The 222,445-nt window shown below is 51.5% G+C and carries 249 protein-coding genes, 8 tRNA genes, 14 pseudogenes and 1 riboswitch (1 of these 272 cut by a window edge); of the genes and pseudogenes, 95 read left to right on the top strand and 176 right to left on the bottom strand.

What is annotated here, in order from left to right:
- Nucleotides 1-470: 470 nt before the first annotated feature.
- The 3 genes and pseudogenes from LCS67_RS09760 (at nucleotide 471) to LCS67_RS09750 (ending at nucleotide 1,865) form a co-directional block, all read left to right on the top strand.
- Complete coding sequence (locus LCS67_RS09760; protein WP_000758580.1) at nucleotides 471-1,241, top strand: transporter substrate-binding domain-containing protein; 771 nt, start codon at nucleotides 471-473, stop codon at nucleotides 1,239-1,241.
- A 16-nt stretch (nucleotides 1,242-1,257) separates the two neighbouring features.
- Nucleotides 1,258-1,434, top strand: a pseudogene (locus tag LCS67_RS09755) (tail fiber assembly protein); the annotation flags it as partial.
- A gap of 245 nt (nucleotides 1,435-1,679) precedes the next feature.
- On the top strand, nucleotides 1,680-1,865 hold the full coding sequence (locus LCS67_RS09750; RefSeq protein ID WP_071585801.1) for a PagK family vesicle-borne virulence factor: 186 nt from the start codon (nucleotides 1,680-1,682) through the stop codon (nucleotides 1,863-1,865).
- 90 nt (nucleotides 1,866-1,955) lie between these two features.
- Here LCS67_RS09750 and LCS67_RS09745 read toward each other — a convergent pair.
- The 4 genes and pseudogenes from LCS67_RS09745 to LCS67_RS09730 form a co-directional block, all read right to left on the bottom strand.
- Nucleotides 1,956-2,066, bottom strand: a pseudogene (locus LCS67_RS09745) (tail fiber assembly protein); the annotation flags it as partial.
- 3 nt (nucleotides 2,067-2,069) lie between these two features.
- Nucleotides 2,070-2,447: a DUF1353 domain-containing protein gene (locus LCS67_RS09740; protein ID WP_042842358.1), complete on the bottom strand. Its 378-nt coding sequence runs from the start codon at nucleotides 2,445-2,447 to the stop codon at nucleotides 2,070-2,072.
- Between the two features lie 18 nt (nucleotides 2,448-2,465).
- Nucleotides 2,466-3,116, bottom strand: a pseudogene (locus LCS67_RS09735) (DUF4376 domain-containing protein); the annotation flags it as partial.
- Nucleotides 3,088-3,375: pseudogene (locus tag LCS67_RS09730) on the bottom strand (hypothetical protein); the annotation flags it as partial. The pseudogenes LCS67_RS09730 and LCS67_RS09735, both read right to left, overlap by 29 nt.
- Between LCS67_RS09730 and LCS67_RS09725 the strand changes: the two are divergent.
- Nucleotides 3,374-4,006, top strand: a pseudogene (locus LCS67_RS09725) (tyrosine-type recombinase/integrase); the annotation flags it as partial. The pseudogenes LCS67_RS09730 and LCS67_RS09725 sit on opposite strands and share 2 nt — an antisense overlap.
- Before the next feature lie 382 nt (nucleotides 4,007-4,388).
- Here LCS67_RS09725 and LCS67_RS09720 read toward each other — a convergent pair.
- Genes LCS67_RS09720 through yobA form a run of 3 tightly spaced genes read right to left on the bottom strand, consistent with a single transcriptional unit; the run spans nucleotide 4,389 to nucleotide 6,009 of the window.
- Nucleotides 4,389-4,742: a YebY family protein gene (locus tag LCS67_RS09720; protein ID WP_000722368.1), complete on the bottom strand. Its 354-nt coding sequence runs from the start codon at nucleotides 4,740-4,742 to the stop codon at nucleotides 4,389-4,391.
- Between the two features lie 16 nt (nucleotides 4,743-4,758).
- Nucleotides 4,759-5,634, bottom strand: a complete 876-nt coding sequence (gene copD, locus LCS67_RS09715) for a copper homeostasis membrane protein CopD (protein WP_000979696.1) — start codon at nucleotides 5,632-5,634, stop codon at nucleotides 4,759-4,761.
- Nucleotides 5,635-6,009 (bottom strand): CopC domain-containing protein YobA, encoded by a 375-nt coding sequence (gene yobA / locus LCS67_RS09710; protein ID WP_000168393.1) that lies wholly within the window; start codon nucleotides 6,007-6,009, stop codon nucleotides 5,635-5,637.
- Between the two features lie 137 nt (nucleotides 6,010-6,146).
- Here yobA and LCS67_RS09705 point away from each other — a divergent pair, with 137 nt between their 5' ends.
- The 3 genes from LCS67_RS09705 (at nucleotide 6,147) to exoX (ending at nucleotide 7,862) form a co-directional block, all read left to right on the top strand.
- Nucleotides 6,147-6,377 (top strand): DNA polymerase III subunit theta, encoded by a 231-nt coding sequence (locus LCS67_RS09705; RefSeq protein ID WP_000856225.1) that lies wholly within the window; start codon nucleotides 6,147-6,149, stop codon nucleotides 6,375-6,377.
- Nucleotides 6,378-6,483: 106 nt separating this feature from the next.
- Nucleotides 6,484-7,140, top strand: a complete 657-nt coding sequence (locus tag LCS67_RS09700) for a carbon-nitrogen hydrolase family protein (protein ID WP_000100257.1) — start codon at nucleotides 6,484-6,486, stop codon at nucleotides 7,138-7,140.
- 23 nt (nucleotides 7,141-7,163) lie between these two features.
- Nucleotides 7,164-7,862 (top strand): exodeoxyribonuclease X, encoded by a 699-nt coding sequence (gene exoX / locus LCS67_RS09695; protein WP_000944280.1) that lies wholly within the window; start codon nucleotides 7,164-7,166, stop codon nucleotides 7,860-7,862.
- Nucleotides 7,863-7,898: 36 nt separating this feature from the next.
- On the opposite strand, the gene ptrB is transcribed toward exoX, so the two are convergent.
- The 4 genes from ptrB to yebG form a co-directional block, all read right to left on the bottom strand.
- A complete protein-coding gene (gene ptrB, locus LCS67_RS09690) occupies nucleotides 7,899-9,950 on the bottom strand; it encodes an oligopeptidase B (protein WP_000936990.1) in 2,052 nt (683 codons plus the stop codon).
- A 212-nt stretch (nucleotides 9,951-10,162) separates the two neighbouring features.
- Nucleotides 10,163-10,822: a tellurite resistance TerB family protein gene (locus LCS67_RS09685; RefSeq protein ID WP_000024703.1), complete on the bottom strand. Its 660-nt coding sequence runs from the start codon at nucleotides 10,820-10,822 to the stop codon at nucleotides 10,163-10,165.
- Nucleotides 10,823-10,915: 93 nt separating this feature from the next.
- The gene (gene yebF / locus LCS67_RS09680) at nucleotides 10,916-11,269 is read right to left on the bottom strand and encodes a protein YebF (RefSeq protein ID WP_001042123.1); all 354 of its coding nucleotides are present in this window, start codon (nucleotides 11,267-11,269) and stop codon (nucleotides 10,916-10,918) included.
- A gap of 67 nt (nucleotides 11,270-11,336) precedes the next feature.
- Complete coding sequence (gene yebG / locus LCS67_RS09675; protein ID WP_000257723.1) at nucleotides 11,337-11,627, bottom strand: DNA damage-inducible protein YebG; 291 nt, start codon at nucleotides 11,625-11,627, stop codon at nucleotides 11,337-11,339.
- 130 nt (nucleotides 11,628-11,757) lie between these two features.
- Between yebG and purT the strand changes: the two genes are divergently transcribed.
- Nucleotides 11,758-12,936, top strand: a complete 1,179-nt coding sequence (gene purT / locus LCS67_RS09670) for a formate-dependent phosphoribosylglycinamide formyltransferase (RefSeq protein ID WP_001529220.1) — start codon at nucleotides 11,758-11,760, stop codon at nucleotides 12,934-12,936.
- A gap of 99 nt (nucleotides 12,937-13,035) precedes the next feature.
- On the opposite strand, the gene kdgA is transcribed toward purT, so the two are convergent.
- The 3 genes from kdgA to zwf form a co-directional block, all read right to left on the bottom strand.
- Nucleotides 13,036-13,677 carry a bifunctional 4-hydroxy-2-oxoglutarate aldolase/2-dehydro-3-deoxy-phosphogluconate aldolase gene (kdgA, locus tag LCS67_RS09665; RefSeq protein WP_000800497.1) on the bottom strand — a complete coding sequence of 214 codons (642 nt, stop codon included), beginning with the start codon at nucleotides 13,675-13,677 and terminating at the stop codon, nucleotides 13,036-13,038.
- A 37-nt stretch (nucleotides 13,678-13,714) separates the two neighbouring features.
- Complete coding sequence (gene edd, locus LCS67_RS09660) at nucleotides 13,715-15,526, bottom strand: phosphogluconate dehydratase (RefSeq protein WP_023196805.1); 1,812 nt, start codon at nucleotides 15,524-15,526, stop codon at nucleotides 13,715-13,717.
- 234 nt (nucleotides 15,527-15,760) lie between these two features.
- Complete coding sequence (gene zwf, locus LCS67_RS09655; RefSeq protein ID WP_000301711.1) at nucleotides 15,761-17,236, bottom strand: glucose-6-phosphate dehydrogenase; 1,476 nt, start codon at nucleotides 17,234-17,236, stop codon at nucleotides 15,761-15,763.
- 341 nt (nucleotides 17,237-17,577) lie between these two features.
- On the opposite strand from zwf, the gene LCS67_RS09650 reads away from it, so the two are divergent.
- Together LCS67_RS09650 and pyk are read left to right on the top strand one after the other, a co-directional pair.
- A complete protein-coding gene (locus LCS67_RS09650) occupies nucleotides 17,578-18,447 on the top strand; it encodes a MurR/RpiR family transcriptional regulator (protein ID WP_001056719.1) in 870 nt (289 codons plus the stop codon).
- Between the two features lie 123 nt (nucleotides 18,448-18,570).
- The gene (gene pyk, locus LCS67_RS09645) at nucleotides 18,571-20,013 is read left to right on the top strand and encodes a pyruvate kinase (protein WP_000091156.1); all 1,443 of its coding nucleotides are present in this window, start codon (nucleotides 18,571-18,573) and stop codon (nucleotides 20,011-20,013) included.
- 72 nt (nucleotides 20,014-20,085) lie between these two features.
- On the opposite strand, the gene lpxM is transcribed toward pyk, so the two are convergent.
- From lpxM to znuA, 3 genes are all read right to left on the bottom strand, one after another.
- Nucleotides 20,086-21,057, bottom strand: a complete 972-nt coding sequence (gene lpxM / locus LCS67_RS09640) for a lauroyl-Kdo(2)-lipid IV(A) myristoyltransferase (protein ID WP_000448397.1) — start codon at nucleotides 21,055-21,057, stop codon at nucleotides 20,086-20,088.
- Between the two features lie 116 nt (nucleotides 21,058-21,173).
- Nucleotides 21,174-22,493 carry a murein DD-endopeptidase MepM gene (gene mepM / locus LCS67_RS09635; protein WP_001184029.1) on the bottom strand — a complete coding sequence of 440 codons (1,320 nt, stop codon included), beginning with the start codon at nucleotides 22,491-22,493 and terminating at the stop codon, nucleotides 21,174-21,176.
- Nucleotides 22,494-22,508: 15 nt separating this feature from the next.
- Nucleotides 22,509-23,453 (bottom strand): zinc ABC transporter substrate-binding protein ZnuA, encoded by a 945-nt coding sequence (znuA, locus tag LCS67_RS09630; RefSeq protein ID WP_000939597.1) that lies wholly within the window; start codon nucleotides 23,451-23,453, stop codon nucleotides 22,509-22,511.
- 78 nt (nucleotides 23,454-23,531) lie between these two features.
- On the opposite strand from znuA, the gene znuC reads away from it, so the two are divergent.
- Both znuC and znuB read left to right on the top strand, forming a co-directional pair.
- On the top strand, nucleotides 23,532-24,287 hold the full coding sequence (gene znuC / locus LCS67_RS09625) for a zinc ABC transporter ATP-binding protein ZnuC (RefSeq protein WP_000203023.1): 756 nt from the start codon (nucleotides 23,532-23,534) through the stop codon (nucleotides 24,285-24,287).
- Nucleotides 24,284-25,069, top strand: coding sequence for a zinc ABC transporter permease subunit ZnuB (gene znuB / locus LCS67_RS09620; RefSeq protein WP_000571508.1), 786 nt, complete (start codon nucleotides 24,284-24,286; stop codon nucleotides 25,067-25,069). Before znuC ends, znuB begins: the two co-directional genes overlap by 4 nt.
- Nucleotides 25,070-25,147: 78 nt before the next feature.
- Here the strand turns inward: znuB and ruvB are convergent, their stop codons facing one another.
- From ruvB to LCS67_RS09605, 3 genes are all read right to left on the bottom strand, one after another.
- Entirely contained in the window at nucleotides 25,148-26,158 is a 1,011-nt protein-coding gene (gene ruvB, locus LCS67_RS09615) for a Holliday junction branch migration DNA helicase RuvB (RefSeq protein WP_000568508.1), read from the bottom strand.
- 8 nt (nucleotides 26,159-26,166) lie between these two features.
- The gene (ruvA, locus tag LCS67_RS09610) at nucleotides 26,167-26,778 is read right to left on the bottom strand and encodes a Holliday junction branch migration protein RuvA (protein WP_000580333.1); all 612 of its coding nucleotides are present in this window, start codon (nucleotides 26,776-26,778) and stop codon (nucleotides 26,167-26,169) included.
- Nucleotides 26,779-27,137: 359 nt separating this feature from the next.
- A complete protein-coding gene (locus LCS67_RS09605) occupies nucleotides 27,138-27,830 on the bottom strand; it encodes a hypothetical protein (protein ID WP_000227318.1) in 693 nt (230 codons plus the stop codon).
- Nucleotides 27,831-28,040: 210 nt separating this feature from the next.
- Between LCS67_RS09605 and LCS67_RS09600 the strand changes: the two genes are divergently transcribed.
- Nucleotides 28,041-28,640 (top strand): YebB family permuted papain-like enzyme, encoded by a 600-nt coding sequence (locus LCS67_RS09600; RefSeq protein WP_000716739.1) that lies wholly within the window; start codon nucleotides 28,041-28,043, stop codon nucleotides 28,638-28,640.
- Between the two features lies 1 nt (nucleotide 28,641).
- Here LCS67_RS09600 and ruvC read toward each other — a convergent pair whose 3' ends face one another.
- From ruvC to aspS, 4 genes are all read right to left on the bottom strand, one after another.
- The gene (ruvC, locus tag LCS67_RS09595; RefSeq protein ID WP_000022509.1) at nucleotides 28,642-29,163 is read right to left on the bottom strand and encodes a crossover junction endodeoxyribonuclease RuvC; all 522 of its coding nucleotides are present in this window, start codon (nucleotides 29,161-29,163) and stop codon (nucleotides 28,642-28,644) included.
- A gap of 36 nt (nucleotides 29,164-29,199) precedes the next feature.
- Complete coding sequence (locus LCS67_RS09590; protein ID WP_000907242.1) at nucleotides 29,200-29,940, bottom strand: YebC/PmpR family DNA-binding transcriptional regulator; 741 nt, start codon at nucleotides 29,938-29,940, stop codon at nucleotides 29,200-29,202.
- A 29-nt stretch (nucleotides 29,941-29,969) separates the two neighbouring features.
- A complete protein-coding gene (gene nudB, locus LCS67_RS09585) occupies nucleotides 29,970-30,422 on the bottom strand; it encodes a dihydroneopterin triphosphate diphosphatase (protein ID WP_000653693.1) in 453 nt (150 codons plus the stop codon).
- Between the two features lie 102 nt (nucleotides 30,423-30,524).
- The gene (aspS, locus tag LCS67_RS09580; protein WP_001258629.1) at nucleotides 30,525-32,297 is read right to left on the bottom strand and encodes an aspartate--tRNA ligase; all 1,773 of its coding nucleotides are present in this window, start codon (nucleotides 32,295-32,297) and stop codon (nucleotides 30,525-30,527) included.
- 324 nt (nucleotides 32,298-32,621) lie between these two features.
- On the opposite strand from aspS, the gene LCS67_RS09575 reads away from it, so the two are divergent.
- The 3 genes and pseudogenes from LCS67_RS09575 to LCS67_RS09565 all read left to right on the top strand — a co-directional run bounded on the left by LCS67_RS09575 (nucleotide 32,622) and on the right by LCS67_RS09565 (nucleotide 35,253).
- Nucleotides 32,622-33,188: a hydrolase gene (locus LCS67_RS09575; protein WP_000916144.1), complete on the top strand. Its 567-nt coding sequence runs from the start codon at nucleotides 32,622-32,624 to the stop codon at nucleotides 33,186-33,188.
- Nucleotides 33,185-33,664, top strand: a pseudogene (locus tag LCS67_RS09570) (DUF72 domain-containing protein); the annotation flags it as partial. The gene LCS67_RS09575 and the pseudogene LCS67_RS09570, both read left to right, overlap by 4 nt.
- Nucleotides 33,665-33,729: 65 nt before the next feature.
- Complete coding sequence (locus LCS67_RS09565; RefSeq protein ID WP_225090913.1) at nucleotides 33,730-35,253, top strand: recombinase family protein; 1,524 nt, start codon at nucleotides 33,730-33,732, stop codon at nucleotides 35,251-35,253.
- Between the two features lie 14 nt (nucleotides 35,254-35,267).
- On the opposite strand, the gene LCS67_RS09560 is transcribed toward LCS67_RS09565, so the two are convergent.
- The 9 genes from LCS67_RS09560 to LCS67_RS09520 all read right to left on the bottom strand — a co-directional run bounded on the left by LCS67_RS09560 (nucleotide 35,268) and on the right by LCS67_RS09520 (nucleotide 43,107).
- Complete coding sequence (locus LCS67_RS09560; RefSeq protein WP_225090912.1) at nucleotides 35,268-36,041, bottom strand: phage baseplate protein; 774 nt, start codon at nucleotides 36,039-36,041, stop codon at nucleotides 35,268-35,270.
- 157 nt (nucleotides 36,042-36,198) lie between these two features.
- The gene (locus tag LCS67_RS09555) at nucleotides 36,199-38,238 is read right to left on the bottom strand and encodes a tape measure protein (RefSeq protein ID WP_225090911.1); all 2,040 of its coding nucleotides are present in this window, start codon (nucleotides 38,236-38,238) and stop codon (nucleotides 36,199-36,201) included.
- 160 nt (nucleotides 38,239-38,398) lie between these two features.
- Nucleotides 38,399-38,614: a hypothetical protein gene (locus tag LCS67_RS09550; protein WP_001461098.1), complete on the bottom strand. Its 216-nt coding sequence runs from the start codon at nucleotides 38,612-38,614 to the stop codon at nucleotides 38,399-38,401.
- Between the two features lie 23 nt (nucleotides 38,615-38,637).
- On the bottom strand, nucleotides 38,638-39,342 hold the full coding sequence (locus tag LCS67_RS09545; protein ID WP_225090910.1) for a hypothetical protein: 705 nt from the start codon (nucleotides 39,340-39,342) through the stop codon (nucleotides 38,638-38,640).
- Nucleotides 39,343-39,840: 498 nt separating this feature from the next.
- Nucleotides 39,841-40,155, bottom strand: a complete 315-nt coding sequence (locus LCS67_RS09540) for a hypothetical protein (protein ID WP_225090909.1) — start codon at nucleotides 40,153-40,155, stop codon at nucleotides 39,841-39,843.
- Nucleotides 40,156-40,292: 137 nt separating this feature from the next.
- Nucleotides 40,293-40,679: a hypothetical protein gene (locus LCS67_RS09535; RefSeq protein ID WP_225090908.1), complete on the bottom strand. Its 387-nt coding sequence runs from the start codon at nucleotides 40,677-40,679 to the stop codon at nucleotides 40,293-40,295.
- Nucleotides 40,679-40,957 carry a hypothetical protein gene (locus tag LCS67_RS09530; RefSeq protein WP_225090907.1) on the bottom strand — a complete coding sequence of 93 codons (279 nt, stop codon included), beginning with the start codon at nucleotides 40,955-40,957 and terminating at the stop codon, nucleotides 40,679-40,681. The genes LCS67_RS09535 and LCS67_RS09530 overlap by 1 nt, the downstream gene beginning before the upstream one ends.
- A complete protein-coding gene (locus LCS67_RS09525; protein ID WP_225090906.1) occupies nucleotides 40,958-41,512 on the bottom strand; it encodes a hypothetical protein in 555 nt (184 codons plus the stop codon).
- 926 nt (nucleotides 41,513-42,438) lie between these two features.
- Nucleotides 42,439-43,107, bottom strand: coding sequence for a DNA N-6-adenine-methyltransferase (locus tag LCS67_RS09520; RefSeq protein ID WP_225090905.1), 669 nt, complete (start codon nucleotides 43,105-43,107; stop codon nucleotides 42,439-42,441).
- A gap of 581 nt (nucleotides 43,108-43,688) precedes the next feature.
- Here LCS67_RS09520 and LCS67_RS09515 point away from each other — a divergent pair.
- The 5 genes and pseudogenes from LCS67_RS09515 (at nucleotide 43,689) to cmoB (ending at nucleotide 47,827) form a co-directional block, all read left to right on the top strand.
- Nucleotides 43,689-44,213, top strand: coding sequence for an AP2/ERF family transcription factor (locus tag LCS67_RS09515; RefSeq protein ID WP_000258747.1), 525 nt, complete (start codon nucleotides 43,689-43,691; stop codon nucleotides 44,211-44,213).
- A 1,066-nt stretch (nucleotides 44,214-45,279) separates the two neighbouring features.
- Nucleotides 45,280-45,627: pseudogene (locus tag LCS67_RS09510) on the top strand (DUF72 domain-containing protein); the annotation flags it as partial.
- A 52-nt stretch (nucleotides 45,628-45,679) separates the two neighbouring features.
- Nucleotides 45,680-46,075 carry an MAPEG family protein gene (locus tag LCS67_RS09505; RefSeq protein ID WP_000252975.1) on the top strand — a complete coding sequence of 132 codons (396 nt, stop codon included), beginning with the start codon at nucleotides 45,680-45,682 and terminating at the stop codon, nucleotides 46,073-46,075.
- A gap of 40 nt (nucleotides 46,076-46,115) precedes the next feature.
- The gene (gene cmoA / locus LCS67_RS09500; RefSeq protein WP_000019609.1) at nucleotides 46,116-46,859 is read left to right on the top strand and encodes a carboxy-S-adenosyl-L-methionine synthase CmoA; all 744 of its coding nucleotides are present in this window, start codon (nucleotides 46,116-46,118) and stop codon (nucleotides 46,857-46,859) included.
- A complete protein-coding gene (gene cmoB, locus LCS67_RS09495) occupies nucleotides 46,856-47,827 on the top strand; it encodes a tRNA 5-methoxyuridine(34)/uridine 5-oxyacetic acid(34) synthase CmoB (protein WP_000569026.1) in 972 nt (323 codons plus the stop codon). Before cmoA ends, cmoB begins: the two co-directional genes overlap by 4 nt.
- A gap of 235 nt (nucleotides 47,828-48,062) precedes the next feature.
- On the opposite strand, the gene cutC is transcribed toward cmoB, so the two are convergent.
- On the bottom strand, nucleotides 48,063-48,809 hold the full coding sequence (cutC, locus tag LCS67_RS09490; protein WP_001185781.1) for a copper homeostasis protein CutC: 747 nt from the start codon (nucleotides 48,807-48,809) through the stop codon (nucleotides 48,063-48,065).
- 19 nt (nucleotides 48,810-48,828) lie between these two features.
- Nucleotides 48,829-49,398, bottom strand: coding sequence for a VOC family protein (locus tag LCS67_RS09485; protein ID WP_000024794.1), 570 nt, complete (start codon nucleotides 49,396-49,398; stop codon nucleotides 48,829-48,831).
- Between the two features lie 236 nt (nucleotides 49,399-49,634).
- Here LCS67_RS09485 and argS point away from each other — a divergent pair, with 236 nt between their 5' ends.
- A complete protein-coding gene (gene argS, locus LCS67_RS09480) occupies nucleotides 49,635-51,368 on the top strand; it encodes an arginine--tRNA ligase (RefSeq protein ID WP_001025360.1) in 1,734 nt (577 codons plus the stop codon).
- A gap of 188 nt (nucleotides 51,369-51,556) precedes the next feature.
- Nucleotides 51,557-53,428 (top strand): penicillin-binding protein 2, encoded by a 1,872-nt coding sequence (gene mrdA / locus LCS67_RS09475; RefSeq protein WP_000142857.1) that lies wholly within the window; start codon nucleotides 51,557-51,559, stop codon nucleotides 53,426-53,428.
- Nucleotides 53,429-53,481: 53 nt separating this feature from the next.
- Here mrdA and LCS67_RS09470 read toward each other — a convergent pair whose 3' ends face one another.
- From LCS67_RS09470 to flhD, 15 genes are all read right to left on the bottom strand, one after another.
- Complete coding sequence (locus tag LCS67_RS09470) at nucleotides 53,482-54,621, bottom strand: glycoside hydrolase family 105 protein (protein ID WP_000989909.1); 1,140 nt, start codon at nucleotides 54,619-54,621, stop codon at nucleotides 53,482-53,484.
- A gap of 236 nt (nucleotides 54,622-54,857) precedes the next feature.
- Nucleotides 54,858-55,250 (bottom strand): flagellar protein FlhE, encoded by a 393-nt coding sequence (gene flhE / locus LCS67_RS09465; RefSeq protein ID WP_001233619.1) that lies wholly within the window; start codon nucleotides 55,248-55,250, stop codon nucleotides 54,858-54,860.
- On the bottom strand, nucleotides 55,250-57,328 hold the full coding sequence (gene flhA / locus LCS67_RS09460) for a flagellar biosynthesis protein FlhA (protein WP_000002386.1): 2,079 nt from the start codon (nucleotides 57,326-57,328) through the stop codon (nucleotides 55,250-55,252). The genes flhE and flhA overlap by 1 nt, the downstream gene beginning before the upstream one ends.
- Nucleotides 57,321-58,472 carry a flagellar biosynthesis protein FlhB gene (gene flhB, locus LCS67_RS09455; RefSeq protein ID WP_000797084.1) on the bottom strand — a complete coding sequence of 384 codons (1,152 nt, stop codon included), beginning with the start codon at nucleotides 58,470-58,472 and terminating at the stop codon, nucleotides 57,321-57,323. Before flhB ends, flhA begins: the two co-directional genes overlap by 8 nt.
- A 193-nt stretch (nucleotides 58,473-58,665) precedes the next feature.
- Nucleotides 58,666-59,310, bottom strand: a complete 645-nt coding sequence (gene cheZ, locus LCS67_RS09450) for a protein phosphatase CheZ (protein WP_000983586.1) — start codon at nucleotides 59,308-59,310, stop codon at nucleotides 58,666-58,668.
- A 10-nt stretch (nucleotides 59,311-59,320) separates the two neighbouring features.
- Nucleotides 59,321-59,710 carry a chemotaxis response regulator CheY gene (cheY, locus tag LCS67_RS09445; RefSeq protein WP_000763861.1) on the bottom strand — a complete coding sequence of 130 codons (390 nt, stop codon included), beginning with the start codon at nucleotides 59,708-59,710 and terminating at the stop codon, nucleotides 59,321-59,323.
- A 17-nt stretch (nucleotides 59,711-59,727) separates the two neighbouring features.
- Complete coding sequence (gene cheB, locus LCS67_RS09440; protein ID WP_000036404.1) at nucleotides 59,728-60,777, bottom strand: protein-glutamate methylesterase/protein glutamine deamidase; 1,050 nt, start codon at nucleotides 60,775-60,777, stop codon at nucleotides 59,728-59,730.
- Nucleotides 60,774-61,640, bottom strand: a complete 867-nt coding sequence (gene cheR / locus LCS67_RS09435; RefSeq protein WP_000204370.1) for a protein-glutamate O-methyltransferase CheR — start codon at nucleotides 61,638-61,640, stop codon at nucleotides 60,774-60,776. Before cheR ends, cheB begins: the two co-directional genes overlap by 4 nt.
- Nucleotides 61,641-61,800: 160 nt before the next feature.
- Nucleotides 61,801-63,462 (bottom strand): methyl-accepting chemotaxis protein II, encoded by a 1,662-nt coding sequence (gene tar, locus LCS67_RS09430; protein ID WP_000483279.1) that lies wholly within the window; start codon nucleotides 63,460-63,462, stop codon nucleotides 61,801-61,803.
- A gap of 236 nt (nucleotides 63,463-63,698) precedes the next feature.
- Entirely contained in the window at nucleotides 63,699-64,202 is a 504-nt protein-coding gene (cheW, locus tag LCS67_RS09425; RefSeq protein ID WP_000147295.1) for a chemotaxis protein CheW, read from the bottom strand.
- 20 nt (nucleotides 64,203-64,222) lie between these two features.
- Entirely contained in the window at nucleotides 64,223-66,238 is a 2,016-nt protein-coding gene (gene cheA, locus LCS67_RS09420) for a chemotaxis protein CheA (protein ID WP_000061310.1), read from the bottom strand.
- A gap of 4 nt (nucleotides 66,239-66,242) precedes the next feature.
- Complete coding sequence (motB, locus tag LCS67_RS09415) at nucleotides 66,243-67,172, bottom strand: flagellar motor protein MotB (protein WP_000795653.1); 930 nt, start codon at nucleotides 67,170-67,172, stop codon at nucleotides 66,243-66,245.
- Nucleotides 67,169-68,056, bottom strand: a complete 888-nt coding sequence (motA, locus tag LCS67_RS09410; RefSeq protein WP_000906312.1) for a flagellar motor stator protein MotA — start codon at nucleotides 68,054-68,056, stop codon at nucleotides 67,169-67,171. The genes motB and motA overlap by 4 nt, the downstream gene beginning before the upstream one ends.
- 124 nt (nucleotides 68,057-68,180) lie before the next feature.
- A complete protein-coding gene (gene flhC, locus LCS67_RS09405) occupies nucleotides 68,181-68,765 on the bottom strand; it encodes a flagellar transcriptional regulator FlhC (RefSeq protein ID WP_000605987.1) in 585 nt (194 codons plus the stop codon).
- Nucleotides 68,762-69,103 carry a flagellar transcriptional regulator FlhD gene (flhD, locus tag LCS67_RS09400; RefSeq protein ID WP_001518146.1) on the bottom strand — a complete coding sequence of 114 codons (342 nt, stop codon included), beginning with the start codon at nucleotides 69,101-69,103 and terminating at the stop codon, nucleotides 68,762-68,764. Before flhD ends, flhC begins: the two co-directional genes overlap by 4 nt.
- 682 nt (nucleotides 69,104-69,785) lie before the next feature.
- On the opposite strand from flhD, the gene LCS67_RS09395 reads away from it, so the two are divergent.
- Together LCS67_RS09395 and uspC are read left to right on the top strand one after the other, a co-directional pair.
- Nucleotides 69,786-69,902 (top strand): hypothetical protein, encoded by a 117-nt coding sequence (locus LCS67_RS09395; RefSeq protein WP_001604673.1) that lies wholly within the window; start codon nucleotides 69,786-69,788, stop codon nucleotides 69,900-69,902.
- Nucleotides 69,899-70,327, top strand: coding sequence for a universal stress protein UspC (gene uspC, locus LCS67_RS09390; protein ID WP_080097093.1), 429 nt, complete (start codon nucleotides 69,899-69,901; stop codon nucleotides 70,325-70,327). Before LCS67_RS09395 ends, uspC begins: the two co-directional genes overlap by 4 nt.
- Nucleotides 70,328-70,344: 17 nt before the next feature.
- Here the strand turns inward: uspC and otsA are convergent, their stop codons facing one another.
- The 4 genes and pseudogenes from otsA to LCS67_RS09370 form a co-directional block, all read right to left on the bottom strand.
- A complete protein-coding gene (gene otsA, locus LCS67_RS09385; RefSeq protein WP_000089046.1) occupies nucleotides 70,345-71,766 on the bottom strand; it encodes an alpha,alpha-trehalose-phosphate synthase in 1,422 nt (473 codons plus the stop codon).
- Nucleotides 71,741-72,544, bottom strand: a complete 804-nt coding sequence (gene otsB / locus LCS67_RS09380; RefSeq protein WP_000840114.1) for a trehalose-phosphatase — start codon at nucleotides 72,542-72,544, stop codon at nucleotides 71,741-71,743. Before otsB ends, otsA begins: the two co-directional genes overlap by 26 nt.
- A 222-nt stretch (nucleotides 72,545-72,766) precedes the next feature.
- Nucleotides 72,767-72,948, bottom strand: a pseudogene (araH, locus tag LCS67_RS09375) (L-arabinose ABC transporter permease AraH); the annotation flags it as partial.
- Nucleotides 72,949-73,176: 228 nt separating this feature from the next.
- Nucleotides 73,177-73,734 carry a DJ-1/PfpI family protein gene (locus tag LCS67_RS09370; RefSeq protein ID WP_031567997.1) on the bottom strand — a complete coding sequence of 186 codons (558 nt, stop codon included), beginning with the start codon at nucleotides 73,732-73,734 and terminating at the stop codon, nucleotides 73,177-73,179.
- Between the two features lie 557 nt (nucleotides 73,735-74,291).
- On the opposite strand from LCS67_RS09370, the gene LCS67_RS09365 reads away from it, so the two are divergent.
- Entirely contained in the window at nucleotides 74,292-74,795 is a 504-nt protein-coding gene (locus tag LCS67_RS09365) for a non-heme ferritin-like protein (protein WP_000741707.1), read from the top strand.
- A 178-nt stretch (nucleotides 74,796-74,973) separates the two neighbouring features.
- Here the strand turns inward: LCS67_RS09365 and LCS67_RS09360 are convergent, their stop codons facing one another.
- The gene (locus LCS67_RS09360; protein WP_000684804.1) at nucleotides 74,974-75,612 is read right to left on the bottom strand and encodes an RpiB/LacA/LacB family sugar-phosphate isomerase; all 639 of its coding nucleotides are present in this window, start codon (nucleotides 75,610-75,612) and stop codon (nucleotides 74,974-74,976) included.
- 254 nt (nucleotides 75,613-75,866) lie between these two features.
- On the opposite strand from LCS67_RS09360, the gene LCS67_RS09355 reads away from it, so the two are divergent.
- Nucleotides 75,867-76,202 (top strand): YecR-like lipofamily protein, encoded by a 336-nt coding sequence (locus tag LCS67_RS09355; protein WP_000803229.1) that lies wholly within the window; start codon nucleotides 75,867-75,869, stop codon nucleotides 76,200-76,202.
- A gap of 239 nt (nucleotides 76,203-76,441) precedes the next feature.
- Nucleotides 76,442-76,939 (top strand): non-heme ferritin, encoded by a 498-nt coding sequence (ftnA, locus tag LCS67_RS09350; protein WP_000920619.1) that lies wholly within the window; start codon nucleotides 76,442-76,444, stop codon nucleotides 76,937-76,939.
- 45 nt (nucleotides 76,940-76,984) lie between these two features.
- On the opposite strand, the gene LCS67_RS09345 is transcribed toward ftnA, so the two are convergent.
- A complete protein-coding gene (locus LCS67_RS09345; RefSeq protein ID WP_000377238.1) occupies nucleotides 76,985-77,224 on the bottom strand; it encodes a YecH family metal-binding protein in 240 nt (79 codons plus the stop codon).
- Between the two features lie 226 nt (nucleotides 77,225-77,450).
- Here LCS67_RS09345 and tyrP point away from each other — a divergent pair, with 226 nt between their 5' ends.
- The gene (gene tyrP, locus LCS67_RS09340; protein WP_023219655.1) at nucleotides 77,451-78,662 is read left to right on the top strand and encodes a tyrosine transporter TyrP; all 1,212 of its coding nucleotides are present in this window, start codon (nucleotides 77,451-77,453) and stop codon (nucleotides 78,660-78,662) included.
- Nucleotides 78,663-78,736: 74 nt separating this feature from the next.
- Here tyrP and LCS67_RS09335 read toward each other — a convergent pair whose 3' ends face one another.
- From LCS67_RS09335 to uvrY, 10 genes and pseudogenes are all read right to left on the bottom strand, one after another.
- Nucleotides 78,737-79,402, bottom strand: coding sequence for a YecA family protein (locus LCS67_RS09335; protein WP_000781521.1), 666 nt, complete (start codon nucleotides 79,400-79,402; stop codon nucleotides 78,737-78,739).
- 238 nt (nucleotides 79,403-79,640) lie between these two features.
- Nucleotides 79,641-79,967, bottom strand: coding sequence for a glucose-6-phosphate dehydrogenase (locus LCS67_RS09330; RefSeq protein ID WP_000240837.1), 327 nt, complete (start codon nucleotides 79,965-79,967; stop codon nucleotides 79,641-79,643).
- Between the two features lie 212 nt (nucleotides 79,968-80,179).
- The gene (locus tag LCS67_RS09325) at nucleotides 80,180-81,619 is read right to left on the bottom strand and encodes an SH3 domain-containing C40 family peptidase (RefSeq protein WP_077906027.1); all 1,440 of its coding nucleotides are present in this window, start codon (nucleotides 81,617-81,619) and stop codon (nucleotides 80,180-80,182) included.
- Nucleotides 81,620-81,832: 213 nt separating this feature from the next.
- Nucleotides 81,833-82,164 (bottom strand): annotated as a pseudogene (locus LCS67_RS09320) (hypothetical protein).
- 250 nt (nucleotides 82,165-82,414) lie between these two features.
- Nucleotides 82,415-82,501 (bottom strand) — tRNA-Leu (locus LCS67_RS09315).
- 11 nt (nucleotides 82,502-82,512) lie between these two features.
- Nucleotides 82,513-82,586 (bottom strand) — tRNA-Cys (locus LCS67_RS09310).
- 51 nt (nucleotides 82,587-82,637) lie between these two features.
- Nucleotides 82,638-82,713 (bottom strand) — tRNA-Gly (locus tag LCS67_RS09305).
- Nucleotides 82,714-82,864: 151 nt separating this feature from the next.
- Complete coding sequence (pgsA, locus tag LCS67_RS09300; RefSeq protein ID WP_001160192.1) at nucleotides 82,865-83,413, bottom strand: CDP-diacylglycerol--glycerol-3-phosphate 3-phosphatidyltransferase; 549 nt, start codon at nucleotides 83,411-83,413, stop codon at nucleotides 82,865-82,867.
- 56 nt (nucleotides 83,414-83,469) lie between these two features.
- The gene (uvrC, locus tag LCS67_RS09295) at nucleotides 83,470-85,302 is read right to left on the bottom strand and encodes an excinuclease ABC subunit UvrC (RefSeq protein WP_001289458.1); all 1,833 of its coding nucleotides are present in this window, start codon (nucleotides 85,300-85,302) and stop codon (nucleotides 83,470-83,472) included.
- Nucleotides 85,299-85,955 (bottom strand): UvrY/SirA/GacA family response regulator transcription factor, encoded by a 657-nt coding sequence (uvrY, locus tag LCS67_RS09290; RefSeq protein ID WP_000611323.1) that lies wholly within the window; start codon nucleotides 85,953-85,955, stop codon nucleotides 85,299-85,301. The genes uvrC and uvrY overlap by 4 nt, the downstream gene beginning before the upstream one ends.
- A gap of 311 nt (nucleotides 85,956-86,266) precedes the next feature.
- Between uvrY and LCS67_RS09285 the strand changes: the two genes are divergently transcribed.
- Together LCS67_RS09285 and LCS67_RS09280 are read left to right on the top strand one after the other, a co-directional pair.
- Nucleotides 86,267-86,422 carry a hypothetical protein gene (locus LCS67_RS09285; protein WP_000546183.1) on the top strand — a complete coding sequence of 52 codons (156 nt, stop codon included), beginning with the start codon at nucleotides 86,267-86,269 and terminating at the stop codon, nucleotides 86,420-86,422.
- Nucleotides 86,419-86,643, top strand: coding sequence for a DUF2594 family protein (locus LCS67_RS09280; RefSeq protein WP_000106483.1), 225 nt, complete (start codon nucleotides 86,419-86,421; stop codon nucleotides 86,641-86,643). Before LCS67_RS09285 ends, LCS67_RS09280 begins: the two co-directional genes overlap by 4 nt.
- A 66-nt stretch (nucleotides 86,644-86,709) precedes the next feature.
- Here LCS67_RS09280 and sdiA read toward each other — a convergent pair whose 3' ends face one another.
- The 9 genes from sdiA to LCS67_RS09235 all read right to left on the bottom strand — a co-directional run bounded on the left by sdiA (nucleotide 86,710) and on the right by LCS67_RS09235 (nucleotide 95,502).
- Entirely contained in the window at nucleotides 86,710-87,432 is a 723-nt protein-coding gene (gene sdiA / locus LCS67_RS09275) for a transcriptional regulator SdiA (protein ID WP_001157169.1), read from the bottom strand.
- Between the two features lie 232 nt (nucleotides 87,433-87,664).
- Complete coding sequence (tcyN, locus tag LCS67_RS09270; RefSeq protein ID WP_001273038.1) at nucleotides 87,665-88,417, bottom strand: L-cystine ABC transporter ATP-binding protein TcyN; 753 nt, start codon at nucleotides 88,415-88,417, stop codon at nucleotides 87,665-87,667.
- Nucleotides 88,414-89,082: a cystine ABC transporter permease gene (gene tcyL / locus LCS67_RS09265; protein WP_001158238.1), complete on the bottom strand. Its 669-nt coding sequence runs from the start codon at nucleotides 89,080-89,082 to the stop codon at nucleotides 88,414-88,416. Before tcyL ends, tcyN begins: the two co-directional genes overlap by 4 nt.
- A 20-nt stretch (nucleotides 89,083-89,102) precedes the next feature.
- On the bottom strand, nucleotides 89,103-90,089 hold the full coding sequence (gene dcyD, locus LCS67_RS09260; protein WP_001128187.1) for a D-cysteine desulfhydrase: 987 nt from the start codon (nucleotides 90,087-90,089) through the stop codon (nucleotides 89,103-89,105).
- 153 nt (nucleotides 90,090-90,242) lie between these two features.
- A complete protein-coding gene (tcyJ, locus tag LCS67_RS09255; RefSeq protein ID WP_000761634.1) occupies nucleotides 90,243-91,043 on the bottom strand; it encodes a cystine ABC transporter substrate-binding protein in 801 nt (266 codons plus the stop codon).
- 146 nt (nucleotides 91,044-91,189) lie between these two features.
- On the bottom strand, nucleotides 91,190-91,741 hold the full coding sequence (gene fliZ / locus LCS67_RS09250; protein ID WP_000218082.1) for a flagella biosynthesis regulatory protein FliZ: 552 nt from the start codon (nucleotides 91,739-91,741) through the stop codon (nucleotides 91,190-91,192).
- Nucleotides 91,742-91,799: 58 nt separating this feature from the next.
- Entirely contained in the window at nucleotides 91,800-92,519 is a 720-nt protein-coding gene (locus tag LCS67_RS09245) for an RNA polymerase sigma factor FliA (RefSeq protein ID WP_001087453.1), read from the bottom strand.
- 196 nt (nucleotides 92,520-92,715) lie between these two features.
- Nucleotides 92,716-93,921, bottom strand: a complete 1,206-nt coding sequence (gene fliB / locus LCS67_RS09240) for a flagellin lysine-N-methylase (protein ID WP_001633583.1) — start codon at nucleotides 93,919-93,921, stop codon at nucleotides 92,716-92,718.
- A gap of 78 nt (nucleotides 93,922-93,999) precedes the next feature.
- Entirely contained in the window at nucleotides 94,000-95,502 is a 1,503-nt protein-coding gene (locus LCS67_RS09235; protein WP_023212507.1) for a FliC/FljB family flagellin, read from the bottom strand.
- Between the two features lie 256 nt (nucleotides 95,503-95,758).
- Between LCS67_RS09235 and fliD the strand changes: the two genes are divergently transcribed.
- The 4 genes from fliD (at nucleotide 95,759) to amyA (ending at nucleotide 99,508) form a co-directional block, all read left to right on the top strand.
- On the top strand, nucleotides 95,759-97,162 hold the full coding sequence (fliD, locus tag LCS67_RS09230) for a flagellar filament capping protein FliD (RefSeq protein WP_000146802.1): 1,404 nt from the start codon (nucleotides 95,759-95,761) through the stop codon (nucleotides 97,160-97,162).
- Between the two features lie 14 nt (nucleotides 97,163-97,176).
- Nucleotides 97,177-97,584 (top strand): flagellar export chaperone FliS, encoded by a 408-nt coding sequence (gene fliS, locus LCS67_RS09225; RefSeq protein WP_000287764.1) that lies wholly within the window; start codon nucleotides 97,177-97,179, stop codon nucleotides 97,582-97,584.
- Entirely contained in the window at nucleotides 97,584-97,952 is a 369-nt protein-coding gene (gene fliT, locus LCS67_RS09220) for a flagella biosynthesis regulatory protein FliT (protein ID WP_000204899.1), read from the top strand. The genes fliS and fliT overlap by 1 nt, the downstream gene beginning before the upstream one ends.
- A gap of 71 nt (nucleotides 97,953-98,023) precedes the next feature.
- Complete coding sequence (gene amyA, locus LCS67_RS09215; protein WP_023212508.1) at nucleotides 98,024-99,508, top strand: alpha-amylase; 1,485 nt, start codon at nucleotides 98,024-98,026, stop codon at nucleotides 99,506-99,508.
- A gap of 39 nt (nucleotides 99,509-99,547) precedes the next feature.
- Here amyA and yedD read toward each other — a convergent pair whose 3' ends face one another.
- Nucleotides 99,548-99,961 (bottom strand): lipoprotein YedD, encoded by a 414-nt coding sequence (gene yedD, locus LCS67_RS09210; protein ID WP_000754694.1) that lies wholly within the window; start codon nucleotides 99,959-99,961, stop codon nucleotides 99,548-99,550.
- Nucleotides 99,962-100,146: 185 nt separating this feature from the next.
- On the opposite strand from yedD, the gene yedE reads away from it, so the two are divergent.
- From yedE to LCS67_RS09195, 3 genes are all read left to right on the top strand, one after another.
- On the top strand, nucleotides 100,147-101,352 hold the full coding sequence (gene yedE, locus LCS67_RS09205) for a selenium metabolism membrane protein YedE/FdhT (RefSeq protein WP_023212509.1): 1,206 nt from the start codon (nucleotides 100,147-100,149) through the stop codon (nucleotides 101,350-101,352).
- The gene (gene yedF, locus LCS67_RS09200; protein ID WP_000790504.1) at nucleotides 101,349-101,582 is read left to right on the top strand and encodes a sulfurtransferase-like selenium metabolism protein YedF; all 234 of its coding nucleotides are present in this window, start codon (nucleotides 101,349-101,351) and stop codon (nucleotides 101,580-101,582) included. The genes yedE and yedF overlap by 4 nt, the downstream gene beginning before the upstream one ends.
- Before the next feature lie 264 nt (nucleotides 101,583-101,846).
- Entirely contained in the window at nucleotides 101,847-102,233 is a 387-nt protein-coding gene (locus LCS67_RS09195; protein ID WP_000639596.1) for a hypothetical protein, read from the top strand.
- Between the two features lie 121 nt (nucleotides 102,234-102,354).
- Here LCS67_RS09195 and fliE read toward each other — a convergent pair whose 3' ends face one another.
- Nucleotides 102,355-102,669, bottom strand: a complete 315-nt coding sequence (fliE, locus tag LCS67_RS09190) for a flagellar hook-basal body complex protein FliE (protein WP_000719039.1) — start codon at nucleotides 102,667-102,669, stop codon at nucleotides 102,355-102,357.
- A 216-nt stretch (nucleotides 102,670-102,885) separates the two neighbouring features.
- Here fliE and fliF point away from each other — a divergent pair, with 216 nt between their 5' ends.
- The 14 genes from fliF to rcsA all read left to right on the top strand — a co-directional run bounded on the left by fliF (nucleotide 102,886) and on the right by rcsA (nucleotide 114,397).
- Entirely contained in the window at nucleotides 102,886-104,568 is a 1,683-nt protein-coding gene (gene fliF / locus LCS67_RS09185) for a flagellar basal-body MS-ring/collar protein FliF (protein WP_001276830.1), read from the top strand.
- Complete coding sequence (fliG, locus tag LCS67_RS09180; RefSeq protein WP_000067735.1) at nucleotides 104,561-105,556, top strand: flagellar motor switch protein FliG; 996 nt, start codon at nucleotides 104,561-104,563, stop codon at nucleotides 105,554-105,556. The genes fliF and fliG overlap by 8 nt, the downstream gene beginning before the upstream one ends.
- A complete protein-coding gene (gene fliH / locus LCS67_RS09175; protein ID WP_000064164.1) occupies nucleotides 105,549-106,256 on the top strand; it encodes a flagellar assembly protein FliH in 708 nt (235 codons plus the stop codon). The genes fliG and fliH overlap by 8 nt, the downstream gene beginning before the upstream one ends.
- Nucleotides 106,256-107,626: a flagellar protein export ATPase FliI gene (fliI, locus tag LCS67_RS09170; protein ID WP_000213257.1), complete on the top strand. Its 1,371-nt coding sequence runs from the start codon at nucleotides 106,256-106,258 to the stop codon at nucleotides 107,624-107,626. The genes fliH and fliI overlap by 1 nt, the downstream gene beginning before the upstream one ends.
- 21 nt (nucleotides 107,627-107,647) lie before the next feature.
- On the top strand, nucleotides 107,648-108,091 hold the full coding sequence (gene fliJ, locus LCS67_RS09165; RefSeq protein ID WP_000046981.1) for a flagellar export protein FliJ: 444 nt from the start codon (nucleotides 107,648-107,650) through the stop codon (nucleotides 108,089-108,091).
- Nucleotides 108,088-109,305: a flagellar hook length control protein FliK gene (fliK, locus tag LCS67_RS09160; RefSeq protein ID WP_000631672.1), complete on the top strand. Its 1,218-nt coding sequence runs from the start codon at nucleotides 108,088-108,090 to the stop codon at nucleotides 109,303-109,305. Before fliJ ends, fliK begins: the two co-directional genes overlap by 4 nt.
- A 104-nt stretch (nucleotides 109,306-109,409) precedes the next feature.
- Complete coding sequence (fliL, locus tag LCS67_RS09155) at nucleotides 109,410-109,877, top strand: flagellar basal body-associated protein FliL (RefSeq protein ID WP_031567949.1); 468 nt, start codon at nucleotides 109,410-109,412, stop codon at nucleotides 109,875-109,877.
- Nucleotides 109,878-109,881: 4 nt separating this feature from the next.
- On the top strand, nucleotides 109,882-110,886 hold the full coding sequence (gene fliM, locus LCS67_RS09150; RefSeq protein ID WP_000502811.1) for a flagellar motor switch protein FliM: 1,005 nt from the start codon (nucleotides 109,882-109,884) through the stop codon (nucleotides 110,884-110,886).
- Nucleotides 110,883-111,296 carry a flagellar motor switch protein FliN gene (gene fliN, locus LCS67_RS09145; RefSeq protein ID WP_001282111.1) on the top strand — a complete coding sequence of 138 codons (414 nt, stop codon included), beginning with the start codon at nucleotides 110,883-110,885 and terminating at the stop codon, nucleotides 111,294-111,296. Before fliM ends, fliN begins: the two co-directional genes overlap by 4 nt.
- Nucleotides 111,296-111,673 carry a flagellar biosynthetic protein FliO gene (fliO, locus tag LCS67_RS09140; RefSeq protein ID WP_000978281.1) on the top strand — a complete coding sequence of 126 codons (378 nt, stop codon included), beginning with the start codon at nucleotides 111,296-111,298 and terminating at the stop codon, nucleotides 111,671-111,673. Before fliN ends, fliO begins: the two co-directional genes overlap by 1 nt.
- Nucleotides 111,673-112,410, top strand: a complete 738-nt coding sequence (gene fliP / locus LCS67_RS09135) for a flagellar type III secretion system pore protein FliP (protein WP_001253411.1) — start codon at nucleotides 111,673-111,675, stop codon at nucleotides 112,408-112,410. Before fliO ends, fliP begins: the two co-directional genes overlap by 1 nt.
- A 9-nt stretch (nucleotides 112,411-112,419) precedes the next feature.
- Nucleotides 112,420-112,689: a flagellar biosynthesis protein FliQ gene (gene fliQ / locus LCS67_RS09130; RefSeq protein ID WP_000187355.1), complete on the top strand. Its 270-nt coding sequence runs from the start codon at nucleotides 112,420-112,422 to the stop codon at nucleotides 112,687-112,689.
- A gap of 8 nt (nucleotides 112,690-112,697) precedes the next feature.
- Nucleotides 112,698-113,492 carry a flagellar biosynthetic protein FliR gene (gene fliR / locus LCS67_RS09125; protein ID WP_000616953.1) on the top strand — a complete coding sequence of 265 codons (795 nt, stop codon included), beginning with the start codon at nucleotides 112,698-112,700 and terminating at the stop codon, nucleotides 113,490-113,492.
- 281 nt (nucleotides 113,493-113,773) lie between these two features.
- The gene (gene rcsA, locus LCS67_RS09120; RefSeq protein WP_000103971.1) at nucleotides 113,774-114,397 is read left to right on the top strand and encodes a transcriptional regulator RcsA; all 624 of its coding nucleotides are present in this window, start codon (nucleotides 113,774-113,776) and stop codon (nucleotides 114,395-114,397) included.
- Between the two features lie 38 nt (nucleotides 114,398-114,435).
- Here the strand turns inward: rcsA and dsrB are convergent, their stop codons facing one another.
- The gene (gene dsrB / locus LCS67_RS09115) at nucleotides 114,436-114,630 is read right to left on the bottom strand and encodes a protein DsrB (protein WP_000867218.1); all 195 of its coding nucleotides are present in this window, start codon (nucleotides 114,628-114,630) and stop codon (nucleotides 114,436-114,438) included.
- A 128-nt stretch (nucleotides 114,631-114,758) separates the two neighbouring features.
- On the opposite strand from dsrB, the gene yodD reads away from it, so the two are divergent.
- Both yodD and LCS67_RS09105 read left to right on the top strand, forming a co-directional pair.
- The gene (yodD, locus tag LCS67_RS09110) at nucleotides 114,759-114,986 is read left to right on the top strand and encodes a YodD family peroxide/acid resistance protein (RefSeq protein WP_000844798.1); all 228 of its coding nucleotides are present in this window, start codon (nucleotides 114,759-114,761) and stop codon (nucleotides 114,984-114,986) included.
- A 309-nt stretch (nucleotides 114,987-115,295) separates the two neighbouring features.
- A complete protein-coding gene (locus LCS67_RS09105; RefSeq protein WP_000948794.1) occupies nucleotides 115,296-116,111 on the top strand; it encodes a mannosyl-3-phosphoglycerate phosphatase-related protein in 816 nt (271 codons plus the stop codon).
- Here LCS67_RS09105 and dgcQ read toward each other — a convergent pair.
- The 3 genes from dgcQ to LCS67_RS09090 form a co-directional block, all read right to left on the bottom strand.
- Nucleotides 116,090-117,802, bottom strand: coding sequence for a cellulose biosynthesis regulator diguanylate cyclase DgcQ (dgcQ, locus tag LCS67_RS09100; protein WP_001119818.1), 1,713 nt, complete (start codon nucleotides 117,800-117,802; stop codon nucleotides 116,090-116,092). The two genes, LCS67_RS09105 and dgcQ, sit on opposite strands and share 22 nt — an antisense overlap.
- Nucleotides 117,803-117,966: 164 nt before the next feature.
- Complete coding sequence (locus LCS67_RS09095) at nucleotides 117,967-118,152, bottom strand: YodC family protein (protein WP_000232161.1); 186 nt, start codon at nucleotides 118,150-118,152, stop codon at nucleotides 117,967-117,969.
- A gap of 76 nt (nucleotides 118,153-118,228) precedes the next feature.
- Nucleotides 118,229-119,146, bottom strand: a complete 918-nt coding sequence (locus tag LCS67_RS09090; protein WP_085920526.1) for a DUF808 domain-containing protein — start codon at nucleotides 119,144-119,146, stop codon at nucleotides 118,229-118,231.
- Nucleotides 119,147-119,315: 169 nt separating this feature from the next.
- On the opposite strand from LCS67_RS09090, the gene yedA reads away from it, so the two are divergent.
- Nucleotides 119,316-120,236: a drug/metabolite exporter YedA gene (yedA, locus tag LCS67_RS09085; RefSeq protein ID WP_001212264.1), complete on the top strand. Its 921-nt coding sequence runs from the start codon at nucleotides 119,316-119,318 to the stop codon at nucleotides 120,234-120,236.
- Here yedA and LCS67_RS09080 read toward each other — a convergent pair.
- The 4 genes from LCS67_RS09080 to drpB all read right to left on the bottom strand — a co-directional run bounded on the left by LCS67_RS09080 (nucleotide 120,225) and on the right by drpB (nucleotide 123,266).
- Nucleotides 120,225-120,695 carry a very short patch repair endonuclease gene (locus tag LCS67_RS09080; RefSeq protein ID WP_000785978.1) on the bottom strand — a complete coding sequence of 157 codons (471 nt, stop codon included), beginning with the start codon at nucleotides 120,693-120,695 and terminating at the stop codon, nucleotides 120,225-120,227. The genes yedA and LCS67_RS09080 overlap by 12 nt on opposite strands.
- Nucleotides 120,676-122,106: a DNA cytosine methyltransferase gene (locus LCS67_RS09075; protein ID WP_001157316.1), complete on the bottom strand. Its 1,431-nt coding sequence runs from the start codon at nucleotides 122,104-122,106 to the stop codon at nucleotides 120,676-120,678. The genes LCS67_RS09080 and LCS67_RS09075 overlap by 20 nt, the downstream gene beginning before the upstream one ends.
- 73 nt (nucleotides 122,107-122,179) lie before the next feature.
- Nucleotides 122,180-122,875 (bottom strand): phosphohydrolase, encoded by a 696-nt coding sequence (locus LCS67_RS09070; RefSeq protein WP_000377042.1) that lies wholly within the window; start codon nucleotides 122,873-122,875, stop codon nucleotides 122,180-122,182.
- Nucleotides 122,876-122,954: 79 nt separating this feature from the next.
- Nucleotides 122,955-123,266 carry a cell division protein DrpB gene (drpB, locus tag LCS67_RS09065; protein WP_000107440.1) on the bottom strand — a complete coding sequence of 104 codons (312 nt, stop codon included), beginning with the start codon at nucleotides 123,264-123,266 and terminating at the stop codon, nucleotides 122,955-122,957.
- Between the two features lie 649 nt (nucleotides 123,267-123,915).
- On the opposite strand from drpB, the gene ompS1 reads away from it, so the two are divergent.
- Nucleotides 123,916-125,094: a porin OmpS1 gene (gene ompS1, locus LCS67_RS09060; protein WP_031567923.1), complete on the top strand. Its 1,179-nt coding sequence runs from the start codon at nucleotides 123,916-123,918 to the stop codon at nucleotides 125,092-125,094.
- 258 nt (nucleotides 125,095-125,352) lie between these two features.
- Here ompS1 and LCS67_RS09055 read toward each other — a convergent pair whose 3' ends face one another.
- The 5 genes from LCS67_RS09055 to LCS67_RS09030 form a co-directional block, all read right to left on the bottom strand.
- Complete coding sequence (locus LCS67_RS09055; RefSeq protein WP_024131109.1) at nucleotides 125,353-125,541, bottom strand: hypothetical protein; 189 nt, start codon at nucleotides 125,539-125,541, stop codon at nucleotides 125,353-125,355.
- Between the two features lie 10 nt (nucleotides 125,542-125,551).
- Nucleotides 125,552-125,764, bottom strand: coding sequence for a cold shock domain-containing protein (locus LCS67_RS09050; protein WP_000208509.1), 213 nt, complete (start codon nucleotides 125,762-125,764; stop codon nucleotides 125,552-125,554).
- Nucleotides 125,765-126,218: 454 nt separating this feature from the next.
- Nucleotides 126,219-127,487: a Y-family DNA polymerase gene (locus LCS67_RS09045; RefSeq protein WP_023212516.1), complete on the bottom strand. Its 1,269-nt coding sequence runs from the start codon at nucleotides 127,485-127,487 to the stop codon at nucleotides 126,219-126,221.
- A 2-nt stretch (nucleotides 127,488-127,489) separates the two neighbouring features.
- Nucleotides 127,490-127,909, bottom strand: coding sequence for a translesion error-prone DNA polymerase V autoproteolytic subunit (locus LCS67_RS09040; RefSeq protein ID WP_000394197.1), 420 nt, complete (start codon nucleotides 127,907-127,909; stop codon nucleotides 127,490-127,492).
- A gap of 591 nt (nucleotides 127,910-128,500) precedes the next feature.
- A tRNA-Ser gene (locus LCS67_RS09030) sits at nucleotides 128,501-128,590 on the bottom strand.
- Nucleotides 128,591-128,678: 88 nt separating this feature from the next.
- On the opposite strand from LCS67_RS09030, the gene mtfA reads away from it, so the two are divergent.
- The 4 genes and pseudogenes from mtfA (at nucleotide 128,679) to LCS67_RS09010 (ending at nucleotide 130,328) form a co-directional block, all read left to right on the top strand.
- The gene (gene mtfA / locus LCS67_RS09025) at nucleotides 128,679-129,476 is read left to right on the top strand and encodes a DgsA anti-repressor MtfA (RefSeq protein WP_000598926.1); all 798 of its coding nucleotides are present in this window, start codon (nucleotides 128,679-128,681) and stop codon (nucleotides 129,474-129,476) included.
- Nucleotides 129,477-129,576: 100 nt separating this feature from the next.
- Nucleotides 129,577-129,652: transfer RNA gene (locus tag LCS67_RS09020), tRNA-Asn, on the top strand.
- Between the two features lie 167 nt (nucleotides 129,653-129,819).
- Nucleotides 129,820-130,084 (top strand): annotated as a pseudogene (locus LCS67_RS09015) (Arm DNA-binding domain-containing protein); the annotation flags it as partial.
- Nucleotides 130,085-130,252: 168 nt separating this feature from the next.
- A tRNA-Asn gene (locus LCS67_RS09010) sits at nucleotides 130,253-130,328 on the top strand.
- Between the two features lie 501 nt (nucleotides 130,329-130,829).
- On the opposite strand, the gene LCS67_RS09005 is transcribed toward LCS67_RS09010, so the two are convergent.
- Nucleotides 130,830-132,284 carry an AMP nucleosidase gene (locus LCS67_RS09005; RefSeq protein WP_000428191.1) on the bottom strand — a complete coding sequence of 485 codons (1,455 nt, stop codon included), beginning with the start codon at nucleotides 132,282-132,284 and terminating at the stop codon, nucleotides 130,830-130,832.
- 45 nt (nucleotides 132,285-132,329) lie between these two features.
- Between LCS67_RS09005 and LCS67_RS09000 the strand changes: the two genes are divergently transcribed.
- A complete protein-coding gene (locus tag LCS67_RS09000; protein WP_001531298.1) occupies nucleotides 132,330-132,491 on the top strand; it encodes a hypothetical protein in 162 nt (53 codons plus the stop codon).
- On the opposite strand, the gene LCS67_RS08995 is transcribed toward LCS67_RS09000, so the two are convergent.
- The 4 genes and pseudogenes from LCS67_RS08995 to LCS67_RS08980 all read right to left on the bottom strand — a co-directional run bounded on the left by LCS67_RS08995 (nucleotide 132,480) and on the right by LCS67_RS08980 (nucleotide 135,360).
- Entirely contained in the window at nucleotides 132,480-132,806 is a 327-nt protein-coding gene (locus LCS67_RS08995) for a DUF1493 family protein (protein ID WP_000228163.1), read from the bottom strand. The genes LCS67_RS09000 and LCS67_RS08995 overlap by 12 nt on opposite strands.
- A pseudogene (locus tag LCS67_RS08990) lies at nucleotides 132,800-133,265 on the bottom strand (STM2901 family protein). Before LCS67_RS08990 ends, LCS67_RS08995 begins: the two are co-directional and overlap by 7 nt.
- Before the next feature lie 421 nt (nucleotides 133,266-133,686).
- A tRNA-Asn gene (locus LCS67_RS08985) sits at nucleotides 133,687-133,762 on the bottom strand.
- Between the two features lie 140 nt (nucleotides 133,763-133,902).
- Nucleotides 133,903-135,360 (bottom strand): EmmdR/YeeO family multidrug/toxin efflux MATE transporter, encoded by a 1,458-nt coding sequence (locus tag LCS67_RS08980; RefSeq protein ID WP_023137323.1) that lies wholly within the window; start codon nucleotides 135,358-135,360, stop codon nucleotides 133,903-133,905.
- Nucleotides 135,361-135,519: 159 nt separating this feature from the next.
- Here LCS67_RS08980 and LCS67_RS08975 point away from each other — a divergent pair.
- Nucleotides 135,520-135,595 (top strand) — tRNA-Asn (locus tag LCS67_RS08975).
- Between the two features lie 225 nt (nucleotides 135,596-135,820).
- Here the strand turns inward: LCS67_RS08975 and ldtA are convergent.
- The 23 genes from ldtA to pduF form a co-directional block, all read right to left on the bottom strand.
- Entirely contained in the window at nucleotides 135,821-136,750 is a 930-nt protein-coding gene (gene ldtA, locus LCS67_RS08970; RefSeq protein ID WP_001255049.1) for a L,D-transpeptidase, read from the bottom strand.
- Between the two features lie 77 nt (nucleotides 136,751-136,827).
- The gene (gene cobT, locus LCS67_RS08965) at nucleotides 136,828-137,898 is read right to left on the bottom strand and encodes a nicotinate-nucleotide--dimethylbenzimidazole phosphoribosyltransferase (RefSeq protein ID WP_001193969.1); all 1,071 of its coding nucleotides are present in this window, start codon (nucleotides 137,896-137,898) and stop codon (nucleotides 136,828-136,830) included.
- A gap of 26 nt (nucleotides 137,899-137,924) precedes the next feature.
- Nucleotides 137,925-138,668 carry an adenosylcobinamide-GDP ribazoletransferase gene (gene cobS / locus LCS67_RS08960; RefSeq protein WP_023136914.1) on the bottom strand — a complete coding sequence of 248 codons (744 nt, stop codon included), beginning with the start codon at nucleotides 138,666-138,668 and terminating at the stop codon, nucleotides 137,925-137,927.
- On the bottom strand, nucleotides 138,665-139,210 hold the full coding sequence (gene cobU, locus LCS67_RS08955) for a bifunctional adenosylcobinamide kinase/adenosylcobinamide-phosphate guanylyltransferase (RefSeq protein WP_000973189.1): 546 nt from the start codon (nucleotides 139,208-139,210) through the stop codon (nucleotides 138,665-138,667). The genes cobS and cobU overlap by 4 nt, the downstream gene beginning before the upstream one ends.
- A complete protein-coding gene (locus tag LCS67_RS08950; RefSeq protein ID WP_000189652.1) occupies nucleotides 139,207-140,727 on the bottom strand; it encodes a cobyric acid synthase in 1,521 nt (506 codons plus the stop codon). The genes cobU and LCS67_RS08950 overlap by 4 nt, the downstream gene beginning before the upstream one ends.
- On the bottom strand, nucleotides 140,724-141,539 hold the full coding sequence (locus LCS67_RS08945; RefSeq protein ID WP_031567903.1) for an energy-coupling factor ABC transporter ATP-binding protein: 816 nt from the start codon (nucleotides 141,537-141,539) through the stop codon (nucleotides 140,724-140,726). Before LCS67_RS08945 ends, LCS67_RS08950 begins: the two co-directional genes overlap by 4 nt.
- An 8-nt stretch (nucleotides 141,540-141,547) precedes the next feature.
- A complete protein-coding gene (locus LCS67_RS08940; protein ID WP_000147126.1) occupies nucleotides 141,548-142,225 on the bottom strand; it encodes an energy-coupling factor ABC transporter transmembrane protein in 678 nt (225 codons plus the stop codon).
- Nucleotides 142,212-142,493 (bottom strand): energy-coupling factor ABC transporter substrate-binding protein, encoded by a 282-nt coding sequence (locus LCS67_RS08935; protein ID WP_000753212.1) that lies wholly within the window; start codon nucleotides 142,491-142,493, stop codon nucleotides 142,212-142,214. Before LCS67_RS08935 ends, LCS67_RS08940 begins: the two co-directional genes overlap by 14 nt.
- Nucleotide 142,494: 1 nt before the next feature.
- Entirely contained in the window at nucleotides 142,495-143,232 is a 738-nt protein-coding gene (cbiM, locus tag LCS67_RS08930) for a cobalt ECF transporter S component CbiM (protein WP_000764336.1), read from the bottom strand.
- Nucleotides 143,229-143,942 (bottom strand): cobalt-factor II C(20)-methyltransferase, encoded by a 714-nt coding sequence (locus LCS67_RS08925; RefSeq protein WP_001013552.1) that lies wholly within the window; start codon nucleotides 143,940-143,942, stop codon nucleotides 143,229-143,231. The genes cbiM and LCS67_RS08925 overlap by 4 nt, the downstream gene beginning before the upstream one ends.
- Nucleotides 143,939-144,733, bottom strand: a complete 795-nt coding sequence (cbiK, locus tag LCS67_RS08920) for a sirohydrochlorin cobaltochelatase (RefSeq protein ID WP_031567897.1) — start codon at nucleotides 144,731-144,733, stop codon at nucleotides 143,939-143,941. The genes LCS67_RS08925 and cbiK overlap by 4 nt, the downstream gene beginning before the upstream one ends.
- A gap of 2 nt (nucleotides 144,734-144,735) precedes the next feature.
- The gene (locus tag LCS67_RS08915) at nucleotides 144,736-145,527 is read right to left on the bottom strand and encodes a cobalt-precorrin-6A reductase (protein ID WP_001001974.1); all 792 of its coding nucleotides are present in this window, start codon (nucleotides 145,525-145,527) and stop codon (nucleotides 144,736-144,738) included.
- Nucleotides 145,524-146,249, bottom strand: coding sequence for a precorrin-3B C(17)-methyltransferase (locus LCS67_RS08910; protein WP_000953642.1), 726 nt, complete (start codon nucleotides 146,247-146,249; stop codon nucleotides 145,524-145,526). Before LCS67_RS08910 ends, LCS67_RS08915 begins: the two co-directional genes overlap by 4 nt.
- On the bottom strand, nucleotides 146,249-147,304 hold the full coding sequence (gene cbiG, locus LCS67_RS08905) for a cobalt-precorrin 5A hydrolase (RefSeq protein ID WP_076166171.1): 1,056 nt from the start codon (nucleotides 147,302-147,304) through the stop codon (nucleotides 146,249-146,251). The genes LCS67_RS08910 and cbiG overlap by 1 nt, the downstream gene beginning before the upstream one ends.
- Nucleotides 147,285-148,058, bottom strand: a complete 774-nt coding sequence (locus tag LCS67_RS08900) for a cobalt-precorrin-4 methyltransferase (protein WP_031567892.1) — start codon at nucleotides 148,056-148,058, stop codon at nucleotides 147,285-147,287. Before LCS67_RS08900 ends, cbiG begins: the two co-directional genes overlap by 20 nt.
- On the bottom strand, nucleotides 148,042-148,620 hold the full coding sequence (locus LCS67_RS08895) for a decarboxylating cobalt-precorrin-6B (C(15))-methyltransferase (protein WP_000650985.1): 579 nt from the start codon (nucleotides 148,618-148,620) through the stop codon (nucleotides 148,042-148,044). Before LCS67_RS08895 ends, LCS67_RS08900 begins: the two co-directional genes overlap by 17 nt.
- Nucleotides 148,610-149,215, bottom strand: coding sequence for a cobalt-precorrin-7 (C(5))-methyltransferase (locus tag LCS67_RS08890; protein ID WP_000958838.1), 606 nt, complete (start codon nucleotides 149,213-149,215; stop codon nucleotides 148,610-148,612). Before LCS67_RS08890 ends, LCS67_RS08895 begins: the two co-directional genes overlap by 11 nt.
- The gene (gene cbiD / locus LCS67_RS08885; protein ID WP_001292904.1) at nucleotides 149,209-150,348 is read right to left on the bottom strand and encodes a cobalt-precorrin-5B (C(1))-methyltransferase CbiD; all 1,140 of its coding nucleotides are present in this window, start codon (nucleotides 150,346-150,348) and stop codon (nucleotides 149,209-149,211) included. Before cbiD ends, LCS67_RS08890 begins: the two co-directional genes overlap by 7 nt.
- A complete protein-coding gene (locus LCS67_RS08880; protein ID WP_000558993.1) occupies nucleotides 150,348-150,980 on the bottom strand; it encodes a cobalt-precorrin-8 methylmutase in 633 nt (210 codons plus the stop codon). The genes cbiD and LCS67_RS08880 overlap by 1 nt, the downstream gene beginning before the upstream one ends.
- Nucleotides 150,981-150,990: 10 nt before the next feature.
- Nucleotides 150,991-151,950, bottom strand: coding sequence for an adenosylcobinamide-phosphate synthase CbiB (gene cbiB, locus LCS67_RS08875; RefSeq protein ID WP_000153655.1), 960 nt, complete (start codon nucleotides 151,948-151,950; stop codon nucleotides 150,991-150,993).
- Nucleotides 151,947-153,326, bottom strand: a complete 1,380-nt coding sequence (locus tag LCS67_RS08870; protein ID WP_031567888.1) for a cobyrinate a,c-diamide synthase — start codon at nucleotides 153,324-153,326, stop codon at nucleotides 151,947-151,949. Before LCS67_RS08870 ends, cbiB begins: the two co-directional genes overlap by 4 nt.
- Before the next feature lie 96 nt (nucleotides 153,327-153,422).
- Nucleotides 153,423-153,598: riboswitch (cobalamin riboswitch) on the bottom strand.
- A gap of 325 nt (nucleotides 153,599-153,923) precedes the next feature.
- Nucleotides 153,924-154,835, bottom strand: coding sequence for a transcriptional regulator PocR (gene pocR / locus LCS67_RS08865; RefSeq protein WP_000622323.1), 912 nt, complete (start codon nucleotides 154,833-154,835; stop codon nucleotides 153,924-153,926).
- A gap of 216 nt (nucleotides 154,836-155,051) precedes the next feature.
- Nucleotides 155,052-155,846, bottom strand: coding sequence for a propanediol diffusion facilitator PduF (gene pduF / locus LCS67_RS08860; RefSeq protein ID WP_001000023.1), 795 nt, complete (start codon nucleotides 155,844-155,846; stop codon nucleotides 155,052-155,054).
- A gap of 524 nt (nucleotides 155,847-156,370) precedes the next feature.
- Here pduF and pduA point away from each other — a divergent pair.
- The 21 genes from pduA to pduX all read left to right on the top strand — a co-directional run bounded on the left by pduA (nucleotide 156,371) and on the right by pduX (nucleotide 173,146).
- Nucleotides 156,371-156,655, top strand: a complete 285-nt coding sequence (gene pduA, locus LCS67_RS08855; RefSeq protein WP_001183618.1) for a propanediol utilization microcompartment protein PduA — start codon at nucleotides 156,371-156,373, stop codon at nucleotides 156,653-156,655.
- A complete protein-coding gene (gene pduB / locus LCS67_RS08850) occupies nucleotides 156,652-157,464 on the top strand; it encodes a propanediol utilization microcompartment protein PduB (RefSeq protein WP_000097500.1) in 813 nt (270 codons plus the stop codon). The genes pduA and pduB overlap by 4 nt, the downstream gene beginning before the upstream one ends.
- Nucleotides 157,465-157,482: 18 nt before the next feature.
- Nucleotides 157,483-159,147: a propanediol dehydratase large subunit PduC gene (gene pduC / locus LCS67_RS08845; protein WP_001256896.1), complete on the top strand. Its 1,665-nt coding sequence runs from the start codon at nucleotides 157,483-157,485 to the stop codon at nucleotides 159,145-159,147.
- Between the two features lie 10 nt (nucleotides 159,148-159,157).
- A complete protein-coding gene (pduD, locus tag LCS67_RS08840) occupies nucleotides 159,158-159,832 on the top strand; it encodes a propanediol dehydratase medium subunit PduD (RefSeq protein ID WP_000405049.1) in 675 nt (224 codons plus the stop codon).
- 14 nt (nucleotides 159,833-159,846) lie between these two features.
- A complete protein-coding gene (pduE, locus tag LCS67_RS08835) occupies nucleotides 159,847-160,368 on the top strand; it encodes a propanediol dehydratase small subunit PduE (RefSeq protein WP_001090597.1) in 522 nt (173 codons plus the stop codon).
- Nucleotides 160,369-160,383: 15 nt separating this feature from the next.
- The gene (gene pduG / locus LCS67_RS08830; RefSeq protein WP_001268899.1) at nucleotides 160,384-162,216 is read left to right on the top strand and encodes a propanediol dehydratase reactivase alpha subunit PduG; all 1,833 of its coding nucleotides are present in this window, start codon (nucleotides 160,384-160,386) and stop codon (nucleotides 162,214-162,216) included.
- Entirely contained in the window at nucleotides 162,206-162,556 is a 351-nt protein-coding gene (gene pduH / locus LCS67_RS08825; RefSeq protein ID WP_031567882.1) for a propanediol dehydratase reactivase beta subunit PduH, read from the top strand. The genes pduG and pduH overlap by 11 nt, the downstream gene beginning before the upstream one ends.
- A gap of 19 nt (nucleotides 162,557-162,575) precedes the next feature.
- Entirely contained in the window at nucleotides 162,576-162,851 is a 276-nt protein-coding gene (gene pduJ, locus LCS67_RS08820; RefSeq protein WP_001057755.1) for a propanediol utilization microcompartment protein PduJ, read from the top strand.
- A gap of 3 nt (nucleotides 162,852-162,854) precedes the next feature.
- Nucleotides 162,855-163,337: a propanediol utilization microcompartment protein PduK gene (gene pduK, locus LCS67_RS08815; protein WP_001284380.1), complete on the top strand. Its 483-nt coding sequence runs from the start codon at nucleotides 162,855-162,857 to the stop codon at nucleotides 163,335-163,337.
- On the top strand, nucleotides 163,337-163,969 hold the full coding sequence (locus LCS67_RS08810) for a phosphate propanoyltransferase (protein ID WP_000356727.1): 633 nt from the start codon (nucleotides 163,337-163,339) through the stop codon (nucleotides 163,967-163,969). The genes pduK and LCS67_RS08810 overlap by 1 nt, the downstream gene beginning before the upstream one ends.
- Nucleotides 163,966-164,457 carry a propanediol utilization microcompartment protein PduM gene (gene pduM / locus LCS67_RS08805; protein ID WP_023137997.1) on the top strand — a complete coding sequence of 164 codons (492 nt, stop codon included), beginning with the start codon at nucleotides 163,966-163,968 and terminating at the stop codon, nucleotides 164,455-164,457. The genes LCS67_RS08810 and pduM overlap by 4 nt, the downstream gene beginning before the upstream one ends.
- Nucleotides 164,458-164,460: 3 nt before the next feature.
- The gene (pduN, locus tag LCS67_RS08800; protein WP_000549825.1) at nucleotides 164,461-164,736 is read left to right on the top strand and encodes a propanediol utilization microcompartment protein PduN; all 276 of its coding nucleotides are present in this window, start codon (nucleotides 164,461-164,463) and stop codon (nucleotides 164,734-164,736) included.
- Between the two features lie 9 nt (nucleotides 164,737-164,745).
- Entirely contained in the window at nucleotides 164,746-165,756 is a 1,011-nt protein-coding gene (pduO, locus tag LCS67_RS08795; RefSeq protein ID WP_031567874.1) for a two-domain cob(I)yrinic acid a,c-diamide adenosyltransferase PduO, read from the top strand.
- Nucleotides 165,753-167,147, top strand: a complete 1,395-nt coding sequence (gene pduP, locus LCS67_RS08790) for a CoA-acylating propionaldehyde dehydrogenase PduP (protein ID WP_001097662.1) — start codon at nucleotides 165,753-165,755, stop codon at nucleotides 167,145-167,147. Before pduO ends, pduP begins: the two co-directional genes overlap by 4 nt.
- 11 nt (nucleotides 167,148-167,158) lie before the next feature.
- Nucleotides 167,159-168,271, top strand: coding sequence for a 1-propanol dehydrogenase PduQ (gene pduQ / locus LCS67_RS08785; RefSeq protein WP_001091446.1), 1,113 nt, complete (start codon nucleotides 167,159-167,161; stop codon nucleotides 168,269-168,271).
- Nucleotides 168,268-169,623 carry a cobalamin reductase PduS gene (pduS, locus tag LCS67_RS08780; protein WP_031567869.1) on the top strand — a complete coding sequence of 452 codons (1,356 nt, stop codon included), beginning with the start codon at nucleotides 168,268-168,270 and terminating at the stop codon, nucleotides 169,621-169,623. Before pduQ ends, pduS begins: the two co-directional genes overlap by 4 nt.
- 2 nt (nucleotides 169,624-169,625) lie before the next feature.
- A complete protein-coding gene (gene pduT / locus LCS67_RS08775; protein ID WP_000075777.1) occupies nucleotides 169,626-170,180 on the top strand; it encodes a propanediol utilization microcompartment protein PduT in 555 nt (184 codons plus the stop codon).
- Nucleotides 170,180-170,530 carry a propanediol utilization microcompartment protein PduU gene (gene pduU, locus LCS67_RS08770; protein WP_000441100.1) on the top strand — a complete coding sequence of 117 codons (351 nt, stop codon included), beginning with the start codon at nucleotides 170,180-170,182 and terminating at the stop codon, nucleotides 170,528-170,530. Before pduT ends, pduU begins: the two co-directional genes overlap by 1 nt.
- Before the next feature lie 4 nt (nucleotides 170,531-170,534).
- Nucleotides 170,535-170,987 carry a propanediol utilization protein PduV gene (pduV, locus tag LCS67_RS08765; protein WP_000826268.1) on the top strand — a complete coding sequence of 151 codons (453 nt, stop codon included), beginning with the start codon at nucleotides 170,535-170,537 and terminating at the stop codon, nucleotides 170,985-170,987.
- Complete coding sequence (pduW, locus tag LCS67_RS08760; RefSeq protein WP_000120646.1) at nucleotides 170,972-172,186, top strand: propanediol utilization propionate kinase PduW; 1,215 nt, start codon at nucleotides 170,972-170,974, stop codon at nucleotides 172,184-172,186. Before pduV ends, pduW begins: the two co-directional genes overlap by 16 nt.
- Before the next feature lie 93 nt (nucleotides 172,187-172,279).
- Nucleotides 172,280-173,146, top strand: a complete 867-nt coding sequence (gene pduX, locus LCS67_RS08755; protein WP_001518728.1) for an L-threonine kinase PduX — start codon at nucleotides 172,280-172,282, stop codon at nucleotides 173,144-173,146.
- A gap of 33 nt (nucleotides 173,147-173,179) precedes the next feature.
- Here pduX and LCS67_RS08750 read toward each other — a convergent pair whose 3' ends face one another.
- The 8 genes and pseudogenes from LCS67_RS08750 to LCS67_RS08715 all read right to left on the bottom strand — a co-directional run.
- Entirely contained in the window at nucleotides 173,180-173,515 is a 336-nt protein-coding gene (locus LCS67_RS08750; protein ID WP_000450405.1) for a DUF496 family protein, read from the bottom strand.
- 244 nt (nucleotides 173,516-173,759) lie between these two features.
- Nucleotides 173,760-174,818 (bottom strand): FUSC family protein, encoded by a 1,059-nt coding sequence (locus LCS67_RS08745; RefSeq protein WP_001200860.1) that lies wholly within the window; start codon nucleotides 174,816-174,818, stop codon nucleotides 173,760-173,762.
- A 118-nt stretch (nucleotides 174,819-174,936) separates the two neighbouring features.
- On the bottom strand, nucleotides 174,937-175,404 hold the full coding sequence (sbmC, locus tag LCS67_RS08740; RefSeq protein WP_000384326.1) for a DNA gyrase inhibitor SbmC: 468 nt from the start codon (nucleotides 175,402-175,404) through the stop codon (nucleotides 174,937-174,939).
- A gap of 150 nt (nucleotides 175,405-175,554) precedes the next feature.
- Nucleotides 175,555-176,727 carry a serine-type D-Ala-D-Ala carboxypeptidase DacD gene (dacD, locus tag LCS67_RS08735; protein WP_031567864.1) on the bottom strand — a complete coding sequence of 391 codons (1,173 nt, stop codon included), beginning with the start codon at nucleotides 176,725-176,727 and terminating at the stop codon, nucleotides 175,555-175,557.
- Between the two features lie 123 nt (nucleotides 176,728-176,850).
- Nucleotides 176,851-177,615, bottom strand: coding sequence for a thiosulfate reductase cytochrome B subunit (gene phsC, locus LCS67_RS08730; RefSeq protein ID WP_001092558.1), 765 nt, complete (start codon nucleotides 177,613-177,615; stop codon nucleotides 176,851-176,853).
- On the bottom strand, nucleotides 177,612-178,190 hold the full coding sequence (gene phsB, locus LCS67_RS08725) for a thiosulfate reductase electron transport protein PhsB (protein WP_001016236.1): 579 nt from the start codon (nucleotides 178,188-178,190) through the stop codon (nucleotides 177,612-177,614). Before phsB ends, phsC begins: the two co-directional genes overlap by 4 nt.
- Before the next feature lie 14 nt (nucleotides 178,191-178,204).
- Complete coding sequence (gene phsA / locus LCS67_RS08720; protein ID WP_000028225.1) at nucleotides 178,205-180,481, bottom strand: thiosulfate reductase PhsA; 2,277 nt, start codon at nucleotides 180,479-180,481, stop codon at nucleotides 178,205-178,207.
- 259 nt (nucleotides 180,482-180,740) lie between these two features.
- A pseudogene (locus tag LCS67_RS08715) lies at nucleotides 180,741-180,833 on the bottom strand (heavy metal-binding domain-containing protein); the annotation flags it as partial.
- 267 nt (nucleotides 180,834-181,100) lie between these two features.
- On the opposite strand from LCS67_RS08715, the gene sopA reads away from it, so the two are divergent.
- A complete protein-coding gene (gene sopA / locus LCS67_RS08710; RefSeq protein WP_000704009.1) occupies nucleotides 181,101-183,449 on the top strand; it encodes an SPI-1 type III secretion system effector HECT-type E3 ubiquitin transferase SopA in 2,349 nt (782 codons plus the stop codon).
- Nucleotides 183,450-183,578: 129 nt separating this feature from the next.
- On the opposite strand, the pseudogene LCS67_RS22805 reads toward sopA, so the two are convergent.
- A pseudogene (locus LCS67_RS22805) lies at nucleotides 183,579-183,656 on the bottom strand (hypothetical protein); the annotation flags it as partial.
- Nucleotides 183,657-183,997: 341 nt separating this feature from the next.
- Between LCS67_RS22805 and LCS67_RS08705 the strand changes: the two are divergent.
- Nucleotides 183,998-184,264, top strand: a complete 267-nt coding sequence (locus LCS67_RS08705) for a hypothetical protein (RefSeq protein ID WP_000798891.1) — start codon at nucleotides 183,998-184,000, stop codon at nucleotides 184,262-184,264.
- Between the two features lie 15 nt (nucleotides 184,265-184,279).
- Here the strand turns inward: LCS67_RS08705 and LCS67_RS08700 are convergent, their stop codons facing one another.
- The 4 genes and pseudogenes from LCS67_RS08700 to LCS67_RS08685 form a co-directional block, all read right to left on the bottom strand.
- Nucleotides 184,280-184,471, bottom strand: a complete 192-nt coding sequence (locus tag LCS67_RS08700) for a DUF2767 family protein (RefSeq protein ID WP_000343069.1) — start codon at nucleotides 184,469-184,471, stop codon at nucleotides 184,280-184,282.
- Between the two features lie 108 nt (nucleotides 184,472-184,579).
- Complete coding sequence (locus LCS67_RS08695) at nucleotides 184,580-185,302, bottom strand: hypothetical protein (protein ID WP_001033376.1); 723 nt, start codon at nucleotides 185,300-185,302, stop codon at nucleotides 184,580-184,582.
- A gap of 67 nt (nucleotides 185,303-185,369) precedes the next feature.
- Nucleotides 185,370-185,501: pseudogene (locus tag LCS67_RS08690) on the bottom strand (tail fiber assembly protein); the annotation flags it as partial.
- Nucleotides 185,488-185,862 carry a DUF1353 domain-containing protein gene (locus LCS67_RS08685; RefSeq protein ID WP_000532385.1) on the bottom strand — a complete coding sequence of 125 codons (375 nt, stop codon included), beginning with the start codon at nucleotides 185,860-185,862 and terminating at the stop codon, nucleotides 185,488-185,490. The gene LCS67_RS08685 and the pseudogene LCS67_RS08690, both read right to left, overlap by 14 nt.
- A 51-nt stretch (nucleotides 185,863-185,913) precedes the next feature.
- Between LCS67_RS08685 and LCS67_RS08680 the strand changes: the two genes are divergently transcribed.
- Nucleotides 185,914-187,047, top strand: a complete 1,134-nt coding sequence (locus LCS67_RS08680) for an acyltransferase family protein (RefSeq protein ID WP_001259328.1) — start codon at nucleotides 185,914-185,916, stop codon at nucleotides 187,045-187,047.
- Nucleotides 187,048-187,122: 75 nt separating this feature from the next.
- Here LCS67_RS08680 and LCS67_RS08675 read toward each other — a convergent pair whose 3' ends face one another.
- The 45 genes from LCS67_RS08675 to LCS67_RS08455 all read right to left on the bottom strand — a co-directional run bounded on the left by LCS67_RS08675 (nucleotide 187,123) and on the right by LCS67_RS08455 (nucleotide 217,475).
- The gene (locus LCS67_RS08675) at nucleotides 187,123-187,296 is read right to left on the bottom strand and encodes a hypothetical protein (RefSeq protein WP_000267959.1); all 174 of its coding nucleotides are present in this window, start codon (nucleotides 187,294-187,296) and stop codon (nucleotides 187,123-187,125) included.
- Complete coding sequence (locus LCS67_RS08670) at nucleotides 187,286-187,861, bottom strand: tail fiber assembly protein (protein ID WP_063177141.1); 576 nt, start codon at nucleotides 187,859-187,861, stop codon at nucleotides 187,286-187,288. The genes LCS67_RS08675 and LCS67_RS08670 overlap by 11 nt, the downstream gene beginning before the upstream one ends.
- Nucleotides 187,861-189,405 (bottom strand): hypothetical protein, encoded by a 1,545-nt coding sequence (locus LCS67_RS08665; protein ID WP_039500225.1) that lies wholly within the window; start codon nucleotides 189,403-189,405, stop codon nucleotides 187,861-187,863. The genes LCS67_RS08670 and LCS67_RS08665 overlap by 1 nt, the downstream gene beginning before the upstream one ends.
- Nucleotides 189,392-189,979: a YmfQ family protein gene (locus LCS67_RS08660; RefSeq protein ID WP_001207832.1), complete on the bottom strand. Its 588-nt coding sequence runs from the start codon at nucleotides 189,977-189,979 to the stop codon at nucleotides 189,392-189,394. Before LCS67_RS08660 ends, LCS67_RS08665 begins: the two co-directional genes overlap by 14 nt.
- A gap of 2 nt (nucleotides 189,980-189,981) precedes the next feature.
- Nucleotides 189,982-191,061, bottom strand: a complete 1,080-nt coding sequence (locus tag LCS67_RS08655) for a baseplate J/gp47 family protein (protein ID WP_000785582.1) — start codon at nucleotides 191,059-191,061, stop codon at nucleotides 189,982-189,984.
- Nucleotides 191,054-191,467 (bottom strand): phage GP46 family protein, encoded by a 414-nt coding sequence (locus LCS67_RS08650; protein WP_000605051.1) that lies wholly within the window; start codon nucleotides 191,465-191,467, stop codon nucleotides 191,054-191,056. Before LCS67_RS08650 ends, LCS67_RS08655 begins: the two co-directional genes overlap by 8 nt.
- Before the next feature lie 4 nt (nucleotides 191,468-191,471).
- Complete coding sequence (locus LCS67_RS08645; protein ID WP_001273652.1) at nucleotides 191,472-192,005, bottom strand: phage baseplate assembly protein V; 534 nt, start codon at nucleotides 192,003-192,005, stop codon at nucleotides 191,472-191,474.
- The gene (locus tag LCS67_RS08640; RefSeq protein ID WP_001066633.1) at nucleotides 192,005-193,063 is read right to left on the bottom strand and encodes a phage baseplate assembly protein; all 1,059 of its coding nucleotides are present in this window, start codon (nucleotides 193,061-193,063) and stop codon (nucleotides 192,005-192,007) included. Before LCS67_RS08640 ends, LCS67_RS08645 begins: the two co-directional genes overlap by 1 nt.
- Entirely contained in the window at nucleotides 193,060-194,400 is a 1,341-nt protein-coding gene (locus LCS67_RS08635; protein ID WP_100521875.1) for a DNA circularization protein, read from the bottom strand. Before LCS67_RS08635 ends, LCS67_RS08640 begins: the two co-directional genes overlap by 4 nt.
- Before the next feature lie 33 nt (nucleotides 194,401-194,433).
- On the bottom strand, nucleotides 194,434-196,362 hold the full coding sequence (locus LCS67_RS08630; RefSeq protein ID WP_031608922.1) for a phage tail tape measure protein: 1,929 nt from the start codon (nucleotides 196,360-196,362) through the stop codon (nucleotides 194,434-194,436).
- A gap of 84 nt (nucleotides 196,363-196,446) precedes the next feature.
- Nucleotides 196,447-196,773, bottom strand: coding sequence for a phage tail assembly protein (locus LCS67_RS08625; protein WP_000588851.1), 327 nt, complete (start codon nucleotides 196,771-196,773; stop codon nucleotides 196,447-196,449).
- Nucleotides 196,770-197,126, bottom strand: coding sequence for a phage tail tube protein (locus LCS67_RS08620; protein WP_000515952.1), 357 nt, complete (start codon nucleotides 197,124-197,126; stop codon nucleotides 196,770-196,772). The genes LCS67_RS08625 and LCS67_RS08620 overlap by 4 nt, the downstream gene beginning before the upstream one ends.
- Nucleotides 197,126-198,622, bottom strand: a complete 1,497-nt coding sequence (locus LCS67_RS08615; protein ID WP_047590468.1) for a phage tail sheath subtilisin-like domain-containing protein — start codon at nucleotides 198,620-198,622, stop codon at nucleotides 197,126-197,128. Before LCS67_RS08615 ends, LCS67_RS08620 begins: the two co-directional genes overlap by 1 nt.
- Nucleotides 198,612-198,776: a DUF2635 domain-containing protein gene (locus tag LCS67_RS08610; RefSeq protein WP_000497739.1), complete on the bottom strand. Its 165-nt coding sequence runs from the start codon at nucleotides 198,774-198,776 to the stop codon at nucleotides 198,612-198,614. The genes LCS67_RS08615 and LCS67_RS08610 overlap by 11 nt, the downstream gene beginning before the upstream one ends.
- 3 nt (nucleotides 198,777-198,779) lie before the next feature.
- Nucleotides 198,780-199,340 (bottom strand): hypothetical protein, encoded by a 561-nt coding sequence (locus tag LCS67_RS08605; RefSeq protein ID WP_100521876.1) that lies wholly within the window; start codon nucleotides 199,338-199,340, stop codon nucleotides 198,780-198,782.
- The gene (locus tag LCS67_RS08600; RefSeq protein WP_048348920.1) at nucleotides 199,337-199,849 is read right to left on the bottom strand and encodes a hypothetical protein; all 513 of its coding nucleotides are present in this window, start codon (nucleotides 199,847-199,849) and stop codon (nucleotides 199,337-199,339) included. The genes LCS67_RS08605 and LCS67_RS08600 overlap by 4 nt, the downstream gene beginning before the upstream one ends.
- Complete coding sequence (locus tag LCS67_RS08595) at nucleotides 199,821-200,225, bottom strand: phage head closure protein (protein WP_039501164.1); 405 nt, start codon at nucleotides 200,223-200,225, stop codon at nucleotides 199,821-199,823. The genes LCS67_RS08600 and LCS67_RS08595 overlap by 29 nt, the downstream gene beginning before the upstream one ends.
- A complete protein-coding gene (locus tag LCS67_RS08590) occupies nucleotides 200,222-200,545 on the bottom strand; it encodes a head-tail connector protein (protein WP_000927378.1) in 324 nt (107 codons plus the stop codon). Before LCS67_RS08590 ends, LCS67_RS08595 begins: the two co-directional genes overlap by 4 nt.
- Before the next feature lie 2 nt (nucleotides 200,546-200,547).
- Nucleotides 200,548-200,748, bottom strand: a complete 201-nt coding sequence (locus LCS67_RS08585) for a hypothetical protein (RefSeq protein ID WP_000601353.1) — start codon at nucleotides 200,746-200,748, stop codon at nucleotides 200,548-200,550.
- 50 nt (nucleotides 200,749-200,798) lie between these two features.
- On the bottom strand, nucleotides 200,799-202,004 hold the full coding sequence (locus LCS67_RS08580) for a phage major capsid protein (protein ID WP_023231285.1): 1,206 nt from the start codon (nucleotides 202,002-202,004) through the stop codon (nucleotides 200,799-200,801).
- A gap of 14 nt (nucleotides 202,005-202,018) precedes the next feature.
- Nucleotides 202,019-202,669 carry an HK97 family phage prohead protease gene (locus tag LCS67_RS08575; RefSeq protein WP_024148415.1) on the bottom strand — a complete coding sequence of 217 codons (651 nt, stop codon included), beginning with the start codon at nucleotides 202,667-202,669 and terminating at the stop codon, nucleotides 202,019-202,021.
- Entirely contained in the window at nucleotides 202,647-203,888 is a 1,242-nt protein-coding gene (locus LCS67_RS08570; RefSeq protein WP_023231283.1) for a phage portal protein, read from the bottom strand. The genes LCS67_RS08575 and LCS67_RS08570 overlap by 23 nt, the downstream gene beginning before the upstream one ends.
- Nucleotides 203,888-204,070, bottom strand: a complete 183-nt coding sequence (gene ymfR, locus LCS67_RS08565) for a protein YmfR (RefSeq protein ID WP_000605609.1) — start codon at nucleotides 204,068-204,070, stop codon at nucleotides 203,888-203,890. The genes LCS67_RS08570 and ymfR overlap by 1 nt, the downstream gene beginning before the upstream one ends.
- Before the next feature lie 11 nt (nucleotides 204,071-204,081).
- Nucleotides 204,082-205,815 (bottom strand): terminase large subunit, encoded by a 1,734-nt coding sequence (locus LCS67_RS08560; RefSeq protein WP_039501161.1) that lies wholly within the window; start codon nucleotides 205,813-205,815, stop codon nucleotides 204,082-204,084.
- A complete protein-coding gene (locus tag LCS67_RS08555) occupies nucleotides 205,812-206,306 on the bottom strand; it encodes a phage terminase small subunit P27 family (protein WP_023231279.1) in 495 nt (164 codons plus the stop codon). The genes LCS67_RS08560 and LCS67_RS08555 overlap by 4 nt, the downstream gene beginning before the upstream one ends.
- Nucleotides 206,307-206,430: 124 nt before the next feature.
- Nucleotides 206,431-206,781: an HNH endonuclease gene (locus LCS67_RS08550; protein ID WP_023231277.1), complete on the bottom strand. Its 351-nt coding sequence runs from the start codon at nucleotides 206,779-206,781 to the stop codon at nucleotides 206,431-206,433.
- A gap of 46 nt (nucleotides 206,782-206,827) precedes the next feature.
- The gene (locus tag LCS67_RS08545; RefSeq protein ID WP_024148414.1) at nucleotides 206,828-207,316 is read right to left on the bottom strand and encodes a hypothetical protein; all 489 of its coding nucleotides are present in this window, start codon (nucleotides 207,314-207,316) and stop codon (nucleotides 206,828-206,830) included.
- Between the two features lie 153 nt (nucleotides 207,317-207,469).
- The gene (locus tag LCS67_RS08540; RefSeq protein WP_039501158.1) at nucleotides 207,470-207,904 is read right to left on the bottom strand and encodes a hypothetical protein; all 435 of its coding nucleotides are present in this window, start codon (nucleotides 207,902-207,904) and stop codon (nucleotides 207,470-207,472) included.
- Nucleotides 207,901-208,515, bottom strand: coding sequence for a glycoside hydrolase family 19 protein (locus LCS67_RS08535; RefSeq protein ID WP_001005893.1), 615 nt, complete (start codon nucleotides 208,513-208,515; stop codon nucleotides 207,901-207,903). The genes LCS67_RS08540 and LCS67_RS08535 overlap by 4 nt, the downstream gene beginning before the upstream one ends.
- Nucleotides 208,516-208,517: 2 nt before the next feature.
- The gene (locus LCS67_RS08530) at nucleotides 208,518-208,859 is read right to left on the bottom strand and encodes a phage holin, lambda family (protein ID WP_162264800.1); all 342 of its coding nucleotides are present in this window, start codon (nucleotides 208,857-208,859) and stop codon (nucleotides 208,518-208,520) included.
- Between the two features lie 200 nt (nucleotides 208,860-209,059).
- Nucleotides 209,060-209,749 carry a bacteriophage antitermination protein Q gene (locus tag LCS67_RS08525; protein ID WP_001097244.1) on the bottom strand — a complete coding sequence of 230 codons (690 nt, stop codon included), beginning with the start codon at nucleotides 209,747-209,749 and terminating at the stop codon, nucleotides 209,060-209,062.
- Nucleotides 209,746-209,886 (bottom strand): YlcG family protein, encoded by a 141-nt coding sequence (locus LCS67_RS08520; RefSeq protein WP_000801757.1) that lies wholly within the window; start codon nucleotides 209,884-209,886, stop codon nucleotides 209,746-209,748. Before LCS67_RS08520 ends, LCS67_RS08525 begins: the two co-directional genes overlap by 4 nt.
- Nucleotides 209,883-210,494 carry a recombination protein NinG gene (locus tag LCS67_RS08515; RefSeq protein ID WP_039501156.1) on the bottom strand — a complete coding sequence of 204 codons (612 nt, stop codon included), beginning with the start codon at nucleotides 210,492-210,494 and terminating at the stop codon, nucleotides 209,883-209,885. The genes LCS67_RS08520 and LCS67_RS08515 overlap by 4 nt, the downstream gene beginning before the upstream one ends.
- 2 nt (nucleotides 210,495-210,496) lie before the next feature.
- Nucleotides 210,497-210,703 carry a hypothetical protein gene (locus LCS67_RS08510; protein WP_001241019.1) on the bottom strand — a complete coding sequence of 69 codons (207 nt, stop codon included), beginning with the start codon at nucleotides 210,701-210,703 and terminating at the stop codon, nucleotides 210,497-210,499.
- Nucleotides 210,703-211,305, bottom strand: coding sequence for a DUF1367 family protein (locus LCS67_RS08505; RefSeq protein ID WP_000929790.1), 603 nt, complete (start codon nucleotides 211,303-211,305; stop codon nucleotides 210,703-210,705). Before LCS67_RS08505 ends, LCS67_RS08510 begins: the two co-directional genes overlap by 1 nt.
- Before the next feature lie 34 nt (nucleotides 211,306-211,339).
- A complete protein-coding gene (locus LCS67_RS08500; protein WP_071841283.1) occupies nucleotides 211,340-211,588 on the bottom strand; it encodes a hypothetical protein in 249 nt (82 codons plus the stop codon).
- A gap of 116 nt (nucleotides 211,589-211,704) precedes the next feature.
- Nucleotides 211,705-211,938 (bottom strand): DinI family protein, encoded by a 234-nt coding sequence (locus tag LCS67_RS08495; RefSeq protein WP_001217669.1) that lies wholly within the window; start codon nucleotides 211,936-211,938, stop codon nucleotides 211,705-211,707.
- Between the two features lie 488 nt (nucleotides 211,939-212,426).
- Nucleotides 212,427-213,059, bottom strand: coding sequence for an Nmad5 family putative nucleotide modification protein (locus tag LCS67_RS08490; protein WP_016062831.1), 633 nt, complete (start codon nucleotides 213,057-213,059; stop codon nucleotides 212,427-212,429).
- 151 nt (nucleotides 213,060-213,210) lie between these two features.
- Nucleotides 213,211-214,125, bottom strand: a complete 915-nt coding sequence (locus LCS67_RS08485; RefSeq protein ID WP_046597594.1) for a DUF550 domain-containing protein — start codon at nucleotides 214,123-214,125, stop codon at nucleotides 213,211-213,213.
- Nucleotides 214,122-214,622, bottom strand: coding sequence for an ead/Ea22-like family protein (locus LCS67_RS08480; protein WP_045718384.1), 501 nt, complete (start codon nucleotides 214,620-214,622; stop codon nucleotides 214,122-214,124). Before LCS67_RS08480 ends, LCS67_RS08485 begins: the two co-directional genes overlap by 4 nt.
- 109 nt (nucleotides 214,623-214,731) lie before the next feature.
- The gene (locus LCS67_RS08475; RefSeq protein ID WP_371062116.1) at nucleotides 214,732-215,127 is read right to left on the bottom strand and encodes a hypothetical protein; all 396 of its coding nucleotides are present in this window, start codon (nucleotides 215,125-215,127) and stop codon (nucleotides 214,732-214,734) included.
- Between the two features lie 151 nt (nucleotides 215,128-215,278).
- The gene (locus LCS67_RS08470; protein WP_045718387.1) at nucleotides 215,279-215,974 is read right to left on the bottom strand and encodes a replication protein P; all 696 of its coding nucleotides are present in this window, start codon (nucleotides 215,972-215,974) and stop codon (nucleotides 215,279-215,281) included.
- Nucleotides 215,971-216,807, bottom strand: coding sequence for a replication protein (locus LCS67_RS08465; RefSeq protein WP_046597590.1), 837 nt, complete (start codon nucleotides 216,805-216,807; stop codon nucleotides 215,971-215,973). Before LCS67_RS08465 ends, LCS67_RS08470 begins: the two co-directional genes overlap by 4 nt.
- Before the next feature lie 91 nt (nucleotides 216,808-216,898).
- Nucleotides 216,899-217,273 (bottom strand): CII family transcriptional regulator, encoded by a 375-nt coding sequence (locus LCS67_RS08460; protein WP_010835408.1) that lies wholly within the window; start codon nucleotides 217,271-217,273, stop codon nucleotides 216,899-216,901.
- The gene (locus LCS67_RS08455) at nucleotides 217,233-217,475 is read right to left on the bottom strand and encodes a transcriptional regulator (protein ID WP_000643689.1); all 243 of its coding nucleotides are present in this window, start codon (nucleotides 217,473-217,475) and stop codon (nucleotides 217,233-217,235) included. The genes LCS67_RS08460 and LCS67_RS08455 overlap by 41 nt, the downstream gene beginning before the upstream one ends.
- Nucleotides 217,476-217,574: 99 nt before the next feature.
- Between LCS67_RS08455 and LCS67_RS08450 the strand changes: the two genes are divergently transcribed.
- From LCS67_RS08450 to LCS67_RS08410, 9 genes are all read left to right on the top strand, one after another.
- Nucleotides 217,575-217,970, top strand: a complete 396-nt coding sequence (locus tag LCS67_RS08450) for a helix-turn-helix domain-containing protein (RefSeq protein ID WP_000660736.1) — start codon at nucleotides 217,575-217,577, stop codon at nucleotides 217,968-217,970.
- A gap of 58 nt (nucleotides 217,971-218,028) precedes the next feature.
- Nucleotides 218,029-218,868, top strand: coding sequence for a ParA family protein (locus LCS67_RS08445; RefSeq protein ID WP_001111772.1), 840 nt, complete (start codon nucleotides 218,029-218,031; stop codon nucleotides 218,866-218,868).
- Entirely contained in the window at nucleotides 218,861-219,247 is a 387-nt protein-coding gene (locus LCS67_RS08440) for a hypothetical protein (RefSeq protein WP_000356948.1), read from the top strand. Before LCS67_RS08445 ends, LCS67_RS08440 begins: the two co-directional genes overlap by 8 nt.
- Nucleotides 219,247-219,909 carry a hypothetical protein gene (locus tag LCS67_RS08435; protein ID WP_000950426.1) on the top strand — a complete coding sequence of 221 codons (663 nt, stop codon included), beginning with the start codon at nucleotides 219,247-219,249 and terminating at the stop codon, nucleotides 219,907-219,909. The genes LCS67_RS08440 and LCS67_RS08435 overlap by 1 nt, the downstream gene beginning before the upstream one ends.
- A 348-nt stretch (nucleotides 219,910-220,257) precedes the next feature.
- Nucleotides 220,258-220,458 (top strand): cell division protein FtsZ, encoded by a 201-nt coding sequence (locus LCS67_RS08430; RefSeq protein WP_039501146.1) that lies wholly within the window; start codon nucleotides 220,258-220,260, stop codon nucleotides 220,456-220,458.
- A 90-nt stretch (nucleotides 220,459-220,548) separates the two neighbouring features.
- Entirely contained in the window at nucleotides 220,549-220,845 is a 297-nt protein-coding gene (locus LCS67_RS08425; RefSeq protein WP_039501144.1) for a host-nuclease inhibitor Gam family protein, read from the top strand.
- A gap of 5 nt (nucleotides 220,846-220,850) precedes the next feature.
- On the top strand, nucleotides 220,851-221,636 hold the full coding sequence (gene bet, locus LCS67_RS08420) for a phage recombination protein Bet (protein ID WP_001648679.1): 786 nt from the start codon (nucleotides 220,851-220,853) through the stop codon (nucleotides 221,634-221,636).
- Nucleotides 221,633-222,313 (top strand): lambda exonuclease family protein, encoded by a 681-nt coding sequence (locus tag LCS67_RS08415; RefSeq protein ID WP_000187056.1) that lies wholly within the window; start codon nucleotides 221,633-221,635, stop codon nucleotides 222,311-222,313. The genes bet and LCS67_RS08415 overlap by 4 nt, the downstream gene beginning before the upstream one ends.
- A protein-coding gene (locus tag LCS67_RS08410; protein WP_039501142.1) for a DNA adenine methylase crosses the window boundary here: on the top strand, nucleotides 222,310-222,445 show its start. 734 nt of this gene lie beyond the right edge of the window; only the first 136 of its 870 coding nucleotides appear in the window; it begins with the start codon at nucleotides 222,310-222,312; the stop codon falls past the right edge of the window. Before LCS67_RS08415 ends, LCS67_RS08410 begins: the two co-directional genes overlap by 4 nt.

Raw genomic sequence — 222,445 nt, 5'->3', positions numbered from 1 at the left:
TTATTATTTAATAACGATTACGAAAGCAAAAACTCAACTAACTGAATTAAATAGAATTAAACAAAAGTGACATATAAAAATGTACTTAATTATGTACTTTTGAAATCGTCAGCATACGATCTGCTGATCAACATACGACGTTACATCACAATAGTGAACTGTACGACCTATAAACACGATTACAGTCAGTTCTGACTAAACAGCAGGCAGCCTACCAAGGCACGCTCTTGCAAACAACGTGACTGCGGTAATCCATCACATCAGAAATGTGAAAAATCAGGGTGAAAATTTAATTGAAGCTGTCACTTAACCCGAAGCAGGTCTTCATAGCGGATGGTATATCGTGGCTAGAGGATCTCCCGTTTAATATACCACTATTATTGGATTCCCTGCCCAGTAAAGGTTACAGGCGCAATGGAGAGAAGACAATCTCATCTGTAGTCTACTGATCAAACATTAGGGTAAGAGTAATGAAAAAAGTATATTTTATGTTTTTTATCTTGTTGTCACTTTCAAGTATTTATTCCGCGATGGCAAAACCCTGGCAGGAGATTAAAGAAAGCAAAGAGTTACGTGTGGGGGTGCCTGGTGACTATGCTCCCCTCGCATTTCACAACAGACAAAATAAATTAATCGGTTTTGATATTGATATGGCATATTCACTGGGCAAAGCTCTGCACCTGAATATCCTGTTTGTACCTAGCAGTTGGTCTACGCTGTCAGCTGACCTGGCTGCAGACAAATTTGATATTGCAATGGGAGGGATTACAGAAACTCCCGGCAGAAGAAAACAGTTCGCACTTTCTTCTCCGGTACTTAAAAATGGGAAAATAGCGCTGACGCAATGTAACAGGATTAATGACTTCAAATCTCTTGGAGATATTGACCGTAAGGGCGTGCGGATTGTTGTTAATCCAGGTGGTACAAATCAGGACTATGTTGACAAGCATATCAGGTATGCAGATGTTATTCACGAAAGAGATAATGATGCCACTCTGCAGAGGATTCGTGAACGCAGCGCTGATGTCATGTTTACCGACTTGCTCGAAGGTACTTATTACCAGAACAAAGAGCCAGGTGTCTTCTGCGTATCAACCAAGAGTATCCTCCCCGACACTGCCAACAATAAAGTCTATATGATGGCGAAGGATAATCAGTATCTTCTTGACGCTGTAAATAGCTGGTTATCTGATGAAAACAGAATCATACTTGCCAGAAAGTGGCAGATAAATCCAGAGTAGCTGCCACAAAGTTTTGTCAAACACCATTGCCGACTGACGAACAGAACTGGCGCGGGGTGAAAGCAGTGACGACGATAAAGCCAGCCAGGCTAAATGGATGGCTTATATCAGGAAGCTTAAAACGCTGGATTTAACAGGCGTTTCAGATGAAGCCACCTTCACAGTAATCAGATGGTCTGCATTACCACAGTAATACTACTAACTTGCAGTTTTTTAGGCGTTAATTTGGTTCTGGTATCTACATGAGTTCATTCAGATACAAGTAAATTTTCTGTAGAGAATGAAAGTTACCATACTTATTATTCCATTTTAAAAGTAAATACTTGCTTAACAATCAGTAGACAGACAAGAAAAATTTTCGCCTCTGCTTTATCCTGGTAAAAGGATTGCGGTAAAAGTTAAGAAGGAAGCATAACTCTCAACTATGTGGATAATATTATGAATAAATTTAACAGTGTATTGTTAGCGCTGGTTTTTGCTATATCAGCCATAACATTTTCTTCATCTGCAATGGCCACTGAAAGCGGTAACAAAGGATTCCCGGGCATTTCGTTTCCGTGGTGTAAAATCTGGCCGGCAGGTATATCAATCCCAGAACTACCAGAGGGTAAAATATGCTGGTAAACGAAACAACCTTTTATTAACATGGGTGATTAATTACCGTGTAAACAAGTAATTTGTGATATATGGATAATTAAAGTACCACAGTAACGACTACAGACTGGCTGGTTTATCCGGCCAGGAGGGGGCAGATATATCCACCCTGTTTACCATTACGCTGTAGAGTTCCCATGCCTCCAGCCGTTTAATCTCGTCATCTGTGGCAAATCATTCACAGTATTTACGTTCTTTCCCATACATTCCCCTGCCAAACCACCTGACCGCCAGATACATCACAATCCGTTTCCACTTCGGCACGCCAGGCACGGTCATTCCATCAAGGAATATCAAATCGGCTTCTTTTTTCGTGCGCAGCGCATTGTCGTAAAGGTAGTCGTGGATTATTGCCGCTTTAGCGTATTTGCCGTCTGGCGGCATGACTGACCAGAAGATGCGTGGAACGATGGCGAGATCAGTTACAAATCCGGCTGGTACGCTGATTACGTCGCTGTTGTCGTCGCTGAGGTAAAATTCAAAAGGTTTATGTACACGCCAAAGGTAGTGGCCAGGCATTTCAAGAATGGCCGGGGTTGTGAAGCAGCTCATAATACATTCCTTAACGGTTTCCGGCCAGCCAACCACGTAATCCAGTACAGCCTGTGCGTTGGTGAGACTGTTCACTTCGTCCTTCATCTGCCGCTGGCGTTCGTGGATTTTAAAACCCACCAGTACCATGTTTTGTTGCATAGCGGCTTCGAGTTTAATCAGTTCGTCTGCGCTCATTGGCACATCGATGTTATCTGCATCCGTCCAGAAGAATCCTGGCGGTAGCGCTCCCTGTTTTGCCACCGCCGTTACTGGCGACAGTCGGTCCTGCGACGCTTTACCGCAGTCCCAGTGGTGATCATTCAGTGTGAACGGGTAGTTACCGTTTTCCTGCGCATTACGCCACGCATTAATCTCAGCGTATTTCTGACCAAGTACGGTCGCAAGGTCAGCCACCCACTGACCGTTTTTAAATTTATCTATTGGTGATGTGGGAGCCTGTGTGGTGGTGTTCTCCGGTAACGGGCCGGGTTTTGAAATATAAATCGGGTTGCCGGTTTGCGTGTCGCACACTGTTTCGCCGCGATGGTCTTCGTTCAGACTCCACGTTTCGGTTTCAGAGTCAAATACAGCAATATGACTGGCTGGAATATCAGGAGGGGCAATATCGGTACAGTTTGACGGTAATCCGGTATGTGGCGCTACCGTCGGCAATATCCAGTCCGGCAGTGCCTGTCACCATTACCGAAACATTACTGCCTTCACCGGCACTCCAGACCTGCGCGACGATACGGTAATGCTCCTGGATATTTTGTGTCTGCGGTAACAGTGAACAGTCCAGATACAACGAACTCAGTTCCGGATCATCCCCGGTACCGGCGATAATCCCTGTGTTCTGGTCGTTAACACTGGCTGTGATGGCCCTCTCCCTGAAATACCGCTCCACAGCATTTAGCAACTCATCCGGTTTACGGTTACCGATGAATGATTTTCGTGAGGCAATTGTGGAAGGAAGAATAACAACGAATCCGGTTGAGCCAACCCGAGCACCTGAAATTAAGGTTGCCAGGGAACGCTTGCAACTGGAAACGTATAACGCCACACGAGCGGCAGCAGAGCATATGCCTGCATGGTTCCCTCTCGCGATGGATTTAGCGCTCGTTACTGGTCAACGTAGGGAGGATATCGTAAATATGAAATTTAGTGATGATTTTGACAACCGCTTATACGTAACTCAGATTAAAGCCGGAATGAAAATAGCCATTCCCCTCTCCCTGACACTTCAGGCAACGGGGTTACGTCTGGGAACGGTAATCGATCGCTGCCGACTGGTAAGCCGAACTGATTTCATGATCAGTGCCGGAATCAGGAAAAATAGCCCGACCGGGAATATTCATCCGGATGGATTGACAAAGACATTTGTAAAAGCAAGAAAAGCCTCCGGCGTTAACTTCAGCAATAATCCACCGACATTTCACGAGATCCGAAGTCTGGCCGGGCGGTTGTACAAAAACGAGCACGGCGAGGTGTTCGCCCAAAAACTCCTGGGCCACACCTCAGAGAACACCACGAAACTCTATCTCGATGAGCGTGATGATAAAGCTTATATGATGCTCTAATACTCCAATTTTCGTTGTGAAATAAATGTTAAATTTAATTTGATTGTGATATAACCAAAAAGACCGGAATACAGAAATTCGGACAAATTTCGGACATTTTCGGACAAGCGTTTTTAATTGTTTGATTTGTAAGGAAAATAAAAAGAGACCGAATACGATTCCTGTATTCGGTCCAGGGAAATGGCTCTTGGGAGAGAGCCGTGCGCTAAAAGTTGGCATTAATGCAGGCTAAATCGCCTTGCCCTTTAAGAATAGATGACGACGCCAGGTTTTCCAGTTTGTGACGAAGGTGATTGAAAAAACCTGGCGTTTTGTCTGTCATCAGAGATAAAAAAACCGTAAGCCTTTTCGTGAAGGTTTACGGTTTTTTATTAAAAATCAGTCAGCTATTGGATGGATCACAAAGCTTTTGCGCACGTTCGATAAACGGCGCCAGACTCATTTTCTCACCGGGCTTCGCCGGGTTATCGATTTGAATGACAGCGATAGGCTGAGCGCGCGTTTTACCCTCCGCTACTTGCTGTTCGGCAATGGCATTCAAGGGATACTGCACCAGCGTACTGGGGTTGATCACATAGAGCGCCTGGCCAGGCCGACAGGTCAACATGACCTCTTCCCGATTAAACGCCCACTTGTCTTTTCCTACTTCAAAACGACTTACGGTAATCACCTGCGGCGCCGCCAACGCTACGCCCGAAGTGGCCAGCAGAAGCGCCGGAAGGAGTATTTTTTTCATTCGTTATGCCAGTCCATCAGAAAGGTTCGAGGGTTGCAAACAGGCTGACGATCGCCAGAACTATGCCTCCAACTCCCCATTCAATTTGCGTCATCCTGACAAACCATAGGTCAGTCCGGGGATTTTCCTGTCGCATACGTGGTACGAGAACATACCGATTCGTCAGCGCAATTGCTACCATAAGCACCACCAGCGCACATTTTAACAAAAGCAACTGTCCATAGGTGGTCTGCCAGATAGCGGTAAATCCCGTGATAAATAGCGTGTTGCCAATGCCTGTGAGCAATACGCCCGCCACAAAAAAGTGACCATAACGAGAAAAACGCATCATGGCGCTAATGGCATGTTGACGCCAGCGTCCCTGAGCCATGCGCATACAATAAACCACTGGCAACAGCCCGCCAAACCAGGCTGCGGCACAGAGCAAATGCAGAGCATGGTTAATTTGCTGTAATGTTCCCGCTACACCATCGCGCATCGTCGCATGTCCAACGCCTGCCAGCAGGATAAACTGAGCAACGGTTAGAATAAGAAGCCGTCGTTGCATTTTTACCGGCGCAATGACTACCACCACCAGCGTGACCAGCGCGAGGATAATTTGCCATATCCAGACCGCGCCAAAGCGGGTTTGCAGTACCGCGCCCCACACCGAGACGGAAAAAACATCGGGCCAGCCGCCGCCCATCAGTCCGCCCTGAATCGCCAGCATGAAAGCCGCGCTGATAACGCTCCAGGCGGCGGCATGTCGTTGCAGATGTAAAAATCGACGCGTCATTAAACGACGAATTGATGCGGGTGCCAGCCAGGCGCCGTAAAGCGCGCAGCCGTAGACCAGCATCAAACTAGCAAAATGAATAAATCGGAGAGTTATCCAGACGAATGTCAGCATCATTTATTTCACGCTGAAGGTGTATTTCCCTTTTGTTTTATGCCCATCCACCGACACAACGTGCCAGTCTACCGTGTAAGCGCCAGATTTTAACGGCTGCTCAAGCGGGATAATCAACTGCGTTTTATCCTGTTCATTTCGCTTTGCCGGGCGCGTTTTGATGAGCTCTTGCTGAGGGCCTGTAATGGTTGCGCCGCTGAATCCTGGCTCAATCCCTTCAGAAAAATTCAGGGTCAGCGCCTGTGGCGAGGCCGTAACGGCAGCATTCGCCGCTGGATACTGATGCGTCAGGTGCGCATGTGCCCAGGCCGCTGGCGTCGCAAATGTCGATGCCAACAGCAGTAAAGCTAAACGTCGCGATGGTGCAGAAGAAGCCATATTCACTATTCCTTTTTGTTATACCTACGTTACAAAGAATAACCTTCAACAATCAATGAGTCGAGGATCATCATTTCCATCTTGCCATTACCGCGGACTCTTAGTACCTTCTGGCGGCAACAAAAAAGGAGACGCGTATGAAAACGAATCTGGCTCAGCTTGAACAAGCGGAAATGGATAAAGTCAATGTGGACCTGGCGGCAGCCGGGGTGGCATTTAAAGAGCGCTACAATATGCCAGTTGTCGCGGAGGTGGTCGAACGTGAGCAGCCAGAGCATCTACGCGCCTGGTTTCGCGAGCGGCTGATTGCCCATCGTCTGGCTTCCGTATCACTATCCCGACTCCCTTACGAACCCAAAGTTAAATAAAATTATATAACGTTACACTTCCTTACATGCAGACGACTACATTATAAGGCGATTCTTAACCTATGCTTTTTAGAATGGCTGTAGAGACTATGAAAAGGAAGTCATTATGTCCTCCTGGAAAATTGCTGCTGCGCAGTATGCGCCCCTGAACGCCTCGCCGGCGGAGCATGTCGCCCATCATCTGGAATATATTGAGCTTGCGGCTCGTCAACAGTGCGAACTGCTGGTCTTTCCGTCACTGTCGCTATTAGGCTGCGACGAAAGAAATAAATCGTTGCCCGCCCCACCTGACGAGGCGCTTTTACAGCCGCTCACTCATGCGGCCGATACTCACCATATGACTATCATTGTGGGTATGCCTGTTGAGCATAACTGCCGCTTCGTAAAAGGCATCGCTATTTTTGCCCCATGGCTAACGTCGCCGCTCATGTTTCACAAAAGTCATGGCGCCTGTATTGCCAGGCAGCGAAGCGCTATCAACGTGGTGGATGAGCAGCCAGAAGGTGGTGATATAGATCCCTCATTTACGTTATTCACAACCAGTCAATGTCTTAACGAACCTGAACTCCATGCTTCTACCTCACGCTTACAACGTTTTTCGCATAAATATGCGCTGGCCGTACTGATGGCCAATGCCTGTGGCAGTAGCGCGCTGTGGGATGAAAGCGGGCAACTTATTGTTCGTGCCGATTGCGGTTCGCTATTACTGACGGGTCTGCGCACAACCGAGGGTTGGCAAGGCGATATCATTCCATTACGCTAAGGTCTTTCGGTGAGGAATGAATCATGTTGCGGATTATAGACACGGAAACCTGCGGGCTGCAGGGTGGGATCGTAGAGATAGCCTCTGTTGATGTCATTGATGGCAACATTGTCAATCCCATGAGTCACCTGATACGCCCCGATCGCCCTATTACGCCGCAGGCGATGGCGATACACCGTATTACCGAAGCCATGGTCGCCGATAAGCCGTGGATTGAAGATGTCATACCGCTTTATTACGGTAGTGAGTGGTATGTCGCTCACAATGCCAGTTTCGACAGACGCGTATTACCTGAATTGCCGGGTGAGTGGATCTGTACCATGAAGTTGTCGCGACGCCTGTGGCCGGGAATAAAATACAGCAATATGGCGCTCTATAAATCGCGCAAACTAAGCGTACAAACGCCGCCGGGGCTGCATCATCACCGGGCGCTTTATGATTGCTATATCACCGCCGCCTTGCTGATTGATATTATGCGAACCACCGGCTGGACCGCGGAAGAAATGGTCAATATCACGGGCCGTCCTGCGCTGTTAACCACTTTCCCGTTCGGTAAATACCGCGGTAAGGCGGTATCTGAAGTCGCAAAACGCGATCCGGGCTATTTACGCTGGCTTTTTAATAACCTTGATAATATGAGCCCGGAACTTCGCCTGACGCTTAAACACTACCTGGAAGATGTTCAGGCTGACGAGCAACGCAGCAATGGAACACCACAATAACCCGAGACGCTCACAAGCCGTTGCGGGCGCGCGCGTCTATGCGCTATGTAAGGTTCCCTGCGCCAGGCCGATTAAAAAGGCGAACTCCAGCGCGACGCCTTCGTAGGATTTAAACCGCCCCGACTTACCACCGTGCCCGGAGTCCATATCCGTACATAACAGCAGCAGACGTTGGTCCGTTTTTAGCTCGCGTAATTTTGCCACCCACTTCGCCGGTTCCCAGTATTGCACCTGGGAATCGTGCAATCCTGTCGTCACCAGCAGGTGCGGATAGTCCTGCGCTTTGACATTGTCATAAGGACTATAGCTTTTCATATAGTCATAATACTCAATATCCTGCGGGTTCCCCCACTCTTCAAACTCTCCTGTCGTTAGTGGGATCGACTCATCCAGCATCGTGGTTAATACATCAACAAAGGGTACCTGGGCAATAACGCCGTGGAAAAGCTCGGGGCGTTCGTTGATAGCGACGCCCATTAACATTCCGCCCGCGCTCCCGCCCATCCCGTAACACAGCGACGGCGAACCGTAACCCAGTTTTAATAAGGCATCGCAGGCATCAAGATAATCATTAAAAGTATTCCGCTTTTTGAGGAATTTGCCATCTTCATACCACTGCTGCCCCAGCTCACCGCCGCCGCGAACGTGTACGATTGCGTAAACAAAGCCACGATCCAGCAAGCTCAGTCGGCTGCTGCTGAAGTCGGCGTCAATACTGGAACCGTAAGATCCGTAGCCGTAAACCAGAAGCGGATTTTGCCCTTTACGAAAATACTTCTGATGATAAACCAGCGATACCGGCACTTCGACGCCGTCGCGCGCGGTGATCCACAGGTGTTCGCTCTGATAACAGCCAGAATCAAACCCAGGCACTTCCGTCTGTTTAAGTACCCGTCGCTCTCCGGTATCCATATCCAGTTCAAACAAGGTATCTGGCGTCGTCATTGAAGAATAGCCGTAACGCAGCCGGGAGGTCTCAGGTTCGGGATTATAGGCAAGCCACGTCACGTAAGCCGGATCGTCAAAGGCAATGCCTATCACTTCACGGGTTTTACGGTTAATTTGCCGCAGGCTGGTAAGCCCCCGTTGACGCTCTTCTACCACTAACCAGTCGGTAAACAGGGTAAACCCTTCCAGCATAATATGCTCGCGCGGAGGGATCAGCTCTTCCCAGGCGTTTTCATTGCGCACGCGGGTACGGTACAACCCAAAGTTTTTACCGTTCCGGTTAGAACGCAGGTAAAACTTATGTTGATAGTGATCGAGACTATATTCATGGTCTTTGCGGCGCGGTAAAAATGAAAACGGCTCGGCATCGGCCAGTTCCGCGTCAAGTAACAGCACTTCGCTAGTGGTGGCGCTGGCAAGATGAATCACCACATAATGCTGCGAAGTGGTTTTATGCAGGCTGACATAAAAGGTATCGTCTTTCTCCTCATATACCAGTTCATCTTGCGATGACGGAGTGCCAATCGTGTGCCGCCAAACCTGATAGGGCAGCAGCGTCTTCTTATGCTTACGCACATAGTAAAGGGTCAGGGAATCATTGGCCCAGACAAATTCAGGCGCAACGTTATCCAGCAGTTCCGGATACCAGTTACCGCTTTCGAGGTTACGAAAACGCAACCCATACTGACGACGGGATAAATAATCTTCTGCCAGCGCCATAATGGTATTATCCGGCGTAATGGCAAGTCCGCCGAGCGTATAAAATTCGCTGTGCGCGGCCCGCTGGTTCGCATCGAGCAAGGTTTCCCACACATCCCACTCTTCGCTTAACGCCGATTGTCGTTGATAGATGGCATATTCGCAGCCGGGTTCATAGATATAACGGTAGCGATAGCCGTTTTTCACATACGGAGCGGAAACTTCTCTGGGCGGGATGCGATCGATAATTTCTTTTAGAATGCGGTCCTGTAACGCCTGCTGAGAGGACATGACCTTCCGGCCATACTCATTTTCCTGATGCAGGTAATCAAGGACTTCCGGCTGCGAGCGAGTGTCATCTCGCAGCCAGTAATAATTATCAATGCGCGTATCGCCATGTACGGTCATGGCATAGGGAATTCGATTGGCTTTTGGCAACATGTCGTTTTTTCTTTTGCGTTAATATTTGTTATATATCACGCGGCAAACACAGCGGCGTAGCATGGTAGTCCCGGTCGCTCACCTCGGTAAGCGCCTGAGATGTCACTGCTTCGCCGCTATCCTGCAACATGAATGACGTAAACTATCCATCCTATAAGGGTGGCAAAAGACACGCATGATGCAAGCGAAACATGTTACTTAATGGCAGGTTATCAGCCTGGTAGCGCCTGTTTTTGCTGCTGCAAGTCCTGCTCGATACCGTCCCGAACCTCCTGAGGAATTTTTAGCGCGTCTCCTAACGCATTCAGATAGCTACGTTCCATAAAGTGGTCAATATCAATGGCGGCGCAGCTCAGGAAGTAGATTTCCAGGGCTTCTTCTTCATTGCGAACACCCTGTGCCAGACGTTGTGGATCAAGCGGCTGCTCAATAGCTTTCTCGATAAACACACGCCCTTGCTCTTCTACACCTGATTCTCGCAGTTGGTGCTCAATCGCCGCGCGTTCTTTGGCATCAATATGCCCATCGCTTTTTGCAGCAAAAACCAGCGCCAGGATCAGTCGCTCAGTGCGAACATCCAGCGGCGTACTTTGGCTGCCGAATTGCGGCTCCCCCTGATGCGCAGCGCGTACTTTATCTTTGTACTTATTCCACAATACGGAACCCGCCACCGCGCCGCCGCCCACCAGCAAAGCGCCAGTACCGTATTTGGTTAATAATTTGCGCGAAGACTTATTGGCGACCAACAGTCCAGCCAGACCGCCCAGCGCGCCGGGAACCAGCAGTTTATTTAACCCATGTTCACCGGAAGGCGATGCGGAAGCGCCTTTTTGCCCAAGAAGTGATTGTAATTGGTTCAACCAGTTAGCCATAGTACCCCTCAAATACAGACCAATAATGGTCAAGCGTACCTGAGGGGATGTCAGGAATTGTCTGTTCCGGCAAAAGAAGCGCAAATTACGCTGCTAGCGGGGCTTATATTCCGCCTTGCCGGCTTTGCAATCAACGATGACCTGATAATGAATATCGGCACTTTTACCGCGAACAGTTAGCGGAACTGTCCATTTATCATTTTGACCTACAACGTCCTGCACATTAACCCACGCAACCGGGTCAGCCTGCCCGACCTTTTTTTGGTCGTCTGCCCACCGCACGATACGATTTTGCTGGTAGTCGCGCTTCACGCTTGCCGCAATCCCGGCGGCATCCAGCCCTTCGCACTGCGGAAACTTAACCGATTTACTCTCGGTGGATGCCGCAAATGCCGATACGCTGGCGGATAACAACAGCAGGCTCAACAACGCTCCTCTTTTATTCATACTTTTCTCCTTAGCACAATGATTCAGGAAAAGCATGGTACAAAACGCCGGGAGCGCAAGTGTGGGTTCAGGCGGCTTGCTTTTTCGTTTTACTCGCGGCGTCCTTTTCAACCGCCTGCGGAGAAGGCAACTTACCGGTTTTGAGGATAGTGCTTAACACCTCTTTATGTTCCGCCAGCCACAGCGACAACGCCTCGCGCTGTCCATCTTCCAGCACGACTGGCGACTGCTCAAGCCAGGTATCAAGAAGATCGGCAGTATCGAGCATTTTGTCCCAGGCGTCGGCTTCCTTTTTACTGGTAAATGACATCTTCTCCTCACCCTCGCGAATGACTACGTATTTAACTTCAACCGCCATTTTGCAGCCCCTTATTTACCTGTGTTTATATACAGTATATTGCAAGGCAGCAAGAAAAGCAATCTATTCGAAAAGACATACGCAAACGTTTTCGTATATACTGCGCGCAGGTAAATAAGGGGACAGAAATATGACGCTATTAGGCACTGCGCTGCGTCCGGCAGCAACGCGGGTGATGTTATTAGGGGCAGGAGAATTGGGAAAAGAGGTGGCGATTGAATGCCAACGCCTGGGGATCGAGGTTATCGCCGTCGATCGCTATCCTGATGCTCCCGCCATGCATGTGGCTCACCGTTCACACGTCATTAATATGCTGGACGGCGAGGCGCTACGTCATGTGATTACAGAGGAAAAACCGCATTATATCGTGCCGGAAATAGAAGCGATCGCCACCGATACGTTGCGCGAGCTGGAGGGCGAAGGGCTGAATGTCGTGCCTTGCGCCCGTGCAACGCAGCTCACGATGAACCGCGAAGGGATCCGTCGCCTGGCCGCAGAAGAATTAGGACTGCCGACATCGACGTATCGCTTTGCCGACAATGAGGCCAGTTTTCATGATGCGGTAGCCGCAGTGGGTTTTCCTTGCATCGTCAAACCGGTCATGAGCTCTTCCGGCAAAGGCCAGAGCTTTATCCGCTCGGCCGAACAGCTCGCGCAGGCATGGGAGTATGCTCAACAGGGCGGACGCGCTGGCGCGGGTCGCGTGATTGTGGAAGGCGTGGTTAAATTTGATTTTGAAATTACGCTGCTCACCGTTAGCGCCGTCGATGGCGTGCATTTCTGCGCGCCGGTCGGTCATCGTCAGCAAGATGGCGACTATCGCGAATCCTGGCAGCCACAGCAGATGAGTGAACTGGCGCTGAAGCGGGCGCAAGAGATTGCCCGTCATGTGGTACTGGCGTTAGGCGGTCATGGTCTGTTCGGCGTTGAACTCTTCGTCTGTGGCGATGAAGTCATTTTCAGCGAAGTCTCCCCTCGCCCGCACGATACCGGAATGGTCACGTTGATTTCTCAGGATCTCTCTGAGTTTGCGCTGCATGTGCGCGCCTTTCTGGGAATGCCCGTAGGCGCTATTCGCCAGTATGGTCCTGCTGCCTCGGCCGTGATTCTGCCGCAGCTTACCAGTCGAAATGTGACGTTTGATAATGTACACGCGGCGGTAGGAGCCGGAGTACAGGTACGGCTGTTTGGTAAGCCTGAGATCGACGGCACCCGTCGTCTTGGTGTAGCGTTAGCGACAGGTGAAAACGTTGAAGAAGCGGTGATAAGAGCGAAAAAGGCCGCCAGCCGCGTGACGGTAAAAGGCTAATGCGTCATCGCCTGATGGCGACGTTAGCGCATTTTTATCAGGCCTGCCAGATCGCCACTCGTAAGCCCGATAAGCAAGCGCCATCGGGCATTTAACGGCTTACTGCTTCGCGCCTTCTACCGCTTCGCGCGCCAGTTTGGTGATGCGATCGTAATCACCCGCTTCCAGCGCGTCGGCCGGCACCAGCCAGGAACCGCCGATGCACAATACGCTTTTCAGCGCCAGATAGTCACGATAGTTTGCCGGAGAGATGCCGCCAGTTGGGCAGAAACGCACCTGAGAGAACGGACCGGCAATCGCCTGCAACGCTTTAGTGCCGCCATTCGCTTCCGCCGGGAAGAATTTGAACTCTTTCAGACCATAGTCCATGCCCAACATCAGCTCAGAAACGGTGCTAATACCGGGAATCAATGGGATAGTGCCTGCCGTCGCGGCTTTCAGCAGTGGCTCAGTCAGTCCCGGGCTAATCGCAAACTGCGCGCCCGCTTCCGTCACCTCCGCCAACTGCTGCGGATTGAGAACGGTTCCGGCGCCGACAATCGCTTCCGGCACTTCTTTAGCGATAGCGCGAATAGCATCCATCGCGCAGGCCGTACGTAAAGTCACTTCCAGAACGCGAACGCCCCCGGCCACCAGCGCTTTAGCCATCGGCACCGCGTGCTCCAGTTTATTGACTACAATGACCGGGACAACCGGGCCGGTGGTCAGGATTGCTTCTGCACTTGTTTTCCAGTTTTTCATCGGAATTCTTCTCTCGCCTGATTACTAGTGTGTCATCTTAAAAAGTGATACAGGTTGCGCCCTGCTCCGCACCCGACAGCTTTTCGCGCAGCGCGCCAAACAACTCACGCCCCGTTCCGACGCGCGACGCGCTCAGGTCCGGAATATGAGGCTGACGAGCGGCAAGTTCCGCCTCGTCGACCAGCAGAGTTAACTCACCTGTCTGCCCATTCACGCGAATGATGTCGCCATCGCGCACTTTTGCCAGTAAGCCGCCATCGTAGGCTTCCGGCGTTACGTGGATAGCTGAAGGCACTTTACCCGAAGCGCCTGAAAGTCGTCCATCAGTAACTAACGCGATTTTGAAACGGCGGTCCAATAATACACCAAGTGGCGGCATGAGTTTATGTAATTCTGGCATTCCATTCGCTTTTGGTCCCTGATGACGCACGACAACGACACAATCCCGGTCAAGCAGGCCCGCGTCAAACGCAGGCAGCACATCATGCTGACTTTCAAATACCATGGCAGGCGCTTCAATGATCTGGTTTTCAACCGGTACCGCAGACGTCTTCATTACTGCGCGCCCCAGATTACCGCTTAGCACCTTAGTACCGCCGTGAGGAGAGAACGGCTTATCAAAAGAGGCAATGACATCGTTATCCAGTGACCTTTCCGCGCCTTCACGCCAGTCCAGCTCGCCGTTGTTGAGCCAGGGCTCCAGCGTATAGCGTTTCAGGCCGAAGCCTGCGACAGTGTTAACGTCTTCGTGCAACAATCCGGCATTGAGCAGCTCACGCATCAATACCGGTACGCCGCCCGCCGCCTGGAAGTGGTTAATGTCCGCCGGACCGTTCGGGTACAGACGCGCCATCAACGGAACCACTTCCGACAAATCCGAGAAGTCATCCCAGTTGATCAGAATGCCCGCCGCGCGCGCCATTGCAACCAGATGCATGGTGTGGTTGGTGGAACCGCCGGTAGCCAGCAGCGCGACAATGCCGTTCACCACGACTTTTTCGTCGATCATTTTACCGAGCGGCATCCACGTATTGCCGTTGCCGGTAAGACGTGTTACCTGACGTGCGGCAGCGGCAGTCAATGCCTCGCGCAGCGGCGCATCCGGATGCACAAACGAGGAACCCGGCAACTGCATTCCCATAAACTCCACCACCATCTGGTTGGTGTTGGCGGTGCCGTAAAATGTACAGGTGCCCGGCGCATGGTAAGAGGCGGCTTCTGACTCCAGCAGCGCCATTCTGTCTACTTTTCCTTCCGCATATAGCTGACGAATACGGACTTTTTCTTTATTCGGCAGGCCGCTCGCCATCGGGCCTGACGGAACAAAAATCGCGGGTAAATGACCAAAAGAGAGCGCGGCCATCGCCAGCCCCGGAACGATTTTGTCGCATACGCCGAGGAATAACGTGCCGTCAAACATATTGTGAGAGAGGCCTACTGCTGCCGACATCGCTATCACTTCGCGGCTGAGTAATGACAACTCCATGCCATCCTGCCCTTGCGTAACGCCATCGCACATTGCCGGTACGCCGCCTGCGACCTGACCTACCGCATTCACGGAATGCAGGGCCTGACGAATAATTTCCGGATAATGTTCATACGGTTGATGCGCAGAGAGCATGTCATTGTAGGAGGTGATGATGGCGATATTATTGCGCAACATACTTTTCAGCGAGGCTTTGTCCTCTGGCTGACAGGCGGCAAAGCCATGCGCCAGGTTGCCGCAGGCCAGTTGAGATCGGTGGACCGTGGCGGTTTTCGCCTGCTCAATGCGGGCAAGATAGGCTTTTCGGGTCTGCTGCGAGCGTTCGACAATGCGCTGTGTTACGCGTAACAAATTAGGATTCATAGAGGCTCCTGAAATTTATCTGTCCGGCTACCGGGTTTACCATGCGTTTCATCAATGTGGAAAGACAGTGAAATACATGATGTCCGGTGATAATGGGGCAAAATCGTTTCAGGCAGTGTAATAAAAAAAGCCTCGCAGGTGAATCCACACGAGGCTTAAAAGTGCAAAAATGATTCTACAATCTGTGTTAGATCATGTTACCGGTAAAATACCACCTAAGAGTGAGTGGTAAATTTACTCAAACTCATTCCACGAACGACCGTCACGGGTAATCATCGCCACGGACGCTACCGGTCCCCAGGTGCCCGCCTGATACGGCTTCGGCGCGTCGTTGTCCATCGCCCATGCTTCGGTAATGGAGTCCACCCACTTCCAGGCTTCTTCCACTTCGTCACGGCGGACAAACAGCGCCTGAATGCCACGCATCGTTTCCAGCAGCAGGCGCTCATATGCATCCGCCAGGTGCGTCTGATTAAAGGTCTCGGAGTAGCTCAGATCAAGCTTCGTGATCTGCAGATTATGCTTATGATCCAGCCCCGGTACTTTGTTAAGCACCTGAATATCTACGCCTTCATCCGGCTGCAGGCGAATCGTCAATTTGTTCTGCGGCAGGTCTTGCCAGGACTCTTTAAAGAGGTTCAGTTCAGGCGTCTTGAAATAAACCACGACTTCAGAGCACTTGGTTGGCAGACGCTTGCCGGTGCGCAGATAGAATGGCACGCCCGCCCAACGCCAGTTATCGATGTCGACGCGGATCGCGACGAAAGTTTCGGTGTTGCTGCTTTTATTCGCGCCCTCTTCTTCCAGATAGCCCGGCACCTTTTGCCCCTGCGCAAAGCCCGCGGTGTATTGACCACGAACCGTTTTTTCACGCACGTTGGAGCGATCAATCCGGCGCAGCGATTTCAACACTTTGACTTTTTCATCGCGAATACTGTCGGCGCTCAGGTCAGACGGCGGTGACATGGCAATCATGCAGAGAATTTGCAGCAAGTGGTTCTGGATCATATCGCGCATCTGACCGGCCTGGTCAAAGTATCCCCAGCGCCCTTCAATCCCCACCTCTTCCGCTACGGTAATCTCAACGTGATCGATAGTGCGGTTATCCCAGTTATTAACGAATAACGAGTTGGCAAAACGCAGCGCCAGCAGGTTGAGAACCGTTTCTTTGCCCAGATAGTGGTCGATACGATATACCTGGCACTCTTCAAAGTATTCGCCGACCCGATCGTTAATCTCACGCGAGGTCGCCAGCGAAGTACCCAACGGTTTCTCCATCACGACACGCGCCGGTTTGGCGTTGAGTTTAGCCTCCCCTAACCCTTTGCAAATAGCGCCAAACGTGCTGGGCGGCATCGCAAAATAGTTAATGGTGGTACGGTTTTTTTGATCCAGCATATCGCCCAGGCGACTGAACGCAGGCGTATCGTTAACGTCAAGATTACAAAAATCCAGACGGCCGCTCAGCGTATCCCACAAGCCTTCATCAATTTTTTCCTTCATGAAGGTTTCCAGCGCCTCACGCACGACGTGGGTATAAGCTTCTTTATCCCAGTCCGCGCGCCCCACCCCAATGATCCGGGTATCCGGATGGATCTGGCCGGCTTTCTCAAGCTGATACAGGGAAGGCAGCAGTTTCCGGCGCGCCAGGTCGCCTTTCGCGCCGAAAATGACCAGGTCACATGCCTGGGCTGTTTGCGTTACCGCCATGTCATTCTCCTCAGTTAATCTCCTGGTACTTTAGCCAGGATATCGTTGTAATTTTATTACACAGCACTGTACTGCTTTTACGAGATTACGGAAACCGTAAACGCCTTTTCATAGGTGAACCGGCGTTTGATTGGCAATATAATCGGCAAAACGCCTAATAAAATTGTCGCTTTTCCACACAAGCTGGAACTTAAAATCCGACGTCGGTCATGTAATGAAAAAAAACGACACCTTTTTTAGCCATTTTGCCCCCTTTGACAGCCGCCAGGAGTAATATCTAACAAAACGCGCTCGGTTTCGCGCATCATTGAAATCGCTAATACCCATGAGCCTTGCTAATCATGAATATGCTGGAAAAAGTCCAGTCTCAACTGGAACATTTAAGCAAATCTGAACGAAAAGTCGCCGATGTTATTCTGGCCGCCCCAGGCAGATCGATTCACTTAAGCATTGCCATGCTGGCCCAGGAAGCTAACGTTAGCGAGCCAACGGTGAACCGTTTCTGTCGCAGCATGAATACCCGCGGCTTTCCTGATTTTAAACTGCATCTGGCGCAAAGTCTGGCAAATGGCACCCCCTATGTTAATCGCAATGTGGATGAAGATGACAGCGTTGAGGCCTATACAGGAAAAATCTTCGAGTCCGCCATGGCCAGTCTCGACCATGTTCGTCAGTCGCTGGATAAATCGGCCGTCAACCGCGCCGTCGATTTACTGACCCAGGCAAAAAAAATCGCCTTTTTTGGTCTTGGTTCCTCCGCCGCGGTCGCGCATGACGCCATGAATAAGTTTTTTCGCTTCAATGTGCCGGTGATTTACTCCGACGATATCGTGCTGCAACGGATGAGCTGTATGAATTGTAACGATGATGACGTCGTGGTGCTCATTTCGCATACTGGCAGAACCAAGAGCCTGGTGGAACTGGCGCAGTTGGCGCGGGAAAACGATGCGATGGTGATCGCCCTGACCTCCGCTGGAACGCCGCTGGCGCGCGAAGCCACGCTGGCCATTACCCTCGACGTACCGGAAGATACAGACATTTATATGCCCATGGTCTCTCGACTTGCTCAGCTGACCGTGATAGATGTGCTGGCAACGGGATTTACTTTGCGTCGCGGGGCAAAATTCAGAGATAACTTGAAGCGTGTCAAGGAAGCGCTCAAGGAATCGCGTTTTGATAAAGAATTACTCATCAGGAGTGATGACCGCTAAAAGCAATAACAATGTTCTACCCTTTTCGTCATCCGGGGACGTTCATTTTATACCGTTAAGGTTTCAGAACGACCGGATCAATGTTCACGCAACACCAAGTTGTTTTAGTCAACGGAGTATTACATGTCCAGAAGGCTTCGCAGAACCAAAATCGTTACCACGTTAGGCCCGGCAACTGACCGCGATAACAACCTTGAGAAGGTTATCGCCGCGGGCGCAAACGTAGTACGTATGAACTTCTCTCACGGCTCGCCGGAAGATCATAAAATGCGTGCTGATAAAGTCCGTGAGATTGCCGCCAAACTGGGGCGTCATGTGGCTATTTTAGGCGACCTGCAAGGGCCAAAAATTCGCGTTTCCACTTTTAAAGAAGGCAAAGTGTTCCTCAATATCGGGGACAAATTTCTGTTAGACGCTAACCTGGGTAAAGGTGAAGGCGACAAAGAAAAAGTCGGCATTGATTACAAAGGGTTGCCGGCAGATGTCGTTCCTGGCGATATCCTGCTGCTTGACGATGGTCGAGTGCAGTTGAAAGTGCTTGAAGTCCAGGGCATGAAAGTCTTTACCGAGGTCACCGTCGGCGGTCCGCTGTCTAACAATAAAGGCATTAACAAGCTCGGCGGCGGGCTTTCTGCTGAAGCGCTGACCGAAAAAGACAAAGCCGATATTCAAACCGCTGCGCTGATAGGCGTTGACTATCTGGCTGTCTCCTTCCCGCGCTGCGGCGAAGATCTGAACTATGCACGCCGCCTGGCGCGCGACGCCGGCTGCGACGCGAAAATTGTGGCTAAGGTCGAACGCGCCGAAGCGGTATGCGATCAAAACGCCATGGACGATATCATTCTGGCCTCTGACGTTGTGATGGTCGCACGTGGCGACCTGGGCGTTGAAATCGGCGATCCGGAGCTGGTTGGTATCCAGAAGGCGCTGATTCGCCGTGCGCGTCAGCTAAACCGCGCAGTCATCACCGCAACGCAGATGATGGAGTCGATGATCACCAACCCGATGCCGACCCGTGCGGAAGTGATGGACGTGGCGAACGCCGTCCTGGATGGCACGGATGCGGTTATGCTGTCTGCCGAAACCGCAGCCGGTCAGTATCCTTCTGAAACCGTTGCCGCAATGGCGCGCGTCTGCCTGGGCGCAGAAAAAATCCCCAGCATCAATGTGTCTAAACACCGTCTCGACGTGCAGTTTGACAACGTTGAAGAAGCCATTGCCATGTCTGCGATGTATGCGGCAAACCATCTGAAAGGCGTTACCGCGATCATCACCATGACGGAATCCGGTCGTACCGCGCTAATGACTTCCCGTATCAGCTCCGGCCTGCCGATTTTCGCCATGTCGCGCCATGAACGCACGCTGAACCTGACCGCGCTCTACCGCGGAGTAACGCCGGTGCATTTTGATAGCGCGGCTGATGGCGTTGTCGCGGCGCATGAAGCTGTTAATCTGCTGCGCGATAAAGGGTATCTGGTTTCCGGTGACCTGGTTATCGTGACTCAGGGCGATGTCATGAGCACCGTCGGCTCAACCAATACCACGCGTATTTTGACCGTTGAGTAAAACTCCCCCACACCTGTTCATCAGGTAGTACAGGGTTTGTCAGCATAAAGCCTCTCTTACGAGAGGCTTTATTTATTTGATGGGATAAAGATCTTTACGCTTATACGGCTGAATCTCGCCTGGCTTGCGGGTTTTGAGCAGCTTCAGGATCCAGGTGTACTGTTCCGGATGCGGGCCGACAAAAATTTCGACCTCTTCGTTCATCCGTCTGGCGATAGTGTGGTCGTCAGCCGTGAGCAGATCGTCCATCGGCGGGCGAATCTGGATAGTCAGGCGATGCGTTTTACCATTATACACCGGGAAAAGCGGTATCACGCGTGCGCGGCACACTTTCATCAGCCGACCAATCGCAGGCAGCGTTGCTTTGTATGTCGCAAAGAAATCAACGAATTCACTATGCTCCGGGCCGTGATCCTGGTCCGGCAGGTAGTAACCCCAGTAGCCCTGACGAACAGACTGAATAAAGGGTTTAATCCCGTCATTTCGCGCATGCAAACGTCCGCCGAAACGCCGACGCACGGTGTTCCAGATATAGTCAAAAACCGGATTACCCTGATTATGAAACATCGCCGCCATTTTTTGCCCCTGAGAGGCCATCAGCATGGCTGGAATGTCGACGCCCCAGCCATGCGGAACGAGAAAAATGACTTTTTCGTCGTTACGACGCATCTCCTCAATGATTTCCAGACCTTCCCAGTCAACACGCTGTTGAATTTTTTCCGGACCGCGCATCGCCAACTCAGCCATCATCGCCATTGCCTGTGGCGCGGTGGCGAACATCTCATCGACAATCGCTTCGCGCTCAGCTTCGCTACGCTGCGGAAAGCACAATGACAGATTAATTAGCGCCCGGCGACGAGAACTCTTCCCCAGCCGTCCGGCAAAACGCCCCAGCGTCGCCAGCAAAGGGTCGCGGAATGATGCCGGCGTTAATGCGATCCCCGCCATTGCCGCCGCGCCCAACCAGGCGCCCCAATACTGCGGATAGCGAAAGGATTTTTCGAACTCAGGGATATACTCACTATTATTTTTTTTGGTTTCCATGCTTTTCCAGGGTCTGCTGACGCGAAAAGGAATTGTGAATAGTGTAGCGACGTCTGCGTCTCACACAAAACAAAAAAGCCGGCACACATCGCGTACCGGCTCTGTCAGCGCATTTGTTAATCGAAGCGCAGTTGCGGCAGAACCTCTTTCACCTGTGCCAGGTATTCACGACGATCTGACCCCGTCAGACCTTCCGTGCGCGGCAATTTTGCTGTCAGAGGGTTAACGGCTTGCTGGTTGATCCATACCTCATAATGCAGATGCGGTCCTGTGGAACGCCCGGTGTTACCAGAAAGCGCAATACGATCGCCACGTTTCACTTTTTGCCCCGGTTTCACCAGCAGCTTACGCAAGTGCATGTAACGTGTGGTGTAGGTGCGTCCATGACGAATCGCAATGTAGTAACCGGCAGCGCCGCTACGTTTAGCGACCACGACCTCGCCATCCCCCACCGACAGCACCGGCGTACCCTGCGGCATCGCAAAGTCAACGCCACGATGCGGCGCAATGCGTCCGGTAACCGGGTTCAGACGACGCGGATTGAAGTTGGAGGAGATGCGGAACTGTTTTGCGGTCGGGAAGCGTAAAAAGCCTTTCGCCAGGCCAACACCGTTACGGTCATAGAATTTACCGTCAGCGGCGCGAATGGCGTAGTAATCTTTACCATCGGAACGCATCCGCACGCCCAACAACTGACTCTGTTCACGCTTGCCATCCAGCATCTCGCGCGACATCAGAACCGAAAATTCATCGCCCTTTTTCAGCTTGCGAAAATCCATCTGCCACTGCATTGCTTTTATCACTGCGCTGATTTCGCTGCTGGTTAAACCGGCCTCTTTCGCGCTGGCGACAAAGCTACCCCCTACCGTACCTTTCAGCAGACTGTTGACCCAGTCCCCCTGCTGCATTTCACTGCTCATTTTAAAACCGTTGGCAGTGCGATCGTAGGTACGCGTTTCACGGCGGGAGACTTCCCATGTCAGACGCTGTAAATCGCCATCGGCGGTCAGTGTCCAGGAAAGCTGTTGGCCAATTTTCAGATTGCGCAGCTCCTTATCAGAAGCGGCAAGTCGGCTAATATCGCTCATATCGATGCCGTACTGATTCAGAATGCTGCTTAACGTATCGCCTGTGGAGACGACGTATTCATGGACGCCGACTTCGCCTGCGGTTTTATCGTCCAGCTCATCCTGAGGAATAGCTTCATCTTCCTGCGCGGCCTGATCAATGGGTTCGCTGGCCTCCGGTAAGAGGGAACGAGTCTCGCTTTTCTCCAGTTCAATAGTTTTAACGATTGGCGCGGATTCTGGGTGGTAAACATAGGGCCGCCATACGGCGACGGCCAGTGTCAGAACGGTAAGTGACCCCAGCATAACGCGGTGGGGTCGGGGCAGATTATTAAATGCCAGGGCGACAGAGCGGGCTATCTGTTGCACGTATTCACTTCCTCGTTAATCTCCTTTCAGGCAGCTCGCATACTGGTTGGCTAATTGGCTTAAAAACGCTGAATAGCTTGTTTTACCCAGTTTAATGTTCGTCCCGAGGGGGTCCAGTGTTCCCATTCGAACGGATGTCCCTCTCGCCACGGCTTCCACGACCGCTGGCCTGAATTGTGGCTCAGCAAAAACGCAGGTTGCTTTTTGCTCAACCAACTGTGTTCTTATTTCATGTAAACGCTGCGCGCCAGGTTGTATCTCAGGGTTCACGGTAAAGTGACCGAGCGGGGTGAGTCCGTAGTGTTTTTCGTAGTAACCGTAGGCGTCATGAAAAACGAAATACCCTTTCCCCTTGAGCGGCGCGAGCTCGTTACCGACCTGTTTATCGGTTGCGGCTAATTGTGCCTCAAAATCCTTCAGGTTGGCGTCGAGTTTGGCTCGACTTTGCGGCATAAGTTCCACTAATTTTTCATGGATTGCAACCGCTGTAGCCCGCGCTATCTCTGGGGAGAGCCAAAGATGCATGTTATATTCGCCGTGATGGTGATGTACGTCACCTTTTTCCTCATCGGCGCCCGTATGCGCATGTTCATCCTCATCATCATCCGCGCCCTTCATGAGTAACGGTTTTACATCGGCAAGTTGCGCAATGGTAACCTGCTTATTATCAGGGATATTCCTGACCGACTTCTCCATAAAGGCTTCCATTTCCGGGCCAACCCAGACGACTAAGTCCGCGCCCTGTAAGCGTTTTACGTCTGATGGACGCAATGAATAATCATGCTCGGATGCCCCATCCGGAAGTAATACTTGCGTATCCGTAACGCCATCAGCAATGGCGGAAGCGATAAACCCAAGTGGTTTAAGCGAAGCGACAACGGCGGCGTCGGCAGCCTGGGTTGCACTCCCCCAAAGCGCGGCGGATAATGCTGCGAAAAGAAGCGTATTTTTCTGTAACATAATGCGACTAATCATCGTAATGAATGTGTGAAATGTGATATTATAACATTCTATCACTTCTGCAAGCCTAAAATTAACATGACAAGTTTAGTTTCACTGGAAAACGTCTCGGTCTCATTTGGTCAACGCCGCGTCCTCTCTGACGTGTCGCTTGAATTGAGCCCCGGAAAAATTTTAACGCTTCTCGGCCCTAACGGCGCGGGGAAGTCAACGCTTGTTCGCGTGGTTTTAGGACTGGTAGCCCCTGATGAAGGGGTGATCAAGCGCAACGGGCAACTCCGTATCGGCTATGTCCCGCAAAAGCTCTATCTCGATACCACGCTTCCGCTGACGGTAAACCGATTTTTACGTTTACGTCCCGGCACGCAAAAAACGGATATTCTCCCGGCGCTTAAACGCGTTCAGGCCGGACATTTGATTGACGCGCCCATGCAAAAACTCTCCGGCGGTGAGACGCAGCGCGTACTGCTGGCCCGTGCTCTGCTTAACAGGCCGCAGTTGCTGGTACTTGATGAGCCTACGCAAGGCGTGGATGTCAACGGCCAGGTCGCGTTATACGACCTTATCGATCAGCTGCGCCGAGAACTCGATTGCGCCGTGCTGATGGTGTCACATGATCTACATCTGGTCATGGCAAAGACGGATGAAGTGTTATGTCTGAACCATCATATTTGCTGTTCCGGCGCGCCGGAAGTGGTGTCTATGCATCCGGAATTTATCTCTATGTTTGGCCCGCGAGGCGCGGAGCAATTAGGGATTTATCGCCATCATCATAATCATCGCCACGATTTACAGGGTCGTATTGTACTGCGCCGGGGAAATGGTCACTCATGATTGAATTATTACTGCCCGGCTGGCTGGCCGGGATGATGCTGGCGTGCGCCGCTGGTCCTTTGGGCTCATTTGTGGTCTGGCGTCGGATGTCCTATTTTGGCGATACGCTGGCTCACGCGTCGCTTCTGGGCGTGGCGTTTGGCCTGTTGCTGGACGTTAATCCCTTTTATGCGGTAATCGCCGTTACGCTGCTGCTGGCCGCCGGTCTGGTATGGCTGGAGAAACGCCCTCACCTCGCGATTGATACCTTACTGGGCATTATGGCGCACAGCGCCTTATCTTTAGGACTGGTCGTGGTCAGCCTGATGTCCAACGTCCGCGTTGATTTAATGGCTTATCTGTTTGGCGATTTGCTGGCCGTCACGCCGGAAGATCTTATCTCGATCGCTATTGGGGTCGTTATTGTGCTGGCCATTCTCTTCTGGCAGTGGCGCAACTTGCTGTCAATGACTATCAGTCCGGATCTTGCCTTTGTCGATGGCGTGAAGTTACAGCGCGTGAAGCTGCTATTGATGCTGGTAACGGCGTTAACTATCGGCGTAGCGATGAAGTTTGTCGGAGCGCTGATCATTACGTCGCTACTGATTATCCCCGCCGCAACCGCGCGTCGCTTTGCCCGTACGCCAGAGCAGATGGCGGGCGTCGCCGTTGGTGTAGGTATGATAGCGGTTACAGGTGGACTGACCTTCTCAGCCTTTTATGATACCCCGGCAGGGCCATCCGTAGTGCTGTGTGCCGCGCTGCTGTTTATCTTCAGTATGATGAAAAAGCAGGCAAGCTAAGCGTGTGTTGCCCGGTGGCGCTGCGCTTACCGGGCCTACAAAATCGCCCAGGTCTGATGAGCGCAGCGACTTCAGGCGCTAAGGCATCTCTGGCGGCGTGATCCCGAAATGGTTCCAGGCTCGCACCGTTGCCATACGCCCACGCGGCGTGCGCTGCAAAAAGCCTTGCTGAATCAGATACGGCTCCAGCACATCCTCAATGGTTTCACGCTCTTCGCCAATCGCCGCCGCCAGGTTATCCAGGCCGACCGGTCCACCGAAGAATTTATCAATAACCGCCAGCAGCAGCTTGCGATCCATATAGTCAAACCCTTCCGCATCGACGTTCAGCATATCCAGCGCCTGCGCGGCAATTTCCGCTGAAATAGCCCCGTCATGCTTCACCTCGGCGAAATCACGCACACGTCTGAGCAGGCGGTTGGCTATACGCGGCGTACCGCGCGCCCGACGCGCCACTTCCAGCGCGCCGTCATCGCTCATCTCAAGCCCCATGTGCCTTGCGCTGCGCCCGACGATGTGCTGCAGATCGGGCACCTGGTAGAACTCCAGGCGCTGCACAATACCAAAACGGTCGCGTAGCGGCGAGGTCAGCGAACCTGCTCGCGTCGTCGCGCCAATGAGCGTAAACGGCGGCAGATCGATCTTAATGGAACGTGCAGCAGGCCCTTCGCCAATCATAATATCCAGCTGGTAATCTTCCATCGCCGGATAGAGTACTTCTTCCACCACCGGTGAAAGCCGGTGAATCTCATCAATAAACAGCACATCATGCGGTTCAAGATTGGTGAGCATAGCCGCCAGATCGCCTGCTTTTTCCAGCACCGGGCCGGACGTGGTTCGGAGATTGACGCCCATTTCATTGGCAACGATATTCGCCAGAGTCGTCTTACCTAACCCTGGCGGGCCGAAAATCAGCAAGTGATCTAGTGCGTCGCCACGCCGTTTTGCCGCCTGAATAAAGATCTCCATCTGGGAGCGCACCTGCGGTTGGCCGACATATTCCGCCAATAACTTTGGGCGAATGGCGCGATCGGCGACGTCTTCTGCGATCGTGGCGCCTGCTGAAATCAGGCGATCTGCTTCTATCATCCTTTACCTCATAACGCGGCGCGTAACGCGTCGCGAATCAGTGTTTCACTGCTTGCATCCGGACGGGCGATCTTGCTTACCATCCGACTGGCTTCTTGCGGTTTATAACCCAGCGCCACCAGCGCAGCAACTGCTTCTTGTTCTGCATCTTCCGAGCCTGGGCTGGCCGGCGACGTCAATACCAGATCGACCGCTGGCGTAAAGAGATCGCCATGTAGCCCTTTAAAGCGGTCTTTCATTTCGACAATCAGCCTTTCGGCGGTTTTCTTGCCGATACCCGGCAGCTTCACCAGTGCGCCAAGCTCTTCGCGCTCAACCGCATTGACGAACTGTTGCGCCGACATGCCGGAGAGAATCGCCAGCGCCAGCTTAGGCCCGACGCCATTCGTTTTAATTAGCTCTTTAAACAGCGTGCGCTCTTGCTTATTGTTGAATCCGTACAGCAACTGCGCATCTTCACGCACCACAAAGTGGGTGAAGACGATTGCCTCCTGCCCGGCCTCCGGCAGCTCGTAAAAGCAGGTCATAGGCATATGTACTTCATAGCCTACGCCCCCTGTCTCCAGCAGCACGATCGGGGGTTGTTTTTCGAGAATAATGCCTCTGAGTCTGCCTATCACATGACGCTCCTGCGTAAAGGGCTGAAAAGATAATGCACTATCATAAAAAAAGACTGGATGTTTATCCAGATGAAAAACACGTATCCCGATATTTCTCTACTCCGACAACCCGCGATGGTTAACGACGGGTACGCTCCCCGCTGCGTACAAAATAAGTCGTACACTCATTGACAACTTTTTGCGTCCTACGCGAATAACTTTTTGCCAACATGCCGTGGCGCACGTTCGGTAGTCTTCAATAATGAGTATCCTGATAATACTAATAATGTATCCAGTACGAATGCCAACAGCGGAACATCGGGCCTCCAAAAAAACAGACCCGAGAATAGATTTAATAATATTAACCACTAGCGCTGAATTTAATCGCATGTTGTTTTATCGTCGCGCGCAACAGATTTTAATTCGCCATGACACAATAAATATTGTACAAACTCATTTTTCATGCCATCGAAATTCACGGCTGGTATCCCTTCTGAATAACTATAATAAATATTCACATACTCTTCGCTACTAAAAAGTGCCTGTCGTTTTGCTGCTAACCCACGGCCTTTTGCTGCAATATACTGGAAGCAGTGGCCGCTGGCGCCACAGCTCCGCCCATCATCAACAATATATATATCGGCAGCGTTAAACAGCTGTTCCAGCCAGCACTGGCGAATCGTTCCGGCCGCACAAACCAAAAATAATGATGCGCTAATCATCCACCCGGATTTTTTTACCGATGTCATAGCCAGGAAAGCCATAAAGCACGCTGCCTGCAGGTACAAAACCAATTCTTTATTGCCGGCAACCAAATGCCACTGGTTAAATACTAAGGTAATGAAAACTGAACTCAATGTTGCCAACAGTCTGGTTCTGAACCGCCTGGCAGGGAGAAGTAAAAATAATAATGAAATCGTCCCTGGCTTTAATAAAAAAACAACGGTATTAGCCTCCGCCATATCAATACTCAAACAATAACAAAAACTAATAAACAGATTAAGGATAATAGCAACAAAAATATAAGGAAAATAAAACACCCAGCCTATTCTCATTGGTTTATCATCAACCACGTCATACTCCCTGTCAATATAAGAGATCAGATGATGAGAAATTTACCACCTTAATTCCTCCCCCAGATATATTTACGACGTTAATTCCAATAAATGAAATATTCACCATACATATTTCGATGACACTAAGGCTTGTCATTTATCTGGTATAATGCTAACTACCCTGTAGAATAAATAAAAGGAATTTATTTCAAATAATGGAATGCAGAGATGAAAAAACATTATCCTGTCCAATATGAAACCGGGGATATCGTCTTTACCTGTATAGGTGCCGCGCTTTTCGGCCAGATATCCACCGCTTCACAGTGCTGGAGCAACCATGTTGGGATTATTATTGGTCATAATGGTGATGACTATCTGGTGGCGGAAAGCCGCGTCCCCCTCTCAACCGTCACCACGCTGTCACTGTTTATACAACGTTCAGCCGGACAACGTTACGCGGTTCGTCGCCTGTGCGGCGGCCTGACGGTCGAACAGAAACTCGCCATCATGGAACAGGTTCCCGCCCGGCTGAATAAGTTTTATCACACGGGGTTTAAATATGAGTCATCACGCCAGTTCTGCTCGAAATTTGTGTTTGATATCTATAAAGAAGCATTGTGTATTCCGGTAGGCGATATTGAGACATTCGAAGAATTACTTCACAGCAATCCTGATGCGAAACTCGCCTTCTGGAAGTTCTGGTTTTTAGGTTCAATCCCGTGGGATCGTAAGACGGTGACGCCCGCCAGCCTGTGGCAACATCCCAATTTAGAATTAATTAGCGCCTGTGGAATTGAAACCCCTCAACGCGAGGCTGAGGGAGAATGATTTAGCGCAACCTTCCCCGCGCCAGATTGAGTCGGCTCTCGCTCATTTGCATCGCGTTCTGGCTAACGTGGCAATGCGTAATGGCGATAGCCAGCGCATCCGCGGCATCGGCCTGCGGGTTAGCGGGGAGCTTCAGCAACGTGCGCACCATATGCTGAACCTGACTTTTCTCCGCGCTACCAATACCGACGACGGTTTGCTTCACCTGACGCGCCGCGTATTCAAACACGGGCAGTTCCTGATTGACCGCGGCGACAATCGCGACGCCGCGCGCCTGTCCCAGCTTGAGGGCTGAGTCGGCATTTTTCGCCATAAACACCTGTTCGATAGCAAAATAGTCCGGCTGGAACTGCGTGATGATTTCCGTCACGCCTGCGTATATAAGCTTCAAACGAGACGGCAAATCATCGACTTTGGTGCGAATACATCCGCTGCCCAGATAGGTCAGTTGTCTGCCTACCTGGCGGATAACGCCATAACCGGTAATGCGCGAGCCGGGGTCAATACCGAGAATAATCGACACGCTATACCCCCTGCCCGCCGGCGTTTAACAGCACCATTACAGGGTCGCCGCCACCTCATCAGAGATCTCACCGTTATGGTAGACTTCCTGAACATCGTCACAGTCTTCCAGCATATCGATCAGACGTAGCAGTTTCGGCGCGGTTTCCGCATCCATATCCGCTTTGGTTGACGGGATCATGGACACTTCGGCGCTGTCCGCTTTCAGACCCGCCGCTTCCAGCGCGTCACGCACTTTGCCCATCTCTTCCCAGGCAGTGTAAACATCAATCGCGCCATCATCATAGGTCACAACATCTTCCGCGCCGGCTTCCAGAGCGGCTTCCATGATGGTGTCTTCATCGCCTTTCTCAAAGGAGATGACCCCTTTCTTACTGAACAGGTACGCCACTGAGCCATCGGTACCCAGATTACCGCCGCACTTGCTGAAAGCATGACGCACTTCCGCTACGGTACGGTTACGGTTGTCACTCAGACACTCAATCATAATGGCCGTGCCGCCAGGACCATAACCTTCATAGATGATGGTTTCCATGTTCGAGTCTTCATCACCACCCACACCGCGAGCGATGGCACGGTTCAGAGTGTCGCGGGTCATGTTGTTGGCCAGCGCTTTATCTACAGCCGCGCGCAGACGCGGGTTGGCATCCGGATCGCCGCCGCCCAATTTAGCTGCCGTTACCAGTTCACGAATAATTTTAGTGAAGATTTTACCGCGCTTGGCATCCTGCGCAGCTTTACGATGTCTGGTGTTGGCCCATTTACTATGACCTGCCATAAATATTTCCTCAAAAAAAGCGCGCCTTTTCAGGCGACGTTAATGACAAACTCTTCAATCGCTTGCCGGTTACTCCAAGACTTGGTAAGCGCCGCCGCGTCAGGCGCATCAAGCCACTGGTACGTCAGATGTTCAGTGAATATCACCTGCCGCTCATGCGGTAACGCAAGGCAGAACCAGAATTCTGTATTGTGCATGACGCCCGGCGCATAGCGATGACGTAAATGTGAAAAAATTTCAAACTCCACCGTACGTTGGCAGTCGATTAAGGTCAGTTGCTCTGCCGCAACATCAATCGTGACCTCCTCTTTGACTTCACGTACGGCGGCCTGCAACGCGGTCTCCCCTTCTTCTATGCTGCCAGTCACTGACTGCCAAAAATCCGGGTCATCGCGTCGCTGCAACATTAGCACCCGTTTCGTATCCTGCGCGAAAATAACCACCAGGACCGAAACGGGGCGCTTGTACACTTTATCCTTCACGCGACCTCGTTGTTGGCTGTTGGGTGACGCCGCGCATTGATGAGACTCCCCCTTGCGGGCCGCCGCGATATCACGCGAATGATGTCGTGTACATTGTTCATATCAGTTATTCTCGGCTTTCTTCACAACCTGAATCCCTAACTCCGTCAACGCTGCCTGGTTGGCGAAACTCGGCGCTTCGGTCATCAGACACGCGGCGGCGGTCGTTTTCGGGAAGGCGATAACATCACGAATATTGTCGGTGCCGGTCAACAGCATGGTCAGACGGTCCAGACCAAACGCCAGGCCCGCATGCGGCGGCGTACCGTATTTCAACGCATCCAACAGGAAGCCGAACTTTTCGCGCTGCTCCTGCTCATTGATACCGAGAATACCAAATACGGTTTGCTGCATTTCACCGTTGTGAATACGCACCGAACCGCCGCCCACTTCATAGCCGTTAATCACCATATCGTAAGCGTTAGCGACGGCTTCTTCCGGCGCAGTTTTCAGTTCAGACGCCGTCATGTCACGCGGGGCGGTGAACGGATGATGCATCGCGGTCAGACCGCCTTCGCCGTCGTCTTCGAACATCGGGAAGTCAATCACCCACAACGGTGCCCATTTGTCTTCGTCGGTCAGGCTCAGGTCTTTGCCCAGTTTCAGACGCAGCGCGCCCAGCGCATCGGCAACCACTTTTTTGTTATCTGCGCCGAAGAAGATCATGTCGCCGTCCTGCGCGCCGGTACGTTCAAGGATAGCGTCGACGATGTCGGCGGTCAGGAACTTGGCCACCGGACTGTTAATCCCGTCCAGACCTTTCGCGCGCTCGTTAACTTTGATATATGCCAGGCCTTTCGCGCCGTAGATCTTAACAAAGTTACCGTAATCGTCGATCTGCTTACGGCTAAGCTGTGCGCCGCCAGGCACACGCAGCGCTGCCACGCGGCCTTTCGGATCGTTAGCCGGGCCCGCGAAGACCGCGAACTCTACCGATTTCAGCAGGTCAGCGACATCTACCAGTTCCATCGGGTTACGCAGGTCTGGTTTGTCGGAACCGTAACGACGTTCCGCTTCGGCAAACGTCATGACCGGGAAATCCCCCAGATCCACGCCTTTCACTTCCAGCCACAAATGGCGCACCAGCGCTTCCATCACTTCGCGCACCTGCGGCGCGGTCATGAAGGAGGTCTCGACGTCGATCTGAGTAAACTCCGGCTGACGGTCAGCACGTAAGTCTTCATCACGGAAGCATTTGACTATCTGATAGTAACGGTCGAAACCGGACATCATCAGGAGCTGTTTGAACAGCTGCGGCGACTGCGGCAGCGCGTAGAATTTACCTTTGTGCACGCGCGAAGGCACCAGATAGTCGCGCGCGCCTTCCGGCGTGGCTTTGGTCAGCATCGGCGTTTCAATATCAAGGAAACCGTGATCGTCCATAAAACGACGCACCAGGCTGGTAATTTTGGCGCGAGTTTTCAGGCGCTGCGCCATTTCCGGACGACGCAAATCCAGATAGCGGTACTTGAGACGCGCCTCTTCGGTATTAACGTGGTTAGCGTCAAGCGGCAGTGAGTCTGCGCGGTTGATGATAGTGAGAGAGGACGCCAGCACTTCAATTTCGCCGGTCGCCATATCCGCATTGACGTTTTTCGCGTCACGCGCACGCACGGTGCCCGTAACCTGAATGCAGAACTCATTACGCAGTTCAGAGGCCAGCTTTAACGCGTCCGCACGATCCGGATCGAAGAACACCTGCACAATACCTTCGCGGTCGCGCATATCGATAAAGATCAGGCTGCCAAGATCACGACGACGGTTGACCCAACCACACAGAGTCACCTGCTGCCCCACGTGGGACAGACGTAGCTGTCCGCAATATTCTGTACGCATGAGATATCCCTTAACTTAGCCGCAGGCGGATTGTTGCCTGCCATGCAGGCGACGAAGTCGCAGCTTTAGCTGTATGTCACAACTGGATGAAAAAAGGCGGCTATTATACTGGAAATTCTGCCGCACGATAAGAGTCAATCCAGCATGGGAGCGATAACTTGCCCGTTTCATACGGTATCGACGCCTGGTTCATACTGACTGTACCCGGGTTTTTCACGCGGGTATTGCGTATGCTCACAAAAATTAACAATATTTGTCGCCGCTTTCCTCTTTAATCGCGCTTAAGGTGTAGTGAAATCCGCTATTTTTAGGAGAGTGATTATCATGCTGAAACTCAACGCGACCACAACCGCCCTGGTGGTTATTGATTTACAGGAAGGAATTCTTCCGTTTGCCGGCGGCCCGTATACGGCAAATGAGGTGGTCGCCCGCGCCGCGCGGCTGGCGGAAAAGTGTCGTGCCAACGGCTCGCCCGTGGTTATGGTACGCGTCGGATGGTCTGATGATTATGCCGAAGCGTTAAAACAACCCGTGGATGCCGCAACGCCTGCGCACGCGTTGCCGGAAAACTGGTGGACCTGGCCTACGGCATTGGGTAAAAAGGACAGCGATCTGGAAGTGACTAAACGCCAGTGGGGCGCGTTTTACGGCACCGACCTGGAATTACAGCTTCGCCGCCGGGGTATCGACACCATCATATTGTGCGGGATCTCAACCAATATCGGCGTCGAATCCACAGCGCGCAACGCCTGGGAGTTAGGATTTAACCTTATTATTGCCGAAGATGCCTGTAGCGCCGCCAGCAGTGAGCAGCATCAGAGCAGTATGACGCATATTTTCCCGCGCATTGGCCGGGTACGCAGCGTAGAGGATATTTTAAACGCCTTATGATCTACATTGGCCTGCCGCAATGGTCGCACCCGAAATGGGCGCGGCTCGGCATCACCAGTCTGGAAGAGTATGCCCGCCACTTCAACTGCGTGGAGGGCAACACCACGCTTTACGCGCTGCCGAAAGCGGAAATTGTCGATCGCTGGTATGCGCAAACTACGGACGATTTCCGTTTTTGCTTTAAATTTCCCGCGACCATTTCTCACCAGGCCGCGCTGCGTCATTGCGACGATCTGGTACAGGCGTTTTTTACCCGCCTGGCACCGCTGGAAACGCGTATTGGCCAATACTGGCTGCAGTTGCCCGCCGCCTTTGGACCGCGCGATCTCCCCGCCTTATGGCAGTTTCTTGATGCGCTCCCCGCCACGTTTACCTATGGCGTAGAAGTTCGTCATCCGTGTTTTTTTGACAAAGGTGAGGATGAACAGCGGCTCAATCGCGGGTTACACGCGCGCGGCGTAAACCGCGTGATCCTTATTAGACACGTTTAAATACACCATCTAAAGCGATACAATCTAGGGGTTATTAGGTGAGGTGAACAATGAAACGTGTAATCAGCTACATCAGATTCAGTTCTGAGCGACAAGCTAAAGGCGACTCACTACGCAGACAGTCTAAGATGGTTAATGACTGGCTTAAGGCTCATCCTGAGTACTACCTTGACCAAGATTTATCCTTCCGTGATTTAGGTGTGAGTGGATTCACTGGTAAGCACTTGAAAGGTGGCTTAGGTGACTTCTTAACCGCTATCGAGAAAGGGCTTGTTAAAGCTGGTGATACGCTCTTGATAGAATCTCTTGACCGTCTCTCACGTCAGGACGTAGACCAAGCAAGTGAGCTATTACGAAACATTCTTCGCTCTGGTGTAGATGTAGTCACCTTGTCCGATGGTGAACATTACACAAGTGAGTCTCTTAAAGACCCGTTAGCTCTGATTAAAAGCATTTTGATAATGCAAAGGGCGCATGAGGAGAGTTTGCGTAAATCTGAGCGTATACAAGCTGCATGGAACCGTAAAAAAGAACTCATCTCTGAAGGTATCAAGATTTCTAAACGTTGTCCTGCATGGTTAAGGCTGAATGATGACCGTAAAAGCTTCTCTGTGATACCTGATAAAGTGGAGACTGTGAAGAGGTGCTTTCAGCTACGGTTAGAGGGTAAGTCTATCTGGGAGATTGTCAGAACTCTTAATGCTGAAGGTCACCGGTCGATGAACCAATACAAGCCGGGTAAGTTTGGTCAAACATCTGTTCAAGACCTTTTGAAGAATCGCTCTGTAATTGGATACTTTACCCCGAAAGGCTGTGAAGAGATTGCAGGTTATTACCCGTCTGTAATTGATGAAACAACATTCTACAAAGTCCAGCAACTATCACATTCTCGTCACGGTCGAAAACCTGCTTCAGCTAAACCATTGAGTGTGAATCTCTTTAAAGGGGTTATCCGTTGTTCTGAATGTGGTCATGCTCTGATTATCACAGGCTTTAGCGATACAAGAAGCGGGATTTATCGTTGTCCTCTTCGTAATGAAAACCGTTGTAGTGCTAAAGGGCTGTCACGTAAGCAAACCGATGGTACATTACTTACCCTGCTATCTCGTCTTGACCGATTTGATAGCGATATGACGAATACCATAGATATGTTGAGGCTACACCGTGAACACATCTCAAGCAATATTGAAAAGCTGGTACAGCTATCACTTGAAATTGAAGATTTGTCAGCTATTACCATCAAACTAAAGCAGTTAAAAGGTGAGCTATCACAGGTTGATGCGGATATCGAGAAGGAGACACAACGCCTTAAATCTATTGATGTGGGTTGTTTGTCTGATTGTGACTTGACTACAAAGGCGGGAAGGATTGAAGCACAACTGATAATCAAAAGTGCTGTTAAAGAGGTCGTTTTAAATACTGCTAAACGTCGCTGTAAAGTAACTTTTCACAATGGTAAAACAATCACCTTACCAATAACAGAAAACCCCTCAGACAACGTTACAGGGGCTATACAGTCGCTTTCTGAAGTCATTGAGAGGGGGTTAATAGATGTTGATGAGGTTATCGTATAGTTGAGATTCTATCGTCAGTAGCGCTTGTGAGGATTCACAGACAGCCTCTTCAAAACATTACCTGTACCAGCATTATTAAGCACCTTTGCAGCACCTGAATTAGCGGCATCTGAGAAGGTGCTTTTTCCGTTCTTAATTTTGACACTTCTACCACAATTGATACGGGCTTGAAGTTGCTCATTAGAAAGTTCACTCGTAGAGCGATTATATAGCTCCTGACACATCAACATACCATTACCTAAACTTGTTGTAGTGTTCCCTGTATTCTTTTTACTGGTAGCACCACCGTCATTCGTGGTAGCAGTTTTGCCAGTAGCTGCTGAAACATCAGTTTGCCCTACAATGGCTTTGAAGTTAATTTCCTGAAAAGTTAGCTGGATTCTTAGACCGTTTGAAATACCAACATCTTTAGAGGCTTTAAAATTCGTAATAATGGAATCATCAATTTTAATTCCGTCCTTACAGATAACCGAAATAATTTGCTTCTGGTCACGCCAGCTTTCAAGGGTGTCGATGAAGTTTTCTACTAATTGACCCTGACGAGTTAATAATAAGTTTCCTTCATAGCCAACTACAACGACACCACTAATAGTGATTGTTCTGGGTGCTCTCTGCACATTATCTGTGACGGTTTGCCCTGATTGCATGTTCTGTGTAGTTACCTGCATAGGGCTGTCAAATTCCATGTTTTCAGTTGCTGATAAGGTTAAGAAGGCATCTACATTATCTCTTAAGTGGAAATAGATGCCATCTTTGCCAGTGTAACGAAGCTGATTAGTGTAAATCATTAAATTCTCCTTTGATTTCAAAGACTTAGTATATTTTAATCATTTTTAACCAAGCCTTTGATATATAAGTGTTTTCTCTGTTAAGCGTGAGCTACGTGAAAAATAATTTTTGGTGGGTATATCTGTTCAGGAGAGTTCACGTAGCATTCGACTATTATCAATCATCTTCTGGGAATGATGAACTTAATAGCGTAGCTTCTGCGTATTGGTCGTAGATATTACTGCTAAAGGTCATAAAGCTGGTTTCATCTGGTTTAATGGCAACTTCACCACCAAGTGAAACTTTCACAGGCTCCTGAATACGTTTGCTCAAAGCACTAATTTCATCTCTCAGGCTTTGGATATCCGTATTCGTTAATGCCGCATCTTGTCTCATGGTGATTAATTCTGGATGCTGGAAGTTAGCAAGATTCATAGCTGCACTATTAAACCAACCTTTCACATCGTCCATAGTAAATACTGGCTTAAGTCCAGATTCTTTAGCCAGCTCTGGTAATTTAGCTTGTGCTTCCATTCGTTCAGGTGTAGAAGCTAATCTTTCATAACCTGCATAGATAGCACTACCAGCTAATAGCATATTCATAGGGTTTAGTCTTGATGGTTTCCCATTCTTTCTATTCACGTTATCCGCTGTTGTATCAGCGACCTGACCTAATCTTGTGATAGCAGTCATAAGCCCGTAAATACTTCTGGTTACACCAACAACTTTATTTACAGCAATAACACCAGCCAAGACTTTTAAACTATTAATCAAGCCAGAACCTAAAGCATCAACTACTTTCTTTTGCTCATCGGTTAAACCACGGTAAGCTAATGTCACCTCATCAAAGAACGCTCTCACTCTGTAACTAATATCAGTCAGACTATCGACACCACTTGACATAGAAGTCATGAGACTACCAAGAGATTCACCAAGACTCTTACCACTTCCACCAAGAGCATTTAAAAGCGTTGTTAGGCTTCGTGTAAAATCTTGCAGACCATTTTCAGAACCTCTGAAGATACTATCAAGCGTGGTATTCCAAGAGTTTTTCAAGTTCCCTAGTTGTGCCTGAGTACTTTCTGAAATGGCTTTCCAGCCACCTTTAGCTGTGATTTGTTTATCCAATTCCTGAGTGACTTTCTGAAGAGTATCGGCAGATTTCAAAGCCCCCTTCTTCATGGCATCAAATAGCTCTTGTTCAGTCCTTCCGGTTGCTTTAGCAAATACCTGAACCATACCAGGAACAGCTTCAGCTAATTGCCCCTTAAGCTCTTCAGCCTGAACTTTACCTTTTGATGCCATCTGTGATAATGCTGTCAGTGCTCGCTTAATCTCTTCTTCACTTCTCCCCATCAGACGAGAATAGCCAATCATATTTCTAAAAAGTTCTTCAGAACCTTGAATACCCATAGATTCTTTAGCTGAAGCACCAAAACCAGCAAACTGTGATTGCAGTTCAGCGATATCTAAACCCGTTGTTTGAGCTAATGACTTTGTGAACTCTTTTACCTGACCTGCATCTTTATCAAATACGAAATCAATTGAACGTTCAGCACTTGCACGCTGTAAACCAACTTCCATAATCTTCTGATAACTGGCTAATACAGCCTGCATTGAGATAAATGCACCTGCTGTTTTGACTGCTGCCGAAGACAGGTTATCAAGGCTGCTAGCTGCTCTGTCACCATTAATGCTGGTGGATGTATGACCTCTGGCTTTAGTGATTGCTTCTCTGACTGAAGCGTTTAACTGAGCTAACTTCTCATTGAATTTTGAATTATCCATTGACCCAGCTTTAGCAGATAGCCCGTAAAACTGAGATTTGATGTATTTCTGCAAAATAGGGTCGAAGCCTTTTAACTTAGACATATTCGCTGAATAAGCTGCTGTGATTGCTCTGTTGCCGCTAATTCGTGGCTGTCTCGGTTGTCTAAGTGGCTTTAAAGTATCCTCAATTTCAGTTTTAATCTTAAACGCTTTAGTGTTTTTAAGACGCTGCTCAATCTTGGAAACAGTCTTATCGACATTCCTTTCCATGACCTTGAGAGAATCATTTAAAGGCGTAGGGTTAACTTTAAAAGCTTTATTCAATCGCTTCTCAATTCGTGATGCTACCTGCATCGTTTGTTTCTCGGCTTTTTCCAGACCTTTTAAAACCTTCTGAGAGCTAAAACCTAGCTCAATCAGAAAATCATCAACTTTAAATTGTGCCATTGTTCATATTTCACCTCTTTAAGCGTGAGCTACGTAAATTCTATTTTTCAGTGTGGGTATTAGCTTTACAGATTTCACGTAGCACATATACAAAAAAGGGAGAAACTACCGATGTCACTCGATAATCTCTCCCGTAGATTTTTACCCAACCAATTCTTTTTTAATGTCTGACAAGATAATGTAATTCCGTTTCACCTATGATTTGGGCATCAGAAGGGATACGGTCGATACACCACTTTGGAATCTTGCGTGTTTTTGGTTTGCGTGAGGTGATAATTTGATGTTTGGTTTTAATTCTTAAGGCTGGCTTAGTTTGTAACTTTAAGTTTTCACAAACAGACTTAATAGTTTCATAGCGTTCTGTTAAATCAATCATTCATCACCTCACATATTGCATAATCAAACAGCCTTGCTAAATTCTCGTGGAACACTCAGAAAATCATTGAAGCTGATAATCTGTGCCAACTCTTGACGGTACTCCTTAGCCAGCGCTTGATGGTCACTAATCAGCTTAGCCAGTCTTGATTTCAGCAAATTAATCTCATTTTCTCTTGCTTTCATCAGTTTCTCTTTGGCAATTTCTTCAAGCTCAGCTTGTGATTTATCAGCAACAATTAGAGACAGTCGATGTGGTGCTCTGACAGCTCTTTCTGTACGAACAACTCTTTGACCTTCTGGTAAATCTGCAATCACTTTACCAATCTCTACAGGGTCATACCCCCAACCGTCACGGTCTAGTCGAGAGAAATAAGCATAAGAATTGGTTTGAAGCTCCATCAAAATAGCCATTTCGTCGATTTCGTCTTCAAGCTTGGACTGAATTTTCTCGTAAACACTTCTCATTGCTTCTTGAGAGTCTTTAATAGCTTGGAAATATCGGCGTTGCAGCTTCAGTTTCAAATCAAGCTCACATTTCTCATTCATCGAAAAATCAATTTCAACTCTTGGAATCTCGAGTGGTTCTGGTGGAATATATGTACCTTTATTTACTTCGTGTGATTCCCGCCAAGCTCTATCAAAAGATTCACGCAAACTTAATTCGTGAATATCAAGTGCACTTGGTTTGTTTTCGATAATCATTTCATGTTCATCACGGATAGACATTATTATTTTTCCTCTTCTAAGATAATTTATGTTTCAGTTTTTAAAAAGCACACCTGACAGCCTTTGACGAACTTAGAAGAGGCTTAAAAGGCGGTTTGCCAAGTATGCTTTTTAAAAGCTGAAAAAGCCCTAAATAACTAAAACGCTATAAAGGGCTAAGGTGAAGAAATTAAAACTTCTGAAGGATTCAATGAATGAACAAGAGTACTTTTCGAGATGACCTCTCAGGTTATATAAGAGGCCATGTAGCGAAAAGCATTGCACCTTTCAGAATGTTCGGTATAGAACATACCTCACCAACTCAGAATATCCATCCATCCATCGGAATTGTTGAAAGAAATAAGAGAGAAATTCTCTCTATAATTAAAATTATGTCATGCTTAAGGTTATTTGTCAACAGCTTTTTAACAGATTGGTAACATTAATTCTTATTTACCGTATTACCTACCCAGCAACCAACAAATAACCCTAGCAGCGTCCATAATACAATTAACGTCATTAGTGAACCCTCACAGCATCCGTCACCAAAACATTGTCAGCGTACAAAATTGCTATAGCTGCCTTGAGATATCTTTCAGGGCTAACGCTGTATTTGTTCGTTTCTTCGATAATAAGTCGCTTCATGTTTGAGTCGGTAACAGGAAGTATAAAACGCGGTTCACCAGTTTCTATTTCCTGAATAAAATCTTCAATTGCTTCTGAGTTCTCAGCCATTAGCTTTAACAGCCTGTCAAAATCAATACTGACGCCTGCGCTTTGCACCATCATAGCGGTGTCGTTATCAACAAAAATTTGTAGCGGGAAATTATTCATTTTTAAATTCCTCTAAAACACATCTTAAATCTGCCAAAATAGCCATTCTGAGGCCAGTAACCATGCGGGTTATAGAGGGAGTGAGACACCTTAGTAATAGGGTAGCTCATCTTCGAGTCTCACTCATTCTCGCAGGCTTACACAGACGCTTTAATCTTGTAGTATTGACTGCGTGATAAACCGTATTTCTCAGAAATATAACTTTGTGATTGTCCTTTGATGATTGCATCAATGATTAAATCTTTATCGTATCTGTTGCCATTGGCTTTGTGCTTGTCACCATTTTTAATAGAGTTGAAATTCTCAATTAATTTAATGGCGTCTTTAAGGTCGTCTTCGTAAGCATAATCAAAACCCCTGATAAACTCGAAATCACCATTATCTTTTTGTGCTTCAGTCCAGATATCAAATCTTGAGGCTAATTGCTGGTGGGTAAACTTGGGTTTATTGGTTTCTGTTATGCCTTTCCAGACTCTACCGTCAAATCTTACCAAATGGTCACGATGTTTATAAAAGTCATACATTAAACCTCCATCGCTAATTTGTGAATTTTGATACTTAGTAACCTTGCTAAATCCAGTCCAAAGGCATTTAAAGATTTCAGACTATCAAGGTCATCTTGCTTAATCCTGATATGGTGTCTTGCAGCCTCTAAGCGACTATTAAGCAAATCCTGTTCGTTAATATCACGGTTAACTGCAAGCTTCATCACTGCTGAGTGTGGCAGACCTGTAATGTTTTTGATTCGGTTAAGTTCGTCAAAGGCTGTCTTTGTAATACGGGTCAAAGTGTGTTTCTTCATTTAAAATTCCTCCAAAATATACGGGTCAAACTCAAAGTCTGGTTGCTCGTTTTCCATTGGCTCAATATTACCAACGGCCATATGATGCTCAACAACACCAATTAACTTTGCGCACATTACAGCAAGCAAAGCGCAATATTTATCGCTTGGTAATTCATGGCTAAGTCTGGTTGCTTGACGCTGAAGATGATTTGTCACGTTGGCTGCGTTAATTTCATCAAGATTCTTTAGAATATAAAATAGCTTTCTGTTGTATTTTGGGTGACCTTCACTTCTACAGAATCCGATAATTACATCATCAAGCTTACTTGGTAATTGTTCGTAGCTGTCAAAGCTAGCCAGATAATTTTTAATAGTGTTCCGGGTGCTCTTTCTGGTTGGCATAAATCTATCTCGTGGCGTAATGCTACGAATTACTTCGTCAATGCCTTTGCGTTCTTTCTTGGTAAACTTGGGTAATTCGTGTCTGGTGGGGGAGCTTGTGTAAGCGTAGGAGTTGTGCTTGTTACGTTGTCTCGATGCCTGAAGCATCGCTCTAAATTCTCTGTCGTTCATTCATAAGCCAGTCCTTATAATTGTTAATTCTCTGTTAACCATATATACAATCTTAGCAGTTTCAAAGACTAATGTCAAGCATTTTTAACAATTTCGTAACATCTGTGGTATAATGGGTTTATGGGGAGAGTAAAATATAAAGGCGTGGCTATGAGGTTTATTCGATAGGGGTTGGTACAAGCCCAACTAACCGAATCAACTATGTATTTGGTCACATGGTTATTGCATTGCACACAGACCTCTTCAATCGCTCTGTAACGAGTTAAATGGCCTCTTCAGGTCAACTCATAAGGTCAGATACTTTTTTGTGTCAGAATGCGATTGAGAGCGTCTTACAAGGAAATTGAATGGTAAATCTCCCTCCTGAGCTGGGGTCACCTGATGTATGGGCTGGTGGAGGTATTGGGCTGATTGCAGGTCTTCTGCTCCGCTATTTCATCGTTCGGGTGTTTATCGTGTTCAGATTGTTTGGTCGTGAATGGTCATTTGACCTCAAGGACAGGACTCGAACAGATAACCGTTAAACTCCCTTCAAAACCCCCTGTACGAGATGGTATAGGGGTATCTTTAGCATTTTGTGCTATCTATTAAAAAATAGCTTGACAGAACCGGAAAGCTGTATCTATCAAGTATTCACTTCTCTGACAGTAATTTCTAAAAATGCTTATTTTTCAATTAGTTGTAATTAGCCATATATAGAGAACTGACAAGTCTCTTCACAGTTAACTCTGTAACCTTAACAGTAACTTCTAAAAATACTTATTTTTCAATGAGTTGTAATCACCCAATATATAAGACTGTCCAGTACCTTCACAGATAACTTCAAGCCTTCTTAACCGCCCCACTAATCGGGAGAAGAGCGATAACCCCAGAAAGGGGAAATCACCTCTTTAACATTCTCATAATCAGTGCTCTATATGAGAATTTTAGCTCAACCTTTGAACAATCCTGTAAGTGGTGCTTAGAGGCATTCTTAGCGATTCTGCGATGCTCTTGACGGATTGCCCTTGGTCATGCATTTTAATCAACCTGTCAAGCGTCTGTGCATCGTGTATATGAGGTCTTCCACGTAAACCACCCCTATTAACCACGGCAAGTAAAAGCATTGTGTCGCCACAATAGATTGTCTGGGTAATTTCAACCTTCGGTTTACGGGGTGTGTTCCTGTATATCAAAACGCAACTTGCAAACGGTGAACGCACTACAGCACCTTTTTTTCCTGCTGGTGGGAGGTATTTGACTGCTCGGTGTAACGTTCGAATCTCATGCAGAAAGGGGTTTGTATATACACACCGAAGCCAGTAAGTTGTCTTTGACCTGTGCGGAACCAGACATACACACACATCAGCTTCAGGGGCTTTTAGGAGGAACTGTTCAGCCATGCTAAACGGCGGGTTACAGAAGACCCGTTCACCAACCCATGATTGATTGTGAATATCATCGGTGAACCGTGGCAACAATGCGTCATGCTCAGTTGCAGCACCATCTAGACTGAAGCTATACTCATGATGCAGGTTACGAAATAAACGATACGGTGTACGCCAGTCATCAGAACCACCATGATGACGACCGATATTGATTATTGGATGTGACACAAGCGAAGCGCCCCTCTAAAAAGATTTTTTAACTACTTTGTTTAAAAGCACATCAAACGATACATTTTATTGATTTAGGTCAAAGACAAAAGCATTGACAAAATGGTAAGATTGTTCACATGACCCTGCCTAACAGATTTCTTAAGAGCTTTTGAGAAGCCTGTTAAACAGACACTCTTTCTGGAGTGTTGTCTTTTACTTAAGAGGTTTGTTTAGTTGTCTCTCAAGTTCTCTTCTTACGGTCACTGTTAAGATAGAACCTACCTTCGGTTTCATGGTTCTCTTCCTCCCGTTAAACACTCCTTCCTAACTATCTACATAATCACTTCTAAGAATCTTACAAGGTAATATCCAGACCTCTTATAGTTGACCTGATACAGAAACATTACAGGCATACTTTCTAGGTTCTGTGTAGTTCCCTTGGTGGGAATAGATGCTCCTACAATAAGAGCATCATTAATCTATATAGTCCTCTTCCGAGAACTTAATAGTTTTTTGATGTATATCAATCATTATCTAAAATATGATATGAAGTTTCTTGGTAGTATTACATCAACAAGTTAATTGAAATAAGGAATATTATGGTGACTAGGTATACCAAGGCATGGCCTGAAGAAGTTATAAGATACATCAATGAAAATATTACAGCAGATTTTGAATCTGGAACATTATTTAGAAATGGTGTAAAAATCGAGGGTTCACTTGTAAATCCTAAACCAAGACAGTATCTGGCTTTTGGTTGTCGGATTAATGGTAAGTTCAGAATACTTAAGGTGCATCAGGTTATTTTCTATCTATATCATGGTAAACAAGCTAAACTATGGATTGACCATATAGATGGTGACCCGCTAAATAATGCTATTAGCAATCTTCGCGAGGTTACCAAAGAGCAGAATCAGGCAAACATGATACCCAGAAAGAAAACAAAATCAGGTTACAAGGGAGTACACCCAAGAGTGGATAACAAGGGGTTCTGGGCTACAATACGCTGTAATGGAAAATCTCATTATCTGGGTCAGTTTAATACAGCAGAAGAAGCTGCAAAAGCCTATGATGCTGCATCACTGGAATTGCATGGTAAATATGGACACAGGAATTTTAGCTGATAGTTAATAAAGACCTGACATAAACTTGTCGATAGGTCTGATTAAAGTTTATACAGTGATTTTTCATCTTCTAATTTTTTTATAAAAATCGTAGTACCACCTCTACATTCCCCTTCACCGATAATCTTAAAAAATATCTACACAGTTGATTCGGTAGAATCTACCTCATGATTGATGGCTGTTAAGTACCCCAGATTCACGATATAGCACCCCCTTTGCAAAAGCAGTTAAAATATCTATAACCAATTATTGACTTTCTTCATAGCATCTGTTAACTCCACCTCAAGAAACCTTCATCACACTTCACGGCATCTATCAAGAAGATTTAACCTATCAATAGCTGTAACATTTTATAGTTCTGTGAAGTCCTATCCAGTTTTCTCTGTAACAGACACAAACTTCTGTGACCTTATGTATCAATGACTTAGAATACATGCTCTCAAGGTTCTGTATAGTCTCTTATCATCCAATACACAAAACCCTTATAAATCAGTACTGATACGTATACAGTGCGTTTTTAACATAATAGCTGTTTTACGCACTAATCGTGTTCTACATGAAATCTGTATAGATATTAAGGTGTCTGTAAGTGATTTTTTAAGAATGGACTACGAAGATTTGACAAGGTAACTATGAGGTTGATTCCTAGAACAACCGAATCAACTATAACCATCACTTTTCAATATTCACGCAGGATATCGTTAAGTTTCTTGATAGTTACACCATGTGACCAACTGCATGAATAGCGTTATATAGTCCTGTATATAGCACTTTTCTAAGGGTCGAGAGAGGAACGACTAACACGATACAGTTTACCCTGAAAAGAGACTTCACAGATTCTCTATATATTTCAATGAGTTAGGGTAAAAAGAGACTATACCGATACTGCATAGAATCTGTGTAGAATTGCTTAGATATTTGAAGAAATACCGTTAAATTGCATAGGTACTAACCTGATATTGTCCTGTTTTTAACAGGTATGTTCTATAGTTGGTCTTGTTATGAGGATGCTTCATCCGAATCATCTACCAACCCCTAATCAACCTCATAGTGTATTTAGACCTTGATGATTCTAGATAGTCGTCCGGTACATGCCGCCCATCCCCACAGCGAGGCCGTCCGCGACGCGCAGCGAAAAAAACCCAAAGTCCCGGTACATGCGGTCGTGACGGCCAGCCACCCGATGGTACGTTTTATCGGTAGCGACAATATGGCGCAAAACCGTGAGTTTTTCGCCGCCTGGTTGCAGAAACTCCCGCAGTGGCGGCAGACCACCACGCCTTTTCTGTTTTTACATACTCCGGATATCGCGCAGGCGCCGGAACTGGTGAATACGCTTTGGCATGATTTACGCAGCGTCTTACCGGAAATCGGCACTGCTCCGTCCATTCCACAGCAATCTTCTCTTTTCTGAAAATGCCCCCTATCATAGACAGTGCCATCAGCCATTTTAAAAGGGAGTTTGTATGGTAAGCGCGCTGTATGCCGTTTTGGGTGCGTTATTATTAATGAAGTTCTCTTTTAATGTCGTTCGCTTGCGAATGCAGTACCGTGTCGCCTATGGCGACGGCGGTTTTAGCGAATTGCAAAGCGCCATCCGTATTCATGGCAACGCGGTGGAATATATTCCTGTCGCGCTGGTGCTGCTGCTGTTTATGGAAATGAACGGCGCCGAAACGTGGATGGTGCATATCTGCGGCATCATTTTAATCGCCGGTCGGCTGATGCATTATTACGGTTTTCACCACCGCCTGTTCCGCTGGCGGCGGGCGGGGATGAGCGCGACCTGGTGCGCATTGTTGCTGATGGTGCTGGCAAACCTGTGGTATATGCCCTGGGAGTTGGTTTTCTCCCTGTATTAGCGCACAATATGCGCCTTTATTTTTCCCGGATGTATACGTTATGTCTCACCGCGACACGCTTTTTTCTGCGCCTATCGCCCGTCTCGGCGACTGGACTTTTGATGAACGAGTAGCCGAAGTTTTTCCCGACATGATTCAGCGTTCGGTACCAGGCTACTCCAACATCATCTCCATGATCGGCATGTTAGCTGAACGCTTTGTGCAGCCGAACACGCAGGTCTACGATCTGGGCTGCTCGCTGGGTGCCGCGACGCTGTCTGTTCGGCGTAATATCCGCCATGAGCATTGTCGCATTATCGCCGTCGATAACTCCCCGGCCATGATTGAACGCTGCCGCCGTCATATTGATGCGTATAAAGCGCCTACGCCGGTTGAAGTCGTTGAAGGCGATATCCGCGATATCACTATTGAAAACGCCTCGATGGTGGTGCTGAATTTTACCCTGCAATTCCTTGAACCTGCCGAACGCCAGGCATTGCTGGATAAGATTTACCTGGGGTTGAATCCCGGCGGCGCGCTGGTACTGTCGGAAAAATTTAGCTTTGAAGACGCGAAAGTGGGCGAGCTGTTATTCAACATGCACCACGATTTTAAACGCGCTAATGGGTACAGCGAACTGGAGATCAGCCAGAAGCGCAGTATGCTGGAAAACGTGATGCTCACCGACTCGGTGGAAACACATAAAGCGCGCCTGCGTCAGGCGGGTTTCGAACACAGTGAACTGTGGTTCCAGTGCTTTAATTTCGGGTCGCTTGTCGCGTTAAAAGCCGGAGTTGCCGCATGATCGAGTTTGGTAACTTTTATCAGCTCATTGCTAAAAATCATCTCTCCCACTGGCTGGAAACATTGCCCGCGCAGATTGCCGCCTGGCAACGCGAGCAGCAGCATGGCTTGTTTAAACAGTGGTCGAACGCGGTAGAATTTTTACCGGAAATTACGCCCTGGCGGCTGGATTTACTGCACAGTGTCACGGCGGAAAGCGAAACGCCGCTCAGCGAAGGTCAGCTAAAGCGTATTGATACATTGCTGCGTAATCTGATGCCGTGGCGTAAAGGCCCGTTCTCGCTTTATGGCGTAGATATTGATACCGAATGGCGCTCCGACTGGAAGTGGGATCGCGTACTGCCGCATCTGTCAGATTTAACCGGCCGGACGATCCTTGATGTCGGCTGCGGCAGCGGCTATCACCTGTGGCGGATGATTGGCGCGGGCGCACATCTGGCGGTCGGCATCGATCCTACACAGCTTTTCCTCTGCCAGTTTGAGGCGGTGCGTAAACTGTTGGGTAACGATCAGCGCGCGCATCTGCTGCCGTTAGGCATTGAACAACTCCCGGCGCTGAAAGCATTTGATACCGTCTTCTCGATGGGGGTGCTTTATCACCGTCGCTCGCCGCTGGAGCATCTGTGGCAGTTAAAAGATCAGTTGGTCAACGAGGGTGAACTGGTACTGGAAACGCTGGTCGTCGACGGCGACGAAAATACCGTTTTGGTGCCGGGTGACCGCTACGCGCAGATGCGTAACGTCTATTTTATTCCTTCCGCGCCGGCATTAAAAAAATGGCTGGAAAAATGCGGCTTTATTGACGTGCGTATCGCCGATGTCTGCGTCACTACCACCGAAGAGCAACGCCGTACCGAATGGATGGTTACCGAGTCGCTGGCCGATTTCCTTGACCCGAACGATCGCAGCAAGACGGTGGAAGGCTATCCCGCCCCGCAGCGCGCGGTGCTGATTGCGCGTAAACCGTGATGGATTGCCGAATGACCGTTACGTATAGCACCGTTTCTCCAAAATAGTTCAAGTTGCAGCAAGGCGGCAACGCAGCAAATCCCCGGGAACGTAGGTAGCTACGTGACCGGGGTGCGCGAGGCGGCCAACGCTGCTGCGGCTTGAAATATGAAGGAGAAAAAAAGGCCCCTGTTGAATTGGCAGGGGCCTGGTACGAGCAAGCATCATATTGGGCGACATGATGCAACGGTAAAAATCATTTGGCCTGATGGCGAACAATGATTCCTTTCATTTCAGCGACCGCCGCACCCTCTACCCTATAGCGAGAATACTCGTCCGCCTGTATATCGGCAGACATCGATAACCCCTGATTGCGATAGCGCATCGGCGAAGGCAGTAAGACTCCGGCGGAACTGTGTACTTCCCGTACTCCGGCATCGAGGAAATTCTGCAGGTTATTTGCACGAACCCCCGCACCAGCCATAATGATTGGAGCATCCCCCTGGGCAATAAGTTCCATAATTATTGATAAACCTTGCGCCGCATCGGCTTTTTGCCCGGAAGTCAGTACTCTTGATACGCCTGCGTCAGCCAGATTCTTTAGCGCATTGAAGGGATTAGCGCACATATCGAAGGCGCGGTGGAATGTCACTGCCAGCGGTCCGGCCGCCGCCATTATTTTTTCCATTCGCGACATATCGACATCCCCATCAACGGTCAACACGCCAGTAACCAGCCCGGGAAACCCCAACTCTCTGACGAGGCGGATATCTTCCAGCATGGCGGCAAATTCGCCGTCAGTGTAGTAAAAATCCCCGCCACGAGGACGAATAATCGGATGTACGGGAATCGTAATATGCTCGCGCACGCTGCGTAAGACGCCCAGCGAAGGCGTAAGCCCGCCTTCTTTCGGCGCGGCGCACAGTTCGATACGATCCGCGCCGTTTCGCTGCGCGGTGAGCGCGCATTCCATGCTGTAACAACAGATCTCAAGTAACGCCATATTCACTCCGCTCGGCAGGTTAATGGGCCGCCTGTTCGCTGGCGACAATCGCTTCAATCGACCATGGATGAAATTTTACCGTGATGCGGCCATCGGTCACGGCCAGCGTAGGGTTTGGCAAACGTTCATGCTCGCCCTGTGGCGAACTGGTTTTAACCACGATCCCCGGCTGACTAAGCCCCTCATCCGACAACAACGCCAGCGCCCTCGCGTTCAAGGTCTCCGGCTCGCCGGGCAGCACGATTTCAATATGCTCCCACCCTTCGTGTGGATAGCGTTTTTCTCCCGGCCACGGTAATTCAATAACAGAAAACCGCCAGTGTTCCACACATACCGGTTCATGCAGTTTAAACAGACAAATCGGCCTGCCGTTGATGATATTTTCCGATAGTAGCTCGCCGCATTGTTCAAAACCGCGACGCCAACGCTCCGCCGTCGTATTCTGGTGACAGCGCAATGAAATGTGATCGGCCTCAAGGGCGCTAATCTGCAGACCAAGGCGAGTGGAAAGTTCTCTGAACGCCAGAGTGAATCGCGGTAAATCTGCGGAAATATCATGCAGTTCATCAATGTGTTGCCAGTTCGCCATATCAGGACGCTCTTCTTGCTGTGAAAACCGCTAATTTACGCTGTTGCGCCCCGGCAACCAACCTTTGATTTGATTGGGCGTTTATTGAATGCTTATGCAGATTATTGTTGCGTATATTTCAGGCGACGCGCCGCGCGCGCAATGCTGACGCCAACGGGCATTTGCAGTATACTCCCGCCCTAATTCTTAAACTGGCGCGGGCAATACAGTCCGCTTCATAAACGTAAGGTATTCCGGTGAATATTCAGGCTCTTCTCTCAGAAAAAGTTAGTCAGGCCATGATTGCTGCAGGCGCGCCTGCAGATTGCGAGCCCCAGGTTCGTCAGTCAGCCAAAGTTCAGTTCGGCGACTATCAGGCCAACGGCATGATGGCAGTTGCGAAAAAACTGGGTATGGCCCCCCGACAACTTGCAGAGCAGGTGCTAACTCATCTGGATCTCAGCGGCATCGCCAGCAAGGTTGAAATCGCCGGCCCTGGCTTTATCAATATATTCCTCGAACCGGCTTTTCTCGCTGAACAGGTGCAGCAGGCGCTGGCCTCCGATCGTCTGGGCGTTTCTCAGCCGACTCGCCAGACGATTGTCGTCGACTACTCCGCGCCCAACGTCGCGAAAGAGATGCACGTTGGTCATCTACGCTCCACGATTATCGGCGATGCGGCAGTGCGCACGCTGGAGTTTCTGGGCCATCATGTTATTCGCGCTAACCACGTCGGCGACTGGGGCACCCAGTTCGGTATGCTTATCGCCTGGCTGGAAAAACAGCAGCAGGAAAACGCGGGCGACATGGCGCTGGCGGATCTCGAAGGATTTTACCGCGATGCGAAAAAGCATTATGACGAAGATGAAGCGTTTGCCGAGCGCGCGCGTAACTACGTCGTCAAATTGCAGAGCGGTGATACCTATTTCCGTGAGATGTGGCGTAAGCTGGTTGATATCACGATGACGCAAAACCAGATCACCTATGATCGTCTGAACGTCACTTTGACTCGTGACGATGTGATGGGCGAAAGTCTGTATAATCCGATGCTGCCGGGCATCGTCGCCGATCTGAAAGCCAAAGGCCTGGCGGTTGAAAGCGAAGGCGCAACGGTGGTTTTCCTTGATGAGTTTAAAAACAAGGAAGGCGACCCGATGGGCGTCATTATTCAGAAGAAAGATGGTGGTTATTTGTATACCACTACCGATATCGCCTGCGCCAAATACCGTTACGAAACGCTGCACGCCGACCGCGTGCTCTACTACATTGACTCCCGTCAGCACCAGCACCTGATGCAAGCCTGGACCATTGTGCGCAAAGCCGGTTATGTGCCGGATTCCGTTCCGCTGGAACACCACATGTTCGGCATGATGTTGGGTAAAGACGGTAAACCGTTTAAAACTCGCGCGGGCGGTACGGTGAAACTGGCGGATCTGTTGGATGAGGCGCTGGAGCGCGCGCGTCGTCTGGTGGCGGAGAAGAACCCGGATATGCCGGCTGACGAGCTGGAAAAACTGGCTAACGCCGTCGGTATTGGCGCGGTGAAATACGCCGATCTGTCAAAAAACCGCACCACTGACTATATCTTCGACTGGGATAATATGTTGGCTTTCGAAGGCAATACCGCTCCTTATATGCAGTATGCCTATACGCGTGTGCTGTCTGTTTTCCGTAAAGCGGACATCGACGAGCAGGCGCTGGCGAGCGCGCCGGTTATCATTAGCGAAGATCGCGAAGCGCAACTCGCTGCCCGTCTGCTGCAGTTTGAAGAAACCCTGACGGTGGTCGCGCGTGAAGGTACGCCGCACGTCATGTGCGCGTATCTGTATGACGTCGCCGGGCTGTTCTCCGGCTTCTACGAGCACTGCCCTATTCTCAGCGCCGAGAATGATGCGGTTCGCAATAGCCGCCTAAAACTGGCGCAACTGACGGCGAAGACGCTGAAACTGGGTCTGGATACGTTGGGTATCGAAACCGTAGAACGCATGTAAACGCGTCGTCGTTAACATCATCAGGCCTGATTCCGGGGAACGGACTCAGGCCTTTTTATTGCCACAGCGGTATATCTGTAACAAATCACAAGGAATGACACATTTCTATAGAGAGATGGAACATCTTTTACCTGTGCTGGCGCTGACCGCCCCGTATCATTAGGCGGCGGATTGTTCAGGTACAGGTAATGACTTTTAAAGACTTTGATGCGGAAGAGAAACTCTTCCTGAGACGTGTGATTGTGGCGTTTGGTGTAGTGGTTGTCTGCTTTGGTATCCTGATCTTCAACCTCTATAACTTGCAAATCCGTCAGCACCACTACTACACCACCCGTTCGAATGAGAACGATATCAAGATGCTACCCGTCGCGCCCACGCGCGGCATTATTTACGATCGCAACGGCATTCCGCTGGTGCGTAACGTAACCTGGTATGATATCGCGGTTACGCCCTATAAAATTGCCGATATGGATGCGCTGCTAAAACAGCTCACCCCTATTGTTGATCTCTCCCCCGATGATATCGCCGACTTTCGCCATGCGCTAAAATCCAGTAGCCGCTATCGTCCGGTGGTGCTCAAAAACGCGCTAACGGATGTTGAAATCGCACGCTTTGCGGTCAATCAGTTTCATTTCAACGGCGTCACGATCAATAGCTATCAGGATCGGCAGTATCCTTACGGCGCGGAGCTGGCGCATGTTCTCGGTTACGTGTCAAAGATAAACGATAACGACCTTAAAGCGCTGGATAAAAAAGGGCTGGCAGAGAATTACGCGGCGGACCATAACATCGGTAAACAGGGGATTGAGCGTTACTACGAAAACGATCTTCATGGCAAAACCGGTTATCAGGAGGTCGAGGTGGATAATCACGGGCGTATTGTCCGCCTGCTGAAAGACGTTCCTCCCATCGCGGGTAAGAATATTCACCTGACGCTGGATCTCCATTTACAAGAGTACATTGAAAGTTTGCTGGCCGGGCAGCGTGCTGCCGTACTGGTTGAAGATCCGCACGATGGTTCAGTGCTGGCGATGGTATCTATGCCCAGCTACGACCCGAACCCCTTTGTAAAAGGCATTAGCTATCAGGATTACGGCAAACTGCTGCACGATAAAAATCTGCCGCTGATCAACCGCGTGACGCAAGGGCTTTATCCCCCGGCGTCAACGGTTAAACCCTATATGGCGATGTCCGCGCTGTTATGCGGGATTATTACTCCGCAAACCACCTTCTTTGGCGCGCCAACCTGGACGCTTCCCGGCACGCAGCGGCATTACCGGGACTGGAAAAAAACCGGACACGGTATGCTGGATGTCACTAAAGCGATTGAGGAATCTGCGGATACCTTTTTCTATCAGGTTGCTTATATGATGGGTATTGACCGTATCGACACGATGTTGTCTCAGTTCGGCTATGGCAAACCGACGGGGATCGACCTTAATGAAGAGTATGACGGGCTGCTTCCCAGCCGCGCATGGAAACAGCGGGTCCATAAAAAAGCCTGGTATCAGGGCGATACCATCTCTGTCGGCATCGGCCAGGGCTACTGGATTGCCACCCCCATCCAGATGGTAAAAGCGATGGTGGCGCTCATCAACAACGGTAAGGTGATTGCCCCTCACCTGTTACTCAATGAAGAGAGCGGCAAAACGGTGGTTCCGTATCGCCCTTCAGGAACACCGGCACAGATAGCCGATCCGGCGTCGCCATACTGGGGACTGGTGCGTCAGGCGATGTACGGCATGGCGAATGCACCCAACGGAACGGGCTATAAGTTCTTTCACACCGCGCCCTACGGCATTGCGGCCAAAAGCGGCACGTCGCAGGTGTTTAGCCTGAAAGAAAATCAGACCTACAATGCGAAAATGATCCCCATTCGCCTGCGCGATCATGTGTTTTATACCGCTTTTGCACCGTATAAAAACCCTAAGGTCGCTATTGCCTTGATTCTGGAAAACGGCGGAAGCGACGGCGTTACCGCCGCGCCCATCATGCGAAAAATCCTTGACCACCTGTTTGATCCACAGGCTGATACCACACAGTCGGGTCAGGCGCCATAGTCAAATAAGCAAAGCGCCATCAGACAAGGATACGACCGGAATATCCGCATACATCAGAAATAGTTACGCAGATATTCCGTCAAACACAGCATAGCCATCGCCTGCCCGTAAGGCATAGAGGTCAACGGAATATGACGGTAAAAATCGAGATCGTGGCCCATGCCAGTGCCAAATGACGTTTGCAGCAGTTCACCTTCCGGCGAGATATGTTTCACTATCCCCCGAATAGCTTTTTCCGCCACCTGCGCATAGTGCCGCCCGACATAGCGTTTGCGCACCGCTTTAAGAATACCGTAGGCAAAACCCGCCGTCGCCGACGCCTCAAGATAAGAGTGCGGATCGTCAAGCAGCGTATGCCACAAACCGCTTTCATCCTGACATTTCGCCAGCGCGGCGATCTGCGCATTCAGTACCTGGACCAGGTAACGGCGCACGGCATTATTTTCCGGCAAGTCCAGCAGTTCAAGAAAATCCGGGATCACAATGGTCAGCCAGCTGTTGCCGCGCGCCCAGCGAGCGTTAGCGAAGTTATGATGACCGTCATAGCTCCAGCCGTGGAACCACAGCCCCGTCTCTTTATCCATCAAATTCTGCACGTGCAGCAGGAACTGATAGGTTGCCTCTTCCACATATTCCGGCCGGTTCAACAGTTTACCGATTTTCGCCAGCGGCAGCACCGTCATCATTAGCGTGTCGTCCCACATCTGCTGATGATTTTCCTCCGCCAGCGTGATGTGCTGCATTCCACCGTGATCGGTTCGGGGCATTTCATTCATCGCCCATTCGGCCCACGTTTCCAGCCACGGTAAATACGCTGGATTACGCGTCTCTTCATAGCGATACGCCAGCGTTAAAAACGGCGCCATCGTATTAACGTTTTTCGTCGTCGCGCCTTCCGCAAAACGATCGGCAAACCAGTCATCAATGATCTTACGCATCGTCTGGTCGCCGGTCTGTTGGTAATAGTGATACATTCCGTACAGGCCCACGCCGTGCGTCCACTCCCATCCGGCCCAGCCTTTAGTATCGATCACGCGTCCGTCGTCCAGTCGCAATAAAAATTCGCCTGTCTCATCTTTAATATTGACCAGGTTATGCGTCACCTTTTGCACCAGGGCTTTTAGTTCATCTCTGGCGATAAAATGCTCAGGCTGACGCAATAGCGGACTGTGTTTGACTGGATAAACCATCATTTGCTTAACCTCTGTGTAATGTCGAATTCAGTGCTGCGTGCAGTTTTACCGCCGACGCAGTCGATTCGCTACAGTAAAAGCTAAGCTGGGCGGAAACCTTTTTGTTTCTGCCATTGCCAGAGCGTAAATGGCAAAAACGCAAAGAGTCCGGCAATCTACCTCACCATTTTATAAAACGGCGTTTCTATTTATTCAAAAAGAGAGTCAGGTCTGCTACCTGGCAAAGAAAGGGGCGGTTAGCGGTAGTTCACAATCACCTGATTGCTCCGCACTTTTAACGCCGGGATAAGTCGGCCGCCGCCGGGGACTTCCCAGACAAAGCGGAGCGGCTCGACTGCGGGAACATGAGCAAAACCGTGGGTCGTGCCACTCTGACCATCAAGTTCTACGCAACGGGACTGGGAACATAAACGTACCCGTAAGCCCGCGGGGGTCGGGCCATTCAGTTCATAACGCCAGGCGACCAACGTCATCACACCGGAAACCGGCTGACGCGCCGACAATGGCGAAGACGATGCGGAAACGCCCCGGTAATTTAAGGTTACGCCCATACCGCTATCCTGCCACGCGCCTTCGCCTGCGGCCTGAACCGTCAGGGGAAAGAGCAACAATGCCAGCCATTTACGCATTATTTTCCTCCAATGGTCGCCGTCATGCGGATATGACGGTTATCGGAAAGCTCAAGGTTCGACAACACCACCAGCTGCGGTAAACTGCGCCGCAAAAAGCGGGACAATAATGGACGTAGCGCATGGTTAACCAGTAATACCGGCGGCGCGCCAAGCATCTCCTGGCGAGAAAGCGCCTCTTGCGTCTGCGCCAGCAGGCGATCCGCCAACCCCGGCTCAAGTCCACCGCCGCCCTGCAATGCCTGAAGCAGCAAACGCTCCAGCGCGGTATCCAGGCCAATCACCTGCACTTCTTCATTACCGGGGAACCACTGTTGCGTAATCGCTCGTCCTAATGCCACGCGTACCACGGCGGTTAATTCATGCGGATCGCTTTGTAACGGCGCATGTTCCGCCAGCGTTTCCAGAATGGTGCGCATATCGCGAATCGGGACTTTTTCCGCCAGTAAGTTTTGCAGGACTTTATGTAAAGTCGTGAGGGTCACGACGCCGGGGACCAGATCTTCCGTGAGTTTAGGCATCTCCTGAGAGACACGATCCAACAGTTGCTGCGCTTCCTGGCGGCCAAACAGTTCGGCGGAGAATTGGCCAATCAAGTGGTTAAGGTGCGTCGCCACAACGGTACTGGCTTCAACAACGGTAAAGCCCTGAATTTGCGCCTGCTCTTTCAGGGCGCTTTCAATCCAGATGGCATCAAGGCCAAAAGCTGGATCGACGGTTTTCTCGCCCGGTAGCGTTCCCGCCGCCGTGCCAGGGTTAATAGCCAGCCAGCGTCCCGGATAGGCGTCCCCGCTGCCAATCTCTACCCCTTTCATCAAAATACGGTAGCGCGCAGGCTGTAAATCCATATTGTCGCGAATATGGACAACCGGCGGCAGGAACCCCATATCCTGAGCGAATTTTTTACGAATACTGCGAATACGTCCGAGCAATTCGCCATCCTGTTGAAAATCCACCATCGGGATCAGGCGGTAGCCCACTTCCATGCCCAGTGAATCCTCAAGCTGTACGTCATTCCAGGTGGCTTCGACCACCGAGTTATTTTCCGGCATTTTTACCGGCTGCGGCTCCTCCGGCGCTTTTTCTTCACGCCCGCGCAGCCACCATGCCAGGCCGAGCAAAGCGGCGGTAAAGAGTAAAAATACCAGGTTAGGCATTCCTGGCACCATGCCAAGCAGCCCCAGCACCGCCGCCGCCAGCAGCATTACCCTTGGATTACTGAACAGTTGGCCAACCATCTGCTCGCCTACATCCTGATCGGTACTGACGCGGGTCACAATGACGCCCGCCGCCGTGGAGATAACCAGCGCCGGGATCTGGGCGACCAGGCCGTCGCCAATGGTCAGCAGGGTGTAGCTTTCCGCCGCGCTGCCTATGCTCATTCCGTGCTGCAATACGCCGACCAGCAGCCCGCCTACCACGTTAATGACCATGATGAGAATACCGGCGATGGCGTCGCCGCGCACAAATTTACTTGCCCCGTCCATCGAGCCGTAGAAATCGGCTTCCTGAGTGACTTCCGAACGCCGTTTTTTGGCCTCGTCTTCACCAATCAGACCGGCATTAAGATCGGCGTCAATCGCCATTTGCTTGCCGGGCATACCGTCCAGCACAAAGCGCGCGCCGACTTCGGCAATACGTCCGGCGCCTTTGGTGATGACCATGAAGTTGATAATGACGAGGATGATAAAAACCACAATCCCGATCGCGAAGTTACCGCCGACCAGGAAATGACCAAACGCCTCCACCACCTTTCCCGCCGCCGCCGCGCCGGTATGCCCTTCCATCAAAATAATGCGCGTTGAGGCTACGTTAAGCGCCAGACGCAGTAGCGTGGTAAACAGCAGAATGGTCGGAAACGCGGCAAAATCCAGAGTACGCTGGGTAAACATCGCCACCAGCAGCACCATGATCGATAGCGCAATATTAAAGGTAAACAATAAGTCGAGGATAAAAGCAGGTAGCGGCAGCACCATCATCGACAAAATCAGCAGAATGAGGATCGGCCCGGCAAGAATTTGCCATTGCGTCGATTTCAGGTTGCTGGGCAGGCGCAGCATCGCGACCAGATTAGCCATCAGTATTCTTCTCGTTCATAAAATCCAGCGCTTCTGGCACCGGAAGGTTCTCAGGTTGTGGAGGACGTTGCCCGCCCGCAAGCCGCCAGCGTTTAAGCTGCCAGACCCAGGCCAACACTTCCGCAACGGCAGCATATAACTGCCCGGGAATTTGCTGACCAATTTCGGCGTGGCGATATAATGCCCGCGCCAGCGGCGGCGCTTCTAAAGTGGGAACCCGATGTTCAGCGCCGATCTCGCGAATGCGCAGCGCTATTAATCCAGCCCCCTTCGCGACCACTTTCGGCGCGCTCATTTTGTTTTCGTCATACTGCAGCGCCACGGAATAGTGCGTCGGGTTAGTGACAATGACGTCCGCTTTCGGCACATCTTCCATCATGCGGCGCTGCGCGGCGGCGCGTTGCATCTGGCGAATTTTGCCCTTAACATGCGGATCGCCTTCGCTCTCTTTAAATTCGTCGCGAATGTCCTGTCGCGACATGCGTAATTTTTTCAGGTGGCTAAAGATCTGGAAAAACACGTCAAATCCCACCATCGGAATCACGCCCAGTACCACCAGTAACGCGCAGAGTCCAACCAGATCCAGCGCATTCCCCATTGCGACGATCGGCGACTCCGCCATCAGACGCATCATTTGCGGCCAGTTATGCCAGAGATAAAAGCCGGTAACGCAGCCGACCAGCGTGGATTTCAACACCGCTTTTAGCAGTTCCGCGCCGGTCTGCGCCGAAAACATGCGCTTAATTCCCGGCAGCGGGTTTAATTTAGAAAATTTTGGCTGTAGCGACTTACCGCTAAAAATCAGGCCGCCAAGCATAACCGGCGAGATAAGCGCCACCAGCACCACGCCCGCGATGAGCGGTAGCAGTGCCATCATCGCCGCTTTAATCAGCAAAATTATCTGCCCCAGGATCAGGTTAGGATCGTTCACCATACGGTGATCGAAGTGCAGGCCTGCTGAAAGCATTCCCGCCAGCTGCCGCGCTAACGACTCGCCGCCGAACCAAATAATACAAACGCCCACCAGCAATATCAGCAGTGAGGTCAGTTCTCTGGAACGGGGGATCTGCCCTTCTTCCCGCGCTTTTTCAAGTCGGTGGGGGGTGGGGGCTTCTGTTTTGTCGTCGTCGCTCTCTTCTGCCACGCAGCAAACCCTGGATAGATTGATAAGCGAGAATGATGCCAGAACCGCTTTACGCCAATGGGCAGAGTAAGCGGTAAAAAAGGCGGGGTTTATGGCGTTAATAGAGATAGCCGGATACGATAAGAAAGTCTCGTATCCGGCCTGGTTGACGGATTCGGACCCGATAAGCGCCGCGCCATCAGGTCAAAAAAGCTTAAAAGCCAAGACTGTCCAGCAGGTCGTCCACCTGATCCTGACTGGCAACGACGCCAGCTTTCGAAGTATCCACCTGCGGGCCGTTGAGTAAGCTTTCGTTCTCGCGTTTTGGTCGCGCGCTCTGTTCCGGGATGTTTTCCAGCAGCACCATTAACAACTGGCGCTCAATCTCCTGAATCACGTCCATCATGCGTTTGATCACCTGACCCGTCAGATCCTGGAAATCCTGCGCCATCATGATGTCCAGCAGTTGCGCGTTAGTAAAACTAGTATGGCCCGGGACATCCCTGAGAAACTGGCGCGTATCCGTCACCAGTTCACGGGCGTCGGAAAGCTCGATCGGATTGTCAAACCACTCGTCCCAACGTTGGGTTAGCGCTTTCGCCTCTTTTTCCATCGCATCCTGATGCGGCTGCGAAGCTTCGACACTGTTTAGCGCGCGTTCCGCCGCCTGCGCCGTCATCTGGACGACGTAATCCAGACGGTCGCGCGCATCAGGGATCGCCTCCGCCGCTTCGGCAATCGCCTGGTCCAGCCCCAGTTCACGCAGGCTGTCGCGCAGCATTCGGGTCAGACTACCGATGCGCGCAATGATGTCTCCTGCTGAGCCTTCATCAGCAGGCTTGATAGATGGTTGCATCATCATCGCATCCTCACATGCCCAGTTTCTCAAAGATTTTGTTGAGCTTCTCTTCCAGAGTCGCTGCGGTGAACGGTTTTACGACATAACCGCTGGCGCCAGCCTGTGCGGCGGCGATAATATTCTCTTTCTTGGCTTCCGCCGTGACCATCAACACGGGTAACGCCGACATGGCGCTATCGGCGCGAATGGTTTTCAGCAGCTCCAGGCCATCCATATTCGGCATGTTCCAGTCGGAGATAATAAAACCAAAGCCGCCCGCCTGGAGCTTGTTCAGCGCATCGACGCCGTCTTCGGCCTCTTCCACATTGTTAAATCCAAGCTCTTTTAAGAGGTTGCGCACGATACGACGCATGGTCGAAAAGTCATCCACAACCAAAAATTTAAGCTCTTTATCCGCCATAAAATACTACTCCTGGTTCAAATACGTATCGCCTGTCCGGCACTGATTTTCGCCAACATCTGCTGGCTTACCTGGCTAAGATCGACCACTTCGCTTACGCCACCCATATTGATGGCCTCGCGCGGCATGCCGAACACCACACAACTTGCTTCGTTTTGCGCAATGGTCCAGGCGCCAGCCTGGTACATCGCTAACATTCCAGCGGCGCCATCGTTGCCCATCCCCGTAAGAATGACGCCTACGGCGTTGCGCCCCGCGTGTTTCGCCACCGAATGAAACAGCACATCCACGGAAGGCCGATGCCGGTTTACCGGCGGGCCATCATGAATTTTGATTTGATAATTCGCCCCGCTACGCGCCAGCTCCATATGCTTGTCGCCGGGCGCAATGTAGGCATGACCTGGCAATACGCGTTCGCCGTCCTCGGCCTCCTTCACGCTGATTTGACAGAGTTTATTCAGGCGCTCGGCAAACGAGCGGGTAAAGCCAGGCGGCATATGCTGCGTAATAATCACTGCCGGACTGGAAAGCGGCAGCGGTTGCAGCACATGTCGGATAGCTTCAGTACCGCCCGTTGAAGCGCCGATAGCAATCAGTTTCTCCGAACTGAGGAGCGGACCGGCTTTTAAGGTTGCCGGGGCCGCCATCGGTTTATGTGCGGCGATGCGGGCCCGCGCGGCGGTACGCACTTTTTCGGCGATCATCTCGCTATACGACAGCATACCTTCACGAATGCCAAGCTGCGGTTTAGTGACAAAATCGATGGCCCCCAACTCCAGCGCCCGTAGCGTCACTTCGGAACCTTTACCGGTCAGCGAAGAGACCATAACCACCGGCATCGGTCGCAGGCGCATCAGTTTTTCCAGAAAATCGAGGCCGTCCATACGCGGCATCTCAACGTCCAGGGTCAATACGTCCGGATTAAATTTTTTAATGAGATCCCTGGCGACCAACGGGTCCGGCGCAGTCGCCACCATCTCCATGTCGCTATGGCTATTAATAATTTCGGTCATGATTTGGCGCATTAACGCGGAATCATCAACTGACAATACCCTGATTTTACTCATGCTTTATCCTTACTTAGCGCATACACCGTCTGTCCGCGCAGGCTAAACTCGCGCACGAGGTTGCTAAAGTTTTCTGAGTGACCGGCAAACAACAGTCCGTCAGGTTTAAGGAGTGGAACAAAACGGCGCAGAATGTCCTCCTGAGTCGTTTTATCAAAATAGATCATGACGTTACGGCAAAAAATCGCGTCAAAGGGACCGGGTACGTTGTACTGCTTTTCCAACAAATTAACGGAGGAAAATTCAACATAATTGGCCAGTTCCTGACGCACGCGCACCAGTCCTTCATGCGGCCCCGTACCGCGCATGAAATAACGTTGTAGCTGCTGCGGCGATAACGTTTTCAGTTCGCTGAGGCGATAAATACCGCTTCTCGCTTTTTCCAGCACTTCAGTATCAATATCGCTGGCGAATACTTTCCAGCGACCGGGGGCCATTCCCAACGCATCCGCCAGCGTAATGGCGATACTGTAAGGTTCTTCTCCTGTCGATGCCGCCGCACTCCAGACGCGGTACTCGCCGTGGCGGCGACGCGCATGTTCCGCAAGGATGGGAAAATGGTGCGCCTCGCGAAAAAAAGCGGTCAGGTTGGTAGTCAGAGCGTTGATAAAAGCCTGCCACTCAGCGCTGTTTTGGTTAGCCTCCAGCATACTGAGATAACGGCCAAAATCATCCAGTCCCAGGGTACGCAGCCGACGGACCAGGCGGTTATAAACCATATCCCGCTTATGGTCGGCCAGCACGATCCCTGCGCGCTGGTAGATTAATTGACATATCCGACGAAAATGCGCGTCGGACAGCGCGAGGCGCTGTGTCATCTGTAACAATACTGACGTTTGCCCGGAGGGCAGAGATGATGTCATAGCGCCTTCTTAATCACATTCAAAGTACAACGGGCGCGCCCTGCGGCAGCGCCATGCTTCCCGTATTACACATTTTTTGCTTTTATCTATGCGAACCAGACGAAAGGGATCGGCGGGTTCGCAAATTAATCGATAACCGACAGCACACAGCGCACGTCGATCAGAAGGTTTCCCAGTTCGCATCATCCCCGGCGGCTAAGGGCCGCGGCGTATTGCCGGACTGAGCGTCCACTGATAAACGCATCTCAGGTTTATTTACCGCCAGCGGTCGCGATGCCAGGCGGAAAGCCGATACCGCCTGGGTCAGACGGCTGGCCTGCTCTTCCAGCGCGGCGGCGGCCGCTGCGGATTCCTGAACCAGCGAGGCGTTCTGTTGCGTTACGCGATCCATTTCGGAAACGGCCAAAGCGACCTGATCGATACCCCGGCTTTGCTCATCCGAGGCGGAGGCGATTTCGCCCATGATATCCGTGACGCGCGTAACGGCATTGACGATGTCAGTCATGGTTTCCCCGGCGCTTTCCACCAGCACTGAACCGGTATCGACACGCGAGACGGAATCTTCAATCAACGCTTTTATTTCTTTCGCCGCCTGGGCGCTGCGGCTGGCCAGATTACGCACCTCGCCTGCCACGACCGCAAAACCGCGCCCCTGCTCTCCCGCGCGTGCCGCTTCTACCGCCGCGTTCAGCGCCAGAATGTTAGTCTGGAAGGCAATACCGTCGATAACGCTGATAATGTCAGCGATTTTTTTCGAACTGTCGGCAATTTCGTGCATAGTGTTTACTACGCCGTCGACCACTTTGCCGCCATGACGCGCGGTCTCGGAGGCGCTTTGCGCCAGTTGCGAAGCCTGACGGGCGTTATCGGCGTTTTGCTTCACGGTGGCCGTCAGTTGTTCCATGCTGGCCGCCGTCTCCTCCAGAGCGGAGGCCTGCTGTTCGGTACGGGAAGAGAGGTCGGTATTACCGGCGGCAATTTCACTGGTGCCGGAATAAATCGCATCCGAACCTTCACGAACCTGCGTCACGGTGTCAATCAGCGAGCGTTGCATATGTTCAACCGTTCCCGCCAGTTCGCCAATTTCATTACGTCCTGAGACGGTGAGCGTTTTCGTCAGATCGCCGCTGGCAATTTCACGGATATGAGTAATCACTCGCGCTAATGGGTTAAGCAGGGCATGACGAATGCCGAACCAAACCACCATCAAAATCAGCACCAGCACGACCGCAAGAACCCCCAGTTGCCATTGCGCAAAACGGTAGTCATGAGCGCTTTGATCAAATGTCTGGCGGTACAGGTTTTCGCTCACCCGGGCGTAATTGCCCAGCGCCTCGCCCAACGCGTTTTGCATTCCCTGGGTTGGCTGGGCGAAGTAGGCATCCATATTGCCATTGTCCAGAAACTGAATAAGTTCGGTTAATGCGGCCTGATAGCGCTGATATTTTTCATCGACGTTCGCGCTGGCCTCCGCCATCGCTGGCAATGGCGTCATGTTTTTGAAATTGGCGTAGTGCGCCGCCGCCTGTGCGAGGGTCGTTTTTGCATTCTGGAGTAAATCCGTTTTGGCGCTGCTCTGCTGGTTAGAAGCGTCCATCATCATGCGTGCGGCGGAGCGGCTCAGGTTAATGCGCGTTTGCAGCATTAAGTCCCATGTCGACGTGAGTTCGCTTTGTTGCTGGCGTAATTCGTTAGAAATAACAAAACCTTGCTGGTTATGCTGTAATGAAGAAAACAGCAAACCACCGGAAACAAGCTGTAGCAGTGCGAAAACCCCCAGCACCATCATCAGCATTGTGACAACGCGGATACGGTTAAACATAAGGCACCTTCCTGATAACGAGTTATCAACGTTATCGGCACCTGTGGTGATAACTTTACTTTTGCAAAAAGGAAATACGCTGTTCCGGAAGACGATATTGACAATAACAGCGTCGCAGCGGCGATGCCGGCGCAAAATGCAGGGGCTGGGCGCGGGCGATGAAGAGGCACTCTCACCGCTGGTGGAAGCATAACGGTGAATATTGCCGGATGGCGCGACGCCATCCGGCAACGTTATTACGCGACGTGTGATGCTGCGATATCCAGCAGCGCCATCTCTTCGCTGTTAAGCAGTTTTTCGATATTCACCAGAATCAGCATACGCTCGCCGAGCGCGCCCAATCCCGTCAAATATTCTGTTGACAAGGTCACGGCAAATTCTGGCGCCGGACGGATCTGTTCCGCCGTTAACGACAGTACGTCAGACACGCCGTCTACCACTATCCCGACGACGCGTTGCCCCAGATTCAGTACGATCACTACCGTATTGTCATCATACTCAACGTCGCCTTCACAGAATTTCACGCGCAGATCGACAATGGGTACAATCACGCCGCGCAGGTTAGTCACCCCTTTTATAAAGGCCGGTGTATTGGCGATACGCGTCACCTGGTCATAGCCACGGATCTCCTGCACTTTCAGGATATCGATGCCGTACTCTTCATTTCCCAGTGTAAACACCAGGAATTCCTGACCTGACGGCTCGCCGGCCAGTTTGCTTACATTACTCATACCGGTCATATTATTCCCTTCTCACTCAATCAGGCGGCTGTGATCGCCATACGTTGTTCGCGGTTTAAACCCTGCAATGCGGAAACATCAACAATCAGCGCGACGCTGCCGTCGCCCAGGATCGTCGCGGCGGAAATCCCCGGTACCTTGCGATAATTGCTTTCCAGATTTTTGACCACCACCTGGTGCTGACCGATGAGCTGATCGACCAGCAGCGCGTAACGGCGTCCCGCGCTTTGCAGGATCACAACAATGCCCTGCGTGGCTTCGGTTTTCGCCCCGTCCACGTCAAACACTTTCCACAATTCGACCAGCGGCAAATACTCGCCGCGAACTTCCAGAACCCGTTCGCCGCCCGCCAGCGGATGAAGATCCTCTTCACGCGGTTGCAGCGACTCCATCACCGCATTCAACGGCAGGATAAAAACTTCCCCCGCCACGCGAACCGACATCCCATCGAGGATGGCCAGCGTCAGCGGCAGCAGAATACGAATCGTGGTGCCGGAGCCTTGCTTTGACTGGATCTCAACGTGACCGCCCATCTCCTGAATGTTACGTTTCACCACATCCATGCCAACGCCGCGACCGGAGACATCCGTGACCTGTTCCGCAGTTGAGAATCCCGGCGCGAAGATCAACATGCCTACTTCATCGTCGGTCATGTTTTCATTCACCGCCATCCCCTGCGATATGGCCTTCGCCAGGATACGCTCACGGTTAAGCCCCGCGCCGTCATCGGTCACTTCAATACAAATATTCCCGCCCTGATGTTCTGCGGAAAGGATCAGGTTGCCGACAACATTTTTCCCCGCCTCAAGGCGTTTTTCCGGCATTTCAATCCCGTGGTCGAGACTGTTGCGCACCAGGTGCGTCAGCGGGTCGATAATGCGTTCGATCAGGCTTTTATCAAGTTCAGTGGAGCTCCCCACCAGCGTTAACTCTACCTGCTTGCCCAGTTTGCCCGCTAAATCGCGTACCAGACGCGGGAAACGGCTGAAGACGTACTCCATAGGCATCATGCGAATCGACATCACCGACTCTTGTAAGTCGCGGGCGTTACGTTGTAACTGACCCATACTGGTAATGAGATCGCCGTGGTTTACCGGGTCCAGCTCGTTAGAACGCTGGGCCAACATTGACTGGGTAATCACTAACTCGCCGACCAGGTTTATGAGCTGATCCACTTTCTCTACCGCCACGCGAATACTGGTGGACTCGCGTTCACGCGCAGGTTTTTCACGCCCTGCATGATGTTCATGCGCCGCGCTTTTGGCGGCTGGCGCAGCGACTGCCGGAGGTGCTACCGGCGCTACCTCGGTTTTCTCTTGCGCTTTTTCAACCGGCGCGGCGACCACTTTTTCAAAAGCGATCTGATCGGCCTCGATGACAAAACAGAGCACCGCGACAATGTCATCTTCCGCGACGCTGCCATCCAGAGTTGCCGACAGTGAATCCGTTCCCTTAACGACATCCGTCAGAGTAGCCAGATTGCCCAACTCTTCTTCAAGCAGATCGACCTCATTGGCTTTCAACCGTGAAAGTACAATGCGCAGTTTACTCTCGTCACGAGGCGATTCGGTTTCGGCTACGCTCTCTTCCTGGATCGCCGCGCTTAGTGCCGCGGTTTCTACGACCGCCGGCGTGGTTTCGCCTTTCGCCTCCAGCGCCAACTGGCGTAGCGCATTGCAGATATATTCGAAGCTTGCGGCATCCGGCTCTTCGGAGTTTTTATAGGCGTCGAGCTGTTCCTGCATAATATCTTTCGTTTCCAAAAACAGGTTGATAATGTCGGTATTGAGCTGCATTTCACCGCGTCGGGCTTCATCCAGCAGGTTTTCCATTAAATGCGTGGTTTCCTGCAGAATAGTGAAGCCGAATGTGCCCGCGCCGCCTTTAATGGAGTGCGCCGCGCGAAAAATGGCGTTCAGTTGTTCAGCGTCCGGGGATTCCGGCACCAAATCCAGCAGATGCTGCTCCATATCAGCCAACAGCTCGTCAGCTTCATCAAAAAATGTCTGATAAAAATCGCTAATATCCATGCTCACGCTATCACCTCGGTTCCGCTTTTGGCGATGTGGGTACGCTTGCCGGCGGGGCTGCCGCAGGCTGTTGTAATACACTTACCGGCTCATTCTGGCTTTCAGCGTTTTCATGCAAAATGGCCTGTTCCGCCTGTTTGTTTAACACCAGCAGGCTTATACGGCGGTTGATGGCGTCATCAGGACCGCGATCGCTCAGCCGCATCGTGGCGGCCATGCCAACCACCCGTAATACTTTTCCGTTATCCAGCCCGCCAGCGACCAGTTCGCGACGAGAGGCATTGGCGCGATCGGCGGATAACTCCCAGTTGCTATAGCCTTTTTCGCCGTTCGCGTAGGGAAAGTCATCGGTATGGCCGGCCAGGCTAATGCGATTAGGTATACCGTTTAACACTGGCGCAATCGCACGCAGGATATCGCGCATATACGGCTCAACTTCGGCGCTGCCGGTTTTAAACATAGGGCGGTTCTGGCTGTCGATAATCTGGATGCGCAACCCCTCCTGAACTAAATCAATTTTCAGATGCGGACGTAACGCGCGCAGTTTGGGATCGGATTCGATCAGTTGATCCAGATCGCCACGCAGTTTGTTTAACCGACTCTGCTCCATCCGTTTTTTCAGCTCGTCGATATTCGGCTGCTTTTCCACTTCACCCTGCTGTTGGGTGTAATCATCGCCGCCGCCTGGTATCGGGCTCTCGCTATTGGCAATCCGATTCCCCCCCGTTACCGCGGTGGCCAACGGCGTACGAAAATATTCGGCAATCTGAATTAATTCTTTAGGGCTGGAGATGGAAATCAGCCACATCACCAGAAAAAAAGCCATCATCGCCGTCATAAAATCGGCGTAGGCAATTTTCCAGGAACCGTGCGCCCCGCCGCCGTGCGGTTTGTGCCTGCGGCGTTTTACGACGACAATGGGATGAGCCTGATTTTTCATGCTTCCTCAGTCGTCTGCTGCTGGTTTGGGTTTCTCACTGCGCGAACGTGTTCTTCCAACTCAATAAATGATGGACGCTCACTGGAATAAAGCGTTTTACGTCCAAATTCCACGGCAATCGGCGGCGCATAGCCGTTCAGATTAGACAGCAGTGTAATTTTTACGCACTGCATCATCTTGGTGGTTTCGGCGCTCTTCTGGCGCAAAACGGTCGCTAACGGTGAAATGAATCCATAAGCCAGTAAAATACCGAGGAACGTACCTACCATGGCATGGGCAATCAGCGCCCCCAACTCCGCTGCCGGACGATCGGCTGAAGCCAGAGCGTGAACCACCCCCATTACCGCCGCGACGATACCAAAGGCAGGCAGCGAATCCCCCACCATCGCCAGACTGTTGGCCGGGACTTCCGCCTCGCTTTCATGGGTTTCAATCTCTTCATCCATCAACGCTTCAATTTCGAACGTATTCATGTTGCCGCTGATGATCAGGCGCAGATAATCGACAATAAAATCAAGCATTACCGCATCGGCCAGAATACGCGGATAACTGGCGAAGATTTCACTCTCTTTCGGATTTTCAATATCGCGTTCAAGGGAGAACATCCCCTGCTGGCGTGATTTGGCCATCAGACGATAGAGCAACGCCAGCAAATCCATGTACATAGATTTTGTGTATTTCGAACGACGAAATAACAACGGGATCGCTTTCATCGTGCCTTTGATGGCCTTCCCGTTGTTGCCGACAATGAACGCCCCTATCCCCGCGCCGCCAATGATGACCAGTTCAGCAGGTTGATAGAGTGCCCCAAGGTGTCCGCCGGTCATGACATAACCGCCGAAAACTGTACCGATAACCACCAGGTAACCTAATAAGATAAGCACGACATCATCCTTCCGCTGTTGACTATGACAGGATGCGCAGTCGGGCGATTAACGCGAAGGCAAGGCAAAAAAAAGCAGCGGTAATGACTTACCGCTGCTGGAGTGTTTGTCCACACCGTTTCGGTTAAACAGCCTGTTCGATCTGTTCATCCAGCAGTTGTGGAATAATATCGGCAGCATCTCGGGAAAGTTTACGTCTTTTTACTGCGCGGGATGGCGGCTGGCATAAACTACACGCAAAGCTGCCCACGGGCTGATGCGCATGGGTAATAAAGTTCCCACCGCAGCAGTTACAACTCGACAATTCAAGCAACCCACTTTCAACAAAACGCACCAGCGTCCATGCGCGAGTCAGCGCCAACAACGGCCCTTCAGGCGGTTGCGGACACTGCTCAAGATAAAGCCGATAAGCTTTAATCACCGCATCCACACCGCTGCATAAGCCGGTCTTCAGTAAAAATTGCCAGGCGTTGCAGAACATGGAGGCATGAATATTTTGCTCCCAGGTCATAAACCAGTCTGTCGAAAATGGCAGCATCCCTTTAGGCGGCGGGCTACCGCGTAATTCTTTGTACAGCCTGATGAGGCGACCACGGCTGAGCTGTGTTTCGCTTTCCAGCATTTGTAGACGAGCGCCAAGATTAATCAACTCCATCGCCAACTGGATATCGCGAGCTTCCTGAACAATGCTTTTTTCACTCATTATCATGCCCTTTTCTTACGCGCCGTATCGTCCACTTCATTGAGCAGACGCGTTGAAAGCATGATACCTGTGTGAATCTGCTGTAAGTCATCGACGCGCGAATCCTGAGTCAAACGGGTGATCGTCTGATGATCGTCAAACCGGAAATGACAAACTAACTGGTTCGTCTCCGCCAGTTTGACCATCTGCGGCAGGGTCAACGCGCCCAGTGTGTTTGCCATCTCTTCGTTGATACCGAGGCGGAACATCGCAGATGCTTTGTCCTGGACGATCAAACGCTGTGCAAGGAGTAAATATGACAAATTGATGTCATAAATGTGTTTTAGCAACTCGGATGTATGCATTGTTCCCATCCAGAATAACCAACTTTATTTTTGTGCGACGTAGCCGCACCCCGTGATGTCGCCGGGAAGGCCCGGTAAAAGAAGCAAAAAGGTCAAATGCATAGCAGCGCTCAGACATTGTGGACATTGTGACGTATAACGCAGCTTCCCACTGAGATTCGCCTTACACGTTTACATCAATTTTTACAAATGCCTAAGATTTTTCCTAATTCGACGCAACTCTACTCGTCAGCTTCGTGACATACAACGGAGCGGGACGGCGATTTTAGAAAATATGTGATGTAGATCACATAATTTAACAGAATACTTACTATAAAACCATCAGCATGGCTTTTACTTTGTTTAATTAATAACCTAATGTTCACTTTTTCTATTCCACACTGCTGAATAGGGGTACGTCAACACCAAATTCTTTTTTGTTTCTCTCTGTTAAAATAACGCCAGGATAATAGATAACAGGCTATTATTTCTATTTTAGAAACGATTCTATTTTACCTTTAGTAAACAGTGGCTTAAATATTAAACGTTATTAATTAATCTCGTCACAGCATACGCCCTCCTCTGTTAAAAATAAGCTCATTTGATTTAACTTTTAGCTTTCCTTGTTCACCCGTTTAAATAAAGCATCCTGGTGGTGTGTAAAAAGTGTCTTATGCCACGATTCTTTACATAAGAATAATTAATGATTAATTATGATGTCCTTCACATTAATGTGGCATTAGCGCATTGCAGAAATGCGCTAAACAGAGTAAAGCTAAAGCACAATCTCATATTCTTGCAATCAAGGAGCGAGTTATGAGCTACACCCATATTCTTGTCGCCGTTGCCGTCACCCCGGAAAGTCACCAGCTACTAGCTAAAGCGGTCTCTATCGCCCGCCCTGTTCAGGCGAAAGTAAGCCTGATTACTCTCGCTTCCGATCCCGAACTGTATAACCAGTTCGCCGCGCCCATGTTGGAGGATTTACGCGCGGTTATGCATGAGGAGACCGAGAATTTTCTTAAGATGCTGGGGGAAAAGGCGGATTATCCGATTGAACAAACTTTCATCGCATCAGGTGAGTTAAGCCAGCATATTTTAGCTGTGTGCCGCAAACACCATGTTGATCTGGTCATTTGCGGCAACCATAACCACAGTTTCTTTTCGCGCGCGTCCTGCTCGGCAAAAAGTGTCGTCAGCGCCAGCCAGGTAGATGTGTTGCTGGTGCCGTTAGCGGGCGACTAGTCGCCGCTCGCAATATTTCAGGCCAGCTTAGGGAACGTCGCCACGTTGTTCTGCTGCTGACGCTCAGGGCTACGCGGCGTGACCTCCTTTAGGTCATGAATAAAACGCTCCTGCCAGCGGTTAATGTCATTTTTAACGATCACGTCCAGCATTTCCGCATGGCGCGAAATACGCTCGGCAAGGGGCATCGTTAACGCACGATTGAGCGCCGCCGCCACGTCATCCCGATCGTAAGGATTGACGATTAACGCCGACGTCAGTTCATTCGCCGCGCCGGCAAACTGTGACAGTACCAATACGCCAGGATTAGCGGGGTCCTGCGCGGCGACAAACTCTTTCGCCACCAGGTTCATCCCGTCGCGCAACGGGGTGACGAGCCCGACGTCTGAATAACGGAATATCTTCATTAACAGTTTACGGTCAAAATGCTGATTCAGATAATAGAGCGGCGTCCAGCCCAATTGTCCATATTTCCCATTAATCCGGCCTGCTTCCGTCTCAAGCTGGTGGCGAATATCCTGATATGCCTGTACTTCGCCGCGTGACGTAGGCGCAATTTGGGTATAACGAATTTTTCCCCGATGCTGCGGGTAGTTTTCCAGTAGCGCTTCATACGCCAGAAAGCGTTCCGGCAGCCCTTTCGAATAATCCAGCCGCTCAACGGAAAAAATATTCTTCACATTTTTCAGTTCCGCCTTGAGCTGCGCCAGTTTAGGCGGCAACGGCCCGGCTGCCTGCAGAGCAATCTCATCGGGCTCAATACCGATAGGATACACTTCTGTCTGGAAGTCTTTACCCCACGCCATATGCTGCTTGCCGCTGCGAGTCGTGACTCGCGTTTGACTCGAAAGGCTATCCAGAAAAGCCAGGCGATCATTTTCGGTCTGGAACCCGAGCAGATCAAAGTCACACAACTGCTCCAGCAGTTCATCATGCGGCGGTAAAGCGTTAAAAATCTCCGGGGTCGGGAATGGAATATGCAGGAAAAAACCAATTCGGTTGTTCACGCCGCGTTTACGCAGCTCGCTGGCGAACGGTAACAGGTGGTAGTCATGCACCCAAATGATGTCGTTCTCTTTAATGAGGGGCAATAACTTATCCGCTAATAACGCATTCACCCGCATATAGCCTTCCCATGCAGGACGCTGAAACTGTACCAGGTCCAGACGATAATGGAACGCAGGCCAGAGAACCGCATTGGAAAATTGACAGTAATAATCTTCGTAATCTTGTTCACTCAGGTTAAACGATGCCCAGGTAATATTACCTTTTGTCACCTTTTTTAATGGCTCATCCTCGTTACCTGTCTCGCCACTCCAGCCGAACCACAACCCGCCAGCCGCTTTTAGCGCGCCAAGCACGCCAACGGCGAGGCCGCCGGCGCCGCCTTTGTTATCCGGGGGGGCAATTCGATTAGATACTACGACTAAACGACTCATAGCCATCTCTCCTGTTATTCATTACTTGTTGTTCTTGTTGTGGATAATTGATTTGCTCCAGCCAGCGCCAGACATCGGGTACGCTTTCCAGCCGCCATGCCGCCTGGGTTGCCCCGACGCCCACTTTTACGGAAATTCCGCCAGCGTGATTCACCACGCCAAAGCCAGCCTCATCGGTCAAATCGTCGCCCACAAAAACGGGAATCCGTCCCGCAAAGGGCGCCTCCTGCATAAAGGCGGCAATCGCTTCGCCTTTATTGGTTCCCTTAGGTTTGATTTCCACAACACATTTACCGGGCTGCAACGCCAGTTGCGGCCAGTGCTGCGTAACGTGTTGCGCAAGCGCCAATAGCGCCGCTTCATGTTCCGGAGCCTGACGGTAGTGCAGCGCAAACGCCATCCCCTTCGTCTCCAGCTCCGTTCCGGGCAGCGCTACAAGCGTCGAACGTAATAACGCCTCCACCTCACGGACTACCGCTTCAGGAAGGCGCACGATATGGGTTTTACCATTGATGTCACGACGCTCTGCCCCGTGAACGCCAGCGAGCGGAAAGCGAAAAGGCTTCGCCAAAGCATCCAGCTCAGTCATTGAACGCCCTGAAATCAATGCCAGTGCCCCTGCGTTGTGCGCCGCGAGACGGTCTAACAACTGAAGGATTTTATGCGGTACCACTACCTGATCGGGATGAGGCTTTATCTCTGCCAATGTGCCATCAAGGTCAAAAAAATACGCATAGTTCGCAGTGAGTTCGGGGGATACGGTTAACGGTTCTGCCACCCTGGTCTCCTCCTTATCATCATATTGAGACTCACAAACGGTCTCATTAGTCATGTAAGTATAGACAGTGTGACGCTGCTCGCCATTTAGAAAGACCATCGCCAGCCGGGGTAGCGGCTGGCGATGACGTGAAGCTATACTGTTTAGTTGAGTGTTAATTCATCAAATCGTACGCTTCGCTTTTTGCTTATAATGGTCGAAGATAACTGCTGTCAGAAGGATTCAGCCGCGAACCACATACTGTGCAAAAGGTGAAATGTTGAACAGGTTCATCGCGTTCTCCACCGTTCCTGATATCAGTACGCTCGCCACCACATATGAGACTTTTCCGAGGCCGCCTTTCAGGAATCCCCCCCTAAGACACACGCAGAAATAACGATTAACTCATAACCCAGGGAAGTCATTGACCAGCTTTAGCGTTTTTTATGTAGGGTAAAGTCAAACGATTCTTGTTAGAGAAGACGTAAAACGGTGCACTATCTTTCATTCATTAGATAAATGCTGATGGCAGGAATAGTTTTAGCGAAAAATGACATAACCCAGAGCGAATTCATCAGCCAAAAGGCAGGAAAGCCAGCACATTAATCCATAACATCAGCCAGCTAATCCTTACGGCCTTGGGTGAATAACGATTACCAGGAATAATAGATATGTTCAGCCTGTTCGCGAACCGGCGCATCGTCTCCCAGCAGTCTGGCGGAAAGGGTTAGCGCGAAATCAAAGACATGCCCCAAGCCTTTGCCGCTAATTAAATTACCATCTTCAACAACGGGCGCATCCACATAGACACCTTCCGGAACCGCTTTCCACAGGTCGCCGGAACAGACATAACGACGCCCCTTCAGCAATCCGTGAGCACCCAGCACCCTTGCCGCCGCGGAACAGATAGGACAAATTAATTTGCCTGCCGCATCATGACGCGCAACGAAAGCGATCACCGCCGGATTAGCCGCCAGATTAGCGCTCCCCTGCGGACCGCCCGGCAGCACTACCGCATCGAAAAGCGCCTGCTGGCGTTCACTCAGCGTGCTGTCCGCAACCATAGGAATATCATGGTAACTCACCACCGCCCGTGATTCAGCACACGCCAGCGTTTCGACGTCGATATGCAAACGTCGCAGAATATCAAGAGTAACAATGGCCTCTGCTTCTTCAAATCCTGGTGCCAACAGCACCGCGACCTTTTTCATTGACTGCTCCTTGTTAACGAGTCACCCATCAAAACTGCGCTCAACCGAATAACGTACTCGTATGATTAATGACATTAAAAATGATCTACCGCAAAATCGGCTAGTTTATAAAAACAGGCATATTTGCTCTCAACCGTTTATGCGTGTGATATCCAGACTGACTAATGTTTATTTTATTGAAATTACCATACTTGAAAGGCTCACCCCATGATCTGAAACAATGTTTCATAAATTAGAAATCTATATAATATCATTTAACTTTCAAACAGTTGAAACTACTCCACACCAAAAATCATTACACCTGAAAAAATCACACCGCTGAAAATGTAAAAAAAGATAAACAATGGCATTTAAGGATTTTCTTATTTTTATTGACGCGCTATTCTCATTACCGATCGATAAACAGGAAATGAGATCGCATAAGGGACTGGCGGAACGGAGTTCTTCTGCTAAGAGTATTTATTGTGCATAGATGATAGATGTAAGAAAGTGACAACGGCCCGTTGCATTCTCGTCTGTCATGCACATCAACACTTTCTGGAAATAAGGATATTGTTATGGCAGCTGTAGGAATGGTTCAAAAGCTCAACACGCCAATGAACCTTGAGTTTTACGCATCAAATCTTTACCTCCATCTAAGCGAATGGTGTTCTGAACACAGTTTAACAGGCACCGCCACCTTTCTTCGTACCCAGGCGCAAGGCAACGTGACGCAAATGATGCGCATGTTTAATTTTATGAAAAACGCCGGTGCCACCCCTATCGTTAAAGCCATTGATGTTCCGGGTGAAGAGCTCTGCTCTCTGGAAGAATTGTTCCAGAAAACCCTGGAGGATTATCAGCAACGCGCCAGCACGCTGTCGCGTCTGGCAGATGAAGCGAAAGCGCTGAATGATGCCTCAACGCTCGATTTTCTCCATACCCTGGAAAAAGAGCAGCAGCAGGATGGCGTACTTTTACAAACTATTCTCGAAGAAGTTCGCAGCGCTAAACGAGCAGGGTTATGCCTGGCGCAAACCGATCAGCATCTCCTTAACGTCGTGACCTATCAGCATCACTGATAGCGGCACCCCGAGCGACAATATTGAGACGTTATTAGCCGGATAGCAACGCGAAGCAGCTTATCCGGCCTACACCGTTTCTGATCTGTTTGCCAGAGGTGGCGCCTGTCGCTACTGGCGTATTATCGGCACATCATGCCAGCCGACAGGCGCGAAACGTCTCTGGCTTGTCCGGGCATTACCCCAGCATCTCACGTACAAACGCTTCTATTTCTTTATTCTGGCCGTTTTCAAACAAACATTGCTGGAAACGCGGCCCTGAAACCGCCGTTTTAACCAGTTCAGGATCGATAGCCCGCAGTGTATCCAGATAATTCTCTTTGACGACCGCGGCCTTAACCTGGTTCAAAATGCCCGCATTGCGTACCTGCGGCGCTTTGCGCTCAGGCGGATACCCCTCTCCTTTACGCCCGGTAAACGCTTTTTCAAAGATGAAACGCACGTTCAGCTCAGCGCCCCAGCCAAAGCCTTTCGCAAATGGCAGGGACAACGCATTGCCGTTGTTGATCTGCGCAAACAGAAAAGCATCTGCCGGATCGATGCAATAGCCACAAATGACACCTGGATGAATATTTAACGACATCAGCGCGCCCTGACCGGTGCCACAGCCAGTAACCACAAAATCAACCGCGTTTGCATTAAGCAGAATACTTGCCATGATGCCTAAATGAATGTACGTCAGGTGATGGTCATTTTCGTCGCACATGCCGACGTTAAAAACGGGAAATCCCTTTTCATTGGCGACGGCGCTAAGTTCGTTATAAATGATGGCATTTTTGCTGGCCTGGCTATTTTCCATCATCAGTGCAATTTTCATCCTGTTCCTCCTGAATGCAGACGGTCTTGCCTGCGTAAATCATGACGTTTTGCCCACACTACACATTTGCGAACACACATTCAAATTTAATGAAATGAGGTTTCATTAAATGAAAAGACGCTCACACATTTTCTGTTCCTGCTGTAAATCCCTGCCGTTACCTTTAATCAAGGCGAATCCGTAAGTTATTCCAGCCATTGACGGTGCAAGACACGAGGTAGCATGGTCTGATACCGAACTGTCGGAGCGATTTTATGAAGCCTCTTATTTTTACTCTTTCACTGCTAGCCCTGACGGGATGCACCATTACTCGACAAGCGCAGGTCAGCGAAGCCAGCCCGATAAGCGGCATCGTGCGCCTGACGTATAACCAGCCGCTATTTTTTACTTCACGGACAGATGACTATGTATCTCACGGGACCGCAACACGCGAATGCCAGCAGATGGGCTATGCCGATGCCGTTTCGTTTGGTCAGCCGGTAGGAACCTGTAGCATTTATGCGGGCTCGTTGTGTCTGAACACCCGATTTACCCTCTCCTGGCAGTGCCGGGGCGTTGCCGTCCCGCAAATCATGCCGCTTTATTATTAAGGCGGCTGGCTTAACGCCGACACCATGTACAATGGAGGAGAGTGCAAGATCGCTATTGCCAGCATGAAGGTGCTGGCTTTCCTTTATTTTTATACCCTATACACTGGCGTTAATGCGTTTTATTCCCATTCGTATTTTTAATAATTAAATTTAATATTTTACCTTTTGCAAATAATAAAATAACAAATTATAGTGGCGCCACATTACTGTATATCTTTTGCTATTTGTGGAGCGGAACCATGCTGAAAACGGAAATGATCGACAAACTGAATGAGCAAATGAATCTGGAGTTGTACTCCTCCCTGCTCTATCAACAAATGAGCGCGTGGTGTAGCTATCACAGTTTTGAAGGCGCGGCCGCATTTCTTCGTCGCCATGCGCAAGAAGAGATGACGCATATGCAGCGCCTGTTTGACTACCTTACCGATACCGGAAGCCTGCCGCGCATTAATACCGTTTCTTCGCCCTTCGCTGAGTACACCTCACTGGATGAGCTGTTCCGCGCGACCTATGAGCATGAGCAGCTTATTACGCAAAAAATTAATGAACTGGCTCATGCCGCAATGACCAGCCAGGATTATCCGACATTTAATTTCTTGCAGTGGTATGTGGCAGAACAGCATGAAGAAGAAAAACTGTTCAAATCTATTATTGATAAATTAACGCTGGCGGGAAAAAGCGGCGAAGGGCTTTATTTCATTGATAAAGAACTCTCCACACTGGATACGCAAAATTAATCCAACACGTCCTTACACGGTGAGACGAGCTCTCACCGTGGCGTATTAGTGGCGGCAGATTTTACTCTCATGCGTTGAAAAACCGTCCTCCACGGCAATAAACTTTCCTTTCGCCGCCAGAAACGCGACCAGTTCCGCCGCCGTCATATCTGACGCTGAACAGGTGTGAAATCGTGCCCGCTCGCCAAAGCGCGCTTTTATTGCCGCCTCCAGCGAGGTATGCGTGTACTGCTCGCCAGACTCAATCATCATGTTGAGCACTTCGTGACCGTGAATGGAATCCATAACTCCTCCTGAATAAAACTCGTAGCCTAATGTGTCCTTGTGCGAGCGACTTTGCGCTAGCGCAGGTTTGCGGCGGTTATCCGCGTCTCTTCCCATATTCGCTTTTATGCCCGGAACTGTAAATTTTACAGTACACCCATTGTAACGACCATTTGACGAAAATAGCGTAATGCCTTACCCTGCGCCGCGGATATCACCGTTCTTTGTTACCGGGGTAGTAGAAAGCGTGAAAAACAGAACTCTGGGCAGTATTTTTATCGTGGCAGGCACCACTATCGGCGCCGGGATGCTGGCAATGCCGCTGGCAGCGGCTGGCGTTGGTTTCAGCGTCACGCTGGGATTGTTGATTGGCCTGTGGGCGCTGATGTGTTATACCGCGCTACTATTACTGGAGGTATATCAACACGTTCCGGCAGATACCGGGCTGGGTTCGTTGGCAAAACGCTATCTTGGACGTTACGGACAGTGGCTTACGGGATTCAGTATGATGTTCTTAATGTATGCGCTCACCGCCGCCTACATTTCCGGAGCCGGAGAATTACTGGCATCCAGTATTAATAACTGGCTTGGCGCCACGCTCTCGCCCGCTGCCGGGGTGCTGCTGTTCACCTTTGTTGCCGGTGGGGTGGTGTGTGTGGGCACCTCGCTGGTCGACCTTTTTAACCGCTTCCTGTTTAGCGCAAAGATCATTTTTCTGGTCATCATGCTTGCGTTGCTCACGCCACATATTCATAAAGTAAATCTTCTTACGCTTCCTTTACAGCAGGGGCTGGCGTTATCCGCCATACCGGTCATTTTCACCTCGTTTGGTTTTCACGGAAGCGTACCGAGTATTGTGAGTTATATGAACGGCAACATTCGCCGGCTGCGTTGGGTCTTTATGACGGGTAGTGCCATTCCGTTAGTGGCCTATATTTTTTGGCAGCTCGCCACGCTGGGAAGTATCGACTCGCCGACATTCAGAGGGCTACTGGCCAGCCATGCCGGGTTAAATGGCCTGCTGCAGGCACTCAGAGAAGTGGTCGCTTCGCCACATGTCGAACTGGCGGTCCACCTGTTCGCCGATCTGGCGCTGGCGACCTCTTTTCTGGGCGTAGCGCTAGGATTATTTGATTACCTGGCCGATCTATTCCAGCGCCGCAGTACGGTGTCCGGACGTCTGCAAACCGGGCTGATTACCTTTCTGCCGCCGCTGGCGTTTGCGCTTTTCTACCCACGTGGATTTGTGATGGCATTAGGCTATGCCGGCGTAGCGCTGGCAGTGCTGGCACTGCTCATCCCTGCCATGCTGGTCTGGCAGTGCCGTAAACAGAGCCCTCAGGCGGGATATCGTGTGGCAGGCGGCACCCCAGCGCTGGCGCTGGTGTTTATCTGCGGCATTATCGTGATTGGCGTCCAGTTTTCGATCGCACTGGGGTTCCTGCCCGATCCAGGTTAATGCCAGGCAAAGATTACCGGGCCCGGACGCCGTCCAGGCTCGATAATCATCACGCTATGGCCGTTTACGAGCCATTAATGCAGGCAGCACTGCTTAAATTTTTTGCCGCTCCCGCATGGACAAGGATCGTTACGCCCCACTTTCACCTCTGCTTTTATCGGCATCTGTAGCGGCGTCGTGTGCGGATGCGCCATCCACCAGGCATGAAGCTCAAGCGCCGCGATACGGATAGCGTCAACGCTTTTATCGAACGCTTCCGGGCTCATTTTATCCAACAGCGCAAAGTTTTCTTCAGTGCCGTGTAAGGCAATCGCTTCCAGCGCCGGTTTTAGCGTATCCGGCAAGTCAGACCAGTCGGACAGCGACACTCCGCGCATGTAACCAAAGCACCATTCTTCAACAATCGTTAATTCATGGCCATCAACTTCTCGCAGGCCAAACAGCGGCTCGAACTGTTCTGGATAATCTTCAAGCCGGGCGGCTGTGTCCGCCATGTGCTGGAACACCAGATCCATAAATCGCGTCATTTCTTTTTCAGATGTCCAGCGCGGTACGTACGCGGGTCCCCCCCATATCGCGACCAGCCACTGTTCCGGCTCGATGGGACGCGGAGAACTTAGTACCGCAGTAATCAGACCGTCCAGCTCCGCGACATCCAAAATGGCCTGATCGGTATTGTATTTCGTCAGCACATCATCCAGCCATTCCAGCTCGTTCTCGTTTAATGGTTCCATTTTCATAACGCTTTTCCTCAGTGATGACTTCCGCCTGTAGGCCTCTTACATTGCAGCGGATAAAAATAATTTTTTTGCAGGCAGTTTGGATGGCAACCATCAGGGGCCAGATTAACACGAAATGAGGAGGATTCCGGAAGTTAACGCACAAAAGGAGGATCAGGGCGCAGATTTTCCGCCAGGAAACGCTCGCCCCACACAAAAGCGAGAGATGGGTTTCTCGCTATATTATACTCATGCTAACTTATACCACCGCCGCGGACAGATAAAACCGCCCTCTCAAATAGAGCTTATTTTCAGTAAAAAAGTGTTTAATGAGTTCGTCTACCGCTTCTCTGTCAGCAGAAAAGGTTATTTCCATAAACAGCGTATCGTACCCTATTTTGATATTTTTTTTCTTACAGTAAACACGGATCTCATCCTGCACACTCAGCAACGGCAGGCTAAATGTGTATAGCGGTTGCGGTTCTTTTTTCGCCGCTTTCTCAAAAACTTTAGTGACCAGATCCCCAAGATCGCGCTCTGACCGGGCACCGTTATTAAAATGCAATAAATTACGTCTTTTTACCACCCAGCCTCCAGCCAGATACCGCCAACAATAACTCTCACTTCAATGTGTGAGGCACATAATCACATCCAGAATCAGCTCCAGATAGTATTTCAAATAAACAGCCCGCACTATAGCGCATACTTTTTTCAGACACAGTTTACAGGGATACTCTCTTTATATCCACGCGCACGGTTGCCTTAATCATGTCTTCCGCGATAACACAGTTTGTCAACCTATTCTATATAACCAAGCTTAAACAGAACCTTACCAGCCAGCGATATCAGCTCAGGATTTTCAGGATAAAAACGCAGTAACGGCAAAAATACCGCCTCACCGATAATGCTCCGGCTATTAGCATGGTTTGGGCGCAATCCCCAGATATTCTGATAAGTCATCGGCACGACCTGCCCATTCATGGTTGTGTTACCGATATACAGCATAATATGCCCTGGAATATAGACCAACGTAGTAAACGGTTTTCCGTATCTGGTGAGATAATCGATCCGCATTTGGGGATTTTTATGACTAAGATCGACCACCCGTCCAGCAGACTCTACCTGCGCGGATGAATGTCTGGGCAGGTATATGCCAAACGGCATTAACAGGCTGCGGACTTCGGCTGAACAATCATTATAAAAGTTAAAATTTCCCCAACCGTAGGGGGCGCCGTGCATTGCTTTCATTAGCACGGCGATATTTTCCGGCGTCATTTTCCACGGCATAGCCGTAAACTCGTTACCGCTTAGCCAGACCCAATGTATAAACGCACGACCATTGCTATCGCGAACTGGCGCCGCAATCAGGAACTGGCCCGCCCGTTGATGTCGGAACGGTAAAATAGTGCCCGGTCGCCCGGTGAAATAATAGACGCCTGCGGCATGGACAGAAACCGGCGCGTTGATAAATGCCCCCAGTTGCTTATGAGCAAGCAAAACCCACTGTGTTATAAATTTCTGATCCGCACTGGCAATATCTTCACTATGAACCCAGCCAGTTACCGCTGGTGAAACGACATATTGCCAGCGTTGGTCTTTGCTCTTCGTCAGCGTATAGACCGGCGTACCGGGACGCAGCGAAGACATTTGTAAATTATCAAACGGGTACCCCTCGCCCGCCTGACGGGGATCGTTAAAGAGCGGGTCGTCCGTTGGCAGCGCTCTGACTAAACTTTCCCTGACCATAATGCCTCGCCGGGAGGCATTATAGATATTGTCAATCTGCGTATCCGTATTCCCTCTAACCCCCTCTTTCCAGCGAGAGGTATAAAGTCTGAAGTTTTCCCCCCAATAAGCACTGCCGTCGCTAAGAAACTGCTTAATACTGGCATCCCGCGCCTGTGCTGCGTTTTTTTTCAGCAATGCGGTAATATAAAAACCATTCCACGGCGAGTGCGCTTCACTGTCCATTCCGAAATAATGAGATTTTAGTGCGTTAAAGTAGCGTTGTTGGGTAGCACTATCAATAACCGGAATAGTGTAATCAGCCGAGTCCGGAGGTATCCATTTATCAACCGACTGTGAATAATCCGCTAACGGAAAGCGTGTTTTTGTCGGGTCAATATAGCTCCCTGTGAGAATTTCATCTTTGGCTGTTGATCGGTAGGTCGTCTGGTGGCAAGCGGTGAGGCACAATGGTATCAATAAAACGGCCCAGGTTTTCTTTTGCATCATCATCTCCGTAAAGCGGGGAAGGCATAATATAGAGACTGACCAAAACCGCCATTCACGAAAACCCGAAATTATCTGTAGTTGACCTGTTATTAAGACAATATTGCAAAACGTGATTAAAGCATGATGCGGATCACATTACCTTATGATGAATATTAGTTCGCTATCTACCTTTAATTAAATTGTGCAGAAAACACCCCTGAACAGTTATATACTCGTTTAATTTGCATAAATACTCCACTGCCCCGCCCCTGTTTTTTTCAGACAATACATACTGTAGCGCGTCAGCTCTACTTTTTTTATATACTCTGCAAAATCGTTTTCATCGACGTAGCCAATAAAATTACGCGCATCACATGTCGAAGAGGAAAACTCGCCTGGAAGAGAGTAGGTTGCGATTGCACTCTCAGGCTCATACAAAATAAAAAAAAGTAAAAAAGCGCAACCTACAATCCCAATATTAATGAAGCTAATAAACAATTTTGCATTATCGGTATATTTCACTGGCAGACCTACTCACTTTATAAAGCAGGCATAAAACATATCAGCATTTTTTATAGAGATTAATGGATTTTATCGGCTGATTTACCCGACGTTTAGTATTTACCAGGCATAAGTTCTTGCGGGTCGGTAGCACATAACTGTTGTACTGGCAGAAATGCCGCTACCGGTGTTTTTTTACCGTGTATCGCGCTGGAAAGTTCACGCTCGCGGTCGGCATACAAATTGAAGACACAAAAAAACCACCCGTAGGTGGTTTCACGACACTGCTTATTGCTTTGATTATTCTTGTCTTTCCCATGGTACCCGGAGCGGGACTTGAACCCGCACAGCGCGAACGCCGAGGGATTTTAAATCCCTTGTGTCTACCGATTCCACCATCCGGGCTCGGGAAAAATTGGAGGCGCGTTCCGGAGTCGAACCGGACTAGACGGATTTGCAATCCGCTACATAACCGCTTTGTTAACGCGCCAAATTTTTTTGCTTTTCAGCCAGCATCCGCTTTACGCCAATGCTTTTAAACTGGAGCGGGAAACGAGACTCGAACTCGCGACCCCGACCTTGGCAAGGTCGTGCTCTACCAACTGAGCTATTCCCGCAGTATCAAGCAACTTTGTTAATCACTTGATTTTGTTATCGTCTGGCAATCAGTGCTGCCGTTCGATGCGTTGCATTCTACTTACCTGACGCACTGAGTCAACGATATTTTTCGTCACTCACGATCGTTTGCTGAAATTTGCGGCGAAACGATCACTGATCAAGCAAATCTCCGCGTGCAGCGCTCAAATATTGCAACATGGACCACAACGTTAGCACCGCTGCAACAAAGAAAAGCGCGATCCCGGCATACTCTACCCAGATATTCGGACGCCACAAGAGCCACGCCAGCGCCACCATCTGCGCGGTAGTTTTGACTTTACCGATCCAGGAGACCGCTACACTACTGCGTTTGCCCAGCTCAGCCATCCATTCACGCAGAGCAGAGATAATAATTTCGCGGGCTATCATCGTCGCCGCAGGTAACGTCACCCACCAGCTATGATAATGCTCGGTGACCAGCACCATGGCGATCGCCACCAGCACCTTGTCGGCGACGGGGTCGAGGAAAGCGCCGAAACGCGTACTCTGGTTCCAGCGTCGCGCCAGAAAGCCGTCAAACCAGTCGGTAATAGCAGCAATACAGAAAATCAGCGCGCTGACCATCGGCGCCCAGGCGAACGGCAAATAAAACACCACGACAAAGAATGGAATCAGGATGACGCGAAACAGCGTGAGCAACGTAGGGATATTAAATTGCATAGTGACGGGTAACTATCTGTTGTCAGTGAAATTACCCCTATGTTGCTACAGTGGCCTCAATGTTTCAACGACCAGAAGATCTTTTCTGCCAGACCTTGCGAAATACCCGGCACTTTTGCAATTTCTTCTACGCTGGCGTTACGTAGTCCTTGCAAACCGCCCATATATTTCAGCAGCATCTGGCGACGTTTAGGCCCAACGCCTTCAATGGTTTCCAGCGTACTGGTATTTTTAACCTTCGCGCGTTTTTTACGGTGCCCGCCGATCGCGTGATCGTGCGACTCATCGCGAATATGCTGAATAACATGCAGCGCCGGCGAGTCCGGCGGCAGGCTAAACCCCTCGCCTTCCGGTTCAAAAAAGAGTGTTTCCAGACCGGCCTTTCTGTCTGCGCCTTTGGCGACGCCGAGCAACAAAGGGCGATGCTTATCCCAGGGGACATCCAGCTCAGCGAAAACGGCTTTCGCCTGGGCGAGCTGCCCTTTTCCGCCGTCGATCAGAATAACGTCCGGAATCTTACTTTCTTCTATGGCCTTGCCATAACGCCGACGTAGCACCTGATTCATCGCCGCGTAGTCATCACCCGGCGTGATGCCCGCGATATTATAACGACGATACTCGGCGCGTAACGGCCCGTTAGCGTCAAATACCACACAGGATGCGACCGTTTGCTCCCCCATGGTATGGCTGATGTCAAAACACTCCATCCGCTTGATAGCAGGAAGTTTTAATACCGCCGCCAGCGCAGTCAAACGCTGCGTGATGGTGGACTGCTGCGAAAGTTTTGTAATTAAGGCCGTTGCCGCGTTGGTCCGCGCCAGCTTGAGATAACGGGCGCGATCGCCGCGCGGTTTTGTCTGGACATGAATACGCCGTCCGGCAAGTTCCGACAATGAGTCGGCCAGCAGCGTTTTATCGTTAAGATTAAAATCGAGTAGAATCTCGCCCGGTAGCGTGCGCATCTGGCTACCCTGCAGGTAAAACTGCCCGACAAAGGTTTCCACCACTTCGCCCAGTTCCGTACCGCCAGGCACTTTTGGAAAATAGCTGCGGCTGCCCAGCACCTTACCCTGGCGAATAAACAGCACATGCACACAGGCCATACCCGCATCAAAAGCCACGCCGATCACGTCGAGATCGTCGCCTGCATTGGAGACAAACTGTCTCTCCGTGACCCGGCGTACCGCCTGGATCTGATCGCGAATACGCGCCGCCTCTTCAAATGCCAGATCCTGGCTGGCCTTTTCCATTCGGGCAATCAGCTGTGTTAAGACCTGGTCGTCCTTGCCGGACAAAAACAACCGGACATACTCCACTTGTTGCGTGTACTCCGCCTCGCTGACCAGTCCTGCAACGCAGGGGCCTAAGCAGCGGCCAATCTGGTATTGCAGGCAAGGACGCGAGCGGTTGCGATACACGCTGTTTTCGCACTGGCGGATAGGGAAAATTTTCTGTAACAGCGCCAGCGTTTCCCGCACGGCATAGCCATTAGGAAATGGACCGAAGTACTCGCCTTTCGCATGTTTGGCGCCACGGTGCATCGCCAGACGCGGATGGGTATCGCCGCTCAGAAAAATAAAAGGATAGGATTTATCATCACGCAACAACACGTTGTAACGCGGTTGATACAACTTGATGTAATTATGCTCAAGCAGCAGCGCTTCCGTTTCGGTATGCGTTACCGTGACATCAATGTGTTGAATTTGCGCAACTAGCGCTTCGGTTTTACGCGAAGCCAGGTTGCTGCGAAAGTAGCTGGAAAGACGCTTTTTCAGGTCTTTTGCTTTACCGACATAAATAACCGTACCGCCGGCGTCATACATACGATAGACACCGGGTTGGCTGGTAACGGTTTTCAGGAACGCCTTTGCGTCAAATATTTCACTCACTGGCTTGTTAACGTCTCCGCATTACACAGGCCATGGCGGATTGCCAGGTGAGTCAGCTCAACATCACCATGAATGTTTAATTTACTGAACATACGATAGCGATAGCTGTTCACCGTTTTAGGACTGAGATTCAGCTGTTCTGAAATCTCATTGACCTTCTGACCCTTGGTGATCATCAGCATAATCTGCAACTCGCGTTCAGACAAACTGGCGAACGGCGTTTCCGTTTTTGCAGGCTCGATCTGACTGAGCGCCATCTGCTGAGCGATATCGGAGGCGATATAACGTTGTCCGGAATACACCGAACGAATAGCGCTCACCACCTCCTGAGGCGCAGCGCCTTTGCTGAGATAGCCAGCTGCGCCAGCCTGCATCACTTTGGCGGGCAACGGGTTCTCCGTATGGACGGTCAGCATGATCACTTTGATATCCGCTGTCGATCGGGCAATTTTACGCGTCGCCTCAAGGCCGCCAATACCGGGCATGTTCATATCCATCAGCACGACGTCAACGGCGTTAGTACGGCACCATTTTACCGCATCCTCTCCGCAGCACGCTTCACCGACAACTTTAATGCCCTTTATATCTTCAAGAATGCGTCGTATCCCTGCGCGCACCAGTTCGTGGTCATCAACAAGAAGAACGTTGATCAAAGGAATATCTCCAGAATAGGGATAACGCTACTGATAGTTAATCGTCCTTATATTAGCTGGTTTTATCTCAACTTTGAAACGTAAAAAAACACCGGGTATTCGATTTTGCTCTCGTTTTTGGAAATTATGTTGTACGTCATGTGGCAACTGCCAACGTTGTAGCCCCTTCTGGCGGCGCTGTCCCGGGCTGATATTTCATAATGGTGACAAAAATTTCACGTTCCGCTGTCTAAACACTAATTAGAGAATCAACTTTGTAACAATAATTAACGAGTGAAATACGCGTAATAAACAAAGAATGAAGAAAATATATGCATCACGCGGCAACGTTTATTTTGTGGGTAAACCTTCCTCTTTTTGATCAAAAAACAACCACTGCTATTTTTAGCGTAGCTTATGGTATACTCCGCCGCCTTAACATCTGCTATCGCACATTTTCACTGAAACATAACGAGGAAAATAAATGAGTACGCCTGATTTTTCCACCGCTGAGAATAATCAAGAACTGGCTACTGAAGTCAACTGCCTGAAAGCCATGTTAACGCTGATGCTGCAGGCGATGGGCCAGGCCGATGCAGGGCGCGTGATTCTTAAAATGGAAAAACAGATCGCGCAGATGGATGATGAAGCACAAGCGGCGGTATTTTCCAGTACGGTTAAGCAAATTAAACAAGCTTACCGCCAGTAGTAAAAAACCGGCTGTTAGCATCGCTTTCAGCCGGTTTCGCGTCTGGCGCGAAGCATCGTCAGCACGTCATATCAGACCTGTCGCCGCAGCGTAGCAGGCAATCTGTGTTTTATTTGGCGCATTGAATTTCTTCTGCATGTTTTTCTGATGGAAGTTAACGGTATTTTCAGAAATCGACAGAATAATGGCGATCTCTGATGAGGTCTTCCCTTCCGCCGTCCACTTCAGAATCTCTTTCTCACGTTTACTGAAACGCATCTCAGGCGCCATCACCATGTCGTCTTCAAATCTTGTCAGCGCCGAAAGACTCTCCCGCGCCAGCAGTTGCAACCTCAGCTCCACTTCATCGTAGGTAAACGAGGAGCAGCGTAAACTGCTACGGGAGACAGATAAAAAGCCCAGCGCCCGGTTCGGCAACATCACACACTGGGTTACGCCTCTGCGTAATCCGAAACGCTGGGCGGCATCCCACATCGCCTGCGCTTCATGAAATAGCACGTCATCCCAATGTAAATGACCCTGCCTGAAATTTTCCGGCTTTAATACCGGATCGATCGCAAAATAGTTTTCGGACTGATAATGCGTTACCCACGCCGGAGGATAAGTGGTACGAAGCGATATTTTAGGCCGGGTAAAGGGAACGGGATGACGAACACACAGGGCATAATAATCAAATTCCAGCCGCTGTGTCTGATATTGCAATTCAGTATAAACATCCTCTGCTGCCGCCATCTCCTGAAAGCGTAACAACATTGCGCGTCGCCAGGTGAAGAAATCATTTTCCTGCATATTTTATGGTCACGCCTTTGATATTGATAATCATTATTATGAATGACTTAAATTAACACATAAATAGTGTTTATATATAAGAAATATCGGACGAATCGTAGAATACTTGAGCGGCATTACAGTTTTTTGGCTTCCGCCTGAGAGCGAGGTTAATAATCTGGCAGAATGACTTCATAATTATTCATTGCGCTCGCCCGAGGCGCGGCTAATTCGGGCGAGCGTTGAAAAGGTATTATTTCACTAAAAATTTCTCAAGGAACTGGCGGGTACGCGGATGCTGAGGATCGGCGAACAAGGTTTTCGCCGGCCCCTGCTCAACGATTTGCCCCTGATCCATAAATATTGCCCGATCAGCCACGTCACGCGCAAAGCTCATTTCGTGAGTGACGATCACCATCGTGCGCTTTTCCTGCGCCAGCTGGCGAATCGTATTAAGCACCTCGCCGACTAATTCAGGATCAAGCGCCGACGTCGGCTCATCAAACAGAATCACTTCCGGGCGCATCGCCAGCGCGCGTGCAATCGCCACGCGCTGCTGTTGCCCGCCCGACAGGCGGCGCGGATAACGGGTCTCTTTACCAGCCAACCCGACTTTGGCTAACAGTTCCCGCGCCAGCGCCGTCGCCTCGGCTTTCGGCTCTCCCTTTACAATCACCGGACCTTCAATGATATTTTCCAGCACGGTACGATGCGGGAACAGGTTAAAACTCTGAAAGACAAAGCCGACATGCTGACGTAGCTGGCGAATCAACCCTTTTTGCTGGCTGAATGGGCGGGCGGTATCGATGATAATATCGCCCACTTTAATGGTGCCCGCTTCCGGTTGTTCCAGCAGGTTAATGCAGCGTAATAACGTTGTCTTCCCTGAGCCGCTCGGGCCGATAATGGCGACGACTTCTCCGGGCTTCACCTCAAGGTCGATACCGTGCAGCACCGTTTGACCATGAAATTTTTTGACCAGGTTGGTGACTTCGATCGCACTCATTTTGGCTCTCTCTCCTGGCGGTTAAGCTGGTTTTCAAAATAGTTTTGCAGTGCCGATAAGACGGTCGCCATTACCCAGTAGATTAACGACGCGGCCAGATACATGGTAAACACCTCCAGCGTTCGCGAGGTAATTAACTGCGCCTGGCGGAACAACTCCGGCACCTGAATCGTCGCGGCGAGCGACGTATCTTTCACCAGGCTGATAAAGCTGTTGCTCAACGGCGGAAGCGCGACACGAGCCGCCTGCGGCAAAATAGCGCGACGTAGCGTTTGCCACGGCGTCATGCCAATGCTCGCCGCCGCTTCCCATTGTCCCTTGTCGATAGCCGAGATCGCCGCGCGCAGCGTCTCGGACGTGTAAGCCGCGGTATTGAGCGATAAACCAATCATCGCCGCCGGGATAGGGTCCAGCTCAATCCCAAATTGCGGCAGGCCGTAATAGATCATAAATAACTGGGCGATAAGCGGCGTACCGCGAAAAATCGAGATATAAAAGCGCGCCAGCCAGCGAACCGGCCATAGCGGAGACATCCGCATCAGCGCCAGCACAAATCCCAGCAGCAGACCAAAAAACATACCGCCAATACTCAGTTGCAGGGTAAAGACGGCGCCTTTAAGCAAATACGGCAGCGATTCAATAACCAGTTGGATACTTTCTTGCATTCGCGTTGATTACCTGGAGGTTATACATGAGGATGGTAGGCAAACAGCGCAGGCGCCCCACCGGTGTGAATAAAGAGAATCGGCCCGTCATCGTTAAAGCGTTTCTGGCTGATGCCGTCTATCAGACCCGCCATCGCTTTGCCGGTATATACCGGATCTAGCAGCACCCCCTCCAGGCTCGCCAGCAGTTTCACCGCCTCCATCCCCGCGTCATTTGGCACGCCGTACCCCGGGGCAAAATAGTCATCCCATAAATGAATATCCGCCGTCGCCGTCAGCGCCAGCTGACCGGCAATAGCCTGCTGTAAGGCAATCACTTTGGGTTTCTGCTCGGCGACAGCACGTGAAACGGTCACGCCAATCAGTTCGACATCCGGCATCAGATGTTCCAGCCCGACAGCTAACCCGGCGTGCGTTCCGGCGCTGCCGGAGGCCACCACCACCGAAGAGAGCCCGACGACCTCTTCACACTGCTGGGCGATTTCCAGGGCGCTCTCTACGTATCCCATTGCGCCCAGCGCGCTGGAGCCGCCGACCGGAATCACATAGGGCCTGAACCCTTGCGCTTCAATGCGCGTCGCCAGCGTTTGCAACTGCGCATCCGGATCGGTTAGCGCATCGCACATCTCAATTTGTGTATTAAATAAATCCAGTAACAGGCGATTACCATTCGTCAGGTAATTTTCCGCGGTGGTACCGATTGGATTTTCCAGCAAAGCGACGCAATGCAGCCCCAATTTGGCCGCGACCGCCGCCGTCTGACGGACATGGTTTGACTGAATCGCCCCTGCGGTTATCAGCGTATCCGCCCCTTCTCGCAGCGCGTCGGCCACCAGAAACTCCAGCTTGCGCAGTTTATTGCCGCCCATTGCAATGGGCGTAACGTCATCGCGCTTAATGTAAATCTCACGGCCAAGATAATCAGACAATCGCGGCAGGTATTCGAGCGGGGTCGGCGCGCCGATAAGCTCCAGGCGAGGGAAGCGCGTTAAGTGATGTAGTGGCATTGAGCCTCCGGTAACGTTGTGGTGTGTTCTTTTTATTATGCACGTTGATCTAACGGAAATAAAAAAGGCGCCGGTTCACGCGCCTCCGTTTGCTGACATAGTATGAGGTTGATATTGCCCGGCGGCGCTCTGCCTGCCGGGCAACGTAGAGCATTATTGGGTCACGTCAGCGCCAAACCATTTTTCAGAGAGCGCTTTTAAGGTGCCATCTTTTTGCATTTCCGCAATGGCGTTATCTACCGCCTTCAGCAAGTCTTCGTTGCCTTTACGTAACGCAACGCCGGACTCCTGACGCGAAAACGCATCACCGGTGACAGCCAGCGTACCTTTGGTTTTTTTCACCAGATCCAGCGCCGCCAGACGATCGACTAAAATCGCGTCAATACGGCCTACGCGCAGATCCTGGTATTTTGTAGGATCATCGTCATAAGTACGGATATCCACACCCTGAACATGTTGACGTAGCCACTCTTCATAGTTAGTCCCCAGCCCAACGCCAACTTTTTTGCCCTGCAGATCGGCCGCCGTTTTGATCGTGCCTTCATTGCCTTTTTTCACCAGCGCCTGAACGCCGGAGACAGTGTAAGGCGTAGAGAAATCATACTTTTTCTTGCGGACGTCTGAAATCGTGACCTGGTTTATCACCACATCAATGCGTTTAGCGTCCAGCGACGCCAGTATTCCGTCCCATTTGGTCGGCTTCAACGACGCTTTAACGCCCAGGTGTTTTGCCAACGCCTCGGCGAAATCGACTTCAAAACCGGTTAATTTGCCGTCTTCGCCCTGAAAACTAAACGGCGGATAGGTACCTTCCAGCCCTACCAGCAGCGTGCCGCGTTCTTTAACTTTGTTCAGCAAACCCTCATCGGCAAAGCTCTTCGCGCTCATTCCCGCCACCAGCGCTACAGCCATTACTCCCATCAGTGCCTGACGTCCCAGCAGTGCTAATTTCATAGTAACCCCGAATATTGCCGTTAATGACCATAGACTGTGTCCCGCCATGGCGCATCGTCACGTCTCGCGAACCTTTGGGGGACTCAGCCTAATGTAGAAGGTTTGCCACGTTTCACCAACACGACTCTGCTACATCTTATGCTTTTTTAATATATATCAGAACTGGCGGTAAAGGGGGATTTCTGTCTGGGCGCAATCTGCTGATGCGCTTTATATTGCTGGTATTTACGTAGTGCGATACGGTAATTATTGGTGCTGGTTTGCGGCAACCATGGCGCCAGGCTTTCATCGAGAAAACCGTCCTGCAGCAGATCGTGGGAAATGTTTTGCTCGCTGAGGTAATTGCCAAGACGTCGTAAACGCACGACATATTCCCGCACCGTGCCATGGCTCATCTCGGTTTGTTCAAACAAATACTGCTTGAAACCGATAATATCGAAAAAATCACTCTGCTTTTTGCAGTGCAAATCGCCGCAAAAGCGACACAGCGCCACCCACTCCTTCTGCTCCCGCTGCCAGGCAGCGTCGTCAAGTAGCATATCCAGCTGTGAAATAGCGATTTTATTAACGATCTTGCCACGGCGAACCAGCGTAATGCGGTCGAGCAGTTTGTGACAATGCGCGCAATGCGTCTGGCTGTGTTTAAAGTCTTTAAGATAGCGGCTCAAGGGCCGCCTTTTAGGTTGCTGCACCGTCATGAGAACTCCTGGTAGTCTATACGTTGTGCGGCACTTTTCGGGTGCGACCATGCGCGACCTATAACTTACCCAGTTTGGTGCGTAATCGTTTGATGGCCTGACTATGCAACTGGCTGACCCGCGATTCGCCGACTTCCAGTACCGCGCCAATCTCTTTGAGATTGAGCTCTTCCTGGTAATACAGCGTTAACACCAGTTGCTCGCGTTCCGGCAGCGATTCAATCGCATCCATTACCCGCTGTCGCAGGTCGCCCTCCAGCAGTTGATGTAACGGGTTTTCCTGTTGATGTTCTTCAGTCACCAGTTCGATGCTATCGCCATGCTCTTCCCGCCACTCATCGTAAGAGAAAAGTTGGCTGTTGTTGGTATCGAGCAACATCTGACGATACTCCGCAACAGGGATGCCAAGACGTTCCGCCACTTCGGTTTCCGTCGCATTACGCCCCAGTTCCTGCTCCAGTTGTCCCATCGCCTGCGCCACTTCGCGGGCATTACGCCGGACGCTACGCGGCACCCAATCGCGGCTGCGTAATTCATCCAGCATCGCCCCACGAATACGCTGCACTGCGTAAGTGGTAAATGCCGTTCCTTGCAAAGCGTCATATCGGTCGACCGCATTTAATAACCCGATGCCGCCCGCTTGTAGCAGATCGTCCAGTTCCACGCTCGCCGGCAATCGCACCTGCAGGCGCAATGCTTCGTGACGCACCAGCGGTACATAACGCTGCCACAGCGAGTGTTTATCCATTACACCTTCAGCGGTATACAGTGAATTCACGATAAACAGCCCTGCGTTAAATGAGTTATCGGCATGATTATCCGTTTCTACAGAGGGTTCTATCGAAGGAATAAGGCTATAAAAGAAGGGTTATTTCACTTATGTAACCTGTAGCGCCTTTTTAGCGGCTCAAAGAGCAGAATAAAATCAGCCAGATAGGATAAACGGGATGCGCAAAAGCCCACCCCGAACAAAACTATGTCAGAAGATGAATCATCGACAGATCGTCGCCAGTACGCACCGTTTCTATATGGCGATGAAAATTCGCCGCCACCTCGCTGTTATGCTGGCTGCGGGAGTGAAAACTATACACAATATTGGTAACGTCATCCCACTCAAGACGCCCGCGCTCATGCACGCTGGCTGCCGTTAATAGCTTAATAAACGCATATTCCGCCACGATAATATACAGCGCGCGTAACGGGTCGACATTCGGCTGGTTGGGGAAATTATTTTCCCAAATTTTATAGAGAATTAAATTTCTGAAAGCCCAGTTCTTCTGCTGCTCATCCGCCTGTAAACAGCGCGCTAATGAGGACTCAATATCGCTCACCTTCTTCTCCATTGAAACGCCCTCTTCCGCCGTCAGCACCCGCAGAAGACACTGGATGTAGTGATCGAGGATAACACTGCCACGATTAAGTGGGAGCGAGCGGAAATAGTTCTGCATCTGCAATACCAGCGAGGTTTTTACCTTGCTATCCGGCGCGATATTCATCAACTCCTGCGCCAGCACGCCGGTCTGCAACTGTTCAAGTAACGCGGCATACACCTGTTCCAGTTCGCCCAGCGCGGCATCATCTATTTTGGCAAATTTCTGCGTATACATGACAAATTTAATCAACGCATAGAGCGCGGCTTCCGTACTGCTGTTGGCATGGTTGATCAGACTCAGGCAAAACAGATTGAGTAACTTTTGCTGCGCTGGGAATAACGGCGCAGTATTGAATGTCTGCTGAATGATAGTTTTTTCGCCGAGCGCCATCGCGTCAGGATCGTTTAAAATGCGGGACGTCACCTCCGGGCAGGCAAGACTCAGGGAGTTACGTACCTCATTTTTATAGGTATGGTGCGCCCGCGGGAAAGAGGAACAGGTATGACTTAATGCCTTTGCGCCTAACGTTTTTTGTACCCGGCACAGACGGTCCTCATCCAGATAGGGACAATTCCCCAGCGCCGAAGGCAGCTTAATTTCGCCCCAGTGGCTGTTGTTCTTTTTCAGCAGAATAATATTATCTTGCGCGATGGTACGAATCGTCGCGTCTTTACTGGCGAGATACTTTTTAACCGTCGTCTTATCCAGCGTGATTTTCCAGCCCTTACAACAGTGGTCGCGGCAGGCCGAGCCAGAACAGGAAAAGCGGGTGACAAAGGCAGGTTCAGTGACGGTGATTTCTTTCATTACACAGGCTCCGGAATTAAAAAAGGCAGCTTTCGCTGCCTTGATTGTGTACCACGTGTCGGTGAATCAATCGCCGGATTAACGCAGTAAAGAGAGGACGTTTTGCGGAACCTGGTTCGCCTGCGCCAGAACGGAGGTACCGGCCTGCTGCAGGATCTGCGCGCGAGACATGTTGGAAACTTCGGTCGCGTAGTCGGAATCTTCGATACGGCTACGGGCAGAAGACAGGTTATTTACGGTATTGCCCAGGTTGGTGATAGCGGAGTTGAAACGGTTCTGTACCGCACCCAGGTCAGAACGCAGCGCATCAACCTGCGCCAGCGCGGCATCAATTTTAGCCAGTGGGTTTTCGGTGGTTGTAGCAGCCGCTTCAGCCAGCTCTGGCTGTGCTTTGAAGTTGTGACCAGCAGCTTTGCTGGCATTATAGGTTTTACCGTCGATAGAAACGACTTCAGTTTTACCGTCTGCGCCACCCAGTTGGTTCAGTGCAGTTTTAGTGTTGCCGCCTTTATCGGTATATTCAGTGGTGTTAATGCTGAACGATCCATCTTTATTTTTTGTTGCAGCATAAATATTAGCCCCAACTTTAACACCGAAACCGCCATCAATAGTCTTACCGTTTTTATCCGTATAAGACATCGTAACTAATTGGCCTTTTGCAGCATCAGCAGCACTAATACCACTGTCGGTCAACTGATCTTTAACTGCTGTACTGAGGGCTACAGGTTTTGGCTGCGTTTCGGTTACTGCCGTCGCCGTGGCTGGCATGCCTCCTGTCACTTTCGTGGTTGTCGGCATTGTAACAGTGCCATCATCTGCAACACTAACTTCATAAACACCATTTTTAGTAGCGTCGCCAGCGGTTAAACCTTCTACTTCAATAAAATATTTATTATCAGTTGCATCGAAGAAGACTTTACCATCCTTAATTGCAGCAGTACCGTTTGTTGCACCACCAACACCCGTTTTAAGAGCTGCATCATTAAGACCAGTGGTATTGAGTGTTGCCCCACCGCCGCTTTTAACTGCTTCGCTCTTCACATCATATTTTTTCTGCACATTCAGCGTATCCAGACCCAGGGTCTGAGAGTTGATCTGCTTCAGATCGATATCGATAGTTTCACCGTCGTTGGCACCAACCTGGATGGTCAGGGTGTTGTCCTGCGCCAGGACTTTCACGCCGTTGAACTGAGTCTGGCCGGATACACGGTCGATTTCGTTCAGGCGCTGGGTGATTTCTGCCTGGATGGAGTCGAGGTCAGACTGGGAGTTGGTGCTGTTAGCAGACTGAACCGCCAGTTCACGCACACGCTGCAGGTTGTTGTTGATTTCGTTCAGCGCGCCTTCAGTGGTCTGCGCAATAGAAATACCGTCGTTAGCGTTACGGGAAGCCTGAGTCAGACCTTTGATGTTCGCGGTAAAACGGTTAGCAATCGCCTGACCTGCCGCATCGTCTTTCGCGCTGTTGATACGCAGACCGGAAGACAGACGCTCGATAGCGGTGCCCAGAGCAGACTGGGATTTGTTCAGGTTATTCTGGGTCAACAGCGACAGGCTGTTTGTATTAATGACTTGTGCCATGATCTTTTCCTTATCAATTACAACTTGATGTTATTGGGCTGTTGCCCACGGTTTCTCACCGTAACCCTTGTATCGGCACCTGAATTTCGAACTTTAGAAAATTTTTCACTTCCCCCGATCTTTTTCTTAGGCGGCGAAATAGCCGCTTTATGCATCATTATTCCGCGCATTATTTTTGCAAAATTATCATTAAACTTTGCCTCCAGATTGCCGATAACGCGCTTAACTACTGTTTGCAATCAAAAAGGAAGAAGGCATGGCTTCAATTTCATCATTAGGTGTGGGATCAAACTTACCGTTAGACCAGTTGTTGACAGACCTGACAAAGAACGAAAAAGGACGCTTAACGCCAATTACCAAACAGCAGAGCGCGAATTCGGCAAAGCTAACCGCCTATGGCACATTGAAAAGCGCATTAGAAAAATTCCAGACGGCAAATACCGCGTTAAATAAAGCGGATTTATTTAAGTCTACCGTGGCGTCCAGCACCACTGAAGATCTCAAAGTCAGTACTACCGCTGGCGCTGCCGCAGGGACTTATAAGATTAACGTAACCCAGCTTGCCGCCGCACAGTCGCTGGCGACAAAAACCACCTTCGCGACCACCAAAGAGCAGTTGGGCGATACGTCGGTCACGTCCCGGACAATTAAAATTGAACAGCCGGGACGTAAAGAGCCGCTGGAAATTAAGCTGGATAAAGGCGACACCTCCATGGAGGCGATCCGTGACGCCATCAATGACGCCGACAGCGGTATCGCCGCCAGTATCGTTAAGGTCAAAGAGAACGAATTCCAGTTGGTGCTTACCGCCAATAGCGGTACTGACAATACGATGAAGATCACGGTGGAAGGCGATACAAAACTTAACGATCTACTCGCTTATGACAGCACCACCAATACCGGCAATATGCAAGAGCTGGTGAAAGCAGAAAACGCGAAGCTGAACGTAAACGGCATCGACATTGAGCGTCAGAGCAATACCGTAACCGACGCCCCTCAGGGAATTACACTCACCCTGACCAAGAAAGTGACCGACGCGACCGTGACGGTAACGAAAGATGATACCAAGGCGAAAGAGGCGATTAAATCCTGGGTGGATGCCTATAACTCGCTGGTGGATACCTTTAGCTCGTTAACCAAATATACCGCCGTTGAGCCGGGCGAAGAAGCCAGCGATAAAAACGGCGCGCTGTTAGGCGATAGTGTGGTTCGTACTATCCAGACCGGGATTCGGGCACAATTTGCCAATAGCGGCAGTAATTCTGCGTTCAAAACAATGGCGGAAATTGGCATCACCCAGGATGGGACTTCCGGCAAACTGAAGATTGATGATGATAAGCTGACCAAAGTATTGAAAGATAATACAGCCGCAGCGCGTGAGCTGCTGGTGGGCGATGGTAAAGAAACGGGGATCACCACCAAAATTGCCACCGAAGTGAAAAGTTATCTGGCGGATGACGGCATTATTGATAATGCGCAGGACAACGTTAACGCCACGCTGAAAAGCCTGACAAAACAGTACCTGTCCGTTAGCAATAGCATCGATGAAACCGTTGCCCGTTACAAGGCCCAGTTTACCCAACTGGATACCATGATGAGTAAACTGAATAACACCAGTAGTTATTTGACCCAGCAATTTACAGCTATGAACAAGTCCTGATAACAGAGGTCACCATGTACACCGCGAGCGGTATCAAAGCTTATGCGCAAGTCAGCGTGGAAAGCGCCGTGATGAGCGCCAGCCCGCATCAGTTGATTGAAATGTTGTTTGATGGCGCGAATAGCGCTCTGGTGCGCGCTCGCCTGTTTTTAGAACAAGGCGATGTTGTCGCGAAAGGTGAAGCGTTAAGCAAAGCCATCAATATTATCGATAACGGGCTGAAAGCCGGCCTCGATCAGGAAAAAGGCGGTGAGATTGCGACGAATCTTTCCGAGCTATACGACTATATGATTCGCCGTTTACTGCAGGCTAATTTGCGTAACGACGCTCAGGCCATCGAAGAAGTGGAAGGGTTACTCAGCAATATTGCAGAAGCCTGGAAACAGATTTCACCGAAAGCATCTTTCCAGGAGTCTCGTTAATGACCTCAACCGTGGAGTTTATCAACCGTTGGCAGCGTATTGCGCTGCTCAGTCAATCGCTGCTTGAACTTGCGCAGCGAGGTGAATGGGATCTCTTATTGCAACAAGAGGTCTCCTATCTGCAAAGTATTGAAACGGTGATGGAAAAGCAAACTCCACCGGGCATTACGCGAAGTATTCAGGATATGGTCGCCGGATACATCAAACAAACGCTGGATAATGAGCAGCTCCTGAAAGGGCTGCTGCAACAGCGACTGGATGAACTCAGTAGTTTGATCGGACAATCCACCCGCCAAAAATCACTCAACAACGCTTATGGGCGTCTTTCCGGTATGTTACTCGTGCCAGATGCGCCTGGCGCCTCATAATATTTTCCCGTCTCGTATGAAAATTCTTCCATACTCCAGAGGTCGGCTAAACGACTTCTGGAGCACGGAAGATGAAAAACCCCACGTTATTGCAGTACTTCCACTGGTATTATCCCGACGGCGGTAAACTCTGGCCTGAGCTGGCGGAACGTGCTGATGGGCTGAATGATATCGGTATCAATATGGTCTGGCTACCGCCCGCCTGTAAAGGCGCCTCCGGCGGCTATTCCGTAGGCTATGATACCTACGACCTGTTTGACCTCGGCGAATTTGACCAAAAAGGAACTATCGCGACAAAGTACGGCGATAAACGCCAGTTACTGACGGCGATAGACGCGCTCAAAAAAAATAATATTGCGGTGCTGCTCGACGTCGTCGTGAACCACAAAATGGGGGCAGACGAAAAAGAACGTATTCGCGTTCAGCGCGTGAATCAGGATGACCGCACGCAAATCGATGACAACATCATTGAATGCGAAGGCTGGACGCGCTACACCTTCCCTGCCCGCGCGGGCCAGTATTCCAACTTTATTTGGGACTATCACTGTTTTAGCGGCATTGATCACATCGAGAATCCCGACGAAGACGGCATTTTTAAGATCGTCAATGACTATACCGGCGATGGCTGGAACGATCAGGTTGATGATGAGATGGGTAATTTTGACTATCTGATGGGGGAAAATATCGATTTTCGCAATCACGCGGTTACGGAAGAGATTAAATATTGGGCTCGTTGGGTCATGGAACAAACCCATTGTGACGGCTTTCGCCTGGACGCGGTAAAACATATACCCGCCTGGTTTTATAAAGAATGGATTGAGCATGTACAGGCGGTTGCACCAAAACCGCTGTTTATTGTCGCAGAATACTGGTCGCATGAAGTGGATAAACTGCAAACGTACATCGATCAGGTCGACGGGAAAACCATGCTGTTCGACGCGCCGTTGCAGATGAAATTTCATGAAGCCTCGCGCCAGGGCGCGGAGTATGACATGCGCCACATATTCACCGGCACGCTGGTAGAAGCCGACCCTTTTCATGCGGTGACGCTGGTCGCTAACCACGATACACAACCGTTACAGGCGCTGGAAGCGCCGGTAGAACCCTGGTTCAAACCATTGGCCTATGCGCTGATCCTGCTTCGTGAAAACGGCGTACCGTCGGTGTTTTATCCCGATTTATACGGCGCCAGCTATGAGGATAGCGGCGAAAATGGCGAGACCTGTCGGGTCGACATGCCGGTGATTAACCAACTGGATCGGCTGATCCTTGCTCGTCAGCGTTTTGCGCACGGTATACAAACTCTCTTTTTCGATCATCCTAACTGTATCGCCTTTAGTCGCAGCGGTACTGAAGAGAATCCGGGCTGTGTGGTTGTACTTTCCAATGGCGACGACGGTGAAAAAACCCTCCTGCTCGGCGACAATTACGCTAACAAGACCTGGCGTGATTTTCTGGGAAACCGCAGTGAGCATGTTGTAACCAATGATCAAGGCGAAGCGACGTTCTTCTGCAACGCAGGCAGCGTCAGCGTGTGGGTCATTGAGGACGTGTGATGAGCGTTCCCGGCGGCAGAGCGCTGCCGGGAAGCGAAATTACGGCAGCGGCGTCGGCAGCGGCGTTTTTTCTAACGCGGCGGCGCACTCCGGCGTCGGACGAGCGACCCGTTGCAGCGTCATGCCATCATATTCCAGAGTATTCCCGTCGCGCTCAATTTCATAGAGCTCACGCTTAACCGTAACATTGGTTAAGTCATCGGAGAGCATGGTCAGCTTGCCCGGCAGAGCAATAACGCGCTGCCACTGGCGGCAGTCCAGCGTATCGCCTTCTTTAGTCACTACCAGGCTGGCGATAGCTTCAGGGCTCACCAGCTTACGTTGTGGGCCTTTTGACTGCCAGTACCCTTCCAGACCGGCCGGCGCGGGCGTTTTCACCACATCATTATAGTTTTCCACCTCGGCGCATCCGGCCAGAACCAGCAATGCTCCAACGATCGCTACTTTTTTCATCATTCATCCTGCATCAGAAGAAAGAGGAATTGTGGCATTAAAGCCCTGACGCCGCCAGCCTTTCCAGGCGCTGACCGCAATTTGATCCAGTCGGTATTACCGCTTATTAGGTGTAGGCAAATTCTGTGATCGGTGTAGTATGCGCACTTCTTGTTTCACACCTTCTGAGTTCAGAGGCTAAACACATGTCATGGCAACACTTCAAGCAAACCTGGTTAATTAAATTCTGGGCGCCGGCCCCTGCGGTGATCGCAGCCGGTATTCTCTCTACCTACTATTTTGGCATCACCGGCACGTTCTGGGCCGTGACGGGCGAATTTACCCGCTGGGGCGGGCAAATTTTGCAGCTTTTTGGCGTTCATGCCGAACAGTGGGGCTACTACAAGCTGATTCATCTGGAAGGTACGCCGCTGACGCGTATCGACGGCATGATGATCCTCGGCATGTTCGGCGGCTGTTTCGCCGCGGCGCTGTGGGCCAACAACGTAAAACTGCGTATGCCGCGCAGCCGAATCCGTATCGTACAGGCGGTGGTCGGAGGCATGATCGCTGGCTTCGGCGCGCGTCTGGCGATGGGGTGTAACCTGGCCGCCTTTTTTACCGGGATCCCGCAGTTCTCCCTACACGCGTGGTTCTTTGCGCTGGCGACCGCTATCGGCTCCTGGTTCGGCGCCCGCTTTACGTTGCTGCCGATATTTCGCATACCGGTGAAAATGCAAAAGGTCTCCGCGGCTTCGCCACTGACGCAGAAACCAGATCAGGCAAGACGGCGTTTCAGGCTCGGTATGCTGGTCTTTATCGGCATGATTGGCTGGGCGTTATTAACGGCAATGCATCAGCCGAAACTGGGGCTGGCGATGCTGTTCGGCGTCGGGTTTGGGCTGCTGATCGAGCGCGCGCAAATCTGCTTTACCTCGGCCTTTCGCGATCTGTGGATCTCCGGACGCGCCCATATGGCGAAAGCGATTATTTTCGGCATGGCGGTCAGCGCCATTGGTATTTTCAGCTACGTGCAGTTGGGCGTTGCACCTAAAATTATGTGGGCTGGCCCGAATGCGATCATTGGCGGACTGCTGTTCGGTTTTGGCATCGTGCTGGCGGGCGGCTGCGAAACCGGCTGGATGTACCGCGCAGTAGAAGGCCAGGTGCATTACTGGTGGGTGGGCCTCGGCAATGTCATCGGTTCAACCATCCTGGCTTACTACTGGGATGATTTCGCGCCCGCGCTGGCGACCAGTTGGGATAAAGTTAACCTGCTGAATACCTTTGGTCCGCTGGGCGGTCTGCTGGTCACCTACCTGTTATTATTTGCCGCGCTGATGTTAATTATCGGCTGGGAAAAACGTTTTTTCCGCCGTGCGGGGCTGACGCCTGCTAAGGAATCTGTATGAAAAATATCGTCCCTGATTACCGTCTGGATATGGTTGGCGAACCTTGCCCGTACCCGGCGGTCGCCACTCTGGAAGCGATGCCGCAGCTAAAAAAAGGGGAGATCCTGGAAGTGGTGAGCGACTGTCCGCAATCCATTAATAATATTCCACTGGATGCACGCAATCACGGCTATACGGTGCTGGATATCCAGCAGGATGGCCCGACAATTCGTTATCTGATTCAAAAATAAACGCATGCTCCCGCTGTACGTTACGGCGGGAGACCTTTTACGGCGTAACCGGCAAAAATCTAAAACGCATAAAAGAAATCAGACAAGGTCGTCTTGTGCGCCGTGGCATAAATCTATTATATAACGTATACCGTTTTAATTTTGTCTGAGTCGATGAAAAACCCATGACTATTTTAAGCAAAACATAAAATAATTATTATTTTCCCTCTACGTCATAAAAGACTATCAGGTATTTATATTTTTACTCACTGACATTATCAGGTGATGATTTATTTATGCACAGCAGAAGCCAAAAAAATGATAAAAATTATTTTCATCTCCATTATTGGAGTCGTCTGTCTTGCCGCTGCCCGTTACTCACCCGTCACAGTGGTCAATGCACATCCGAGCGCCATTGCCCGCTGTCTCGCTGATAATCTGTCCCCGTATGGGTATATACTGGATCTCCATGAAACAGATATTCCAGGCATTAATAAAGAATTTACCGTGTATTATCGCAACGGCGCATATATTGCAGGAACATTCTGGATTGCAAACTCAATGACAATAGCGTCAGAACGAATAGTAGGAATGAATGGCGTCAGTAAACAGGCGTACCCTATTTTTAATAAGTCCCTGCAACAATGTGCAACCCGCTTATCAATAAAATGAGCGCGCCTCGCAAAAAACAAGCCCACATAATCACGCACTGGTTGCATGGGCGTCGCGCCCCCCCGCCGCTGACTTAGGTAAGCGCCCGGGAGTTCGCTGCGGATGGGTTGTCAGCCCTGGCTTAAACCTGCATGGACATGACTTCCTGGTACGCGGCGACCAGCTTGTTGCGCACCTGAATCCCCATTTGCATGGAGACGGACGCTTTTTGCATATCAGCCATCACGTCATTAAGCGCAATGCCCGGCTCACCCAGAGTGAATTTTTCCGCCTGAACGCGCGCCGCCGTTTGTCTGTCGCTAATACGATCCAGCGCAGCATGTAGCTGGCCGGCAAAACTCACCGTCGACTGCGAGTGCGTTTCTTGCCCGCGCGCGGCCATCGCCGTCGCCTGTAACTGGCTAATAACCCCTTCAATCCCCTGTATTGCTGCCATGCTATTCCCCTGGATGATTTTTTACGCAGCAGAGATTACCAGTTTGTCAATAAGATAAAGGCGTTAAATAACGATAAAAAACCTCGGTTTTTAGCGCATAGAAAAATTCGAAACCACAAATAATGAGACCGTCAATTTTTCGAGTTTGCTGACCCGGGAGTGAGTCTTGTTCCACTTTGCAAAAAACGCCGTCCACGATCAGTCACGAGGTGCGAGATGAGTGCGACTGCATCGACTGCAACCCAACCTAAACCTCTCGAGTGGCTTAATCGCCTACGCGCGAATCCCCGAATTCCGTTAATTGTGGCGGGTTCCGCTGCCGTGGCGATCGTCGTTGCGATGGTGCTGTGGGCCAAAACGCCCGATTACCGCACGCTATTTAGCAACCTTTCCGATCAGGACGGCGGCGCGATCGTCGCGCAGTTGACCCAGATGAATATCCCCTATCGCTTTGCCAATGGCAGCGGCGCGATTGAAGTGCCCGCCGACAAAGTGCATGAACTGCGTCTGCGTCTGGCGCAGCAGGGGCTGCCTAAAGGCGGCGCGGTAGGCTTTGAACTGCTTGATCAGGAAAAATTCGGTATCAGTCAGTTCAGCGAGCAGGTGAATTATCAGCGCGCGCTGGAAGGTGAACTGGCCCGGACGATCGAGACGCTGGGTCCGGTAAAAAGCGCCCGCGTTCACCTGGCGATGCCAAAGCCGTCGCTATTTGTGCGGGAACAAAAATCCCCTTCCGCCTCCGTCACCGTCACACTGGAACCGGGCCGGGCGCTGGATGAAGGACAAATTAGCGCCGTGGTACATCTGGTTTCCAGCGCTGTCGCCGGTTTGCCGCCAGGAAACGTCACTCTGGTCGATCAATCCGGTCATCTGCTCACGCAATCCAATACCAGCGGTCGCGACCTTAATGACGCGCAATTAAAATTTGCTAATGATGTGGAAAGCCGCATCCAACGCCGTATCGAAGCCATTCTGTCGCCTATCGTCGGGAACGGTAATGTTCACGCTCAGGTAACCGCCCAGTTGGATTTTGCCAATAAAGAGCAGACGGAAGAGCACTACAGCCCGAACGGCGATGCGTCGAAGGCCACTCTGCGTTCACGTCAGTTGAATATTAGCGAACAGGTAGGCGCGGGCTATCCCGGCGGCGTGCCTGGCGCGCTGTCGAACCAACCAGCGCCGCCTAACGAGGCGCCGATCGCCACGCCGCCGACCAATCAACAAAACGCGCAAAATACGCCACAAACCAGCACCAGTACTAACAGTAACAGCGCTGGCCCGCGCAATACACAGCGTAATGAAACCAGTAACTACGAAGTGGACCGCACCATTCGTCACACCAAAATGAATGTGGGCGATATTGAGCGTCTCTCCGTAGCTGTCGTGGTGAATTACAAAACGCTGGCGGATGGTAAACCGCTGCCATTGACCGCCGATCAGATGAAACAGATCGAGGATCTAACCCGTGAGGCGATGGGTTTTTCTGATAAACGCGGCGATACGCTAAACGTGGTGAATTCACCGTTTAGCGCAGTGGATGACACTGGCGGCGAACTGCCCTTCTGGCAACAGCAGTCCTTTATCGATCAGTTGCTCGCGGCAGGTCGCTGGTTACTGGTGCTGGTGGTGGCCTGGATTCTGTGGCGCAAAGCGGTACGTCCGCAGTTGACGCGCCGTGTTGAAGAAGCGAAAGCGGCGCAGGAACAGGCACAAGTTCGCCAGGAAACCGAAGAAGCCGTGGAAGTACGCCTTAGCAAAGACGAGCAGCTCCAGCAACGCCGGGCTAACCAGCGTCTGGGCGCTGAGGTGATGAGCCAGCGTATTCGCGAAATGTCAGACAACGATCCGCGCGTGGTGGCGCTGGTCATTCGCCAGTGGATGAGTAACGATCATGAGTAATCTTAGCGGTACCGATAAAAGCGTCATTTTGTTGATGACCATTGGCGAAGACCGGGCGGCAGAGGTGTTTAAACACCTCTCCACCCGCGAAGTGCAGGCGCTAAGTACGGCGATGGCTAACGTGCGTCAGATCTCCAACAAACAACTGACGGACGTACTATCAGAGTTTGAGCAAGAAGCGGAGCAGTTCGCCGCGCTGAATATTAACGCCAACGAATACCTGCGCTCCGTACTGGTTAAAGCGCTGGGCGAAGAACGCGCCTCCAGCCTGCTGGAAGATATTCTGGAAACGCGCGATACCACCAGCGGTATCGAAACGCTCAACTTTATGGAACCGCAGAGCGCCGCCGACCTGATTCGCGATGAACACCCGCAGATTATCGCCACCATTCTGGTCCACCTCAAACGCAGTCAGGCCGCCGATATTCTGGCGCTGTTTGACGAACGTCTGCGTCATGATGTGATGCTGCGTATCGCGACATTTGGCGGCGTACAGCCGGCGGCACTGGCGGAGTTGACCGAAGTGCTGAATGGCCTGCTCGACGGTCAGAACCTGAAACGCAGCAAAATGGGCGGCGTAAGAACCGCGGCGGAAATTATCAACCTGATGAAAACGCAGCAGGAAGAAGCGGTTATTACCGCTGTGCGCGAATTCGACGGCGAACTGGCGCAGAAAATCATCGACGAGATGTTCCTGTTCGAAAATCTGGTGGATGTGGACGATCGCAGTATCCAGCGTCTGTTGCAGGAAGTGGATTCCGAATCGCTGCTGATCGCTCTGAAAGGCGCCGAACCGCCATTACGCGAGAAGTTCCTGCGCAATATGTCCCAGCGCGCCGCCGATATCCTGCGCGACGACCTTGCCAACCGTGGCCCGGTTCGTCTGTCTCAGGTGGAAAACGAGCAGAAAGCGATTCTGCTTATTGTGCGTCGTCTGGCGGAAACCGGCGAAATGGTGATTGGCAGCGGCGAGGATACCTATGTCTAATGAATTGCCGTGGCAAGTCTGGACCCCCGACGATCTCGCCCCGCCGCCAGAAACATTTGTGCCGGTTGAGGCTGATAACGTGACCTTGACAGAAGATACGCCGGAGCCCGAACTCACTGCCGAACAGCAGCTGGAGCAGGAGCTGGCGCAGTTAAAAATACAGGCCCATGAACAAGGTTATAACGCCGGGCTGGCGGAGGGACGGCAAAAAGGACACGCGCAGGGATACCAGGAAGGGGTAGCGCAGGGGCTGGAGCAAGGACAAGCTCAGGCGCAGACGCAGCAGGCGCCGATTCATGCCCGTATGCAGCAGTTAGTGAGCGAGTTTCAGAACACGCTTGACGCGCTCGATAGCGTTATCGCCTCACGGCTGATGCAAATGGCCCTGGAGGCTGCGCGTCAGGTCATCGGCCAAACGCCGGCGGTGGACAACTCGGCGCTGATTAAACAGATCCAACAACTGTTGCAGCAAGAGCCGCTCTTTAGCGGCAAGCCGCAGTTGCGCGTGCATCCGGACGACTTACAGCGGGTGGAAGAGATGCTGGGCGCCACGCTCAGCCTTCACGGATGGCGGTTACGCGGCGATCCAACGTTGCATCACGGCGGATGTAAAGTCTCTGCCGATGAGGGCGATCTGGACGCCAGCGTCGCTACTCGCTGGCAAGAGTTGTGTCGCCTGGCGGCACCGGGAGTGCTCTGATGACCACGCGCCTGACCCGCTGGCTTACTGCGCTCGACAACTTTGAAGCAAAAATGGCGTTATTGCCGGCGGTGCGTCGTTATGGACGTTTAACCCGCGCCACTGGCCTGGTACTGGAGGCCACCGGTCTCCAGCTTCCGCTGGGCGCCACCTGCATTATTGAGCGCCAGGACGGCCCTGAAACCAAAGAGGTGGAATCGGAAGTCGTCGGTTTTAACGGCCAGCGTCTGTTTTTAATGCCGCTGGAAGAGGTCGAAGGCATTCTGCCCGGTGCCCGCGTTTACGCCCGTAACGGGCATGGCGACGGTCTGCAAAGCGGCAAACAGTTACCGCTCGGCCCGGCCCTGCTTGGTCGGGTGCTGGATGGCGGCGGTAAACCGCTCGACGGACTGCCTGCGCCGGATACGCTGGAAACCGGCGCGTTAATCACGCCGCCGTTTAACCCGCTACAGCGAACGCCAATCGAACATGTGTTGGATACCGGCGTACGCGCTATCAACGCGTTGTTAACCGTAGGGCGCGGTCAGCGTATGGGACTCTTTGCCGGTTCCGGCGTTGGTAAATCGGTTCTGCTTGGCATGATGGCGCGCTACACGCGGGCGGACGTGATTGTCGTGGGACTTATCGGCGAACGTGGCCGCGAAGTTAAAGATTTTATCGAAAATATTCTCGGCCCCGACGGTCGCGCGCGTTCGGTGGTGATTGCCGCCCCGGCGGATGTTTCGCCGCTGCTGCGAATGCAGGGCGCCGCCTATGCCACCCGCATCGCCGAAGACTTTCGCGATCGCGGACAGCATGTGTTGCTGATTATGGATTCGCTGACGCGCTATGCGATGGCGCAGCGTGAAATTGCGCTGGCAATCGGCGAACCACCAGCCACCAAAGGTTATCCGCCCTCGGTGTTCGCAAAGCTGCCGGCGCTGGTCGAGCGTGCCGGTAATGGTATCCATGGCGGCGGCTCTATCACCGCGTTTTATACCGTGTTGACCGAGGGGGACGACCAACAAGATCCCATTGCCGACTCGGCACGCGCAATCCTCGACGGGCACATTGTCTTGTCCCGCCGTCTGGCGGAGGCCGGGCACTATCCGGCCATTGATATCGAGGCGTCAATCAGCCGGGCGATGACCGCGCTCATTACCGAGCAGCACTATGCGCGGGTACGGCTATTTAAACAGTTGCTTTCCAGTTTCCAGCGTAACCGCGATCTGGTCAGCGTCGGCGCCTATGCCAAAGGCAGCGATCCGATGCTCGATAAAGCCATTACCTTATGGCCGCAACTGGAAGCGTTTTTACAGCAAGGCATTTTTGAACGGGCCGACTGGGAAGACTCTCTGCAGGCGCTCGATTTAATTTTCCCGACGGTGTGATAAAGCAGGAGGGCGACGATCATGGCACAACATGGCGCTCTGGAAACACTCAAAGATCTGGCCGAAAAAGAGGTAGATGACGCGGCGCGTTTACTGGGCGAAATGCGTCGCGGCTGCCAACAGGCGGAAGAACAGCTCAAAATGCTGATCGATTATCAGAATGAGTATCGCAGTAATTTGAACACCGATATGGGCAACGGCATCGCCAGTAATCGCTGGATTAACTATCAGCAGTTTATTCAGACACTGGAAAAGGCGATAGAGCAGCATCGCCTCCAGCTTACGCAGTGGACGCAAAAAGTCGACCTGGCGCTGAAGAGCTGGCGTGAGAAAAAGCAGCGACTTCAGGCCTGGCAAACCTTACAGGACCGACAAACCGCGGCAGCGCTGTTAGCTGAAAACCGCATGGATCAGAAAAAGATGGATGAATTTGCTCAGCGTGCAGCAATGAGGAAACCCGAATGATCACCCTGCCCCAACTGATCACCACCGATACCGACATGACCGCGGGTCTGACGTCAGGAAAAACCACCGGTTCAGCCGAGGACTTTCTGGCGCTCCTGGCGGGCGCGTTAGGCGCAGACGGCGCACAGGGCAAAGACGCCCGCATCACGCTGGCCGATTTACAGGCGGCAGGCGGCAAGTTATCGAAAGAGCTACTGACCCAACATGGCGAGCCGGGCCAGGCGGTGAAGCTTGCCGACCTGCTGGCGCAAAAAGCGAATGCGACGGATGAAACGCTTACCGATCTAACACAAGCGCAGCATCTACTGTCTACGCTAACGCCATCGTTGAAAACCAGCGCTCTGGCCGCATTGAGTAAAACGGCGCAGCATGATGAGAAAACGCCCGCGCTGAGCGATGAGGATCTTGCCAGTCTGAGCGCTTTATTCGCCATGCTGCCCGGACAACCTGTCGCGACGCCTGTCGCCGGAGAGACGCCGGCTGAAAATCACATCGCCTTGCCGTCACTGTTGCGCGGCGACATGCCATCGGCGCCGCAGGAAGAGACACATACGCTCTCTTTTAGCGAGCATGAAAAAGGGAAAACCGAGGCGTCGCTTGCGCGCGCCAGCGACGATCGCGCCACGGGGCCATCACTGACGCCGCTGGTGGTCGCTGCCGCCGCGACCAGCGCGAAAGTGGAGGTGGATAGCCCGCCCGCGCCAGTAACGCATGGCGCGGCAATGCCGACGCTCAGCAGCGCCACGGCGCAACCGCTACCTGTCGCCTCAGCCCCGGTACTCAGCGCGCCGTTAGGCAGCCATGAATGGCAGCAAACGTTCAGTCAGCAGGTCATGTTATTTACGCGTCAGGGACAGCAAAGCGCGCAGCTTCGATTGCATCCGGAAGAGTTAGGTCAGGTGCATATTTCGCTCAAGCTGGATGACAATCAGGCGCAGCTCCAGATGGTATCGCCGCACAGCCATGTCCGCGCCGCGCTGGAAGCCGCCCTGCCCATGTTACGCACTCAGTTGGCGGAAAGCGGCATTCAGTTGGGACAAAGCAGTATCAGTAGCGAAAGCTTTGCCGGACAGCAGCAGTCTTCGTCGCAACAACAGTCTTCCCGCGCCCAACACACGGACGCGTTTGGCGCTGAAGATGACATAGCGTTAGCGGCGCCGGCCTCGCTTCAGGCCGCCGCGCGCGGCAATGGCGCAGTGGATATCTTCGCCTAACGCCAGAGGTAGCATGATTATCCGCGTCTTTTCCACGCTTTGTCGTGGACAGGACACGGGATAATCAGCCAATAAGCAGTACCGAAACAGGAAGCCCGTATCAGATGACTGACTCCGCGATTAACAAAAAGAGCAAACGCTCGATTTGGATACCTTTGCTGGTGTTGATTACCCTCGCCGCCTGCGCGACCGCCGGTTATAGCTACTGGCGTATGCAGCAGCAACCGACCACGAACGCTAAAGCGGAACCGGCTCCGCCGCCCGCGCCGGTATTTTTTGCGCTGGATACGTTTACCGTCAATCTGGGCGATGCGGATCGCGTGTTGTATATCGGCGTGACCCTGCGTCTGAAAGACGAAGCGACGCGCGCGCGATTAAATGAATATCTGCCGGAAGTGCGCAGCCGTCTGTTGTTGTTGTTTTCCCGCCAGAATGCCTCCGAGCTCTCAACAGAAGCTGGCAAACAAAAACTGATTGCCGCCATTAAAGAGACGCTGGCCGCGCCGCTCGTTGCCGGACAACCAAAACAGGTCGTCACTGACGTGCTTTATACAGCTTTTATTCTGCGGTAACGATATGGGCGATAGTATTCTTTCTCAGGCTGAAATCGATGCGCTGTTGAACGGCGACAGCGACACCAAAGACGAACCCACTCCCGGTATCGCAAGCGATAGCGATATTCGCCCTTACGATCCTAATACCCAGCGTCGCGTCGTGCGTGAACGCTTGCAGGCGCTGGAGATTATTAACGAGCGTTTCGCACGCCAGTTCCGGATGGGATTATTTAACCTGCTGCGCCGCAGCCCGGATATTACCGTGGGCGCCATACGTATTCAGCCGTATCACGAATTTGCGCGTAACCTGCCGGTACCGACCAACCTGAACCTGATCCACCTGAAGCCGCTACGCGGCACCGGGCTGGTGGTGTTCTCGCCGAGTCTGGTGTTTATTGCCGTCGATAACCTGTTCGGCGGCGACGGCCGTTTTCCGACCAAAGTCGAGGGCCGCGAGTTTACCCATACGGAACAGCGTGTCATCAACCGTATGCTGAAACTGGCGCTGGAAGGCTATAGCGACGCATGGAAAGCCATTAATCCGCTGGAAGTGGAGTATGTACGTTCCGAAATGCAGGTGAAATTTACCAATATCACCACCTCGCCGAACGATATCGTCGTCAATACGCCGTTTCATGTGGAGATCGGCAATCTGACCGGTGAATTTAACATCTGTCTGCCATTTAGCATGATCGAGCCGCTGCGTGAGCTGTTGGTGAATCCGCCGCTGGAAAACTCGCGCCATGAAGATCAGAACTGGCGTGATAACCTGGTGCGCCAGGTTCAGCACTCTGAACTGGAGCTGGTAGCCAATTTTGCCGATATTCCGTTACGTCTTTCCCAGATTTTGAAGCTGAAACCCGGCGATGTACTGCCGATTGAAAAACCCGACCGCATTATTGCTCATGTGGACGGCGTTCCGGTACTCACCAGCCAATATGGCACCGTAAACGGACAGTATGCGCTACGCGTAGAACATTTGATCAACCCAATTTTGAATTCGCTGAATGAGGAACAGCCCAAATGAGTGACATGAATAATCCGTCCGATGAGAATACTGGCGCATTGGATGATCTGTGGGCTGACGCGTTAAACGAGCAAAAAGCGACCACCAATAAAAGCGCCGCCGACGCGGTTTTCCAACAGCTTGGCGGCGGCGATGTCAGCGGTGCTATGCAGGATATCGATCTGATTATGGATATCCCGGTCAAACTGACCGTAGAGCTGGGCCGCACGCGAATGACCATTAAAGAACTGTTGCGTCTGACGCAGGGGTCGGTCGTCGCGCTGGACGGGCTGGCGGGCGAGCCGCTGGATATCCTGATTAATGGCTACCTGATTGCCCAGGGTGAAGTGGTCGTCGTGGCGGATAAATACGGCGTACGTATCACCGATATTATTACGCCATCCGAGCGTATGCGTCGTTTGAGTCGTTAATGATGAAAACAGAGGCCACGGTTTCTCAGCCCACCGCGCCAGCCGGATCGCCGCTCATGCAGGTGAGCGGCGCATTAATTGGCATTATTGCGCTCATTCTGGCGGCGGCCTGGGTGATTAAGCGTATGGGATTCGTACCAAAAGGAAATAGCGTCCGGGGACTCAAGGTGTCAGCCAGCACCTCGCTTGGCCCGCGCGAACGCGTGGTGATTGTCGAGGTCGAAAATGCGCGTCTGGTACTGGGCGTGACCGCCTCGCAGATCAACCTGCTGCACACCCTCCCGCCCGCGGAGAATGACACGGAAGCACCCGTTGCCCCACCGGCGGATTTCCAGAACATGATGAAGAACTTACTCAAGCGTTCCGGGAGATCCTGATGCGCCGTTTGTTATTCCTTTCTCTGGCGGGTCTGTGGCTTTTTAGTCCCGCCGCCGCTGCGCAACTGCCGGGGCTTATCAGCCAACCATTAGCGGGCGGAGGCCAAAGCTGGTCATTATCCGTCCAGACGCTGGTTTTCATCACCTCGCTGACGTTTCTGCCGGCGATTTTACTGATGATGACGAGCTTCACGCGTATCATCATTGTTTTTGGCCTGTTGCGTAACGCGCTGGGCACGCCCTCGGCACCGCCAAACCAGGTGTTACTCGGACTGGCGTTGTTTTTGACCTTTTTTATTATGTCGCCCGTCATTGACAAGATTTACGTGGACGCTTACCAGCCGTTTAGCGAGCAGAAAATTTCTATGCAGGAAGCGCTGGATAAAGGCGCGCAACCGTTACGCGCGTTCATGCTGCGCCAAACCCGCGAAGCCGATCTGGCGCTGTTTGCCCGTCTGGCCAATAGCGGTCCGTTACAGGGACCGGAAGCAGTACCGATGCGTATCCTCCTGCCCGCTTATGTCACCAGCGAATTAAAGACGGCATTTCAGATCGGTTTTACGATTTTCATCCCTTTTTTGATTATCGACCTGGTGATCGCCAGCGTATTGATGGCGTTAGGGATGATGATGGTGCCACCAGCGACAATCGCCCTACCGTTTAAGCTGATGCTGTTTGTGCTGGTCGATGGTTGGCAATTGCTTGTGGGGTCGCTGGCCCAAAGCTTTTACAGTTAGAGGCGCAAAATGACTCCTGAATCCGTCATGATGATGGGCACCGAGGCGATGAAAGTCGCTCTCGCCCTGGCTGCGCCGCTGTTACTCGTCGCGCTGATTACCGGCCTCATTATCAGCATCTTGCAGGCCGCGACTCAGATTAATGAAATGACGCTGTCGTTTATCCCTAAAATCGTCGCGGTATTCATCGCAATTATCGTTGCCGGCCCGTGGATGCTCAACCTGCTGCTGGATTACGTGCGTACTCTGTTCAGCAATTTACCTTATATCATCGGATAAACAGAACGATGATACAGGTTACAAGCGAGCAATGGCTATACTGGCTGCATCTCTATTTCTGGCCTTTGCTGCGCGTACTGGCGCTGATTTCAACGGCGCCAATTCTCAGCGAGCGCGCTATTCCCAAGCGGGTAAAACTGGGGTTGGGAATAATGATTACCCTTGTTATCGCGCCGTCGCTACCGGCAAACGATACGCCGCTTTTTTCTATTGCCGCCTTATGGCTGGCGATGCAACAAATTCTGATCGGTATTGCGCTGGGATTTACCATGCAATTCGCCTTTGCGGCGGTGCGTACCGCAGGTGAGTTTATCGGTCTGCAAATGGGGCTTTCCTTTGCCACCTTCGTCGACCCGGGCAGCCACCTGAATATGCCGGTTCTGGCGCGTATTATGGATATGCTCGCCATGCTACTGTTTCTCACCTTTAATGGCCATTTGTGGCTTATTTCGCTGCTGGTCGATACCTTCCACACTCTGCCCATCGGTAGTAACCCGGTGAACAGTAATGCATTTATGGCGCTCGCCAGGGCCGGTGGGCTCATTTTCTTAAACGGACTGATGCTGGCATTGCCGGTCATTACCCTCCTGCTTACGCTCAACCTGGCGCTGGGGCTATTAAACCGCATGGCGCCGCAGCTCTCGATATTTGTTATCGGTTTCCCGCTTACCCTCACCGTCGGCATTATGCTGATGGCCGCGCTAATGCCATTAATTGCGCCGTTTTGCGAACATTTATTCAGCGAAATTTTCAATTTGCTTGCTGATATTGTTAGCGAGATGCCGATAAATAATAACCCATAATTTTTATCCTGTTTTACTAAGGTTTATCCGAAAATAAATTTTAAAAAACATTCACCAGGATATATCCGCTGCCCCTTATTTGTTTTTACTTCACTCACATAACGCAACATTCACTTTACTTTAAGATGATTCCTGGCAAATTATATGTAACTTTACGGGATAGTAAGTTCGCCTGAAAAACCGCGTAAGCGTTGTCTAAGGTGACTATTCGTGTTCCGTCTGATTATGGTGAGTTATTCAGGTAAGGGGAATTATCGTTACGCATTGAGTGAGGGTATGCCATGTCAACGATTATTATGGATTTATGCAGTTACACCCGGCTAGGGTTAAGCGGGTATCTGGTCAGCAGAGGGGTGAAAAAAAGGGAAATCAACGACATCGAAACCGTTGACGAACTCGCTATCGCTTGTGGCGCGCATCAGCCTTCGGTGGTGTTTATTAATGAGGACTGTTTCATTCATACGCCTTCAGACAGTCAACAAATAAAGCAAATCATTAATCAACATCCTGACACTTTATTTATTGTTTTTATGGCAATTGCTAATGTGCATTTTGATGAATATTTATTAGTAAGAAAAAACTTATTGATTAGCTCAAAATCGATTAAACCTGACTCGCTGGATACCATTCTTGGCGATATTCTGAAAAAAGAGTCGGGTATTTCAGGAACCATAAATTTACCAACATTATCGTTAAGTCGAACTGAATCCAGCATGTTGCGAATGTGGATGGAAGGTCAGGGAACCATTCAGATTTCTGACAGAATGAATATTAAAGCAAAAACAGTATCCTCCCATAAGGGGAATATAAAAAGAAAGATAAAAACGCATAATAAACAAGTGATCTATCATGTAGTACGGCTGACAGATAACGTCACTAACGGCATTTTTGTTAACATGCGCTGAGACATCCGGACTGGCAATGTACCTCCAGTCCGGCTCAATTAGTCCTGCTCCGCCTTCTCGACAAAAATACCATCCTGGTGACCTGACTCATTGAAGAACCAGATGCCGAGCGGGTAATCCTCCAGCGAAACCAGGTACATTGTGCCTTCACTAAATTCTTCCACTGCCAGTACCACGCCCGGTCGGCGGGGACCGCCGTCCGTTTTAACGGTTACCCGATCATTCACCTTCATCATTTTCCTCCTGTCACTTTGTGCCAGTGTAGAACAATTTTCTGCGTCTGACAGCGCCTTGCCGGCGTGTTTGCTGGTTTTCTCAACGGTCTATACTTAGGCTGTCAGGAACCCGTGAGGTAGTGAAGATGAAAACGGCAAAAGAGTACAGTGATACGGCCAAGCGCGAAGTGAGCGTCGATGTAGATGCGCTACTGGCGGCCATCAATGAAATCAGCGAAAGCGAGGTTCACCGTAGCCAGGAAGATCCTGAGCGGGTGAGCGTAGACGGACGGGAATATCATACATGGCATGAATTAGCTGAAGCATTCGAGCTGGATATTCATGATTTTAGTGTAACAGAAGTAAACCGTTAAAAATGGCCGAAAAAAATCCCGGCCCTACGGGTCGGGATCAAACTTGCTTATGCAAGAAGCACTTGAAAATTCGTTACACCAGGAAATCTGATGTGAGATTTACCTTATCTGCAATTTTTTTGCATGACAAGTAAATATTTTTTACATGAATGATTAAGCACGCTAATAGTTCGGTAGCAAAAGTGTGACAACGCATGTGCTGCCTGGAAGCGACGGGATCGGTTCCAGTTAGCGTTCGACTTCTTTCGGGTGTGCTTTAGGACTTTTCCTGGAAATAAGCCCGCCGTTGCAACGGAAAATGAGGAAAAAATGCTCTCAATCCATGACCCCTTGCTGATTTTTACCGATCTGGACGGCACATTGCTGAACAGCCACACTTTTGAGTGGCAGCCCGCGGCCCCCTGGCTTACTCGCCTGCATGAAAGCGGCGTGCCCGTGATCCTCTGTAGCAGTAAAACCGCGGCTGAAATGCTCCAGCTCCAGACGACGTTAAATCTACAGGGACTGCCGCTGATTGCGGAAAACGGCGCGGTGATCCAACTGGACGTTCATTGGGAAGACCATCCCAACTATCCCCGTCTGATAGCCGGTATTTCTCACAACGAAATCCGCCTCGTCCTGCATAAGTTGCGTGAAAAGGAACAGTTTAAGTTCACCACGTTTGATGACGTTGACGATCAGGTGATAAGCGAATGGACGGGCCTAAACCGGGCACAGTCTGCCCTAACCCGTCTGCATGAAGCGTCGGTGTCGCTGATCTGGCGCGATAGCGATGAACGCATGGCGCAGTTTGTCGCCCGTTTAAATGACCTGGGACTGCAATTTGTCCATGGCGCCCGTTTCTGGCATGTGCTGGACGCCTCCGCCGGAAAAGATCAGGCTGCCAACTGGCTGATTGAAGCATATCGTCGGCAGTGGCGCGCGCGTCCTCTGACGTTGGGACTAGGAGACGGCCCCAATGATGCGCCCTTACTGGATGTGATGGATTATGCGGTTGTCGTTAAAGGGCTAAACCGGGAGGGTGTACATTTGCGTAACGACGATCCTCAGCGCGTCTACCGTAGCCAGAACGAAGGGCCGGATGGCTGGCGCGAAGGAATGGACTATTTCTTTTCCCGCTCCTGAGTCGCGTCGCTGGCGCAAATACGGTTACGTCCGGACTGTTTGGCGTAATAAAGCCGTTTGTCGGCCAGCGACTGCAACTGCTCAAAATCATAGTCGCCGTATTCCTCCGCGCTACTGATCCCCATTGACGCGCTGATACGAAGCGTCGTGCTTTTCGTCACCAGAATCTCTTTGTCATTAATGCGCTGGCGTATGCGTTCGGCAATCTGCAGCGCCTGCGCTTTCGTCGCGCCGGGCAGCACGATACAAAACTCTTCGCCCCCTACCCGTCCGGCGATGTCGTGCGCTCGAATGGTGCTGCCAATGAGCCCAGCGGCATGGGACAACACGCGATCGCCTGCCTGATGGCCAAAGCGATCGTTAACGCTTTTAAAATAATCTAAATCCAGCTGTATCACAGAAAATGGCTGGCGGGCTTCCCGATAGCGCTTTGCCAGCCTGGACGCTTTTTCAAACAGCGCGCCACGGTTATATAGCCGGGTCAGCGGATCGTGCCATGCCTGCCATTGCAGCGAATTTTGCAGAACAAACATGTTTTTGACCATATGTCGAATAACGCCCCAGGAGATCAACAGCATCGCCGTAAAAAGCACCCATAACAGCGTCAGCGCGATACTAATACTGCCAAAATTCCCTTGTATGCCTTCACGTAATGTATGCACGCGCAGCAGGACGCCATCAAAATGATCCAGCCGCTCCCAGCTTACATAATGCGTTCCTAAACGCAGCCCGCCCAGGGTATCTTTTTCTATTTCACGCGCCAGTAAGGCGCGCTCACGGTCATTTAACGTATTCGCGGTTTGTTGTTCCGGCGCGGAGTCCGTCAACAAACGGAGATGGTTATCGTATAGCTGATATTCCCCTTCAATATCCTTTTCGGCCGCATCGCGCAGGAACCGCTGTAATGACGCGACGGGAATATCCATTGCCAGTACGCCATACCAGTAATTATCGTGATCCAGCGGTAGACTGGCTGTCACTTTTTTCTGCTCGTCAGCAACATAGGGCTGTGCGGAGGTAAACCACCGCACGCCGCGCTGTGGGTTACGCCGTTGGCTTTGCTCGATAAACCAGGGCTGGGTCACGTACTGATAGTAACGGGAGACAATATCGCTACCGTACGCCGTAGGGAGAGTTGAGAGGTAAAACCCTGAGCGAGAAACATACATCGTCTCCAGCGTCAGCATGGCGGCTGAGCGCGCCAGACGCGCCAGATACCCTAACTCCAGCGTGGCGGTTAATTCATTTGCCAGGTCACGACTCTCCCGCGAAAGAAGCGTCGTCCGGGCGACAAATTGATCGGAAACGCCATATAACGGCAATGTCCGCCGCTTATCCAGCTCCAGTTGCCAGAAATGTCTGACGCGTCGTTGCTCAAACTGCGTCACCGCGCTTTGCAATGCGGAAAAAGCCAGCGGCGCCACCAGCGCTTCATGCATACCGTTGCGTAAAAAGATCAACCTGTCCATGTTGAATTGCAGTTGGCGGTCAAGGACATTCGCGACGCTCCCCAGATGATTGCGCTGACTGGCGACATACGCGTCTTTCAGTATCATCACTTCCCGCCAGGTAAGTAGCGTCGAGAACAGCATCACGATCAGAAAACAGGTGTTGACGACATGACCGGGACCAAAACGCCGCGCCAGCTTTTTAAACCAGCCTTGATTATCTAACAGTGTTTCGTGCGGCACCCTGGTAACTCCTGGTTATTGATACAACGCCCCCTGATGGCTTACGGTAGCCAGACCTCATCAAGGGATACCACTCAATCCTGGCATAACCAGGTAGCAGCATGTCGCAGCGCGACGACTCTTTTTCTCCACAGCAAAACGCCCGGCATTAACCGGGCGTTTTGTCATCGGGCTTCGTCCCGCACGCGCCTTTCCTTGCCTGGCACGAGCTCATTCTCATGGAATGCCTCCCGCTTTACGCCAAAACCATCATACCAGCGACACTCTACCATTCCGCTGGAATAACCGGTGACGATCATCCGGGGCCCACCCTCTTTCACGGTAACTTCCTCACTGACAGAAAAGACCATACCTGCCTCCTGTATCAGATGAAACGTTTTCACCTTAGACGAGGATGGGCAATTTTGCATAATTCATTGTAGAAAATCAGTGCGAAACACCGCGAATTTTCGCCACACCTTTCACCAGCGCCACCACAATGGCGCCGATAATAAAGCCGAGCACCAGATTCAGCCCCGCAGGGATCGTATGCGCCATGAAAGCCCCCTGCTGCTGCGCAAAATGTTCAATGGCATGGTGTAGCGGCGCAATACCGTGTACGACAATCCCGCCGCCGACCAGAAACATCGCCAGCGTACCGACAATGGATAATGCTTTCATTAACCAGGGCGCGATAATCAGTAATCCTTTACCGACGCCCTGCGCCAACACGCTACGCTTTTCCGCCAGCCAGTACCCCATATCATCCAGTTTGACAATAATACCCACCAGGCCATACACGCCAATAGTCACAACCAAAGCAATCCCCGCCAGCACCAACACCTGATTAAGCAGCGGCGCCTGCGCGACAATCCCCAGGGTAATGGCCACAATTTCAGCGGAAAGAATGAAATCGGTACGGACCGCCCCTTTTACTTTATCTTTTTCAAAGGCCAAAGGATCTTGCGCAGCCAGCGCCTCAAGACGTTTTTGCCGCTCCGCCGGGTCTTCTTTGTGTTTTCGCGCCTCAAAGGTATGCAGGACTTTTTCTACCCCTTCAAAGCAGAGAAACGCGCCGCCTAACATTAATAAAGGCGTGATGGCCCACGGGATAAATGCGCTTATCAGCAGCGCCAACGGCACCAGAATAACCTTGTTGATTAATGATCCTTTCGCCACGCTCCATACCACTGGCAGCTCGCGATTAGCGCGAACGCCGGTCACCTGCTGCGCATTGAGCGACAGGTCGTCCCCCAGTACGCCCGCGGTTTTTTTCGCGGCCAATTTGCCCATTACCGAAATATCGTCCAGCAGCGTAGCGATATCGTCGAGTAATGTCAGTAAGCTACTTCCTGCCAAAATGATTTCCTCGGTCTTTTCTTCTAAGACGTTAAGTATGTAGCAAAACGCGCAATGCCGAAACCGGCGGCGCGGGTCAACGCCTTTTTATTCCAAAAGGACAATTATAATGCTCGCCAGCATAATAATTTTGACGTTTACTATATCCACCCTTTTTATTTCACCGTGAGTGATTATGCGTTTCCGGCAGTTATTACCTCTTTTTGGCGCGCTTTTTGCCTTGTACATCATTTGGGGGTCTACCTATTTTGTTATCCGCATAGGCGTTGAAAGCTGGCCGCCGCTGATGATGGCAGGCGTACGTTTTCTCTCGGCGGGGATGTTGCTCATGGCGTTTTTGCTGCTGCGCGGCGAAAAACTTCCGCCGCTGCGCCAGACCATCAACGCCGCGCTGATTGGTCTACTGCTGCTGGCGGTGGGTAACGGTCTGGTGACGGTGGCGGAGCATCAAAACGTGCCATCAGGCATTGCTGCCGTCGTGGTCGCCACTGTCCCGCTATTTACGCTGTGCTTTAGCTACTTTTTTGGTATTAAAACGCGCAAATTAGAATGGGTGGGGATTGCCATTGGACTTGCCGGGATTATTCTGCTGAACAGCGGCGGCAATTTAAGCGGCAATCCGTGGGGCGCGATTTTGATCCTGATAGGTTCGATGAGCTGGGCATTTGGTTCCGTTTACGGCTCGCGCATCGCCCTCCCTGTGGGCATGATGGCGGGCGCGATTGAAATGTTGGCGGCGGGCGTGGTATTGCTTTGCGCGGCGTTTCTTTCCGGCGAAAAGCTCGCCACGCTGCCGGGCTTATCGGGGTTTATGGCCGTCGGCTACCTGGCGTTGTTCGGTTCTATTATCGCCATTAATGCCTATATGTACCTGATTCGCAACGTCAGTCCGGCGCTGGCGACCAGCTACGCCTACGTGAATCCGGTTGTCGCCGTGTTGCTTGGCACCGGCCTGGGTGGCGAGAGGTTATCGCCCGTTGAATGGGCCGCGCTGGGTGTGATTGTGTTTGCCGTAGTGCTGGTGACTCTGGGTAAGTACCTGTTTCCTGTCAAGGCGGTGGTCACGCCGTGTAAAACGGAAGATTCACGCCAGTAGATGAATCCCCTGGGTGTCGATCTGCGCGCTGGCGCCGCCGCCGCAGATCCACTCTTCCAGGCGCTCCGCCAACGCCGCGTCGCTCAATTTCGCTCGCCCGCGCAAGGCGCACTCCCAGACGATCAGTACCCGCCAGCCAAGCGCCTGTAAACGCTGAATATCGCGCTCATCGCGCTCAACGTTCTTACCGATTTTTTCCAGCCAGAAAGCCGTCCGCGTGGCCGGTACTTTGAACAGATAACAGTGGTGATGATGCCAAAAGCAGCCGTGAGTAAAAATCACACAATCATAGTCATTCACCACAAAGTCCGGCTTGCCTGGTAATGTCGCGTCCTGAGTATGAAACGTAATCCCCTGCGCGCTTAGCAGGCCGGCAAGACGTTTTTCAATAGCCGTATCGCGGGTCGCTATCGCGCGCATATTTTTACTGCGCGTGGCTTTATCGTGAACGTCCGCCATCTACCGTCTCTCTCTGACGCAGCGTCACCGCCTGGTGAATTTTGGGTTCCAGCAGCTTTGCTACCGCGGCAAATACCGGCACCACCACGGAGTTGCCAAACTGGCGATAGGCCTGCGTATCCGAGACAGGTATCCTGAACTGGTACGTTTGCGGCGCCTCAAATCCCATTAAACGCGCGCACTCTCTCGGCGTGAGTCGGCGGGGACGATGTTGTTGGTTGCCAGCATCGTCGAAATTAACTTCGCCTTTCGCCATATCCCAACCACGATCGATCAGAATTTCGGCGCCATCTTTGTAGTAGCGAGCAGATAACGTGCGCGCCACACTTCCCGGATTATCAGGATAAACCATGCCATAGCCAAAACCGTTTCCCCGCGCCTGGTGCTTTTTCGCGTAGCGATATAAATATTTCCACAGCACCGGCGTCAGGATATATTTGGCTTCGACGACGGGCTCCAGCAGTTCTGCCAGCGTCGGACGGCGCGGTGGATAACAGCGGGCGATATTGCGTAACGTAAAATCGGTTTTCAGGTTTAAATCGCGGCGGAATCCCACTAACACAATACGTTCCCGATGCTGAGGAAGAAAGTGCTGCCCGTCGATAATTTTCGGATCGTCCGGGCCATTGTCAGCGGCATCCGCCACGTCATATCCCAGTTCATCGAGCGTTTGCATAATAATGCGGAAGGTGTTGCCCTGGTCGTGACTTTTAAGGTTTTTCACGTTTTCCAGCACAAACAGCGCGGGGCGGCGAGCGTCGATAATTCTTACGACATCAAAAAATAACGTCCCCTGAGTCTCGCAGGCAAAGCCGTGGGCGCGGCCCAGCGCATTTTTCTTGGAAACGCCCGCCAGAGAAAATGGCTGACAGGGAAAGCCCGCCAGCAGGACATCATGTTGCGGAATATGCTGGCGAATGTGTTCCGCCGCCTCATCATCGCTGACCCCTTCCCGGTGGCTCAATGTGATATCGCGGATATCTTCATTAAAGCGATGTTGCAGCGGATCGCAAAAATAGTTCGCTTTATATGTCCGTACCGCGTGCTTATTCCATTCGCTGGTAAACACGCACTGTCCGCCTATCGCTTCAAATCCGCGGCGAATGCCGCCGATGCCCGCGAAGAGATCGATAAAACGAAAGGCGTAATGTGGATGATGCGCTGGCGGCGTCGGCAACCCTGTTTTAAGACAGGTGAGTTCATTGTCGCTCAAACGATGCCATGCCGCGTTCATCATTACGCGCTTTAAGATGGCCGGGCTCCAGTGCTGCTCGCCCAGGCCGTTAAGGTGCGCCACCAGCGTTTTAACATCGTAGATTTCCAGCAATTGACTCAGCATCGCCTGGATCTCGCTTCCGGCGTCGTCGGCGATGAGGTTCCGGGCGTGTGTTACTGAAATATTTTCCTGCATACATTTAACCGGCCAAAAATAATTGCCGACAGACTAACATAAAATGACGCGGTTTACGTTTCAGCGACAGGGGTTACTGATGCGTAGCAAACATCTGGATGACCGCCTCATCCCGTGTTTCATAGTCGCCTTTCAGCTCAGCGCTCAGTTTCGCCATGTACGACACCAGAAAATCCGCATTACGCTGCGCCAGGTACTTGCCCCGTTCGGTCTGCATCGTCAGCGGCAGTTTCAGCAGCTTGGTTTGAAAATGGTCGAGCGCGAATTGCTTATCGTTAAGAGGCCGTCTGTCGGCAAAGGGATCGTCGGCATCAAACAGCGCGACGCCCAGCGCGCCGGAGACCGCGAAGACCCGCGCCAGACCAATGGCGCCCAACGCCTCCAGCCTGTCTGCATCCTGCACGATTTTTGCCTCTGGCGTGGTGGGCGCAATTTTTGCGCTGAAACTATGCGCTTCGATAGCATGACAAATGCCCGCCAGTTTTTCTGCCGGAAAGTCAGGAAAATCCCGCAGAAAAATACGCCGGGTTTCTGCCGCCGCCAGAATGGAAGAACGATGCCGCTGCGGATGATTTTTCGCCAGGCTGACGATGTCATGGAAATAACATGCCGATAGCACCACCAGCCAGTCGACAGGACTGTTTTCCCCCAGCGTTTGCGCGGTTGCCCAAACACGACGAAAATGGAAGATGTCATGGGCGGCATCCTGTTCCTGATGGTGGTGACGTAGCCAGTCTTCAAACTGCGATTGCCAGTATCCTGAGTCCATACGCCCTCTCTTTATAGCAGACCATTTTTATTACATGCCTGAGCACAGGGTTCGCTATCCTGACATATCCGCCACCACTTTACATCCCTGCTTGCTTGCGCGTTTCTGGCTTAGTGTCGGCGGGATAACTCCTGTTTTTGCGAGGCCGGGTATACCAGGCAATACTCCCCAGAATAAGCCAGACGACGCCCAGCGAAAGCGCGTTCAGCCATTTTTCCGTTGTGCTGCCAGGAGTGCTGATTGGGCCGAGAACCGGCTCGGTTTGTATGGCGGACATCAGCCACACGCAACGCGCCATCGCCCAGATGAAGTAGCCGCAAAAGGTATAAAAAACCCATAACGCTAATTTGCCGCCCATGCTACGGGTGGCGTTGTCCTCCCTGGTACTCAAACTTTACTCCGCTTTTGTGATGTAAGTCATATGACATTAATTACATTATAATGTGACATTAGTCACATTTCGACCATAAAATACCTTATCCACCTGTTCTGGTTATTCATTCCACAAATAGTTTATTCTCAGATAATGTTACGCCTGGCGCTGAACCTGCTGTTAAATAAGGGAATGGTGATTGAATCGCACTCTGATGCAGAATAACCCATAACCAGAACAACTTATTTTTACGCACCGCGATAGCGTTTTATTTTATTAGCATTAAGTGTCAGAATGATTCGGTTATTAGCCTTTTATCATTTATTTTATCATTACCCACATTACCGGCATTTATGCCGGTTTTTTTTATGCTTTTTCATAATCAAATCATGAAATACATATAAAAAACAAATTATATTCACGCCAAAAAACATCAAATCAAAACACATAACCCATTGATAAAAAATGATAATTATAGAATATATATTCTTAGTTACTTATATGGTCTGTATTATAAAAAACCAAACAGAAACAAATTGAAATATTTTAAATACCTTTGTTACATGTTATTTTTTAAATTCCATGAACTTCATAGAATAGTATCAATTTGTAGTTTTGTTGAAGTGGCTACATATTCATATAAATTATTATCATAAGGGAATACATAATGAACAGAAAAGTTCTGGCACTGCTTGTCCCGGCGTTATTAGTGGCAGGCGCAGCAAATGCGGCTGAAGTTTATAATAAAAATGGCAACAAACTCGACCTGTACGGCAAAGTTGATGGTCTGCGTTACTTCTCTGACAATGCAGGCGACGACGGCGACCAGTCCTACGCCCGTTTTGGCTTTAAAGGCGAAACGCAGATTAACGATATGCTGACCGGCTATGGTCAGTGGGAATACAACATTAAGGTAAACACCACCGAAGGCGAAGGTGCAAACTCCTGGACTCGTCTGGGCTTTGCCGGTCTGAAATTCGGCGAGTACGGCTCTTTCGATTATGGCCGTAACTATGGTGTTATCTACGACATTGAAGCCTGGACCGATGCGCTGCCGGAATTCGGCGGTGATACTTATACCCAGACCGATGTCTATATGCTGGGCAGAACCAACGGCGTTGCTACCTACCGTAATACCGACTTCTTCGGTCTGGTGGAAGGCCTGAACTTCGCGTTGCAGTACCAGGGTAATAATGAAAATGGCGGTGCTGGTGAAGGTACAGGTAACGGCGGCAGCCGCAAACTGGCCCGTGAAAACGGCGACGGTTTCGGTATGTCTGCCTCCTACGACTTTGACTTCGGGTTAAGCCTGGGTGCGGCCTACTCTTCCTCTGACCGTACGGACAATCAGGTTGCTCGTGGTTATGGCGACGGCATGAATGAGCGCAACAACTATGCTGGTGGTGAAACCGCTGAAGCCTGGACCGTAGGTGCCAAATATGACGCCTACAATGTTTACCTGGCGGCGATGTACGCTGAAACCCGCAACATGACCTATTATGGCGGCGGCAATGGCGAAGATAATGGCGGTATTGCTAACAAAACCCAGAACTTTGAAGTGGTTGCGCAGTATCAGTTCGATTTCGGTCTGCGTCCGTCCATCGCCTACTTGCAGTCTAAGGGCAAAGATTTAGGCGGTCAGGAAGTCCATCGTGGCAACTGGCGTTACACCAACAAAGATCTGGTTAAATATGTTGACGTCGGTATGACTTACTACTTCAACAAAAATATGTCCACCTACGTTGATTATAAAATCAACCTGCTGGACGAAGATGATGACTTCTACGCAAGCAACGGTATTGCAACCGATGATATCGTAGGTGTTGGCCTGGTCTACCAGTTCTAAGACGCTTTATATTATTCAAGCCCGTGCTTAGCGCGGGCTTGTTATTATAGGGCAAGAATTAAATAACGGATAACGGCGCAAAGACAGGTGACCTGGCTTCATCGGATAGATGAAGACAACGTCGCTCTTTTCAGGCGCTGTCTGCAAGAGAAATAACACTTTTGAGGAAAGGAAAATGCCACTATAGATGATGAATGCCAGCGTCTATAGATGACAATCATCGGGCATAAAAAAGCTCCGGTACGGAGCTAATATGAGTTATTTTCTAAAATCTGGCGGAACCTGTCCTGAGCGAATGTATAATCCAACATTATCAAAAGTGATCATGGTTGACTTACAAAAAATACATTTCGCGCCAAATGGGTTTTGCTCAGTAACATCGAATGTCGATGTTCTGTATTGTGAACCATGGCAACATGGACACCGGAAGTGAATTTTATTAGTAATATCAGTTGCCTTAAAGCGCCACAACGTTGACCGCTGATGGACCTTTTGGTCCCTGCTCTACTGAAAACTCCACTTCCTGATTTTCATTCAGAGTGCGGAATTCATTACTTTGAATGGCGGAAAAATGCACAAACACATCTTTGCTGCCATCTTTAGGCGTAATGAAACCAAAGCCCTTTTCAGGGTTAAACCATTTTACTAAACCAGTGATTTTCGTCGTCATAATATTGTTACCTTTTGAATGAGCCCTTGGGCAAAATGGCCTGAAGAAAATTATCAGAGAGAAAAAAACCTAAAGGAGATCTCAAGAGGAACAAATGATGAGAAATATTACAATCACTACTTCAGATAAGTTTGTATCAAACCGCACAACCATTAACGCATGGTTAACTGCACATAGCAAGCTTTAGTTTTGTTAAAAAAATATTAATTGTTTTTTAGCATTATCACGCTGATTGCCATACTCTTTTTATCCATGCCCGTCGCTACGGCTGAAACCTGGCGTAAATAAGTTACGTCTCCCAACGCCTACCTGGCAATAAACGCGCCACATTTTCTGATGTCGTAAACCAGAATACATGCGCATCATCGTGAGAGGTTCCTGTGATCTCGTGTGACCAAAACCGGTTAGAGAACGGGGATGATTTGGCAACTATCTCATGCATTGATCGCACAAGTTACTTAACACGCAGTAGATCAGAGTATCTTGTGGTGTACCGAGGCGAAAGCATTTCTCGCTTCATAGCCCACTGTTGCGACATCCCCTGCCCGGCGAAGTACAGTGTCCCCTTCCCGTCTTTTGCGTTAAGATGGTCCAGTACTTCCATCAGCTTCTCACTACCGGCGCGCGGCGCGTTATCGTCGAAAAGGTTGAGTTGCGCTACGCCCTGACTGAAGAAGTCACCCAGCATCACCCCCGCTTTCTGGTAGCAATGGCCGTCGCGCCAGATTTTATCCAGGCATTTCACAGCCGCATTGATAATGTCGCGTGAATCCTGCGTGGGGGTGAGAAGCGTCACCGCGGCGCTGTTACCGTAGTAGGGCTCGTTCAGGGCAAAGGGGGATGTTTTGACGAATGTTGAGATGAAACGGCAGTACTGGTGCTCGCCGCGGAGTTTTTCTGCCGCGCGCGCAGCGTAGCTGTAAATAGCCTGGCGCATTTCCTCATAGTCTGTGACCCGCTCGCCGAAAGAGCGGCTACAAACGATTTCCTGCTTTGCCGGCGCAAACTCTTCAAGCTCCAGACATGGCTCTCCGCGAAGCTCTCTCACGGTACGCTCCAGCACGACATTGAAGTGTTTCCTGATGATCCAGGTACTTTGTTCAGAGAGATCGAGAGCAGTCTTGATGCCCAGGGCATTGAGCTTCTTACTGATGCGTCTGCCGACACCCCAGACATCCTCTACGGGTATCAGGGCCAGCAGCCGACGCTGGCGATCGATGTTCGACAGGTCAACCACCCCGCCGGTCTGGCGCTGCCACTTTTTCGCAGCATGGTTAGCCAGCTTGGCAAGGGTTTTCGTCTGGGCAATGCCTACACCGACAGTCAGGTGCGTGCGCTTCAGGACCGTCGCTCTTATCTCGCGCCCGAAATCTGTCAGATCCCGGCAGTTTCGTACTCCCGTCAGATCACAAAAAGCCTCATCAATGCTGTAAATTTCTACCCGCGGCGCCATCTCCTCGAGTGTGGTCATTACCCGGTTCGACATATCAGCGTAAAGCTCGTAATTACTGCTGAAGCAAACAACACCGGATCGCCGGAAGCGTTCTTTCTGTTTGAAGAATGGCTCACCTGGTGCGATACCAAGCTGTTTCGCCTCGGCGCTACACGCGATAACGCAGCCATCATTGTTTGATAACACCACCACCGGTCGGCCACATAAATCAGGACGAAAGACCGTTTCGCAGGAGGCGTAAAAGCTATTAACATCGCAGAGCGCGAACATAATCAACTGACCGCTTTAATGATAAAGGTCACCACCCCGAATATGTCGAGCGTGTCTTCACTGCCGACAGGTATAGGTCGATAGGCGCCGTTCATGGGGATTAGCTGCACTGTCGGGCGCAACTGCAACCGTTTTACGGTGAACTCTCCTTCAATTGCCGCAATTACAATGTCACCGTGGTCAGCGTTCCGTGAGCTATCCACCACCAGCAGGTCGCCGTCGCTGATGCCTGCTTCAATCATTGAATCACCCGTGGCTTTGACAAAATATGTTGAGCTGGGATGAGAAACGAGCAACTCATTAAGATCGATACGCTGCTCAATGTAGTCCGCTGCGGGGCTGGGGAATCCACACGGCACTAAGTAACTGAAAAATGGGAGAGGAATAATTTCGCGCAACTCTGTAGGTCTGAAAAATTCCATAATCCATACCTCGAATACTGTTTTTATATACAGTAGTATTATTTAAACATGCGCGCAAGATACCGGAGTCGCTACGGCTGTTTAAATCTTCGTCGCTTCGTTTGTAAGTTTCTCTCTCAGTTCAAATTATGGGTTTTGTAAATTTTCCGGTTGTATTGTCATGTGTGCATATTTAAGCCAGTCTGGAGGCCACATTTTCTGTACAGCGTCGACAGCCCCGCAGCGTAAGTTATCGCCACGCGCCAGCGCGTTTCCCTGACAGCAATTAATCTTTCGCCCTGCGCCCATGTCTACAGGAGAACATTTCGGGCAACAGGCCGGGTGCGACGATTACCGAGGACGGCGGCGTTAAATCGCCGCTAGTGACATCAATATTAATCCAGATGGGGTACGGCGAAAGAGCGGGGGCAGAAAACCAGGAGTTGACTTATGATCGAAAAGTAAAAATAACACTATCCCTGGCCCCCTCTTCTGGCAGAAAAAGCATAAGATGGCGATACGTTTTTCACGTAATATTCTAACAGAATATTCTAAGTGTATTCTAAGTGTGAGACTGATCGCTGAAAGAAGATGAGCTAAGTGTTTGAATTGTGGCGGAGAGAGGGGGATTTGAACCCCCGGTAGAGTTGCCCCTACTCCGGTTTTCGAGACCGGTCCGTTCAGCCGCTCCGGCATCTCTCCGTATGTTGCAATGATGCCAGGTAATTTGGCATTTTAACAGACCCTATTCGGGTAATTTTGTTCAAGTGACGAGTTTACGAGCAAAACGATGATTAAGTGGCCCTGGAAAGCACAAGAAATAACCCAGAACGAAGACTGGCCGTGGAATGATGCGCTGGCTATACCTCTTCTGGTAAACCTCACCGCGCAAGAACAGGCTCGGCTTATTGCGCTAGCCGAACGTTTTTTGCAGCAGAAAAGACTGGTAGCGCTACAGGGATTTGAGCTCGACTCGTTAAAAAGTGCACGTATTGCGTTAATTTTTTGCTTACCGATCCTGGAGCTCGGTATTGAGTGGCTTGATGGTTTTCATGAAGTGCTCATTTATCCCGCGCCCTTTGTGGTAGATGATGAATGGGAAGATGATATAGGTCTGGTGCATAGCCAGCGTGTCGTACAGTCGGGACAAAGCTGGCAACAAGGGCCCATCATTCTGAACTGGCTGGATATCCAGGACTCGTTCGATGCTTCGGGTTTCAACCTCATTATCCATGAAGTCGCGCACAAACTGGATATGCGTAATGGCGATCGCGCCAGCGGCATCCCTTTCATCCCGTTGCGCGATGTGGCTGGCTGGGAACACGATCTCCACGCGGCAATGAATAATATTCAGGATGAAATCGATCTTGTTGGCGAAAGCGCTGCCAGTATAGATGCCTATGCCGCCACCGACCCTGCAGAATGTTTTGCCGTGTTGTCAGAGTATTTTTTCAGCGCGCCAGAACTGTTTGCTCCACGTTTCCCGGCGCTATGGCAGCGTTTTTGCCAGTTCTATCGCCAGGATCCTTCTCAGCGCTTACGGGTAAACGCCGCCGAAGGCGACTACGGCGAGGAATCCGAACATTAATTCCTCACTTTGTGGGTTAATTAACCAATTGAATTGGCGCGTTAATTTTACTGTTGACACGTTATAGCGGGCCCAGTATTATGCGCCTCGTTGAAACAATTCCTCTGTAGTTCAGTCGGTAGAACGGCGGACTGTTAATCCGTATGTCACTGGTTCGAGTCCAGTCAGAGGAGCCAAATTTAGGGAAGCAGACGTTCACTGACGTCTGCTTTCTGCATTTATATCAACTGATTATCCCCTTCTTCAGGTTCACCCTCGTTCACTAAAAATCATTCGAAGCCATACCCTTTTGCTGGTAAAGCTGGTTCGATTTACGTTTTACCAGCACGCGGAGGGAACCGTCATGTCACTTACTGATACTAAAGTAAAAAATGCCAGACCATCGGAAAAGGCTGTCAAGCTCACTGACGGGTTTGGCCTCTATCGGTTCGAAATACTGGCAGTTGGGCTACCGCTATTATGGCAATCAGGAGGTGTTTTCCATTGGGGTTTACCCTGCTGTATCGCTTGCCGATGCCAGATAATGCCGTGACGAGGCTAAAAGGTAGCTGGCTCAGGGGATTGACCCGAACGCAAAAAAACAGGCTGATGAAAAAATCCTTCAGGAAAATTTGACTTGTGTAATTACAGACAAAGTTGCGCCATGCCGGGGCAAAGCAGGGATTAGATCAAAACTTCAACGCTTTGTTGTTTTTGTCAGCAAACAAACGCGTAATCTTATTTCCCCCTTTGACAAGCCGATCACACATCGTTACTATGCGCCCCGTTCACACGATTCCTCTGTAGTTCAGTCGGTAGAACGGCGGACTGTTAATCCGTATGTCACTGGTTCGAGTCCAGTCAGAGGAGCCAAATTCCTGTTTTCAGGCGTACTTATAAGTCACTATTCAGTTAGGTTCCAATAAGTTAGCGTGAAAATCTTTCCCGATGTGTGTCTGGTTTTTCCTGCGTATCCGGCGAAATTAGTGGTCTGATTTGGGGCCATTTCAGTTCGATAATGGCGTGACCACCCTATATTCCTGTCCGACACGAAAATCCGCAGTATCAAGCCTTTTGATAACCCCTTTAAACTGATCGATTCACACGATTGTATCTGCTTGTCAATCCGGGCTTGTGGGTCAGGCGCTCAAGGAGCGTGAAGTGTGGCGCAATGTTTTCGCCTTCCGGCGCGTTTCCTGGCGTAGACGTGATTATCGGCGACAGGTCTCCGGCGATGGTGATGAAGCTCGCGGCACAATAAGGCCTTAGCGGGATGCGGAATCGCCTCCCGCTAAGGCTTCATTCAGCCACTTTCCATATCATATAAATACGCCTCTTCCGCTCCTGTCCAACAGCAGGCGACAGCTCATTTCGTTAGCGAAACGGTGGCTCATTAAACGTGCGTAATTTACGTGAGTGCAAACGATCACCTTCTGCGCGTAGCAAATCAATAGCACGAATACCAATTTGCAAATGTTCTGAAATAGCCCCCTCATAAAACCGGTTTGCCTGCCCGGGCAGTTTAATTTCACCGTGTAAAGGTTTGTCAGAAACACAAAGCAACGTGCCGTAAGGCACACGAAAGCGATAGCCCTGGGCTGCAATCGTCGCGCTCTCCATATCAATCGCAACCGCGCGGCTAAGGTTGAATCGCAGCGCCGATGCGGAATAACGAAGCTCCCAGTTACGATCATCCGTGGTGACGACTGTTCCCGTGCGCAGTCGCTGTTTCACCTCTTCGCCGGGCATTCCGCTAACCGCTTTGGTAGCGTCGTACAGCGCACGCTGTACTTCCGCAATGCTTGGAATAGGAATATCAGGCGGCAGAACAGCATCCAGCACATGATCATCGCGTAAGTAGGCATGGGCCAGCACATAATCGCCAATCGCCTGACTTTCTCGTAACCCTCCACAGTGCCCAATCATAAGCCAGACGTCAGGCCGCAACACGGCCAAATGGTCGCAAATCGTTTTAGCATTTGAAGGGCCGACACCAATATTTACCAGCGTAATCCCCTGCCCATCTGCCGTTACCAGGTGCCAGGCGGGCATCTGATGCTTCTTCCAGGCCAGATCGGAAATAGCCTCTTCCGGCGCTTCCGTTTCTGCCGTGATCCAAATTCCGCCGGCACAGGAAAGCGCGATATAGGGGCTGTCAGGATCAAGAATTTGGCTGCATCCCCAGCGCACAAACTCATCGACATAGCGGGTGTAGTTGGTAAACAAAACGAAGGGCTGAAAATGTTCAACCGGCGTACCGGTATAGTGCCGTAACCGGGCCAACGAGAAGTCAACACGACGCGCGTCGAAGTGCGATAACGGATAGAATTCGCCGGGGTGGAACAGACCGTCTGCCGTCTCATCGCCAATCTGCGCCAGTTCTGTGGTAGGAAAATGGCGCGTTAGCCCGGCGCTCATAGAACGATCCAGCGTCAGAGCTGAGCCGTCAATCACGTAAGGATACGGGATCTCATGGTGCGAGGCCTCCACCGCAATATGCGCGCCATAATCATGATAAACGAGGTTAAGCTGTTCCAGAAGATAAGCGCGAAATAGCGCAGGCCGCGTAACGGTAGTGGTATAACAGCCGGGATGAGTAAAGCGTCCAAAAGCGCGTGTTTTAGGCGGGTTCGGTGTCGCGCCATCCCAGCTTACAGACAGCGAAGGATAAACAAACAGTCCGTTAAGCCTGGCATGGGGATCGGGCAGCGTGCCGTTATCAACATAGTCAGCGATGGCTTCACGGAGCGCGTTAACCGACTGCTCGTACAGCTCCTCCAGGCGATCCAGCGCCTGCTCGGGCGTCAGGTTTGTGCCTTTATTTTCCATATTATTCTCCTTAGCGTTCACAGGTGAGGCACGTCATTCGATAGTATGACAGCAAAGGAAGAAACTAAAAGGGTTAGCGTAAGGGCGGCGGCAGTAAACATGAACCCTTTAAAAAGAAAAGAGAACTATCTTAGCGCCACCATCATCGCTCAAAAAGAAGGGTACTGGTACAGCCATTTGTTAAGTTCATTACAATTAGTCATATAACCATTTCCCGGCTTTTGCTGACTCGATCAGCATGCTGATAGTGAAATCTGGGACGGGTACAGGCTCCGTTTTCTTGAACGGATGCCATGAAAAAGGGTAATTAGGAAAATAGGTTTCTATTCTGAAGTTACCTCGCTCGACATTGAGTTTCTCGAAGAATTTATTCATGAGATCTTCGGCTTCAAGTTCATCAATGCTCAGATCAGTATCAAGGTCAATCTCTGGTGTTAATTCCACTTGCTTAATGTTGAACAGATATGTGCCAACATAAGGCCGTACAAGCTCGTAAACTTGCTGTTCAATATTGTCTACCATAACTTATCATTGCCCCGAGCAATGGTATTGTAGTCGCGTATAGTGCGATATGTTATTTGTGACACATCTGCGGCAAGGATAATTTCCCCGATCAAAGGAATGGAACGTCCAACAAACGGCACAATGTTACGAACCATAACACGTCTGGCTGTCCACGGGGTGTAACCGCCCTAACCATGTCGGAAGGGATATTCCAAAGGGAAATTTTGACTTTTTAAACACTGCACGTGCAGTCCTGGACGCGTATGATGTGCCTTTAGTCGCTCCAGCGGGTTTCGCCCTTGTCCAGAGATTATTGCGACCTGATACCAGAGCAACAACGGCCCCGAAATCTGCAACACCAATCCCAAACTGGCTTGCGGTATTCTCACAAAAAATCATAAACAGAAGTTCGGCAGCATTCAGATTGGATTTTCCTGCATAGAAGTATGTTCCATTTAGTTCTTCTACTGTATCCATTAGAAACTCTATAGCTGCTATTTTGGTTTACTTATTGTACAGCCTTGTTTCGAATGAAAGAAATCAATCTTTTGGGAAAGAACGGATCAAGATCACGGAAAATATCTGAAATCAGATGAAAGAGACAGTCGCGATTCCCACCAGGGGCATCACCTGGCAAGCTTGTGTGATCGCTCCGTTTGAACCGAACACATCTATATGTCAGCATACTGATACGGGTTTGATCTTGCGGATAGCGGTATCGGTTAATGCCATCGGCGGGGGCTCCATTTTTCCAACGAACCGTGAAGCCTCCGATTAAGCCCTCAAGAAACTATGGATGTCAAAAAACCCGGCAAACCTTCTCAGGTCAACCGGGTAAAGATAATTTCTTGTTTTTTAAACGTCTCCGGACTCACCAGGATGTCCCGAAACTAAAATCTGGCTCCTCTGACTGGACTCGAACCAGTGACATACGGATTAACAGTCCGCCGTTCTACCGACTGAACTACAGAGGAATCGTGTGAACGGGGCGAATATTAACGAGGTGCCCCTGGCTTGTCAAAGCCTGTTTTCACAAAAAAAGTTCGTTTGCTGTTTTATTCCACACTTCGGTTAAAATTCACCGTTTCCTGATGATTTTCACAGCAAAAAGCGCTTACTCCCTCTTTACGCGCGGGTATCTCCACAGCCAGCGCCCGCTTACCAGACGCCAGTAAAACAGTGCGCCGCGCACGGCCCAGTCAAGAAACATCCCCAGCCAAACCCCTACAACCCCCATACCCAGCACAATACCAAGCGTATACCCTGCCACAACGCGACAGCCCCACATCCCCAGCATCGATACCCACATCGCAAATCGCACATCGCGCGCGCCTTTAAAACCCGACGGCAACACCCACGCGGCCGCCCAAATTGGCATAAAGGCAGCATTAAGCCAGAGCAGAACTTTCACTACCTCTTTTACGTCCTGCTCCTGGGTATAAAATGAGGCAAACAGACCCGCGAACGGCGCTGTCCCCCAGGCGATTGCCGTAAGTACGATAGTCGACATCCAGAATACATGGCGCAGTTGACGCTCTGCCTGACCAATTTGTCCGGTACCAAGACGCTTACCGGTGATAATAGTCGACGCCGAACCAAGGGCGTTACCCGGCAGGTTGATAAGCGCCGCCACGGAAAAAGCAATAAAGTTACCCGCAATAACGTTAGTGCCCATTCCGGCGACAAACATTTGTGTCAGTAGCTTGCCACCGTTGAACAGCACTGACTCAATGCTCGCCGGAATACCGATACCCATCACTTCCCAGATAATGCCGAAATTCAGCGGCTTCAGATAGCTTTTCAGCGGAATGCGCAGCGCCGGATTAAAACCAATCATCAGCACCCAAATAATCGCTACCGCGCCGATGTAGCGCGAAATGGTTAATCCCAGCCCCGCGCCGGCAAAACCCAGCCCTTGCCAGGAGAAAGCCCCGTAAATCAGGATGCTGCTGATGATAATATTGAGAATGTTCATCCCGCCGTTAATCATCAACGGGATTTTCGTATTCCCTGCCCCACGCAGCGCGCCGCTACCGATTAGCGCAATTGCCGCAGCCGGATAACTCAGCACCGTCAGTTCAAGGTACGTTAACGCCAGCCCCTTTACTTCTGGCGTCGCCTCGCCTGCGACAATATAAATAATTTCGCTGCCGAAATAATGAATGACCACTGCCAGCACAACGGCAAATAGCGTCATAATCACCAGCGACTGGCGCGCCGCCGCCCTTGCCCGTCGCCTATCGCGCTTGCCCAGGCTAAAGGCGACCACCACCGTAGTACCAAGATCGATAGCCGCAAAAAAAGCCATAATTACCATATTAAAACTGTCGGCAAGCCCCACGCCTGCCATTGCTTCCTTGCCCAGCCAACTGACGAGAAAAGTACTGAGCACGCCCATTAGCAAAACACAGGTATTTTCCAGAAAAATGGGGATAGCAAGTGGGGTGATTTCACGCCAGAACAACACCTTGTAACTCTTGCGTTTGGCATACCAGGGCGTACGGACGACAACCTGGCGTAAGGCAGTGGAGACGTTCAAAATGGACCTTAAAGAAGAGAGTTGAAACCACATTTCAATAATGAGCGAGAAATCGTAAGGCTGCAAAGCTTTTTGCAGAAAAAATGTCTGCAAATGCAACAAAGTGATGAGATAACCCGCAATCGAATCTGTAAGGGGTTAAATGGGGTTTGACAAAAATTTTTCCGCCGCTAATATACGACCCCACACGATTCCTCTGTAGTTCAGTCGGTAGAACGGCGGACTGTTAATCCGTATGTCACTGGTTCGAGTCCAGTCAGAGGAGCCAAATTTTAGTTTCGGGACATCCTGGTGAGTCCGGAGACGTTTAAAAAACAAGAACTTATCTTTACCCGGTTGACCTGATAAGGTTTGCCGGGTTTTTTGACACCCATAGTTTTTGGGGACTTAATCGGGGGCCTCACGGTTCGTTGAGAAAATGAAGCCCCTGCCATGACACTCACTACTAATACAGATACTCCAGCCCATGAAAACCAGCAATGTGGCAGGATATTTAAAGGCCAGACCTGCCTGCGCTAATGTTGACCGGCATTCCGGAACGGCGCTCCAGCACCTCATTAACCCGCGAAGTATCAACGTCATCCCCTTTGATAAACGTGCGCAGCACTGGCGTAACGGGCAATGGAACTTTTTTGTCTGACTCAAATTCAGCACGGTTGCGAGAAAGCGGTTCGTGTACCTCTAGCCAACGGCTGCCATCCGGCTCTACCGAAAATTTAACGGGCCTGTCGATAATCTGAACGCGGGTTCCTACAGGAACATTGTCAAATAAATATTTAATATCGTCATTGCGTAAACGGATACAGCCCTGACTGACGCGAAGGCCAATGCCAAAGTTAGCATTAGTGCCATGGATGGCATATAACCTGCCGATATATATTGCGTATAGCCCCATAGGGTTATCCGGCCCCGCAGGCACCATCGCGGGCAGCGTTTTTCCCTCTTTAGCATATTCCCGACGCGTATTAGCCGTTGGCACCCAAACCGGGCCATCTTGTTTGCGTTCAACCGCAGTTACCCAGTTGCGCGGCGTTTCACGGCCAGCCTGACCAATACCAATAGGTAGCACCTCAACCGTATTCGTGCCTGCGGGATAATAATAAAGGCGCATCTCGGCGACGTTTACCACAATACCTTCACGAACGGTGTCAGGCAGAATCAACTGCTGCGGCACCACCAGTGTGGAACCAGACTGAGGTAAAAACACATCCACGCCGGGATTCGCTTCAAGCATATTACTCAGTCCCTGACCGTAGCGGGCGGCAAATGACTCTAAGGGCTGAGTATTGTTCTGCGGTACAGCGATTGTGACAGGCTGTCCTACCAGACGACTGCCTTCGGGCGGCAACGGATAGCTTATAGCCAGCGAGAAATGGCTTACCAACAAGACGAAAAACGGAAAAAAAGGTGTGGTACGACGCATTATATCCCTTCCTTTGTCGCGGCAGGTGTGCGTTAAGTATAGCTTTTTTCTCACATGGCTGGTGTTGTGCGCCCGGGTTATGTTGCGTTTGCGTTCCCCTCCGGCAGGACAATATTACTGGCCGCTAACTCCCCCATATTGTGGAACATGGCGCACGCGGCTTCCACGATCGGCATCGCCAGCGCCGCGCCGCTTCCTTCACCTAACCGCATCGCCATATGCAAATAGGGTTCCATAGACAAATGCGCGAGCGCGATGCGGGCACCCTTTTCCGCCGAAAAGTGCGACGGGATCAGATAAGGTCTCACGGCAGGCGCAATCTGACAGGCCGCCAGCGCTGCCGAGTAGGAAAGAAAGCCATCCAGCAATACGGGTAAGCCACACCTTGCCGCACCAAGCATCACGCCGGTCATCCCGACCAGATCAAAACCACCCACCTTCGACAACACATCAATGCCGTCGCGCGGATTGGGCTGATTAATCGCAATCGCCCGCCGCACGACGTCCACTTTATTATCGATGCGGGAAGGCGGAAGATTCGCGCCAATCCCCACCACCTCTTTTGCATCACTTCCTGTAAAAACGCTGACCATCGCGGCGGCTGGCGTGGTGTTCGCCATTCCCAGCTCCCCTACGCCAAATAAGGTCACGCCGCGTTGCGCCAGGTCGCAGGTGTAGCGGGAAACCTCCAGCAAAAGCTCCTCAGCCTGCGAGCGACTCATCGCCGGGCCAACGGCAATATTTCCGCAGCCGCGCGCGACGCGCATATTAACTACGCCAGGAATAGGTTCAGCATCAATACCAACATCAATGACATGCACCTTCGCACCGGCCTGAGCGGCAAGCACGCATACGCCGGTTGTTCCCCGCGTCATATTCGCCGCCTGAATCGCCGTCACGATTTTGGGCGAAACCGCTACGCCTTCATCCCAGACGCCATGGTCGGCGCACATCACCAGCATCGCCTTTTCACCTACCTGCGGCGTACCGTTAAGCCCCGGCATTCCCGCGAGCTGAACGGCTAAGGCTTCCAGTCTGCCCAGGCTGCCCGGCGGTTTGAGCAGGCCGTCAATATGTTGCTGCGCACGCGCCATCGCCTCGGCGTCCGGCGCAGGAATGTCACGGAGTAAAGCGTGTAGTGTCTGCATAAGATGTCTCGTCCGTAATAATCGGCTCATAACAGAGCCAGCAGAAAGATCAGTTCGCCAAGTTCGATCGCCGCGCCCAGCGTATCGCCGGTTTGACCGCCAAGCGTACGTTTAAGCAACTGGCCAAGGATGAAAATCGCCGCGAGTGTGACCACCATTGCGGCCAGTCCTTGCATACCAGGCAGTAATACCGTGGCGACGATTACCGCCAATCCCAGAGTAATGCAGGTTTGCCGTCCGCTGACTTTACCGATAAATACATTGCCGAGCCCCTCGTCACGGGCGTAGCGATGACGGTACATCAATAAAACGGCGCTGCCACGCCCAGCCGCACAGGCCGCCGCCAGCGCCGCCAACATTGGCGTTCCACGTAACGCCAGTTCGCTGACCACCAGAATTTTTGCCAGTAGCACAAAAATAAGCGCCAGCCCGCCATGGGTTCCCAGACGACTATCGCGCATAATCTCCAGCATTCGCTCACGGCGGCGCGCGGAAAAAATGCCATCGCAGGTATCGGCCAGCCCATCCAGGTGAAAACCACCGGTCAGCAGCGCCAGCGCCAGAATACAGAACAACGCCGCTAGCGGAATGCCGCACCAGGATTGCAGGAGGATGAAAATCAGGCCGCTTATCCCTCCCAGAATCAACCCGATAAAGGGAAACATCACGATCCCACGCGAATACTGCTCGAAATCCAGTCCCTGCGACCAGCGTGACGGCACGGGCAAGCGGCTAATAAAAGCGAGCATGGCCCAAAACAGCTTACTCATTTAATTTTGACTCCAATACCTGAGACCACCAGCCAGACCTCATCCGCCGCTGCCGCCAGTCGTTGGTTGACCCGACCGGCAATATCACGAAAATGGCGCGCCAGACGGTTTTCCGGGACGATCCCCATTCCCACCTCATTTGTCACCAGTACCACTTTCGCCGGGCAGCGCTGGCAGGCTGCAATTAAAATCTGAATTTCATCGTCAATGGCGCGCTCCATCGCCGCGTAATCCCACTGTTCGGGATCGTTTTCTCCTCCCAGCGCAAACAGCAGATTCGTCACCATGGTGGTAATACATTCCAGTAAAATCGCGTCGTCAGGGGCAAGATCCGCGGTAATCAACGTATCAAGATGCCGCCAGCATTCTGCGGTCCGCCAGTGTGCCGGCCTGCCATCTTTATGATGCTGAATTCTCGCCGCCATCTCGTCATCAAGAATGTGCGAGGTGGCGATATACAGTACCTGCGGCGCATCGCCAATTAAGGTTTCAGCATGACGGCTTTTACCACTACGCGCCCCGCCCGTCACCAGAATCATCATACCGGCTCCTGATGTTGTTGCATGATGGTATAAATTTTATCAATATCAATATGTTGCCGCATCGCTTCCGCCAGCAGATCAAATTGCCGCGCTTTATGCTCCGCATAACAAAAAGTCGTTTCCCACGGCGCAAGCCCTTTTCGTGCCCGTAACCCATTGACCACCGCACGGGTAAACGCATCGCTGTCAAACAGGCCGTGAAGGTAAGTGCCAAACGCCAGTCCGTCGGCGGTGACCGCACCATCCGCCACAGAGCATCCATTTTTCTGTAACGTCATGGCCGTACAGCATCCTTCCTGCAGCACCGTTTCCCCCATGTGAATTTCATAACCGCGTACCGGTAGCCCCGCTGCGGCAGCCAGCCAGCCGGGCAGCTCGTCTGACATTGTCGCGTTAACCTGCGTCGTGGTTTTATCCTGTGCAAAGCGAGTGATCGTATTAAGCAGCCCCAGGCCCGGCTGCGTACCCAGCCCCGACTCCACCTCATCCACAATGGTGTCGCCCAGCATCTGGTAGCCGCCGCAAATTCCCATCACCGGCACGCCCTGCCGATGTGTCTGCAATACCGCATCCGCCATCCCGCTTTCGCGCAGCCAGGCGAGGTCGCTCAGCGTATTCTTACTGCCCGGCAGGATCACCAGATCAACGTCAGTCAATGCTTCCGGGCGGCGAATATAGCGTATGCGCACATCCGGCTGCGCCGCCAGAGCGTTAAAATCCGTAAAGTTAGAAATATGTGGCAGTTGCACAATGGCAATAGTGATATCACGGGGGGCGTTACCGCGATATTTATCGTTTTGCAGCGCGACGCCATCCTCATCTTCCAGATCCACATCCAGCCACGGCATCACGCCCAGGACCGGGACGCCGGTAAGCGATTCGATTTGTTCGATACCGGAATAGAGTAGTGCCACGTCGCCGCGGAATTTGTTGATAATGACGCCCTTTACTCTGTCACGCTCCTGTTTATGCAACAGCGCCAGCGTGCCATAAATAGCGGCGAATACGCCGCCCCGGTCGATATCCGCCACCAGAATAACCGGACACTGGGCCATTTCCGCCATTCCCATATTGACGATATCACGATCGCGCAGATTGATTTCCGCCGGGCTTCCGGCGCCTTCCAGCACAATAACGTCATATTCCTGCGCCAGGCTGTTATAGACCGCAAGGATTTGCTCACGCAAACACGGTTTATAGTCATGGTAACTAACCGCATCCATATTGGTCGCCACTTTCCCCATCAGCACGACCTGCGCCTGGCGATCGCTGGTCGGTTTGAGCAGCACCGGATTCATACGCACATCTGGCGTGATCCCCGCGGCTTCCGCCTGAAAAATCTGCGCCCGCCCCATCTCTTTGCCATCCGGCGTAATACCAGAATTAAGCGCCATATTTTGCGATTTAAACGGCGCGGTACGCAGACCATCCTGATAAAAAATGCGGCATAAACCCGCCGCCAGCACACTTTTGCCGACGTCGGATGCCGTCCCCTGCAACATAACTGCCTGTGTCATGACGCCTCCCTGAATGCGCACTTTTGCATTCGATGAAAAAACTCCGTTTCTGTTTTACACAGCGGCAGTCCCAGTTGAGTATGAAGTTTGACCAGCCAGGGCTGGGTTAGCCCCGCTTGTTCCATCGCTTCCGTACACGCGAAAACCTCGCCAGGCGCGCCATGCGTCAGGACCTGGCCCTGACATAACACGTATACGGCATCGCTAATTTCATAAATAAGATCGATATCATGGCTGGAGATAATGACATGATTGCCCTGCGCCACAATCCGCCTGATGATAGCAAGCATCTGAGTGCGCCCTGCGGGATCGAGACCAGCAGTGGGTTCATCCAGCAATAGATAGCGCGCCTGTAGCACCAGCGCTCCGGCGATAGCCACACGTTTTTTTTGCCCATGACTCAAACACTGAATGGGCTGATGGCGAAAATGTTGGGCGTCAACCAGCGTTAGCGCCTCGTCGACGCGGCGCGTGATTTCCGCTTCCGGCACCCCCAAATTACGTAAACTAAACGCAATATCGCTATCGATATCAGTATAAAAAATCTGCTGTTCAGGGTCCTGAAAAACCGTCGCAACTTGCTGGCGCAGCGCCAGTAGTCCGCGCTTGCTGTAATCCAGCGGTTTTCCCTGCCACAACACGGCCCCTTTTTGCGGACGCAACAGGCCGCTCAGGTTCATAAAAAGCGTAGACTTCCCACAGCCGTTCGCACCCACCAAACCGGTAACAGGCGAAAGCGAAAAATCCAGATTTAACCCTTTAAGTACCGGCTCATCCTGATAACGAAACCACAGGTCTGAAGTGGCAAGCATAATAGTCCTTACAGGTGAAAATCACCCTGATACAGTTTGATATCCAGCGTGGTGGTCATTTGCTGATAACGCATTAACACCCGCGTAAACAGGAGTCCAGTCAGCATTGCCAGAGATCGATAGCCGTTCGGCAGGCTGCAATAACCAAAACGCAGCGTTTGCGCGCGACGAATTGCCGCCGCCTCATCCAGAAGAATAAAGAGAAAGCGCCACGTTAACAGGATTTGCTCGGTAAGCAGGCGTGGAATATGCGCGCGCTTAAGCAAGCTAATTAACTGCGGAAACGGTAGGTTCATCACCAGCCACAACGTCGCGGACAGCGCCGTCAGGCTACGCCAGAACGTTTCATTCGCCGTAACCACGCCCGCACGGGTAATCCCGATCCAGTACGGCCCGACAGAGATGCCAGCCAGCAGCATTTGCGGCTCGCGGCTGATGCTGAAGATAATCGTTATCACGCCGACCAACAAAAATCCAAAAGGTATCGCCATCCATCGACACCAGCGCCAGAGGGATATGCGCAATAGCCAACAGCTCAATCCGGCAATGATCAGCAGCTCAATGCCCTGCCCTACAGGCGGCAGAGCAAACGCCAGTATCATCATCGCCAGCCACAGCAAAAATTTGCGCTGCGGCGCAACGTGTGCCCAGCGGCTTTGATAGCTGAGTCGATCAAGCCCGGTCATCACGGCGTTGTTTACCTTTGCAATACCCCAGGATATAAAAAATCACTGCCGCGCCAAGAGAGCCCTGAAGGGTAAACAGCAGGCTTTCAATTTCACCGCTGGCGGGTTCATATAACGGCTGAAACCAGGGTTTATACTGCGGCGCAATAGCCTGAATCTGGCTTTCCGCTTCGCCGTCTGAACCGCCATATTCACCGCCATGGTTAATAAAAAACGGCAGAATCACCAGCGCCACCACCATCGCTAACAACATCAACGTTTTTTTCATTTTAATGTCCTTGTACGGTAATCACTTGCCGTTTGGTTAACTGATCATAAATCATGACGGTTAATAAACCTTCGGCAATGGCGACAGGAATCTGTGTGAGGCAGAAAATCCCCATAAACTTCACAACAGACCCTGTCGCTCCGGCATGGGGATCGGGAAACGCAACGCCAAGCTGGACTGAAGTCACAAAATAGGTCGCCAAATCCGCCAGCATCGCGCACAGAAAAACGGCGACATCGCGGCGCAGTCCGGCACGGCAGGCCATTTTCCACACCAGATAACCGACAACCGGGCCAATCACCGCCATCGACATTCCATTTGCGCCAAGCGTCGTCAGGCCGCCGTGCGCCAGCAATAGCGCCTGAAACAACAGCACAACCGCGCCGAGAATCGCCACCACCCCGGGCCCGAACAAAATAACCGCCAGACCAACGCCGGTCGGATGTGAACAACTCCCCGTTACCGACGGAATTTTGAGCGCGGACAGGACAAAAATAAACGCGCCGCACAGCGCCAGCAGTACCTTCTGATGATTATCCTCCTGCACAATACGCCGTAAGCGCACCAGCCCATACCACAAGCAGGGTAAAAACAGTAACCACCAGGCCAGCGCCCACACTGGCGGTAAAAAGCCCTCCATGATATGCATCGCAAACGCCTGTTGCGGGACAACCATCAGCAATAGCGCTGCAGCCAGTCCACTGAAAGACAACTGTCTAAGTTGCTGTTCAAGTTTCATTCTGCATACTCCCACTGTTTATTGACCAGAATGGTCGAAAAATAGGGCAACGGTCGATCATCGTTGACCTCGTGGAGATGGCGCCAGCACTGCTCGCCGGGCAGCGTGGCCTCGGACATCATTAAGGCGCATTCCAGCAGGCCAGCCTGCGCCAGCAACGCTTTAATACGGGCGAATCGGCCATACACTTTCATCAACACCAGGCTATCATGCTGTTGTAGCGCCTGGGCTATTTCCGCTTCCGGCGCGGTACAAGAAATAACCGCCAGCGATTGCCGTTCTATGGCGAGCGGCATTTTCGCGCGGGCGGCTATCGCGGCGAAGGACGTGACGCCGGGGACAATCTCCAGCCACTCCGGGCAGCCGATTCGCTGGAGTAAAAAAATCCAGGTACTGAATAGCATCGCATCGCCCAGGGTAATAAAACCGACCTGTTTACCCGCTTCCACCTCTGCGGTAAGCGCGGCGGCAACCTCGTTCCAGACCGCTTCTTTCTCGGCGCCGTCAGCGCTCATAGGGAAATGGCAACAACGTACTTCCGTCTGCTCGCCGAGATAGTCGCGCACAATCGACAGCGCCAGACTATCGCCCCCCTTACGACCGGCGGGCGCATACAGAATGTCCAGCGAGCCAAGAATCCGCGCTGCGCGGACGGTTATCAGGTCGGGCGCGCCTGGCCCGGTACTTAATGCGTATAATTTACCGTTCATGCCGCCTCCTCTACCGCCAGGTTCAGCGCCTGGTGCAAATGCGCGACAAACATCGCCCGGATAGCCGGGTTTTCTCCCAGCCCGCTCAGCCACGGCGTCGCCGGAATGCCCGCCGCGTTAAAGCGCATTTTCCATGAGTCGCCGTCGTCTGAAGCCATATCATTAATGGCGTGATCGCCCGCCACCAGCATTAATGGCATCAAATGTACGCCGGTGACGCCTTCGTCACGCAGGCTGTCGATCAGGATGTCGACCTCCGGGTAGCTTTCTACGGCGCCGACGCGCGCCGGAAAGCGCTGCACGGTCATCATATGATCGAGGCAGGCATAAGCTGCGAATGCGTGATGGCTGGCGCCGTGGCCCATAAAAACGACTTTCTCCGTTTTTCTGAGCGATGGCATCTGTTGTCGCAACGCCTGCATTAGCTGCACATAATCGTTATGGCTGCTCAGCAGCGGCACGCCCAGCGTCAGGCGAGTGAATAACGGACGCAAGAGTTGTACTTCACGGACAATTTTTTCATATTCGTCGCCGTTAATAATGTGCAACGACTGAATCGCCACGTCCTGATATCCCTGTGCGGCAAGCTTTTGCAAAGCCTGTAATGGCGTATCGATGTCGATACCGTCACGCTGGCGAAGCTTGCGAATGATCATTCCGGAAGTGAAGGCGCGAAACAGGTCGCGATCGGGACAGGACGCCGCCAGATCACGTTCGCACGCCACAATGTTTTTTTCACAGGTGTCGTGATAGCTGGTGCCAAAACTGACCACCAGAAGCGCTTTTTTCATTTTTACTCCTTAGCTGCGGCCAGCCAGCGCGATAAACGCTGCGCAAAGGCGGCCTGGCTTTCCAGTAACTCATCACCCGTCACAAGCGGCGTCGGGCGCGCAATAACGATGCAGGGAATGCCCGCATCCAGACAGGGCTGAACTTTTTCCTGATATCCCCCCTCCGCGCCGGACGCTTTGGTAATGACCACGTCGGCCCGGCACTGGTGGTAAAACGCGGCGTTAAAATCAGCGCTGAACGGCCCACACAATGCGAAAATTTCTCCAACGCCGAACCCCAGTTCGCTGCAGCGTTGAATCACCTCCGCCACGGGCAGTACGCGCGCCAGCAACGTTTTTTCCGCCAGCCCGGCACGCCAGACGGCCAGATCTTTACTGCCGGTCGTCAGTAACACGCGCGGACCAAAACGCTTCGCTATCTCGCAGGCATCGGCAATACTGCGCGCCGTATAGAGAAGCGGATGCGTCAGATTGCTAAGCTGCTCCGGACGCTGATAACGACTTAACAACACGCCTGCCGTTTCACAGGCGCGAAGGAGGTTATGGCTGACCATTTCTGCATAAGGATGCGATGCATCTATTACCCAGCGAGTACGGTTTTCTTTTAGCCAGGCGACCATCTGCCCGTACTCCAGACGACCACAGCGCACCTGTCCTTTAATGTCGCCAGCCAGCGCTTTTCCGGCTGGCGTCGCCACGGATAAGGTGTATGCGACGTTCGCTGCATCCAGTTGTCGGCATAACGCGCGCGCATCGCTGGTGCCGCCCACCACCAGCACATCCCCCTCATTCACAGCGTGTAACCTCGCGGCGTTATCATCAGCCCATCCTGAACATAGGTCGTTTTATTACCGACGATGACCAGACTGGTCATATCTACCGGTTCAAAATCCATATCGCCGAGCGTAGTCAGCCATTTTTCCTCTTTCTTACGTCCGGCGGATTTCACCACGCCAACCAGCGTTTGCGCGCTTTTACTGGCGGCAAGCAGGTCAAACGCGCGCGCCAGATGCCCTTCGCGCCCGCGGCTACGCGGGTTGTAAAAACAGATAACAAAGTCTGCCTCTCCGGCGGCAACGATGCGTTTTTCAATCACCGGCCACGGCGTCAGCAGGTCGCTGAGGCTGATATGACAGAAGTCGTGCATCAGCGGCGCACCCAGCAGCGAGGCGGCTGCGATACTGGCGGTCATCCCCGGAATAAGGCGAACCTCTACATCCAGCTTCTGCTTGCTCACCAGCTCCAGCACCAGTCCCGCCATGCCGTAAATACCGGCGTCGCCACTGCTGATGAGCGCTACGTTATGCCCGGCCTGCGCCAGTTCAATAGCCGCCTGGCAGCGTTCAATTTCCTTACACATGCCGGTCTTGATCACCTGTTTATCGCCGGTAAATGCTTTAACCAGATGGGTATAGGTTTTGTAGCCCACGACGATTTCCGCCGCTTGAAGCGCCTCAATCGCCTCCATCGTCATCATTGCCTGCGAACCGGGGCCAATACCAATTACGCTCAACATCAGTGTGCAACTCCTAAAGTAATAGTGACGCCCTGTTCTCGCAGGGTCTCGCCTAACAATTGTCCCTGGCTTAATAACCACGCAGCCGGGCCGGATACGCTGCCAACGCCCACCGTTTTTCTGACGAAGCCAGAACCGGGAAAATGGTGTTCGAATTCGCGCAACGCTTCGGCGGTAAAGGTTTTAAAAGGCACGCGGCAGCAGGAGGCGAGCTGAATAAGCCCCGGTTCCCCTTTTTTGAGCGTGACGCTGCCAATCGCTTTTAACGCCAGCGGATCGAGTTTCTGCGCTTCAAGCTGGCGCGCCAGTAATGTCGCTAACAGGGGAAATGGCGTATTGCGGCGACAGCCAATTCCCGCCACCACACGCTGGGGCACCAGTTTCCAGTGCAGTACGGGAAGCTCAGGGAGGTCATTACGCAAAGAGACGCAGATAAGCGCATCCAGCTCAGGCAACCGCTGCAAATCATCAACAGGGATAAAACCGCGAATATCGCACTGGTCGATCTCTTCGGTTAGTTCGGCATCCCACCATAACCCCACACGTTGATGACTGACCAACATCTGGTTAACGGTTTTTACCGCCGTGCGAAGATCGGTCATGCGGGCGTTAAGCTGGAAAGCTAAGGTGTCCAACGCGGACATCTCATTGACATCCGTTGCCGTGGTAATCACCGGATCGGCGCCTAACATTCCTGCCAGGTAGCGCGTCAAGGCATTGGCCCCGCCCGCATGACCGGAAAGCAGGCTAATGACATGCTGACCACGTTCATCAATGACGACCACCGCCGGATCGCTGAACTTGTCGTTCACTAACGGCGCCAGGACACGAACGGCAATGCCGGTCGCGCCGATAAAAATAAGCGCGGTATAAGTGGTAAAAGCCTGCCGGGCGGTATTAGCGAATCCGCCATCGAAGGGAATAAATCCCTCTTCCCGCAGTTTTTCACTGGTAAAGCAGGTTAACGGCAGCATCGCGGCGAGTCTCTTTGCCAGCGCCACGCCGCCGGGCGTCAGGCAAAACAACGCAATGGATTCAGGCTTTACGGTATTCATGGCTAAAGTCCGTTGCATAGAGTCTTGAGTAGTGATACTCCTTACCCAGAAAATTCCCGACCAGGATTAGCGCCGTCTTACGGATGCCAGCATCACGTACTTTGTCGCTAATATCCGCTAATGTGCCGCGAACGGTATGACTTTCCGGCCAGGTAGCCTTATAGATCACTGCGACAGGCGTAGTTGCCGGATAACCGCCGGCAATGAGACGTTCCGCCACCCGATGAATACGCTGAACGGAAAGATAAATCGCCATCGACGTCTGGTGACTGGCGAACGCCTCCAGTTGTTCGCGCGCCGGTACTGGCGTGCGCCCTTCCAGACGGGTAATAATGAGACTCTGCGATACCTCCGGTACGGTATATTCCACACCCAGCTCCGCCGCAGCGCCGAGAAACGCGCTGACGCCAGGCACTACCTGCCAGTCGATACCACGGCGGGTTAACTCTTCGCCTTGCTCACGCACGGAGCCGTACAGCGAGACATCGCCCGTTTGCAACCGCACCACCGTTTTTCCCGCTTTCACGCCCGCAGCCATCAGCTCGATAATCTGCTCAAGATGCAGTTCGGCGCTATCGTAGCGTTCTGCCTGCGCGGGGCAGTAATCCAGCAGTTCGGTATTGATCAGCGAACCGGCATAGATAACTACCTGCGCCTGTTGCAGCAGGCGGTAGCCTTTAAGCGTGATCAGCTCGCGATCGCCCGGCCCGGCGCCGACGAACCATACACAGCGTGGATCAAATGTCTCTGACATGGTTTTCTTCCTTCTGACAGGCGATAACAAAAACAGGATTGTTCGGTTTGAAATAGTGTCCCGCCCCCAGCGGCGTTAACGATGAAAGCTGAAGCTGTACACAGTCCATTCGACATGCGCCGATGTGCGCAAGATGCGCCAGCGCGCTATGAAGGTTTTCCTGCAAGATAAAGGTCATCACCAGACGGCCACCGGGATGCAGATGGCCCATCGCCCAGTCAATCAGCGCCGTCAGATGCCCGCCGCTGCCGCCCATAAACACCGCATCGGCTTTCCCGGTTATGGTCATTGGCGCTTCGCCGGGGAGAATATCGATATTGCCGCAGGCAAAGCGCTGACGATTTTCATCAAGCAGCCGTAGCGCGGCAGGATTACGCTCGATAGCCGTCACCTGCAACGAAGGAAATTGCAGCGCCGCTTCAATTGAGACGCTTCCCGTTCCCGCCCCGACGTCAATCAGGTGACTGGCGCGGTGGAGCTCAAGTTTCGACAGCGCCAGCGCCCGTACCGCCTCTTTGGTCATCGGTACGTTCTCGCCGCGCAGAAAAAGCTCATCTTTCATCCAGGATCACCACTGCATTCATTTCATAGTCGGCGTTGACCGCACTGACGGGTAGCCAGTGGATCCGCTCATTTTCCATCGCCAGATTTTCACCAATCACCATTAAGCGATGCCCTTTGCCCCGCGCGACCAGTTCCCGCGCGATTTCTCGCGGCCCGCAGCGGGCATCCGTGACCATCGCCACTTTGCGATGGTTCGCTAACTGATCGAAGCTGACGCAACGACCGTGGCTACTGGTCAACCACATGTCATTCATATCAATTCCAGCCTGTGCGCACAGATACTGTACGGCGCTGATGCCAGGGATAATGCGAACCTGTTCGATACCAAAATGCGCCACCAGGCGTGTACCGATGCCATAAAACAGCGGATCGCCGGAGGCCAGCACCACGATCCCTTTATCCCAACGGGCGGCAATCCAGGACAACAACGCGCCAATATCCGCGCCCAGCGTAAATCGTTCGCCGCCAAACGCCGGAAACTGCGCCAAATGGCGTTTACCGCCTGCCAGCGCATCGGCGTGGTCTATCGCTTCCAGCGCCGCAGGCGTCATCAAATGCCGTCCAGCGGGCCCCATACCCACGACCGTTAGCATTGCAGCTCCTTAGCAATCTCGTCGACGGGACGATTACTGCCGAGAATATGGTTATCAAAAGAAAACAGGATGGCGTCGCAGACAGGCGGCGTTTTGGTAAAACGCAGCATCTGCATGACTCGCAAACAAATACGCCTGGCAAGATGGTTATAGATATGCCCGAAGCCATATGCTTCAATGTGCTCCATTGCCGCTTCGGTGGTATCGCAATCGCTGACCAGGGTGAGTAACTCCAGCGGCGCACCCAGTAAAGCTAAATGCGCGACCAGCGTTTCCATGCGCGCATCGGCAATATGGCTATGGGTATGAAAGATCCCGGCGGCGATTTTGATCAATTTTCCAGGATGCCCCACCAGCACTATCTGGCAAAATCCCAGCCGTACCGCCTCTTCAATCATGTAGCCGACAAAATTGCTCATGGTGACGACCGTCTGTGTGTCGACGCCCATTTGTTCGCGAACAAACCGTTCGCCGTGGTTGCCCGGCACGAGTATCACCCGCGTTAATCCTGACGCCCGTTTGATCTCCAGTTCCAGCGATAGCGAGCGTTTCCAGCTTTCTTCCGACATCGGCGTCACAATGCCGGTAGTGCCAATAATGGAAATGCCGCCAAGAATGCCAAGCCGCGAGTTATACGTTTTTTGCGCCCGCGCTTCGCCTTCCGGGGCAAAAATCTCCACATCGGCCCCACGCGCCGGGCCTATCGCTTCGCGCACCGCTGACTCAATGGTATGGCGCGGCGTACGATTGATGGCGGCGCTCCCGAGCGGCAGTCCAATCCCTTTACGCGTTACCGTACCAATGCCATCACCGCCAGTGAGCGTAATCTCACCGCTGTCGTTGAGCGTAACACGGGCAAAAATCAGCATCCCGTGCGTGGCATCCACGTCATCGCCGCCATCTTTACGAATTGCGGCTATCGCCTGCTGGCCTTCAATGTGCGGCGACTCCACGTTCAGGCATAGCGTGACGCCCGACGGCGTGACGATGGAGACCTGATGAATCAGATGTTGACGCAATACCATCAGCGCGGCGACTTTTGCCGCCGCCGTCGCGCAGGAACCGGTGGTATATCCTTTACGTAACGCTTTACCGTGGTGCCAGACCGGCGCGTCAAAAGAAAGCTCGCTCATCAGGCCTCCCGGAGGTGATAGAGCAGCGCATTGACGATAGCGGCAGCCACGTTACTGCCGCCTTTACGCCCTAACGCGGCAACCGCGGGGAAATGGCTATGGGTGAGTGCCTCTTTGGACTCCGCCGCGCCGACAAAGCCTACCGGTACGCCCACCACGCCGCTCACCGTCACGTTATGTTCAAGCAAACGGAACAGGGCCGTCGGCGCATTACCGAAAACAAAGAGCTTGTTTTTCTCCTCCTCGGCGATAGCGATATCGACGGCGGCCATTGAACGGGTAATCCCCTGCGTTTTTGCGGCGCGCACCACGCGCGGATCGCTGATATAACAGCGACACTCGCCGCCAAACGTCGCCAGTAATCTTTTATTAATGCCGGACAGCGCCATCGTGGTATCGGTATAAATAATGCACGGTTGGCGTAGCGCATCACAAAGCTGCTCCAGCGCATCGGCAGAGAACCACAAAATGTCCAGCCAGTCGAAATCGGCGGTGGTATGAATAACCCGCTTGATAATGGCCTCATGGAGCGGACTGGCGAAACGGTAATCAGGACGCGTTTCGCGAATAATGTCGCTAATAATGGTGAAACTGTTGGCCTCAATGGTTTGGGGCTGCTGGATATAATGCATACTGTCGTCCTCAGGCCACGCCAGATAACCCGCACCGCGCTACAATAAACAGCGCCAGCGCCAGGGTTGAAGCGACCCACATCAATCGAATCGTTCGGGAAATATCGTCCACGGAAATATCGCGCTGCGCGTCGCCGATCCAGGGCTTGTCCACACGCTCGCCAAAGTAGTTATTTGGGCCGCCGAGCTGGATACCTAAGGCGCCGGCCACACACGCTTCCGACCAGGCGCAATTTGGGCTACTGTGGTTATAACGGTCACGCCAGCCAATACGCAGCGCCCGCCAACCACTCAGGCGACACAGTCCTGCCGCAATGCCCAGCAACAGCCAGCTCAGGCGGGCGGGAAGATAGTTCGCTACGTCGTCCATACGGGCGCTGACCATACCAATCGCCCGGTATTTTTCATGTTTGTAGCCCACCATTGAATCCAGGGTATTGACGGCTTTGTAGGCCATCGCCAGCGGCGCGCCGCCGAGAAAGAGGAAAAAGAGCGGCGCGATAATGCCGTCAACGGTGTTTTCTGCAACCGTTTCCACCACGGCGCGATTGATCTGCGCTGGCTGAAGTTGCGACGTATCGCGCCCGACGATCCAGGAGAGTTTTATTCGGCTTTCCGCAAGGTCGTTCTCCCGCAACGGTCGCTCAACCTCCTGCGCGGCGCGGGCCAGAGAGCGTCCGGCCAGCGTGGTAAAGATCATCCAGACTTCGACGCTCCAGCCAAACCAGGGGTGAATCCGCTGCGCCAGCGCCAGTACGCCCCATGCCACGCCCCAGGTCGCCCCGACAACCACAACCCACATTACGCCGCCGCCAATCCGCAGCGCTTTATCGCCGGGACAATAGCGACGCACAATACGCTGCACAAACGTGATTAAACGGCCTATCCAGCGTACCGGATGGGGCCAGTGTTGAGGGTCGCCGATGATAAAATCCAGCACCCAGGCGATACACCAGGCAAGGATCGTCATAATATGCGCCTCGCCGCCGCCAGCCAGTGCTGCAACATTTCCGGACGCTGGGCGAAATGGACGTGCAGATAGCTGGCAAACGTGTTGCCTGTCTGCCAGCCGCCGGTCCATTCCTGTAACACGCGACCATCGCGAACCTTACGACAGGCCATAACGGCGGGTGTTTCGGGGATAAAATCTGAGTAGTGAAATTCATGGCCGCGCACTATCTCACCAGGCACCGCCAATAGCGTTGGCTGCATAGCCTGCGCCTCACAGTAACCAAAGCGGGTAAGTCGCTTACCCATTTTGCTGTGACCGGGGATAATATTCGCCATCTGATGAATTTCCCCGCCGCTATCCTCCAGAGTGCTCCCCAAATACATCAGACCGCCACACTCCGCGTAAATCGCCACGCCGCGCTGATGCGCCGCCTGCAAATGTTTTAACATCGCCGTATTTGCCGCCAGCTCTGCGGCGTATAATTCGGGATATCCACCGCCCAGCCAGATCATCTGACAATCAGGCAATACGCGGTCATGCAGTGGGCTAAAACGCACAATGTTAACGCCGGCACGCTCCAGCAAATCGATGTTATCGGGGTAATAAAAGTTAAAGGCTTCATCATCCGCCAGAGCAAGCGTCAGCCCTGCCCCCGCTGTGTTATCGGGGCGTTCAGGCCACATTCCCGCCGGAAGCGCTGATAACACGCTCAGCGAGAGTAACGCATCCACATCCACTGTTTGTTCCAGCGTGGCGGCAAAATCATGCCATGATTGCTGATTGACGAGGGATTCTCTGGCGGTAATCAACCCCAGGTGGCGTTCAGGTAATGCGACGCCGTCGCAAGGAGGGACATACCCCAGTACAGGCAGTGAGCAATAATGTTCAATGGCATTTTTGAGGAGCTGATAGTGGGCGTCGCTAGTGACGCGATTCACAATCACGCCCGCGAGGTTGAGGGTCGGGTCGAAGTGCTGAAATCCCATAACGGTAGCCGCAAGCGACGTTGAAACAGCCTTGCCGTCCACCAGTAGGATGACCGGGCAACCAAGCTGTTTCGCCATTGCGGCTGTGCTGCAATAATTGGGGTCGACGCCATAGCCGTCATACAGCCCCATGACCCCTTCAATGACGGCGATATCCGCCTGCCGCATTTGTTCGCAAAATAAGGCGTTGAGAACAGGAGGAGGAAGCATGAAACTGTCAAGATTACGGGACGCCACGCCACAGATAGCGGTATGCCAGCCGGTATCAAGGTAATCTGGCCCAACTTTAAACGGCTGTACGCGCAGCGCGCGTTTTTGCAGCAGCCTCAACAAACCAAGCGTCACCGTGGTTTTGCCGCAACCGCTTCCTGTGCCTGCAAGAATAAATGCGTGATGCCTTGCCGCCATTACCCTGATCCTGTTCAGGGTGGTAGGGGTATACAGGTACGCGCATGTTCAGTCTTTCGACTGTACGCGTCTTCGCAACCCACTTCCCACCGAAGTTGTTGGTTATCACCGACAGGCAGGTCTTCTGGCTTAGCGTCCTCCTCGCCCGTCCTTCCCAATCTTGCGATCAGTGGTCTTTACGGGGTCGTCAGCATCACAGCAGCGGGGGCTGCGGGGGATTTTCACCCCCTTCCCTACCACAAATGTGGCAAACCTGTTGGTTTACGTTATGGCTGTACGGCACACCCATAACGGCAATTAATAATGTGCTACGTTTTACATTTCTGTGAGCAATAACCTGAGCGGTTGCTCATCTGACGTTAATCTACTCATCCTTACCGGTATATTGACGATAAAACGTGTCGACAAAGCGTAATAAAACTTATCTTTCCTGACACTGTACTTCATCACAAAAATAAAAACTGGTGCAGTTTATGCCCTAAATTTTATTATTTTGTTGCGCTATGACAATTTATTGTCACACCAGATAAATTTTCTTTCTGAAATGATTAAGATACAAAACACTATCAAAAATCGGCAATAGCAAAATATTGCTATTCATAACGATGGAGGATGAGAATTCTCATTTATCTGCTGGCGATAAGCCTGCGGCGTAACCTGATAGGTCTGGCGGAAGACTTTACAAAAATAGCTGGTTTGCGAAAAGCCTAAATTACGCGCAATACTGGCAATACTCCAGTCACTATGGCAAAGCAATTCTCTGGCGCTAACCATTCTCTGGCGGTTCACCCACGCATTAAATCCGATTCCCTGATATTTCTTGAATAGCTTACTGAAGTAATAGGGGCTGAGATAGACATGTGAGGCGACATCCTCAAGACGAAGATCGTCGGACAAATGCGCATCAATATAGCGAAGCGCTTTTTTCATTTTACTGTCATGCGGAGTGGGACCACGAGCGGCTTTATTTGCCTCCGATTGCTGCGGATTGTCTTTGATAACCACGAAATTGAGTTGTTTTTTCAGGCAATTCTCAACAATCAGTTTAAGGAGATCGGCGGAAGCGATAACGCGTGAATAGTCCATCTCTGGCACATTCCGAAATTCATTCAAGAGCTCAGGGTCAGCCTGCCAGCGATCGTCAACATTAAGAATGTTTACCAACTCCACGTCATTACTTAAACGAACCTGTCCGCATAAAACAAAGCCAACTAAATGCCCTGCAATTACCAGCGGAATAGAAAAATCCGTTAGACCGGCATGACAACGATAAATACAGGGTTGATCGGACTTCGATGCCTCCAGTCCCCCGCAGCGATCGCTCATACGACAACGTGTACTATGCTGGGGATGCTGTCGCATCAACTGACAAAACGGCGTGAAATTGAATAGCTCAGATATTTCATCACCATGAATATTGACAACCACAACCGCCAGACCGGTGGCTTGTGCAAAATCCTGTGCGATTTTATTAATGAGTTCTGAGTTCAGAGCGCTCGCAGAAATCATGATAAAACCCCTCAGTTAATTTATTGTTATAAACAAAACACATTATTTACATTCACTTTTTATTAGCATTATCCTGGCCCTGATAAAAAGTACAATGACAATATCAAAAGTCTCCCATTGCTGGGAGACGTTTTGATCAGTTCGTGAAAGCAGATCACGAAATTATCTCACCTGTTTTTACGATACATCATTGCTGTGAATCTGGTTCGCATTTTCTTACAGTTCACAGCGGTTACAAGGTAAATTCTTACCAATAAAATAGCGATATATGGCTGCTCCGGCACAGGCGCCGATAACAGGCGCGACAATCGGCACGATAAAATAAGGGATCTCTCGCCCACCGCTCATCGCCATGTTCCCCCACCCCGCTAACCATGTGAACAGTTTGGGACCGAAATCACGCGCCGGGTTCATTGCAAAACCGGTAAGGGGTCCAGTAGACGCGCCGATAACGGCAACCAGTATCCCAATAAGCAAAGGCGCAAGCGGCCCTTTAGGAATGCCATTGCCATCATCCGTCAATGCCATGATCATGCCCATCAGAATCGACGTAATGACCACTTCCACCAACGCAGCCTGCCATACATTTAGCGCTGCGGCCGGATAGGTACTGAAAATGCTGGCTAATTGCAAACTTTCGACGCTACCGCGCACCATATGATGCGCAGTCTCAAATTCAGTAAAAAGGCTACTATAAAGCACATACGCCAGCAGAGCGCCGCCAAAAGCGCCGGCAAACTGGGCAATAATATAAGGCAATACTTTCTGTTTGGGAAAGCAGGCAAACAGCCACAGCGCAATCGTCACCGCAGGGTTAAGATGTCCGCCGGAGATTCCGGCCGTAAGGTAAACGGCCAGTGAAATTCCAAGCCCCCAAATAATGCAAATCTCCCATAATCCGAGGCTGGCGCCTGCGACTTTGAGCGCACTCAAACAACCGATACCAAAAAACAAAAAGAGTCCGGTGCCTAAAAATTCCGCACCACATTGCGCCTTTAGAGAATCATTCATGTGACACCTTCTGAGCAAAGTTCGTGTCCTGGCCAGCGCAAGTTTCGGCTGGCAGTAGAGTACAGCTAACCTCACTATAAAAAGTGCCGCCTGTAAATTGTTGGCAACCTGCGGACCTGTCTCCCGGAAAAATCGTGTTGCGATAGCAAAATTTTGCTTTTCCGATATTTTTATCAGCCCATCACACGGGAAATTTGAGCTATAAAATACGCCTGTTGAAATAATAAAATATTGCACAAGCCAACTTATCAATTTCGAATAAACATCACATTTTGCGTCTTTCGCCATATCAAATAAAAATACTCTCGTCACTAACAAAAATGTAAAAATGAAATAATAAAAACAAAATAATCATATAGACAATAATAAATTAAACTTTAATTATCAATTACTTATAAAAATAAAAGGCAATTTAATCATATTGCTTTCCCATTATTTTCTGATGTTCAACAGCAAGTCAGCCATTCTTTTTCCTCGCATCTTCTTATAGTCCCCACTATCGGAACACTCCATGCGAGGTCTTTATGCAACAAGAAGCACTAGGAATGGTAGAAACCAAAGGCTTAACCGCAGCCATAGAGGCCGCTGATGCAATGGTTAAGTCAGCCAATGTGATGTTAGTGGGCTATGAAAAGATTGGCTCCGGGCTGGTAACCGTCATCGTGCGCGGCGATGTTGGCGCGGTCAAAGCGGCCACCGATGCAGGTGCCGCAGCCGCACGCAACGTGGGTGAAGTGAAAGCCGTACACGTCATCCCACGCCCTCACACCGATGTAGAAAAAATCTTACCGAAGGGAATTAGCCAATGAGCAGCAATGAGCTGGTGGAACAGATCATGGCGCAGGTGATTGCCCGTGTGGCAACGCCGGAACAACAGGCCATCCCTGGTCAACCCCAACCTATACGAGAGACGGCTATGGCAGAAAAAAGCTGCAGTTTAACGGAATTTGTCGGGACCGCCATTGGCGATACCCTTGGCCTGGTTATCGCCAACGTCGATACCGCCCTGCTGGACGCGATGAAACTTGAGAAGCGCTATCGTTCCATCGGCATTCTCGGCGCCCGCACCGGCGCAGGCCCGCACATTATGGCGGCGGACGAAGCGGTGAAAGCCACCAACACCGAAGTGGTCAGCATTGAGCTGCCGCGCGATACCAAAGGCGGAGCGGGCCACGGTTCGCTGATTATTTTAGGCGGTAACGATGTATCCGACGTCAAGCGCGGTATCGAAGTCGCGCTGAAAGAGCTGGACCGCACCTTCGGTGATGTTTACGGCAACGAAGCCGGGCATATCGAGCTGCAGTACACCGCTCGCGCCAGCTACGCGCTGGAAAAAGCGTTCGGCGCGCCGATTGGCCGTGCCTGCGGCGTCATTGTCGGCGCTCCGGCTTCCGTCGGCGTACTGATGGCCGATACCGCCCTGAAGTCAGCCAACGTTGAAGTCGTGGCGTACAGCTCTCCGGCGCACGGCACCAGCTTTAGTAACGAAGCCATTCTGGTGATTTCCGGCGACTCCGGCGCGGTCCGTCAGGCGGTGACCTCCGCCCGCGAAATCGGCAAAACCGTCCTTGCGACCCTCGGTTCTGAACCGAAAAACGATCGCCCGTCCTACATCTGATACCCACGAGGCTGATTCATGAGATCGAAAAGATTTGAAGCACTGGCGAAACGCCCTGTGAATCAGGACGGCTTTGTTAAGGAGTGGATCGAAGAAGGCTTTATCGCAATGGAAAGCCCGAACGATCCAAAACCGTCGATTAAAATCGTTAACGGCGCGGTGACCGAGCTGGACGGAAAACCGGTTAGCGAATTCGACCTGATCGACCACTTTATCGCCCGCTACGGCATCAACCTGAACCGCGCCGAAGAAGTGATGGCGATGGATTCGGTCAAGCTGGCCAATATGCTGTGCGATCCTAACGTCAAGCGCAGCGAAATCGTTCCGCTGACCACCGCCATGACCCCGGCGAAAATTGTTGAAGTGGTTTCGCATATGAACGTGGTTGAGATGATGATGGCGATGCAGAAAATGCGCGCCCGCCGCACGCCATCTCAGCAGGCGCACGTCACCAACGTCAAGGATAACCCGGTGCAAATTGCCGCCGATGCCGCCGAAGGCGCATGGCGCGGGTTTGACGAACAAGAAACCACGGTTGCGGTAGCGCGCTATGCGCCGTTCAACGCCATCGCGCTGCTGGTTGGTTCTCAGGTTGGTCGTCCGGGCGTACTGACGCAGTGCTCCCTGGAAGAAGCCACCGAGCTGAAGCTCGGCATGCTGGGCCACACCTGCTACGCCGAAACCATCTCCGTTTACGGCACCGAGCCGGTCTTCACCGACGGTGACGATACCCCATGGTCGAAGGGCTTCTTAGCCTCTTCCTACGCCTCTCGCGGCCTGAAAATGCGCTTCACCTCCGGCTCCGGATCCGAAGTGCAGATGGGCTACGCCGAAGGCAAATCCATGCTGTATCTGGAAGCGCGCTGCATCTATATCACCAAAGCCGCGGGCGTTCAGGGGCTGCAAAACGGCTCAGTAAGCTGCATCGGCGTACCGTCTGCCGTGCCGTCAGGCATTCGTGCCGTGCTGGCGGAAAACCTGATCTGCTCGTCGCTGGATCTGGAATGCGCCTCCAGTAACGACCAGACCTTCACCCACTCCGATATGCGTCGTACCGCGCGCCTGCTGATGCAGTTTCTGCCGGGTACCGATTTTATCTCCTCTGGTTATTCCGCAGTGCCGAACTACGACAACATGTTCGCCGGTTCCAACGAAGATGCGGAAGACTTTGACGACTACAACGTTATCCAGCGTGACCTGAAAGTGGACGGCGGTCTGCGCCCGGTTCGCGAAGAGGACGTTATCGCCATCCGTAACAAAGCCGCCCGCGCGCTGCAGGCCGTGTTTGCCGGAATGGGACTACCGCCGATTACCGATGAAGAAGTTGAAGCCGCGACCTATGCCCACGGTTCGAAAGATATGCCGGAGCGTAACATCGTCGAAGACATCAAGTTCGCCCAGGAAATCATCAATAAAAACCGCAACGGTCTGGAAGTCGTTAAAGCGCTGGCGCAGGGCGGGTTTACCGACGTGGCCCAGGACATGCTCAACATCCAGAAAGCCAAGCTAACCGGCGACTATTTGCACACCTCCGCCATTATCGTCGGCGACGGACAAGTGCTCTCTGCGGTTAATGACGTCAATGACTATGCCGGTCCGGCAACAGGTTATCGCCTGCAGGGAGAACGCTGGGAAGAGATTAAAAATATCCCTGGCGCTCTTGATCCCAACGAGATTGATTAAGGGGTGAGAAATGGAAATTAATGAAAAATTGCTGCGCCAGATAATTGAAGACGTGCTCCGCGACATGAAGGGCAGCGATAAACCCGTCTCGTTTAATGCGCCTGCGGCATCCACAGCGCCACAGACCGCTGCGCCTGCGGGCGACGGCTTTCTGACCGAAGTGGGCGAAGCGCGCCAGGGCACTCAGCAGGACGAAGTCATTATCGCCGTCGGCCCGGCATTTGGCCTGGCACAGACTGTTAATATCGTCGGCTTACCACATAAGAGCATTCTGCGCGAAGTCATTGCCGGTATTGAAGAAGAAGGTATCAGGGCGCGCGTGATTCGCTGCTTTAAATCTTCCGACGTGGCGTTCGTCGCCGTGGAAGGTAACCGCCTGAGCGGCTCCGGCATCTCCATCGGCATCCAGTCGAAAGGTACTACGGTTATCCACCAGCAGGGGCTACCGCCGCTCTCCAACCTGGAGCTGTTCCCGCAGGCACCGCTGCTGACGCTGGAAACCTACCGTCAGATTGGTAAAAACGCCGCCCGTTATGCGAAACGCGAATCACCGCAGCCGGTCCCTACGCTCAATGACCAGATGGCACGCCCGAAGTACCAGGCAAAGTCGGCCATTTTGCACATTAAAGAGACCAAGTACGTCGTGACGGGCAAAAACCCGCAGGAACTGCGCGTGGCGCTTTGATAAAGGATAACTCCATGAATACCGACGCAATTGAATCGATGGTCCGGGACGTATTGAGCCGCATGAACAGCCTGCAGGGCGATGCGCCAGCAGCGGCTCCTGCGGCAGGCGGCACGTCCCGCAGCGCAAAGGTCAGCGACTACCCGCTGGCGAACAAACACCCGGAATGGGTGAAAACCGCCACCAATAAAACGCTGGACGACTTTACGCTGGAAAACGTGCTGAGCAATAAAGTCACCGCTCAGGATATGCGTATTACCCCGGAAACCCTGCGCTTACAGGCGTCTATCGCCAAAGATGCGGGCCGCGACCGGCTGGCGATGAACTTCGAACGCGCCGCCGAACTGACCGCGGTACCGGACGATCGCATTCTTGAAATCTACAACGCCCTTCGTCCGTATCGTTCAACGAAAGAAGAGCTGCTCGCTATCGCCGACGATCTCGAAAACCGTTATCAGGCAAAGATTTGCGCAGCTTTCGTTCGTGAAGCGGCAGGGCTGTACGTTGAGCGTAAAAAACTCAAAGGCGACGATTAATTACAGGGGTATGTGATGCGATATATAGCTGGCATTGATATCGGCAACTCATCGACGGAAGTCGCCCTGGCGACTCTGAATGAGGCTGGCGCGCTGACAATCACCCACAGCGCGCTGGCGGAAACGACCGGGATCAAAGGCACGTTGCGTAACGTGTTCGGCATTCAGGAAGCGCTCGCCCTCGTCGCAAAGCGCGCGGGGATCAATGTCAGCGATATTTCGCTCATCCGCATTAACGAAGCCACGCCGGTGATTGGCGATGTGGCGATGGAAACCATTACCGAAACCATCATCACCGAATCGACAATGATCGGCCATAACCCAAAAACGCCGGGGGGAGTAGGCCTTGGTGTGGGTATCACGATTACGCCGGAGGAGCTGTTAACCCGCCCTGCGGACTCGTCCTATATTCTGGTGGTATCGTCAGCCTTTGATTTTGCCGATATCGCCAATGTTATCAACGCCTCAATGCGCGCCGGATACCAGATTACCGGCGTCATTTTGCAGCGCGACGATGGCGTACTGGTCAGCAACCGGCTGGAAAAATCGCTGCCGATCGTTGACGAAGTTCTGTACATCGACCGCATTCCGCTGGGGATGCTGGCGGCGATTGAAGTCGCCGTGCCGGGGAAGGTTATCGAGACCCTCTCCAACCCTTACGGCATCGCCACCGTATTCAACCTCAACGCCGATGAGACGAAAAACATCGTCCCGATGGCGCGCGCGCTGATCGGCAACCGTTCCGCCGTGGTGGTTAAAACGCCATCCGGCGACGTCAAAGCTCGTGCGATACCCGCCGGTAACCTGGAGCTGCAGGCTCAGGGTCGTACCGTGCGCGTGGATGTCGCCGCCGGTGCCGAAGCTATCATGAAAGCGGTGGACGGCTGCGGCAAGCTCGACAACGTCACCGGCGAGGCCGGGACCAATATCGGCGGCATGCTGGAGCACGTGCGCCAGACCATGGCCGAGCTAACCAATAAACCCAGCAGCGAGATTTTCATTCAGGATCTTCTGGCCGTTGACACCTCGGTTCCGGTGAGCGTCACCGGCGGTCTGGCCGGGGAGTTCTCGCTGGAGCAGGCCGTCGGCATCGCCTCGATGGTGAAATCAGACCGTCTGCAGATGGCGATGATTGCCCGTGAAATTGAGCAGAAGCTTAATATCGACGTGCAGATCGGCGGCGCTGAGGCTGAAGCCGCCATTCTGGGCGCGCTGACCACACCGGGCACCACCCGACCGCTGGCGATCCTCGACCTCGGCGCGGGTTCCACCGATGCCTCCATCATCAACCCTAAAGGTGAAATCATCGCCACCCATCTCGCCGGGGCAGGCGACATGGTCACGATGATTATTGCCCGCGAACTGGGGCTGGAAGACCGCTATCTGGCGGAAGAGATCAAAAAATACCCGCTGGCTAAGGTCGAAAGCCTGTTCCACTTACGCCACGAGGACGGCAGCGTCCAGTTCTTCCCGACGCCGCTGCCTCCCGCCGTGTTCGCCCGCGTCTGCGTGGTGAAACCGGACGAACTGGTGCCGCTTCCCGGCGACTTAGCGCTGGAAAAAGTGCGCGCCATTCGCCGCAGCGCTAAAGAACGCGTCTTTGTCACCAACGCCCTGCGCGCGCTGCGCCAGGTCAGTCCAACCGGCAACATTCGCGATATTCCGTTCGTGGTGCTGGTCGGCGGCTCGTCGCTGGATTTCGAAGTTCCGCAGCTGGTCACCGATGCGCTGGCGCACTACCGCCTGGTCGCCGGGCGAGGAAATATTCGCGGCAGCGAAGGCCCAAGAAACGCGGTGGCCACCGGCCTGATTCTCTCCTGGCACAAGGAATTTGCATATGGACAGTAATCACAGCGCCCCGGCCATCGTCATTACCGTTATCAACGACTGCGCCAGCCTCTGGCACGAAGTGCTGCTGGGTATCGAAGAGGAAGGCATCCCTTTCCTGCTTCAGCGTCACCCGGCTGGAGATGTCGTTGACAGCGCCTGGCAGGCGGCGCGCAGCTCGCCGCTGCTGGTTGGCATAGCCTGCGATCGACACTCGCTGGTCGTGCATTACAAGAATTTACCCGCATCGGCGCCGCTTTTTACGCTGATGCATCATCAGGACAGTCAGGCCCAACGCAACACCGGTAATAACGCGGCACGGCTGGTCAAAGGGATCCCTTTCCGGGATCTGAATAGCTAAGCAACAGGAGAACTGCAGTATGAATAACGCACTGGGACTGGTTGAAACAAAAGGGCTGGTCGGCGCCATTGAAGCCGCCGATGCAATGGTTAAATCCGCCAACGTACAGCTGGTGGGCTACGAAAAAATTGGTTCTGGCCTGGTTACCGTCATGGTTCGCGGCGATGTCGGCGCGGTTAAAGCAGCCGTAGATGCAGGCAGCGCGGCGGCAAGCGTCGTGGGTGAAGTGAAATCCTGCCACGTTATCCCGCGTCCGCACAGCGATGTTGAGGCCATTTTACCGAAATCAGCCTAATCGATGGCAAATAAGGAGCACCGCGTGAAGCAATCACTGGGATTACTTGAAGTTTGTGGTCTGGCACTGGCTATCAGCTGCGCCGATATCATGGCGAAATCCGCTTCTATCACGCTGCTCGCCCTCGAAAAGACCAATGGTTCAGGCTGGATGGTGATTAAAATTACCGGTGATGTGGCCTCCGTTCAGGCGGCTATCACCACCGGTGCGCATTTCGCCGAACAGCGGAATGGCCTGGTGGCCCACAAGGTTATCGCCAGGCCCGGAGAAGGGATCCTGCTCGCAGAGCCCCCCCCACCCTCCGTCATTGAACCTGAGCCTGAAGCGTCAGAGATAGCTGATGTCGTTTCTGAAGCGACAGCAGAAGAGGCCCCGCAGGAATCAGAACTGGTCAGTTGCAACCTGTGTCTGGATCCAAAATGTCCTCGCCAGAAGGGCGAACCTCGTACGCTTTGCATTCATCCCGGTAAGCGAGGTGAAGCGTAATGGATAAAGAGCTTCTGCAATCAACGGTCAGTAAAGTTCTTGATGAGATGCGCCTGCGGCCTATCCCGCTGGGCGTCTCAAACCGTCATATCCACCTGTCCGCACAGGATTATGAGCGGCTGTTTCCCGGCCATCCCATCAGCGAGAAAAAAGCGCTGCTGCAGCCGGGACAATACGCCGCGGAGCAAACCGTCACCCTGGTGGGACCGAAAGGGCAGCTCAAAAATGTGCGCCTGCTCGGTCCGCTGCGCTCGGTAAGCCAGGTGGAAATTTCGCGTACCGATGCGAGAACGCTGGGGATTGCCGCGCCGCTGAGAATGTCCGGCAACCTGAAGGGGACGCCGGGCATCCGCCTGGTCAGCCCCTTTGCCGAACTGGAGCTACCTTCCGGGGTTATCGTCGCGCAGCGGCATATCCATATGTCGCCGCTTGATGCGCTGATCCTGCGGGTTTCCCACGGCGATAGGGTTTCAGTGGCGATTGAAGGCGACGAGCGCGGGCTGATTTTCAACAACGTGGCGATTCGCGTTTCACCGGACATGCGCCTCGAAATGCACATTGATACCGATGAAGCCAACGCCGCTGGTGCCGATAACCCGCAGGCCTTTGCCCGGCTGGTAGGCCCGCGATGAACGGCGAAACCCTGCAGCGCATTGTCGAGGAGATTGTCTCCCGGCTGCAGCGCCGTGCCCGGAGCACGGCGACGCTGAGCGTTACGCAACTTCGCGATGCCGACTGTCCAGCGCTGTTCTGTCAGCACGCGTCGCTACGCATCCTGCTCGTCGACCTGCCGCTGCTGGGTCAGCTTGCGGATGCAGAAACCGACGATGCCGCAGCCCGGAAAATTCACGACGCGCTGGCGTTTGGCATCCGCGTACAGCTCAGCCTGCACAGCCAGCTGCTGCCGGTTATCCCGGTAAAAAAACTGGCTCGTCTGCCGCTGGTATTCACCGACGAGCACGGACTGCCGCTGGTTCTGCATGCGGGTTCGGTGCTGAGCTATCGCGATGTCGCGCTGCTAAGCCGGGGGCGTGTGGTTGTCCACCGCAAATGCATCGTGACCGCCATGGCGCGTGACGCGGCCAATGCGCGGAATATTCAATTAATTAAGCAGGAGTAAATCATGCATCTGGCACGAGTCACGGGCGCGGTTGTCTCCACGCAAAAATCACCTTCTTTGATTGGGAAAAAGCTGCTGCTGGTGCGTCGGGTCAGCGCCGATGGCGAACTCCCCGCCTCGCCCACCTCCGGCGATGAAGTGGCCGTGGACTCCGTCGGCGCGGGCGTCGGCGAACTGGTTTTGCTCAGCGGCGGCTCCAGCGCCAGGCACGTTTTTTCCGGGCCAAATGAGGCCATCGACCTCGCCGTTGTCGGCATTGTAGATACGCTTTCGCGTTAAGGGGCGGTTATGGCGATTTATACCCGAACAGGTGACGCTGGCACCACATCACTGTTTACCGGCCAGCGGGTGAGCAAAACCCACCCGCGGGTTGAAGCCTACGGCACGCTGGATGAGCTGAACGCCGCGCTGAGCCTGTGCGCCTGCGCCGCTGCGGATGAAAATCACCGCACCTTACTCGAGGCCATCCAGCAGCAACTTTTTTGGTTTAGCGCAGAGCTGGCCAGCGACAGCGAGCAGCCGTCGCCCAAACAGCGCTACATCAGCAGCGAAGAGATTTCGGCCCTGGAAGCCGCTATCGATCGGGCAATGGCCCGCGTCGAACCGCTGCACAGCTTTATTTTACCCGGACGCTGCGAAGCCGCGAGCCGCTTACATTTTGCCCGCACGCTGGCGCGCCGCGCCGAACGCCGTCTGGTTGAACTGGCAACTGAAGTCAACGTACGCCAGGTGCTGATGCGCTACATCAACCGCTTATCGGACTGCCTGTACGCCCTGGCCCGCGCGGAAGATAGCGATGCGCACCAGGCCAACATCATCCGTGAAGTTAGCAAGCGCTATCTGGCTGCCAGCCAGCCGACCCGCAGCAAGGAGACAACGCCCGTGGCCCTCTCATTCCACGATCTGCACCAGCTCACCCGCGCCGCCGTTGAACGCGCGCAGCAACTGCAGGTTCCGGTAGTCGTCAGCATCGTTGACGCGCACGGCACGGAAACTGTGACCTGGCGGATGCCGGACGCCCTGCTGGTCAGCAGCGAACTGGCGCCAAAAAAGGCATGGACCGCAGTGGCAATGAAAACGGCGACCCATGAGCTGAGCGATGTCGTTCAGCCAGGCGCGGCGCTTTACGGTCTGGAAAGTCATTTACAGGGAAAAGTGGTCACCTTTGGCGGCGGTTACGCCCTATGGCGCGACGGCATATTAATTGGGGGTCTTGGCATCAGCGGCGGCAGCGTTGAGCAGGACATGGACATAGCACAGACCGCCATCGCGGCTATTAACGTGGAAACTCATCAATGAATACTTCTGAACTCGAAACCCTGATTCGCACCATTCTTAGCGAGCAATTAACCACGCCGGCGCAAACGCCGGCCCAGCCTAAGGGCAAAGGGATTTTCCAGTCCGTGAGCGAGGCCATCGATGCCGCGCACCAGGCGTTCTTACGTTATCAGCAGTGCCCACTAAAAACCCGCAGCGCCATTATCAGCGCGATGCGTCAGGAGCTGACGCCGCTGCTGGCTGCTCTGGCAGAGGAGAGTGCCAATGAAACGGGGATGGGCAACAAAGAAGATAAATTCCTCAAAAACAAGGCTGCGCTGGACAACACGCCGGGCGTAGAAGATCTCACCACCACCGCGCTGACCGGCGACGGCGGCATGGTGCTGTTTGAATACTCGCCGTTTGGCGTTATCGGTTCGGTCGCGCCGAGCACCAACCCGACGGAAACCATCATCAATAACAGCATCAGCATGTTAGCGGCGGGCAACAGTATTTACTTTAGCCCGCATCCGGGAGCGAAAAAGGTCTCTCTGAAGCTGATTAGCCTGATTGAAGAGATTGCCTTCCGCTGCTGCGGCATCCGCAATCTGGTGGTGACCGTGGCTGAACCCACCTTCGAAGCGACCCAGCAGATGATGGCCCACCCGCGAATCGCGGTACTGGCTATTACCGGCGGCCCCGGCATTGTGGCAATGGGCATGAAGAGCGGTAAGAAGGTGATTGGCGCTGGCGCGGGTAACCCGCCCTGCATCGTTGATGAAACGGCAGACCTGGTGAAAGCGGCGGAAGATATCATCAACGGCGCGTCATTCGATTACAACCTGCCCTGCATTGCCGAGAAGAGCCTGATCGTAGTGGAGAGCGTCGCCGAACGTCTGGTGCAGCAAATGCAAACCTTCGGCGCGCTGCTGCTAAGCCCGGCCGATACCGACAAACTCCGCGCCGTCTGCCTGCCTGAAGGCCAGGCGAATAAAAAACTGGTCGGCAAGAGCCCATCGGCCATGCTGGAAGCCGCCGGGATCGCTGTCCCTGCAAAAGCGCCGCGTCTGCTGATTGCCGTTGTCAACGCCGACGATCCGTGGGTCACCAGCGAACAGCTGATGCCGATGCTGCCGGTGGTAAAAGTCAGCGATTTCGATAGCGCGCTGGCGCTGGCCCTGAAGGTTGAAGAGGGGCTGCATCATACCGCCATTATGCACTCGCAGAACGTGTCGCGCCTGAACCTCGCGGCCCGCACGCTGCAAACCTCGATATTCGTCAAAAACGGCCCCTCCTATGCCGGGATCGGCGTCGGCGGCGAAGGCTTTACCACCTTTACTATTGCCACACCAACCGGTGAAGGGACCACGTCAGCGCGTACTTTTGCCCGCTCCCGGCGCTGCGTACTGACCAACGGCTTTTCTATTCGCTAACCGAGGTCGCGATGAATACCTTCTCACTACAAACGCGGTTGTACAGCGGTCAGGGCAGCCTGGCGGTGCTCAAGCGCTTTACCAATAAGCACATCTGGATAATCTGCGATGGTTTTCTGGCGTGCTCTCCGCTGCTGGATACCCTGCGTAACGCGCTGCCCGCAGATAACCGCATCAGCGTCTTTAGCGAGATAACGCCGGACCCCACCATCCACACCGTGGTGCAGGGCATTGCGCAAATGCAGGCCCTGCAGCCGCAGGTGGTAATTGGTTTTGGCGGCGGCTCGGCAATGGACGCGGCGAAAGCGATTGTCTGGTTTAGCCAGCAGAGCGGCATCAATATCGAAACCTGCGTGGCGATACCAACCACCAGCGGCACCGGTTCGGAAGTGACCAGCGCCTGCGTAATTAGCGACCCGGATAAAGGCATCAAGTATCCGCTGTTCAACAATGCGCTGTATCCGGATATGGCGATCCTCGACCCGGAGTTGGTGGTCAGCGTACCGCCGCAGATTACCGCCAACACCGGCATGGACGTGCTGACCCACGCCCTGGAAGCCTGGGTGTCACCGCACGCCAGCGACTTTACCGACGCGCTGGCGGAAAAAGCCGCCAAACTGGTGTTCCAGTATCTGCCCACGGCGGTGGAAAAAGGCGACTGCGTGGCGACGCGCGGGAAAATGCACAATGCTTCAACGCTGGCGGGGATGGCATTCAGCCAGGCGGGACTGGGTCTTAACCACGCGATAGCCCACCAGCTCGGCGGACAGTTTCATCTGCCGCACGGGCTGGCCAATGCGCTGCTGCTCACGACGGTGATCCGCTTTAACGCGGGTGGCCCGCGCGCCGCCAAACGCTACGCGCGGCTGGCCAAAGCCTGCGGTTTTTGCCCGGCAGAAGCCAATGACGTTGCGGCGATCAATGCGCTGATTCAGCAAATCGAACTGCTTAAGCAACGCTGTGCCCTTCCCTCACTGGCCGTTGCGCTTAAAGAAGGAAGATCCGACTTTTCCGCACGCATTCCGGCGATGGTGCAGGCTGCGCTGGCTGACGTTACGCTGCGCACCAACCCGCGCCCGGCCAATGCCGAGGAAATTCGGGAACTGCTGGAGGAACTGCTATGAGTACCGCCGTCAACGTCGTTGAAATGTCTCATAGCGCTGATGAAATTCGCGAGCGCGTCCGCGCAGCGGGCGTTGTCGGCGCGGGCGGCGCAGGTTTTCCCGCTCACGTCAAACTACAGGCGCAGGTAGAGATTTTTCTGGTGAACGCCGCCGAGTGTGAACCGATGCTCAAAGTTGACCAGCAACTGATGTGGCAGCAGGCCGCGCGTCTTGTCCGCGGCGTGCAGTACGCGATGACGGCAACCGGCGCGCGCGAAGGGGTGATAGCCCTGAAAGAAAAATACCGCCGGGCCATCGATGCCCTTACCCCGCAGCTGCCAGCCGGTATCCGCCTGCATATCCTGCCGGATGTTTATCCCGCGGGCGATGAGGTGCTGACTATCTGGATGGCAACCGGCCGCCGGGTCGCCCCGGCTGCGCTACCGACCAGCGTCGGCGTGGTCGTCAATAACGTGCAAACGGTGCTGAATATTGCCCGGGCGGTCGAGCAGCAGTTTCCGGTCACTCGTCGCACGTTGACCGTAAACGGCGCGGTCGCCAGACCGTTGACCGTTACCGTTCCTGTCGGCATGTCACTGCATGAAGTGCTGGCGCTGGCGGGCGGCGCAACGGTCGACGACCCTGGTTTTATTAACGGCGGCCCGATGATGGGTGGCCTGATTACCTCTCTTGATAACCCGGTGACGAAAACTACCGGCGGCCTGCTGGTGCTCCCAAAAAGCCATCCGCTTATCCAGCGGAGAATGCAGGACGAGCGCACGGTGCTTTCCGTCGCGCGTACCGTCTGCGAACAGTGCCGACTGTGTACCGATCTCTGTCCGCGACACCTGATCGGCCACGAACTCTCCCCGCACCTGCTGGTGCGGGCGTTGAACTTTCACCAGGCCGCCACGCCGCAGCTGCTGCTGAGCGCCCTTACCTGCTCGGAATGCAACGTTTGCGAAAGCGTGGCCTGCCCGGTGGGGATCTCGCCGATGCGCATCAACCGCATATTAAAACGCGAGCTGCGGGCGCAAAACCAGCGCTACGTAGGGCCGCTGAACCCGGCCGACGAGATGGCGAAATATCGCCTGGTGCCGGTGAAGCGGCTGATCGCCAAACTGGGACTAAGTCCCTGGTACCAGGAGGCACCGCTGGTGGAAGAAGAGCCGTCAGTAGAAAAAGTCACTTTGCAGCTGCGCCAGCATATTGGTGCCAGCGCAGTACCGACTGTTGCCGTCGGCGAGCGCGTGACGCGCGGACAGTGCGTTGCCGATGTCCCGCCTGGCGCGCTCGGCACCCCCATTCACGCCAGCATCGACGGCATTGTTTCGGCCATCAGCGAACAGGCCATCACGGTTGTAAGAGGTTAACCATGTCTCAGGCTATAGGAATTTTAGAACTCACCAGCATCGCCAAAGGGATGGAACTCGGCGATGCGATGCTGAAAAGCGCCAACGTTAATCTGCTGGTCAGTAAAACCATCTGTCCGGGGAAGTTTTTGCTGATGCTCGGCGGCGATATCGGCGCTATCCAGCAGGCCATTGAAACCGGTACGTCCCAGGCCGGCGAAATGCTCGTCGACAGCCTGGTGCTGGCAAATATTCATCCCAGCGTACTTCCGGCCATCAGCGGCCTGAACAGCGTCGATAAGCGCCAGGCGGTAGGTATCGTCGAAACCTGGAGCGTAGCGGCCTGCATTAGCGCCGCAGACCGGGCGGTGAAAGGCTCAAACGTCACCCTGGTGCGGGTGCATATGGCCTTCGGCATCGGCGGTAAATGCTACATGGTGGTGGCGGGCGACGTTTCTGATGTCAACAACGCCGTGACGGTTGCCAGCGAAAGCGCGGGCGAAAAAGGGTTGCTGGTTTACCGCTCGGTGATCCCGCGCCCGCATGAAGCCATGTGGCGACAGATGGTGGAGGGATAATGGAAAGACAGCCAACAACGGATCGCATGATTCAGGAGTACGTTCCCGGGAAACAGGTCACCCTCGCGCACCTGATTGCCAATCCGGGGAAAGATCTCTTTAAGAAGCTGGGCCTGCCGGATGCGGTTTCCGCGATTGGCATCCTTACCATCACGCCGAGCGAAGCATCGATTATCGCCTGCGATATCGCCACTAAATCCGGCGCGGTGGAAATTGGTTTTCTCGATCGCTTTACCGGTGCCGTAGTGCTGACCGGCGACGTTTCCGCCGTCGAGTATGCCCTCAAGCAGGTAACGCGCACGCTGGGCGAAATGATGCAGTTCACCACCTGTTCGATCACCCGGACGTAACGTCATGAAGCGTTTGATGTTTATCGGCCCCAGCCAATGCGGGAAAACCTCGCTGACCCAAAGCCTGCGCGGCGAAGCGCTCCATTATAAGAAAACTCAGGCCATTGAATGGTCTCCGATGGCTATCGATACGCCGGGCGAATATCTGGAGAACCGCTGCCTGTATAGCGCCCTGCTAACCAGCGCCTGCGAGGCCGACGTCATCGCGCTGGTGCTGAATGCCGACGCCCAGTGGTCGCCCTTTTCTCCGGGTTTTACCGCCCCGATGAACCGCCCGACGATTGGCCTTGTCACCAAAGCCGATCTCGCTGCCCCGCAGCGTATTTCGCTTATCGCACAATGGCTTACGCAGGCTGGCGCCCGGCAGATTTTTATTACCAGCGCGCTGAATAACTCGGGTCTCGACGCCGTGCTGGATTTTCTGAATTCGAAGGAACCTTTATGTCTTACAAAATAATGGCCATTAACGCCGGCAGCTCATCGTTAAAATTCCAGCTGCTGGAGATGCCGCAGGGCGACATGCTCTGCCAGGGGCTGATTGAGCGTATCGGTATGGCGGATGCGCAGGTGACAATTAAGACGCACAGCCAAAAATGGCAGGAAACCGTCCCCGTTGCCGATCATCGCGATGCGGTAACGCTGCTTCTGGAAAAGCTGCTGGGTTATCAAATCATTAACAGTCTGCGGGACATTGACGGGGTGGGCCATCGTGTGGCGCACGGCGGTGAGTTTTTTAAAGACTCGACGCTGGTCACGGATGAAACGTTAGCGCAAATCGAACGTCTTGCTGAACTGGCCCCGCTTCACAACCCGGTAAACGCGTTGGGTATTCACGTTTTTCGTCAACTGTTGCCTGATGCCCCTTCCGTAGCCGTGTTTGATACGGCATTTCACCAGACGCTGGATGAACCCGCCTATATTTACCCGCTTCCCTGGCATTATTACGCTGAACTGGGGATTCGCCGTTATGGCTTTCATGGCACCAGCCATAAGTATGTCAGCGGCGTTCTGGCTGAAAAGCTGGGCGTACCACTCAGCGCATTACGGGTGATTTGTTGTCATCTTGGAAACGGTAGCAGCATTTGCGCTATCAAGAACGGGCGTTCGGTCAATACGTCGATGGGCTTTACGCCGCAGTCAGGCGTGATGATGGGCACCCGTAGCGGAGATATTGATCCCTCTATTCTGCCGTGGATAGCCCAGCGCGAAAACAAAACGCCGCAACAGTTGAATCAGTTATTAAATAATGAGTCAGGCTTGCTGGGCGTTTCTGGCGTGTCGTCTGATTACCGCGATGTCGAACAGGCAGCCAATACCGGTAACCGGCAGGCTAAACTCGCTCTCACTCTGTTTGCCGAACGCATTCGCGCCACCATCGGCAGCTATATTATGCAAATGGGAGGACTGGATGCGCTGGTATTCACTGGGGGCATTGGCGAGAACTCAGCGCGCGCCAGATCGGCGGTGTGCCATAATTTGCAATTTTTGGGCTTAGCCGTTGATGAAGAGAAAAATCAGCGTAATGCGACATTTATCCAGACGGAGAACGCCCTGGTGAAAGTCGCCGTCATCAACACCAACGAAGAGTTAATGATCGCACAAGACGTTATGCGCGTTGCGCTACCTGCCACGGAAGGGCTTTGTGTACCAGCCTGAGAGGGTTATACGACGCATTGCGGCAAGTCATGGTAATAACGCTTTTACCATGACACTATGCGCGCACACTATTTGTACCTGAAAGGTGATAACGTGGCTGTTGCGCAATGCCCCGCCTCATGCGGGGAACTTATCCAGGGATGGATTCTGGGCAGTGAGAAACTGGTCTCCTGCCCTGTTGACTGGTACAGCACCGTAGCAGTCACGGCTGCGCCGCCGCTGGTAAACGAGCGTCCATTGTCGCGGGCGATGGTGGAGCGCGTTTTGGCGCACTGGCAGTATCCTGCGCACTGGAGTAACGAGATTCGCGTCGATGTGCGTTCGTCAATTCCCGTTGCCAAAGGCATGGCCAGCAGTACCGCAGATATCGCCGCTACGGCGGTGGCAACGGCGCATCATCTTGGCCATTCGCTGGATGAAACCACCCTTGCACAGCTTTGCGTCTCAATCGAACCCACTGATAGCACCGTTTTTCATCAGTTAACGCTGTTTGATCATAATAATGCAGCCACGCAAATCGCCTGCGAGCCACCGCCGCCAATCGATTTGCTGGTACTGGAAAGCCCGGTCACACTGCGCACGCAAGATTACCACCGTCTCCCTCGCCAGCAGAAATTAATAGCAAGTTCAGCAACCTTGCAGCAGGCCTGGAATCTGGTGCAGGAAGCCTGTATAACGCAAAATCCGCTCCGACTGGGTGAGGCGGCAACGCTTAGCGCTATCGCCAGCCAGACGCTGTTACCTAAGCCGGGCTTTACCGCCCTGCTGTCGCTGGTCGAAGAGTGTGATTTATACGGATTGAACGTGGCGCATAGCGGTAGCGTGGTGGGTCTGATGCTGGACCGGAAACGTCATGATATTGCGCGTCTGAAAGGTAAGCTGGCAGAGAAAAAACTTACCCGACACTGGCCAAAACAACATTTACTCAAGATGGTCACAGGCGGGGTCAAACTGCAGTGAGAGCCTGATATACGCTCCCACTGCCGTAGCGCATTATTCGGCTTTTACATCGGCGTGTTTCATTTCGCCCATCGCTTTCAGCTTTTTGGAAATGTCACGACGCTCTTTGGAGATTTCGGCATTTTTAATGATGTAGTCATCAACACGATCTTCATAGTCGCTTTTCATACTGGCGATGATACCCTGAATCGCCTCAACGCTCATACCTGGCTTGATGTAGTCGCTCAGGTTGTCCAGCAGCAGCACACGCTTCTGGTTGTCACGGATCTTCTTCTCAATGTCCTGAATTTCACGTTGCAGTTTATTTTTGCGACGGAACAGACGAACAAACTCCAGCACGTCCTGGAAAGAAGGCTTGGTTGTTTCCATTTTTACACCCCTGATAATGTGAGATTCGGATTCGTTAAGCAACTGCTAGTGGATAAACATTACGTTTATCCCCGTCATACTTCAAGCCGCCAGAGGAAACACCGTTACGTCGCCGTCTGGGGAAACCTGAAGGTTCGGAGATAAAATCGTTGTCAGTAGCACTCATTTTATCCTTATATTAGTATCATACTCTTAATCTTTGCTGAATCGAAGCAGCAACAAATTCATTCACCCCATCTGCTTTTTATTTGCGCAAAGCCCGGCAGATCAAATGCGAAAGCAGTTCCAACTGTCGGGCCGTTTCCATACTTAGCCAAACATAGCCGTGGATGGGGGTTTCAGCCACCGCGTCGTCCTGCTGCTCGTTCATTAGCTGCCGCAACTCGGCAGCAATATCATTCAGTTTACCGGTGTTTGCCAGTACCGGCTGCGGGTTGCCTTCAAACAACGCGTGGGCGATCGTTAACAAGGTTTGCTGCGTCATCTGCTGGGTTTCACGCAATGTGTGCGCGTTAAGCATCACAAAATGGCTGGCGCGCGTCGCCCAGTGGGCGTTGATTTGTAATTCAAGCATACAAACCAGATTGCGGTTGATGGTCTGAATGGCCTCGAAAATAGATTTTTGTATCCGGGTTTCTTTACTGGCGGGCGTTATCAGCCCGCGCATTTTGACGACATCGTTCAGCAACCGTTGCAAATGTTTATCCAACCGGGGGCGCTCCAGCAAATTCGGCGACAGCGCTGCCTGATACACCCGATTATACGCCGTGACGCAATGCGCCAGTCGGATGCGCCAGTGCAAAAAGGCGCGCTGGGGCCAGATGCCGGTAAACAACATTGCCAGTAGCGACCCCAAAATCACATCCCCGCCACGCCATAATGCCGTATTCATATCACCAGCGGGAGCGCCGACAACAACGGCGAGCGTTATGCCTATCAGTAGCGCCTGATACGGTTTTTTCCCTAATGCCAGCCAGCCGCACAAAAACATCGCTATCGCACACCACACCAGCATCAGCGGTAAGGAAAAGAGCTCCAGGCGTAGCGCCACCAGCCCTAACGCCGCGCCCAGGATCGTACCGCCTATGCGCTCAAAAGCACGAGGCACTACATTTCCCCAGAATGAGATGGGCCCCATAATCACCACTAACGTGATTAGCGGCCATGTGCCCTCGGGAATAGAAAACAGACGAACCAGCAGAAAGGTAAGAATGAACGCCAGGGCGATACGTATGCCATGCACGATGCGATAATGACGGTACAACCGTATTTCAAAAGGGCTTAATGACTTATCGGCACGCACGCTTGCGCTCCTTACGGGAATGGCAAAAAATGCATTGTACCTGCTTTATAGCAAAAATAGCGCACTGGCGGACGGAACACATTATCCGTCCGCTCTTTTCAGCCAGGAAACCAGTCGATCACTTCCGCTGTACCGGAATATACATTTCAATATCCCAGTATCCATCTTCCATACCGTTATTCAGATAGGTTTCAAAACAGGGCGCAGAGGCTATCTGATAAGCGCTATCCTGCTCCAGAACGTCAAAAAACCGTTCCCACGGCTTCGCAAAGTCACGGTCTTCCACTCGCGCGACAGCAGTGGCATATTCGCCGCCTTCAATGGCGGTCACGATTACGCCTTCACTATTGTCCGGCAGGATGAAATTCTCTGCCACGGACACCACGGTATCGCAGCGGAGTTTTTCTGCAGGTACGACATCTGGATTGTCGTAATAGACGGCAATCCATTCAACTGGCACGATCCGCTGTCGATCCACCCACGTCATCAGTTGTTCAAAACCCTGCTTCACGGTGTGTTCCCATGGACCGACCATGTGGAAACCGGCTATCTTGCGTTTTTGTTCCTGCCTGATTTCGTAATCCATGCTGCCTCCGTCACTTTATTATACTGTATGAATGTACAGTATAATTACAGCCTTTTACGGTCACAAGGACTGCGTGATCATTTTGTGAGCAACCTCGCAATCCCGCCCTTTTGACACCTCAGATGACGGTGAACGGTATGTGACAACGGCTTACGCTTTATGCTGAAAATAGTCGCTCAGACGAGAGAACATACCGCCTTTACCCACCGATTCCAGAGTGACCAGCGGCCACTGAGCGATCAGTTTATCCCGATCGTAGAGCTCTATTTCACCTACCTGTTGATGAGCGGCGATTGGCGCCTCCAGCTCTTTTCTATCCAGCACATATTTTGCTTTGATATGCGGAATTTCCGCTTTAGGCAGCGCCATCCAGAAATCCTGTTCCGTACCCAGCGCAATCTTTTCTTTGTCTCCATACCAGATTCGCTCGCTGCCCACTTTTTTACCGCTGTGCAAAATCTGCACCGTCGCAAAGTTTTGCAGGCCCCACTGCAACAGTTTTCGCGCCTGTTCTTCACGGCCTTTCGAACTTTTCGCTCCCATCACAACAGCGATAAGTCGACGCTGCCCGTCCACCGCCGATGCGATAAGATTAAATCCCGCCCCCGATGTGTGTCCGGTTTTAAGCCCATCAATATGCATGGTCTTATCCCATAACAAGCCGTTGCGGTTCTGCTGCGTGATGCCGTTCCAGGTCAGGCTTTTCTCGCTGTACATGTGATAAAATTCAGGTTCGCCGTGAATAATCGCCCGGGAGAGTACAGCCAGGTCATACGCGGAGCTATGTTGTCCCGGCGCATCCAGACCGTGGACGGTTTCAAAATGGGTATCCTGTAAATTGAGTTTTTTCACATAGCTGTTCATCATCGTCACAAACTGCGGCTGCCCGCCCGCGATATAATCCGCCAGCGCCACACAGGCATCGTTACCGGAATCCACAATTAAGCCACGGCTTAAATCGCGTACCGACACGCGATCCCCTTCTTTTAAAAACATCAACGAGGAGCCGACAAACACCGGATTATCCTTCGCCCAGGCGTCGCGCCCAACGGTGACGATATCGTCAGGGCTGATACGATGACTATCGATGGCGCGATCGACGACGTAGCCCGTCATTAGCTTGGTAAGGCTGGCGGGATTACGTTGCTGGTGTTCATTACCGGCGGTAAGAACCTGTCCCGTAGTGTAATCCATCAACACCCAGGCGCCTGCATCAATGGCTGGCGGTTGGGGAGCAAAACTTACGGCATCGGCCGCAAGCGCAGGAGAAAGGTGCATTGCGAATAAAGAAGCGGCAATAAACAAACGGCGTTTCAACAGCATGTCCTCAGGATGGTCTCTATTTGCCGTTCTTTTTACGGAAGTTCAGTTAAACAAACATGGATAAATTGCAAGAAAATGTGACACAAGGCACATTTTCTTGCTGACTTTATTTTATGGATACGCTCAGACGGCGGACTTATCCCCGCGCGGCGCGGTACGATGACGATGATAGCCGTCAACCATGCTACGGAAAATTTGTCCCGGCGTGTCGCCAAGAGTACACAGATAGAGATGCGCGCAAATAAACAGTAAGCCGATGATAGCAAGCGCCATATGCAGCACCAGCATCACAGGGCCCAGACCCGCAACCTGCGGATAGAGACACAGCAAACCGGTGATGATTAACAGCGGTACCAGCGCGTACATAATTGCCAGATATGCCAGTTGTTGCAGTGGATTGAACTTACTCTGCTCTGTTGCCGCGAACGGATGCGCTTCCCCTTTCATGATGCCAAAAAGGTAAAAACGCGTCTGGCGTATGCAGCGCGTCACCAGTCCGGAAAAATTTACCCGATAGTGACGCCCGTTACCTGTGGTGAGGTTGATCAGCACAAACCCGACCCAGAAAGCCAGTAAGGCAAAACCACACCAGGTATGCACTTGTACCATTAGCGCTACAGGGCCGAGAGAAAAATGACCAAATAAACCGCTTAACAGTAATAAAACAAACAGTAACGCATTTCCCCAATGCCAACGGCGAATCGCCAGCGAGTAGAGATAGTCACGATGCTCTTCGCCGCCCGCCGTTTTTGGCGCCAGCATCCGGCGCAATAACGCATGGATAACCAGCCCAACAAGCATGAGCAGCACCACGACGCCTGCGTAAATTAACCACAGCGGCCAATAATCTGGCGCATAATGTAGTTCCGCTCCCCAGATAGTATTCATGCTTTACCCTCCTGATGGACTTCTTTACGACGGTACAGACTGACCGCGCCGCTACGCGCCTCCTGCTGGCGATAGACCTCTTTCTGACCGACCCAGCGCTGGATCTCGCTCTCATCCAGTCTGCCGAATTTCAGCGCGTCCGTTGGGCAAACGGATACGCACGCCGGAGACTGGCCAGCCGCCAACCGCGTGTCGGCACAGAAGTTACACTTGTCGGCGACGCCGGTTTGCGGATTCAAATAGCGCACATGGAAAGGACATGCGGCAACACAATAATCGCAGCCAATACAGCGCGATTTATCCACCTGCACGATCCCGTTTTCATCACGATATGACGCTCCGGTAGGACAAACGCTGACACATGGCGCATTTTCACAGTGCTGACAGGAGACGCGGACAAATTGAAAATGGGTTAGTGCGTTGGATGCCTGTTCAGGGGCGCGAATTTGTACCTGTACGCGGCTAAATCCCTCCGGTACGTCATTAAGCACTTTGCAGGCAACGGTACACGCCTGGCAGCCGATACAACGTTTTTCATCATGCAGCATGACGTACTGATTCGTTAAATGATTCATGGTTCCCTCCTCCCTCATGCCCGGCTCAGCGTCACGCCTGCGGTATGCACTACCGTACCGGATACCGGACTCGTCACGTGCGGCAGTAAATTGCCACAGTGGATACCGTGTGTCGTCGCCGCCGTTTTGGCCCCTGCTTTAGCGCCAAATCCCATATAGACAAAAAGCGTGTCCGGACGGATACCGGGCGTCACCAGCGCCTTACCTTTCTCTTTACCCGTAGCATTTTCCAGCCAGATCTCATCTCCGGTCTTAATGCCTTTTTCTTGCGCCGTTTGCGGATGGACCCAGACCGCGTTATCCCACATTAGCTCGCTGAGTAAAGGTACGTACTGCGTCGCGCCATTGGTATGCACGGCCACCTTGCCCTGAATGAAGTAAAGCTCATTCTCTTTTTTAAGCGCAAAGTCACGAACGCGCGGAACGCCGTAGCCTGGGAGCAATTCCTCCAGGGTTGCGGAATAAAGTTCGATTTTGCCGGAGGGCGATTTGAAGCGAAGCTGTTCGCCATAGGTGTTGTCGCTGTCCGTCGCGATAGCGCCAGGGTAACGCGCCGTAAACAGGCGAACGGATTCTGGTTCGCGTAATAGCAGCGGAACGCCCCATTCGATATACCCTTTCTGTCGCAGTTCCTTCGCTAAAGCATGGTCGCCGTTCAATTGATAGAGTTGGCGCGTCTGCATATCCTGCCACGGATAGTACTGCCCTAATCCCAACTGCTCGCCAAGTTCTTTCCAGATTTGCCAACTCGGACGCGCCTCGCCAATCGGCTCTACGACCTGTTGGCGCAGAGCGTAAGCCGGGTGCAGTCCCGACATATCCGATACCTCTTCGTCCCGTTCGAGATAAGTGCATTCCGGCAGCAGATAGTCGGCATACGCCGCGCTCTCGCTCAAATAGACATCGCAGCTAACCACCAGATCCAGTTGCTCAACGGTTTTTACCAGGTCCGAACGACAGGTGACGGTCTGGAAAGGATTATGCCGCGACATAATCCACGCCTTTACCGGGTAAGGCTTCTGGGTTAACACCGCGTCAATAATGCTTTGCACCACGCCGCCGCCAGCGGCGATATATTTAAACTGCGGTGCGACCAAATCGATTCGTTGCGCCGTCGGTTTCGGCATATTTTTAATGTTGAGTTTCGCCAGCGTTGGCGCGACCTTTTCTCCGGCCAGTTTGTTGTAAACCGACGCGTTTTTTTTCTGATATAGCCCGCCTTCACGCTCAATATTACCGAGCAGTACATTAAGCGTAAAAATCATACGCCGCATATCGATCTCTTCCTGCGAGAACGTCGCACGATGACCAGGACTGACAATAGCGTGAGGCGCGCAGGCGGCCAGTTCGCGTGTCACCCGGACAATGACGTCGGCCGGGACATCAGCCTGCGCGGCGGCCCATTCCGGCGTCGTCTCTTTTACCGCCTGTGCTAACTGTTCAAATCCGCTGGTATAACGCTCAACAAAAGACGCATCGTAGAGCTGTTCATCAATCATGACGTGGCACATCGCCAGCAGAACCGCTAAATCTCCCCCGGGACGAATAGCGTGCCACTCATCCGCCTTGCTGGAAAATATCGACAGACGCGGATCGAAGCTCACCATTTTGGCCCCCTTCTCCTGCGCGGTCATTAACTCATGGGTATCGGCAACTTCAATCCCTTCATACAAATTGTGGCCAAACGAAACCAGATAGCGCGTGTTAGCGATATCCATCGCCAGATCGCCGCCCATCATCACTTTTGCCGCAATGGCTTTCCCGGCAGGGCATGTTGAGGCGTGAGTAAAGGTATTAGGCGAACCAAAGGCCGTAGCCAGATGGAAAAGATGGCTGGAGAGCGAACCCGATTTGGAAGAGAAAGCCACGCTCTCGGGGCCATGCTGCGCTTTGATGGCATTCATTTTCGCCGCGATTTCCTGGTAAGCCTGTTGCCAGCTAATCACCTGCCATTCACCGTCGCCGCGTGGCCCGGTGCGTTTCATAGGTTTTACAATCCGTTGCGGGTCATTGACCAGGCTGACGCCGCTCCCGCCCCTGGCGCATATGCGCGTCCCCTGCTGCGGCGCAGAAGGATTGCCCTGGATAAAAACGGTCTTGTTATTGACTACCTGCGCCTGAATAGGGCAACGAAAGGAACACATTTCGCACAAGCTTGGCGTTAGCGTGGTTTTACCGTTAATGCCGGCAATCGGGTTGCGCGCTAGCGCCCCGGGCGGAAAAGCGCCCAGCGCGCAGGCAGAGCAGCCGATGCCTACCCCCTGCAAAAAAGAACGACGACTAATGCTCATATAACCTCCTGTTATTAGATATAGCTGAAGATTATATTTAATTTGTATTATGAAATGTCGGCTTCAATCACAATTTGAAATAGTTGTTAAAATGAAGATGCCGACACGATAAAACCTTTTGTTTTATAAAAATTTTATATTTTCTGAACACGCACATGGACTGTCATTGAATAATCAGCAGAATTATCAAACAACTCACTGTTAATTATAAAAATGATACAACTCCAATAACACGTAATAATATTTTAAAAAAAACGATTAGTTCCTGAAAAGCGATTTCGCGCGCTTTTCGCAGTTCTTTCTCATACGCGCCGGACCGTCCGCCGACGATATCCCGAATGCCGGCGAAAAAACGCTGATTGAGCATCAAAGCGGGTTTACTTTTGCGCACTTATAGGCTTCGTTACCCGACCCGCTCTCTTATGCATGGATTTTTCCTCAGATACGTCAGCATCCCACAATACGGTGACATGATGGCAGGATGGACACTTTCTGAAAGAAACCTGCCAGATAACATGGTGAATTGTGATCTCCATCGCCATACCGACATATGAAACTTACTTCTAAGGCGTTAAAAATCCAGACCGTTTTTCCATAATGATGTTGATAAGGAATTCTAATGAAAATATCATCAGGCACAATTAATTTTTCTACTATTCCTAACCAGGTTAAAAAATTAATTACCTCTATTCGTGAACATACGAAAAACGGGCTCGCCTCAAAAATAACCAGTGTTAAAAACACGCATACATATTTAAATGAAAAATTTAAAACAGGAAAGGACTCACCGATTGAGTTCACGTTACCACAAAAAATAAAAGACTTCTTTCAGCCGAAAGATAAAAACACCTTAAACAAAACATTGATTACTGTTAAAAATATTAAAGATACAAATAATACAGGTAAGAAAAATATTTCAGAAGAAGATGCCTCAAAAATGACTGCAGCATTCATGCGTAAGCATATAGCAAATCAATCACGTGATTATAATTACAGAGTGACAGGTGCGGCCCCGCTCCCCGGTGGAGTCTCTGTATCAGCCAATAACAGGCCAACGGTTTCTGAAGGTAGAACACCACCAGTATCCCCCTCCCTCTCACTTCAGGCTACGTCTTCCCCGTCATCACCTGCCGACTGGGCTAAGAAACTCACGGATGCAGTTTTACGACAGCAAGCCGGAGAACCCCTTACGACCGCAGATCGCGATTTTTCAAACGCAGATTTCCGTAATATTAAATTCAGCAAAATATTGCCCCCCAACTTCATGAAGCGAGACGGCGATATTATCAAGGGGTTCAACTTTTCAAATTCAAAATTTACTTATTCTGATATATCTCATTTACATTTTGACGAATGCCGATTCACTTATTCGACACTGAATGATGTAGTCTGCAGTAATACGAAATTTAGTAATTCAAACATGAATGAAGTGTCTTTACTGTATTCAATTACTACACAACAACAGCCCTCTTTTATTAATACAACCTTAAAAAATACGCTTATACCTCACAAAGCCAACCTCTCCGACGTTATTTTAAATGAACCGGATAATTCATCACCTCCGTCAGTGTCAGGGGGCGGAAATTTTATTCGTCTAGGTGATATCTGGCTGCAAATGCCACTCCTTTGGACTGAGAACGCTGTGGATGGATTTTTAAATCATGAACATAATAATGGTAAAAGTATTCTGATGACCATTAACAACCTGCCCGATAAATACAGACAGGAAAAAGTCCGTGCAATGGAAGATCTGGTAAAGTCATTTCGGAGTGGCCGCTTAACAGAGGCACGTATCCGGCCAGTTGAAAGCTCGCTGGTGAGCGTACTGGCCCACCCCCCCTATACGCAAAGTGCGCTTATCAGCGAGTGGATCAGGCCTGTTCAGGAACGTTTTTTTGCCCACCAGTGCCAGACCTATAATGACGTTCCCCTGCCGGCTCCTGACACATATTATCAGCAGCGCATACTGCCTGTGTTGCTGGATTCGTTTGACAGGAACAGCGCCGCCATGACCACTCACAGCGGACTCTTTAATCAGGTGATTTTACACTGTATGACAGGCGTAGACTGCACTGATGGCACCCGCCAGAAAGCTGCAGCGCTTTATGAACAGTATCTTGCTCACCCGGCGGTGTCTCCCCACATCCATAATGGGCTCTTCGGCAATTATGACGGCAGCCCGGACTGGACAACCCGCGCTGCAGATAATTTCCTGCTGCTTTCCTCCCAAGATTCAGACACGGCGATGATGCTCTCCACTGACACGCTGTTAACAATGCTAAACCCTACTCCTGACACTGCATGGGACAACTTTTACCTGCTGCGAGCCGGAGAGAACGTTTCCACCGCGCAAATCTCTCCGGTAGAGTTATTCCGTCATGACTTTCCGGTGTTTCTCGCCGCATTTAATCAGCAGGCCGTGCAGCGACGCTTTGGGGAACTGATTGATATCATCCTCAGCACTGAAGAGCACGGGGAGCTGAACCAGCAGTTTATTGCCGCCACGAACCAGAAACATTCCACCGTGAAGTTGATTGATGATGCCTCAGTGTCGCGTCTGAACACCATTTTTGACCCCCTGTTTCCTGAAGGCAAACTCAGCCCGGCACACTACCAGCACATCCTCAGTGCTTATCACCTGACTGACGCCACCCCACAGAAGCAGGCGGAAACCCTGTTCTGTCTCAGTACCGCATTCGCACGCTATTCCTCCAGCGCCATTTTCGGCACTGAGCATGACTCTCCGCCGGCCCTGAGAGGCTATGCGGAGGCGCTGATGCAGAAAGCCTGGGAGCTGTCTCCGGCGATCTTCCCGTCCAGCGAACAGTTTACCGACTGGTCCGACCGTTTTCACGGCCTCCATGGCGCCTTTACCTGTACCAGCGTTGTGGCGGATAGTATGCAACGTCATGCCAGAAAATATTTCCCGAGTGTTCTGTCATCCATCCTGCCACTGGCCTGGGCGTAGTCCAGCCTTAACCCGTATGGAATTAAGGGACACAGCGTTGTGTCCCTCTGTAAATAGACCCGTTTTAGTCCATGCATTTTTTGAGATCCCGGCCAGATTGACCCTGGCCTAAATTCCATACAGTACTAAATCGGAATCAGTAATTTCAGATGAACCGGAATATGGTTTACCATAGAGGGAGCGTAGCTTAGTGTCGCTGATGGTCATTTTAGTATTTTGTACTCACCATCGCATGTACGAACATTAGCAACAATATCAATTGGTGTACAAATACAATCAATCAACGACAAAATAAAAGAATAAAATATTTCATATACATATAACATCAGGCGTGTACATCAAGTGACAGTTAAAAACGACAGCATACAGAGCACATTCCTCTTCCACGATTACGAAAACAAAATCACAACCCACTGAATTAAATAGAATTAAACAAAAGTAACATATAAAAATGTACTTAATTATGTACTCACACCCCTAAATTTGCCATTTGACTGATAGCCTAAATTTGAATAATACTGTACAAAAAACCAGTACGGGAGCACCACATGAAAAACACTGAATCTAACGTAAGCAGCTTACCCGAACTCACCAGTTTTGAAGTAGGCTATTCCCTTCGAACTAATGAAGTTTACCTGTCCGCTTCATTCACAGATAACATGGCCTGTATACCAAACTGGCCAATTAAAGAGTTTCCTGACCAGTTTATGTGTATCTCTCGTACTCGGGCGGTTGCACTCATAGAAGAGCTTCAAAAGGCTATCGACTACATGAACGCGGGGATAGAACGTCGCTCAGAAAATTTAATCCAGTAAATAGGAAGGTTTACGCTATTCCATTACATCTTTTGCAACAGCATAGATTCTGGACAGATACGCATCATCACTCTGATCCGAGTGCGCTTGCAGCATCAGGTTTATGCTGTTTTTGGTAACTGGCTGATTAGTTTCTTTTAGCATGACTACTGCGCGTCCAATAACCCTGCATATATCGTCAAAAACAGCTTGTTTTTCCTCATCCATAACTGTTTCTCGCTCTGTTATCGCTGAACCAACATCATTGTAATATAGGCCATAGTGCACCATTTATGTCTATATATTTCTATGGTTATAAACATATTGATATGTATTTTATTTAACCTTTTTACAATCAAATACATCAATACTACCCGCAAATTCGAGTGCCGAAGTGTGTGTTACCACCGCCCCGTTAAATTGGCTTACAGGCAAAGTATTAAATATTTGAATTTCGTAAGCATGACCATCATAACTAGCCGATACGGTTATGGAGCCATCAGCCGCCCGTCCATATCGCTCACCTGAGTCAGAATCAACAACTTCTAATTTTGGTGAGATAATCTGCTTATCGTCAGGAAAAAGGAAACCAACGGAATCAACGTTGTCCTTTACACGTACTCTCATGCGACTAGTATCAACTGGCCCACCAGATTGATTTAACGTCATTCGACAATAAAAAAGGTCTCCTTTTTTTACTGATGTTTGTTTATTTTTATTGGCTATTTTTTGCCGTTTCTTCTCTATTTTTTCGTTCTCAGAATAATACATACTAACAGTGCAATACCTATCCGAAGATTCAAAGCATTTATCAACCAATCGGTGGAGAAATTCACTTGTCTCCCCACCATTATCAACTAGTTTAGTTCGTAACACAGTAACGCTTAGAGGAGGCTGTTGTACCAATGACTGAGGAACTAAAAAACTTGGCACGTACTGCGGACCATACTCCAATAGGTAATCCCGCTTTTGCTCGATTGTTTTTGCTTTACCTTTATCCCAAGCACTACAACCGATCATAAAAAATGACAACAAAACTACTATACCAATTTTATTCATTTTTCATCCCTAAACATATGTACCGATAAGCGCAGTGTACACCATCATCACTGCGCCTCAAATCAACCTATAAGGTACGCGGTTGTTCAGGTTTCTTAGGCCAGTCGATTTTTGTCGCGGTCGATGTATCCACCCGGTTTACCAGCACCCTGTATTTTTTCCATTCGTCGAGCTGCGCTTTCTCATCATCTGTTGCAACGTTCTTTCCCATACATCCCCCTGCCAAACCACCTGACCGCCAGATGCATCACTATCCGTTTCCACTTCGGCACGCCAAGTACGGTCATTCTGTCCAGGAGTATCAAATCGGCTTCTTTTTTCGTGCGCAGCGCGTTGTCGTAAATCCAGTTGTGAATTATTGCGGTTTTGGAATATTTGCCATCTGGCGGCATGAACGTCCAGAATATGCGTGGTATCGTGGCAAAGTCGGTAATGAATCCAGCTGGTACACTGATTATATCGCTGATGTCGTCACTGAGGTAAAATTCAAAAGGCTCGTATACGCGCCATAAGAAATGGTCCAGCATTTCAAGAATTGCGGGAGTTGTGAAACGGCCCATGGTAATTATTGTTCTACCTGTGCGATAATGAGTTCTTTTTGAGGGGATGTTATGCGCACAAAGTTACACTCTCTGCAAGCACTGCGTGGTATTGCTGCGTTACTGGTTGTGTTGTTCCATTATAGAGGCTTTCTGAATGATGGAGCTAAAGGAAACCCTACAATATGGGATAAAGTATTTAGCCCTGGAATTATCGGTGTTGATATTTTCTTCATTATTAGCGGTTTTATAATGGTTTATACTACCTGGAGTTATATGCGAGGGAAAGCATCTCTGGTTCGGTTCTTGCTTAACAGGGTAATACGTATCATTCCGTTATACTATCTTTGTCTTGTCATAGCCTTTCTTCTTGAAGGCGCTATGAGCACTTTTCATTATCCAGACAAAGTGCAAAACATTTTAAGTGCGTTGACATTCACATTATACAAAACCTCTACACCGCCACTCTACATTGACGATGGTGGTACGTATAATATTCGATGGACACTCAACTACGAAATTTATTTCTACCTTGTATTCGCTTTATGTCTGCTGGTTAAACACCGAGTTCTGGCGCTCGTCACTTGGGGCGTTCTGGTAACCAGCATCATACCTGTGATAGCAGGATACCAACCAACAATAAATGTACAAGGTTATCCTTTTTCATCTCCATACTTCGGTTTTCTGACAAACCCTCTTCTACTGGAGTTTATTATTGGAGTTATAGTTGGCTGGCTGTACATCAAAATAAAACAAAACTTTCCTTCAAGAAAAATAGAATTATTATCAGGTATTAGTGCTATCGTACTACTAATATATATTATTTGGGGAATATATACTGGAAACATCCATGCGTTGGACAGGAAAAGTTCCCTTGTTTTGGGGTTCTTTGTTCTTGCCCTCACGCTTGGGGAATCTTTATTGCTGGCATTTATCCCCCGTTTTTTGACTTATGTGGGAAACATCTCATTTTCGTTATATCTGCTCCATAGCGCAGTTGGTCTTGCTGTGGTAAAAAGAGTTGGAGCTGTCGGATATTCGGATTTTAAGATGATCCCATCCGTGTTGCTGGCTATCGGGATATCTATCCTGGCAGCTCACTTTACACATAAATACATAGAGATTAATCTGACTCAGAGGATAAAAAATAAGTTAAAACAGAAAAATCTATTAAAGAACCCTCTTCCATACGGCAGTCTGCAATAAAAATAATTTATATACGCCCGGTAGTCCGGGCGTTGCTTTATTTAATTACCGTTATTATCATTCCAGTATCCTTTTTCATTTGCAGTTGGCGCCCATGGATTTTAAATCCCTGAAGACCATTGCCTGCATCATACCTGCCCAGTTATCTGTCTGTTGCCCCAAACCGTGAATCCACGGATGCGCCGGAACGACGGAACAATCCAGCGCAGCCAGGGAATCCGTAAAAGCCAGACGCGCTTCACGCCACATCCGGCACCTCCGGCCAGTCAGGGGAAGCTGTATCCACACGGTTAACCATTACGCTGTAGAGTTCCCATGCTTCAAGCCGTTTAATCTCTTCATCTGTGGCAATTTTTAGTTTTACTGCCCGCGCCAGTGGTGCGATGGCTGATTCAGCTTCAGAAAGGCGACGAATTTTTTCAGCCTCAGCCTTTTTACGCAGCTCTTCCGGAGAATAACCCCGCTGAACGACTTTACCGTCCTGATATAACCACGTACCATCACCACGGCAATCATCAGGACAGTCAGCAGCGTCTATTTCCGCAACAGACATATTAACCGGCCACAACATTGATACAGAATATGTGTTGCCACGTTGCGGGACTGGCTTATTAACAACACCCCAGATAACCCCTTCATGGTCGTACATTATTTTTGCAGTATCATCAGAAAATAATGACTGACACTCATACCAGTCCTGTCCGTCGTCTGACTTCAGAAAATATGCACCTATATTTATTTCGGCCTGAGTTTTCCCCCTGTTTACAGGCGCGTCAGTCAGTCTGAAATTTTTGATATTCTGATATTTTTTCATTATACCGTTCCCCCTTGTACGGTATACCACTGATTCCCGACTCGTTTTTGCAAAGGCGCATAATTAATACCATCAATATTTTCGCCATGATAATCTTTCCAGACGGAGGTAACTACATATCCGGGAGTGTTAGGCCATGACCCTGCATTGTTCCAGGTAGTCACTGATGTGCCGGCCCCTAACTGAACATCTAAGACGAGATTATTATTAATCCAGGTACTTAACCAGCCATTTCCCCATAGCGAACCAAAGATATCACCGTTATTCTGATAGATGGCCCCGCCTGCACACAGTACGTTAGCGGTGATATCGCCATTGACCGTAAACAGGACTGAACCATCAGGGTTTCGCTGGCTGTATAACTGCCATCCCTGATCATCATCCAGTTCAATTACAGTGGGCCTGTTTGCGTCGCCCCATAAGTTAAACGTGGCTGTCATTGTCGAATTATTATTACTCGTTAGTGACAGTTTTTTTTCTTTGCCTGCGCGAATAGCTCCCAGAACCATCATTTCACCGGGAGCGACACGAACGGTGTGCTGGTTGTTCGCGTATGTATCCAGTATCCCGTCACCGTTCTGTTTAAAACCGGTATCGTTATCACCGAGTACAATTGAATTACCGCCCAGTACATTGTCAGTACCAATGCTTAACGGACCGTTTAGCTGTCCCCCTGTAATCGGCAATGCACCCACATCACCGGCTGTTGGTTTCATCAGACTACTGTAAATTGTATATGTCTGACCGCTGGTTGAGTTTCCCGGCTGTACTGATGAATATTCAGGCGTACTGTGCAACGTGACATTTGCATTACCGGTGTAGTCATATTGCGCAATTAACCAGTACGCATACTGGCCGATATTAATATAAATATCGTAGGTGTCGCCTGATGTATTAACCCATGCGACCTCGTTAGCCGCAGCAGGCGAGCGTCTCCACAACGTGGCAGTTATTCCAACAGGTGAGCCATTACCGGCACGCAATACCAGTTCGCTGATTGCCGCCTGTTCAGGTGAACCAGCGTTAAACCCCGCCCCACCGTACAGTTTAATCACCGCTGTTGATGTAGCCTGCGGCATTACAACCGTGGCGATTTTGAACCAGCCTGATTCACCAAGTGTAATGGTAGTCGATGTTACCGCGCCGATAGTTCTCGCAAATTGTTTTTTGTCCGGAATATCGCCGCCATTCTGCGATTTTTGCAGTGCACCCGCAGCGAGATTTATCGTTTCTCCTAAACCAACGTTCTGGAGAAACAGCGGCTTATTCGGGATGTCCGCGCCATTCTGATTTTTTTCAAGACGGGTTTTAACCTGTTCATCGATCAGCCTGCCAATGGCGGCGTGAAGCTGCGTATGTTCGCCTTTACTGAGTTGTATGCCGGCGGCTTCAATAACAGTGCAGACCTCTTCCTGGACTGCATCCCACATATCACTGTTGAGATCCGTTGCGCGGCGGCCCGTGGCGGGATCACCATTCGTAAATCCGTTTTTTCCCTGACCAAATTTATCTTTTTGCGCGGTGGGCGTATCAATTCTGTGCATTCTCTTTTCCTTCCGGATAAGCAAAAACAACAACCGTATGTGACGGACAAAGCTTATCAATCACACATTCAGCAACAGTATCGCCCCACGTTCTGATCGCAGAATCGCAGGTGCTTGTACAGGTCTGCCAGCTGATGTTCGCATCAGCCGGAATATTCACACGCCAGTAGTAACGCCAGAATTCCCCCCATTCAGGATCGGGTGTGCTGTCGAGATTCTGAAACTGCTCAATGGTGGCAGCGGTATACCCCAACGCATCAAGCTGTTCCCGGTAAAACCTCTCGTTTATACCACCGGCAACATTCGCCTTTGCATCCAGACGTTGCTGGCGCTGCTGTAATGTCTGCACGCCTTCCGGTGCACAGGAATCAGGCAGGCCATACAGCTGTTCATAACGGTCTATCAGTTCTGTGGTTCTGGCCGGATCAATTTCAGCCATCAGTTCATCCGCTCTCTGATGTACCCGGTTCAGCGACGGCGCCAGCCCTTCAATCAGTGGATTTTCTCCGTCCCAGGCAGGTCCTTCCGGCAGAAGGTGATAAAGTAACTGCGTATATTCGTCCTGCAACGCCATAGTTATCCGTTCTCCCCGGTATAGGTGGCCCAGGTTATATTCCCCAGGACAGGAAGTTCAGTTTTTCCCAGAACCACATCTGCCGCCGGCACACGCAACTGATGTGCCACTTCCCCGGTCGCCAGGCTTATCGCCTCGCTGATTCGCGAAACATAAATTTTTCCGGACGGCGCGCCATCACGCAGCATCAGCGCATTTAGCTCCGCAATAATGGCAGTACGAATTTCCGGGGTATCTTTGGCCAGTGCGACTGTTACCGGAATGCTTTTTTCAGTGGCAGCGAAAACAAAGAGTCCGCCGCCAGCAACAGGTGCCAGCGGCAAAATATGGTCACGTACAGCCTTAACGAGATCGTCGCCAGGAGCCGGATTCACCGGGTTACTGGTAGCCACCATCACACCAACGGTGCCGGTCCCCTTATAATGGCGGAATGTCCACGCACGGGTTATTCCTGCGATTTCCTTTGCCCAGATGACGTAATCAGGATCAGCGCCCCCCTGAGGTATCCAGTAATAGCGCTCCATGACACGCGCGCGCCACGTTTCAAGCTCCTCTGTATCAGCCCCCCCGGTCAGAGTGTCAGCGTAACCTGTAGAAGGAATACCAGTAATCGGCGTGCCAAGGCGTAACGCCGTACCATCGTCAGTATTACCGGCAGTTCCCGCCACATCAGCAATAACCGGCACACGTAACAGGCCGCCGGAAGCTTTCACCGTCTGCAGGGTCGTGAATGTAACCTGATCATCCCGCTGAATCTGTGTACCCGCGGGGATCTCCGGCGTTCCGGCAATACCATCCCAGCGTGCAAATCCCTTCGCAGATACGGCATTTTTCCTGGGGCAACGCTTAATCATAGCGTGACGGTAAAGCCATTCCTCATCACACATATCAGGCAGCATATTCCGGGCCAGATAATCGATATAACCATACAGCGTATGTACGGCAGCAGCCTGTACCCGGCTGTAAACCTCGGCATCCATGCGACGTAACACAACATCCTGCTGAAAACGGGTCAGTAAATCGCTACGAATGGTTGCAATCAACTGAGGAAGTTCAGGACGTGCAAATTGACTGTCAGCCATTAAGTTCGCTCCATATATCATCGAATGTAATATTGTGAATTACCCCGTCCCGCTGATATATCGTCACGCCAGCTGCCAGGGTATCTGTTCCTGTGCGTTCGGATGTCACATCAATACGTGCCGCCACGCCATCGTCTGTCATCCACGCCAGCGCCTGCTGCATGTATTCGCGGGCATCCTGCGGCGTTTTATTGGTGAGTTTGCGGCGTTTCAGCAGGTAGAGGCGGGAACCGATGCGGTCATTCTGAACAGCAGGCCAGGTGTCCCCCCACCAGCCGTATGGCTGTGGGGTCCTGTCATCCCGTTCCGCCCGGCGCCAGGTAAAAAGAGAAATCACCACTGCCCGCGTCAGAAGGTCGAGCGAAGCCGTGGCATCCTTACGGATTCCATTAACATAAAGGATCATGATGTCAGCTCATGGGTTGGCCAGGCTTATCGGTTATACCGCCGCCATCGCCATTTTCTCTATGGGTATGACCGTTATAGGTCGTGCGCATTTCAGCCATCGTTTTTCCACTGCTGTCACAGTTGTCCCTGATATCGCCAGTGGATTCGATCGGCATTTCAAAACGTGCTTTAGTGGCATTCGTGAAAATAACTGGCTTTCCGCCGCCATTTATCACTATTCCGGCGCGGGTTAATGTGACCGACTGCCCCTGATCGTCATATAGCGCGACTTCCCCGCGCGCCAGCCCTTTCAGTCTGAAGCGGCGGTCAGCCACAACCACAGCCACTCCGTGCGAACGGTCACCGCCGGGAAACAATACCACCGCTTCTGCGCCATTCTGTGCTGCAGAGGTGAAACCGTAAGGTTCAAGATGCTCCACATTCTCTTTTTTTTCACCGGCAATAAGTTTCAGTCCGGCAGTCTGGCATTTTCTGACGGTATCAATCGCGGTAATGACTGCGCGCGTTACCATGTTCTGAAGAGGATGGTTAGCCATCAGAAATCCGCCTCCTCACTGACTTTTTTCTTCGCTTTCGGCCTGAATGGTTCAGGAAGATAAGCATCCGCAGGCCCCACCCGGATTTCGGTCAGGGTGCCGTTATTGTCCTGGCTGTACGTCACTTCGGCGATCACCAGCGTTTCATTGTCAAAACCGTTCAGCGGGTCATACACCACCACGGCCTGGTTCGGTTTCCACAATTCTCCATTCCCCTGTCTCCATCCCTGTACGGTATAGGTGGTTTCCAGCGTTTTCGCCGCACGCTGACGGGCTTCAAATTCACAGCGTGATTTGCAGCTGTCAGTTGTGGCAGTTCCTGACTGCTGAATGGTGTGGGGACGATACCGCGTGACGCCTGCATCACCAGTACTCTGCCGGATAGCAGCAATGGTTGCCTCGCCGAAATCGTCATCCGTACCAGGACGCTGCCCCGTAACCAGATAACTGGAGAAACGCTCGCGAACACTACGCTCGGTATCACAGGAAAGAATATTCTCGCCAAGTACCAGTGCCGTGGCTGCTTTCATACTGCCCGGCCTGCCGAGAACCAGCCGTCCCCGTTCGTCGTCATATGCCAGCGCCTGAGCCTGTCCAAGCAACCTGTTCAGACAGTCCACAACCGTTTCACCATGTTCCGGCTGAGCCTCAATAACGGCGGCTGCCGGCGCGCCTGCATCAACAACGTTCACGCCGAATGGCCGGGCAAGTGCGCTGGCGATCAGGAATAAATTTTTCCCGTTATGCTGTGCAGGCGATGCAGAACAGTCGATAAGATCTGCCGTTTTGCTGCGCCCGACAATGCCCGTCATAATGGTCTGCGCATCATAACGTAGTGGCAACGCCTCAACCCAGCCGGTAATGACTAAATCATCGCCAATGAGTACCTCAACAGCGTCACCATTTTTTACTGGCGGTACGTCTTCTCCACCAGGCCACTGCCGGGTGATCGAGACATTAAAGTCCCGGGCAATACGGTCAATGCCCGCACTTATCCGTACTGACGTCCATCCTCCCCAGTCACGCCCGTTGACGCGTAAAAAAACCGTATTATTCATCGTACCGGAACCCTCAGCGGCTCAACCGGGATAAATCCTGGATGGGGAACGGGATTACGAGTGAGGATATCAGATTCCCGCCCGGCGTCGTCATACCAGGCTGCAGCCAGTACCAGTGCAGGCAGAACATCATCAGGCGTTCGCAATGCAGTACGTTCAACCTGTGCCAGTCGTGCAGAAATATCGCGATTGAGATCCGTCCGCATAACGGAAATTTGCTGGAAAAGCACATCATCCCGGATACGCAACTGCTCCTGGTCAATCGCAGCATTGAGCGCGGTCCGGATAGCTTTCAGATCTTCATAATTCGGTGGAAAGCTGCCATTACTGACTGTCTGTACACCATCCAGCGCCGGGTGCATGACAGTGATAATGTCTGAGTCACGGCCTGTTCCTGCAGGCTGATTTACGCCCCGGGCACCAGGTACATCACGCGGCTGCTTCAGTGTTGTCACGGCGTGGACGGCTGTGCTGATGGCTGTTGTCCTGATGGCGGCTGCGATCATATTGCGTTGCATTTTCTGTTTCGCAGCAGATCCGGAGTCAGTGGGCCAGGTGCCACGGGGGGAAAGACCGGGATCAAGCGTGATACCTGACATCGTTTTTATCATCGTGACCAGATCCGATGTACTGCCTCTGAGCCTGTCACCTGAGCGCCAGGCTTTTTGCAGTGCGTTAACGAAATCACTTGCGGCGCCCGGTGGCATCAGAATGACAGACAAATCCCCCTGTAACAGCCGCATTGCGGCAGACACGCCGGAGTCAACCATCCTGAAAGCATCGGCAACATCGCCCAGCATGGAGGCAGCATCGGCAATGACATCGTTCTGGATAAAATCAGAAATACCTGACAACGAGAATGTGGAAAACATACTGTCAATCGCATCGTCGAAAAGCCCGCCTGATGTTTCCAGGCGCTTCGCCGTTGCCATTCCTGCCACCGGAAAAGAAAGTTCACCACTTTCCACAAACTGAAAGGAGACACGACACATGCGCCCTTCTGTACTGCTGTGAGTGATCCTGACCTGTCCGTCAATGCTGCCCTGCATTTCGCCATACTGCGGATGGACCAGCGTACCAGGGCCTGCGGTTTCAATGGCACCAATAAGACGATCCCGCCTGTCTGCGTAATCATCACCGACAAGATAAGCATTTATCGTCAGGCGGCGCGTGGCGCGACCTAAATCCTCCGTCCAGGGCTTATCCCTGTTCGGATATTCATGTACCTGTACGCGGCGTCCAAAGGTGCTTTCATCATCTTCAACGGAGAAAGGCACTCCACGAAATGATGCATCACGCAGGCGCCCGCGCCAGCCAGTTGAGGAGAAAAAAGCCATATTTACCCCATAAGAAAACCTGCCGGAGCAGGTTTATCGTGATGTACGAAAGGGTGAGTAACCCACATCATGGCTGATGTTCATCAATGGATTACCGGATTTCGGTATATCAGTCACACGCATACCTTGTGGTGCATTCTCAAATGTCACTTTGAGTTCGCTGCGCTGCGTTGATGGCGGGACAGCTCGCTCGAGTACGCCAGAACGCCGGGTCAGTGGCACATAAGGTTGATAACGCCCCTGCGGAATCGGGGTGTCCATACCAAGAAGCTCTTTGAGTCTGGGAATAAAACCGTTATACCCGCGTTCACGCTCCTTCGTTTGCAGCTTCTGTACAGCGAATGCGCCAGCATCCATACCCGCATCCTTTGCCCCCTGCTCCAGATCCTTAAGCTCTTTAAAGAGTGACACCGCCACGCCAATTGTCAGCGTCATGGCCCCCATCCGGCCAATTTTACCCAGCAGACCGGAAAGCCGTCCGGCCAGCAGGACGGACTGCTGCAGGGCACCAATGGTCCTGACGGTAAAAGAACCAGCCATAACCAGACCAACCCCTTCAATCACCGTCTCCCATCCGCCCATCTCCTGCGCAACGTTATCGACCTCCTGCCATACCGCCTTAATCACCGGAGCAACATCGTCCCAGTTCTCAATGATCAGCATAGCGCCGGCCACCAGCGCCGCAATGGCGACTTTCGCCGGAGAGAGATTAATGACACTGTTCAGGATTTTGACAGCCCGGGACAGGCTGCCAATGGATACGCCAACAGCCAGCAGCGCCGCGCCGAACTTCGCCGCAGACTGAACCAGTTCAGGATTCGCGCGAACGAATGTCCGGAGCTGCTCCAGGTAAGGCATGACCGCTTCTGCAGCTTCGTTAATGGCGGGCAGGAAGGTATCGCCCAGCGTTACCGAAATCGCATTGACGCTGTTTTTCAGCAGAACCAGCTGGTTTTCTGTTGTGGACGCGCGGGATGCGTATTCCTTCTGCATCGAGCCGCCATATTCCTGGGCATCAGCCACACGATCAAAATTGGTGCGTAACAAATCCAGGTTGGTCAGCAGCGGGGCAATCGCGCTAAGTGACTCCTTGCCAAACAGCGCATTCATGACGGCGGCCTGTTTAGCTTTTGGCACTTTCGCGAGCGAGTCCAGCACCTTCAGCATGGCCCCGCGCGAATCCTTTTGCATATCCTCAGCGAGTTTCCGGGGATTCAGCTTCAGGAAAGCCATAGCCTGTTTCTGGGCTTTGGTTGCCGAATTACCTGCGGTTAACGACAGCATGAAGTTTTTGATACCAGTGGAGGCTATCTCCGATTCAACCCCCATCCCGGCAATGGTGGCGCCCATCGCGGCAATTTCGCCGGATGCCACTCCGGCAACACCGCCAAGCGGACCAATCCGCGTCACGATATCAGAAATTTTCTTCGCATTTGCCGGGCCGGTATTCCCCAGATAGTTGATTTTATCGGCCAGGACAACCACGTCTTCCTGCGTCAGTTTGAACGCTGTCCGCCACTGCGCCATCATCTGACCGGACTCTTCGGCAGTGGTATCAAACGCCACACCCATTTTCACTGCGTCGTTCGCAAACTGCATCAAATCGCCGCGGGCAATGCCTGCCTGACCGCCCGCCGCCACGATCTCTGCAATTCCCTCCGCCGCCATCGGTAACTGTGTGGACAGCGTCAGGATATCGTCACTCATCTGCGCGAATGCTTTTTTATCATCCAGGCCGTCAACCACCTTCCGGATGTCAGCCATTTTTGACTCAAAGCCGATCGCAGCATTCACGGGCAGCGCCAGCGCCCCAAGAACAGCGGTCCCGGCAGCAGCAGCGCCGATCGCCAGCCCGGCCATTTCTTTCTGAAATCCCTTCAGTTCCCGCTGCATCCCTTTCAGCGGACCCGATAACTGGTCAACGGCAGTGATAATGGCCTTTAACTGGAAACTGTCAGCCATGCTTCATTTCCTCATTGATACGGACAGCCTCCGACTCCAGCTCCAGAAAATCGGATATCGCCGCCCGCCGGAGCTCCAGGGGGTTTATTCGCCAGAAGTATGCGGTGTTGTAGACTCGCTTTCTGAGTCCTCCTCCGTCTCCGACCGGGTAAAAAAATTGAGGATCAACATACAGGCTTTGAAAATATCCAGTTTTGCCAGTTGCGCTGCCGAGGAGCGTGGAATACCTGCCAGCACAGGGATATATTTCAGCGCAACCGAACTGTCCAGCCGGACGCCGCCGTCACCGGAAACGGTGAACGGAAAACCAATGGCTTCGATTTCATCGTAGGACGGTTCGCGCAGCTCCAGCACATGAAGCTTTTCGTTATGCGCCATAATCGGCTTTTTGAGCACAAGTTCTTTTATCACTGGTAAAATCCCTCCTCACCGTGGAACTCAAGGTCCACGGTGCCCTCTTCCGGGTTATGGTTGGCTTCGCCGTGCAGCCAGGCGTTTGAGAGAACATACACCTGACCATTTGCCAGCTCTGATGTGATGGTCATAACATCAGAAGACGTAATTTTATCGACCGGGAAGTTTTTCGGCACTTTGGCGGTCACCTTCGTATACGGTGCCCGGCTGGTTTCCTTGTAGTCAACGGAACCATCCAGGCCAATCACGTCGTCACGAACTTTGGTGTTCATGGGGACTTCAATCCCTCCGGTTACCGACAGTTGCTGTCCATCGATTTTGAAATACGTTGTTCCCGCAATTTTTCCCATTATGCAGCCTCCTCGCTGTACTGCAGACGGAACTGGTTAAGCACTGCAAACACACGTAACTGATTGACATAATCAGGCGGAAACAGCACATCCAGGCGGTTCGAATTGTTCGCGTTACGCTCAACTATCAGATGTTGCTGGAACAGATCGAAGTTTTCCACGATGCCTTCCCGCTCCATCTGGCGATATGTTGATCCCAGCTCACCACGGATAACGGCAGGCGTGACAATGGCCTGACCAGGCCCGAAACGCGTACCATCATTAGCAAGTTTATGGCGCCCGTATTTACTGGTAATAACAGATTTCAGACGGCGCAACACATAAGCACTGGTATGCAGCGTCTCGCTGTCAAGGTAGCTGTTATCCGCCACACCATACGCATTTTTCCTGTACGTCGTGATATCCCGCTGAATACGCAGCACGCCGCTTTCCACATACGCCGTTGCCACACCGTGGGAAAGTAACGTCTGCTGTTCAGTCGTCGTGAAGCGTTTGCCTTTCGGTGCCGGCAGCATGTCCACCAGTTCCCCGGTCTGGGTCGGGCGCGCCGGATCGTTACGGATAAAAACCGCAGCACGGGCAGTACGGCTTGCAGCCAGTTCATCAGCAGGCGTCTGGGTGTCTTTCTCATAGCCCGCCAGGGTGATGTGCTGCAGGTTAAACTGGTCACCCGCGGCCACAAGCTCCGACAGAGTCCCCGTCTTCGCCGTATAAACGTGACCATACAACTGCCGGACATAACTCCAGCGACCGCTGGAATCATTCATTTCAGTTGCCATCGTGTTCACCGATGCCGTGTCGTTAAACGGAAGGCCGATATAATCGAACGGCTCATCTCCCATCGCTGCCACCGCGTCGTTAAGAGCTGGCGCACCAGCCCCCTTCACGCCGCTGGCAACCGTAATATTCACACCCGCCGGTAACACCTCCCCACCGCCAAAGCCGTAATAATTGAGAGTGACCGGAATTTCATTTCCATATAACCCCTTGTGGCGCGCAGTCAGTGTCACCACCCCCGCTTCTGATGTTGCCGTAAAGGGAAGATCAGGGTTTGCATTGACCGCATCCTTAATGCTCACAGCCACCGCCGCAGCGTCATCACCGCTGGTCACGGGAGCCTGAACGCGGGTTCGGCCGGTATAGACATTCACCGTTCCGGTTTCCGTCGCTTCGCCAGTTACCGTCAAAGCGACGGTTGCTGCCGCGCCTGTGGATTCAGGTACGGCAATGACATACAGTTCGCCAAATGGATCGGTCTTACGGTACGCCCCGACCATACGGGCCAGCTGGCTTCCGGCACCGCAAATCTGACGGGCATAATCAACCGATGACACCAGAACAAGACTGTTGACGGCAATTGACGCATCATTGCTGGCGTGACCAATCAGCAGTGATGCCCCGCTGTCCCGGGCGGTATTTGCCGCCGAGTTATCCATCTCGGCATAAAACAGCGGAACCCGTGTATCTGACGGGATGGAATTAAAACTAATCGCCATTTGTTTTCACCTTTTTATTCGTGCGCCGGACATCCCCAGCGGCCTCGCGGCGCAGCCAGTAGTTATTCTCATCAACATTTCGACCTCCTTCAGGTAAAAGGTCGCCACGGGCCGGATCGGGAACCGATCGCCCTTTTGCGGGTTTCACAAACATGGTTTATTCCTGAAATGTAATTTCGGTGTGGTGCTCGATGTCGCCATCTGGCCCGGTACCGGGTTCGATAAAATCAACATTAATACTGAGCGTTTTAAGGTCGGGCAGGCCGTCCAGATCATCCTGCTGGCTGGTGTCTGTTTCGGTAATTTCATACTTCACCGTGAAGTCGAACTGGTAATACAGTTCGTGGCGGTTCAGATCGAGAAGCATCCCACCCGCATACTGAATTTCATGCGCCTGCGGATCCGGCTCCCACCCCAGCAGCGCCTTCCAGATTTCCTGCCTGACGTCGTGAACTGCGTCGTAAGAAGCCCACTGCCCTTTTTCATCCCGTTCGTTGCTGAGTACCACGATGACGGAAAAACCCTCCGTCAAATCCTGCCAGTAGTCGGTCTGCGATTTCTGCTCACCCGTGACGTCTTCGGCTGGCACAACATACGCGGCTGGTAGTCTGAGCTTTCCGGCCTCCGGTATCGCTTTAAACTGCGCTGCGCCACCCACACGGTTTTCAAACCGAGGGCAACGGCTGCGAAGTGCCGCAATAATCGGGGTTAATTTCATTTTTTCTTCCTTCGCTGAGGACGGAGTGATTTTCGCAATTCGCGGGAGAGCACATAACGTGTCCAGCTGCGGCGTTTATCCAGAACCTCCGCCATATAGTTGTTGCGGGGAGCAATTTTCCAGCCGCTGCCACCGGAGGCCCCCCGGTGATGCCCTTTTTTACGTTTTGCGCCGCGCCGTACACCGTAAAACAGAAATGCAGGGTAAAATGCGCCTGAGATCGGGCGGTTCCCTTCCCCGTTCTTCTGATTAGGGGCAATTTTCACCATCAATCCAGGACGGCGACTGGATGCCCGCGGAACGTAATACCCGATGGAGCGTGCCAGTTTTCCCGTTCTGTATGAAGGATTATCGCCGGGTCCGGAACGCCCCCGCTTCATGACCAGGCGGCGGGCATCACGCATATGTACCTGCCCGATACTGACAAACGCCCGGCGCAAACGCGCCCGGTTAAAAACAAGCGTTTCCGGTTGTTCAAAATCAACGTGTAAAAACGCTTTGTTCTGCATAGCCCTCTCCCCGTTCAGTGCCCAGTTCCTCGCATTCGAGCAACAGGAAACGACGTTTGCTGTTCAGGTCGCGTATGCGCCGGATGCGGTAAACCTGCCCGTCGCAGAACACTTCATGATCGGCGGTAATATTCCGGCGCCAGCGGATCGTGAAATAGTGCGTCACGATTTTTTCCGTCTGTACGGAGCCCTGATAGGCCGCCGCTCCGGGCTGGGCCATCTTCGCCCAGGTGCGGATTTCCTCCGGATACGAGGGGGACACGCCAAAATCATCATTCGGCTCATCCACACGCAGGCGAATCGCTATCCGTTTATCCAGCTCGCCGGGGTCAGGCAATATGTAAGTTGCGCTGGTCTGCGCCTGACGAATTTTCATTGTGGAAAGTACCTGTATGGACCGACAAGCCAGCCAAAGCTCTGTGGCATATCGAGTTTTTCCACTTCCGTGACGGAAGATCGGTTTTCGTAGAAATGACTGATAAGCATCAACATCCCCAGACGGATATCATCCTGCAGGAGCAGTCCGTCAGGATCGCTGTCCGGAATGGTTTCATCCGGCGCATAGAGCTTCCGGTTCAGATACGTCTCCGTCCGCTTTTGTACCGCTCTGGCCAGCAGTTGCAGGTAGCGCTCATCGGCTTCAAAATCCTCATCCAGCCGGAGTTGAGCTTTAATTTCTTCCACGCTCAGAAGCATACTCAGCCCTCTTGACTGGTCGTGGATTTTTTCTCTTTCACCGCTTTATTGCTTTTTGCACTGGTTTCGCACTCTGCTAACCCGGTCTGAAGCGCAATCTCCTGCACCCGGGCCGGGAGTATCCTGTCGTCGTGTTCACCGGCACGAATGATTTCAACACGCAGACCGTCTGGCGACCATTTGAGATCTTGTTTCAGGATCATGATTCCCTCACCTGTCAGAACAGGGGCGCCGTTCAGCGCCCCACCAGTGATTACGCAGCAGCGACTTTCAGCAGCTTGATAGCCTGTGAATCGACCAGCATACCCCCGGTGCGCTTGGTGGTATAAAAACCGACAAACGGTTTGTTGGTGTACGGGTCGCGCAGGATGCGGGTGCCGATACGGTCAACGATGGTGTAACCCCGTTTGAAGTTACCAAACGCAATGGCTTTCGCATCGGCGGCGATATCCGGCATCTGTTCGTTTTCAGCGATACCGTAACCCGCCAGTGAGGATGGCTGTCCCAGTTCCAGCCCCGGACGCCACAGATAGTTACCCTCGGTATCTTTCAGCAGACGGATGGCAAACAGGCTGTTGTTGTTCATCATGAACTTCGCGCCGGTACGATGCGCCTTACGCAGCGTGTAAATCAGCTTAATGATGGCATCAGCGGTCACCGCGGTCGCTTCACCGGATACGATGTGCTGAAGTTTACCGAACGCACGAGCCTTATCGGACTCTTCGGTGGATTCATAGGCCAGGAACCCTTTCGGCTTCTTGGTGCCGTCACCAGTGGTAAAGGCAATTTCCTCCTGTTCGGCAAATTCGGTCGCCAGTTCACTGTTGATCCAGGCTTCCACGTTGAAGAAGGCATCATCCAGCATTTTCTGGGTGGCCTGCGGGTTGCCGTAGATTTCCCCCATGAAAGGCTCAATCAGTCCCAGCCTGGAAGTAGCGGTCTGGGAACGCGTGTCAGTTTCGCCGACCCATCCGGAAGCCGTACCACCCAGATTCACCAGTTTTTTATAGTCGGAACCGCCCACGGTGATCACCGTGGCCTCCTGGCGCATCACCACCTCATCTTTCAGCAGGCTGAGAATGCTGCGATCCAGCTCTTCCGGCACGGCATAACCACCATCCTCATCAGTGCCCACCTGCAACGCCTTACGCTCCAGATCGCGCAGACCGTCTTCGCGGCCTTTACGCAGAAAGCCGACGAAAGCGTCTTTATGTTCTGCAGCCACCTTGTTTTGCGCTCCACCTGCCGGACGTTTCAGCTCAAGCAGCTCTTTTTCAAGGTCGCTTTTGAGATTTTCCAGCTCGCTGAGTTTCCCGTTCAGGGTTTCCACCTGCCCGGCAAGCTTGCCCTTTTCCTGCTCAATCGCCTCAACGCGCTTGTCGTTCTTTGCTTTGAAGTCGTCAAACTTCTGTTGAAGTTCCTGCGCGACCTGTTCCACATCTTTAATATCAACCGCCATCGTATTTCTCCTGATTAGAAGTTCAGATTTTTCAGTACATTCAGTGCAGAGCCCACATCCTCAGCGTCGCGCAGGGACAGTGCGCCATAGCCCCCGGCCATGAATGCTTTGGCCTGGGTACGGGAGAGTCCGACATCACGCAGGACTCTTTCGATTTTTTTCTGTTCGGGGATTTCCCCGCGGGCCAGCGCGTTCTTGACGTCGCTGATCCGTGCCTCATCGTTTGACGGGAACGTCACCAGACTGACTTCCCAGAGGTCGATTTCTTTCAGCAGAAAGGCTTCTTTGCTCCGGTCGTATTCCCAGTCTTTCAGTACGTACCCAATAGAAAGGCCGGTTAACGAACCGGCCTTCATGTGTGCATGTGCGCGTTTTGCCAGGGGATCATCATCAATGAGCAATCGCCCCTTAACGTACAGCCCGACATCGTCTTCCTTCATTTCGTTGTAAACACCGATGGGCTCATCCATGCGGTGCTGCCAGAGCAGCGCAGGTAACGCTTTTCTGTCACTCCACTCCCGCAGGGAAGCAGCAAATGCCCCGGACATCACCACATCATCGTGGCTGTCCTTTACACCAAAGACGGAGCCATACCCTTCAAACTCACCGGAGTCACTGACAGATTTAAGACTCAGCGGTACATCAAGACGTTGTTTCGTCTGCATTGGCGTTATCCTTCTGCTTACCAGTTTTACTGCCATCGGAGGGTTTCGTGGTCATGTTCATCGGTGTGAGATAGACATCACCACCGGGACGCGGATTCATATCTTCCAGGTCGCGGCAGTCATTGGGAGAGTAAATCCCCCAGTTGATCCCGGTGGCATAGGCTTCAAAACGGGACTTCATATCCCCACGCAGTAACGCTCCTGCGTTAAATTTGGCGTAAAAAACGCCCTGCTTACTTTTTCGTACCAGTCCGGTGTTGATCCGCTGTTCGATGCGGGTCAGATACGGCACCAGTGAATAGTTGATAAATCCCAGCCCCAGCTCTTCAATATTGTTGAAGGTGGCGCGATCGGTGTTCTGCACCATGTGCAATGGCACCCGGAACAGACGACAGATTTCTTCAAGCTGAAACTTGCGGGTTTCCAGGAACTGGCTGTCCTCGGCGTTCAGCGCCATCGACTTCCAGTCCAGCCCCATCTCAAGGATCATCGGGCGGTGAGCATTACCAAGCCCGGTGTGACGCTCCTCAAAATCTTTCTTCAGGCGCTCATAAGCCTGATCCGACAGCGTCTGCTCTGTACGCAACACACCCGACGTCACCGCGCCATTGCTGAACAGTCTGGCCCCGTGCTCTTCGGTCGCTGCCGCCAGCGATATTGCCTCGCGGGCATAGGCGATGGGATTCAGCCCCACCAGTCCGTCCAGCGTCAGCGTGCGCACATGCCAGATATCCTCCTGGCTCAGTACATCCGTGGAGCCATCCGGGAATGTGACCTGATAGACCGGCTCCCAGCTACTGTTAAGCTTCGGCACCACACAACCGGGATCGACGGGCAGCAGTTCAGCCACTTCGCCAAATGCTTTCACTTTGTAGGCATAAAAGTTGCCCCGCAGGCACAGACAGGTGACCACCAGCTCCCAGAACTCCTGCGGCGTCATATAGCCATTGGGATGCGTGGAGATCAGCTTATGCAGACGTTCGCCAGTGGCTCTCTGTTTCAGGCTGCCGTTCAGGTGATACAGGTTGCAGGGCAACATCCCGACCGACTCTGCCAGCACTCTGACGCAGGAAAAAACCGCCGTCAGTCGCATGGCCCGCTGACTGCTGATCTGCTTTCCGGTATAGGTGTCGTATGACAGCCCGATAGCATCCGCCAGCTCTGCTGGCGTGGTCACCGGCGCGTCACTTTTTCGTTGAAATAATCCCGAAAAGAACACTATTTACCTCCGCCGACAGACTGCTGTGTACGGTCGAGATATCGCGCCACCAGCCACGACCAGAACATGCACAGCGCCCCGGCAACAACAAAACCCGCCGGGGGATAAATCAGCCAGGCACCATACGCCAGCAAAAGCGCACCCAGCACGCCCACCAGAGGCGCGAGAATCAGCATGATCATAATTACCTCAGTTAAAGCGAGCGGATCCCGTAGGACTCAATGTGATCAGACAGCGTGTCTTCTTTTTCGTACAGCATGGCTCTGCCAACCGTCATAATCAGCGCAACTGCACCATCGATTTTGTTTTCCGCCTGCTCTTTGACGGGTTTCACCACATCATCGTTACCCGGCATGTTTTTGCCGACCACGTTGCCGATACACCAGGTCATGATGGGATTGCCGTCATGATGAAAACGTCCCGATTCAATCGCCGCTTCCAGTTCTTTCATCGGATCGGACATGTTGGTGTAGTTCTGAATGATGGTGATGGGGTTCAGGTCTTCATCAGCAAGGTCATGCGACAGCCCGGTCGCCCCGAAGGGGTCGATGGGTGACTCACAGACCGGGCTGATTTTGTTCGCCGCTTTGGCCTCTTCGAGGATGTAGCGATAATCCACCTCCGCACCAGCGGTAACGGTCAGAACGCCCATTTCCACCCATTTCTGAAAGCGTTCGGCTGTCCGGCGATCTTCATTTTTCTCGACGCTGTACACCGTGTCATACGGTACCCAGAAGCGCGGAGCCACACTGTAGTAATGCGTTTTACCGTCAATCTCGCGGGTATAAAGTCGCGCCATACTGTTCATATCCAGCTTACGCGCCAGGTCAAAGGCCAGAATGCACGGCTGCCCCTCGAACTGCTCAAGGGTCAGTGATTTATCCTCGCAGCTCTGCCAGCTCACCAGGTTAAAATACGCCGAACGTGCCGACACCCAGATATTGAGGTGCTTTGTTTTAAAGACGTTTGTCAGACGGGCGTTATTTTTCGCACGCTGCTGCTGACTTAACAAAAATTCGCGATAAACCGACACGCCAATATTCGGGTTAGCTTTTTCCAGCACCTGCGGGTCGGTCCAGTCATCGCCTTCATCAACGGTATAGATGATCCCGAACAGTTCATCGTTGGGTACCGACCCGTTGAGCATCTCGATAACTTCCCGCCGCTTGTCGTAGCACGGCCCCTCAATGTTGTACCCGGCAGTAGTAATGGCCCACATCAGTGGCTGACGTCGCGCCCCCATCCCGGTAAGCATCGTGGTGTAAAGCGCATCGGTGGCGTGCTCGTGATATTCATCCACCACCGCACAGTGGGGTGATGAACCATCACCGGGGTTACCGATCAGCGGTTCAAACCGCGCGCCATCCTCCGGACGGTTCATGTTTGAGGCGTTAACCTCAATCCCGAACGCTTCCGTCAGCATTGGTGTGCGTTTACACATCAGTCGCGCCGGGCGAAAGACTTCCCACGCTTGTTTCTCTGTCGTGGCACCGGAATACACTTCCGCGCCAAACTCGTTATCACAGGCAAAACAATACAGGGCAACACCGGCAGAGATTGCCGATTTGCCGTTCTTACGGGGGATTTCGGTATACACCTCCCGGAAGCGGCGCAGCCGGGAGCCTTTATTGACCCAGCCAAACGCGCAGCAGATCACAAAGAGCTGCCACGGCTCCAGCGTGATGGGCATCCGTTTGAATGCCCACTCCCCCTTGGTGTGTGGCAACAGCTGAATAAATTTCGCGGCCCGTTCAGCCAGGTCCTTGTCGAAGCGGTAACGAAACGACTTACTTTTTTCCGCCATCAGGTCATCAAGATGGCGCTGGCAGGCCTGAATCACAAACTGGCAGGCCACAATCTTTCCGCGCACGACATCACGGGCATACTGATTGGCAGCATTTACGTTGGGGTAAGATTTCCGGCTCATGACTCGATGATTTTCAGAAACGGGTTAGTGGCTTTCTTCTGCCCCGCCAGGCCAATCAGACGCTGGCGGCTGCTGGGGTCGAGTCCGAGCATTGCACCCGTGCTGCTCATCTCGGACTCCTGTTCTTTTTTGGCGGTCAGCTCCGGATTTTTGACCATGCCGCCCATTGCACCGGTGATGGTGTTGCCCTGTATGGCAATATTTTTCACGGCACGTCGCCAGAACTCATAGGCCACGCACCACCGCTCAAGTACCGCCAGGTCAGTCACGCACAGCAGGCCCTGACCGCAGAGTTCTTTGGTTGTCAGTTGCCACATGATCGTGGCGAGAGGGAGAGCTTCTTCTGCGAACCACTCCGGTGGCTCAACACCTTTGATGGGCGTAAAAACAGGTTCATCTTTGTTCAGGGCTCGCTTGCCGGGGTTTCCGGCCAGCGCCTTGCGCGCCGTTGGCTTGGGGCGACGCCCGGAACGCCCCGCCGTTCCAGCCATATGCGGCACTCCTGGTTAAATTTCATTTTTCGCGGGTATAAAAAAACGATGAGGCGGGCAGTCCAGAAGACGTCAGGTCACAGAGATTTGACCTCCCCTCCCCTCAGACAGTTGAGAGTTATTATCACTTCAGCCGTTCACAGGCCGTCTTCGCCTTATGACACGGCCAGCACAGACTCTGCAGATTACTGTCTGCATCAGTGCCGCCATGCGCCTTAGGGATAATGTGGTCAACGGTTTTCGCCTCACGCACCACACCGGCACGCAGACATAACTGACACAGGCCTTTGTCACGCTTCAGCACACGTTCACGGATGGTATCCCACTTCGAACCGTAACCGCGCTGATGACGTGACAGGCCTGGTTTGTATTGCTTCCAGCCTTCGCTTTTGTGGCTTTCGCAATAGCCTGACGGATCTATGGTGGTATTGCGGCAGCCGCGAACGCGGCAGGCTTTTGGGGTTCGTGGTGGCATGTAAAATATCCATAATGAGAGAGTACTTGTCTCTCTCATATAAAAATTAATCTATGAACACTACAATTCTAGAATATATTTTTTCTATTTTTGATAAGTAGCAATTTTTATTTCCACCAGTCAGAATATATTGACTATAACCAGTCCTGAGTTGTTTCCATTCAGCATGTATACTTTTATCTTTAATCCCCCCTTCACATAAAACCCATGCTCTCACTGCATTCTGGTATGCTGATTTAAGGTCTTCTTTCTTGAAATATAGCTGTGCTTCATCATCAACTCGGTGAACAACAGCATTATACTGCTGTCCAACTCTTGTTCTAGCTATTCTATATTGTGTGGAATTCCAATTATCTGGCATTGCCTCAAAGGCATCCTCCAGCTCAAGTAAAGCTCTTTTAAACTCTAACTTTACTTTAAATTGCTCTTGTCTATTCCATGTGTTTAACGCCTTGCGTGCATAACACAACGCCCCCCAAGACGCGATAGCCGAACAACAAGCTCCAATAGCAGACAACATATTCCAATCCATCATAATGCCTCCCGTTAAAGGGGCGATATTAACACGGAATCATCTCTATAAAGGTGCAGGCCCTTTTACTTGTTAGCATCGATACTTTTTATTGTCGCTTTATCAAGATTACACTGTTCCAACGCTGACAACAGACTCACATTCAACTCCAGACTGTCACCATAGGTCAGAGTATCGGGGATGTGCGGTACTGGAGTTTCCAAAGTCAGAGTAGCTGGAAGCGGAATTGGAGGTACTGTTACGTAAACTGTCCGCGTATTTCCGCAACCGGTCAGCAGCGGCAGCAGGCACAAGGCGTACAGCACAATCATCATCCGCAACAGCCACTTTGATATCTTCCTGGGTTCTCTGTGACTCCAGTGCGATCTGCTGTTTTGCATGTTGATTCGCCTCCTGAATGATGTTCGTTATTGCCATAGTACGCAGAACATTCTCGGTGATAGCCTCAGTAGAATCAGCTCGCTGTTCCGCAGCATCAGCACGCTTCTGCTCCTCCAGAAACTTTCCATGATAGTGATTCGCTGACCAGACAAGACCACCAGCGACACAAGCAATAAACGTTAAAATGAGCGCCCAATAACTCATCTTCATACCAGCAGCGCCGCCCGCGCCTTGTTGTATCGGACCTTACGATCCTCAATACCGTTCAAACCGCCGTTAATGATGCGCGTAACACGGTTAATATCGGCACCGTAGATCATGCAACCTTTAGAGGTGTAGAACCATGCAGCTGAGCGCGCAGCCTGTAGTTCCTGTTCCAGTTGTTCAGGTGAAGTCACCAGATCTAACTTCAGCGCCGCGCCACAGATGCGATAATTATGGAGGCCAGTGATTTGAATTAATCCTCTACCACGATATTTCCAGCCATCACCGGGTGCTTTGTTACCCAGCCGGTTGCTATACACCAGATTGGCAATAGCATCCTGACGAGCTGCATGTCCGGATGTTCTGCCAAGGGCATCAGCCTGCTGCTGTGTGATCCTCTTTCCGAACGTCGCCACCAGCGCAGATGGCGTGTAGTTAAAATTTTCAACTACGGCGCTAAACCCCATCGACTCATGGCCTACCTGAGCGATAAACATCGCCTGATCCGCTGGTGCTGTAATGCCGAATTCCTTCATCGCCGCATCAATGTGCGGAAACCAGCGCGCGGCCAGTTCGGCGCTGATACCAGCCGCCTGCTGAAATTGAGACTCGTTCATGATTAAACCTTGTTATTATCCCCACCGATACGACCACTGATAAACTTCATTGCAAAGCCGCGGATCGCATCCACGCCGATAAGGCCGACGCCGCCACCTATCGCAACAGACAGGGACTTGGGCCAGCCGAAATATTCCAGCGCAGATGAGAAGGTCAACGTCAGGGCGCCGCAAAGTAGAATTTCGAGTGTTTTTTTCTTCCAGCCACCGTTACCGCCAAAATAGGCAATGCGCAGACCAGCCATAAATAACGACATCAGAACAGCGCCCAGCGGGGTATCTCCTCGCCACCAGCTCTGGAACAGCTCCAGCCAGCCCTGCCAGGAATGGGGATCGTTGTGCATTTTCATAAGCCTCACCTCCGATAGCTCGGATGGCGCAGTGTGAAGTAGGAAGGCCGCCCGGTGGATTAACGACAAAACTCAGAGGGATTATTCCGGACGGCACAAACAGAAAAGCCCCGCACGATGGCGAGGCTTGAATTTGTTTGGTCGACGATTGAAGCTATGGCGACGATATCAGATTTACTCAAAATGTATGCTATTTAATTGACTTTTGCAATACCCTGCTGCGAAAAGGTCGCTTTTTGTTGTGATCTTGTTTTCACCAGGCAAAGCAGAGATTCGGTATCAAGCCTCTTAAAGATGTTACTCATCGCGCGCCAGTAGTCCGCATAGTTGTGGCTCCAGTTGTCAGGCTTAACCCCGCACAGGCTGGCAAGCTCCTGTTGCTGGTAGACGTATCGTCCGGCCAGCCCCTCTCTGACATCCTGCGCCGCCAGCCAGATAAGTTTCTTCAGCCGCTCCACTGTCTTGCCAGCCATCTTCCTCCCTGCAAGCTGCTGTCTGAACTCGCACCACGCCCAACTTGTTATTTCGACCTGGTGTTCCCAGCAGGTATTCTCACTATAATTCCACAACAACCACGCCTTGTAGTGTTCATCGAGTGAAAGAACCGCCCGGCGCCATGAGGCAGTGGAATATTCCACAGGCTTCACCAGCGGGATAGCGCTTCCTTTCGCCAGCGACTGCTTGCCGGGGATTGGCGGGTTATTTAACGTTATCCAGCTTTCTGTTTCCTCGTTCCAGATACGCTGTTTTTTTCGGGGATAGTTTTTCGTGTCGAATTGCGCGTTCTCCAGCCAGGCCAAAAGCTGCCCTTTAGTCTCCCCGCTTAAATCGGCTGTCGCTACCATTAGCTGCTCACGTACATACTGGAGGTATTGAGTGTTCATTGAGTAAATCCTGTGAACTGATAAATACGAACAAAATTGCGCAGGATGCGGTAGTCAACCAACACCGACCCCGGACGGCGGTAAATGCGGAGGCGCTGCCAGCGCATGCGGAGTATCTCGATCAGTTCTGGTTTCATGCGGCCTCCAGCTTTTTTAGCGCACGCAGATCCGCCAGAGCCGCGAGCCTGATTTCCTTCAGCTCCTCGACCGTCCAGCGGTGCGGGGTGTTATTGTTCTCGAGTGCCAGCACCGCCGCCTCACCGTAACGCTCAACCAGCGCAGTACGATATGCTTCGATGTTCCCTGATTTGTAGACGTTGCAGACATCACACTGAAGATGGATGTTGAAGCGAGTGAAGCGCAGATGCCCCGCGGCGGCCGTAGTCCTGTAATGGCCTGCATGCCATGCGAACGCCGTCTTCGTTCCACAGGAGATGCAACCGAGTCCTTCTGCCAGTTCGGTTTCGCGGCAAATGTCATTTACGGCGCGCTGCGTCAAGTCAATCCAGTGCTTCAGCGGCTTAACCGCGGCTTTCCGCTGGCGCCAGGTGGCGCGTTCTTTTTTCTCAGCGGCGCGCTGAAGGGATTGCGCCTTACGTTGCGCGGCTTCGCGAGCTTTTCTGGTTTGTTCTTTGCCGACGGCGCTGGCGCACTGGTACGAGCAAACGATCTGCCCCTCGCGTATCGGGTGAAACCACTGGCGGCATTCTTTGTTTACGCACTTACGGCGCGGTAATTTAGCCATGTTCACCCCCAGACCTTTTGGCGTAAGGATTTTGGCGTCCGCACCCGGTGTGCATATTCAGGTAATTTCGCGCTGACAGTCCAGGTAATGAAGTCAGGGTTCAGGCTCTTTTCTGTCCTTACGCCCCGCTTCTGATAATCCGATATCAGCGTGTCGGCCTGCTCGGTTGTGCAGTCATGATGATGGAACCAGGAGTATTTCATCGCCATCACCCCGCAAAGCTCATGAGCTGGGCGGCGGCGTTCTCGGCCTCGCGCTGAGTACGGAATGTCCGTGATAAAATCCATCGCCAGAGAACATCAAGCGCAGATTTATACAACTGCTGAAATTCGACCTCATCCATACTGGAAAAAGCGATGCTGCGGGGATGTTTGCGAAGGGTGCCGTCCGGTAACTGGATGGCGTCATAGTGACCAGCCTCAACCGTCACCCATGCGCGGTAGGCATCGAATGATTTACACAGGCTAATCCCGTTTGTTACCCGGCGGTTTGCAATCTGTTCCAGATACTGTTCAGCCGCATCCAGTAATGCGCTTTCATTCCCGCCATATGCAGCGAGAAACTTTGCATAACCGTTTACCAGTTTGCGCTCATTGGCAGAAATGGCGCCGCCGGTGGGTTCCCAGTATTCAAACCCAAGATTAAGCAACGCGAAAAAGCGGCGATGGAATGCAGGATTCCTCACCTGACGGAACTCAGCCACCAGCACGGCGCCGAGTTTGATTTTTGATTGCAGAATATCACTGGTCTCCGGCGTTGCGGGGATCAGAATTCCAGATGACTGCTTGATGAGTTGTAATTCGTGCGCCATGGTATTCTCCGTGGCGCAGAAGGTTAACGGTTGTTCAGGCCGTTGATTTCATATTATCAGAAGGTGGTATTACCCGGTAGCCGAGACGACGAATAAAATGCATAAAACCGTTGGGAGTAAAAACTTCTTCATCATCCAGCAAAGGACGCATAGATACCATGCCATTTACACGATAGATAAGATGCCTGCCTGATGATGGAAAGCTAAACACCACGCAGCCATCAGATCTTCTTACAATGTCATACCAGCTATCTTCTGACTTTTGCAAAGCTGAATTATTCAATTTTTGTTCTCCCTTCAGGCGATGTACAGGCGCGGTTAAAAATTGTCGGCAGCAGCATCAAAGGGATACGCAAATTGCGGTATTCTGAAAAATGCGCGCCAGCATTAAGCGCAATGTTAATAAAACCAGTCGTCAGCGCTTTCCCACGTTTCCTGCAGAATGCTCTGTATACGTTTTTTATCGCCATCAGCAGCACCGACGATACTCAGACCATCCTGACTGCCTCGACGGATGGTTAAGTTGCAGTTTTCATACTGATTCTGGAGACGGGTAATTAATTCTTTTTCAAGCGCAGGAACGGCACCTTCCGGAAGCTGTTTTGTCCGGCTGATAACAAGTTCAATTCTCATAATTCCCTCTACATTTAACTACTGTATATAAACACAGTATACCTGTTAGAAAGAATATTCAAGAGGTGAATAGCACTTTTTGCAAAAGCTAGCATGTTGTTTCATATCAGATTTTAGGCGAAAAAACCCGCCGCAGCGGGTTATGACGCAACACTTCATGCCGGAATTTTCCGATCCGTCTTGTTGTGAACCTCCCAGAGACTAATGCCGCAACTGAACACAAACTCAGCCAGATAATTTAAACCGGACCATTCCCGGATGCCGCCGCGCGCCGCTTCCACAAATACAGCGATATCCTGATCACGCCACACTCCAAACAGGCGCCAGCCGCCACTGTCAGTCTTAACGGCTGCTATACGCGTCAGAACACCAGTCTGGTACAGGTCAGTGAACGCAGGTTTCTTCCTGGTTATTATTCGCATATCTACAAACCTAAGAAATGTTGATTACAAATCACTGATTCGTATTTTTTGATTTTGTACTAATGCCTACTCCTGAATTGCTTCAGAAGGTAGCCCAATCATCTCGTTCAGCGCTTCCCGGCGAATAGCAGGAGGCAGGGGAACAACCGCATCTTCAGCAGGTAACAGTTCTTTGGCTTCAGGCCACTGTTCCAGCAGTCGCTTAACCGTTCTGGCTTTATCCAGTGCGGCGGTGACGTTCTGGCGGATGTCTGTTTCGTCGCTTTTTATTTCCCTGTAAAGCGCATCGAAGCTGTAGAACTCGGTAACGAGTGGGTCATCTGCCAGTAAGGTGTATTCATAGGGGGTTATTTTTTGGATATGGTCTGGTGAACCCGGCTCATTGTGCCGGTAATTGCCGTTGAAGTATGCAGTAACACGCGAACCCGCCAGATTCAGATAAATATCGCTGTCATATCTGACAAACGTATAGTTTGTCCTCAGTTCTTCGGGCAGTTTCGCAATAAGCGCTGCAATTTTCTTTTCGGTTTTTAATACCTCAGACTCGGCTTCCGGTCCGCCAATTGCCGCCAGCCTTACACGTTCCGCCCAGTCTGCCCGGGCAGCACGCAGGGCTTTCTTCCGTTGCGGAATACCAGCTTTTGCCAGTGCATTATCCACGATTTTCTCTTTAATGGATTTATTCAGTGTCTGGTTCATATTTTTCACCTTGTATAATTCAGGTTGTACGAATCCCGCCGCGTGAGCGGTGTTTAAAAACGTTTTTACGGTTAATTAATTATTCAGATGCGCGTTATGGCATATGCAAAAGCCCACGCTATCCCGACATATAAAAATGCGTCAGGCCAGTTCATCCATTATTTCCCTCCTGTTTTGGTGCCGCTTTAATCATCGCCGCCCAGCACAACTCAGCCCGTCGCGCAGCCCGTCGACACCCGCTTAACGCTTCGTATTCCGCCCACACTTTTTCGTCGCTGAAATGTGGATCTGGCTCAGACTCGAAGCCGTTAATCACCATGTACTCGGTTGGAACGATCGGCACCAGCGCATAGCCATCCGGAATTACTGGGGAGCTCAACTCATCACGATTACTTACAGGTTGGCCACCCTGAAGCATGGCAGCTCGGCAGGCGTTCCAGCCTTGCGCAAAGCTCTTTTGATAAAGATTCATGTCATCAGATGTCGCCATTTCATCCGGCACTACCGGCGCTGGCTGCTCTTTGATATGCAGTCGTGGCTCGCCGTCTTTCGGTTCAGGCCATTCGCGCTTCTTGTTCACCGCCAGCTTTTCTACCATCGCCAGGGTAATCTGCTCGTCACTGATACCAGCACGTCTTTGCGCATCCCATAACAGGAATTGCATATCGGCCCACTCGCTCAGGTCGTCAGGTTCTGCGGCAGTTTCCAATGCTTCTTTTGAGAGATGTTTCAGCGGCCCTACTGGCCCAACATCGCCGAACGTCTTATCAGACCATTCGGCGTGCTCGCGGCGAACCTGTTCGCGTTCTGAAGCTGGCGGGGAAGCATATAACGGCATATACACGGCAACATCATCAGCAGCGTTTGACTGCTGCTCTAACGTCACGCATGTACCTGAAAATTTATTTAGATATCGCACAGGTTCAGCGGTAAGCGCTGCCAGTGTCTGCTTCAGCACAATAAGAATTTTGGCGTCGTCATCGCTCAGTCCAAACGGAATATCGTCACGAGTGTTCTCAAATTCAGCGATGGTTTGCTGTAGCCATTCTTTGGTAATAGTGGTCATCTCAATACATCCTCCACACTGATTAACCCTTTGCTGCTCAAATAGTCCATTGCATCGATATGTAACTTGCTGTCTGGTCTGGTGTTTCTAAGCGAGTAGGCCAGGCGCTTAATCCACATCGTTAATTCTTCCACTTGCTTTTCTGCCCGATCTGCTCGCTCACCCTCAGACTCTGCCAGTCCGTGGTAATGCCATTTTTCAGCCTCGTATGCGCTGGCGTAACCGTTGGCGCTGTCCAGCTCATCCAGCAGCGCCAGCACATCCGGGTCGCTCACATCGACGACAGTGACGCGAGACTGTTCATAATGGTCATCTGCGATACTGCGGCCTTCTGCGTAGTGGCAACCTTTATCGTCGTAGGTCGCGCCCGTGCAGCCATAGGTAATTCGACTGGCAGACATGCGCTGTATTGTCATTTCTTTGCCGCAAATGTGGCATTCAGGTGCAGGTTTTGGTGAATAGCGCTCACGCAGCGCACGTTTGTCGATGTTGCTCATTGGGCTGGCCCCTCGCATTTGTGATTTTCTGGATCATCGGCTTTGAAATAACCGCCGCAGATTTTGCAGGGTATCGTCGGCACTTCGTCGTAATTTGAGGTTCCCGTAATCATGACTGCACTCCTTTGCGAAGCTGGGCGGCGAACTCGTCAGCATCAAAAATCTGGTAGCGCAGGCTCACATGCGCTGCATCAAAAATATTTTCTGAAGTTGTTGGCAATGCGGTGAGCTGCGCCCTGTATTTATCTGCGAACATCTCCACACCCTGCGCACGCACCTCAGCCAGGAAAGCGTCGGTGGCTGGGGTTTCGCCGTGGTGCAGGGCATCATTGATAATCATCGCAGCTACTCCGGCCTGTCCTGCGTCCGTGACCGACACATGCTCAAGAGTTACGGCCATTGCGTGTTTCAGCCCCGCATTCTCCGCAGCCAGCGTATTACGCTCCTGAACCAGCTTTTCCGTTGCGTCCTGCGCCAGTTTGTTTGCTTGTTCGGTGGCTTCCATAAGGTCGTTAATCATGCTCAGCTTTGCAGACAGCGCCGCGCATCTGGATTCCAGTGCCGCTATGGTAGTTACGTGTTCAGCATTACGTTCCGCAAGCTGATTCATGGTTAAACCATCAGTTATTCCACGTTCTTTCATTTGGTTGCTCCTGTTAAATCAGACCGGCGTCTTTGCGTTGTTTGTATTTCGCCATTAACATCTCGGCTGGCGTTGGACCGCGATCCCGCGACGGCGCGGATAAAGCGCGACGAACAGGCGGTATGGGTTTACCTGCAAGAGCTCGCTTTTCCCAGTCATGTAGGATATCGCCAGCGGCCCGGATAAGTTCCTTTTCACTTAATTGCCCCTCAGTTCCACGGCGGCGCAGCTCCAGGCAGACGTGGTAATACAGCGGGTTTTTATCCCTCCAGGGGAATTGCTCACTGGTCGGATAACGGAAAACAAGCTTCCGCCAACGCCAGTATTCGCCCATGATGTCGTCAACACTGACCCCGAGTACTCCACTCCCCTCACGGCACCACGAAATAAACTGACCTGGCGACGGCCAGAACGGAGACTGGCTGGAACGGGCTTTCTGCATTCCGGCGGATAGCTGCTTGCGGGTGCGGATGCCATTTTCTGAAAATGCCGCTATCCATTGCTGCTTAGCTACTCGCTCGTCAGCATCGGAGCGGAGATTGGTTTGCGTCGCGGCCGGGAAAATCTGCTTCAGTTGCATGAACAGCGCGTCAACAAGGCGCTCAGCGTCTGAATTCACAACCCGGCCATGCTCAGGGTTGCCCCCGGCTATGCTTGCCATCGCTGCGCCATCCCGATTGTTTATTGCGCGGTAGAGTTCAGGTTTCATAGGAAATCCCTCCATGCATCCGGGCTGTTCCAGTGGATACTTTCCTGATCGATATCTCTGCTGCGCTTCGCCTGTCCGTCAGGTTCGAACAGACCCTGCCAGCCATTCGCAATACTGCGGTTAATAATTTCTTCAGGTGTGTATCCGTTCAGCCTGCAGCGGTCGAGCAGGTTGATAGCCTGCGTCACGGTCTGCTGAGACTTAATCGGCTTTTTCAGGTCACGGCGGTATTCAACCCATGAAGACCAGGTGATCGAAGACAGCCAGTCAGGCAACTGAACACTTGACGCATCGAACGAAACCGCCCGGGGGGATTTAGGGGGGTTATTACTATTGTCTTTACTGTCTTTTGTAATAGTGTCTTTTGTGTTTACCTGATTTGGGTAATAGCCGTTACCTGATTCGGGTAAACTTTTCTTACCTGATTCAGGTAAATTTACCTTTTTCAGGTAAGTTTTTTTTTCTGTACCTTTTTCAGGTAAAGATGACCATTCGCTGACCGTTTTATTAATCCCGATAACACGACCGGTTTGAGTTAATATCCCCCGCTTAACCAGGGCGCTTTTTGCAGATGAGCACTTATGAGGGAGAATGCCGGTCAGCTCCGAGAGCTGCTCGTTACTGACCCAGTCAGATTTCTTATTGAAGCCGTATGTTTTGCGCATGACAGCCATGAACACCAAAAGCTGATGCTGCGACAAACCTGCATGCATTACAGCCTCAAGGATCTCATTGGCGATGCGCGTAAACCCATCATCGAGATCTGCCACGCGCGGCTCCTTATGTGCCACGTCAGGCACAGGAAAATTGATTACTTCAGCAGTGTTTGCCATAATTACTCCTGTGAATTGATCCAGTTAATTCCACCAGAAAGCCGTTGGTGACCCCTCACCGCGGCTTTCGCCTTTTTGGTTGCTACCATTTTCAGTCCCACCCCAGCGCATCCGGCCTGGCTCGTTCAGCCTTTAGCCCGGCATCAGCGAGAATCTCTACGGCTGTGAGATAGTTTCTGGATACCAGTACCGCCTCCGGTGGCGCGGCCTGAATTCCAAGAAAAGCCAGCTCTTTCGCCATGTTGCAGAAATATCCCTCAGCTTTACGTCTGCTGACTGTCGACTCGCTGATGCCCATATGCTCGGCGTAAGATTTCTGACCTACCGATGCAAGCCGGTTGAGCAGGACGCTCTCTATTTCAATCGGGTTGATTTCTGGTGGGTCTAACTTTCGTGCAATTGCGTTCTCCATGGGTAAATATCCTCTATGGTTGTTTGGCTGATGCCTCTTGGCTTGGTAATCCATCTGTTGGGTTTGGGTAGAGATCAGGGCGCAGTTCGTGTGGGGTAACACCAGTAGCGCTGTAAATTGGAAGTACTCGATCGGCAGGAACCACTCCTTGATAACGATTCCGCCAATGACTGATGGTCATTGCGCTTACTTCCAGTAGTTCAGCAAGCCGGGTTGCGGTTCCTGCTCTGGTAATGGCTTTATCAATTGCTTTCATATTTGACTCCAGTGGCAACAGCCAAATTAAACAAAATGTTTATCATAATGTCAACATTTTGAATATTGAGCTAATAAACTTTTGGTTTAGAATTGTGTTATGAAAGAAAAAACTCATCAGATTAATCACCCACAAGTGCAGAGGCTCAACGAGATCCTCGAACTTAAAAAGTTGACCAAGTCGGACATGGCTCGCATTTGCGGGGTCAGTGCTCAGTCGGTCAATAACTGGTTTGTGCGCGGTACAATTGGGAAAAGCTCGGCGATAAAACTGGCAGACGCGCTTGGGGTGAGTCTTGAGTGGGTTCTTGGCCAAGAGGTCGACGAGAGGGACGGTTTAAAGGCCGACGAACGGAGACTGCTCGAACTATATCGCCAGCTTCCAGATGACGAGGAAAAGCAGAATTTTCTTCGGGTATTATCGCTTCGTCTCAAGGAACTGGATGCCATGTACGAGAAGTACATGAAGGGAAGGATTCGAACGCGCGAAGATTAAGATAAAAGCTCGGAGTAATTATCAAAATGACTCATTCTCAACATAGCAAGGAATAATTATGCCAGCATCGGTAATTAGCTTTATTAATATGAAAGGCGGGGTAGGAAAAACAACTCTATGTGTTGGCATTGCTGAGTTCATGGCTAACTATCTTGGTAAAAGAGTTTTAGTTATTGATGTTGATCCTCAATTCAATGCAACTCAATCACTCCTAGGTCATTATGGTCGTGTCGATGAATATCTTGATCAACTTCAAACAAATAAAATCACAATACGTCGAATTTTCGAAGTTCCAACATCCATTATGGATACGGCTCAAGCCATTAGACCTGTTGATGTTATAACTAAAGTTTCTGATAACCTCGACGTCATCTTAGGTGATATTAATATAATCTTTGACACATCTCAGGAGTCTGTAAGAATATTCAAAATCAAGAGGTTCATCGATGATAACAACCTCCGTGACCAATATGATTATATTTTCCTAGATAGCCCTCCTACAATATCAATTTTCACTGATGCTTCACTTGTTGCTTCAGATTTTTATGTCGTTCCGGTAAAAATTGATCACTACTCCATTTTAGGAGCAACTAGTCTGGTCAGTGTGGTGCGAAATGTAAGACACAATCATAATCCGAATATTAGACACTTAGGATTCGTTTACACCAATACTGATGATGAATTGACATTAAAAACAAGCAAGATAAAAGATAATTTTGAAGAAAAATTCAGTGAATTTTACTTCTTTGAACATAAGTTATCATACGTACGAGATTTAATGGTTGGGCAGCAGGGTAACATTCCCTCTTGCTATACAAAGTCAAGAAGTGATATAAGCGCAATATCAACAGAATTCGCATTAAGAGTTGACCAACTAATGGTGAGTGAAAATGGATAAAGAACAATACAACACTCTATTCAGGTTTGCCCATGGCGGAGTAACAAAAGAATCCGCGATAGGTCTTTTTGTGACCATCTTACTTGATAAAGATTTGTTAAAATCAAATCATGATGTAAAAGATTTTGTTGAAAGTGTCTTTTCCATAGCCCTATTACCATACGTTGTTCGCTCAAGAACACTTATTTGCGCAAAAATATGCAGATTTTTAGTAAGCAGAGAAAGAAAAGAAATCAATAACTATGGTGTTATGGCTCGTTCATATTTCGAAAATATTTTTTCTAAAGAAGAAGACCTGCAAGGCCATAAAAAAAGAAATACAGCACTTTCTAATATGGATCTGTGGGTATCTAGGATGCTTAAGAAAGGCGATAAATAATGCTTTCTAACGACCCATACGGCAACAGAGCAGAAACTGACAGGTTTCGCCAAGAGGCAACTAAGTATCTGAGTGATGAGTCAGATATAAATACCTTGGTAAGTGTTTTCAAACACGTTAGAATTTATAGCATGATTATTGAAATGAATACCAATCTATCACACAAATCACATGTGAAGGGTATAATTTATGATTCTTTAAATTCCATCGTTGCAATATTAAATAAAAGAGAACGATATTTACATTTAAATCTTCGTTCTATGATTGAGCATATAGCAAGAATAGCTTTGAATAAAACTTATTCTGGTGGTGATTTCGATGGAACGGTACGACGACGAGATTTTGATTACCTTAAATCTAATAGAAGAAATGAAAATTGGAACTATCTGCACAATGTTTATATAAACGCTTGTCATTATGTGCATTTTTCACCGCAAGCAAATATTAACACGTCAGCAACTTTTTTGCAGTTGCTTGTAAACGACTGCCATTCATCGCAAAAGAATCTTATTCGTAATCTACATAGATTAACAAGTTCCGTAATGGAAACTTACATTACTTATTTTCACTATGAAGTTGCGAGTACATTTTATAGATCCATGGCAGATCTGAAGTATCTGCTGGGGAATAGTTTATACACCAAATTTAAAGCGCTGAACTAACACCTCTAATTTAACCGGGCAACAAAGACGTTTTTTATCCTTAGCCCCCTTCCCCAAAACTGCAAGTGATCCCAGCCTCATGGCTGGTTTTTTTTGTCCAAAATCGGCATAAATCACACCTCCAAAAGTCAGATTAAACATTTTGTTTATTGATTTATACTCATTATGTTGACATATGTTTAAACATTGTGTTTAATGAAATCACCAAAACGCACCACGACCACCCAGGCAGGACGCCCACGAAGTAGCCGTCCGGGGCATACGAAGACCGGAATGAGGTGGAAAAGTTAACGCGCAGAAGGTTTAAACAATGTTCCGCTGGCCGGGCGATATCGGCACGAGGATGAGATGACTAATTACGGCACAACAACATTACCAAGAACCAGCGTTGTACCGGGAATGCTGGTTAAGTACCAGGGGCGCACATACCGCGCATCTGCAAACGTAGGAAAAGGGTTGTACTTGTTTGCCCTTTTCGAACGCCTGCGGACAACCAACGACGAGATCGAGGTTTACCTCAACCAACACGGCAAACCTGCAACCCATTAGCAGGAAAAACCAGCAAAACGAAATACTGCACAGATTCTGGCAGACCACATGGTGTCGGGGATTCTGCAAACAAAATTCAGGAGTTCAGCCATGAACGCATATCTCACTTACGACCGGATCGAGGCTCAGGACTGGACCCAGCATTACCAGCAAATCGCCAGAGAAGAGAAAGAGTCAGAACTTGCTGACGATCTGGAGAAAGGACTGTCGCTTCACATGCTGGAGTCGCTGTGTATGGACGAGCTACCGCGTCACGGCGCCAACAAAAAAGCGATCAGTCGGGCATTTGATGACGATGTCGAATTCCAGGAGCGCGCGTCGGAGTTTGTGCGGTACATGGTTGAGGTGTTTTCCCTGCATCAAATTGATATTGAATCAGAGGAATAAGACAAATGAGCACAGCACTCGCAACACTGGCAGGAAAACTGGCTGAACGTGTAGGAATGGATTCTGTAGATCCGCAGGAACTGATCACCACATTGCGCCAGACAGCGTTTAAAGGTGATGCCAGTGATGCGCAGTTTATTGCGCTACTGATAGTCGCCAACCAGTACGGTCTTAATCCGTGGACGAAAGAAATTTACGCCTTTCCTGATAAGCAGAACGGGATCGTCCCTGTGGTGGGTGTTGATGGCTGGTCCCGTATTATCAACGAAAACCAGCAGTTTGACGGCATGGATTTTGAGCAGGATAACGAATCATGTACATGCAGGATTTACCGTAAGGACCGCAACCATCCGATCTGCGTTACCGAATGGATGGATGAATGTCGCCGGGAACCATTCAAAACCCGTGATGGTCGTGAGATTACTGGACCGTGGCAGTCACATCCCAAACGGATGTTGCGACACAAAGCAATGATCCAGTGCGCCCGTCTTGCCTTCGGTTTCGCAGGCATCTACGACAAGGATGAGGCCGAACGCATTGTCGAAAATACCACGTATACCACAGATCGCCAGACGGAACGCGACATCACTCCGGTTAGCGATGAAACCATGCGGGAAATTAATGATCTGCTGATCACCCTGAATAAAACATGGGATGACGATCTGCTGCCGCTCTGCTCCCAAATCTTCCGCCGCGATATTGGTGCATCGTCAGATCTTACGCAAATCGAAGCAGTGAAAGCCCTCGGATTCCTGAAGCAGAAAGCAGCAGAACAGAAGGTGGAAGCATGACACCAGAAATTATCCTGGCTCGTACAGGTATTGACGTTAGCAACATCGAGCAAGGTGATGAAGCATGGCACCGTCTACGCCTCGGTGTCATCACTGCTTCCGAAGTTCACAACGTCATTTCCAGGCCAAAGTCGGGCAAGAAGTGGACTGATATGAAGATGTCCTACTTTCTCACCCTTCTTGCTGAAGTTTGCACCGGCGTGGCGCCGGAAGTTAACGCCAGGGCGCTGGCCTGGGGGAAACAGTATGAGGACGATGCTCGCACCCTGTTTGAGTTCACCACTGACGTGAAGGTCACCGGATCGCCGATCCTTTTCCGTGACGAGGGCATGCGTACCGCCTGTTCTCCTGACGGCCTGTGCAGTGATGGCCGCGGTCTTGAGTTGAAGTGCCCTTTCACCTCTCGCGACTTTATGAAATTCAGGCTTGGCGGCTTCGAGGCTATCAAATCCGCCTATATGGCCCAGGTGCAATTCAGCATGTGGGTAACCGGGAGAGATGCCTGGTATTTCGCGAATTATGACCCGCGCATGAAGCGAGAAGGCATTCACCACGTGGTTGTTGAGCGCGACGACAAATACACGTCCCTCTTCAATGAAATGGTACCGGAATTTATCGAAAAGATGGACGAAGCGCTAAAGGAGATTGGCTTCACGTTCGGGGAGCAGTGGCGATGACGCACGCAACAACGGCAGTACTACCAGTTGAAAAAAGTGTTCCGCGCACCTGGCGCCGCCCGTTCCTGAAATGGGCAGGCGGTAAATATTCGCTGCTGCCGGAACTGGATCGTCTTATCCCGGCAGGTAAAC

The organism is Salmonella sp. A7 (assembly GCF_020181675.1).
Classification (GTDB): Bacteria; Pseudomonadota; Gammaproteobacteria; order Enterobacterales; family Enterobacteriaceae; genus Salmonella; species Salmonella enterica.
This window is presented reverse-complemented; position numbering and strand designations above follow the sequence as displayed.

Coding starts and splice junctions, on each gene's coding strand:
- LCS67_RS08655 (WP_000785582.1), bottom strand. CDS start 191,061: ATGGCTGACAGTCAATTTGCACGTCCTGAACTTCCTCAGTTGATTGCA.
- LCS67_RS09535 (WP_225090908.1), bottom strand. CDS start 40,679: ATGTATGACTTTTATAAACATCGTGACCATTTGGTAAGATTTGACGGT.
- LCS67_RS08630 (WP_031608922.1), bottom strand. CDS start 196,362: ATGGCTGACAGTTTCCAGTTAAAGGCCATTATCACTGCCGTTGACCAG.
- yedD (WP_000754694.1), bottom strand. CDS start 99,961: ATGAAAAAAGTAGCGATCGTTGGAGCATTGCTGGTTCTGGCCGGATGC.
- pduW (WP_000120646.1), top strand. CDS start 170,972: ATGTCTTACAAAATAATGGCCATTAACGCCGGCAGCTCATCGTTAAAA.
- LCS67_RS09045 (WP_023212516.1), bottom strand. CDS start 127,487: ATGTTCGCGCTCTGCGATGTTAATAGCTTTTACGCCTCCTGCGAAACG.
- LCS67_RS08670 (WP_063177141.1), bottom strand. CDS start 187,861: ATGAAAAAATATCAGAATATCAAAAATTTCAGACTGACTGACGCGCCT.
- bet (WP_001648679.1), top strand. CDS start 220,851: ATGAGCACAGCACTCGCAACACTGGCAGGAAAACTGGCTGAACGTGTA.
- pyk (WP_000091156.1), top strand. CDS start 18,571: ATGTCCAGAAGGCTTCGCAGAACCAAAATCGTTACCACGTTAGGCCCG.
- LCS67_RS09720 (WP_000722368.1), bottom strand. CDS start 4,742: ATGAAAAAAATACTCCTTCCGGCGCTTCTGCTGGCCACTTCGGGCGTA.
- yebG (WP_000257723.1), bottom strand. CDS start 11,627: ATGGCGGTTGAAGTTAAATACGTAGTCATTCGCGAGGGTGAGGAGAAG.
- pduB (WP_000097500.1), top strand. CDS start 156,652: ATGAGCAGCAATGAGCTGGTGGAACAGATCATGGCGCAGGTGATTGCC.
- LCS67_RS08620 (WP_000515952.1), bottom strand. CDS start 197,126: ATGGGAAAAATTGCGGGAACAACGTATTTCAAAATCGATGGACAGCAA.
- LCS67_RS08685 (WP_000532385.1), bottom strand. CDS start 185,862: ATGGGCCGTTTCACAACTCCCGCAATTCTTGAAATGCTGGACCATTTC.
- pduG (WP_001268899.1), top strand. CDS start 160,384: ATGCGATATATAGCTGGCATTGATATCGGCAACTCATCGACGGAAGTC.
- LCS67_RS08925 (WP_001013552.1), bottom strand. CDS start 143,942: ATGAACGGTAAATTATACGCATTAAGTACCGGGCCAGGCGCGCCCGAC.
- yodD (WP_000844798.1), top strand. CDS start 114,759: ATGAAAACGGCAAAAGAGTACAGTGATACGGCCAAGCGCGAAGTGAGC.
- pduS (WP_031567869.1), top strand. CDS start 168,268: ATGAGTACCGCCGTCAACGTCGTTGAAATGTCTCATAGCGCTGATGAA.
- exoX (WP_000944280.1), top strand. CDS start 7,164: ATGTTGCGGATTATAGACACGGAAACCTGCGGGCTGCAGGGTGGGATC.
- yedF (WP_000790504.1), top strand. CDS start 101,349: ATGAAAAATATCGTCCCTGATTACCGTCTGGATATGGTTGGCGAACCT.
- LCS67_RS09325 (WP_077906027.1), bottom strand. CDS start 81,619: ATGATGATGCAAAAGAAAACCTGGGCCGTTTTATTGATACCATTGTGC.
- fliO (WP_000978281.1), top strand. CDS start 111,296: ATGATGAAAACAGAGGCCACGGTTTCTCAGCCCACCGCGCCAGCCGGA.
- LCS67_RS09395 (WP_001604673.1), top strand. CDS start 69,786: ATGATTAATTATGATGTCCTTCACATTAATGTGGCATTAGCGCATTGC.
- LCS67_RS08810 (WP_000356727.1), top strand. CDS start 163,337: ATGGATAAAGAGCTTCTGCAATCAACGGTCAGTAAAGTTCTTGATGAG.
- LCS67_RS09555 (WP_225090911.1), bottom strand. CDS start 38,238: ATGGCACAATTTAAAGTTGATGATTTTCTGATTGAGCTAGGTTTTAGC.
- LCS67_RS08945 (WP_031567903.1), bottom strand. CDS start 141,539: ATGCTTGCCACTTCAGACCTGTGGTTTCGTTATCAGGATGAGCCGGTA.
- LCS67_RS09105 (WP_000948794.1), top strand. CDS start 115,296: ATGCTCTCAATCCATGACCCCTTGCTGATTTTTACCGATCTGGACGGC.
- LCS67_RS09070 (WP_000377042.1), bottom strand. CDS start 122,875: ATGGACTCAGGATACTGGCAATCGCAGTTTGAAGACTGGCTACGTCAC.
- LCS67_RS09740 (WP_042842358.1), bottom strand. CDS start 2,447: ATGAGCTGCTTCACAACCCCGGCCATTCTTGAAATGCCTGGCCACTAC.
- LCS67_RS08430 (WP_039501146.1), top strand. CDS start 220,258: ATGACTAATTACGGCACAACAACATTACCAAGAACCAGCGTTGTACCG.
- LCS67_RS08980 (WP_023137323.1), bottom strand. CDS start 135,360: ATGTGGTTTCAACTCTCTTCTTTAAGGTCCATTTTGAACGTCTCCACT.
- dacD (WP_031567864.1), bottom strand. CDS start 176,727: ATGCTGTTGAAACGCCGTTTGTTTATTGCCGCTTCTTTATTCGCAATG.
- motB (WP_000795653.1), bottom strand. CDS start 67,172: ATGAAAAATCAGGCTCATCCCATTGTCGTCGTAAAACGCCGCAGGCAC.
- ptrB (WP_000936990.1), bottom strand. CDS start 9,950: ATGTTGCCAAAAGCCAATCGAATTCCCTATGCCATGACCGTACATGGC.
- LCS67_RS08505 (WP_000929790.1), bottom strand. CDS start 211,305: ATGGCGCACGAATTACAACTCATCAAGCAGTCATCTGGAATTCTGATC.
- znuA (WP_000939597.1), bottom strand. CDS start 23,453: ATGTTACAGAAAAATACGCTTCTTTTCGCAGCATTATCCGCCGCGCTT.
- LCS67_RS08700 (WP_000343069.1), bottom strand. CDS start 184,471: ATGGATGAGGAAAAACAAGCTGTTTTTGACGATATATGCAGGGTTATT.
- mrdA (WP_000142857.1), top strand. CDS start 51,557: ATGACTTTTAAAGACTTTGATGCGGAAGAGAAACTCTTCCTGAGACGT.
- LCS67_RS09600 (WP_000716739.1), top strand. CDS start 28,041: ATGAAAAAACATTATCCTGTCCAATATGAAACCGGGGATATCGTCTTT.
- LCS67_RS08480 (WP_045718384.1), bottom strand. CDS start 214,622: ATGAGCAACATCGACAAACGTGCGCTGCGTGAGCGCTATTCACCAAAA.
- LCS67_RS09365 (WP_000741707.1), top strand. CDS start 74,292: ATGGCAGCTGTAGGAATGGTTCAAAAGCTCAACACGCCAATGAACCTT.
- cbiB (WP_000153655.1), bottom strand. CDS start 151,950: ATGACGATCCTTGCCTGGTGTATCGCCTGGGTGCTGGATTTTATCATC.
- LCS67_RS09485 (WP_000024794.1), bottom strand. CDS start 49,398: ATGGCGAACTGGCAACACATTGATGAACTGCATGATATTTCCGCAGAT.
- uspC (WP_080097093.1), top strand. CDS start 69,899: ATGAGCTACACCCATATTCTTGTCGCCGTTGCCGTCACCCCGGAAAGT.
- pduN (WP_000549825.1), top strand. CDS start 164,461: ATGCATCTGGCACGAGTCACGGGCGCGGTTGTCTCCACGCAAAAATCA.
- LCS67_RS08880 (WP_000558993.1), bottom strand. CDS start 150,980: ATGCATTATATCCAGCAGCCCCAAACCATTGAGGCCAACAGTTTCACC.
- LCS67_RS09005 (WP_000428191.1), bottom strand. CDS start 132,284: ATGGAAAATAAAGGCACAAACCTGACGCCCGAGCAGGCGCTGGATCGC.
- LCS67_RS08510 (WP_001241019.1), bottom strand. CDS start 210,703: ATGGCGATGAAATACTCCTGGTTCCATCATCATGACTGCACAACCGAG.
- pduQ (WP_001091446.1), top strand. CDS start 167,159: ATGAATACCTTCTCACTACAAACGCGGTTGTACAGCGGTCAGGGCAGC.
- ymfR (WP_000605609.1), bottom strand. CDS start 204,070: ATGATCATGCTGATTCTCGCGCCTCTGGTGGGCGTGCTGGGTGCGCTT.
- LCS67_RS08595 (WP_039501164.1), bottom strand. CDS start 200,225: ATGAAAATTCGTCAGGCGCAGACCAGCGCAACTTACATATTGCCTGAC.
- zwf (WP_000301711.1), bottom strand. CDS start 17,236: ATGGCGGTAACGCAAACAGCCCAGGCATGTGACCTGGTCATTTTCGGC.
- LCS67_RS09075 (WP_001157316.1), bottom strand. CDS start 122,106: ATGCAGGAAAATATTTCAGTAACACACGCCCGGAACCTCATCGCCGAC.
- tar (WP_000483279.1), bottom strand. CDS start 63,462: ATGTTTAACCGTATCCGCGTTGTCACAATGCTGATGATGGTGCTGGGG.
- LCS67_RS09080 (WP_000785978.1), bottom strand. CDS start 120,695: ATGGCGGACGTTCACGATAAAGCCACGCGCAGTAAAAATATGCGCGCG.
- LCS67_RS09345 (WP_000377238.1), bottom strand. CDS start 77,224: ATGGATTCCATTCACGGTCACGAAGTGCTCAACATGATGATTGAGTCT.
- LCS67_RS08680 (WP_001259328.1), top strand. CDS start 185,914: ATGCGCACAAAGTTACACTCTCTGCAAGCACTGCGTGGTATTGCTGCG.
- LCS67_RS09685 (WP_000024703.1), bottom strand. CDS start 10,822: ATGGCTAACTGGTTGAACCAATTACAATCACTTCTTGGGCAAAAAGGC.
- LCS67_RS08490 (WP_016062831.1), bottom strand. CDS start 213,059: ATGAACCAGACACTGAATAAATCCATTAAAGAGAAAATCGTGGATAAT.
- sopA (WP_000704009.1), top strand. CDS start 181,101: ATGAAAATATCATCAGGCACAATTAATTTTTCTACTATTCCTAACCAG.
- LCS67_RS09650 (WP_001056719.1), top strand. CDS start 17,578: ATGAATATGCTGGAAAAAGTCCAGTCTCAACTGGAACATTTAAGCAAA.
- tcyL (WP_001158238.1), bottom strand. CDS start 89,082: ATGCAAGAAAGTATCCAACTGGTTATTGAATCGCTGCCGTATTTGCTT.
- LCS67_RS08950 (WP_000189652.1), bottom strand. CDS start 140,727: ATGACACAGGCAGTTATGTTGCAGGGGACGGCATCCGACGTCGGCAAA.
- flhE (WP_001233619.1), bottom strand. CDS start 55,250: ATGCGTAAATGGCTGGCATTGTTGCTCTTTCCCCTGACGGTTCAGGCC.
- LCS67_RS09545 (WP_225090910.1), bottom strand. CDS start 39,342: ATGTCTATCCGTGATGAACATGAAATGATTATCGAAAACAAACCAAGT.
- fliM (WP_000502811.1), top strand. CDS start 109,882: ATGGGCGATAGTATTCTTTCTCAGGCTGAAATCGATGCGCTGTTGAAC.
- LCS67_RS08635 (WP_100521875.1), bottom strand. CDS start 194,400: ATGGCTTTTTTCTCCTCAACTGGCTGGCGCGGGCGCCTGCGTGATGCA.
- pgsA (WP_001160192.1), bottom strand. CDS start 83,413: ATGCAATTTAATATCCCTACGTTGCTCACGCTGTTTCGCGTCATCCTG.
- fliP (WP_001253411.1), top strand. CDS start 111,673: ATGCGCCGTTTGTTATTCCTTTCTCTGGCGGGTCTGTGGCTTTTTAGT.
- cbiG (WP_076166171.1), bottom strand. CDS start 147,304: ATGAATACCGTAAAGCCTGAATCCATTGCGTTGTTTTGCCTGACGCCC.
- dsrB (WP_000867218.1), bottom strand. CDS start 114,630: ATGAAGGTGAATGATCGGGTAACCGTTAAAACGGACGGCGGTCCCCGC.
- fliZ (WP_000218082.1), bottom strand. CDS start 91,741: ATGACGGTGCAGCAACCTAAAAGGCGGCCCTTGAGCCGCTATCTTAAA.
- fliL (WP_031567949.1), top strand. CDS start 109,410: ATGACTGACTCCGCGATTAACAAAAAGAGCAAACGCTCGATTTGGATA.
- LCS67_RS08520 (WP_000801757.1), bottom strand. CDS start 209,886: ATGAAACCAGAACTGATCGAGATACTCCGCATGCGCTGGCAGCGCCTC.
- otsA (WP_000089046.1), bottom strand. CDS start 71,766: ATGAGTCGTTTAGTCGTAGTATCTAATCGAATTGCCCCCCCGGATAAC.
- LCS67_RS09335 (WP_000781521.1), bottom strand. CDS start 79,402: ATGAAAATGGAACCATTAAACGAGAACGAGCTGGAATGGCTGGATGAT.
- LCS67_RS08600 (WP_048348920.1), bottom strand. CDS start 199,849: ATGCAGAACAAAGCGTTTTTACACGTTGATTTTGAACAACCGGAAACG.
- LCS67_RS09550 (WP_001461098.1), bottom strand. CDS start 38,614: ATGATTGATTTAACAGAACGCTATGAAACTATTAAGTCTGTTTGTGAA.
- LCS67_RS08535 (WP_001005893.1), bottom strand. CDS start 208,515: ATGAACGAGTCTCAATTTCAGCAGGCGGCTGGTATCAGCGCCGAACTG.
- cheR (WP_000204370.1), bottom strand. CDS start 61,640: ATGACATCATCTCTGCCCTCCGGGCAAACGTCAGTATTGTTACAGATG.
- kdgA (WP_000800497.1), bottom strand. CDS start 13,677: ATGAAAAACTGGAAAACAAGTGCAGAAGCAATCCTGACCACCGGCCCG.
- cbiK (WP_031567897.1), bottom strand. CDS start 144,733: ATGAAAAAAGCGCTTCTGGTGGTCAGTTTTGGCACCAGCTATCACGAC.
- LCS67_RS08545 (WP_024148414.1), bottom strand. CDS start 207,316: ATGATGGATTGGAATATGTTGTCTGCTATTGGAGCTTGTTGTTCGGCT.
- fliJ (WP_000046981.1), top strand. CDS start 107,648: ATGGCACAACATGGCGCTCTGGAAACACTCAAAGATCTGGCCGAAAAA.
- LCS67_RS08525 (WP_001097244.1), bottom strand. CDS start 209,749: ATGAACACTCAATACCTCCAGTATGTACGTGAGCAGCTAATGGTAGCG.
- LCS67_RS09705 (WP_000856225.1), top strand. CDS start 6,147: ATGAAAACGAATCTGGCTCAGCTTGAACAAGCGGAAATGGATAAAGTC.
- flhD (WP_001518146.1), bottom strand. CDS start 69,103: ATGCATACATCCGAGTTGCTAAAACACATTTATGACATCAATTTGTCA.
- LCS67_RS08470 (WP_045718387.1), bottom strand. CDS start 215,974: ATGAAACCTGAACTCTACCGCGCAATAAACAATCGGGATGGCGCAGCG.
- pduH (WP_031567882.1), top strand. CDS start 162,206: ATGGACAGTAATCACAGCGCCCCGGCCATCGTCATTACCGTTATCAAC.
- fliS (WP_000287764.1), top strand. CDS start 97,177: ATGTACACCGCGAGCGGTATCAAAGCTTATGCGCAAGTCAGCGTGGAA.
- LCS67_RS08910 (WP_000953642.1), bottom strand. CDS start 146,249: ATGTTGAGCGTAATTGGTATTGGCCCCGGTTCGCAGGCAATGATGACG.
- LCS67_RS08650 (WP_000605051.1), bottom strand. CDS start 191,467: ATGATCCTTTATGTTAATGGAATCCGTAAGGATGCCACGGCTTCGCTC.
- LCS67_RS08460 (WP_010835408.1), bottom strand. CDS start 217,273: ATGGATTACCAAGCCAAGAGGCATCAGCCAAACAACCATAGAGGATAT.
- LCS67_RS08705 (WP_000798891.1), top strand. CDS start 183,998: ATGAAAAACACTGAATCTAACGTAAGCAGCTTACCCGAACTCACCAGT.
- LCS67_RS08475 (WP_371062116.1), bottom strand. CDS start 215,127: ATGGAAGCCACCGAACAAGCAAACAAACTGGCGCAGGACGCAACGGAA.
- pduE (WP_001090597.1), top strand. CDS start 159,847: ATGAATACCGACGCAATTGAATCGATGGTCCGGGACGTATTGAGCCGC.
- pduJ (WP_001057755.1), top strand. CDS start 162,576: ATGAATAACGCACTGGGACTGGTTGAAACAAAAGGGCTGGTCGGCGCC.
- ldtA (WP_001255049.1), bottom strand. CDS start 136,750: ATGCGTCGTACCACACCTTTTTTTCCGTTTTTCGTCTTGTTGGTAAGC.
- LCS67_RS08895 (WP_000650985.1), bottom strand. CDS start 148,620: ATGAAAGATGAGCTTTTTCTGCGCGGCGAGAACGTACCGATGACCAAA.
- LCS67_RS09575 (WP_000916144.1), top strand. CDS start 32,622: ATGCTGAAACTCAACGCGACCACAACCGCCCTGGTGGTTATTGATTTA.
- LCS67_RS08465 (WP_046597590.1), bottom strand. CDS start 216,807: ATGGCAAACACTGCTGAAGTAATCAATTTTCCTGTGCCTGACGTGGCA.
- LCS67_RS09560 (WP_225090912.1), bottom strand. CDS start 36,041: ATGATTTACACTAATCAGCTTCGTTACACTGGCAAAGATGGCATCTAT.
- cheW (WP_000147295.1), bottom strand. CDS start 64,202: ATGACCGGTATGAGTAATGTAAGCAAACTGGCCGGCGAGCCGTCAGGT.
- LCS67_RS09360 (WP_000684804.1), bottom strand. CDS start 75,612: ATGAAAATTGCACTGATGATGGAAAATAGCCAGGCCAGCAAAAATGCC.
- LCS67_RS09280 (WP_000106483.1), top strand. CDS start 86,419: ATGAGTACGCCTGATTTTTCCACCGCTGAGAATAATCAAGAACTGGCT.
- LCS67_RS08660 (WP_001207832.1), bottom strand. CDS start 189,979: ATGGCGTTGCAGGACGAATATACGCAGTTACTTTATCACCTTCTGCCG.
- LCS67_RS09000 (WP_001531298.1), top strand. CDS start 132,330: ATGACAGCAAAGGAAGAAACTAAAAGGGTTAGCGTAAGGGCGGCGGCA.
- cbiD (WP_001292904.1), bottom strand. CDS start 150,348: ATGAGCGAGCTTTCTTTTGACGCGCCGGTCTGGCACCACGGTAAAGCG.
- LCS67_RS09370 (WP_031567997.1), bottom strand. CDS start 73,734: ATGAAAAAGGTCGCGGTGCTGTTGGCACCAGGATTTGAAGAAGCAGAG.
- LCS67_RS09750 (WP_071585801.1), top strand. CDS start 1,680: ATGAATAAATTTAACAGTGTATTGTTAGCGCTGGTTTTTGCTATATCA.
- LCS67_RS09195 (WP_000639596.1), top strand. CDS start 101,847: ATGATTTATTTATGCACAGCAGAAGCCAAAAAAATGATAAAAATTATT.
- yedA (WP_001212264.1), top strand. CDS start 119,316: ATGCGTTTCCGGCAGTTATTACCTCTTTTTGGCGCGCTTTTTGCCTTG.
- sdiA (WP_001157169.1), bottom strand. CDS start 87,432: ATGCAGGAAAATGATTTCTTCACCTGGCGACGCGCAATGTTGTTACGC.
- lpxM (WP_000448397.1), bottom strand. CDS start 21,057: ATGGAAACCAAAAAAAATAATAGTGAGTATATCCCTGAGTTCGAAAAA.
- LCS67_RS09095 (WP_000232161.1), bottom strand. CDS start 118,152: ATGGTCTTTTCTGTCAGTGAGGAAGTTACCGTGAAAGAGGGTGGGCCC.
- ruvB (WP_000568508.1), bottom strand. CDS start 26,158: ATGATAGAAGCAGATCGCCTGATTTCAGCAGGCGCCACGATCGCAGAA.
- pduV (WP_000826268.1), top strand. CDS start 170,535: ATGAAGCGTTTGATGTTTATCGGCCCCAGCCAATGCGGGAAAACCTCG.
- LCS67_RS09040 (WP_000394197.1), bottom strand. CDS start 127,909: ATGGAATTTTTCAGACCTACAGAGTTGCGCGAAATTATTCCTCTCCCA.
- yedE (WP_023212509.1), top strand. CDS start 100,147: ATGTCATGGCAACACTTCAAGCAAACCTGGTTAATTAAATTCTGGGCG.
- yobA (WP_000168393.1), bottom strand. CDS start 6,009: ATGGCTTCTTCTGCACCATCGCGACGTTTAGCTTTACTGCTGTTGGCA.
- pduP (WP_001097662.1), top strand. CDS start 165,753: ATGAATACTTCTGAACTCGAAACCCTGATTCGCACCATTCTTAGCGAG.
- fliE (WP_000719039.1), bottom strand. CDS start 102,669: ATGGCAGCAATACAGGGGATTGAAGGGGTTATTAGCCAGTTACAGGCG.
- LCS67_RS09540 (WP_225090909.1), bottom strand. CDS start 40,155: ATGAATAATTTCCCGCTACAAATTTTTGTTGATAACGACACCGCTATG.
- LCS67_RS08640 (WP_001066633.1), bottom strand. CDS start 193,063: ATGAATAATACGGTTTTTTTACGCGTCAACGGGCGTGACTGGGGAGGA.
- pocR (WP_000622323.1), bottom strand. CDS start 154,835: ATGATTTCTGCGAGCGCTCTGAACTCAGAACTCATTAATAAAATCGCA.
- tcyN (WP_001273038.1), bottom strand. CDS start 88,417: ATGAGTGCGATCGAAGTCACCAACCTGGTCAAAAAATTTCATGGTCAA.
- LCS67_RS08675 (WP_000267959.1), bottom strand. CDS start 187,296: ATGTGGCGTGAAGCGCGTCTGGCTTTTACGGATTCCCTGGCTGCGCTG.
- LCS67_RS08665 (WP_039500225.1), bottom strand. CDS start 189,405: ATGCACAGAATTGATACGCCCACCGCGCAAAAAGATAAATTTGGTCAG.
- znuB (WP_000571508.1), top strand. CDS start 24,284: ATGATTGAATTATTACTGCCCGGCTGGCTGGCCGGGATGATGCTGGCG.
- pduM (WP_023137997.1), top strand. CDS start 163,966: ATGAACGGCGAAACCCTGCAGCGCATTGTCGAGGAGATTGTCTCCCGG.
- edd (WP_023196805.1), bottom strand. CDS start 15,526: ATGAATCCTAATTTGTTACGCGTAACACAGCGCATTGTCGAACGCTCG.
- LCS67_RS08585 (WP_000601353.1), bottom strand. CDS start 200,748: ATGATCCTGAAACAAGATCTCAAATGGTCGCCAGACGGTCTGCGTGTT.
- cobU (WP_000973189.1), bottom strand. CDS start 139,210: ATGATGATTCTGGTGACGGGCGGGGCGCGTAGTGGTAAAAGCCGTCAT.
- LCS67_RS08560 (WP_039501161.1), bottom strand. CDS start 205,815: ATGAGCCGGAAATCTTACCCCAACGTAAATGCTGCCAATCAGTATGCC.
- cheZ (WP_000983586.1), bottom strand. CDS start 59,310: ATGATGCAACCATCTATCAAGCCTGCTGATGAAGGCTCAGCAGGAGAC.
- LCS67_RS08440 (WP_000356948.1), top strand. CDS start 218,861: ATGGATAAAGAACAATACAACACTCTATTCAGGTTTGCCCATGGCGGA.
- LCS67_RS08530 (WP_162264800.1), bottom strand. CDS start 208,859: ATGCACAACGATCCCCATTCCTGGCAGGGCTGGCTGGAGCTGTTCCAG.
- LCS67_RS09505 (WP_000252975.1), top strand. CDS start 45,680: ATGGTAAGCGCGCTGTATGCCGTTTTGGGTGCGTTATTATTAATGAAG.
- LCS67_RS09530 (WP_225090907.1), bottom strand. CDS start 40,957: ATGAAGAAACACACTTTGACCCGTATTACAAAGACAGCCTTTGACGAA.
- fliK (WP_000631672.1), top strand. CDS start 108,088: ATGATCACCCTGCCCCAACTGATCACCACCGATACCGACATGACCGCG.
- LCS67_RS09590 (WP_000907242.1), bottom strand. CDS start 29,940: ATGGCAGGTCATAGTAAATGGGCCAACACCAGACATCGTAAAGCTGCG.
- purT (WP_001529220.1), top strand. CDS start 11,758: ATGACGCTATTAGGCACTGCGCTGCGTCCGGCAGCAACGCGGGTGATG.
- mtfA (WP_000598926.1), top strand. CDS start 128,679: ATGATTAAGTGGCCCTGGAAAGCACAAGAAATAACCCAGAACGAAGAC.
- LCS67_RS08575 (WP_024148415.1), bottom strand. CDS start 202,669: ATGCAGACGAAACAACGTCTTGATGTACCGCTGAGTCTTAAATCTGTC.
- cobS (WP_023136914.1), bottom strand. CDS start 138,668: ATGAGTAAGCTGTTTTGGGCCATGCTCGCTTTTATTAGCCGCTTGCCC.
- pduF (WP_001000023.1), bottom strand. CDS start 155,846: ATGAATGATTCTCTAAAGGCGCAATGTGGTGCGGAATTTTTAGGCACC.
- fliR (WP_000616953.1), top strand. CDS start 112,698: ATGATACAGGTTACAAGCGAGCAATGGCTATACTGGCTGCATCTCTAT.
- tcyJ (WP_000761634.1), bottom strand. CDS start 91,043: ATGAAATTAGCACTGCTGGGACGTCAGGCACTGATGGGAGTAATGGCT.
- yebF (WP_001042123.1), bottom strand. CDS start 11,269: ATGAATAAAAGAGGAGCGTTGTTGAGCCTGCTGTTGTTATCCGCCAGC.
- cmoA (WP_000019609.1), top strand. CDS start 46,116: ATGTCTCACCGCGACACGCTTTTTTCTGCGCCTATCGCCCGTCTCGGC.
- fliN (WP_001282111.1), top strand. CDS start 110,883: ATGAGTGACATGAATAATCCGTCCGATGAGAATACTGGCGCATTGGAT.
- LCS67_RS09050 (WP_000208509.1), bottom strand. CDS start 125,764: ATGACGACGAAAATCACTGGTTTAGTAAAATGGTTTAACCCTGAAAAG.
- cmoB (WP_000569026.1), top strand. CDS start 46,856: ATGATCGAGTTTGGTAACTTTTATCAGCTCATTGCTAAAAATCATCTC.
- pduK (WP_001284380.1), top strand. CDS start 162,855: ATGGCAAATAAGGAGCACCGCGTGAAGCAATCACTGGGATTACTTGAA.
- LCS67_RS09285 (WP_000546183.1), top strand. CDS start 86,267: ATGCATCACGCGGCAACGTTTATTTTGTGGGTAAACCTTCCTCTTTTT.
- LCS67_RS08935 (WP_000753212.1), bottom strand. CDS start 142,493: ATGAAAAAAACGTTGATGTTGTTAGCGATGGTGGTGGCGCTGGTGATT.
- LCS67_RS08870 (WP_031567888.1), bottom strand. CDS start 153,326: ATGGCGGCAAGGCATCACGCATTTATTCTTGCAGGCACAGGAAGCGGT.
- LCS67_RS09355 (WP_000803229.1), top strand. CDS start 75,867: ATGAAGCCTCTTATTTTTACTCTTTCACTGCTAGCCCTGACGGGATGC.
- LCS67_RS09525 (WP_225090906.1), bottom strand. CDS start 41,512: ATGAACGACAGAGAATTTAGAGCGATGCTTCAGGCATCGAGACAACGT.
- LCS67_RS09235 (WP_023212507.1), bottom strand. CDS start 95,502: ATGGCACAAGTCATTAATACAAACAGCCTGTCGCTGTTGACCCAGAAT.
- fliF (WP_001276830.1), top strand. CDS start 102,886: ATGAGTGCGACTGCATCGACTGCAACCCAACCTAAACCTCTCGAGTGG.
- LCS67_RS08645 (WP_001273652.1), bottom strand. CDS start 192,005: ATGGCTAACCATCCTCTTCAGAACATGGTAACGCGCGCAGTCATTACC.
- cheB (WP_000036404.1), bottom strand. CDS start 60,777: ATGAGTAAAATCAGGGTATTGTCAGTTGATGATTCCGCGTTAATGCGC.
- LCS67_RS08425 (WP_039501144.1), top strand. CDS start 220,549: ATGAACGCATATCTCACTTACGACCGGATCGAGGCTCAGGACTGGACC.
- LCS67_RS08495 (WP_001217669.1), bottom strand. CDS start 211,938: ATGAGAATTGAACTTGTTATCAGCCGGACAAAACAGCTTCCGGAAGGT.
- cutC (WP_001185781.1), bottom strand. CDS start 48,809: ATGGCGTTACTTGAGATCTGTTGTTACAGCATGGAATGCGCGCTCACC.
- LCS67_RS08610 (WP_000497739.1), bottom strand. CDS start 198,776: ATGTTTGTGAAACCCGCAAAAGGGCGATCGGTTCCCGATCCGGCCCGT.
- LCS67_RS09515 (WP_000258747.1), top strand. CDS start 43,689: ATGGTGACTAGGTATACCAAGGCATGGCCTGAAGAAGTTATAAGATAC.
- cbiM (WP_000764336.1), bottom strand. CDS start 143,232: ATGAAACTTGAACAGCAACTTAGACAGTTGTCTTTCAGTGGACTGGCT.
- LCS67_RS08590 (WP_000927378.1), bottom strand. CDS start 200,545: ATGCTTCTGAGCGTGGAAGAAATTAAAGCTCAACTCCGGCTGGATGAG.
- LCS67_RS08455 (WP_000643689.1), bottom strand. CDS start 217,475: ATGAAAGCAATTGATAAAGCCATTACCAGAGCAGGAACCGCAACCCGG.
- LCS67_RS08540 (WP_039501158.1), bottom strand. CDS start 207,904: ATGAAGATGAGTTATTGGGCGCTCATTTTAACGTTTATTGCTTGTGTC.
- pduD (WP_000405049.1), top strand. CDS start 159,158: ATGGAAATTAATGAAAAATTGCTGCGCCAGATAATTGAAGACGTGCTC.
- pduT (WP_000075777.1), top strand. CDS start 169,626: ATGTCTCAGGCTATAGGAATTTTAGAACTCACCAGCATCGCCAAAGGG.
- LCS67_RS08940 (WP_000147126.1), bottom strand. CDS start 142,225: ATGACCGGGCTTGATCGACTCAGCTATCAAAGCCGCTGGGCACACGTT.
- pduA (WP_001183618.1), top strand. CDS start 156,371: ATGCAACAAGAAGCACTAGGAATGGTAGAAACCAAAGGCTTAACCGCA.
- LCS67_RS08450 (WP_000660736.1), top strand. CDS start 217,575: ATGAAAGAAAAAACTCATCAGATTAATCACCCACAAGTGCAGAGGCTC.
- LCS67_RS08605 (WP_100521876.1), bottom strand. CDS start 199,340: ATGAAATTAACCCCGATTATTGCGGCACTTCGCAGCCGTTGCCCTCGG.
- LCS67_RS08580 (WP_023231285.1), bottom strand. CDS start 202,004: ATGGCGGTTGATATTAAAGATGTGGAACAGGTCGCGCAGGAACTTCAA.
- rcsA (WP_000103971.1), top strand. CDS start 113,774: ATGTCAACGATTATTATGGATTTATGCAGTTACACCCGGCTAGGGTTA.
- phsC (WP_001092558.1), bottom strand. CDS start 177,615: ATGAATACTATCTGGGGAGCGGAACTACATTATGCGCCAGATTATTGG.
- LCS67_RS09760 (WP_000758580.1), top strand. CDS start 471: ATGAAAAAAGTATATTTTATGTTTTTTATCTTGTTGTCACTTTCAAGT.
- amyA (WP_023212508.1), top strand. CDS start 98,024: ATGAAAAACCCCACGTTATTGCAGTACTTCCACTGGTATTATCCCGAC.
- pduO (WP_031567874.1), top strand. CDS start 164,746: ATGGCGATTTATACCCGAACAGGTGACGCTGGCACCACATCACTGTTT.
- phsA (WP_000028225.1), bottom strand. CDS start 180,481: ATGAGCATTAGTCGTCGTTCTTTTTTGCAGGGGGTAGGCATCGGCTGC.
- dcyD (WP_001128187.1), bottom strand. CDS start 90,089: ATGCCACTACATCACTTAACGCGCTTCCCTCGCCTGGAGCTTATCGGC.
- fliB (WP_001633583.1), bottom strand. CDS start 93,921: ATGAAAGAAATCACCGTCACTGAACCTGCCTTTGTCACCCGCTTTTCC.
- aspS (WP_001258629.1), bottom strand. CDS start 32,297: ATGCGTACAGAATATTGCGGACAGCTACGTCTGTCCCACGTGGGGCAG.
- fliH (WP_000064164.1), top strand. CDS start 105,549: ATGTCTAATGAATTGCCGTGGCAAGTCTGGACCCCCGACGATCTCGCC.
- LCS67_RS08415 (WP_000187056.1), top strand. CDS start 221,633: ATGACACCAGAAATTATCCTGGCTCGTACAGGTATTGACGTTAGCAAC.
- phsB (WP_001016236.1), bottom strand. CDS start 178,190: ATGAATCATTTAACGAATCAGTACGTCATGCTGCATGATGAAAAACGT.
- znuC (WP_000203023.1), top strand. CDS start 23,532: ATGACAAGTTTAGTTTCACTGGAAAACGTCTCGGTCTCATTTGGTCAA.
- LCS67_RS09565 (WP_225090913.1), top strand. CDS start 33,730: ATGAAACGTGTAATCAGCTACATCAGATTCAGTTCTGAGCGACAAGCT.
- LCS67_RS08555 (WP_023231279.1), bottom strand. CDS start 206,306: ATGGCTGGAACGGCGGGGCGTTCCGGGCGTCGCCCCAAGCCAACGGCG.
- LCS67_RS08550 (WP_023231277.1), bottom strand. CDS start 206,781: ATGCCACCACGAACCCCAAAAGCCTGCCGCGTTCGCGGCTGCCGCAAT.
- LCS67_RS09470 (WP_000989909.1), bottom strand. CDS start 54,621: ATGATGGTTTATCCAGTCAAACACAGTCCGCTATTGCGTCAGCCTGAG.
- copD (WP_000979696.1), bottom strand. CDS start 5,634: ATGATGCTGACATTCGTCTGGATAACTCTCCGATTTATTCATTTTGCT.
- LCS67_RS08695 (WP_001033376.1), bottom strand. CDS start 185,302: ATGAATAAAATTGGTATAGTAGTTTTGTTGTCATTTTTTATGATCGGT.
- flhC (WP_000605987.1), bottom strand. CDS start 68,765: ATGATAATGAGTGAAAAAAGCATTGTTCAGGAAGCTCGCGATATCCAG.
- fliD (WP_000146802.1), top strand. CDS start 95,759: ATGGCTTCAATTTCATCATTAGGTGTGGGATCAAACTTACCGTTAGAC.
- pduU (WP_000441100.1), top strand. CDS start 170,180: ATGGAAAGACAGCCAACAACGGATCGCATGATTCAGGAGTACGTTCCC.
- fliQ (WP_000187355.1), top strand. CDS start 112,420: ATGACTCCTGAATCCGTCATGATGATGGGCACCGAGGCGATGAAAGTC.
- ftnA (WP_000920619.1), top strand. CDS start 76,442: ATGCTGAAAACGGAAATGATCGACAAACTGAATGAGCAAATGAATCTG.
- cobT (WP_001193969.1), bottom strand. CDS start 137,898: ATGCAGACACTACACGCTTTACTCCGTGACATTCCTGCGCCGGACGCC.
- LCS67_RS08890 (WP_000958838.1), bottom strand. CDS start 149,215: ATGCTAACGGTCGTGGGTATGGGGCCCGCTGGACGGCATTTGATGACG.
- pduC (WP_001256896.1), top strand. CDS start 157,483: ATGAGATCGAAAAGATTTGAAGCACTGGCGAAACGCCCTGTGAATCAG.
- cheY (WP_000763861.1), bottom strand. CDS start 59,710: ATGGCGGATAAAGAGCTTAAATTTTTGGTTGTGGATGACTTTTCGACC.
- LCS67_RS08515 (WP_039501156.1), bottom strand. CDS start 210,494: ATGGCTAAATTACCGCGCCGTAAGTGCGTAAACAAAGAATGCCGCCAG.
- fliT (WP_000204899.1), top strand. CDS start 97,584: ATGACCTCAACCGTGGAGTTTATCAACCGTTGGCAGCGTATTGCGCTG.
- LCS67_RS08995 (WP_000228163.1), bottom strand. CDS start 132,806: ATGGTAGACAATATTGAACAGCAAGTTTACGAGCTTGTACGGCCTTAT.
- ompS1 (WP_031567923.1), top strand. CDS start 123,916: ATGAACAGAAAAGTTCTGGCACTGCTTGTCCCGGCGTTATTAGTGGCA.
- LCS67_RS08485 (WP_046597594.1), bottom strand. CDS start 214,125: ATGACCACTATTACCAAAGAATGGCTACAGCAAACCATCGCTGAATTT.
- fliG (WP_000067735.1), top strand. CDS start 104,561: ATGAGTAATCTTAGCGGTACCGATAAAAGCGTCATTTTGTTGATGACC.
- flhA (WP_000002386.1), bottom strand. CDS start 57,328: ATGGCTAATCTGGTCGCGATGCTGCGCCTGCCCAGCAACCTGAAATCG.
- LCS67_RS08750 (WP_000450405.1), bottom strand. CDS start 173,515: ATGGAAACAACCAAGCCTTCTTTCCAGGACGTGCTGGAGTTTGTTCGT.
- LCS67_RS08900 (WP_031567892.1), bottom strand. CDS start 148,058: ATGTCAGAGACATTTGATCCACGCTGTGTATGGTTCGTCGGCGCCGGG.
- LCS67_RS08435 (WP_000950426.1), top strand. CDS start 219,247: ATGCTTTCTAACGACCCATACGGCAACAGAGCAGAAACTGACAGGTTT.
- LCS67_RS08445 (WP_001111772.1), top strand. CDS start 218,029: ATGCCAGCATCGGTAATTAGCTTTATTAATATGAAAGGCGGGGTAGGA.
- LCS67_RS09700 (WP_000100257.1), top strand. CDS start 6,484: ATGTCCTCCTGGAAAATTGCTGCTGCGCAGTATGCGCCCCTGAACGCC.
- sbmC (WP_000384326.1), bottom strand. CDS start 175,404: ATGGATTACGAAATCAGGCAGGAACAAAAACGCAAGATAGCCGGTTTC.
- fliI (WP_000213257.1), top strand. CDS start 106,256: ATGACCACGCGCCTGACCCGCTGGCTTACTGCGCTCGACAACTTTGAA.
- LCS67_RS08615 (WP_047590468.1), bottom strand. CDS start 198,622: ATGGCGATTAGTTTTAATTCCATCCCGTCAGATACACGGGTTCCGCTG.